Source organism: Polynucleobacter sp. AP-Titi-500A-B4 (assembly GCF_018688095.1).
GTDB lineage: Bacteria > Pseudomonadota > Gammaproteobacteria > Burkholderiales > Burkholderiaceae > Polynucleobacter.
In genome coordinates this window covers 548204-778889 of sequence record NZ_CP061311.1, presented here as the reverse complement: position 1 = coordinate 778889, position 230686 = coordinate 548204, and the positions used below count along the sequence as shown (strand labels likewise).

The 230686-nt window shown below is 46.3% G+C and carries 233 protein-coding genes, 1 tRNA gene, 1 other RNA gene and 1 pseudogene (2 of these 236 cut by a window edge); 76 read left to right on the top strand and 160 right to left on the bottom strand.

Annotated elements, in window-relative coordinates; genetic code table 11:
• Positions 1–1029, bottom strand: the 5' end (the start) of a protein-coding gene (gene aceE / locus FD968_RS04050) for a pyruvate dehydrogenase (acetyl-transferring), homodimeric type (RefSeq protein WP_215367492.1). The gene continues 1668 nt to the left of window position 1, outside the view; the window shows 1029 of its 2697 coding nt (coding positions 1–1029); the start codon lies at positions 1027–1029; the stop codon falls past the left edge of the window.
• A gap of 213 nt (positions 1030–1242) precedes the next feature.
• On the opposite strand from aceE, the gene FD968_RS04045 reads away from it, so the two are divergent.
• Genes FD968_RS04045 through FD968_RS04030 form a run of 4 tightly spaced genes read left to right on the top strand, consistent with a single transcriptional unit; the run spans position 1243 to position 7461 of the window.
• On the top strand, positions 1243–3759 hold the full coding sequence (locus FD968_RS04045) for a PAS domain-containing sensor histidine kinase (protein ID WP_215367491.1): 2517 nt from the start codon (positions 1243–1245) through the stop codon (positions 3757–3759).
• Between the two features lie 36 nt (positions 3760–3795).
• Entirely contained in the window at positions 3796–4443 is a 648-nt protein-coding gene (locus FD968_RS04040) for a response regulator transcription factor (RefSeq protein ID WP_215367490.1), read from the top strand.
• 21 nt (positions 4444–4464) lie between these two features.
• Positions 4465–5319 (top strand): bifunctional methylenetetrahydrofolate dehydrogenase/methenyltetrahydrofolate cyclohydrolase FolD, encoded by an 855-nt coding sequence (folD, locus tag FD968_RS04035; RefSeq protein WP_215367489.1) that lies wholly within the window; start codon positions 4465–4467, stop codon positions 5317–5319.
• An 18-nt stretch (positions 5320–5337) separates the two neighbouring features.
• Positions 5338–7461: a M3 family metallopeptidase gene (locus tag FD968_RS04030; RefSeq protein WP_215367488.1), complete on the top strand. Its 2124-nt coding sequence runs from the start codon at positions 5338–5340 to the stop codon at positions 7459–7461.
• Here the strand turns inward: FD968_RS04030 and xth are convergent.
• The 10 genes from xth to hrpA all read right to left on the bottom strand — a co-directional run bounded on the left by xth (position 7458) and on the right by hrpA (position 21204).
• Positions 7458–8306: an exodeoxyribonuclease III gene (gene xth / locus FD968_RS04025; RefSeq protein WP_215367487.1), complete on the bottom strand. Its 849-nt coding sequence runs from the start codon at positions 8304–8306 to the stop codon at positions 7458–7460. The two genes, FD968_RS04030 and xth, sit on opposite strands and share 4 nt — an antisense overlap.
• Positions 8299–9750 (bottom strand): nitrogen regulation protein NR(I), encoded by a 1452-nt coding sequence (gene ntrC, locus FD968_RS04020; RefSeq protein ID WP_215367486.1) that lies wholly within the window; start codon positions 9748–9750, stop codon positions 8299–8301. Before ntrC ends, xth begins: the two co-directional genes overlap by 8 nt.
• Positions 9747–10868 carry a nitrogen regulation protein NR(II) gene (glnL, locus tag FD968_RS04015; RefSeq protein WP_371817755.1) on the bottom strand — a complete coding sequence of 374 codons (1122 nt, stop codon included), beginning with the start codon at positions 10866–10868 and terminating at the stop codon, positions 9747–9749. Before glnL ends, ntrC begins: the two co-directional genes overlap by 4 nt.
• A gap of 26 nt (positions 10869–10894) precedes the next feature.
• The gene (glnA, locus tag FD968_RS04010) at positions 10895–12310 is read right to left on the bottom strand and encodes a type I glutamate--ammonia ligase (protein WP_215367484.1); all 1416 of its coding nucleotides are present in this window, start codon (positions 12308–12310) and stop codon (positions 10895–10897) included.
• 207 nt (positions 12311–12517) lie between these two features.
• The gene (locus tag FD968_RS04005; protein WP_251367670.1) at positions 12518–13258 is read right to left on the bottom strand and encodes a molybdopterin-binding protein; all 741 of its coding nucleotides are present in this window, start codon (positions 13256–13258) and stop codon (positions 12518–12520) included.
• Between the two features lie 121 nt (positions 13259–13379).
• Complete coding sequence (locus FD968_RS04000; protein ID WP_215367483.1) at positions 13380–14252, bottom strand: EI24 domain-containing protein; 873 nt, start codon at positions 14250–14252, stop codon at positions 13380–13382.
• Positions 14253–14281: 29 nt separating this feature from the next.
• A complete protein-coding gene (locus FD968_RS03995) occupies positions 14282–15253 on the bottom strand; it encodes a sterol desaturase family protein (protein WP_215367482.1) in 972 nt (323 codons plus the stop codon).
• A gap of 3 nt (positions 15254–15256) precedes the next feature.
• Positions 15257–16045 (bottom strand): polysaccharide deacetylase family protein, encoded by a 789-nt coding sequence (locus FD968_RS03990; protein WP_215367481.1) that lies wholly within the window; start codon positions 16043–16045, stop codon positions 15257–15259.
• Between the two features lie 22 nt (positions 16046–16067).
• Positions 16068–17099, bottom strand: a complete 1032-nt coding sequence (locus FD968_RS03985; protein ID WP_215367480.1) for a cytochrome D1 domain-containing protein — start codon at positions 17097–17099, stop codon at positions 16068–16070.
• 58 nt (positions 17100–17157) lie between these two features.
• On the bottom strand, positions 17158–21204 hold the full coding sequence (hrpA, locus tag FD968_RS03980; RefSeq protein ID WP_371817742.1) for an ATP-dependent RNA helicase HrpA: 4047 nt from the start codon (positions 21202–21204) through the stop codon (positions 17158–17160).
• 17 nt (positions 21205–21221) lie between these two features.
• Between hrpA and argA the strand changes: the two genes are divergently transcribed.
• Together argA and FD968_RS03970 are read left to right on the top strand one after the other, a co-directional pair.
• Positions 21222–22586, top strand: coding sequence for an amino-acid N-acetyltransferase (gene argA, locus FD968_RS03975; RefSeq protein ID WP_215367479.1), 1365 nt, complete (start codon positions 21222–21224; stop codon positions 22584–22586).
• A gap of 32 nt (positions 22587–22618) precedes the next feature.
• A complete protein-coding gene (locus FD968_RS03970) occupies positions 22619–22891 on the top strand; it encodes an oxidative damage protection protein (RefSeq protein WP_068321192.1) in 273 nt (90 codons plus the stop codon).
• A gap of 299 nt (positions 22892–23190) precedes the next feature.
• On the opposite strand, the gene rpiA is transcribed toward FD968_RS03970, so the two are convergent.
• Positions 23191–23901: a ribose-5-phosphate isomerase RpiA gene (rpiA, locus tag FD968_RS03965; RefSeq protein WP_215367478.1), complete on the bottom strand. Its 711-nt coding sequence runs from the start codon at positions 23899–23901 to the stop codon at positions 23191–23193.
• A 104-nt stretch (positions 23902–24005) separates the two neighbouring features.
• Here rpiA and tal point away from each other — a divergent pair, with 104 nt between their 5' ends.
• Positions 24006–24983, top strand: coding sequence for a transaldolase (gene tal, locus FD968_RS03960; protein ID WP_251367631.1), 978 nt, complete (start codon positions 24006–24008; stop codon positions 24981–24983).
• A 224-nt stretch (positions 24984–25207) separates the two neighbouring features.
• Here tal and FD968_RS03955 read toward each other — a convergent pair whose 3' ends face one another.
• The 5 genes from FD968_RS03955 to rnr all read right to left on the bottom strand — a co-directional run bounded on the left by FD968_RS03955 (position 25208) and on the right by rnr (position 31223).
• On the bottom strand, positions 25208–26689 hold the full coding sequence (locus FD968_RS03955) for a DUF1254 domain-containing protein (protein ID WP_215367476.1): 1482 nt from the start codon (positions 26687–26689) through the stop codon (positions 25208–25210).
• 129 nt (positions 26690–26818) lie between these two features.
• Complete coding sequence (locus tag FD968_RS03950; protein WP_215367475.1) at positions 26819–27604, bottom strand: hypothetical protein; 786 nt, start codon at positions 27602–27604, stop codon at positions 26819–26821.
• Positions 27605–27815: 211 nt separating this feature from the next.
• Positions 27816–28001: a DUF2892 domain-containing protein gene (locus FD968_RS03945; RefSeq protein ID WP_215367474.1), complete on the bottom strand. Its 186-nt coding sequence runs from the start codon at positions 27999–28001 to the stop codon at positions 27816–27818.
• A gap of 39 nt (positions 28002–28040) precedes the next feature.
• Positions 28041–28796, bottom strand: a complete 756-nt coding sequence (rlmB, locus tag FD968_RS03940; RefSeq protein WP_215367473.1) for a 23S rRNA (guanosine(2251)-2'-O)-methyltransferase RlmB — start codon at positions 28794–28796, stop codon at positions 28041–28043.
• A 36-nt stretch (positions 28797–28832) separates the two neighbouring features.
• Positions 28833–31223 (bottom strand): ribonuclease R, encoded by a 2391-nt coding sequence (gene rnr, locus FD968_RS03935; RefSeq protein WP_215367472.1) that lies wholly within the window; start codon positions 31221–31223, stop codon positions 28833–28835.
• 157 nt (positions 31224–31380) lie between these two features.
• Here rnr and FD968_RS03930 point away from each other — a divergent pair.
• Positions 31381–31467: transfer RNA gene (locus tag FD968_RS03930), tRNA-Leu, on the top strand.
• 59 nt (positions 31468–31526) lie between these two features.
• Here the strand turns inward: FD968_RS03930 and FD968_RS03925 are convergent.
• Genes FD968_RS03925 through FD968_RS03905 form a run of 5 tightly spaced genes read right to left on the bottom strand, consistent with a single transcriptional unit; the run spans position 31527 to position 35074 of the window.
• Entirely contained in the window at positions 31527–31865 is a 339-nt protein-coding gene (locus tag FD968_RS03925) for an AzlD domain-containing protein (protein WP_215367471.1), read from the bottom strand.
• Positions 31865–32590 carry an AzlC family ABC transporter permease gene (locus FD968_RS03920; protein WP_215367470.1) on the bottom strand — a complete coding sequence of 242 codons (726 nt, stop codon included), beginning with the start codon at positions 32588–32590 and terminating at the stop codon, positions 31865–31867. Before FD968_RS03920 ends, FD968_RS03925 begins: the two co-directional genes overlap by 1 nt.
• 9 nt (positions 32591–32599) lie before the next feature.
• On the bottom strand, positions 32600–33097 hold the full coding sequence (locus tag FD968_RS03915) for a hypothetical protein (RefSeq protein WP_215367469.1): 498 nt from the start codon (positions 33095–33097) through the stop codon (positions 32600–32602).
• 23 nt (positions 33098–33120) lie between these two features.
• Positions 33121–33804 (bottom strand): dienelactone hydrolase family protein, encoded by a 684-nt coding sequence (locus tag FD968_RS03910; protein WP_215367468.1) that lies wholly within the window; start codon positions 33802–33804, stop codon positions 33121–33123.
• Positions 33805–33844: 40 nt separating this feature from the next.
• Complete coding sequence (locus FD968_RS03905) at positions 33845–35074, bottom strand: MFS transporter (RefSeq protein ID WP_215367467.1); 1230 nt, start codon at positions 35072–35074, stop codon at positions 33845–33847.
• Positions 35075–35154: 80 nt separating this feature from the next.
• Here FD968_RS03905 and FD968_RS03900 point away from each other — a divergent pair, with 80 nt between their 5' ends.
• Entirely contained in the window at positions 35155–35670 is a 516-nt protein-coding gene (locus FD968_RS03900; RefSeq protein ID WP_215367466.1) for a hypothetical protein, read from the top strand.
• Here FD968_RS03900 and FD968_RS03895 read toward each other — a convergent pair.
• The 15 genes from FD968_RS03895 to ndk form a co-directional block, all read right to left on the bottom strand.
• Positions 35657–36160: a hypothetical protein gene (locus tag FD968_RS03895; protein ID WP_215367465.1), complete on the bottom strand. Its 504-nt coding sequence runs from the start codon at positions 36158–36160 to the stop codon at positions 35657–35659. The genes FD968_RS03900 and FD968_RS03895 overlap by 14 nt on opposite strands.
• 76 nt (positions 36161–36236) lie before the next feature.
• Positions 36237–38453: a malate synthase G gene (locus tag FD968_RS03890; protein ID WP_215367464.1), complete on the bottom strand. Its 2217-nt coding sequence runs from the start codon at positions 38451–38453 to the stop codon at positions 36237–36239.
• Between the two features lie 77 nt (positions 38454–38530).
• Complete coding sequence (locus FD968_RS03885; RefSeq protein WP_215367463.1) at positions 38531–39871, bottom strand: adenylosuccinate synthase; 1341 nt, start codon at positions 39869–39871, stop codon at positions 38531–38533.
• Between the two features lie 78 nt (positions 39872–39949).
• Positions 39950–41110 (bottom strand): ATP phosphoribosyltransferase regulatory subunit, encoded by a 1161-nt coding sequence (locus FD968_RS03880; protein ID WP_215367462.1) that lies wholly within the window; start codon positions 41108–41110, stop codon positions 39950–39952.
• A 20-nt stretch (positions 41111–41130) separates the two neighbouring features.
• The gene (hflC, locus tag FD968_RS03875; RefSeq protein ID WP_215367461.1) at positions 41131–42000 is read right to left on the bottom strand and encodes a protease modulator HflC; all 870 of its coding nucleotides are present in this window, start codon (positions 41998–42000) and stop codon (positions 41131–41133) included.
• The gene (gene hflK / locus FD968_RS03870) at positions 42000–43502 is read right to left on the bottom strand and encodes an FtsH protease activity modulator HflK (RefSeq protein WP_215367460.1); all 1503 of its coding nucleotides are present in this window, start codon (positions 43500–43502) and stop codon (positions 42000–42002) included. The genes hflC and hflK overlap by 1 nt, the downstream gene beginning before the upstream one ends.
• Positions 43492–44655, bottom strand: coding sequence for a GTPase HflX (hflX, locus tag FD968_RS03865; protein ID WP_251367630.1), 1164 nt, complete (start codon positions 44653–44655; stop codon positions 43492–43494). Before hflX ends, hflK begins: the two co-directional genes overlap by 11 nt.
• A 70-nt stretch (positions 44656–44725) precedes the next feature.
• Entirely contained in the window at positions 44726–44977 is a 252-nt protein-coding gene (gene hfq / locus FD968_RS03860; protein WP_215367459.1) for an RNA chaperone Hfq, read from the bottom strand.
• Positions 44978–45159: 182 nt separating this feature from the next.
• The gene (gene der / locus FD968_RS03855; RefSeq protein ID WP_215367458.1) at positions 45160–46524 is read right to left on the bottom strand and encodes a ribosome biogenesis GTPase Der; all 1365 of its coding nucleotides are present in this window, start codon (positions 46522–46524) and stop codon (positions 45160–45162) included.
• Entirely contained in the window at positions 46521–47666 is a 1146-nt protein-coding gene (gene bamB / locus FD968_RS03850; RefSeq protein WP_251367629.1) for an outer membrane protein assembly factor BamB, read from the bottom strand. Before bamB ends, der begins: the two co-directional genes overlap by 4 nt.
• Positions 47667–47686: 20 nt before the next feature.
• Positions 47687–48346: a tetratricopeptide repeat protein gene (locus tag FD968_RS03845; protein WP_215367456.1), complete on the bottom strand. Its 660-nt coding sequence runs from the start codon at positions 48344–48346 to the stop codon at positions 47687–47689.
• Between the two features lie 72 nt (positions 48347–48418).
• Complete coding sequence (gene hisS / locus FD968_RS03840; protein WP_215367455.1) at positions 48419–49753, bottom strand: histidine--tRNA ligase; 1335 nt, start codon at positions 49751–49753, stop codon at positions 48419–48421.
• 40 nt (positions 49754–49793) lie between these two features.
• The gene (ispG, locus tag FD968_RS03835; protein WP_215367989.1) at positions 49794–51065 is read right to left on the bottom strand and encodes a flavodoxin-dependent (E)-4-hydroxy-3-methylbut-2-enyl-diphosphate synthase; all 1272 of its coding nucleotides are present in this window, start codon (positions 51063–51065) and stop codon (positions 49794–49796) included.
• A 13-nt stretch (positions 51066–51078) separates the two neighbouring features.
• The gene (gene rlmN, locus FD968_RS03830; RefSeq protein WP_251367668.1) at positions 51079–52230 is read right to left on the bottom strand and encodes a 23S rRNA (adenine(2503)-C(2))-methyltransferase RlmN; all 1152 of its coding nucleotides are present in this window, start codon (positions 52228–52230) and stop codon (positions 51079–51081) included.
• Positions 52231–52306: 76 nt separating this feature from the next.
• The gene (ndk, locus tag FD968_RS03825) at positions 52307–52732 is read right to left on the bottom strand and encodes a nucleoside-diphosphate kinase (RefSeq protein ID WP_215367453.1); all 426 of its coding nucleotides are present in this window, start codon (positions 52730–52732) and stop codon (positions 52307–52309) included.
• Positions 52733–52992: 260 nt separating this feature from the next.
• Here ndk and FD968_RS03820 point away from each other — a divergent pair, with 260 nt between their 5' ends.
• Positions 52993–53694, top strand: a complete 702-nt coding sequence (locus FD968_RS03820; RefSeq protein WP_215367452.1) for a Bax inhibitor-1 family protein — start codon at positions 52993–52995, stop codon at positions 53692–53694.
• A gap of 354 nt (positions 53695–54048) precedes the next feature.
• Here the strand turns inward: FD968_RS03820 and rlmD are convergent, their stop codons facing one another.
• From rlmD to dnaX, 15 genes and pseudogenes are all read right to left on the bottom strand, one after another.
• Positions 54049–55473, bottom strand: coding sequence for a 23S rRNA (uracil(1939)-C(5))-methyltransferase RlmD (gene rlmD, locus FD968_RS03815; RefSeq protein ID WP_215367451.1), 1425 nt, complete (start codon positions 55471–55473; stop codon positions 54049–54051).
• Positions 55466–56287, bottom strand: coding sequence for a 3'-5' exonuclease (locus FD968_RS03810; protein WP_215367450.1), 822 nt, complete (start codon positions 56285–56287; stop codon positions 55466–55468). The genes rlmD and FD968_RS03810 overlap by 8 nt, the downstream gene beginning before the upstream one ends.
• Positions 56288–56300: 13 nt before the next feature.
• Positions 56301–57086: a peptidoglycan DD-metalloendopeptidase family protein gene (locus tag FD968_RS03805; RefSeq protein WP_215367449.1), complete on the bottom strand. Its 786-nt coding sequence runs from the start codon at positions 57084–57086 to the stop codon at positions 56301–56303.
• Positions 57083–57706 (bottom strand): annotated as a pseudogene (locus FD968_RS03800) (protein-L-isoaspartate(D-aspartate) O-methyltransferase); the annotation flags it as partial. The gene FD968_RS03805 and the pseudogene FD968_RS03800, both read right to left, overlap by 4 nt.
• Positions 57707–57735: 29 nt before the next feature.
• Positions 57736–58524 (bottom strand): 5'/3'-nucleotidase SurE, encoded by a 789-nt coding sequence (gene surE, locus FD968_RS03795; RefSeq protein ID WP_215367447.1) that lies wholly within the window; start codon positions 58522–58524, stop codon positions 57736–57738.
• A gap of 40 nt (positions 58525–58564) precedes the next feature.
• On the bottom strand, positions 58565–61651 hold the full coding sequence (locus FD968_RS03790; protein WP_215367446.1) for an efflux RND transporter permease subunit: 3087 nt from the start codon (positions 61649–61651) through the stop codon (positions 58565–58567).
• A complete protein-coding gene (locus FD968_RS03785) occupies positions 61652–62923 on the bottom strand; it encodes an efflux RND transporter periplasmic adaptor subunit (RefSeq protein WP_215367445.1) in 1272 nt (423 codons plus the stop codon).
• A 9-nt stretch (positions 62924–62932) separates the two neighbouring features.
• Positions 62933–64486 (bottom strand): TolC family protein, encoded by a 1554-nt coding sequence (locus tag FD968_RS03780; protein ID WP_215367444.1) that lies wholly within the window; start codon positions 64484–64486, stop codon positions 62933–62935.
• A 184-nt stretch (positions 64487–64670) separates the two neighbouring features.
• Positions 64671–66092, bottom strand: coding sequence for a carbohydrate porin (locus FD968_RS03775; RefSeq protein WP_215367443.1), 1422 nt, complete (start codon positions 66090–66092; stop codon positions 64671–64673).
• Positions 66093–66281: 189 nt separating this feature from the next.
• The gene (locus FD968_RS03770; RefSeq protein ID WP_215367442.1) at positions 66282–67265 is read right to left on the bottom strand and encodes a DUF6282 family protein; all 984 of its coding nucleotides are present in this window, start codon (positions 67263–67265) and stop codon (positions 66282–66284) included.
• A 124-nt stretch (positions 67266–67389) separates the two neighbouring features.
• Complete coding sequence (locus FD968_RS03765; RefSeq protein WP_215367441.1) at positions 67390–67674, bottom strand: type II toxin-antitoxin system YafQ family toxin; 285 nt, start codon at positions 67672–67674, stop codon at positions 67390–67392.
• Complete coding sequence (locus FD968_RS03760; protein WP_215367440.1) at positions 67661–67927, bottom strand: type II toxin-antitoxin system RelB/DinJ family antitoxin; 267 nt, start codon at positions 67925–67927, stop codon at positions 67661–67663. The genes FD968_RS03765 and FD968_RS03760 overlap by 14 nt, the downstream gene beginning before the upstream one ends.
• Before the next feature lie 135 nt (positions 67928–68062).
• Positions 68063–68677: a recombination mediator RecR gene (recR, locus tag FD968_RS03755; RefSeq protein WP_215367439.1), complete on the bottom strand. Its 615-nt coding sequence runs from the start codon at positions 68675–68677 to the stop codon at positions 68063–68065.
• A gap of 21 nt (positions 68678–68698) precedes the next feature.
• Positions 68699–69022, bottom strand: a complete 324-nt coding sequence (locus FD968_RS03750; protein ID WP_215367438.1) for a YbaB/EbfC family nucleoid-associated protein — start codon at positions 69020–69022, stop codon at positions 68699–68701.
• A 75-nt stretch (positions 69023–69097) separates the two neighbouring features.
• On the bottom strand, positions 69098–70798 hold the full coding sequence (gene dnaX, locus FD968_RS03745; protein ID WP_215367437.1) for a DNA polymerase III subunit gamma/tau: 1701 nt from the start codon (positions 70796–70798) through the stop codon (positions 69098–69100).
• Between the two features lie 32 nt (positions 70799–70830).
• On the opposite strand from dnaX, the gene ffs reads away from it, so the two are divergent.
• Positions 70831–70929: signal recognition particle sRNA small type (gene ffs, locus FD968_RS03740), an RNA gene on the top strand.
• Between the two features lie 36 nt (positions 70930–70965).
• Here the strand turns inward: ffs and FD968_RS03735 are convergent.
• The 4 genes from FD968_RS03735 to araD form a co-directional block, all read right to left on the bottom strand.
• On the bottom strand, positions 70966–72099 hold the full coding sequence (locus FD968_RS03735) for a linear amide C-N hydrolase (protein WP_215367436.1): 1134 nt from the start codon (positions 72097–72099) through the stop codon (positions 70966–70968).
• 330 nt (positions 72100–72429) lie between these two features.
• Positions 72430–73419, bottom strand: coding sequence for a sulfurtransferase (locus tag FD968_RS03730; RefSeq protein ID WP_215367435.1), 990 nt, complete (start codon positions 73417–73419; stop codon positions 72430–72432).
• A 44-nt stretch (positions 73420–73463) separates the two neighbouring features.
• On the bottom strand, positions 73464–74030 hold the full coding sequence (locus tag FD968_RS03725; RefSeq protein ID WP_215367434.1) for an SRPBCC family protein: 567 nt from the start codon (positions 74028–74030) through the stop codon (positions 73464–73466).
• A gap of 35 nt (positions 74031–74065) precedes the next feature.
• Entirely contained in the window at positions 74066–75805 is a 1740-nt protein-coding gene (gene araD / locus FD968_RS03720) for an L-arabinonate dehydratase (RefSeq protein ID WP_215367433.1), read from the bottom strand.
• Positions 75806–75945: 140 nt separating this feature from the next.
• Between araD and FD968_RS03715 the strand changes: the two genes are divergently transcribed.
• Positions 75946–76971, top strand: coding sequence for a tripartite tricarboxylate transporter substrate binding protein (locus tag FD968_RS03715; protein WP_251367628.1), 1026 nt, complete (start codon positions 75946–75948; stop codon positions 76969–76971).
• Here the strand turns inward: FD968_RS03715 and FD968_RS03710 are convergent, their stop codons facing one another.
• Genes FD968_RS03710 through FD968_RS03695 form a run of 4 tightly spaced genes read right to left on the bottom strand, consistent with a single transcriptional unit; the run spans position 76972 to position 80553 of the window.
• Positions 76972–77943: a tripartite tricarboxylate transporter substrate binding protein gene (locus tag FD968_RS03710; RefSeq protein ID WP_215367432.1), complete on the bottom strand. Its 972-nt coding sequence runs from the start codon at positions 77941–77943 to the stop codon at positions 76972–76974.
• A 1-nt stretch (position 77944) separates the two neighbouring features.
• Positions 77945–78673 (bottom strand): hypothetical protein, encoded by a 729-nt coding sequence (locus FD968_RS03705; protein WP_215367431.1) that lies wholly within the window; start codon positions 78671–78673, stop codon positions 77945–77947.
• Between the two features lie 6 nt (positions 78674–78679).
• Positions 78680–79645 carry a tripartite tricarboxylate transporter substrate binding protein gene (locus FD968_RS03700; RefSeq protein WP_215367430.1) on the bottom strand — a complete coding sequence of 322 codons (966 nt, stop codon included), beginning with the start codon at positions 79643–79645 and terminating at the stop codon, positions 78680–78682.
• Positions 79646–79686: 41 nt separating this feature from the next.
• On the bottom strand, positions 79687–80553 hold the full coding sequence (locus tag FD968_RS03695; RefSeq protein WP_371817741.1) for an oxaloacetate decarboxylase: 867 nt from the start codon (positions 80551–80553) through the stop codon (positions 79687–79689).
• 45 nt (positions 80554–80598) lie between these two features.
• Here FD968_RS03695 and FD968_RS03690 point away from each other — a divergent pair, with 45 nt between their 5' ends.
• Positions 80599–81426, top strand: a complete 828-nt coding sequence (locus FD968_RS03690; RefSeq protein WP_215367429.1) for an amidohydrolase — start codon at positions 80599–80601, stop codon at positions 81424–81426.
• Positions 81427–81440: 14 nt separating this feature from the next.
• Entirely contained in the window at positions 81441–82403 is a 963-nt protein-coding gene (locus FD968_RS03685; protein WP_215367428.1) for a tripartite tricarboxylate transporter substrate binding protein, read from the top strand.
• Here the strand turns inward: FD968_RS03685 and FD968_RS03680 are convergent.
• The 5 genes from FD968_RS03680 to FD968_RS03660 all read right to left on the bottom strand — a co-directional run bounded on the left by FD968_RS03680 (position 82400) and on the right by FD968_RS03660 (position 85562).
• A complete protein-coding gene (locus tag FD968_RS03680; protein ID WP_251367667.1) occupies positions 82400–82708 on the bottom strand; it encodes a YkgJ family cysteine cluster protein in 309 nt (102 codons plus the stop codon). The two genes, FD968_RS03685 and FD968_RS03680, sit on opposite strands and share 4 nt — an antisense overlap.
• Before the next feature lie 88 nt (positions 82709–82796).
• Positions 82797–83339, bottom strand: coding sequence for a TIGR00645 family protein (locus FD968_RS03675; protein ID WP_215367426.1), 543 nt, complete (start codon positions 83337–83339; stop codon positions 82797–82799).
• Between the two features lie 145 nt (positions 83340–83484).
• Positions 83485–83628 (bottom strand): hypothetical protein, encoded by a 144-nt coding sequence (locus tag FD968_RS03670; RefSeq protein ID WP_215367425.1) that lies wholly within the window; start codon positions 83626–83628, stop codon positions 83485–83487.
• Positions 83629–83769: 141 nt separating this feature from the next.
• Positions 83770–85062 carry a Y-family DNA polymerase gene (locus tag FD968_RS03665; protein ID WP_215367424.1) on the bottom strand — a complete coding sequence of 431 codons (1293 nt, stop codon included), beginning with the start codon at positions 85060–85062 and terminating at the stop codon, positions 83770–83772.
• Positions 85059–85562 carry a LexA family transcriptional regulator gene (locus FD968_RS03660; protein ID WP_215367423.1) on the bottom strand — a complete coding sequence of 168 codons (504 nt, stop codon included), beginning with the start codon at positions 85560–85562 and terminating at the stop codon, positions 85059–85061. The genes FD968_RS03665 and FD968_RS03660 overlap by 4 nt, the downstream gene beginning before the upstream one ends.
• Positions 85563–85691: 129 nt before the next feature.
• Here FD968_RS03660 and FD968_RS03655 point away from each other — a divergent pair, with 129 nt between their 5' ends.
• The 3 genes from FD968_RS03655 to FD968_RS03645 all read left to right on the top strand — a co-directional run bounded on the left by FD968_RS03655 (position 85692) and on the right by FD968_RS03645 (position 88786).
• Positions 85692–86672 carry a carbon-nitrogen hydrolase family protein gene (locus tag FD968_RS03655; protein WP_251367627.1) on the top strand — a complete coding sequence of 327 codons (981 nt, stop codon included), beginning with the start codon at positions 85692–85694 and terminating at the stop codon, positions 86670–86672.
• Between the two features lie 87 nt (positions 86673–86759).
• Entirely contained in the window at positions 86760–87827 is a 1068-nt protein-coding gene (locus FD968_RS03650; RefSeq protein ID WP_215367422.1) for a tartrate dehydrogenase, read from the top strand.
• On the top strand, positions 87824–88786 hold the full coding sequence (locus FD968_RS03645; RefSeq protein WP_215367421.1) for a tripartite tricarboxylate transporter substrate binding protein: 963 nt from the start codon (positions 87824–87826) through the stop codon (positions 88784–88786). The genes FD968_RS03650 and FD968_RS03645 overlap by 4 nt, the downstream gene beginning before the upstream one ends.
• A gap of 252 nt (positions 88787–89038) precedes the next feature.
• On the opposite strand, the gene FD968_RS03640 is transcribed toward FD968_RS03645, so the two are convergent.
• The 3 genes from FD968_RS03640 to FD968_RS03630 form a co-directional block, all read right to left on the bottom strand.
• Entirely contained in the window at positions 89039–89857 is an 819-nt protein-coding gene (locus tag FD968_RS03640) for a tetratricopeptide repeat protein (protein WP_215367420.1), read from the bottom strand.
• A 111-nt stretch (positions 89858–89968) separates the two neighbouring features.
• A complete protein-coding gene (locus FD968_RS03635; protein ID WP_251367626.1) occupies positions 89969–93526 on the bottom strand; it encodes an exodeoxyribonuclease V subunit beta in 3558 nt (1185 codons plus the stop codon).
• A complete protein-coding gene (locus tag FD968_RS03630) occupies positions 93523–96498 on the bottom strand; it encodes a PD-(D/E)XK nuclease family protein (RefSeq protein WP_215367419.1) in 2976 nt (991 codons plus the stop codon). Before FD968_RS03630 ends, FD968_RS03635 begins: the two co-directional genes overlap by 4 nt.
• Positions 96499–96608: 110 nt before the next feature.
• Here FD968_RS03630 and trxA point away from each other — a divergent pair, with 110 nt between their 5' ends.
• The 5 genes from trxA (at position 96609) to FD968_RS03605 (ending at position 102193) form a co-directional block, all read left to right on the top strand.
• Positions 96609–96935: a thioredoxin TrxA gene (gene trxA, locus FD968_RS03625; protein ID WP_068948270.1), complete on the top strand. Its 327-nt coding sequence runs from the start codon at positions 96609–96611 to the stop codon at positions 96933–96935.
• Between the two features lie 278 nt (positions 96936–97213).
• Positions 97214–98476, top strand: coding sequence for a transcription termination factor Rho (gene rho / locus FD968_RS03620; RefSeq protein ID WP_215367418.1), 1263 nt, complete (start codon positions 97214–97216; stop codon positions 98474–98476).
• Positions 98477–98630: 154 nt separating this feature from the next.
• The gene (locus FD968_RS03615; RefSeq protein WP_068321059.1) at positions 98631–98978 is read left to right on the top strand and encodes a type B 50S ribosomal protein L31; all 348 of its coding nucleotides are present in this window, start codon (positions 98631–98633) and stop codon (positions 98976–98978) included.
• Between the two features lie 101 nt (positions 98979–99079).
• Complete coding sequence (locus tag FD968_RS03610) at positions 99080–100798, top strand: glycosyltransferase family 39 protein (RefSeq protein WP_215367417.1); 1719 nt, start codon at positions 99080–99082, stop codon at positions 100796–100798.
• 3 nt (positions 100799–100801) lie between these two features.
• The gene (locus FD968_RS03605; protein WP_215367416.1) at positions 100802–102193 is read left to right on the top strand and encodes an MATE family efflux transporter; all 1392 of its coding nucleotides are present in this window, start codon (positions 100802–100804) and stop codon (positions 102191–102193) included.
• 14 nt (positions 102194–102207) lie between these two features.
• On the opposite strand, the gene FD968_RS03600 is transcribed toward FD968_RS03605, so the two are convergent.
• The 8 genes from FD968_RS03600 to FD968_RS03565 form a co-directional block, all read right to left on the bottom strand.
• The gene (locus FD968_RS03600; RefSeq protein WP_215367415.1) at positions 102208–102669 is read right to left on the bottom strand and encodes a glycine zipper family protein; all 462 of its coding nucleotides are present in this window, start codon (positions 102667–102669) and stop codon (positions 102208–102210) included.
• Between the two features lie 34 nt (positions 102670–102703).
• Positions 102704–103159 carry a hypothetical protein gene (locus FD968_RS03595; protein WP_215367414.1) on the bottom strand — a complete coding sequence of 152 codons (456 nt, stop codon included), beginning with the start codon at positions 103157–103159 and terminating at the stop codon, positions 102704–102706.
• Between the two features lie 159 nt (positions 103160–103318).
• Positions 103319–104323, bottom strand: a complete 1005-nt coding sequence (locus FD968_RS03590; protein WP_215367413.1) for a tripartite tricarboxylate transporter substrate binding protein — start codon at positions 104321–104323, stop codon at positions 103319–103321.
• A 30-nt stretch (positions 104324–104353) separates the two neighbouring features.
• Entirely contained in the window at positions 104354–104917 is a 564-nt protein-coding gene (locus tag FD968_RS03585) for a disulfide bond formation protein B (RefSeq protein ID WP_215367412.1), read from the bottom strand.
• A 5-nt stretch (positions 104918–104922) separates the two neighbouring features.
• Positions 104923–105081 (bottom strand): DUF5993 family protein, encoded by a 159-nt coding sequence (locus tag FD968_RS03580; RefSeq protein WP_215367411.1) that lies wholly within the window; start codon positions 105079–105081, stop codon positions 104923–104925.
• A 137-nt stretch (positions 105082–105218) separates the two neighbouring features.
• On the bottom strand, positions 105219–106268 hold the full coding sequence (locus FD968_RS03575) for an alpha/beta fold hydrolase (protein ID WP_215367410.1): 1050 nt from the start codon (positions 106266–106268) through the stop codon (positions 105219–105221).
• 24 nt (positions 106269–106292) lie between these two features.
• Entirely contained in the window at positions 106293–106985 is a 693-nt protein-coding gene (locus FD968_RS03570; RefSeq protein WP_215367409.1) for a fumarylacetoacetate hydrolase family protein, read from the bottom strand.
• Positions 106986–107005: 20 nt separating this feature from the next.
• Positions 107006–107296 carry a SemiSWEET transporter gene (locus FD968_RS03565; RefSeq protein WP_215367408.1) on the bottom strand — a complete coding sequence of 97 codons (291 nt, stop codon included), beginning with the start codon at positions 107294–107296 and terminating at the stop codon, positions 107006–107008.
• A gap of 107 nt (positions 107297–107403) precedes the next feature.
• Between FD968_RS03565 and FD968_RS03560 the strand changes: the two genes are divergently transcribed.
• Positions 107404–108414 carry a tripartite tricarboxylate transporter substrate binding protein gene (locus FD968_RS03560; RefSeq protein WP_215367407.1) on the top strand — a complete coding sequence of 337 codons (1011 nt, stop codon included), beginning with the start codon at positions 107404–107406 and terminating at the stop codon, positions 108412–108414.
• A gap of 77 nt (positions 108415–108491) precedes the next feature.
• Here FD968_RS03560 and FD968_RS03555 read toward each other — a convergent pair whose 3' ends face one another.
• From FD968_RS03555 to FD968_RS03540, 4 genes are all read right to left on the bottom strand, one after another.
• Positions 108492–109481 (bottom strand): tripartite tricarboxylate transporter substrate binding protein, encoded by a 990-nt coding sequence (locus FD968_RS03555; protein ID WP_215367406.1) that lies wholly within the window; start codon positions 109479–109481, stop codon positions 108492–108494.
• Positions 109482–109562: 81 nt separating this feature from the next.
• The gene (locus FD968_RS03550; RefSeq protein ID WP_215367405.1) at positions 109563–109961 is read right to left on the bottom strand and encodes a cytochrome c5 family protein; all 399 of its coding nucleotides are present in this window, start codon (positions 109959–109961) and stop codon (positions 109563–109565) included.
• 53 nt (positions 109962–110014) lie between these two features.
• Positions 110015–110812: a class II aldolase/adducin family protein gene (locus tag FD968_RS03545; protein WP_215367404.1), complete on the bottom strand. Its 798-nt coding sequence runs from the start codon at positions 110810–110812 to the stop codon at positions 110015–110017.
• Positions 110812–111798 carry a tripartite tricarboxylate transporter substrate binding protein gene (locus tag FD968_RS03540; RefSeq protein WP_215367403.1) on the bottom strand — a complete coding sequence of 329 codons (987 nt, stop codon included), beginning with the start codon at positions 111796–111798 and terminating at the stop codon, positions 110812–110814. The genes FD968_RS03545 and FD968_RS03540 overlap by 1 nt, the downstream gene beginning before the upstream one ends.
• Before the next feature lie 104 nt (positions 111799–111902).
• Here FD968_RS03540 and FD968_RS03535 point away from each other — a divergent pair, with 104 nt between their 5' ends.
• Positions 111903–112790 carry a fumarylacetoacetate hydrolase family protein gene (locus tag FD968_RS03535; RefSeq protein ID WP_215367402.1) on the top strand — a complete coding sequence of 296 codons (888 nt, stop codon included), beginning with the start codon at positions 111903–111905 and terminating at the stop codon, positions 112788–112790.
• Positions 112791–112882: 92 nt separating this feature from the next.
• Here the strand turns inward: FD968_RS03535 and FD968_RS03530 are convergent, their stop codons facing one another.
• The 5 genes from FD968_RS03530 to FD968_RS03510 all read right to left on the bottom strand — a co-directional run bounded on the left by FD968_RS03530 (position 112883) and on the right by FD968_RS03510 (position 118159).
• The gene (locus FD968_RS03530) at positions 112883–113926 is read right to left on the bottom strand and encodes a fumarylacetoacetate hydrolase family protein (protein WP_215367401.1); all 1044 of its coding nucleotides are present in this window, start codon (positions 113924–113926) and stop codon (positions 112883–112885) included.
• Between the two features lie 124 nt (positions 113927–114050).
• Positions 114051–115964 carry a ferrous iron transporter B gene (locus tag FD968_RS03525; RefSeq protein ID WP_215367400.1) on the bottom strand — a complete coding sequence of 638 codons (1914 nt, stop codon included), beginning with the start codon at positions 115962–115964 and terminating at the stop codon, positions 114051–114053.
• Positions 115957–116202, bottom strand: coding sequence for a FeoA family protein (locus tag FD968_RS03520; protein ID WP_215367399.1), 246 nt, complete (start codon positions 116200–116202; stop codon positions 115957–115959). The genes FD968_RS03525 and FD968_RS03520 overlap by 8 nt, the downstream gene beginning before the upstream one ends.
• A 150-nt stretch (positions 116203–116352) precedes the next feature.
• Positions 116353–117108: a molybdate ABC transporter substrate-binding protein gene (modA, locus tag FD968_RS03515; RefSeq protein WP_215367398.1), complete on the bottom strand. Its 756-nt coding sequence runs from the start codon at positions 117106–117108 to the stop codon at positions 116353–116355.
• Between the two features lie 34 nt (positions 117109–117142).
• Positions 117143–118159 carry a substrate-binding domain-containing protein gene (locus tag FD968_RS03510; RefSeq protein WP_215367397.1) on the bottom strand — a complete coding sequence of 339 codons (1017 nt, stop codon included), beginning with the start codon at positions 118157–118159 and terminating at the stop codon, positions 117143–117145.
• A gap of 75 nt (positions 118160–118234) precedes the next feature.
• On the opposite strand from FD968_RS03510, the gene FD968_RS03505 reads away from it, so the two are divergent.
• Positions 118235–119059: a substrate-binding domain-containing protein gene (locus tag FD968_RS03505; RefSeq protein ID WP_215367396.1), complete on the top strand. Its 825-nt coding sequence runs from the start codon at positions 118235–118237 to the stop codon at positions 119057–119059.
• Positions 119060–119079: 20 nt separating this feature from the next.
• Positions 119080–119304, top strand: a complete 225-nt coding sequence (locus tag FD968_RS03500) for a molybdopterin-binding protein (protein WP_215367395.1) — start codon at positions 119080–119082, stop codon at positions 119302–119304.
• Positions 119305–119380: 76 nt separating this feature from the next.
• Here the strand turns inward: FD968_RS03500 and FD968_RS03495 are convergent, their stop codons facing one another.
• Positions 119381–119962, bottom strand: a complete 582-nt coding sequence (locus tag FD968_RS03495) for a hypothetical protein (RefSeq protein WP_251367625.1) — start codon at positions 119960–119962, stop codon at positions 119381–119383.
• A gap of 140 nt (positions 119963–120102) precedes the next feature.
• Here FD968_RS03495 and FD968_RS03490 point away from each other — a divergent pair, with 140 nt between their 5' ends.
• The 5 genes from FD968_RS03490 to selD all read left to right on the top strand — a co-directional run bounded on the left by FD968_RS03490 (position 120103) and on the right by selD (position 124115).
• Positions 120103–120549 (top strand): GNAT family N-acetyltransferase, encoded by a 447-nt coding sequence (locus FD968_RS03490; RefSeq protein WP_215367394.1) that lies wholly within the window; start codon positions 120103–120105, stop codon positions 120547–120549.
• Between the two features lie 6 nt (positions 120550–120555).
• Positions 120556–120993: a YbgC/FadM family acyl-CoA thioesterase gene (locus FD968_RS03485; RefSeq protein WP_215367393.1), complete on the top strand. Its 438-nt coding sequence runs from the start codon at positions 120556–120558 to the stop codon at positions 120991–120993.
• A 19-nt stretch (positions 120994–121012) separates the two neighbouring features.
• Positions 121013–121591, top strand: coding sequence for a hypothetical protein (locus tag FD968_RS03480; protein WP_215367392.1), 579 nt, complete (start codon positions 121013–121015; stop codon positions 121589–121591).
• 142 nt (positions 121592–121733) lie between these two features.
• Positions 121734–123023 carry a DEAD/DEAH box helicase gene (locus tag FD968_RS03475; protein ID WP_215367977.1) on the top strand — a complete coding sequence of 430 codons (1290 nt, stop codon included), beginning with the start codon at positions 121734–121736 and terminating at the stop codon, positions 123021–123023.
• A 24-nt stretch (positions 123024–123047) separates the two neighbouring features.
• On the top strand, positions 123048–124115 hold the full coding sequence (gene selD / locus FD968_RS03470) for a selenide, water dikinase SelD (RefSeq protein WP_215367391.1): 1068 nt from the start codon (positions 123048–123050) through the stop codon (positions 124113–124115).
• Between the two features lie 5 nt (positions 124116–124120).
• Here the strand turns inward: selD and mmsB are convergent, their stop codons facing one another.
• Both mmsB and FD968_RS03460 read right to left on the bottom strand, forming a co-directional pair.
• Complete coding sequence (gene mmsB, locus FD968_RS03465; RefSeq protein ID WP_215367390.1) at positions 124121–124999, bottom strand: 3-hydroxyisobutyrate dehydrogenase; 879 nt, start codon at positions 124997–124999, stop codon at positions 124121–124123.
• A complete protein-coding gene (locus tag FD968_RS03460) occupies positions 124996–125283 on the bottom strand; it encodes a cupin (RefSeq protein WP_215367389.1) in 288 nt (95 codons plus the stop codon). Before FD968_RS03460 ends, mmsB begins: the two co-directional genes overlap by 4 nt.
• Before the next feature lie 57 nt (positions 125284–125340).
• Between FD968_RS03460 and FD968_RS03455 the strand changes: the two genes are divergently transcribed.
• Positions 125341–125634, top strand: a complete 294-nt coding sequence (locus tag FD968_RS03455) for a DUF1330 domain-containing protein (protein WP_215367388.1) — start codon at positions 125341–125343, stop codon at positions 125632–125634.
• 53 nt (positions 125635–125687) lie between these two features.
• On the opposite strand, the gene FD968_RS03450 is transcribed toward FD968_RS03455, so the two are convergent.
• On the bottom strand, positions 125688–125876 hold the full coding sequence (locus FD968_RS03450; protein WP_028819023.1) for a hypothetical protein: 189 nt from the start codon (positions 125874–125876) through the stop codon (positions 125688–125690).
• 160 nt (positions 125877–126036) lie between these two features.
• Here FD968_RS03450 and FD968_RS03445 point away from each other — a divergent pair, with 160 nt between their 5' ends.
• Together FD968_RS03445 and FD968_RS03440 are read left to right on the top strand one after the other, a co-directional pair.
• Entirely contained in the window at positions 126037–127020 is a 984-nt protein-coding gene (locus FD968_RS03445) for a tripartite tricarboxylate transporter substrate binding protein (RefSeq protein ID WP_215367387.1), read from the top strand.
• Positions 127021–127045: 25 nt separating this feature from the next.
• The gene (locus FD968_RS03440) at positions 127046–128635 is read left to right on the top strand and encodes a rhodanese homology domain-containing protein (RefSeq protein ID WP_215367386.1); all 1590 of its coding nucleotides are present in this window, start codon (positions 127046–127048) and stop codon (positions 128633–128635) included.
• A gap of 5 nt (positions 128636–128640) precedes the next feature.
• Here FD968_RS03440 and FD968_RS03435 read toward each other — a convergent pair whose 3' ends face one another.
• The gene (locus FD968_RS03435) at positions 128641–129423 is read right to left on the bottom strand and encodes a fumarylacetoacetate hydrolase family protein (RefSeq protein WP_215367385.1); all 783 of its coding nucleotides are present in this window, start codon (positions 129421–129423) and stop codon (positions 128641–128643) included.
• A 104-nt stretch (positions 129424–129527) separates the two neighbouring features.
• On the opposite strand from FD968_RS03435, the gene FD968_RS03430 reads away from it, so the two are divergent.
• Both FD968_RS03430 and FD968_RS03425 read left to right on the top strand, forming a co-directional pair.
• Positions 129528–129839: a hypothetical protein gene (locus FD968_RS03430; RefSeq protein WP_215367384.1), complete on the top strand. Its 312-nt coding sequence runs from the start codon at positions 129528–129530 to the stop codon at positions 129837–129839.
• Between the two features lie 12 nt (positions 129840–129851).
• Complete coding sequence (locus FD968_RS03425) at positions 129852–130073, top strand: TIGR02450 family Trp-rich protein (RefSeq protein WP_215367383.1); 222 nt, start codon at positions 129852–129854, stop codon at positions 130071–130073.
• 48 nt (positions 130074–130121) lie between these two features.
• Here FD968_RS03425 and FD968_RS03420 read toward each other — a convergent pair whose 3' ends face one another.
• Positions 130122–130649 (bottom strand): phasin family protein, encoded by a 528-nt coding sequence (locus FD968_RS03420; protein ID WP_215367382.1) that lies wholly within the window; start codon positions 130647–130649, stop codon positions 130122–130124.
• 117 nt (positions 130650–130766) lie between these two features.
• Here FD968_RS03420 and FD968_RS03415 point away from each other — a divergent pair, with 117 nt between their 5' ends.
• Complete coding sequence (locus tag FD968_RS03415) at positions 130767–131156, top strand: group II truncated hemoglobin (RefSeq protein ID WP_215367381.1); 390 nt, start codon at positions 130767–130769, stop codon at positions 131154–131156.
• 2 nt (positions 131157–131158) lie between these two features.
• On the opposite strand, the gene FD968_RS03410 is transcribed toward FD968_RS03415, so the two are convergent.
• Positions 131159–132148 (bottom strand): tripartite tricarboxylate transporter substrate binding protein, encoded by a 990-nt coding sequence (locus FD968_RS03410; protein WP_251367624.1) that lies wholly within the window; start codon positions 132146–132148, stop codon positions 131159–131161.
• Positions 132149–132199: 51 nt separating this feature from the next.
• Here FD968_RS03410 and FD968_RS03405 point away from each other — a divergent pair, with 51 nt between their 5' ends.
• On the top strand, positions 132200–132958 hold the full coding sequence (locus tag FD968_RS03405) for a TerC family protein (RefSeq protein ID WP_215367380.1): 759 nt from the start codon (positions 132200–132202) through the stop codon (positions 132956–132958).
• A 26-nt stretch (positions 132959–132984) separates the two neighbouring features.
• Here the strand turns inward: FD968_RS03405 and FD968_RS03400 are convergent, their stop codons facing one another.
• The 3 genes from FD968_RS03400 to FD968_RS03390 are packed head-to-tail and all read right to left on the bottom strand — an operon-like array spanning position 132985 to position 135629.
• Positions 132985–134202, bottom strand: a complete 1218-nt coding sequence (locus tag FD968_RS03400) for an NAD(P)/FAD-dependent oxidoreductase (protein ID WP_215367379.1) — start codon at positions 134200–134202, stop codon at positions 132985–132987.
• A 3-nt stretch (positions 134203–134205) separates the two neighbouring features.
• On the bottom strand, positions 134206–134718 hold the full coding sequence (locus tag FD968_RS03395; RefSeq protein WP_215367378.1) for a hypothetical protein: 513 nt from the start codon (positions 134716–134718) through the stop codon (positions 134206–134208).
• Positions 134719–134771: 53 nt separating this feature from the next.
• The gene (locus FD968_RS03390) at positions 134772–135629 is read right to left on the bottom strand and encodes an LOG family protein (protein WP_215367377.1); all 858 of its coding nucleotides are present in this window, start codon (positions 135627–135629) and stop codon (positions 134772–134774) included.
• Between the two features lie 170 nt (positions 135630–135799).
• Here FD968_RS03390 and FD968_RS03385 point away from each other — a divergent pair, with 170 nt between their 5' ends.
• Together FD968_RS03385 and FD968_RS03380 are read left to right on the top strand one after the other, a co-directional pair.
• A complete protein-coding gene (locus FD968_RS03385) occupies positions 135800–136003 on the top strand; it encodes a hypothetical protein (RefSeq protein ID WP_215367376.1) in 204 nt (67 codons plus the stop codon).
• A 126-nt stretch (positions 136004–136129) separates the two neighbouring features.
• Positions 136130–136867: an ABC transporter substrate-binding protein gene (locus FD968_RS03380; RefSeq protein ID WP_215367375.1), complete on the top strand. Its 738-nt coding sequence runs from the start codon at positions 136130–136132 to the stop codon at positions 136865–136867.
• A gap of 9 nt (positions 136868–136876) precedes the next feature.
• On the opposite strand, the gene FD968_RS03375 is transcribed toward FD968_RS03380, so the two are convergent.
• Positions 136877–138292, bottom strand: coding sequence for an MBL fold metallo-hydrolase RNA specificity domain-containing protein (locus FD968_RS03375; RefSeq protein WP_215367374.1), 1416 nt, complete (start codon positions 138290–138292; stop codon positions 136877–136879).
• Between the two features lie 64 nt (positions 138293–138356).
• On the opposite strand from FD968_RS03375, the gene FD968_RS03370 reads away from it, so the two are divergent.
• Together FD968_RS03370 and FD968_RS03365 are read left to right on the top strand one after the other, a co-directional pair.
• Positions 138357–139241, top strand: coding sequence for an NAD(P)H-hydrate dehydratase (locus tag FD968_RS03370; protein WP_215367373.1), 885 nt, complete (start codon positions 138357–138359; stop codon positions 139239–139241).
• Between the two features lie 6 nt (positions 139242–139247).
• Entirely contained in the window at positions 139248–140225 is a 978-nt protein-coding gene (locus FD968_RS03365; protein WP_215367372.1) for a DMT family transporter, read from the top strand.
• Positions 140226–140254: 29 nt separating this feature from the next.
• On the opposite strand, the gene FD968_RS03360 is transcribed toward FD968_RS03365, so the two are convergent.
• A complete protein-coding gene (locus tag FD968_RS03360; RefSeq protein WP_215367371.1) occupies positions 140255–140500 on the bottom strand; it encodes a protein tyrosine phosphatase in 246 nt (81 codons plus the stop codon).
• Between the two features lie 81 nt (positions 140501–140581).
• Between FD968_RS03360 and FD968_RS03355 the strand changes: the two genes are divergently transcribed.
• On the top strand, positions 140582–141211 hold the full coding sequence (locus FD968_RS03355) for an FABP family protein (RefSeq protein WP_215367370.1): 630 nt from the start codon (positions 140582–140584) through the stop codon (positions 141209–141211).
• 46 nt (positions 141212–141257) lie between these two features.
• Here FD968_RS03355 and FD968_RS03350 read toward each other — a convergent pair whose 3' ends face one another.
• The 4 genes from FD968_RS03350 to FD968_RS03335 all read right to left on the bottom strand — a co-directional run bounded on the left by FD968_RS03350 (position 141258) and on the right by FD968_RS03335 (position 146049).
• Positions 141258–142406 (bottom strand): aminotransferase class V-fold PLP-dependent enzyme, encoded by a 1149-nt coding sequence (locus tag FD968_RS03350; protein ID WP_215367369.1) that lies wholly within the window; start codon positions 142404–142406, stop codon positions 141258–141260.
• Between the two features lie 121 nt (positions 142407–142527).
• Entirely contained in the window at positions 142528–143673 is a 1146-nt protein-coding gene (gene tcuB / locus FD968_RS03345; protein WP_215367368.1) for a tricarballylate utilization 4Fe-4S protein TcuB, read from the bottom strand.
• On the bottom strand, positions 143660–145069 hold the full coding sequence (gene tcuA, locus FD968_RS03340) for an FAD-dependent tricarballylate dehydrogenase TcuA (protein ID WP_215367367.1): 1410 nt from the start codon (positions 145067–145069) through the stop codon (positions 143660–143662). Before tcuA ends, tcuB begins: the two co-directional genes overlap by 14 nt.
• Before the next feature lie 65 nt (positions 145070–145134).
• Positions 145135–146049 carry a DMT family transporter gene (locus tag FD968_RS03335; RefSeq protein ID WP_215367366.1) on the bottom strand — a complete coding sequence of 305 codons (915 nt, stop codon included), beginning with the start codon at positions 146047–146049 and terminating at the stop codon, positions 145135–145137.
• A gap of 115 nt (positions 146050–146164) precedes the next feature.
• On the opposite strand from FD968_RS03335, the gene FD968_RS03330 reads away from it, so the two are divergent.
• The 5 genes from FD968_RS03330 to FD968_RS03310 all read left to right on the top strand — a co-directional run bounded on the left by FD968_RS03330 (position 146165) and on the right by FD968_RS03310 (position 149156).
• Entirely contained in the window at positions 146165–147310 is a 1146-nt protein-coding gene (locus FD968_RS03330) for an alpha-hydroxy acid oxidase (protein WP_215367365.1), read from the top strand.
• A gap of 60 nt (positions 147311–147370) precedes the next feature.
• On the top strand, positions 147371–148111 hold the full coding sequence (locus FD968_RS03325; RefSeq protein WP_251367623.1) for a hypothetical protein: 741 nt from the start codon (positions 147371–147373) through the stop codon (positions 148109–148111).
• A 23-nt stretch (positions 148112–148134) separates the two neighbouring features.
• Positions 148135–148323 (top strand): hypothetical protein, encoded by a 189-nt coding sequence (locus FD968_RS03320; protein WP_215367364.1) that lies wholly within the window; start codon positions 148135–148137, stop codon positions 148321–148323.
• Positions 148324–148425: 102 nt separating this feature from the next.
• Entirely contained in the window at positions 148426–148968 is a 543-nt protein-coding gene (locus tag FD968_RS03315; RefSeq protein ID WP_215367363.1) for a cytochrome b, read from the top strand.
• A gap of 11 nt (positions 148969–148979) precedes the next feature.
• A complete protein-coding gene (locus tag FD968_RS03310; protein ID WP_215367362.1) occupies positions 148980–149156 on the top strand; it encodes a hypothetical protein in 177 nt (58 codons plus the stop codon).
• Between the two features lie 56 nt (positions 149157–149212).
• On the opposite strand, the gene FD968_RS03305 is transcribed toward FD968_RS03310, so the two are convergent.
• Positions 149213–150313, bottom strand: a complete 1101-nt coding sequence (locus tag FD968_RS03305; protein WP_215367361.1) for an alkene reductase — start codon at positions 150311–150313, stop codon at positions 149213–149215.
• 69 nt (positions 150314–150382) lie between these two features.
• Positions 150383–151303 carry a hydrogen peroxide-inducible genes activator gene (locus tag FD968_RS03300; RefSeq protein WP_215367360.1) on the bottom strand — a complete coding sequence of 307 codons (921 nt, stop codon included), beginning with the start codon at positions 151301–151303 and terminating at the stop codon, positions 150383–150385.
• Positions 151304–151473: 170 nt separating this feature from the next.
• On the opposite strand from FD968_RS03300, the gene FD968_RS03295 reads away from it, so the two are divergent.
• The 3 genes from FD968_RS03295 to FD968_RS03285 all read left to right on the top strand — a co-directional run bounded on the left by FD968_RS03295 (position 151474) and on the right by FD968_RS03285 (position 153419).
• Entirely contained in the window at positions 151474–151959 is a 486-nt protein-coding gene (locus tag FD968_RS03295; protein WP_215367359.1) for a rubrerythrin family protein, read from the top strand.
• A gap of 63 nt (positions 151960–152022) precedes the next feature.
• The gene (locus FD968_RS03290; RefSeq protein WP_251367622.1) at positions 152023–152187 is read left to right on the top strand and encodes a rubredoxin; all 165 of its coding nucleotides are present in this window, start codon (positions 152023–152025) and stop codon (positions 152185–152187) included.
• A 62-nt stretch (positions 152188–152249) separates the two neighbouring features.
• Positions 152250–153419, top strand: coding sequence for an NAD(P)/FAD-dependent oxidoreductase (locus FD968_RS03285; RefSeq protein ID WP_215367358.1), 1170 nt, complete (start codon positions 152250–152252; stop codon positions 153417–153419).
• A 71-nt stretch (positions 153420–153490) separates the two neighbouring features.
• On the opposite strand, the gene FD968_RS03280 is transcribed toward FD968_RS03285, so the two are convergent.
• Entirely contained in the window at positions 153491–154084 is a 594-nt protein-coding gene (locus FD968_RS03280) for a urate hydroxylase PuuD (protein ID WP_215367357.1), read from the bottom strand.
• Positions 154085–154235: 151 nt separating this feature from the next.
• On the opposite strand from FD968_RS03280, the gene FD968_RS03275 reads away from it, so the two are divergent.
• The gene (locus FD968_RS03275; protein WP_215367356.1) at positions 154236–155234 is read left to right on the top strand and encodes a tripartite tricarboxylate transporter substrate binding protein; all 999 of its coding nucleotides are present in this window, start codon (positions 154236–154238) and stop codon (positions 155232–155234) included.
• Between the two features lie 54 nt (positions 155235–155288).
• Here the strand turns inward: FD968_RS03275 and FD968_RS03270 are convergent, their stop codons facing one another.
• The 5 genes from FD968_RS03270 to FD968_RS03250 all read right to left on the bottom strand — a co-directional run bounded on the left by FD968_RS03270 (position 155289) and on the right by FD968_RS03250 (position 160577).
• Positions 155289–156065 carry a 3-hydroxybutyrate dehydrogenase gene (locus FD968_RS03270; protein ID WP_215367355.1) on the bottom strand — a complete coding sequence of 259 codons (777 nt, stop codon included), beginning with the start codon at positions 156063–156065 and terminating at the stop codon, positions 155289–155291.
• Between the two features lie 122 nt (positions 156066–156187).
• Positions 156188–158584, bottom strand: coding sequence for a xanthine dehydrogenase family protein molybdopterin-binding subunit (locus FD968_RS03265; protein ID WP_215367354.1), 2397 nt, complete (start codon positions 158582–158584; stop codon positions 156188–156190).
• Between the two features lie 19 nt (positions 158585–158603).
• Positions 158604–159113, bottom strand: a complete 510-nt coding sequence (locus FD968_RS03260; RefSeq protein ID WP_215367353.1) for a (2Fe-2S)-binding protein — start codon at positions 159111–159113, stop codon at positions 158604–158606.
• A gap of 27 nt (positions 159114–159140) precedes the next feature.
• Complete coding sequence (locus tag FD968_RS03255; protein WP_215367352.1) at positions 159141–159995, bottom strand: xanthine dehydrogenase family protein subunit M; 855 nt, start codon at positions 159993–159995, stop codon at positions 159141–159143.
• Between the two features lie 105 nt (positions 159996–160100).
• Positions 160101–160577: a CoxG family protein gene (locus FD968_RS03250; protein WP_215367351.1), complete on the bottom strand. Its 477-nt coding sequence runs from the start codon at positions 160575–160577 to the stop codon at positions 160101–160103.
• Positions 160578–160689: 112 nt separating this feature from the next.
• Here FD968_RS03250 and FD968_RS03245 point away from each other — a divergent pair, with 112 nt between their 5' ends.
• From FD968_RS03245 to FD968_RS03210, 8 genes are all read left to right on the top strand, one after another.
• A complete protein-coding gene (locus FD968_RS03245) occupies positions 160690–161382 on the top strand; it encodes a TetR/AcrR family transcriptional regulator (RefSeq protein ID WP_215367350.1) in 693 nt (230 codons plus the stop codon).
• A gap of 14 nt (positions 161383–161396) precedes the next feature.
• Complete coding sequence (locus tag FD968_RS03240) at positions 161397–161855, top strand: glyoxalase (RefSeq protein ID WP_215367349.1); 459 nt, start codon at positions 161397–161399, stop codon at positions 161853–161855.
• A gap of 10 nt (positions 161856–161865) precedes the next feature.
• A complete protein-coding gene (locus FD968_RS03235) occupies positions 161866–163107 on the top strand; it encodes an FAD binding domain-containing protein (protein ID WP_215367348.1) in 1242 nt (413 codons plus the stop codon).
• A gap of 74 nt (positions 163108–163181) precedes the next feature.
• Positions 163182–164417, top strand: coding sequence for an ABC transporter substrate-binding protein (locus FD968_RS03230; protein WP_251367621.1), 1236 nt, complete (start codon positions 163182–163184; stop codon positions 164415–164417).
• 115 nt (positions 164418–164532) lie between these two features.
• The gene (locus FD968_RS03225; RefSeq protein WP_251367620.1) at positions 164533–165387 is read left to right on the top strand and encodes a branched-chain amino acid ABC transporter permease; all 855 of its coding nucleotides are present in this window, start codon (positions 164533–164535) and stop codon (positions 165385–165387) included.
• A gap of 14 nt (positions 165388–165401) precedes the next feature.
• A complete protein-coding gene (locus FD968_RS03220) occupies positions 165402–166361 on the top strand; it encodes a branched-chain amino acid ABC transporter permease (RefSeq protein WP_215367346.1) in 960 nt (319 codons plus the stop codon).
• Complete coding sequence (locus FD968_RS03215; RefSeq protein WP_215367345.1) at positions 166361–167116, top strand: ABC transporter ATP-binding protein; 756 nt, start codon at positions 166361–166363, stop codon at positions 167114–167116. Before FD968_RS03220 ends, FD968_RS03215 begins: the two co-directional genes overlap by 1 nt.
• A gap of 13 nt (positions 167117–167129) precedes the next feature.
• On the top strand, positions 167130–167834 hold the full coding sequence (locus FD968_RS03210; RefSeq protein ID WP_215367344.1) for an ABC transporter ATP-binding protein: 705 nt from the start codon (positions 167130–167132) through the stop codon (positions 167832–167834).
• 11 nt (positions 167835–167845) lie between these two features.
• Here the strand turns inward: FD968_RS03210 and FD968_RS03205 are convergent, their stop codons facing one another.
• Positions 167846–168349 (bottom strand): YqaA family protein, encoded by a 504-nt coding sequence (locus tag FD968_RS03205; protein WP_215367343.1) that lies wholly within the window; start codon positions 168347–168349, stop codon positions 167846–167848.
• A gap of 155 nt (positions 168350–168504) precedes the next feature.
• On the opposite strand from FD968_RS03205, the gene FD968_RS03200 reads away from it, so the two are divergent.
• Together FD968_RS03200 and FD968_RS03195 are read left to right on the top strand one after the other, a co-directional pair.
• Positions 168505–169674: an acyl-CoA dehydrogenase family protein gene (locus tag FD968_RS03200; RefSeq protein WP_215367342.1), complete on the top strand. Its 1170-nt coding sequence runs from the start codon at positions 168505–168507 to the stop codon at positions 169672–169674.
• A 30-nt stretch (positions 169675–169704) separates the two neighbouring features.
• Positions 169705–170889 (top strand): CaiB/BaiF CoA-transferase family protein, encoded by a 1185-nt coding sequence (locus FD968_RS03195; protein WP_215367341.1) that lies wholly within the window; start codon positions 169705–169707, stop codon positions 170887–170889.
• On the opposite strand, the gene cls is transcribed toward FD968_RS03195, so the two are convergent.
• Genes cls through FD968_RS03180 form a run of 3 tightly spaced genes read right to left on the bottom strand, consistent with a single transcriptional unit; the run spans position 170886 to position 173313 of the window.
• Positions 170886–172364: a cardiolipin synthase gene (gene cls, locus FD968_RS03190; RefSeq protein WP_215367340.1), complete on the bottom strand. Its 1479-nt coding sequence runs from the start codon at positions 172362–172364 to the stop codon at positions 170886–170888. The genes FD968_RS03195 and cls overlap by 4 nt on opposite strands.
• The gene (locus FD968_RS03185) at positions 172361–173113 is read right to left on the bottom strand and encodes an endonuclease/exonuclease/phosphatase family protein (protein WP_215367339.1); all 753 of its coding nucleotides are present in this window, start codon (positions 173111–173113) and stop codon (positions 172361–172363) included. Before FD968_RS03185 ends, cls begins: the two co-directional genes overlap by 4 nt.
• Positions 173113–173313, bottom strand: a complete 201-nt coding sequence (locus tag FD968_RS03180; protein WP_215367338.1) for a hypothetical protein — start codon at positions 173311–173313, stop codon at positions 173113–173115. Before FD968_RS03180 ends, FD968_RS03185 begins: the two co-directional genes overlap by 1 nt.
• Before the next feature lie 67 nt (positions 173314–173380).
• On the opposite strand from FD968_RS03180, the gene FD968_RS03175 reads away from it, so the two are divergent.
• Together FD968_RS03175 and FD968_RS03170 are read left to right on the top strand one after the other, a co-directional pair.
• Positions 173381–174076 carry an ABC transporter permease gene (locus FD968_RS03175; protein WP_215367337.1) on the top strand — a complete coding sequence of 232 codons (696 nt, stop codon included), beginning with the start codon at positions 173381–173383 and terminating at the stop codon, positions 174074–174076.
• The gene (locus FD968_RS03170) at positions 174069–174776 is read left to right on the top strand and encodes an ATP-binding cassette domain-containing protein (RefSeq protein ID WP_215367336.1); all 708 of its coding nucleotides are present in this window, start codon (positions 174069–174071) and stop codon (positions 174774–174776) included. Before FD968_RS03175 ends, FD968_RS03170 begins: the two co-directional genes overlap by 8 nt.
• An 11-nt stretch (positions 174777–174787) precedes the next feature.
• Here the strand turns inward: FD968_RS03170 and FD968_RS03165 are convergent, their stop codons facing one another.
• From FD968_RS03165 to FD968_RS03100, 14 genes are all read right to left on the bottom strand, one after another.
• On the bottom strand, positions 174788–175069 hold the full coding sequence (locus FD968_RS03165) for a hypothetical protein (protein ID WP_215367335.1): 282 nt from the start codon (positions 175067–175069) through the stop codon (positions 174788–174790).
• Between the two features lie 10 nt (positions 175070–175079).
• The gene (locus FD968_RS03160; RefSeq protein WP_215367334.1) at positions 175080–176135 is read right to left on the bottom strand and encodes a formate dehydrogenase subunit gamma; all 1056 of its coding nucleotides are present in this window, start codon (positions 176133–176135) and stop codon (positions 175080–175082) included.
• A 47-nt stretch (positions 176136–176182) separates the two neighbouring features.
• Positions 176183–176419 (bottom strand): hypothetical protein, encoded by a 237-nt coding sequence (locus tag FD968_RS03155; protein ID WP_215367333.1) that lies wholly within the window; start codon positions 176417–176419, stop codon positions 176183–176185.
• Positions 176419–177075 carry a formate dehydrogenase FDH3 subunit beta gene (fdh3B, locus tag FD968_RS03150; protein ID WP_215367332.1) on the bottom strand — a complete coding sequence of 219 codons (657 nt, stop codon included), beginning with the start codon at positions 177073–177075 and terminating at the stop codon, positions 176419–176421. The genes FD968_RS03155 and fdh3B overlap by 1 nt, the downstream gene beginning before the upstream one ends.
• Positions 177076–177102: 27 nt before the next feature.
• Positions 177103–180081: a formate dehydrogenase subunit alpha gene (locus FD968_RS03145; RefSeq protein ID WP_215367331.1), complete on the bottom strand. Its 2979-nt coding sequence runs from the start codon at positions 180079–180081 to the stop codon at positions 177103–177105.
• Between the two features lie 64 nt (positions 180082–180145).
• A complete protein-coding gene (locus FD968_RS03140) occupies positions 180146–180367 on the bottom strand; it encodes a hypothetical protein (RefSeq protein WP_215367330.1) in 222 nt (73 codons plus the stop codon).
• Between the two features lie 114 nt (positions 180368–180481).
• Positions 180482–181114 carry a molecular chaperone gene (locus FD968_RS03135; protein ID WP_215367329.1) on the bottom strand — a complete coding sequence of 211 codons (633 nt, stop codon included), beginning with the start codon at positions 181112–181114 and terminating at the stop codon, positions 180482–180484.
• Positions 181111–183201 (bottom strand): 4Fe-4S binding protein, encoded by a 2091-nt coding sequence (locus tag FD968_RS03130; protein WP_215367328.1) that lies wholly within the window; start codon positions 183199–183201, stop codon positions 181111–181113. The genes FD968_RS03135 and FD968_RS03130 overlap by 4 nt, the downstream gene beginning before the upstream one ends.
• Before the next feature lie 11 nt (positions 183202–183212).
• Entirely contained in the window at positions 183213–183782 is a 570-nt protein-coding gene (locus tag FD968_RS03125; RefSeq protein ID WP_215367327.1) for a DUF3306 domain-containing protein, read from the bottom strand.
• Complete coding sequence (locus tag FD968_RS03120) at positions 183779–184294, bottom strand: DUF3305 domain-containing protein (protein WP_251367619.1); 516 nt, start codon at positions 184292–184294, stop codon at positions 183779–183781. Before FD968_RS03120 ends, FD968_RS03125 begins: the two co-directional genes overlap by 4 nt.
• Positions 184295–184326: 32 nt before the next feature.
• Entirely contained in the window at positions 184327–185415 is a 1089-nt protein-coding gene (apbC, locus tag FD968_RS03115; protein WP_215367325.1) for an iron-sulfur cluster carrier protein ApbC, read from the bottom strand.
• Positions 185416–185551: 136 nt separating this feature from the next.
• The gene (locus tag FD968_RS03110; RefSeq protein ID WP_371817754.1) at positions 185552–186493 is read right to left on the bottom strand and encodes an anion permease; all 942 of its coding nucleotides are present in this window, start codon (positions 186491–186493) and stop codon (positions 185552–185554) included.
• 80 nt (positions 186494–186573) lie between these two features.
• Positions 186574–187221 (bottom strand): DUF47 domain-containing protein, encoded by a 648-nt coding sequence (locus FD968_RS03105; RefSeq protein WP_215367323.1) that lies wholly within the window; start codon positions 187219–187221, stop codon positions 186574–186576.
• A gap of 65 nt (positions 187222–187286) precedes the next feature.
• On the bottom strand, positions 187287–187481 hold the full coding sequence (locus FD968_RS03100) for a heavy-metal-associated domain-containing protein (RefSeq protein ID WP_215367322.1): 195 nt from the start codon (positions 187479–187481) through the stop codon (positions 187287–187289).
• A 51-nt stretch (positions 187482–187532) separates the two neighbouring features.
• On the opposite strand from FD968_RS03100, the gene FD968_RS03095 reads away from it, so the two are divergent.
• Positions 187533–189809 (top strand): cation-translocating P-type ATPase, encoded by a 2277-nt coding sequence (locus FD968_RS03095; RefSeq protein ID WP_215367321.1) that lies wholly within the window; start codon positions 187533–187535, stop codon positions 189807–189809.
• A 23-nt stretch (positions 189810–189832) separates the two neighbouring features.
• On the opposite strand, the gene FD968_RS03090 is transcribed toward FD968_RS03095, so the two are convergent.
• Positions 189833–190630 (bottom strand): DUF3047 domain-containing protein, encoded by a 798-nt coding sequence (locus tag FD968_RS03090; protein ID WP_215367320.1) that lies wholly within the window; start codon positions 190628–190630, stop codon positions 189833–189835.
• Between the two features lie 47 nt (positions 190631–190677).
• On the opposite strand from FD968_RS03090, the gene FD968_RS03085 reads away from it, so the two are divergent.
• The 5 genes from FD968_RS03085 to FD968_RS03065 are packed head-to-tail and all read left to right on the top strand — an operon-like array spanning position 190678 to position 196224.
• Positions 190678–192174: a glycosyltransferase family 39 protein gene (locus FD968_RS03085; RefSeq protein ID WP_215367319.1), complete on the top strand. Its 1497-nt coding sequence runs from the start codon at positions 190678–190680 to the stop codon at positions 192172–192174.
• 49 nt (positions 192175–192223) lie between these two features.
• Positions 192224–193267 (top strand): lysylphosphatidylglycerol synthase transmembrane domain-containing protein, encoded by a 1044-nt coding sequence (locus FD968_RS03080; protein ID WP_215367318.1) that lies wholly within the window; start codon positions 192224–192226, stop codon positions 193265–193267.
• An 18-nt stretch (positions 193268–193285) separates the two neighbouring features.
• Positions 193286–194545, top strand: a complete 1260-nt coding sequence (locus tag FD968_RS03075; protein WP_215367317.1) for a glycosyltransferase family 9 protein — start codon at positions 193286–193288, stop codon at positions 194543–194545.
• A gap of 5 nt (positions 194546–194550) precedes the next feature.
• Positions 194551–195342, top strand: coding sequence for a phosphatase PAP2 family protein (locus tag FD968_RS03070; protein WP_215367316.1), 792 nt, complete (start codon positions 194551–194553; stop codon positions 195340–195342).
• A 6-nt stretch (positions 195343–195348) separates the two neighbouring features.
• Positions 195349–196224: a 23S rRNA (adenine(2030)-N(6))-methyltransferase RlmJ gene (locus FD968_RS03065; RefSeq protein ID WP_215367315.1), complete on the top strand. Its 876-nt coding sequence runs from the start codon at positions 195349–195351 to the stop codon at positions 196222–196224.
• A 12-nt stretch (positions 196225–196236) separates the two neighbouring features.
• Here FD968_RS03065 and FD968_RS03060 read toward each other — a convergent pair whose 3' ends face one another.
• The 12 genes from FD968_RS03060 to FD968_RS03005 are packed head-to-tail and all read right to left on the bottom strand — an operon-like array spanning position 196237 to position 205619.
• Positions 196237–196863: a heme-binding protein gene (locus FD968_RS03060; protein WP_251367618.1), complete on the bottom strand. Its 627-nt coding sequence runs from the start codon at positions 196861–196863 to the stop codon at positions 196237–196239.
• Positions 196864–196870: 7 nt separating this feature from the next.
• Positions 196871–197815, bottom strand: coding sequence for an LD-carboxypeptidase (locus FD968_RS03055; RefSeq protein WP_215367314.1), 945 nt, complete (start codon positions 197813–197815; stop codon positions 196871–196873).
• Complete coding sequence (gene tadA, locus FD968_RS03050) at positions 197812–198270, bottom strand: tRNA adenosine(34) deaminase TadA (protein WP_215367313.1); 459 nt, start codon at positions 198268–198270, stop codon at positions 197812–197814. The genes FD968_RS03055 and tadA overlap by 4 nt, the downstream gene beginning before the upstream one ends.
• Positions 198271–198735 carry a 6-carboxytetrahydropterin synthase QueD gene (queD, locus tag FD968_RS03045; RefSeq protein WP_215367312.1) on the bottom strand — a complete coding sequence of 155 codons (465 nt, stop codon included), beginning with the start codon at positions 198733–198735 and terminating at the stop codon, positions 198271–198273.
• Between the two features lie 31 nt (positions 198736–198766).
• Positions 198767–199420 carry a 7-carboxy-7-deazaguanine synthase gene (gene queE / locus FD968_RS03040; RefSeq protein ID WP_215367311.1) on the bottom strand — a complete coding sequence of 218 codons (654 nt, stop codon included), beginning with the start codon at positions 199418–199420 and terminating at the stop codon, positions 198767–198769.
• A 28-nt stretch (positions 199421–199448) separates the two neighbouring features.
• Positions 199449–200147 carry a hypothetical protein gene (locus FD968_RS03035; protein ID WP_251367617.1) on the bottom strand — a complete coding sequence of 233 codons (699 nt, stop codon included), beginning with the start codon at positions 200145–200147 and terminating at the stop codon, positions 199449–199451.
• 5 nt (positions 200148–200152) lie between these two features.
• Entirely contained in the window at positions 200153–200851 is a 699-nt protein-coding gene (locus tag FD968_RS03030; RefSeq protein ID WP_215367309.1) for a hypothetical protein, read from the bottom strand.
• A 27-nt stretch (positions 200852–200878) separates the two neighbouring features.
• A complete protein-coding gene (locus FD968_RS03025) occupies positions 200879–201676 on the bottom strand; it encodes a ferritin-like domain-containing protein (RefSeq protein ID WP_215367308.1) in 798 nt (265 codons plus the stop codon).
• A 21-nt stretch (positions 201677–201697) separates the two neighbouring features.
• Entirely contained in the window at positions 201698–203305 is a 1608-nt protein-coding gene (gene guaA / locus FD968_RS03020; RefSeq protein ID WP_215367307.1) for a glutamine-hydrolyzing GMP synthase, read from the bottom strand.
• Positions 203306–203354: 49 nt separating this feature from the next.
• Entirely contained in the window at positions 203355–204818 is a 1464-nt protein-coding gene (gene guaB, locus FD968_RS03015; protein WP_215367306.1) for an IMP dehydrogenase, read from the bottom strand.
• Positions 204819–204844: 26 nt separating this feature from the next.
• A complete protein-coding gene (locus tag FD968_RS03010) occupies positions 204845–205195 on the bottom strand; it encodes an RnfH family protein (RefSeq protein WP_215367305.1) in 351 nt (116 codons plus the stop codon).
• Positions 205188–205619, bottom strand: a complete 432-nt coding sequence (locus FD968_RS03005; protein WP_215296547.1) for a type II toxin-antitoxin system RatA family toxin — start codon at positions 205617–205619, stop codon at positions 205188–205190. Before FD968_RS03005 ends, FD968_RS03010 begins: the two co-directional genes overlap by 8 nt.
• Before the next feature lie 25 nt (positions 205620–205644).
• Here FD968_RS03005 and smpB point away from each other — a divergent pair, with 25 nt between their 5' ends.
• The 5 genes from smpB (at position 205645) to FD968_RS02980 (ending at position 210389) form a co-directional block, all read left to right on the top strand.
• Positions 205645–206097 carry an SsrA-binding protein SmpB gene (smpB, locus tag FD968_RS03000; RefSeq protein ID WP_114638281.1) on the top strand — a complete coding sequence of 151 codons (453 nt, stop codon included), beginning with the start codon at positions 205645–205647 and terminating at the stop codon, positions 206095–206097.
• 132 nt (positions 206098–206229) lie between these two features.
• Positions 206230–207642 (top strand): circularly permuted type 2 ATP-grasp protein, encoded by a 1413-nt coding sequence (locus tag FD968_RS02995; RefSeq protein ID WP_215367304.1) that lies wholly within the window; start codon positions 206230–206232, stop codon positions 207640–207642.
• A gap of 15 nt (positions 207643–207657) precedes the next feature.
• Positions 207658–208635: an alpha-E domain-containing protein gene (locus FD968_RS02990; protein WP_215367303.1), complete on the top strand. Its 978-nt coding sequence runs from the start codon at positions 207658–207660 to the stop codon at positions 208633–208635.
• A gap of 12 nt (positions 208636–208647) precedes the next feature.
• Positions 208648–209445 carry a transglutaminase family protein gene (locus tag FD968_RS02985; RefSeq protein ID WP_215367302.1) on the top strand — a complete coding sequence of 266 codons (798 nt, stop codon included), beginning with the start codon at positions 208648–208650 and terminating at the stop codon, positions 209443–209445.
• A gap of 56 nt (positions 209446–209501) precedes the next feature.
• A complete protein-coding gene (locus FD968_RS02980; RefSeq protein WP_215367301.1) occupies positions 209502–210389 on the top strand; it encodes a proteasome-type protease in 888 nt (295 codons plus the stop codon).
• Here FD968_RS02980 and FD968_RS02975 read toward each other — a convergent pair.
• The 4 genes from FD968_RS02975 to ppsA all read right to left on the bottom strand — a co-directional run bounded on the left by FD968_RS02975 (position 210386) and on the right by ppsA (position 215480).
• On the bottom strand, positions 210386–210784 hold the full coding sequence (locus FD968_RS02975) for a VOC family protein (protein ID WP_215367300.1): 399 nt from the start codon (positions 210782–210784) through the stop codon (positions 210386–210388). The two genes, FD968_RS02980 and FD968_RS02975, sit on opposite strands and share 4 nt — an antisense overlap.
• Positions 210785–210797: 13 nt before the next feature.
• Positions 210798–211730 carry a hydroxymethylglutaryl-CoA lyase gene (locus FD968_RS02970; RefSeq protein WP_215367299.1) on the bottom strand — a complete coding sequence of 311 codons (933 nt, stop codon included), beginning with the start codon at positions 211728–211730 and terminating at the stop codon, positions 210798–210800.
• Positions 211731–211757: 27 nt separating this feature from the next.
• Complete coding sequence (locus FD968_RS02965; protein WP_215367298.1) at positions 211758–212951, bottom strand: CaiB/BaiF CoA-transferase family protein; 1194 nt, start codon at positions 212949–212951, stop codon at positions 211758–211760.
• A 132-nt stretch (positions 212952–213083) separates the two neighbouring features.
• Positions 213084–215480 (bottom strand): phosphoenolpyruvate synthase, encoded by a 2397-nt coding sequence (gene ppsA, locus FD968_RS02960; RefSeq protein WP_251367616.1) that lies wholly within the window; start codon positions 215478–215480, stop codon positions 213084–213086.
• 106 nt (positions 215481–215586) lie between these two features.
• On the opposite strand from ppsA, the gene FD968_RS02955 reads away from it, so the two are divergent.
• Complete coding sequence (locus FD968_RS02955) at positions 215587–216414, top strand: pyruvate, water dikinase regulatory protein (protein WP_215367297.1); 828 nt, start codon at positions 215587–215589, stop codon at positions 216412–216414.
• Positions 216415–216420: 6 nt separating this feature from the next.
• On the opposite strand, the gene FD968_RS02950 is transcribed toward FD968_RS02955, so the two are convergent.
• The 16 genes from FD968_RS02950 to rpsB all read right to left on the bottom strand — a co-directional run.
• Positions 216421–217245, bottom strand: a complete 825-nt coding sequence (locus tag FD968_RS02950) for an RNA methyltransferase (RefSeq protein ID WP_215367296.1) — start codon at positions 217243–217245, stop codon at positions 216421–216423.
• A gap of 6 nt (positions 217246–217251) precedes the next feature.
• Entirely contained in the window at positions 217252–217845 is a 594-nt protein-coding gene (gene rnhB / locus FD968_RS02945) for a ribonuclease HII (RefSeq protein WP_215367295.1), read from the bottom strand.
• Positions 217842–219101 (bottom strand): lipid-A-disaccharide synthase, encoded by a 1260-nt coding sequence (gene lpxB / locus FD968_RS02940; RefSeq protein WP_215367294.1) that lies wholly within the window; start codon positions 219099–219101, stop codon positions 217842–217844. Before lpxB ends, rnhB begins: the two co-directional genes overlap by 4 nt.
• The gene (gene lpxA / locus FD968_RS02935) at positions 219061–219858 is read right to left on the bottom strand and encodes an acyl-ACP--UDP-N-acetylglucosamine O-acyltransferase (protein WP_215367293.1); all 798 of its coding nucleotides are present in this window, start codon (positions 219856–219858) and stop codon (positions 219061–219063) included. The genes lpxB and lpxA overlap by 41 nt, the downstream gene beginning before the upstream one ends.
• Positions 219858–220307 carry a 3-hydroxyacyl-ACP dehydratase FabZ gene (fabZ, locus tag FD968_RS02930; protein WP_215367292.1) on the bottom strand — a complete coding sequence of 150 codons (450 nt, stop codon included), beginning with the start codon at positions 220305–220307 and terminating at the stop codon, positions 219858–219860. The genes lpxA and fabZ overlap by 1 nt, the downstream gene beginning before the upstream one ends.
• Positions 220308–220351: 44 nt before the next feature.
• Positions 220352–221419 (bottom strand): UDP-3-O-(3-hydroxymyristoyl)glucosamine N-acyltransferase, encoded by a 1068-nt coding sequence (gene lpxD / locus FD968_RS02925; protein WP_215367291.1) that lies wholly within the window; start codon positions 221417–221419, stop codon positions 220352–220354.
• A gap of 5 nt (positions 221420–221424) precedes the next feature.
• Complete coding sequence (locus FD968_RS02920; protein ID WP_215367290.1) at positions 221425–221952, bottom strand: OmpH family outer membrane protein; 528 nt, start codon at positions 221950–221952, stop codon at positions 221425–221427.
• A 19-nt stretch (positions 221953–221971) separates the two neighbouring features.
• Positions 221972–224311 (bottom strand): outer membrane protein assembly factor BamA, encoded by a 2340-nt coding sequence (gene bamA, locus FD968_RS02915; RefSeq protein ID WP_371817740.1) that lies wholly within the window; start codon positions 224309–224311, stop codon positions 221972–221974.
• 5 nt (positions 224312–224316) lie between these two features.
• Complete coding sequence (locus tag FD968_RS02910) at positions 224317–225444, bottom strand: RIP metalloprotease (RefSeq protein WP_215367289.1); 1128 nt, start codon at positions 225442–225444, stop codon at positions 224317–224319.
• Between the two features lie 22 nt (positions 225445–225466).
• A complete protein-coding gene (gene ispC, locus FD968_RS02905) occupies positions 225467–226654 on the bottom strand; it encodes a 1-deoxy-D-xylulose-5-phosphate reductoisomerase (RefSeq protein WP_215367288.1) in 1188 nt (395 codons plus the stop codon).
• Entirely contained in the window at positions 226654–227481 is an 828-nt protein-coding gene (locus FD968_RS02900; protein WP_215367287.1) for a phosphatidate cytidylyltransferase, read from the bottom strand. The genes ispC and FD968_RS02900 overlap by 1 nt, the downstream gene beginning before the upstream one ends.
• Before the next feature lie 18 nt (positions 227482–227499).
• Positions 227500–228273, bottom strand: a complete 774-nt coding sequence (uppS, locus tag FD968_RS02895; protein ID WP_215367286.1) for a polyprenyl diphosphate synthase — start codon at positions 228271–228273, stop codon at positions 227500–227502.
• Between the two features lie 23 nt (positions 228274–228296).
• Entirely contained in the window at positions 228297–228857 is a 561-nt protein-coding gene (gene frr / locus FD968_RS02890) for a ribosome recycling factor (protein WP_215367285.1), read from the bottom strand.
• A gap of 11 nt (positions 228858–228868) precedes the next feature.
• Complete coding sequence (gene pyrH / locus FD968_RS02885; RefSeq protein ID WP_215367284.1) at positions 228869–229579, bottom strand: UMP kinase; 711 nt, start codon at positions 229577–229579, stop codon at positions 228869–228871.
• Between the two features lie 184 nt (positions 229580–229763).
• Complete coding sequence (gene tsf, locus FD968_RS02880) at positions 229764–230648, bottom strand: translation elongation factor Ts (RefSeq protein WP_215367283.1); 885 nt, start codon at positions 230646–230648, stop codon at positions 229764–229766.
• On the bottom strand, positions 230648–230686 hold the 3' portion of the coding sequence (rpsB, locus tag FD968_RS02875) for a 30S ribosomal protein S2 (RefSeq protein WP_215367282.1). Its footprint extends 711 nt past the window's final position; 39 of the gene's 750 nt are visible here — the last part of the coding sequence; the start codon falls outside the window, past its right edge; its stop codon occupies positions 230648–230650. The genes tsf and rpsB overlap by 1 nt, the downstream gene beginning before the upstream one ends.

Genomic DNA, 230686 nt, shown 5'->3' with positions numbered 1-230686 from the left:
CGTCTCACGAACATAAGCGCCGTTCTTGGCTTTCATGGTCTGATATTGGCCATCAACGATTTCGCCGAGACGTTGCATCAAGATACCCTTCTTATCGCGAGCAAACAAAGCATCCCACTGACCACCCCACACCACTTTGATTACATTCCAACCAGCGCCACGGAACTCACTCTCGAGTTCTTGAATAATTTTTCCATTACCACGTACTGGTCCATCTAGACGCTGCAAGTTGCAGTTAATGACGAAGATTAGGTTGTCTAACTTCTCACGACCAGCCATACCAATGGCACCCAAAGATTCTGGTTCATCCGTTTCACCATCACCCAAGAAAGCCCAGACCTTGCGACCTTGCTCCTGAATAAAACCACGGTCTCTTAAATACTTCATGAAGCGGGCTTGGTAAATCGCCATGATTGGACCAAGACCCATCGATACTGTTGGGAACTGCCAGAAGTCCGGCATCAACCAAGGATGTGGATAGCTCGAAATACCCTTGCCACCAACCTCCTGGCGGAAGTTATCGAGTTGACCATCCGTTAATCGACCCAACATATAAGCGCGTGCATAAACGCCTGGAGCTGAGTGACCTTGTACAAATATTAAGTCACCGCCATGCTCTGGAGAAGGAGCATGCCAGAAGTGGTTATAACCAACGTCATACAAAGTTGCCGCTGATTGAAAAGAAGAAATGTGACCGCCAACGTTGGTATCTTTGTTAGCACGAAGCACCATAGCCATCGCATTCCAACGGGTATATGAACGAATGCGGTGTTCCACATTTTGATCACCTGGCAAGCGCGCTTGGTTCTCTACTGGAATCGTATTGATATAAGGAGTCTCTGCATGAAAGGGTTGATCTACCCCGTTCACACGTGCATGAGAAATTTGCTGATCGATTAAGTAAGCAGCACGCTGCGGACCTTCGTTGTGGATGACGCCGTCTAGGGCCTGTAACCACTCTTGAGTTTCACCAGGGTCAGCATCTTGTAGATTTTGTTTACCTAAAATTTGGTCAGGAACCGCAGCCATAACTTGTCTCCAATAGTTATTTCATTACAACAACATTAGTCATTCACTCTATAGGCAACATTCTAGGAAGGTATATGGGTGTAAACAAGCAATTTTCCACATAATGATAATATTTCTCATAATGTGGGATTATATTGCGATGCAAATGAAATCGATGTAGACAGCCAAAAATCCCGTTTAAAGCTCCCGATCAGGCAAAATGGGCTTATTCCTATGAAATCCACGGCTTTTTTTAGCTCACTCCTCAAGCCCTTTAACTGGCTCCGCAAAATTCGCGGATTTAAGCTCGTTTACACCCCCCTACTTGCGATCGTGCTGTTTACCGCAGTGATGGGCATTATTTTGGGAACCTTGCATTTACAAGAAAAAGGCCAGCAAGAGTCAGCCCTATTTAGAGAGCTCTCTTTTGCTAAGCAGCGAATTCAACTACGTTTTGCAAATAACACCGATGCTTTAAATACGATTAATCGTGAAATTGCTTCAAACAGTGATGATCCAAAAATAAAACAACTCGTGCGCGAGCAAGCTGATGATTTGGTCATCAACAATCATGAGATTGTAAAAATCATTTGGCTCAATGCCGATAGCTCTCGTGGCTGGTCTGTTCCAGTAAATAACAATAAATCTGACTGGATTAGCAAAACCCAGAATGATCAAGCCGTAAATGCAGGGCTTGCAAATGCAATTGAACTGAGTCGAGTAACCAGCCGAGCTGCCTTCAGCCAATTTATCTCCCTAAACATACCCGATGAAGAGTCTCTAGCGAAGGATAGAAGAACCGTTATTTGGCAAGTAGCCCCCAATATTGTCGGCGGCCAAGTAATTGGTTTCTTAGCAGCTCTATATACAACTCAAGGCATCTTAGATGTGGTTCCCGGTGAACTGAAAGCGAACTACCGCTTCACTCTTCTGACAGATAACGAACGAGTTCTATCCATCTCATCTGATCGCGACACCCCCAAGAGAGCCTTTAGCAATCAAACGTCTTTAGACATTGGCGTACTAAGTCCGAATATGGTCTTACGTATTGATACCTATCCACCACCGACCAATCTTACTTTCCGAATGTTGATTGGTGTGGTCGTTGGTCTCTCTGCTTTCGTGATTTGGAGTCTATGGTCTGTTCTCAAACAAATGCAAGTGCGTCAAGAAGCCGAATCCAATCTTCGTACTGAAACCAGTTTCCGTAGCGCTATGGAAAACTCCACCCCCGTAGGTATTCGTGCGCACGATATGCAAAAGCGCATTACCTATGTGAATCGAGCATTTTGTGAAATGACGGGCTGGTCGGCAAAAGAACTGATTGGTCTCATGCCGCCGTTCCCTTTTTGGCCTGATTCTAGGCGCGATGAGCTGGTTGAGAAAATGAACCGCGCCCTGAAGTCAGATATGGCCTCTAAGGTCGGGATTGAAGGGGCAATCTTGCGGCGTGATGGCTCTTTGATTGAGACCCGCACTTTTATTGCCCCTTTAATTAATGAAAAAGGTAAGCAAACAGGTTGGGTTACTTCCTTAATTGATATCTCTGAACCAAAAAAGATTCGGGAAGAATTGGCAGCTTCCCAAGAGCGCTTCATTACGGTGCTAGAGGGTTTAGATGCTGCAGTGTCTGTGGTGGATCTTGAAAATGACAAACTCTTATTTGCCAATCGTTACTATCGCGAACATTTTGGTGATGACTCCAAGGGTCATTTCCTGCTAGCAGGTGATACCAATAATCTAGAGACCTTGCATGATGTGGCAGAAGATTTGCAGGACTCTCCTCCAGGTATTCCAACTTCCTTCCTCTATCAAGAGTCTGAGTCCGAAGAGATTCAAATGACTGATGGCACTAATAAATGGTATGAGGTAAGGCGGCGCTTTATTCCTTGGGTAGACGGTCACCTTGCACAACTCCTAATTGCTACCGACATCACGATGCGTAAAGAGGCCGATGATTTGGCGCGTCAACAGGAAGAGCGTATGCAATTTACGAGCCGTTTAACAACGATGGGCGAGATGGCTTCTTCCCTCGCCCACGAATTAAACCAACCACTCTCAGCCATCTCCAACTATTGCATGGGTGTCGCTAAGCGGATCGAGGGCACCATCGATCCAGCGCTCACGAAAGATATTCTCCCAGCTCTTGAGAAAGCATCTCAACAAGCCCATCGGGCAGGTACCATTATTCAACGTATCCGCGGCTTCGTAAAACGCAGCGAACCACAACGCAAATCCACCGCGATCAGTGACATCATTAATGATGCCGTTGGGCTAGTCGAGATTGAGGCACATCGCCATCGCCTCACCATTACCAGCAATATTGTTGAAAATCTTCCTGAGGTCGATATCGATCCAGTGTTGATCCTGCAAGTCTTGGTCAATCTTCTCAAAAATGGTTTGGATAGCACGCGGGAAGCCTACCCCCTATCCTCCCGCTGGTCTGCTCCCCCGGTCAATATCAGCACTGATCTGGACACCAGCATCTTCCCGGCCATGCTGCGCATTCAAGTAAGCGACGGCGGTGCCGGAATCCCAGAATCGGTCTCACAACGCATGTTTGAGCCGTTTTTCAGCACTAAATCGGATGGAATGGGCATGGGGCTCAATATTTGCCGTTCGATTGTTGAATCCCACCAGGGCAGGCTTTGGGCAGTGAATCGCATGGATTCCGAACATACCAAGCTAGTTGGCTGCACCTTTACAATACTCTTACCCCTAGTTTCTCCAGAAGCTGGGAGCAATGTTTAATAGCATTACCCACTGAATTACCATGCGAGACCCGATATGAACTTAAGCACGAGTACCAAACCAAACCAAGCCGAAGTTGTTTACGTCGTTGATGATGACGAGGCCGTTCGTGACTCACTGACTTGGCTTTTAGAAAGTAATGGTTATGTCGTGCGTTGTCATGCCAGCGCTGAAAGATTCTTGCAGTCTCTCCAAAGTACAGATAAATCGACTATCTCTTGCGCCATCCTGGATGTTCGTATGCCAGGTATGTCTGGTCTGGAATTACAAGAACGTTTGATCAGTGAAAATTTACCGATGCCAGTTGCCTTTATTACAGGTCATGGTGATGTCTCTATGGCAGTCTCGACGATGAAACGTGGTGCAGTAGATTTCATTGAAAAGCCTTTTAAAGAAAATGATCTCTGCGGTTTAGTGGATCGCATGCTTGCAAAAGCCCGTGTAGATTACTCACAAGCAAGCCAACGCAAGATTACCCAGAGCCTTCTCAGCAAGTTAACTGGTCGTGAGCGCCAAGTGCTCGAGCGTATTGTGGCTGGCCGTTTGAATAAACAAATTGCTGACGATCTTGGCATCTCTATCAAAACCGTTGAAGCGCACCGCGCCAACATTATGGAAAAGCTTAACGTCAATACTGTTGCAGATCTTCTGCGCCTTGCTTTATCTGACCCACAACCAAATTAATCCCCTCTTTCATTACCTGCAATGCCTGCTCAATTACTCGACGGAAACGCCCTCTCTAAAAAACTGCGCGCAGAAATCGCTGCCCGCGGTGCGATTGTTACTGCTAAAGGGATTCGCCCTGGTTTAGCCGTCATCGTAGTTGGTGAGAATCCAGCCAGCCAAGTGTATGTCCGCAATAAAGTAAAGGCCTGTGAAGATGTAGGCTTTCATTCGGTACTTGAGCGCTACTCCGCTGAATTGGGTGAAGAAGAATTACTGGCTCGCATTGCTACATTAAATGCCGATCCCTCGATTCATGGGATTTTGGTACAACTTCCATTACCTGAGCACATTGCCTCTGAGCGCGTACTCGAAGCCATTGCCCCGGAAAAGGATGTCGATGGTTTCCATGTGGCCAATGCTGGCGCCTTGATGGTGGGTCAACCTGAATTTAAGCCCTGCACTCCTTATGGCTGCATGAAGATTCTGGAAAGCATTGATTACCCAATTCGGGGCGCACGCGCTGTGATTGTTGGCGCCTCCAATATCGTCGGAAAGCCGATGGCAATGCTCTTGCTACAAGCCGGTGCAACCGTCACGATTTGTAATAGCAAGACTCGTGATCTAACGCACCACACTAAAGACGCTGACATTCTGGTAGTAGCTACCGGCAAGCCTAAAATGATTTCTGGCGACATGGTCAAAAATGGTGCCGTCGTCATTGATGTTGGCATCAATCGCCTCCCAGATGGAAAGCTCTGTGGTGACGTGGATTTTGATACCGCCAAATATATTGCGGGTTGGATCACCCCCGTTCCAGGTGGTGTCGGTCCCATGACAATAACCATGCTTCTCATGAATACTTTAGAAGCGGCAGAAAAAGCAGCCAAGCCTTAGATCCATTAAGCTAGAGGGATGACTACATCCCTTCAAAATACCTTACCCCCTGTTTTACAGAACAACCCCCTTCTGACCTTTGGTCGGGGGATCGCCGCTTACTCTGAAGTAAGGCCTGAGCACATTTCCCCCGCTATTGAATTCTTACTCAAACATGCGCAAGATGCCGTGGATGTTGCGACCGATTCCAAAACGCCTGCCACTTGGGATCAGCTGGCTGAACCACTGGAAGATGCTACAGAAGCATTGGGTAGATCTTGGAGTGTCATTTCGCATCTCAATAGTGTTGCAGATACTCCCGAGTTAAGAGCCGCTTATGGTGCAATGCTGCCAGAAGTGACTGCATTCTTTTCTGGTCTTGGGCAAAACTTAGCCCTATATCAAAAGTTCAAAGAGCTCAGCAAGAGCCCTGAGTTTGCCAAACTCAATCGCGCGCAAAAGAAAGTGATCGAAAACTCCTTAAGAGACTTCCGTCTTGGTGGTGCGGAACTGAGTGATGCCGATAAAACGCGCTTTGCACAAATTCAAGATGAGCAAGCCATCTTAGGTAAGGCATTTTCAGATCATGTTTTAGATGCAACCGATGGCTTTGTCCATGTTGTTGCCAATGAAGCAGAGCTCAATGGTTTACCTGAAGACGTCAAAGCAGCGGCCGCGGATACCGCCCAGCAAAAGGGCCTACAAGGATGGGTTTTTACCCTGCACTTTCCTTCCTATTACCCAGTGATGCAGTACTCCGAAAATCGAGCACTCCGTCGCTTAATGTATGAAGCTTATGTCACCCGCTCTTCCGAGCTTGGGCCTGAATTTGCTAAAGGCAAACTCGATTGGGATAACACCCTGAACATGCTCGATCAATTGCGTCTTCGCGATGAAGAAGCACGCATGCTCGGCTTTGCGAATTTCGCAGCACTGAGCCTTGCACCCAAGATGGCCAATACCGTTGATGAGGTAGATCTCTTCTTAACGAACTTTGCCCATAAATCTAAGCCATTTGCCCAGCGCGACTGGGATGAACTTTGTGCGTTTGCCAAAACCGAGTTGGGTCTTGATGATATTCAACCCTGGGATACTGCTTTTGCAGCAGAACATTTGAAACAAGAGCGATATTCCTTTTCTGAGAATGAACTCAAACAATACTTCCCGCTACCCAAAGTATTGGATGGCTTGTTTGGCGTGATTCAGGCTCTGTTTGGGGTCAAGATTGAGGCAGCTAATTTGCCGACTTGGCATGCGGATGTACAGTCTTTTTCCGTTAAGAATACCAAGGGCAATATCGTTGCTTATTTCTATTTAGACCCCTATGCTCGCCCTGGCAAACGGGGCGGAGCCTGGATGGATGACGCGCGTGGCCGCAGAGAACTCCCTAACGGTGAAATCCAGGCGCCAGTTGCGTATTTAGTTTGTAACTTTGCGCCACCTGTGAAGGTCGATGGCGTCTTACGTCAACCCACCATTACCCATGATGATGTGATCACCCTCTTTCATGAAAGCGGCCATGGCTTACATCACCTATTAACTCAAGTGGGAGCATTAGGCGTTTCAGGAATCAATGGCGTGGAATGGGATGCCGTCGAATTACCCAGTCAGTTTATGGAAAACTTCTGCTGGGAATGGGAAGTCTTAGAAAAAATGACTGCCCATGTGGAAACTGGCAAGCCATTACCCCGTCAATTATTTGACAAGATGTTGGCAGCTAAAAATTTCCAGAATGGCTTAATGACTTTGCGTCAAATTGTGATGTCACTCACGGATTGGCGTTTACATTCTCAATTTGATGCACAAAGTGCACAAGGCAAAGCAGTACTTGAGCTCTCCAGAAAAATTGCGGCTGACTTTAATGTGATTCCGCAGCCTGAGATCTCACGCTGGATCAATAGCTTCAGTCATATCTTTGCTGGCGGCTATGCGGCTGGCTATTACAGCTATAAATGGGCTGAGGTTCTTTCAGCTGATGCGTATTCAGCCTTTGAAGAAGCTGCCAAGCTGACTGGCTCAGTGCTGGATCCAAAAATAGGTTCCCGTTATCGCGAAGAAATCTTAGAAGTCGGTGGCAGTCGCCCTGCTGCAGAATCCTTCAAGGCATTTCGCGGACGTGAGCCCAGTATTGATGCGCTTCTAAGGCACGGCGGTTTAGCTTAAGCCTTTTTGATCATTGCAATCACGGGAGCGTGATCTGATGGTTGCTCCCAAGTTCTGGGTTCTTTGTCGACTGTGCTGGCGCTGCAATGATCTTTAAGTGCTTCACTCAAGAGGATGTGATCGATACGCATGCCGGCGTTTCTTCTAAATCCCATCATCCGATAATCCCACCAACTATATGTTTTGGGTGCTTGCTCAAACATTCTAAAAGAATCGCTCATTCCCAGCTTTAGTAATGCTTGAAATGCATCACGCTCTGGAGGGGAAACTAAATTCTGCCCTTCCCAAGCTTTTGGGTCATGCACATCGGCATCTGCTGGAGCGATATTAAAGTCACCAAGAAGCGCTAATCGCGGAGTATGTTGCAACTCTTCAGTTAACCAGGTTTGTAACTTGTTTAACCAATTCAACTTATAAACAAACTTATCACTATCAGGTGACTGTCCATTTGGAAAGTAGGCTGAGATTAGCCTGATGGGTTGCATTCCAGCAAAAGGAATGGTCGCTGCTAAGATGCGCTGCTGCTCATCTTCGTAATTCGGAATATTTCTAGTGGGTTTTAGAAAGGTAGTGACTGCATCAGAAGCAATCGATGCCAAGGCAGCCTTACGCACAATGATGGCTACACCGTTATACGTCTTTTGCCCCGCAGCAAGACTCAAGTAGCCTGCCGCCTCCAGCTCTTGATGAGGATACTTATCATCCGTAAGCTTGAGTTCTTGCAAACACAAAGCATCAATCGGCTGCTTTTTATTTTCCTGATCCTGTAACCACCGAAGTACGTGTGGAAGGCGTACCTTTAAGGAATTCACATTCCACGCCGCAATTCGGATTGAATCAGTCATCTATCCCCAGTTCCTGCAATTTTCTTGTAATGGTATTGCGACCAATACCCAGACGCTGTGCCGCTTCTACACGACGACCACGAGTAACCTCCAAGGCAGCCATCAATACGGCCTTCTCAAAGCGTGAGCATAGTGCATCGTAAACCTCTTTGTCGCCATCTTGCAGCATTTTGACTGCTAAGCGACCAAGACCACTCTCCCAATCACCCTGAATAGATTTAGCCGTTGCAGGATTACTTGGAGAGGATTCGCCATGCAATACGACAGGATTTTCGCTCGCTTCAGCAATAATATCGGCAGGCAGATCACCTACCCCAATAATGCTTGCTGGCGTCATCACCGTTAGCCAGTGACACAAGTTCTCAAGCTGACGTACGTTACCTGGGAAAGGCATAGCAGTCATCTCTTTGAGAACGTCATCCGATAGTTTCTTAGGCTCAACACCCAAAGACTTTGCGCAAGTGATCATGAAGTGCCTTGCCAGGATAGGAATATCCTCGCTACGCTCACGCAAGGAAGGCATGCGTAAGCGAATCACATTTAAGCGATGCATTAAATCTTCACGGAAGAGCCCTCCAGCAACACGCTGCTCTAGATTTTGATGGGTAGAAGCAATGATGCGCACATTGGCTTTAATTGGATCTTGTCCACCAACGCGATAGAAATGCCCATCGGTAAGAACACGCAACAAGCGAGTCTGCAAATCAAACGGTAAATCAGCAACCTCGTTTAGGAAGAGGGTGCCGCCATCTGCTTGCTCAAAGCGTCCACGGCGTAAAGTCTGTGCGCCCGGGAAAGCGCCACGCTCATGACCAAAGAGTTCTGATTCCAGTAAATCTTTTGGAACAGCAGAGGTGCTCAGCGATACAAATGGGCCTTTTGCTCTCGGGCTATGTTTATGTAAGGCGTGGGCCACCAATTCTTTACCAGCACCAGACTCGCCAGTGATGAGCACGGTTGAATGAGATTGGGCTAAGCGTCCGATGGCGCGGAAGATTTCTTGCATTGCTGGAGCTTGACCAATAATCTCAGCCGACTCCTGCCTCAATCCAGTCAATTCTTTATTGCCAGACTCGCTACGAATACCCTGCTCTACTGCACGATGAATTAGCTCTACTGCCTTTTCAACATCAAACGGTTTAGTGAGGTACTCAAATGCACCACCTTGGAAAGATGAAACCGCAGAGTCCAAATCAGAGTAAGCCGTCATGATGATGACTGGTAGATTGGGATGGCTGGCTTTAACATGCTGCAGTAAATCCAATCCATTGCCGCGTGGCATACGAATATCAGAGATCAATACTTGTGGAGTCTCTTTCTCCAAAGCATTAAGTACATCATTCGGATTAGAAAAACTCTTATGTGGGATTTTTTCTCGCGCTAAGGCCTTCTCTAAAACCCAACGAATAGATTGGTCATCGTCGACGATCCAGATTGGTTTCATGATGCTTTCTCCTGCCTACGGTATGGAATTTGAATATGGAAATCAGTACGTCCCGGGCGGCTATCGCATGCAATAAAGCCCTGGTGTTGTTGAACAAAAGTTTGCGCCAAGGTTAGGCCTAAGCCACTACCCCCCTCTCGCCCAGAAACCAAAGGAAAGAAGATTCTTTCGATAATTTCTTCGGGAATACCAGGGCCGTTATCTATCACATGAAGATCCATCGCCAACTTATAGCGATGCTTTGCAATGGTGACTGAACGAGCTACCCGTGTTTTTAATTCGATTTGTGCAATGCCCTGACTAATCTCATCCGACAAAGCTTGCGCTGCATTGTGCACAATATTTAAGACTGCTTGTATCAACTGCTCACGATCACCCATCACATCAGGCAAGCTGGTGTCATAGTTACGAATAATCCTCAAACCTTTAGGAAACTCTGCCAAGACTAGGCTGCGCACGCGCTCAAGGGCTTCGTGCACATTAAAGGCCTCAATGACATGCGCCTTACGATGTGGCGCCAACAGACGATCTACTAAGGTTTGTAAACGATCAGACTCTTTGATAATGACTTGCGTGTATTCACGCAACCCTTTTTCTGGCAACTCAAACTCTAATAATTGAGCTGCCCCACGAATACCGCCCAATGGGTTTTTAATCTCATGGGCCAAATTACGCATCAACTGCTTATTTGCCTCTACTTGCTGGGTGACGCGCTCATCGCGTTCACTTCTCAACTGCTGATCAATCGGAAACCATTCCATCATGATCAAAGCAGGATCTTCGAGTGCGGCGATGACAACATGCGCTGGAATCGAGTCTTGATGAATGCTTCCAGGCAAGGAATGCAACACCATCTCTTGGCGCTTCGCTACCGCATTGCCACGCTTCACTTCGGAAATCATGCCTTTTAAAGATGGGTTGTCACCAAATAAATCAGACACAGATTGACCCTCAAGAGATTTACGTGAGAGATCCAAAGCTGACTCTGCAGCAGGATTCACATAAATCAATTGATGGTTCTCCGCCTCAAAAACCACAATGGCATTGGGCATCTGATCGAGCAATGTCGGAAAAAAAGGAGCAGCCGAAGCTGCTCCCTTGAACGAATTGCGCAACAAACCTGCGCTCAAGTTCTTTCCTTCGCTTACAGGGAGTAATACATATCAAATTCGATAGGATGGGTAGTCATACGGAAACGTGTGACATCGTCCATCTTCAAATTGATATATGCATCAAGCATAGACTCAGTAAATACACCACCGCGAGTCAAGAACTCATGATCCTTCTCGAGTGCTGCCAAAGCTTCTTCTAAGCTTGCGCAAACGGTTGGGATCTTTGCATCTTCTTCTGGTGGCAAGTCATACAAGTTCTTGTCAGCAGCATCGCCAGGGTGAATCTTGTTCTGTACACCATCCAAACCAGCCATCAACAAGGCAGAGAATGCCAAGTATGGATTTGCCAATGGATCTGGGAAACGGGTTTCGATACGACGACCCTTAGGATTAGCAACGTGTGGAATACGGATAGAAGCAGAACGGTTACGTGCTGAGTAGGCTAACTTTACTGGAGCCTCAAAGCCTGGAACCAAACGCTTGTATGAGTTTGTACCTGGATTGGTAATCGCATTCAATGCTTTGGCGTGCTTAATGATGCCGCCGATGTAGTAAAGAGCAAACTCTGACAAGCCTGCGTAACCATTACCAGCAAACAAGTTCTCGCCATTCTTCCAAACAGATTGGTGAACGTGCATACCAGAACCGTTATCGCCCACTACTGGCTTAGGCATGAAAGTTGCTGTCTTGCCATAAGCATGAGCAACGTTGTGAACAACGTATTTCTGCCAGATAGTCCAGTCAGCGCGTTGTACCAATGTGCTGAACTTCGTACCCAATTCGTTTTGGCCTTGACCAGCAACTTCATGGTGATGAACTTCAACTGGAATGCCTAATGATTCGAGAATCAAGCACATTTCAGAACGCATATCTTGGAATGTATCTACTGGAGCAACTGGGAAATAGCCACCCTTCTTACCTGGACGGTGACCAGTGTTACCACCTTCGATTTCTTTTGCAGATGACCATGGAGCCTCTTCGGAATCAATCTTCACGAAGCAACCTTGCATGTCGGCACCCCAACGAACGCCATCAAAAATAAAGAACTCTGGCTCTGGACCAAAGTAAGCAGCATCGCCTAGACCAGTGCTCTTCAAGTACGCTTCAGCGCGCTTAGCGATAGAACGTGGATCACGGTCGTAACCTTTGCCATCTGCTGGCTCGATAACGTCACATGTGAGAACCAATGTTGGCTCTTCATAGAATGGATCAATGTAAGCAGCTGTTGGATCTGGTTTGAGCAACATGTCAGATGCTTCAATACCTTTCCAACCAGCAATAGATGAACCGTCAAATGCATGACCGCTCTCAAATTTGTCTTCGTCAAAAGCAGAAATAGGAACTGTCGTATGTTGCTCTTTACCCTTTGTATCAACAAAGCGGAAATCAACGAAAGTACATTCTTTCTCTTTAACTAACTTCATCACATCAGCGACGGTCTTCGTCATGCAAATCTCCTCTATTAACTAAAACTTGGAATTCAAACTCAAGGCATACACCCTTGTTCATTCCAGGCATTCAACATGCCTAATGGATGTATCTAATTTACTGAAGCAAACAACGGGGAATAGCCATTATTGCACTAATTAAGTGCCCAATTAGGTCTTTTATCCCCTAAAAAAAGGGTATTTGCACTGATTTAGTGCAATATTGACCTAAGCAATATCATGAATTTCATAGCCCAAGGCTTGAGTGCCCGTTCTTAGGGCAATCCAAGCGCTTTCTAGTAGATTGGCATTACCTTTGATGCCCAACTCGATATGGCGCTCGGCATAAACACCACCCTTGCTAGCATCACCCACAGAGGGAAGACTAAAGACCTTCACACCGGGAAAATTGGCTTCTATGCGCTCCATCAGAGGGGTTAAGGTCGATTCAATGCCTTTAGGGACGATGAAGCTTTGCTCCGCCCAGTTCTCTTGATGGAAAAGATCTTTGTAATGCGTATCTAAGCACCAGGCCATCATTGGCGCAGCCATTACTGGAAAACCGGGGACGAAGTGATGCTCTTTGATCCGAAAGCCGGGAATCTGGTTATAGGGGTTGGGGATGATGTCACTGCCCAGTGGAAACTCCCCCATCTTGAAACGATGTTGATTTTCTGGAGTACTCAAATCTGCTTTAATGGGATCGCCTTCGGCTGTTGACTGAATCCGCCCTGCAATAAGCTCTTGTGCAGTTGGATGCAATTCAGTTTTCGTTCCGAGTGCTAAGGCAGCACATTGGCGTGTGTGATCATCCGGTGTCGCACCAATACCACCCGTACTAAACACCACATCCCCACTCGCAAAACTTTCTTTTAACGTTGCCGTGATTTGCCCTGGATCATCCGCAACATATTTAGCCCATGAAAGACTTAAGCCCCGCTCATTGAGGAGCTCAATCAACTTGCTCATATGCTTATCTTGTCGGCGACCAGACAAAATCTCATCGCCAATCACGATTAATCCAAATCGTCTTGTAGACACCTGCTTTGAAAGTAAATCGATTTCTACTTTTTTCACTGCATCAACCATCTCATTGGCCATGATAGGGAAGCTCCGGATCTACTACGCGTGTTTCAACTGTTAATGACTTTTCTAATTCCTCTTGTCTGAGGGTTTGCAAGGCATCCAATAAGAAATGGCTGAACCACAAGGCTGCAAACACAAATATTAAAGAGTAAATCCAAAGTGCCACAAAACTGACTAGCGGGAACAATACCAAAGCCAAAGCAGAGGTAGCCCAGAAGAATGTTGGAACTGCCCCAAGCATGCCGGACACAATACCCATCGTGAGCAAGGCCCAACGATATTTTTCAATGAGTACATCGCGCTCCTCAGTGCTGGCGTGTTTAGCTAATACGTCATATGACATAAGCCGCATGGTTAACCAGCCCCACAGCAAAGGTGGCAGCACTGCTACGAGTGGTGGCACCCACCACACTGGTAAGGTCAGCATCACCAAAACCAAACAGATGAGCGCAGACCATAAGGTATAGACCAGACTACCTAAGAGCCCTCCACCTTGCTTACATTCCAATCCGTGATAGCTCGGCTGGCGAGCGACTATTCTTACGATTGCAGGCACAGTTGAGAAGGCAATAAATACTAAGAGGCTAATGGTGATCAAAGGAATGATGAGCATCACAAAAAAGAGAGGTGCGATCCAGGCCCTGGCATTTTCAAAGCCAGCCCAAATGAGACCCTCTTGTATCCAACTTGTGAACATAGAAGTCGTGAGAAAAATGCTTAAGGCCTCTAGCGCTGGTGTCCAGATGAGCCAAATGAGCAAGCCCCACAAAATCGACACAATCAGAAAAGGTCGTAAGCTAAGCCACAGCATGCGTGGATGCATCGTTCCGACGAGCGCAAGCCCGAACGATTTAAATACTTGCTGCAATCCGACCATAAAACTCCTATGACATACCTTGGGTATGTTTACTTGGGTAATAACTCTCTGAATGCGTGCACTAAACCCTGCCACTGTTGTGTAATGATATTTTGTGAAACAGTTAAGTTTCGCACGCCTGTGGGATAAACCGCCTTAGGAAAGATGACAGTCCTAAAGGCCATATCCCACCAGGGAAATAAGATACCGAAGTTGCAACCGCCTAGCACCCCAGGCTTACCGATGGCTTCATGACCATAGCCGACCGCATGATGCATGCGGTGATACATCGGTGAAATCAAGAGATACCGTGCAGGACCTAAATGCACCTTGATATTGGCATGCTGCCAACTTTGAATGAATTGACTCAAGGCAACTAGTGCAATGAATTGACCTGGTGATACACCAAACAAAAGCGCAAAGAAGGCCATCACCACTGCCCGCATGATGTCATCTAAGAAATGATTGCGATTATCAGACCATGCGGTCATCACGGTTTGACTGTGATGTAAAGCATGTAATTGCCACCACCAGTTAAACGCATGCGATGCGCGATGGTAAAGGTAGTCTACGAAGTCGAGCAGAACAAGGTAAAACAAAAAGCTCACTACTGGAATGGTAGTGATGCCTGGCCACCAATTTTCTACGTTGAAACGGTCAAAACGAAAATCGTGCAAGATGGAATCGATCTCAAAGAAAAAGCCCGATAGCGCAATGAAGATCAGGGCATGAAAAATGCCCAGGCGATGTAACAAGGTATAAAACACATCGGCCTTACTGTGGGCAGCAAATCGCTCTTGCACTTCTGCTGGATTGAAGCGCTCCCAAGTACGAAGTACCACGATGATCAAAAAGATTTGGATACAGCCAAATAAAAACCAATCGATTCCATCAAAGACGTCTTCAGCCCAAGACATCAAATTGAATTGGTAAAGCAATGGGCCGACAAGACTGGAGAAGATCCATTCTTGAACAGCGCCATAGGCATTTGAGATGGCAGAAATAACTGAGCTTAAATCCATGCTTTATTTTGACTGATCTGCGGAATTCTTGCGTGCTGTGGGTAATAAGCCGAAACAGAATCCACGCTGCTTGAGATTGACGATCAATTGCTCGAGCACTGCCGGAGCCCAAGGATCTTTTCTGGACCATATCCCCAAATGCGCCATAGTGATATCACCATCTTTAATCTCACGACTGGCTTTTTCTAAAAGCATGCTGTTGGGATATTTATCTGAATTGAGCTCATCACCCAAAAAACCGGCAGGCGCCCAGCCAATATGTTGATAACCGCACATATCCCCCATCCGAATCAATGTTGGCGAAGTTTTGCCTCCAGGGGCGCGCCAGATTTTCTGCAGGGGCTGAGTCGTCATTTCTTGGAAACGTAAATCGACACGACGAATTTCTTTGCACATGGCCGCTTCGTTATAAAGCACTGTCATGCCAGCCTTGGGGCCAAACTGCGGTTTCTCAAAGACCTCACCTTTTGGGCCATCTTTCACGAAATAGGTATGGTCGTATGTATGACTGCCAAAGTGATGACCTTCTTTAGCCAACTCCTGCCAAAAAGGTTTCCACGCTTCATCTAATGCAAAATCACCACGGTAAGTCTTTTCATTGGCGAGAAAGAAAGTAGCTTTAACATCTTGGCGCTTTAAGATCTCGGCTACCTTATTGGCCACTGACATATTGCCTGTATCAAATGTTAAATAAACGGTCTTATTGCAACTAGGTGTTTGAGCATGAGCACTCAATGAAAAACAGCCGAGCAAGAGCACGGCTGCTAAATAAATGATGGTATTGCGTTTCATGGCTTGATTGCTCTATGCCCCATCACTCCCATGGAGCTCTTGGGTAAAAGAACACGCCATGGGGAGACTTTCCAACAGGAATAACAGTAACTAACTTCATCGTTGGAATATCAATCACCCCTGCTTTTTTAGCAAAACGGAATGTGACCCACATGGTTTTGCTATCAGGAGTAATTTCCATATCATCTGGTCCCGCAGGCAAACCAGTAATATCGCCGACTTTTTCTAGGGTTTGCATATTGATCATGCTAATCGTAGAAGCAATTCGGTTACTCACAAAGACATGCTTCTTATCCCCCAAAGGACGGAAGTTGTGTGCACCCTTGCCGGTATATATGCGCTTGACTTCTTTGCGGGTTTTCCAATCGATGACTTGGACGTAGTCTTCGCCAGTAATACCAACCAATAAATATTGATCGCCTGGCGTCATCCACAAACCTGCAGGTACCTTACCCGTATGCATGACCCACAATACAGTTTGCGTCTCAAGATCAATGGCCGCAAGTTCGTTTGAGTCCTGCAAAGTAATGAAGGCAATCTTGCTATCAGCAGTAAATGCAATATGACTTGGCGTCTTTGCCAATTTCACAGTCTTTACTAATTTAAGATCAGCACCATTTGCGGCATAAATATCAACGCGATCCAAGCGATTGCCGTTTGCTACAAACCATTTGTGATTTGGAGAGTAGCCAATTTGGTATGGATCAATAATGTTGGGTACACGACCAGTAATCTCACCGCTGACAGGATTCATGAGAACAACGTCATTACCTGCCGCATTCGCAATCAATAAGGTTTTTTGATCTGGCGTCATCATGAGGTGATGCGGCTCTTTACCAACCGGAACCGTTTTGATGACTTGACGGGTTGGCATATCGATCAAGCTAACAGAAGCCTCACCTGAGTTCAGTACTACCGCCAATTTAGGTTGCGCTGGAGATGGAGAAGTTACTGCTGGAGACGTAGTTTGAGCAAACGCTGACAGACTGAGCGAAGCAAAGGCAAGGGATAAGGCAATAGTGCGAAAAGCTCTAATCTTGGTAAATGTGTGCATACCTACATTGTAAGCAATGCAAAGAATCAAAAGACCCCTTAAGAGCGGTGGATTTGACCTAGCGCAAACTAGCCAAAACTTTTTCCAAGCGCTTTAAGGACATGGGGGTTGGGGTTTTGAGTTCTTGGGCATACAAGGCCACCCTCAACTCCTCTAATTGCCAGCGAAAATCGGCCAAGGCTTGATCCTCATTGATGGCATAAGTAGAACCTTTATTGCCTTGTATGAGTTTTTGCCAGGGTCTTGCTACGGACTCCCAGTCTTTTTGACATTGCGCATCTCGAGCAGGATTAGATCGCAACTTATCGATCCGCATTGCAATCCCTTTTAGATATCGGGGCAAGTGCACTAACTGCATATACGGAATATCCGCAACAAACTTGGGGAAGATCAATCCCTGTACCTGCGATTGAATATCAGCATAAGCACTGGGTGATGCTGCCTTTGCTTGCGCCATTTTCTTTTGCAAATCTGCATAGGCTTGCAAAGCAGCTAAAGCGTGGCGAGAAATCTCTTGCGCGATTAGTGCCAATCTGGGTTTACCTGCTTGCATACGCTCAGCAAATTGTTCGGCATTATTTGGCAAAGGCTCAGTCATGAATGCACGATCAATTGCCAGATTGAGAATCTGCTCAATTAGCCCGTCGACTGAACCCACATTAATAAATAACAATCCCAACTCGCGAATACCAGGTAATTGCTTCTGTAAGGCTTTGAGTGTGTCTTTATTGCCCAATGCAAACAATCGACGCAAACCCAATGCATGTTGCTTGCGCGCTTCTAGCAAATCATCAAATACCTCTAGGTCGCAATACTCCCCGCGGTCGATCAGTGCTGGATAGCCAAAGAGTGTCCTATTGCCCTTTTGAATTTCTAGAGTCTCCGGTAATTCACCAAACTCCCAGGTTCGATAGCCACCCTGCTCAACTTGTCGCGCCTGCTCTGGCTTATTGGCAGCATTGGGCTTGGCGCCAGTCTGAGCGCTAGGCTCAATGCCGAGTTCAGTTTGAACCGCCTCTTGCGCAACCGCCTGAAAAGCATCACGCGCAGTTTGTCCATACTCCGAACGCAAGCGTGCTAAGTTGCGCTCGACTTCTAATTGACGACCATGTTCATCAATGAGCCGGAAATTCATTGATGAATGTAATGGCAATGCCTCAGGCCTAAAATCTGTGCGCTTAATTTCTAGGCCGCGCTCTTTGCGAATGTCATCCATCAAGCTATCGAGAAAATCTCCCATACCGAATTGCATAGAGTCGAGTTTTCGCTCTAAATAGGATTTAGCGTAATCAGGTAATGGCACACAATGACGACGTAATTTCTGCGGCAAAGTTTTGAGCAGCAACAGAATCTTCTCTTCACACATCCCCGGCACCAACCATTCACAGCGACGACCATCGACTTGATTGAGTTGTGCCAGAGGCACGACCAGGGTGACGCCGTCTTTAGGGCTACCGGGCTCAAAGTGATAAGTCAGGTTCAGTTCTGCTCCGCCAACCTTCATCACCTTGGGGTAACGGTCTACCGTAATGCCTGCGGCCTCGTGGCGCATGAGGTCAGCCTTCTCTAGGCGTAACTGTGAATCGAGGTCGGGAATCTTTTTAAGGTGAACCTTGAGGTCTTCTCGGTTGCAGACACCCTGCGGAATGCGAGACTCATAGAAAGCAAAGAGTAATTCGTCATCAACCAATACATCAGGACGACGTGAGCGATGCTCTAGCGCTTCGATTTCTTTAATCAGACGGCGGTTGTGCCAAAAGAATCCAAAACTGCCAGGATATTTTTTCTTGGCATCAGCTTCAGTCTCACGTTGAAGTGCTGGTGTATCCATACGACCAAACATTTCTTCTTGGACCAATGCTTGTCGAATGAATAGCTCACGAGCCTCTTCTGGATTGTGCGGCCCATAACGTACCCGGCGTCCGTGATAAATCGGCAGGCCGTATAAGGTGCCCCGCTCAAAAGCCAAGACCTCGCCCTGGCGGTTATCCCAGAACGGGTCGCTCAAGGACTTGATCAGACGATGAGCGGCAACCTTCTCCACCCATTGTGGCTCGATCTTAGCAATCGTCCGAGCATACATACGACTGGTCTCTTGCAATTCACCAGCCAAAATCCAGGCGCCCGCTTTCTTACCAATCGTTGATCCTGGCCAGATGAAGGGGCGAATACCCCTGGCGCCTACATACCCACCTGTCTTGCTATTGCGATCTTGAGATTTTTCGTCTTCCTCTTTTTTGGCAACGTAACCTAGTAAGCCAGTAAGCAATGAGAGATGAATTTGCTCATATGTAGCTGGGCTAGCATTTTCTTTCCAGCCCTTTTCACCGAGCATGGTGTGTAACTGGCCATGCACATCACGCCACTCGCGCAACCTTCTTGGTGATAAGAATTTGCTGCGACACAGATTTTCTAACTGACGATTGCTGTGTTTGTGTTGCAAGGCATCTTGATACCAATTCCATAGCTTTACAAAACTGAGGAACTCAGAACGTTCGTCTGCAAATTGCAAGTGTGCTTGGTCTGCAGCAGCCCCCTGATCCATGGGCCGCTCCCGCGGATCTTGTGTCGCTAATGCTGAGGCGATGATGGTGACCTCTTTTAATGCATTCTGCTCTTTTGCAGCGAGCAGCATTCTGCCGATACGAGGATCTAAGGGTAAGTCAGCCAGTTGCTTACCAATCTGCGTTAACTTAAAACTATTATTAATATCTTTACCATCGCCGGCTTGCGCTTCATCAAACTCAATCGCACCCAGCTCATCGAGTAGTTGTACGCCGTCAGCAATCGCCCTACCCAATGGCTTATCAATAAATGGGAAGTGCTGAATTTTGGATAAGCGCAGCGAACTCATGCGCAATAAAACTGCCGCTAGGGAACTGCGCAGGATTTCTGGGTCAGTAAATTTGGGGCGACTGAGATAGTCTTGTTCGCTATAGAGCCGCACGCAGATGCCATCAGAGACGCGCCCACAACGACCCGCCCTTTGATTAGCAGCTGCTTGTGAGATCGGCTCAATTTGAAGTTGCTCGACCTTATTGCGGTAGGAGTAGCGTTTTACCCTTGCTAAACCACTATCTATTACATAGCGAATATTGGGAACGGTAAGAGAGGTCTCTGCAACGTTGGTCGTCAAAATAATACGGCGACCATTACCAGGAGAAAAGACGCGCTCTTGTTCAGCAACCGATTGGCGCGCAAACAAGCTCAGTACTTCTGGATGAAAGCGTTGCTGCAACACGTGGTCTTTGCGTAATGCCTCTGCACAATCACGGATCTCACGCTCTCCAGGCAAAAAGACAAGGACATCACCTGCACCCGATGCACCTTCTCGCCAGACCTTAGTAATTTCCTCGACAACTGCATCGGGGATTTCTTTTGCGGTCTTGGATTCTTTTTTACCATCCGGCTTGGCATCGGGTTCAAGTGGCGAGTAGCGCTGCTCCACCGGAAATAATCTGCCGCTGACCTCGATGACGGGTGCTACCTTGCCATTGATGGCAAAGTGCTCAGCAAAACGCTGGGCATCAATCGTCGCTGAGGTGATGATCAGCTTGAGATCAGGTCTCTTAGGAAGCAGTTGTCGCAGGTAACCTAATAAGAAATCGATATTCAGGCTGCGTTCATGCGCCTCGTCGATGATCAGGGTGTCGTAGGCTTTGAGCTGTGGATCTCGCTGAGTTTCTGCCAACAAGATACCGTCGGTCATGAGTTTCACCGAGGCGGTATGACTGGTCTTATCAGCGAAGCGTACTTGATAGCCCACATCCTGACCAATTGGTGAACCAAGCTCTTGGGCGATTCGCTTCGCAGTGGCAGTAGCAGCTATTCGTCGAGGTTGGGTATGGCCAATTAACTTGCCCCCATTGATCGTGCCCCGCCCTAGGTCCAAACAGATCTTGGGTAACTGGGTAGTCTTACCCGAGCCCGTCTCGCCGCACACAATGACCACCTGGTGGCTTTGCAAGGCATCCTTGATGAGCTGACGCTGACCCGAGACCGGCAACTCTTCCGGAAAGCGGATCTCTAGCCTGCGTCCGGTGTTGGAAGCAGGCACAGGCTTGGAGATTGGCTTGGGTTTTTGTTGGTTTATGGGCTCTTGCACCCTATAATTTTCTCACTATGCCAACAAATGCACCGAACCAGGCCTCAAGCGCCGAAGAATCTACCTCCAACTTCCCCTTTGTAGGGTGGTTGCGCGATGTTGCGCCCTATATTCATAGCTTTCGTGAAAAGACCTTTGTTATCGCCTTTGCTGGTGAACTCGTGCAAGAAATCGGTCTTGAGAATCTCATCGAAGATATTGCGATGTTGCATGCCATGGGTATGCGGATTGTTTTGGTTCATGGCATTCGTCCACAGATTGAAGAGCAGCTCATGCTGCGTAAGATTAAAAGTAAGTTCGGCAAGAGTGCTTTGCATAGCTATCGAATTACTGATGCTGCCGCACTTGAGTGTGTGAAAGAAGCTGCCGGTGAATTACGTCTTGATATCGAAGCGGCATTTAGTCGTGGTCTTCCAAATACCCCCATGGCGGGTTCACGCATCTCTGTGATTTCAGGTAACTTCATTACCGCGATGCCAGTTGGCGTAGTGGAGGGAGTTGATTACATCCATACTGGTTTAGTACGTAAAGTAGATTCCACTTCTATTAAGTTATCGCTCGACAGCAACAAGATTGTGCTGCTCTCTCCTTTGGGCTTCTCACCAACAGGTCAAGCATTTAACTTAGCCTATGAAGATGTGGCTGCGTCTACTGCAGCTGCTCTTAAAGCAGACAAGCTGATTTTCTTGAGTCCTTACGCTGGTCTCAAAGATGCCGAGGGTGACTTCATCACCGAACTCTCGATGCCTCAGTTGCAAGAGTATGTGGCACAAAATGCAGATATTGATTTGGGCATGAAGGGCTTACTCAATATTGCGGGTAGAGCGATTCGGGCTGGCGTGAGCCGGGTTCACTTCTTACCATGCAACCAGGATGGAGCCCTACTAGAAGAACTTTTTACCCATGACGGTATTGGCATGATGCTTGCCTCTTCGGATATTGAGAACTTGCGTGAAGCCAATCAAGATGATGTGGGCGGTATTTTGCAGCTCACGATGCCACTTGAAGAAGAAGGTATCTTGGCAGCCCGTGGACAAGATGTGATTGAGCGCGATATTCATCGCTTCTCCGTGATTGAGCATGACCGTGTTCTCTTTGGTTGCGCTGCTCTATTCCCATTCCCCAATGGTGTTGGTGAATTAGCCTGCCTTGCAGTCGATCCTGATGTGCAAGGTTCTGGTGACGGCGAGCGTTTGCTAAAACGCGTTGAGATGCGCGCCAAACAAGAGGGCATTAAGAAATTATTTGTTCTGACTACTAGAACTGAGCATTGGTTCCTCAAGCGTGGCTTTAAACGTGCTACGGTAGATGACTTGCCAGAAGAAAGAAAGCAAATTTATAACTGGGACCGTAAGTCCATGGTTTTAACCAAAGATCTTTAAGTAAAAAGAAATACCTTAGAAAGGCATTACAGATGGCACGGATGGTTCAATGCATCAAACTCAATAAAGAAGCAGAAGGCATGGATTTCGCTCCGCTTCCTGGAGAATTGGGTAAAAAGATTTGGAATCAAGTTTCTAAAGAGGCTTGGGCTGGCTGGTTAAAGCAACAAACCATGCTGATTAATGAAAACCGACTCAATATGGCTGACCCCCGCGCTCGCCAATACCTTTTAAAGCAAGTTGAAAAATACTTCTTTGAAGGTGGCGCTGACATGGCACAAGGCTATGTGCCGCCTGCAGAGTAATTACCAATCACTCTCTCAGTACTGTTGCAACACAGCAAAAATATATTTTTATAAATGTAGTTTCTGCTGTTGACACGATAAAAACACAGGCATAGGATGTAATCGTAGTGAGGCAGATATGGTGCCCCACTACATTGGCGAAAGCCAATACAAATAAGTACATCTATGTGCTTATAGGCTAAGGAACTAAATACCTTCCGAGTGCCTGCGCCATGCAAACCATGGCAAACAACCCGATGGGGATACCCCGTCGGGTTTTTTATTTCTACTGTTGTTTCTGCTTTTTTTGTTTTTACTGATTAGAGCGCGATACGGCTTACGCCAGAGGCATTGCTCACTAGCAATACATTAGCTTTTTCTTTAGCAAACAATCCAACGGTGATCACACCTGCGATTTGATTGATCTGAGATTCCATTTTGATAGGGTCGGCAATTTGCAAGCCCGCTATATCTAATATCCAACCACCGTTATCCGTAACAAAGGGCTCGCTTGGAGTTTGGTTGAGGTCTGCGCGAGTGCTCTTCGCTAGGCGCAAAGTCACTTTGCCACCCAACTTCTCAAGTTCTCTGATCACCACACCTTTAGCTAGTGGAATGATTTCCACTGGAAGCGCGAAGTTGCCAAGCACAGGAACCTGCTTAGAAGAATCACAAATACAGATAAATTGCTTGGCCATTGAGGCGATGATTTTCTCGCGAGTCAGCGCACCACCCCCACCCTTAATCATATGACCAGCCGGATCAATTTCATCGGCACCATCAACATAAGCAGGCAGACTGAGAACATCATTCGGGTCGAGTACCTTAAAGCCATGTTTGAGTAATCGCTCAGTTGTAGCGTTGGAACTTGAAACTGTTCCGGCAAAATGATCTTTGTGAGGTGCTAAAGCGTCAATGAAGCAGTTGGCAGTAGAACCAGTACCTACACCTAAGATTTGTCCGGCAGGAAGCTTTAATACCTCGTCTCGAGCGGCTTCGCCCACCATTTGCTTGAGTTGATCCTGATTCATATATCCGCCAATTGCCTTTACTGGAACTGAGTATTCAATGCATCTATCATATGATATTCAAAAACAAGCCACTACAGAACCCACTAAAGCAGAGTCATCCAGCCATGAATAGCGTCTCCTCAGCCTCCAGCCAACTGGAGCAACTCAAGAAACTGACCACTGTCGTTGCCGACACCGGTGACTTTGAGCGCATGCAGGCGTTTCAGCCTCAAGATGCCACCACCAATCCTTCCCTCATTCTCAAGGCAGCCCAGCAAAGCAATTACCAGTCTTTGGTGAACTCTGTTAAAGCGGCTCACCCAGGCATCAGCCCTACCGATTTGGTCGATTACATCTTGGTTGCTTTTGGTCTTGAGATTCTGAAGATCGTTCCCGGCAGAGTCTCGACTGAAGTTGATGCACGACTCTCATTTGATACCAAAGCAACTGTTGCTAAAGCCAAGCACTTAATTGCACTCTACGAAGCTCATGGAATAGATCGCAAGCGCATCTTGATTAAGTTAGCGGGCACCTGGGAAGGTATTGCAGCAGCGAAAGAATTAGAAGCGCAAGGTATTCATTGCAATATGACATTACTCTTCTCGCTCGTTCAAGCGGCAGCCTGTGGTGCCGCCAATGCAAAGTTGATTTCACCATTTGTGGGTCGCATTACTGATTGGCACAAAGCCAAACTAGGCACCAATTGGAATGATGTCGATAACGGCGGCGCCAATGATCCCGGCGTGACTTCAGTCAAAAGAATCTTTCACTATTACAAACACTTTGGCATTGCTACAGAAATCATGGGTGCCAGCTTCCGAAACACCAGCCAAATCTTAGAGCTTGCAGGCTGCGATCTCTTAACGATTAGTCCAGAACTATTGGCCGAACTGAGTGCAGGTACTGCAGCAGTTAGCAAGAAGTTAGATGCAGCGAATGCGCAAAGTGCATTGAGCGCTGAGAACATTACGCCGCTGAAATTAGATGAGTCTAGCTTTAGATTGCAACTGAATAATGATGCAATGGCAACAGAAAAACTGGCTGAAGGTATTCGGAATTTCTGTATTGATACAGAAAAGCTGGAAGCGCTACTAGCAAAGTAATTGAGATTTAGGTTAGGACTTTTTTAGTGACTAATCCCCTTAAAACAGAAGCTTAATTTGAAAGCAAAGAGAACTTTAGAAAATACAGTCTTTGCAATGACTGCTATCGACCCAAAGCAGACTTTGGCGAACATAACCTCCGCTAGAGGACTTTTAAATCGCTTGTCGCGAGTTCAAATCTCGCCCGACCCACCAGTTATACAAAATCCCGGGAGCGAAGTAAGTTAGTTCGCTAAAATAATTCCAGGCGGCTTCCACTCCCCCTCACCTGGCGGCAATATGGATGGAGGACTCTCTTTTGGCCAGTAAAGACGCATAACCATAAAGATTGGACCATTTGGTGCTGGCAGCCAATTTGCTTCTTTCGATTTGCCTGGCGATTTATTTTGAATGTAGATCGTTACCGATCCATCAGCATTCTTCTTTAACCCCGGCAGCATTGGAGAGTTAATCAGATAGCGATTGATTGGATTTTCGATTAAGAGTTGCGTCTTACCATCGTATATCGTGATGGACCAAAAGGCATTCACCGGTGGAAGCTGACCCTTTGCAAAAGTGAGCGTGTAACTGTGCTTGCTGCCATCAAGTATTTCTCCTTGGCTATCCATCCGAGTCAATGGATACATAGCTTCAATTGAATCGTTTGCATAGATGCCGGCTTTTGCAACAGCGGCGCGTTTTAGCCAATCCCCGTTGAAGAAAGCGCGATCCCCACCAGCTAGGCCGCCTACCCTCCACCCATTAAAGTCTTTACCTCCATTTGCAGCCATTTTTTCAATCTTCTCTTCGCCCTCTTTCATAGCCAAAAGGATTACTGCTTTATGTTCGGCAGAGAGGTCTTTGAAATCAAACTTTCTGCCCGGTCCGATACCAATACTTGCCAATTTTTCGCGGATGGCATTTTCCTCGGGACCGGCTGGTGCGTACTGAAGCGCAAAGCTTAGATATTCGAAGAAATTAGTTTTCACCATCTCCTTATTGACCTTTGGAAAATCAATCGCTGGGGCAGCGGCTGGAGTAGGCTGTTTGAGATAAGCCGAAAGTGGTTGCGCTTTATACCCACTTTGCACCTTAACTACATTGGGCATATCGGCTGCATTGAACAGTTGAGTGCGATAAATTGCTGCAGAAAATTGGGTTGATGAACGAAAGACTTTTTTAATACCCACAGGTGTTTCACCCTGCCAATTAGGGCCAACCACCATGTAGTCGCCAGCCTCATTGCCCGTAGCACGGCTACCGATATAACCATAATTAAACGTATTGCCATCGCATAACATCACTGCGTAATAACGCTTTTTATCTACTGCAGGCACTGATAAAACCATCGGCTCTGATCTCAAATCCATAAACACAATCGAATAAGGAGTATCACTATTGGGTGAAACTACTGTCGTATCTTTATAGGTAAATACACGCGCCTCATTATTGATTTTATTAAAGGGGGCTTTGAACTGTCCTGAATCGCGATCAATCGCGTAGTCATACATGACTGCATAGTTCATAACGATCGGAAGTCCGTAGATGAATCCTTCTTCTGCAATCGCCTTTGTCTCTTCAATACTTGGCACAGGAATGCCCGCTACGGTATCTCTCTTTTCCGCTTGAGAAACGGCATCGTTCTTATTACCGCATCCAACACTCATTACCGTCACGATGGCCGCAATGATTAATCCAATAAAAGCTGATATTTGGCGATTTTTCATGATGCCATCCCTCTTTTTCTCAAGCAATCTGATATTGATACCCCTGCACATAAGCAGCGTCACCCACCCTCATAAAGCGGTGGGTAGACGCAGAACAAACCTAAATCGCTACCGCCGGTCAGTAACGCACTACTTTTTAACGCTGGCGCCAGCGTTGTACTGGTAGTTGCCCTCAAGTTGGTCGAGAACGATAGTGTTAGGTGGGTTGGAATCAGCGGTGGACGTCAGAGTCATATCCTTGTCCAACTTGCGCGATCTGAGCTTCCATCCCTCTGGCAAGGTCAGGCGCTTGCCAAGGGTGGGCAGGCTTTCGATGGTGTTCTTGGGATCAATCTTCAAGGACAAACTGAACATAGTGTACACAGCGCCCTCTGGGGTGATCAACTCATATACTGTTTCGCCTGCATTGAAGAAAAAGGTATTGGTTCGCTTAGACACCAGTACCTTATAGGAAGGCAGGGTTCCAGTGACGGCCTTGCTCAGGTCAGGGGTTTCGAAGAGGCCTAGCACGCGCAAGGGGATCGTGGAGATCACTCTCTCTTTGCAACCATCCCAGGCCGTCCCCGTAATGCTGTTCGCTACGAGACGGCGCGGACCATTGAAGAGGACTCCATCGCTCCCGTATTTCTTTTTCAATTCATCTGCATTCAGCGCACGGAAGCGAGCGTCCATTACGTCGTTAGGCGCCTCAAGGTCTTTGCCAAGAGAATTGTAGTAGTAGCCGATCCCACTGCCGTTGGCCTGGCGGTTCATGAATAGTATTTCGTAGAATGCCTTGCCACGCCAATTCTCAATCTTGATTGGACAGGGATCCGTCAGACCAACTTTTTGGTCGGCCAAGGCCGGTGTCATGCCAACTAGCAGCATAAGCGACAGAGCAGCTACTTTTATAGTCATGTCTGTAGTTATCTTCATTTCACTCTCCCGTAAGAAGGTTATGTCATATTCGAGATGATGGGTTTATATTACTCAAAATCAGAAATAAATCTACCCTTTTAATACCAATTGACTTGGCGGAAGGGGTAGTACAAAAAACTAATGATGGTCGCTTAATGGCCGAAAGAAGACTGTAGGCGATAAATAAAGCCACCCGGTAGTATGGCTTGGTAGCAAGGGTGTGGTATCTCTACTTCTTCGCAGTGTTGATACCTAGCAAGCTATAAGCCCCACAATACCCAACCATTCCTGTTAACAAAGGAATGACCCCAATCCAAGCCCAGGGGCCAGTAATTCCAAAGGCTGCTAGACCCATCAGGGTGACGCCAACAGTCATACGAAGAACGCGATCAGTGTGACCAATATTGCATTTCATATAAACCCCTTTGATTGTTTTACTTATCCCAGCTTAGGCTTATTTTTTAGTTTTAGCAAGGCGCTGTCTTAATGCCTCATACAGGCATACGCCACTGGCAACTGACACATTCAAGCTCGATACCACGCCCTGCATCGGGATGCGCACGAGCTCATCACAGGTTTCTTTCGTCAAGCGACGCATGCCCTCGCCCTCAGCACCCATTACGATAGCAATAGAGCCCGTGAGATCAATGTCATAAATTGATTTTGTAGCTTCATCGTCAGTACCAATCAGCCACACACCCGCTTCTTGCATCTCTTTCATACTCCGTACAAGATTGGTAACAGTAATGACTGGCATAACTTCAGAGGCGCCACTAGAAACTTTGCTGACGGTAGCATTGATTGAGGCTGAGCGATCCTTCGGAATCACGACAGCATCTACTCCTGCACCATCGGCTACACGAAGGCAGGCCCCAAAGTTATGGGGATCAGTGACTCCATCAAGTACTAAGAACAATGGCTTCTCTTTTGCGCCCTCGACATCTTCAATGACTTCAGTGATCGTGCGGGCGATGGTCATCTTTTCAGCCAAGGCAACAACACCTTGGTGACGATCATGGCCAGTCAGTTTTTGTAGGCGCTCTGCATCTGCAGCATGCAAGCGTTCGCCCAAAATTTCTTCTGCTTGCTTTAGAAAATCCCCCATGCGTCGATCACGACGACTTGGATCGAAGTAAACCGATTTCAGGCTATCAGGATCAACGCGTAAGCGCGCTTGAACTGCATGAAATCCAACTAATATTTGTTTCATCTTTTGTATTTACTTTTTTTGCTCTTTATTTACTTTTTATTTTCGTCTAGCTTTGGTATTGCGCACTGGCGGTTTTGTGCCAGCTGGCTTGCCAACGGATCTGCCGGGTTTGCCTGGCTTACCTGCTTTACCATTTTTACGACTGGCCTTGCTCTTGGATTGAGTAGCACCTAAAGTACCAGCAGACTTTGCTGCATTCACATTGATGCCGCTAGGTTTTTGGGGTGCTTTGTGAGCAGGTCTACTCTTATTGGGTGCAGCCTTTTTATTTGGTCTACCGGTATCAGCAGCTAGCAATAACTGACGGCGAGTAGATGATCCGCCACCCTCAGCAATAGAGCTCTTGAGGAGGCTAAATTCAATCTTGCGCGCATCTAAGTCGACACGACTAACCAAGACATGCATACGATCACCTAAGCGATAGCGAATCCCGGTACGCTCACCGCGCAACTCTTGACGGGCTTCATCGTATTGGAAGTAATCACCACCCAATTCAGTAACGTGAACCATACCCTCAACGAAGAGATTCTCTAGCTGAATAAATAATCCAAAGTTGGCAACACCAGTGACGGTGCCTGCATATTCCTGGCCGAGGTGATCACGCATGTAATAGCACTTGAGCCAGGCTTCTACATCACGAGATGCCTCATCAGCACGACGCTCATTGGAGGAGCAGTGAACCCCTAACTGACCCCAGATGGGTAATGCAGCATTAGCACCTTTTGGTAGCTTGGCGCCCTTAGCTGGAGCTTTGGCATCGTTTTGTGATTTCTTGGCATTGACGGCGTTCTCCCTGCCCTTACCTTTGCGTGGCAAAGTCAGATTGAGAGGAACTTTTGGTGGCAGAACAGGTGTGTAGGGCTTCTTCTGCAAGATCGACTTGATTACACGGTGTGTCAATAAATCTGGATAGCGACGAATCGGACTGGTGAAATGAGAATACGCTGGATATGCCAAGCCAAAGTGACCTTCGTTATCTGGCTGATACATCGCTTGCTGCATTGAACGCAGAACCACTGATTGCAACATATTGGCATCTGGTCGGTCTTTAATCTCGCGCATCAACTTTGCAAAATCACGGGGCTTTGGTTTCTCACCACCACCCAGGGATAAGCCAGAGGTTCTTAATACTTGGCGTAGCGTAACGAGCTTCTCTTCAGAAGGCTCACCGTGGACACGGTATAGGCTCAGATGCTTGTTCTTATCAATAAAGTCAGCTGCACAGACGTTGGCTGTCAACATGCACTCTTCGATTAAACGATGAGCATCATTACGCAGGCGTGGCTCGATCCGGAGAATCTTGCCAAGCTCATTACTAATAATTTGAGTTTCTGTTGTTTCAAATTCAATGGCGCCCCGCTTCTCACGAGCAGACAAGAGAATCTTGTATAAGGAATACAGGTTGGTTAGCAGTGGGCGGAACTGAGCAAAGCGTGCCGCTTCAGGACCCTTACTGTTCGAGAGAATTTCCCAAACCGTATCGTAGGTGAAGCGTTGTGCAGAATGCATGACCGCTGGGTAAAACTGGTATGCCAAGACAATGCCATTGTTATCGACTACAGAATCACACACCATACAGAGGCGATCAACATTGGGATTCAGCGAGCAAAGACCATTCGAAATCTTCTCCGGCAACATTGGGATTACCCGTCTTGGGAAATACACCGAGGTTGCACGCAACAAGCCCTCATCATCTAGGGGATGACCTGGTTTAACGTAGTGCGATACGTCCGCAATCGCCACAATCAGGCGCCATGCTTTTGTTTTGCCGTACATCACTGGCTCACAATAGACCGCATCATCGAAGTCTCTAGCATCGGCACCGTCAATCGTGACTAGCGGTACATCGCGTAGATCTACTCGACCCTCTAAATCTTCTTGCTGAACAGTATCAGGCAATGCTGCGGCTTCTTTCATTGCAGCAGCAGAGAATTCATGGGGCACACCGTACTTGCGTACCGCGATTTCGATTTCCATACCAGGATCATCGATCTCACCCAAGACCTCAACAACACGTCCAACTGCTTGACGATAGCTATCTGGGTAATCAATGATTTCAACACTAACCACTTGACCTAACTTTGCTTGTCCTTGGCCTTTAGGTGGAATGAGAATGTCATGACCAATACGCTTATCTTCAGGCGCAACAATCAAAACACCGTTTTCATTTAAGAGGCGACCGATGACGACCTTGTTGGCGTGTAGAACAACTTCAACAATCTGCCCTTCTGGGCGACCACGTCGATCAGTTCCTAATACCCTGACATTGACTCTATCGCCGTGCATGACGCGGGACATTTCTCGTTCAGAGAGAAAAATATCTTCACCACCATCATCAGGAATAACAAACCCAAATCCATCTCGGTGCCCTTGAATCGTACCTAAACGATCAGCCTCACGGGGCATCAAGTCTTTTGCTTTACGCATTTAATTCCTTCGGCAATACATGCCCTATTTATATATCTACTGATATCTATTTTTGTTATGAATAAGGCTACTGTATCAAACCACCAAGTCTGAAGGGAAAAAGCCAAAATGGGGTTGAAAAAGCCTAAAAACGCCTATCCCTCTATAATAGAGGCATGCCCAGGTGGCGAAATTGGTAGACGCACCAGCTTCAGGTGCTGGCGATCGTAAGGTTGTGGGGGTTCGAGTCCCTTCCTGGGCACCAAACACTCTCAATAGACCTTATATGGGGTCAAAAAGCCGATTTACAAGTCTGAATCAGGTCTATCCAAGCCAGAATCTGGCAATCGTAAAAACGGTCATCCCAACAAGCAAGGTAATGATCATTTTTCGACTAAGGTAGAAAGCAACGAAGGCAGCCAATCCACCCCAAATATTAGGAAGGCTCAAATCAAATTGGGTCACGCTAGTTGCACTTGCGGGTAGGAAAATTTCAGGAGCCAAAATAGCAACCATCGCCGCCATTGGCGCAAAACGAATTGCCTCAAGAATCCAGTCAGAAACTTTCACGCGCTCACCCAAAATTAGAAAGAAACTGCGAGACCAGGCGGTAACCAGAGTCATGCCAATGATGAGTAAATAAATATTCCAATCGATCTGCATTAAAGTCTGCTTTCTTTGGGAGATTTATCGGTCATCATGCCTACAACTAATGCAGCTGCGATGGCTATCACAATATTGAGTCGAAACGGCATTCCATAGGTTGCTACTGCAACTACAGCTGCAGTAACGGCAGCCCACCGCGCAGCCGCTCGATCTAGCATGGGCACAATAATGACCAATAAAGCAATCGCCCCCGCGAATTCAAGGCCCCAACTATTTGGAATTTGGCTTGCAAGCAGAATTCCGGTAATAGAGCCCAGTTGCCATAAGAGCCAGTTTGAAAATTGCATACCCATCAACCAATGTAAGCGGAGATGCTCTTGATCAGATTGACGCTCTTGGATTGTTTCAGGCTTGGGATAACGCCGAATATAAAAAAGATAACTAAAGTCTGCTGTGCAATAGCCTAAGAGGATTCTGCGCCAAGCTGGTAAATGAGAAAAATGGGCTTGCAATCCGAGACTAAAAATAACGAAGCGCAGGTTCACCATAAATGAAGTCACTAATATCATCCATATTGGTAAGCCAGCAGCAATCAGTGGAAGTGCTGTTAACTGTGATGATCCCGCATAAACCAAGAGGCTCATCGCCAAAGCTTGTTGAACGGTTAAAGTCGACTTGGCCATCGCAATGCCAGTCACAAACCCCCAAGTTAAGATTGTCACGCCTGAGCGCGACATCTCTTTAAAGCCATCTAAAAAATACTGTTGTTGCTGAGAAGTCATGCCCCTGAACTAGATCCCCATATTTCTATGCAAAATCTTGGGCTTCATTTCTTCCCAAAGACTCTCAAAGTCTTCCGTTTTTTCTTCAGAGAGTTTTACGGAGTCGTAAAGGTGGCCAAAGACAATCGATTCCCGTTTAACCAGGGTCTTTTCAAACTCGGTTAGACCAACAGGCTTATCTTCCATATCACGGGTGAGTTCTGCTGAACATACAATCGCCTGCTCATCATCTTTATCGACGACGGCAAATTCAATAAATTGTTGAGCCTTATCGACGACGACTAAAGTGCCGCGCGCATAGGTCACCGCATCATGCTGCTCAACGATATAGGCCAGAAATTGATCTTCCTCTGCCCGCTCCATCTGAAGGTCATCAATAAAAAAGAGGTATTGATCACCATCAGCATTCACCAAAGTAAAGACCTTAGGCGTCAGACCATGCCCTAAGACCAGGTTACGGTAATAAGAAGAGACTTCTACAGCGAGGTTTTCTGAAAAGAGATGCATTGCAAATTCACTTAAATTTTTAATTAAGCCAAGTTCTTTTTGAAGAACTGCATGGTTCTGTCCCAAGCCAGCGATGCAGCTGCCTCGTTATAGGCCAATGGTGGCAATCCACGTGCATCTGATTTAGGGTTTGCAAAGGCATGCTTCGCATCATAGCGATAGAACTCATGCTCCGCCCCTGCTTCAGTCAACTTCGCATCTAACTGATCTACCCCAGAGATTGCAAAGAAATCATCATGCGTCGCCCAGTGCGCCATCATCGGCTTAGCAATGGCTTTGGTATCAACATATTCCAAAGGAGGATAGCCATACCAAACCACAGTAGCGTCTAGCTCTGGAACATTGCAGGCTGAGAGCACTGTCAATGCGCCACCCATGCAGAAACCTGTGACAGCCACCTTTTTGCTACCGGTCGACTTAAGATACTGAACAGCACCACGAATATCTTGACCGGCTGCATCACCAAAGTTTAGATCGCCCATCAGATGCTCGGCCTCTTGAGCCTCTAAGGCCAATTTGCCACGATATAAATCTGGCACGAGTGCACGATAACCCGCCTTAGCCAAACGATCAGCTACTGCCTTGACTTCACTATCAAGACCCCACCACTCTTGTATGACTACCACGCCAGGGGCATTCACTTGATCAGCGGGCTCTGCTAAGTAACCTTTAATTGATTGTCCATCGGGTCTTTTGTATTCGATCATTTGTGTTCCTTTATATCTTGACTGGTGCTATTTTGTTATCTTACTTTTTGGCATCTGAGTGGATATATCCTACCAGCCAAAATGTGAGCAAGCCACATGCTGCTGCGCCATACCCAACCAGGTTGTAATGCTCCATCTTACCGTCAGCAGCAATAGTAACAACTGCCCCAGCCAATACCGAGGCAATTCCTGAAGCCAGCATCTGAATCGAGCCCACCAAGCTCATGAATGTGCCCCGAATTTTAGGCTCCACCAATTGACTCACAATTGCCATCGCCGGAATCATGCGGCCGGAGATCAAAATAAAGAAGGCTGTGGAATTGAGGAGTACAACCCACAATGGAACGGGTACTAAATTGGTAGTCACAATCAGCGGAACCAAACTCACAATCGCTAAAACTCGAAAGACTTTGACCTTCCCATATTTATCAGCCATGTGCCCGATTAATCGAGAGCTCATCAAAGTCGCCACTCCACCACACAAATAGATCAATGAAATATAGGCATCAGCTACACCAACGTTTGCAGTCAAGTACAAGGCAATGTATGGAATGACTGAGAATCCCGTCAACATAATCAAGGCCATGAACAAGAAGGCGCGCAGATGATGATGGGCAATCAAGATGTCATAGATCTGCCTAAAGCGACTACCCTCTTGCACATGATGCAAATGCCCCGAAATCTTAGGAATATTACGATAGCCAATATAGAGAATCAAAGTCGAGATTAAACCAATGAACATAAATGGCGCACGCCAGCCAAGAGACTCGATGTGATTTGCCAAAAACAAACTCAAGGGCACACCCGCAACCGTTGACACAGAGAATGCCGCCATCACCGTTCCCAAGGCTTTACCCCGGCGCTCAAACGGAATGGAGTCAGCCACAATGGTCTGCACCAGCGAACCCAGGATGCCACCGAACGCTCCAGCACATGCGCGGGCAATAAAAAGTGAATGGTAGTTTGGTGCAAAACCACAGGCGATCGTGGCAACAATAAAACAGATATATAAACGCAGTAGCAGCTGCCGTCTCTCAAAGCGGTCTACGTAGTAAGTTGCAAACACACCTGCAATCGCAGCGGCAAATGTATAGGAAGACAGCAATAAGCCAAACTGATGGGTGTTGATCGAGAGCGCTTTAATGAACTGAGGCCCTAAAGGCATCATGATCATGAAATCCAATATATGTGTGAACTGAATTCCTGCCAACGCAAAGAGAAAAAAACGTTCTCGCTTGGGGGATTCAAAAAGATTGGATGGCTGGCTCAAGGTCTACTTTACACGCACTGGTCAATGTGCCATTATCACCCTTGAATCCTATTCCTGCTGACCTTCTAACCACCTAGACTATGACGAATATCGCCGAACCCGTTCTACAAACAGCCGTACTAGGCATCCCTGTGATTCCGCTCATCACCGATGTTGTCTTTGGAATCATCGCTCTGATTGTGATTTTGGTTTTTCATGGCAGTTGTATCAATCACATCATCGTGCGTTTCGATAAGAAGACTGATCGCAACCATAGTCTTGGACAATACAATCGGGTTTTTATTCACTTCTACGTTGCATTTATCTTGATTGCCTGCGTACATATTTTTGAAATTGTGCTCTGGACTTTTTACCTGATTGGGCTCGGCCTGATTCCCAATGGCATTGAGGCTTTAATATTTGCGGGTAGTTGCTATACCACTGTTGGTTTTGCTTCTGACTCCTTGCCGCCAGGCTGGAAAAGCTTAGCTTTCTTTATCGCCTTTACGGGATTGTTCTCGATCGCTTGGACAACTTCAGTCATGATTGGCATGACCGATACCTACAAGAAGGCATGGAGATTAAAGTACAACCGGAGCCACGCTAAACCTTCTTAATGTAGTAACCATATACGCAGCGACTTCCACCCCTCGAGGGGTTATGCGTATCATGAATCACACCATCGATGACTGCAGTGAGATGTTTTGAGACTTTGACGATCAAAGTACCTGTTGGCAGCTCTTCAGGTCTAAGGTGTACCTGACAACCAGCACCCACTTTCATGGTCGGCACCCATTCAAAGCCATGACTCAAGATGTAATCATGAAAGACATTACGATGATTGCCATTGCGTGGAGAGGATCCTCTTTGCGCAAGATGCCTAGATAGTTTGTTATCACGCTCGCTGGCGTATCGTGCATTGGCATCGCGTAAATCGTCATAGACTTGCATATAGGGAAGATTGGCAGCAATCGCAATTGATCTCACTACACAATCACCTGCCCCACCCTTAAAGCCAGCTGCATCTCTACCACCATCATTCAGTTGAAATGGAAAGACTTGGTGTGAGCGCTGTAAGCGGGCAAAGGGATTTAGGAAGCTAAACATGTGTTTTTTGTGGGTTGCTAATAAAAAATGGACTTGCCTTTCGACAAATCCATTTCCTTTTACCAGTTGAACGCGATTACTTCGCTTGCGCTTTCTTCACTTCCAAGCGCCATGCGTGCAACAAAGGCTCTGTATAGCCGTTAGGCTGCTCGAGACCTTTGAAAATCAAGTCGCTAGCTGCTTTAAAGGCATAGGAATCTTTGTAGTTTGGCATCATCGGCTTGTACAAAGGATCACCAGCATTTTGTGTATCCACAATCGCAGCCATACGTTGCATGGCTTCCTCGACTTCAGCTTTGGTGACATATTTGTGTAGCAGCCAGTTAGCAATATGCTGACTAGAAATACGCAAGGTTGCGCGATCTTCCATTAAACCGACGTTATAAATATCAGGCACCTTAGAGCAACCAACACCTTGGTCGATCCAGCGGACTACATAACCCAAAATACCTTGGCAGTTATTGTTGAGAGATTCGCGAATCTCCTCTTTAGTCCAATCAGGGTAGAGCGCGATTGGCACAGTCAAGAGATCATCGGTTAAAGCATCATATTCAGCTGCAGTATCTAGAATCTCCATGTCCGCTTGGATCTTGGCAACATCAACCTGGTGATAGTGGATTGCATGCAATGTAGCGGCGGTTGGCGATGGTACCCAGGCGGTATTTGCTCCAGCTGAAGGGTGTGCGCCTTTTTGCTCTACCATTTCTTTCATGAGATCTGGTGCAGGCCACATGCCCTTACCAATCTGCGCGCGACCACGTAAGCCGCAATCCAAGCCTGCCAATACGTTGCGGCGCTCATACGCTCCGAACCATTTAGCAATCTTCATTCTGCCTTTACGAACCATGGCGCCGCCATACATGCCGGTATGCATTTCATCACCAGTACGATCCAAGAATCCAGTATTAATAAAGGCAACACGAGCACCCGCTGCAGCAATAGCAGCCTTGATGTTCACGCTCATACGGCGCTCTTCATCCATAATGCCTAACTTAACAGTGTTCTCAGGCAAGCCCAGTAATTTCTCAACCCGACCAAAGAGCTCGCTCGCAAATGCTACTTCTTCTGCGCTGTGCATTTTTGGCTTCACAATATAGACAGAACCTTTACGGGTATTGCCAATAGCCTGAGTTGCTGGTCGATTGATGTCATACAAAGCAATCAACACCGTTACGACTGCATCCAAGATGCCTTCGTAGATTTCCTTACCTTCACCTGTAATGATCGCTGGGTTCGTCATCAGGTGACCAACGTTGCGAAGGAACAAGAGTGAACGGCCATGCAAGGTCACAATGCCGTCTTTTGCATTGGTAGCGCCGATACCTGCGTTGTATTGACGATCTGGATTCAGTTTGCGAGTAAAGGTTTTACCACCCTTGCTCACCTCTTCAACTAAAGTGCCTTTAAGAATGCCTAACCAATTCTCATAGGCAAGCACTTTGTCATCACCATCAACTACAGCTACTGAATCTTCTAAATCCAGAATTGTTGAGAGCGCTGCTTCCAGTACCACATCATTTACACCGGCTGGATCAGAAGCGCCAATCGTTTTAGTCTTATCAATTTGGATGTCAATATGAATGCCATGATTACGCAATAAAACAGAGGATGGCGCAGACGCATCACCTTGATAGCCAACGAACTGTTTTTCATCAATCAAGCTGGTAGTTTTACCGTCTTTTAATTTCACGGACAGTTTTTTATCCACTACGCTATATCCCACTACATCGCTATATAAAGCCCCAGCTAACGGAGCGGCTTCATCTAAAAACTGACGCGCATAGGCAACTACCTTTGCACCACGGATAGGATTGTAAGCACTACCCTTAGTGGCACCATCTACTTCAGAGATAACATCTGTACCATACAAAGCATCATATAAAGAGCCCCAACGAGCATTAGCAGCATTTAAAGCATAGCGCGCATTGAGAACCGGAACAACCAGCTGAGGACCGGCTTGAAGAGCGAGTTCATCATCTACATTCTGAGTGGTGGCCATAATCTTGGCAGGCACATCTTCGATATAACCAATTTCCTGCAAATACTTACGATAGGCAGGCATATCTTTGATTGGACCTGGATTTGCTTTATGCCATTTATCTAAATCCATTTGTAAGCGATCACGCTTTGCGAGCAAAGCTTCATTTTTTGGAGTTAAGTCTTTAACAATTTCATCAAAGCCCTTCCAAAAGTCAGCACTCTTAATACCAGTTCCAGGAAGTACTTTGTCTTCAATAAAACGATAGAGAGGGGTTGCTACTTGAAGGCTATTGCAGGTGGTACGCGCAGTCATGTTGTTGATTTCTTATACAAAAGTTAAAAATGGGGTTACTGAGTTACTTACTTTATTACTGAGTCAAATATTTTCCATCAATCCTGAAAAGGATGCTGTAGCAAAATAGTTTCGTCACGCTCTGGACCTGTCGATACCATCGCGATCGGCTTACCAGCAACTTCCTCGATACGACGTAGGAAGTTTTGGGCTTCCACAGGCAGCTTTGCCCATTCACGAATACCAAAAGTTGTACCCTTCCAACCAGGGAAATCTTCATAGATAGGTTCGCATCGAGCTACTGATTCAGCGCCACGCGGCAATACATCTAATTGCTTACCATCAAGGTTGTAGCCAACACACAAGCGAATGGTTTCTAGGCCATCGAGTACATCCAGCTTAGTAATACAAAGGCCGGACAGGCCGTTAATCTGAATCGAACGCTTTAAGGCAGCCGCATCTAACCAACCGGTGCGACGAGGACGACCAGTCACAGATCCAAATTCCTTACCAACCTCAGCCAGACGAATACCAATAGGATCCTGTCTTGATGGATTGTCATGGTCATACAACTCGCTTGGGAATGGGCCTGCGCCAACACGTGTGCAATAGGCTTTCGTAATACCCAAGATGTATTGCAATGAGTCTGGGCCAACACCAGAACCCGCAGCAGCATTTCCTGCTACGCAGTTACTAGAAGTCACGTATGGATAAGTGCCATGATCAATATCAAGTAAAGTGCCTTGCGCACCTTCAAACAAGAGATTTTGACCAGCTTGCTCAGCAGCATACAAAGCGCTAGAGACGTCTACTACCATGGGTTTGAGGCGCTCTGCGTAAGACATAGCTTCAGCAAGCGTCTTCTCATAGTTCACAGGCTCTGCACCATAGTAGTTGGTAAGCATAAAGTTGTGATATTCCAAGTTCTCACGCAATTGCGCCGCAAACTTTTCTGGGTAAAACAAATCTTGCACACGCAATGCACGGCGTGCCACTTTATCTTCGTATGCCGGTCCGATACCACGGCCAGTCGTACCAATCTTTGCTTCGCCGCGCTTCTTCTCGCGAGCATGATCGATTGCTACGTGATACGGCAAAATCAAGGTGGTGGCTTCAGAGATCTTTAAACGGGACTGCACATCTAAACCAGCAGACTCGAGTTCACCAATTTCTTTAAACAGCGCTTCTGGTGAGAGTACGACACCGTTACCGATATAGCAGATCACATTCTTATGCATGATTCCGGATGGGATCAAACGTAAGATCGTCTTCTTATCGCCAATGATGAGGGTGTGACCAGCATTGTGTCCACCCTGGAAACGCACTACCGCTTGCGCGTGATCCGTTAACCAATCAACTACTTTTCCTTTGCCTTCATCACCCCATTGGGTGCCAATGACAACTACGTTACGACCTTGTGCTTGCTGCTTTGAAGACATATTGAAATCCAAAAAGATAATTACAAAATAGTTTAAGTATTGATTTAGTTAAATAATGACGAGTGGCCTTGCTTCTGCTTATTTCTTCTTTACTTCCCAAGAGCTGCCCTGCTTCACCAACTCACGATCACATTGATATTCAGCTGCTTCCACGGAATCGCCAGCGAGCACCTGAATCACCACTTCGCCACTGTTGCGTAACTCGGCAATCGCTTTGTCCAAAGCCGCATCTTGAAGCCAAGGCGCAAGAATCGCGAGCTTACGAACATTTAATGTGGAGAGGCTGGCCAATGTCAGCAAATCTAAAGAGAAACCGGTAGCCGGACGTGAACGACCAAATGCCTGGCCCACTTGATCATAGCGACCACCTCTAGCAATAGGTTGTGGCAAGCCATCAACATAGGCGGCAAACATCACGCCGCTGTGATATTGATAACCACGCAGATCAGCCAAATCAATGCTGAGTTCTAAGCCAGCCTTAGTATTTGCAGCAGAAACAATGCGTTCTAAATCAGCCAAGGCTTGATCGATTGCAGCGTGCTTAGGCAATAACTGCTTCGCTTTTACTAATACTTCAGAACAAGGCCCATTAAGTTCAGTTAAGGCTAGCAATGCTTCTGCAACTTTGGCAGGCAAGCAGGTAGCCCATTGTTTTAAACGGGGGCGATCCTTGCTTTGTAATAAACCATACAAAGATTCAATCGTTTCTTTATCGAGCTTTTGATCAGCCAAAATACCTGTCAAGATACCAGCGTGCGACAAATCCAAATAAACCTTCTTGAGTCCAGCAACATCTAAGGTCTTGAGCAATAAGGTAATTGCCTCAAAGTCTGCTTCCCAATTGGCACAGCCATAAATCTCCGCACCCAATTGCAATTGCTCACGGGATGAACTGCCGACTGGCGTGCGAGCATGCGCTACAGAGCCTGCATAGCAAAGTCGGGTTACCCCTGCGCGATTGAGCAAGTGGGCATCAATACGGGCAACTTGCGGCGTAATGTCGGCACGCAGTCCCAATGTACGACCAGACAATTGATCAACCAACTTAAAGGTTTGCAAGTTGAGGTCAGAGCCAGTACCCGTTAAGAGTGAGTCCAAGAACTCCAAAATAGGAGGCGCGACTAATTCATAACCATAAGATTGATACAAATCCAAAAGAGAACGACGCAAAGTCTCTACCTTGCGAGCCTCGGCTGGCAAAACATCTGCAATATCTTCGGGAAGTAACCAACGATTCATGATCTAGCTTATTTACTTTCTTATTTTTTGTGCAGAAACTTGAAGAACTCGCCATTGGGCTCAACTACCATCACGTCTTTCTTGTCTTTGAAAGAGTTACGATAAGCCTCTAAGCTCTGATAGAACTGAGCAAACTGTGGATCGCGTCCAAATGCCTCGGCATATAGCGAGGTAGCCTTCGCATCCCCTGCTCCCTTAATCTTTTGAGCGTCACGATAGGCTTCAGCCAAAATCGTATCGCGTTGACGTTCTGCATTTGCACGAATCTTGTCAGACTCTGCTGCACCCGTAGAACGGAGCTCATTAGCAACCCGCTTACGCTCTGCTTCCATACGGCGATAGACAGAATCACTAATCTCCGCAAGTAGGTCAACACGCTTTAAGCGAACGTCCACAATCTCGACGCCGATATCAGATGCATCGTCAGCGACCTTTTTACGAATACCCTGCATTACCTCTTCGCGCTGGTCAGAAATCAACTCACGCACAGTGCGTTTAGTGAACTCTTCATTTAATGCGGAGCGAACTAACTGGGTTAAGCGATCTTGCGCTAAGCGCTCATCACCTTTAAAACTGATGAAGAACTTGCGAGGATCCACAATGCGCCACTTCACATAGGAATCGACTAAAAGGTTCTTCTTCTCAGCGGTAATAAAGCGCTCTGCCTCTGGGTTGTCGATCGTCAGAATACGGCGGTCAAAGAAACGCACACTCTCAAATGGGCCTGGGTACTTGACTTGCAAGCCTGGTTTCTCAATCACGCGGACGATCTGACCAAAAGAGAAGACCACAGCAAACTTGCGTTGATCTACAACGAAGATGCTCGAAGACAGCACATAGATGAGTGCAATAAAGCCAACAGCGGCGGCAATCAGGCGATTAGCATTCATCAGCGAGACTCCCGATCACGACTGCGCAGGCCATCACGCTTGTCTCCTGCCCTGTCATTGCTAGAGCTTGGTGTTGCTGAAGGCGCTGAAGTTGATGGCGCTGGATTGTTTACTCCAGTGGCTCCACCTACGGTGACTGAACCAGTCGGTGTAGTAGCGGTTGAACCTTGATTAACTTGAGTGTTAGCTGCTTGTGCGCTTTCAGCGCTCACTTGTGCAACGATCTTATCGAGCGGCAAATACAAGAGGCTATTACTCTTAGTGGTGTCAACCAAAATTTTGGTCACGTTGTTATACATTTCACGCATCGTATCGATGTACATCCGATCACGTGTCACTTGTGGCGCCTTGGAATACTCCACCAAGATTTGCTTAAAGCGAGTGGCATCACCCTCTGCAGTGGCGACTACACGGGCTTTATAGCCCTCAGCCTCCTGAATTAAACGCGCTGCAGTACCTTTGGCGCGCGGGATGATGTCATTAGCGTATGCCTGACCTTCGCTCTTCAAGCGCTCCTGATCCTGTCCAGCTTTCACTGCATCATCAAACGCTGCTTGTACTTGCTCTGGTGGTTGCACGTTTTGTACAGTCACGCTGGTGACATAAATACCGGTCTTATAACTATCCAAAATCTTTTGAATGGAGTTGGCAAGATCAATACCAATCTTCTCGCGCCCTTCATACAAGACGGTATCCATCTTGCTACGAGCCACAATCTCACGCACCGCAGTTTCCGCAGCTTGTATGACCGCAGCATCTGGATCGCGATTATTAAACAAATAATCCGTTGGATCTTTCAAGCGATATTGCACGGCAAAGCGCACATCAATAATATTTTCATCTTCGGTCAGCATCGAAGAGTCTTTTTGATTGGTTGCTTTAATTAATACAGGACGACCCACTTCTACTGAACGCACACCAGAGAGGTTGACTGTCTCATCCGACTGAATCGGCCAAGGCATACGCCAGTTAATACCTGGCTTAGCGGTGTAGTCGTACTTACCAAAGGTCATCACAACCCCAGCTTGACCTTCTTGAATAATGAAGAAGCCACTACAAACCCACATAAAGACAACAATGCCTAGAGCTACTAATGGACCACTCTTAGGGCTAAATGGATTGGTGAAATTAAAGTTGGGGCCCATTGGACCTGCGCCATTACCGCCTCCACTGCCACGCTGAGATGGCGGAGGAATGTCACCGCTGTTAGGCTTGTTTACAGCGGGACCTGGATTAATGCTTGGTCTTTTCTTGCCGCCAAAAATGCCAGCGATTCTGTCATTGAAATCACGCCACAACTCATCCAAATCTGGTGGACCATCTGGTTTCTTAGGTTGGCTTGTTGGTGGATTGTTTGGTTGATCTGTAGGTTTATTCTCAGGATCAACTTTTGGAGCTTGTTCATTCCCCTGCCCATCTTTGGCATCTTTAGATCCGCTGTTGTGGCTATTGCCCCAACCTGGGTCATTGACCGAAAAAAGGCCTAGAAATTTACGCATCATTAGAAAAGTAGCTTCGGTTAGGAATCGGATTAAATTCGGATGATTCTGGTCGTTCTGGTAAAGGGGCTAAAAACTCGTCCGGAGCCATCTGAGTCTTGGCACGGTTGTGTTCACTCCTCATTTTATCAGTCATTTGGGAGCATTCCGCCAAGCTTAACCTTAGTAAATCAAGGCCTAAGCCCGTTTGGGCTGACAGGAAAATCTCACTTGGGAATCCTTGGTGATCCCGCTCTAAAACAGCCCCACGGGTAAAGGTTTGGGGCATGAGGTCGATCTTATTCATCACCTCGATCCGAGGGATGTCATCAGCCCCGATTTCTTGCAAAACTGCCTCTACCTCCGCTTTTTGCTCCTTGGCGACTGGGCTACAGGCATCAATCACATGCAAAATCAGGTCAGCGTGAATGGTTTCGTCCAAAGTGGCCCTAAAAGCCTCTACCAGCTGGTGCGGCAAATCTCGGATAAATCCTACGGTATCGGAGACCACAATCGAGCCTACCCCATCGAGATGAACCCTTCTTGAGGTGGTGTCTAGGGTGGCAAATAGCTGATCGGCAGCATAGGTACCCGCTTTGGTTAAAGCATTAAAAAGAGTCGATTTACCAGCATTGGTATACCCCACCAAAGAAACTGAGAACACGTCCTTGCGGTTGCGCGCCCTTCTTTGGGTTCTTTGCTGGCGTTGCAGCTTTTCTAATTCATTTTCAAGGCGCTTGGCTTTAGTCGCCAACATCCGGCGGTCCAACTCCATCTGCGTTTCACCAGGACCACCACGTACACCAATACCGCCGCGCTGACGCTCTAAGTGACTCCATGCGCGCACTAGACGAGACATGCGATAGCGTACTTGCGCCAACTCCACCTGGGTCTTACCAATATGACTTTGTGCGCGTTGACTAAAGATATCCAAAATCAAGCCGGTGCGATCCATCACATGGCGCCCGATGTGACGCTCTAGATTACGTTGCTGCGTTGGCGATAAGGGGTGATTGAAGATTGCTAATTCAGCATCATGCTCTTCCATCACGCGCTTGAGTTCGTTGGCTTTTCCAGATCCAATAAATAGGGCAGGATCGGTTCTGCCTTTGCGAGCAATAACACTAGCTGAGGGGATAGAGCCGGCACTATCAGCCAAGAGGCTGAGCTCGGCCATACTGTCTGCAAAATCTTCGCGTCCGGTATCAACCCCAACCAGAACGGCGCGTGCTGCATCTACTCCAGTTTTATACAGAGCTAGCTTCTTCTACACGGAAATCAATCGCACGAGCAGGAACGATCGTGGAGATTGCATGTTTGTAAACCATCTGCGTCACCGTATTGCGAAGGAGCACAACATATTGATCGAATGATTCAATATTGCCCTGCAACTTAATACCGTTGACGAGATAGATCGAAACAGGAATGTGCTCTTTGCGAAGCGCATTGAGAAATGGATCCTGTAGTAATTGGATTTTGTTGGAGTTGCTATTACTCATACTGCTCCTTCATTATTTTTGCTAAGTTGCTTTTTTGGGAGTCTTGCTTTTTCTTTTTACTAAATAAAACCTTTAAACCCTTGCTTCCGAGATAACCAAATCTTGTACGAACTCTCTATATTGGGCTTAATTTCATAAAAATCAAGTCCTGATGACATTCAGAATAGAAAGCTTAGCGCAAACTAGCGCTTTTTGCCCTTTTTACCCTTATCAGCATCCACATAGGGGTTTTTGGCGGTATTCATCTGAATCCGCAAAGGCGTTCCGCGTAGCTTGAAGACATCCCTAAAGCGACCTTCTAGATAGCGTTTATAGCTATCAGTCACACCACTCAGTGATGTTCCATGAATCACCACGATTGGAGGGTTCATGCCCCCTTGGTGTGCATAACGTAATTTTGGACGACCCATGCCAACCCGTTTGGGCTGTTGGTGTTCGATAGCTTCTTGCAAAATGCGGGTCAATCGTGGAGTGGGCAACTTTGCCATCGCTGCAGCATAAGCGGCATCGACGTCTTTAAAGAGTTCCTTTAGCCCCGTGCCTTTTTTCGCAGAAATCGGATGCACGTTAGCAAAGTCCAAGAAACGCAACTTTTGAGCAATCTCTAAACGCGCACGCTCTTTGACATAGGCATCAATACCATCCCACTTGTTCACTGCAACCACCAGTGCACGCCCTGCTTCCACAATAAACCCTGCAATGTGCGCATCTTGCTCAGAAATATCTTGCTGCGCATCCAGCATCAGTATCACAACATTGCAATCTGCAATCGCTTGCAAAGTTTTCACTACAGAGAACTTCTCAATCGCTTCAAAGACTTTACCGCGACGACGTAAGCCTGCTGTATCAACCAAGATGTATGGCTTGCCATTACGCTCAAACGGTACTTCGATCGCATCTCGCGTTGTGCCTGGCATATCAAACGCAATCACGCGCTCTTCGCCAATCAATTTATTAATTAAGGTGGACTTACCAACGTTAGGGCGCCCTACTACCGCAATCTTCATGGGGCGATTTGGGTCACTCGCTAATTCTTCTTCGTCTGGCTCAGCAATCCCTAATGAATCTAAGGCGTCATCAATCAGCCCACGGACACCGTCGCCGTGTGCAGAAGAAATCGGAAATGGCTCACCTAAACCAAGCTCATGAAAGTCAGCAGTGACAACGCCAGCTTGCATGCCTTCAGTTTTATTGACCGCCAGAATGACCGGTCTTCCGGTCTTGCGCAAGAAGTCTGCAATGACACGATCTTGTGGCGCCATACCCAGGCGACCATCCACCAAGAAAATCACAATATCGGATTCAGCGACAGCTTGTTTAGTTTGTTTAGCCATCTCGGCAACAATGCCGGTCTTGGCAACTGGCTCAAAACCGCCGGTATCGACGCAAATGAAAGCACGTTCACCAATCCGACCTTTGCCGTAGTGACGATCTCTAGTTAAGCCAGAGAAATCCGCAACCAATGCATCACGTGAACGCGTTAAGCGATTAAAGAGTGTCGACTTCCCGACATTCGGGCGGCCGACGATAGTGATGACTGGATTCATTTTGGACTGTACGCTGCGATTTTTCCACCTTGAGATTGAATCAAGATGAGGCCACCCACTGCAATTGGGGCGGCTGAGATTGGACTACTGTCGTGACGGATACGCGCAACCATCTCGCCATTCGCCTGTGAAAATGCATGAACATAACCTTGAGCATCACCCATGAGCAATACTCTGCCCACTGCTAAAGGTTCACCCACATCACGGAATGTGAGTTGGGTGTTCTCCCAAGCTTGGCTACCATCCTTAGTTGCAAAGGCGGTGACGTAAGACTTTTCGTTTGCCGAGAAAACCAAATCTCGACTTTGCGCCGTACCGGTATAGCTTGAGTAATCCTTAAACCACAATAGATTTCCGGTACGCGCTTGACCACAACCAATACGGCCTTGATAGGAGACAGCGCAAATAATGTCGCCTTCCATACTTGGCTTAGCTGTTACGTCATTCAAGCGCTCAATCTCAGAGAAGCCTTTTGGAAAAGACACGGGGGTCTCCCAAACCAAGCCACCATTTCCAATCGCGATCATGCCAAAGCGACCACCGGCAAAGCCCGTCACGATCACTTCATTATTAATAGGCAACATGCCATAACCAACACGCAATGACAAAGCAGATTGTTGACGCTGATAAATCCACTTACGAACGCCAGTTTGGGCATCCAGGCCAATGAAGCGATTATCAAGTGCGCGAATCACCACAATGCCACCAGCAACCACAGGCTCACTTAATACTTCACTGCCCACGCTCACATTCCAGATTGGCTTGCCGGTATCGTCATAAGCGTAGACATTGCCTTTAATGCTCACTGCAACGGTTACGCGACCATCAGAGCCAGGACCAATCGCTAAACGTTCAGGAACCGAGGCTTCCCACATTTTGTTGCCTGACATCAAATCAATTTTGGCTAAGTTGCCGCGATGTGATGCTGCATAGACGGCATCACCTGCAACTACAGGGTGAAAATTGAAGGTCTCAGATGAGCCAACACTCGTTGACCATACAGGCTGCAAATCAAATTGGTTCGATACTGAAACCAACTCTGCTGGCTTACGCACACGTGAACTGCCCGAGCAGGCCACTAAAGCTGAGGCAATGACACCAATGATCAGAGCATTACTGACGAGCTTGAAACTACGTTTCACCGATTTGTTGACTACGACCATCACTGAGCAATTCCTCCAACAGCATCTAACTTCACCTTCAAGAGGCGGCGCGCCTCTTCAGGAAACTCTTTTGCTTGATCTAATTGTTTCCATGCATCTTGATAGCTTGTTTTTGCTTCGGCATTTTTCTTCTGTGCCAAGTACCAATCTCCACGGCGCTCAAGCCACAAAGCTTCAAAGCCTGGTACTGGTTTGTCTTTCAGAATTTGATCAGCTTCTGCAAAATCTTTATCAGTACCCTGCTCTATTAATTGAGATACCAAACGCAACTTTGCCAAAGCAAGGTAACCATCATTGGAGGCATTCTTAGCAGCCCAACGCAAATAATCCAATGCTTTTGCGCTATCGCCTGCGTCAGCTGCAATTCGAGCAGCAATCAAACTCGACATCGGTGCGTAAGGGGTACGAGCAAAGTCTTTTTGCAAATCATCGGCTGCACGTAAAGTTTGATCTTTATCACCCTTGGCAATTGCGCTCACCATGGTTTCGTAAAGCTTAGAGGCTTCAAGTGCTTGGCTATTGCGCCACCACTGATATCCACTATAGGCAGCATAGGCAAACAAAGCGGCCGTCACGACACCTGTAATCAAGTTGCGATACTTTTGCCAAAACGCTTTGAGTTGGTCTAACTGTTCTTGTTCTTCTAGATCTAAAGGCATGTCAATCCAAGCTAATTAATCAATATTTATTGCATACCTATTCCCATTGATAGGAATCGGCACTTCTGTATTCTATTCGGAGGCGCCTACTAGGGCATCAATTGCCGCTTCCAGCACGCCGTCTAGGGGAATAGACTTTTGCTCACCTGTACCCCGTAAGTCTTTGAGTTGCGCCTCATTTTTGGCTAATTCATCAGGGCCAATAATGACCGCAAAGGCTGCGCCACTGGCATCCGCTTTCTTCATTTGCGACTTAAAGCTGGCTGATTGACCATCTGGAGGGCAGAAAAGGATGGTATCGATACCAGCGCTACGCAAGCGCTCGGCAATAATCATGGCCGTTGTTAATGTCTCGCCACCTTGATGCAACACAAAGATATCGCATTGCGCTTGTGCTTCTGGCAATGAACCAGAAACCTTCATCAACTCTAATACGCGCTCCATACCCATTGCCCAACCACAAGCTGGCGCCGCTTTACCACCCATACGCTCGATCAATGGGTCGTAGCGACCGCCGCCAGCAATAGTGCCCTGCGCGCCCAACTCTTCTGTAATCCATTCGAATACAGTGAGGTTGTAGTAATCCAAGCCACGCACTAATCGAGGATTGATTTTGCAAGGAATGTTATTCGCTTTGAGAATGGCTTGAACTGCATTGAAATGCTGCAGTGATTCTTCGCCCAAGAAATCCAATAATTTAGGTGCGCCTTCGATCAAAGCCTGCATCTCTGGATTTTTAGAATCCAATATACGCAAAGGATTTGTCAGTAAGCGGCGTTGTGAATCTTCATCCAATTGAGATTGGTTTTTCTCAAAGTACTTTACCAAAGCAGCGCGATGCTCTGCCCGCTCATTGGCTTGACCTAAAGAGTTCACCTCAAGTCGCACACCCTTTAAGCCGAGCTCATCCCAGAGGCGTTGACCCATGAGAATAATTTCAGCATCGATGTCGGGACCAGCAAAGCCTAGCGCCTCAACACCAAACTGGTGGAACTGGCGATAGCGGCCGCGTTGTGGACGCTCATGACGGAACATAGGGCCGGTATACCAAAGACGCTTAGGTCCTTCGTATAGCAAATTGTTTTCAATCACGGAGCGCACGAGTGCTGCAGTACCTTCAGGGCGCAAAGTGAGTTGCTCACCATTCAAGCGATCCTCAAAGGAATACATTTCTTTTTCAACGATGTCAGTAACCTCGCCAATGCCCCGCTGAAATACTGCTGTTGCTTCCACAATCGGCGTTCTCAAAAACTCATAGCCGTAAGCACGTGTCAAATCACGCAAGACATGCTCAAGATGTGCCCACTGCGCAGCATCGGCTGGCAGCAAATCGTTCATGCCACGTACGCCGTTAATTTTCTGCGTCTTTTGTGTTTTTTGAACTTTATCGTTACTCTGGTCGGTCATTTTTTATTGTTCTTCTATCGATTTCGCTTGATGAATCGCTTTAGGCATTCTTGGCTGCGTAGTTTTGTTTGACATAGTCATCAACAATCACCTGAAAGTCTTGGGCAATATTCTCGCCACGCAATGTCTTCACTTTAACGCCATCTACGAAGACTGGGGCTGCTGGTGTTTCGCCTGTCCCTGGCAAAGAGATGCCGATATTGGCATGCTTGCTTTCTCCAGGGCCATTGACGATACAACCCATCACCGCCACATTCATATTCTCTACGCCTGGGTGAGTTTTCTTCCAAATCGGCATCTGCTGACGTAAATAGGATTGAATGTCAGCTGCTAGCTCTTGGAAAGTAGTGCTGGTCGTTCTTCCGCAACCAGGACAAGCAATCACCATTGGCGTAAAGTTGCGCAAGCCCATGGTTTGCAAAATCTCTTGGGCAACGATCACTTCATTTTCACGGGGTGCGCCAGGGTCTGGCGTTAAGGAAACACGAATCGTGTCGCCAATACCCTCTTGCAACAAGATACCCATGGCTGCAGTAGAAGACACAATGCCTTTGCTTCCCATACCAGCCTCGGTTAAACCTAAGTGCAATGGATAGTCAGAGCGACGCGCTAGATCACGATAGACCGCAACCAAGTCTTGCACATTACTGACTTTGCAGGAGAGCAAAATTTGATTGGGGTTCATGCCCAACTCAACGGCTTTCTCAGCAGACTGTAAGGCCGACTGAATCAGCGCTTCTATCATCACCTCTTGCGCAGTCTTGGGATTAGGCAAGCTCGCATTCGCATCCATGATGGAGGCTAATAGATCTTGATCTAAGCTACCCCAGTTCACGCCAATACGAATAGGCTTGTCATATTTGCACGCTGCTTCAATCATTTGCGCAAATTGGGGATCGCGCTTCGCGCCCTTACCCACATTCCCTGGATTGATGCGGTACTTCGACAGTGCTTTGGCGCACTCTGGGTAATCATTTAATAAAGTGTGTCCGTTGTAATGAAAGTCACCAATCAATGGCACTAAGACATCCATCTTATCGAGCTGTTCGCGAATATAAGGAACCGCTGCCGCAGCTTCTGGGGTGTTTACAGTAATGCGCACCATCTCTGAACCAGCCCGCGCTAATTCTTTTACTTGAATCGCTGTGCCGACTGCATCTGCAGTATCAGTATTGGTCATGGACTGAACGCGCACTGGCGCATCACCACCCACAGTAATGATGTTAGTTTTCCAAGCGACCGTTGCTTGACGTGTTTCTCTCTTAGGAGAGGGTCCCAATGGAAGTGGAGGTAATGAATTATTAGAGCTCATCATGATCCCATCTTTAATTTAACTTTTTGAGCCACTCAATTGGCTGCTCACTTGCTTGGACTTCAGTAATCTCAATCTCAGCTTTGTGGACATCACGCTCACGCACTCGAGTGCGATCCACCACATCTCCTGCTAACTGGCCACAGGCTGCTGCAATGTCATCACCACGGGTCTTGCGCACTGTCGCAACCATGCCTGCATCTAGCAAGATACTAGCAAAGGTATTTACGCGTTGAGCTGACGAGCGCTTGAGGCCTGATTCTGGGAAGGGGTTAAAAGGGATCAAGTTAATTTTGCATTTGATGTTCTTGAGCAAACGCACGAGTTCTTTTGCCTGAATATCAGAGTCATTCACACCATCAAGCATGCAGTATTCAAAGGTCAAGAAGTCTCTTGGCGCAAATGGCAAGTAACGCTCACAGGCGGCAAGTAACTCACGGAGTGGGTACTTTTGATTCAGAGGCACTAGCTGATCACGTAAAGCATCGTTAGGTGCATGCAATGAAACTGCTAAAGCCACTGGGCAATCTTGTGCCAAGCGATCAATCATCGGCACCACACCAGAGGTCGAAACCGTTACACGGCGACGGGATAAACCATACGCCCTGTCATCGAGCATTAAACGCAATGCCGAGACCACGTTGTCATAGTTGAGCAAGGGCTCACCCATGCCCATCATCACCACGTTAGAAATTACACGACCTGTGTGCTCCCAGCCGGGTGTTGGATATTTTTCAATTCTGCGGACGGCTTCTGGATCATTGCGCAATAAATGTTCTGCAAACCAGAGTTGTCCGATGATTTCACCAGAGGTGAGATTGCGCGAGAAACCTTGATGTCCTGTTGAACAAAAACGGCAATTGACTGCGCAACCTGCCTGCGAAGAGATACATAAGGTACCTCGATCATCCTCAGGAATATAGACAGACTCGACCGCATTACCTGCGCCTACGTCCAATAACCACTTGCGGGTGCCGTCTGCGGCGTGTTCATCTTTAATAATCGGAAGGGACAGTACTTCCGCTTTATCTAGCAAGGTGGCTCGAAAGCTTTTTGCTAAATCACTCATGTCGTTGATGTCAGCTACACCGCGTTGGTGTATCCACTGCATGAGTTGCTTTGCCCGAAAGGGCTTTTCATTCAACCCCGCGACATACGCCGCCATTTGGTCAGCGTCAAAATCTAAGAGATTTACGCGCGGGGAGGTCAATGCGCCTACTTATCAATAAATAGGTGATTGATTAACGATTGAAAACATTCATGCCTGGGAAGAAGAATGCAACTTCCACAGCAGCTGTTTCAGGAGCGTCAGAGCCGTGTACAGCATTTGCATCAATGCTGTCAGCAAAATCAGCACGGATTGTGCCTTTGTCTGCTTTCTTCGGATCAGTAGCACCCATCAAATCACGGTTCTTCGCAATAGCGCCTTCGCCTTGCAACACTTGAATCATGACTGGACCAGAAATCATGAAGCTCACCAAATCTTTGAAGAAAGGACGATCTTTGTGAACGCCATAGAACTGCTCCGCTTCAGATTGTGAAAGATGCGCCATTTTGGACGCCACAATCTTCAAACCAGCAGATTCAAAACGGTCATAGATTTTGCCGATGACGTTTTTAGCGACAGCATCAGGTTTGATAATAGAGAGGGTGCGTTCAATTGCCATTCAAGACTCCAATAGTGATTTCAAAGGTATTTGTTGGGTAGGGTCAATAATCCGCCCTAGCCCAGCGACCCCCGAATTATACATTGCTTGACCGTATTTACCCCTATGCCTGTAGGGCTAAGCCATTGAATTTACAAGACATAAACCCTTAATTTGTAGGTCTTTTATGGGGGGACTTGAAATTAGGGTGTTTTGTCTATACTTAGTGTCAACAGCCCTTCGTGGGCTCTTGTAATAACTATGAAAAAGAAGGAGTCAATATGAGTGATCTGAACTCTTACGGCTTTGGCCAAACCGGCTCAATTAGTACCGTCCAGGTACGCAACCGCGTACTACGCAATACCTATGCCCTGTTGGCCCTATCCATGGTCCCAACCGTGATTGGTGCATGGCTTGGTGTAGCGACTGGTCTCAACCTATTTTCTGATAGCCCTTTCTTAGGCTTCATCGTATTCATGGCAGTGGCCTTTGGATTCTTCTGGGCAATTGAAAAGAATAAAGAGACTGGCGTAGGCGTTCTCCTACTGTTGGGCTTCACCTTCTTTATGGGCATCATGTTGTCCCGTTTGGTTGGCTTCACGCTCAACAGCTATAGCAACGGCGCTGCTCTGATCATGCTGTCCTTCGGCGGCACAGCTGCAATCTTTGCCACCATGGCCACGATTGCTACTGTGAGCAAGAGTGACTTTGCTGGTATGGGCAAGTGGTTGATGGTTGGCGTACTGCTCTTGATCGTTGCTTCCCTAGCAAACATCTGGTTGCAGTTGCCTGCCCTGATGTTGACTGTGATGGTTCTAGCGATCGCCATCTTCTCCGCCTTCATCTTGGTTGACGTGCAACGCGTCGTCAATGGTGGTGAGACCAACTACATCATGGCTACATTAGCAATCTACTTAGATGTGTATAACGTCTTCACCAACTTGCTCGCTCTCTTGGGCATCTTTGGTGGCAACAAAGATTAAGAACTGAAGTGTGATGTTCTCTCAAAGGCGCCTGCGGGCGCCTTTTTATTTGCTATAGCTTCTGTCTGCTTGTTTATCAGGAACAATTAAGTTGCGACAAACATGCTTACCGCATAAGACAGTGCAATCAAAATCAAGACGATTGCAAAACTATCTGAGGCTCTCATGACACACTCCCAGTGGTTGATGAATGATTGTCGACAGAATCCGTAACTAAACTGAGTTCTGCCTACAAGTTCAATCTACGCTTCTGTAAAAGCCTGCTAACCCCCAACTGCACCGCGAGCATGCTTCATGCACTCATTTGGCGCTCAAATGAGTGAAAAAGTTTCTAAATCAGGACTTTAGGAGCGTTTAGCGGACAAAAACCGCCATGGATTCGACGTGAGAGGTGTGCGGGAACATGTTCACAATACCCGCCCCTTTGAGGGTATAGCCAGCGTGGTGGCACAGAATATCTGCATCCCTGGCTAAAGTTTTAGGGTTGCAAGAGACATACACAATCCGCTCTGGCAACAAATCGCTCTTCTGCAAATGCAGATCTGCAAGTGATTTACAGATTTCCATCGCGCCTTCACGCGGTGGATCCATGAGCCAACGCTCTGCTTTATCCCAGGATGCAATCGTTTCAGTGGTCACTTCAAATAAGTCACTGCGCATGAAGCTCGCCTTGTCTTCTAGACCGTTGTGCTCTGCATTGGCTTTTGCACGTGTAGTGAGCGTCTCTAAACCCTCAATGCCAAAAACGGCTTTTGCTTTTCGTGCGAGTGGTAAGGTGAAATTACCGATGCCACAAAATAAGTCGAGTACACGATCGGTTTCATTTACTTCCAGTAAGCGAATCGCCTTACTCACTAAGGCACGATTCATCATGTGGTTGACCTGCGTAAAGTCTGCAGGCTTAAATGGCATCTCTATTTCAAATTCTGGGAGGCGGTAGCAAAGCTTGCCAGTCTCTGGGTAAAACGGCGCCACGGTCTCAATCCCTTTGGGCTGGAGCCAGATCCAGACATGATGCTGATCTGCAAATGCTCGTAGTAGCTGCTCGTCAGCCGGTGTTAAGGGCTGCAGATGACGAAATACCAAAGCGGTAACCGGTTTACTTTTTTGGGGATCCTCTGAGTTTGGATCTTCTGGCTCACCTACTGCAATTTCAATTTGCGGCATACGATCGACGATCGATAAACCCATGACCAATTTGCGCAACTCTGGCAGCAAATCAGAAACAGGTTTCGGCAAAATCTCGCAAGCGAGCATGTCAGCAACATAGCCACTCTTGCCTTCATGAAAACCGATCAGCACTGTGCCTTTTTTAATCGATCGATTCACTGCACTCAAGCGAGCACGATGACGATATTCCCAAGTGGGGCCGCCCATCGGGCGCAGAATTTCTTCAGGCTTTACTTTGGCGATGTGTTGCAAATCATCCTCAAGAACACGCTGCTTCATGGCTACTTGTGCCCGAATATCTAAGTGCTGCATGGTGCAACCACCGCACACCCCAAAAGCTGCGCACTTGGGCTCTGCCCTAAAGACAGCAGGCTTTAAGATCTCGCGGACCTTCGCCTTACTAAAGCGAGCTTTATCACTAGTGATCGTGTAGGTAACGAGCTCTGTTGGCAACGCACCTTTGATGAAAATGACTTTACCGCTCTGCCCTTGTGCGCTCTCTTCTTCATTAGGTGTTAAGCGGGCAATGCCTTGGGCATCTAAATCGAGTGCTTCAATCCGTACTGGCTCAGTCACTTCTATATTGACTGGCTTATCGCCTCTACGCATCCGCTGCAAAACCCTGGAGATATTCTTGCCACTGGCCACCGTTTGGTTCTTTGGCTTCTTTTTCTAGATAAGCTTTGACGAAATCAATTTCTTCTTGGTATTCCTCTAATGAGAATCCACCACGTAGCAATTGAAAGCGGCAGTACATCAAATAAGTGTTGACCACATCGGTCTCACAATAGCGACGGATGTCATTGATCTTGCCCTCTTGGTATGCAGGCCAGACTTGGCTGCCATCCATACCCATCTTGCCCGGGAAGCCACACAGTTTTGCCAAGCCATCTAATGGCGCATTAGCTCTGCCATTAAATTTAGCTAAGAGATCCATCATGTCTAAATGGCGCATGTGATAACGACTGATGTAGTTATTCCACTTAAAGTCGCGACTATCGGCTTCTTGGCTCTCACCCATTTCCCAATAACGAGGCGCCTGAATGTGATTAGCAAGTGCGCGATAGTGCAGCACAGGCAGGTCAAAGCCACTGCCGTTCCAAGAGACGAGTTGTGGTGTGTATTTCTCAATCAAATCAAAGAAGGCTTGAACCAATACCTTCTCATCATCTTGGGGTGTGCCTAAAGTGCCCACCTTAATTTGCGGAGTACCCTCCTTGGTTGTTCTACGAATAACACAAGAGATCGCAATAATCTTTTGCAAAAACAAAGGGAGAAACTCACTGCCCGTTTTAGCGGCACGCTCAGCCATCGCCTTGGCAGCCACCTCGGCATCGGTCATCGCATCTGGATAGTCTTCGAGGCGACGCAATCCCGCTATATCTGGAATGGTTTCAATATCAAAGACAAGAACGGTGGCCATAGGCTGAGCCGTCTTACTGTAAGTACGGCGTTGGGTTTACTGGCTTGCCGTTAACGCGTAGTTCAAAATGGAGTTTTGGTGAATTAGTGTCGGTATCGCCCATCTCAGCAATCCTCTGACCTTTACGCACGCTATCACCCTCTTTGACCAAAAGCTTGCTGTTGTGTGCGTAAGCAGTGAGATAGGTGTTGTCATGTTTCACAATCACTAAGTTACCGTAGCCACGCAAACTATTACCGGCATAAACCACTTTTCCATCAGCTGCAGCCAATACGGGTTCACCAACTTTGCCAGCGATATCGATACCTTTATTGGTTTCGTTAAATTCGCCGGTGACCTTGCCTTTGGCAGGCCAAGATAAACGAATACCGGGTTCTGCCACCACCTCAGGCTTGCTAGCCTCTGCTGGTGCTGGAGTGTCCACTTTGTCAGTGCTTGCAGGTTTTTTATCGACTGGCTTAGCTGCTTTAGTTACTGGCGGCTTAATCAAAATCAAATCACCCACTTCAATCACATTTGGATTGAAGTTCGGATTTTCTGCTTTATTCCACTGCGCTACATCACGCGGTCCTTGACCATGATCTAAAGCGATACGCGCCAAGGTGTCACCCTTCTTCACGCGATAGTAGCCAGGAGGCGCGGGCTCAGATGCAACAGATCCACTAGAGCGGTCTGTCACACCCGCAGGCTTTGCGCGTGGTGTTGTCGTGCATCCTGTGATCAGCACCATAGATGCAGACAAAATAGCGATCAGAAGGCTTTTAGATAAATGAGTCATGGAATTTGCAATGGATTTCATACTACCCCTGATTGTAAGGGGACAAAAAAGACCCCGTCCAGCACAGTTCTTTGATAGCGCTGGGAGCTCATTCTTTCCACCATGACCAACTGCTGTTCTTTTTCGTTTTTGGCAACAGGGGCAACCAAACGCCCACCGATCGCTAATTGATCTAGTAAGGCATCCGGAATACCTAAACCCGCTGCAGCCAGAATAATTCCATCAAATGGAGCTGCCTGAGGCAAACCCAAAATGCCATCGCCATAAATTAAGCGCAAATTATTTATCCGAAATGGGCGCAGCTTTGCTCTAGCCATATCGTGCAGCGGACGAATCCGCTCAATTGAATAGACCTCATCTGCCAATAAGCTCAGCACGGCTGCTTGATAGCCGCAACCCGTACCAATTTCTAGCACCTTACCTAGGGGTTGCTTTGGTCGATGAAGCAACTCAATCATGCGCGCTACGACAGATGGCTTAGAAATCGTTTGCTCATGACCAATCGGTAAAGCCGTATCTTCGTAAGCCTGCGCATGTAAACCTGCATCCATAAATGCGTGACGTGGCACCGTTGCAATCGCTTCTAATGTTTTACCGTGCTTTACGCCGCTAGCATGCACTTTTGCTGCTAGGGCCTGACGATAGGCGGCGAATCGCTCGGTGGGTGCTTTCAACCGCGATCCCAACCATTGGCACGCATCGCCGCTAGACGGGTGTGGTGAGTTAAATCTAATTGCATTGGCGTAATGGAGATACAACCTTCATCGATCGCATGAAAGTCGGTACCTTCAGAGCCTTCTTTGACATCGCCAGCCGCACCAATCCAATAGATCTTTTCACCGCGTGGGCTATCTTGTACCACCACTGGTTGTGAATGATGGCGATTACCCAAGCGCGTCACACGCCAGCGATATAAGTCTGCATAAGGACGATTGGGAATATTGACATTGAGCAAAGTTGCGCTGCCATCGTTATGACTGAGCTTAGACGCCAACATCTGCGCAACCACATCATGTGCTGCTTTAGCAGCATCTTCAATGCGATTCCAACCACGATCAATTTGCGAGAAAGCAATCCCAGGAACCCCAAACATCACACCCTCAACTGCCGCAGCAACCGTGCCTGAATACAGCACATCCTCGCCCATGTTCTCACCTTGATTGATACCAGAGATCACGAGGTCGGGTTTTTCATCTAAGAAACCGGTCATCGCAACGTGCACACAATCGGTCGGCGTGCCATTGATAAAGAAAAAGCCATCACGCTCACCACCTGCTACCCGATGAATCGACAATGGTCTTGAGAGTGTGAGCGAGTTAGAAGCGCCACTATGATTTTGCTCGGGAGCAATCACGGTAATGCGCCCCAAAGGACGTACAGCGTTCACTAAAGCCAATAAGCCAGGAGCCAAATAGCCATCGTCATTCGATACCAGAATATGCGGTTGACGATCACTCATGAATATAGGCTTTCCAGTTTTTCGAAGTTCATTTGGTTTCTTAAGGATTGCTTGGAGTGACAGCTGGAGCTAATGAGCGACCTCTAAACCAACCATAAATCACCGGCAATACTAAGAGTGTCAGTACCGTTGTAGTCACCATACCACCCACAATCACCAAGGCCAATGGACGCTGCGCTTCAGAACCAATCGAATGTGATAAAGCGGCCGGCAAGAGACCAAGGCCTGATAGTGCTGCAGTCATCAATACAGGACGCACACGCAAAGAGGCGCCCTCAACCATGATGTCTTTCATTTGACCATGCTCAGTAGCGGCCGTCTTATTAATAAAGGAGATCAAGATCACACCGTCCTGAATCGCAATACCAAAGAGCGATAAGAATCCAAAGAACGCTGAGATACTTAAGGTCTCTCCTGCGAGGTGTAAGGCTAGTACACCACCAATGGCAGCAAATGGCACATTAATCATAACGATAAAGGCATCACGGAAATTGCCAAATGCACTCACTAGTAGCAAGAAGATCCCCAATAAAGCTAAAGGCACAATCACCATCAATTTTTTCTGTGCCTGCTTCATCTGGTTGAACTGTCCATCCCAGCTAATCGAATAGTTTGGCGGCAAAGTAATATTTTTCTCGACCAAGAATTGCGCATCTTCTACAGCGCTTCCTAAGTCACGGTGACGTACGCTAAATTTAATCGCGATATAGCGCTTACCTGCTTCACGGTAAATGAAGAAAGGTCCGTCTGTTAGCTGAACCGTTGCCACCATCGAGAGGGGAACTTTTGTACCGTCTGGAGAGTCAACCAATAATCCCCTAATATCTGCAACGTCGTTGCGACTGCCTTCATTCAGACGAATCGCAATACCAAAGGTCTTTTCATCTTCAAGTAAGTTAGTAACTGCAGCGCCGCCAATCGCATTAGCCACCACTGTCTGAATATCGTTTACGTTGATGTTGTAACGGGATGCACGTTCACGATCAATCTGAATGTTCAAGGTTGGCTGACCCAATTCTTTGAGAATGCCCTCATCCGCTACGCCACGCACTTTTTTGAGTTGATCAATGACCTCATGGGCTTTTTGGTCGAGCACTTCTAAGTCGGTGCCGTAGATCTTGACCGAGTTCTCTCCCTTAACACCCGAAAGCGCCTCATTCACGTTATCTTGAATGTATTGTGAGAAGCTATATGTAACACCCGGAATCTTATTAAGTTCCGTCTCTAAATGCGCTATGAGATCCTTCTTAGAAGAGCCGCTTGGCATATTCTCGGGACTCTTCAGATACAAGCCATACTCTTGGTTAAACACGCCAGTCGAATCAGTACCATCGTCTGGGCGACCAATCTGTGCAGCCACCTTATCAATCTCAGGTTGCTTCATAAAGGTTTCACGTAACTGATTGGCAATCTTGACGGAGTAATCCAAGTCGACCGTATTTGGCAAAGTCACGCGCAGCCAAATATTGTTCTCTTCTAGCGTTGGCAAGAAGGCAGTACCCAAACGCGTCATACTCAAGAGCGTTAAGCCAAGCACAAACACTGCTACCGAGAATACCGTTAATGGACGATCCATCCATCTACGGAGCAAAGGCTTGTAGCCATCCAAGATCTTGGTAATGAATGATGGTGGTTTGTGATGCAGGTTCTCACCAAATACCAAAGAGACCATCGCCGGTAGGAAGGTCAGACTCAGAATCATTGCAGCGATCAAGGCAAAGCCCATGGTGAAGGCCATGGGTTTAAAGATAATGCCTTCAACACCACCCATGAAAAACAATGGGGAGTAAGCCACGATGATGATGCCGGTGGAGTAAATCATGGCACGCTGCACTTCACTGGTTGCCATGATGATGCTTTGGTTCAAGCGCTTACCACCCTCCTCCAAGTGACGCATGACGTTCTCCGTCAGAATCACCGCGGAGTCCACGATCACACCAAAGTCAATCGCACCTAGAGAAATCAAATTGGCTGGCACGCTCCATAAGTGCATCTGAATAAATGACACACACAAAGCTAAGGGGATGACAGCAGCTACTACTGCAGCAGCACGAATATTGCCCAAGAAGAAAAACAAGACTGCAAGAACCAAAGAGATACCAAAGAATAAGGTGTGCTTAACGGTTCCAATGGTGATATCGAGCAACACCTGGCGATCGTAGAAGGGTTTTACTTCAACGCCTGGTGGCAATACATGCTTATTAATGTTCTCCACGGTACTGCGCACGCGGGCCAAGACTTCAGTCGCATTCTCACCACGACGCAAATACACAATCCCTTCTACAGAATCTGGATTGTCATTGAACTGGAACATCCCCAAGCGTGGTGCATTACCAATCTGCACGGTAGCTACATCACCAATTCGAATTGGTACGCCTTTATTGTTGGTAACGACCACCTGCTTGATGTCATCAATGTTCTTCAGCAAGCCAACGCCGCGGACTACAAACTGTTGCTCACCACTGGGTAATAAGCCACCACCGGTATTGCTATTGGCATTCGAGAGTGCCAAGATCAAATCGTTAATCGATACGCCTTTAGCCTGCAGACTTTCTGGGCTAACGATGACTTGGTATTGTCGAACCTTGCCGCCAAATGAAGATACGTCTGCTACACCCGGAGTTTGTTTGAGCTCTTTATAGATCTCATAGTTTTGCAATGTCTTAAGCAAAGTGGAAGTGGCGTACTCAGAACGCACTTCATAACGCATAATCTCGCCCGTTGCATCTGAGTCGGGACTCACGCTTGAAGTTACGCCAGGCGGAAAGCTGACGTTAGCTAAATTGGAAATGAATACTTGCCGTGCCTTGAATGGATCTGCCGTGTCATTGAACTTCAGGGTGACAACCGATAAACCAAAGAGTGATACAGAACGAAATGCCTGTAGACCTGGAATACCGGCTAATGCGTTTTCTACTGGAATGGTGACTTGCTGCTCAACCTCAGTCGTGCTTCTACCCGGCCATTGTGAGATCGCCTGAATCGTCAATGGCGCCACACCTGGGTAAGGTTGAATCGGCAATTTGCTCAGACTGAGCATGCCAAGACCCAAGAGCACGATCGAAGCAAATATGACTAATACGCGCTTCTCGATAACCCCTCGAATAAAGGAGGTAAAAACGCTCACTTAGTCCTCCTGCTTAGCAAAGCGATCGTTTAACAAAACAGCGCCTTCTGACAGTACCTGCCAGCCCTGCTCGACACCTTCAGTAATCGCAAAGCTCTTGCTATTGAGGTCATAGCCTTTTACAGGTACGCGGCGGAAAGTTTCAGGGCCCACCTTAATGATCGCAAAGCGGTTCTCGCGCACACGGACAATAGCTGATTGCGGCACAACCACGGCATCGGCAACACCTGTAGTTAACAAACCAGCAGCGAACATATCTGGACGCAAGAGATCATCAGTGTTTTCAACATCCGCACGAATGAGTAATGCGCGGGTTTGTGGATCAATGGTTGGCGCGATGTAATTTGCGTAGGCGACGAACTCTTTTTCTGGATAGGCCTCAAGACGCAAAATCATTTTTTGACCTTGCTTAATCAAGCGGAAGTCTTGTTCAAACACATTACCCAAGAACCAGAGATGCCTTGGATCGGCTAAGGTCGTGATGACATCGCCAGAATTCACGGCAGAACCGGGTTCTACATTTCGCTTCACGACAACACCCTTTAAAGGTGAGCGCATGATCAAGTTGCTGGTAGTCTTACCAGTCGTTTCAATACTCTTGATATCGCCATCACCTGCACCAAGATTTCTCATGCGGTTGGCAGCAGCTTGTTGTGTAATGCGTGCATCGCCGAGCAAATCACTCATGGTTTTACTGCTCTCTAATACTTTGGCAGTTTTAGAAGAGAGTAAATATTCTTGCTGCGCGGAGAGGAACTCAGGACTATAGAGCTCAACAATCGGTGAACCCACATCAACTTGGGCACCATCAAAGGCATAGATGCGCTCTACCCTGCCAGGAGCACGAGCAGAGAGTACTTTCGATTTTTCAGCATTAAAGGCTAAGCGTCCTGGCACCTTAATATTGACTGGTACTTGTACCTTTTCAGCAGTCTGAAATACATAAATCTCAGGGTTGAGTTGAACGCCTGGTAATTTCAACTCCAATACGCCCGTCTTTTCAACCTTGAGCGCTTTATCAGAAGATTCAATTTTGACGGTACGGTTTACGTTCGTGACACGGCCGACCACGATACCAACCGAAAGAATGGCAAAAGCATAAGCAGCCAAACGTACACGATGGCGATTTTGTGGAGATAGATTCCAATACAAACCTGCCAAACCAGCAGCAGCGACTTTTGCATGGTGCGTGCCATGCTCGGCACCTTTATGCAAAATCGGCTTTGCCTTCTCAGACAAGCGTTTTAGAAACGACAGAATTTGATCTATCAAAGCTACTCCTTAAAAAGGCTCTTTGCCCGCTGAAACCATTAATACTGCTTGCGCCTGCAGCAAATTACTCTCTGCCTGCGCTAACGCAATCTCTAAGTTACGCAATTGGGTTTGCGCAGTCAATAAATCATTAAATCCTTGCCCATTATTGGAGTATTGGGTCAATCCAACCTTATAGGCGGCATCCGCCTGAGGTACTTGGCGCTCTTTTAAGAACTGGGTTTGATTCTTGGCTTGCTCATAAGCAGCATATGCGGTGTTTACCGCCAACACAATTTGCTGACGATTCGAAATATTGCCCGCCTCAGCTGCCGCTTGATTGCGCTGCGCCTGCTCTACTCCGTACTTTTCTTTGGTAAAGAAATACAGCGGAATGATGAGGTCTAATTCAAACTGATAGAACATCGCACCATTGTTCGCAGAGAATGGTCCACGTGGTGTGTATGAAGAGCCAATCACTTGGAAGTCAGGTAAGTATGCTTTCTTGGCCAGGTCTACACCTTTACGGGCTGATTCAAGTTGCAAGGCGGAACTCTTTAAAGAGGGGTGACTACTTTCTGCGAAGTCTTCCAACTCAATTAAGGTTGGCACACCCGTCAGTGCACGACGTACATCGCCACGCAAAATTAACTTCTCACGCGAGTGACGGCCCACCAGTGTATTGATGTTATTCAGACCTACCTGTAACTGACGTTCGACATTAAATTGGTCTGCTTGCGCTGCGCTTTGCGCTACTTGCGCATTGAGATATTCAACATACGCTGCAGCATTGTTGGCATAGCGGGCTTTAGCAACGTTCTTAATCATTTCTAAACGCACGACTGATTCTTTTAAGACCTGTAATTGCTTTTGAGACGCCAAGGCGTTGTAGTACAGGGTAGATAGCTGTGCGCCTAGCTGGAGATAGGTGGATTCCGAACTGGCTAAGAGTGCTTCTGCATTGGTATCAGCAATATCGGCAGCCAAACTCTTCTTGCCCGGAAACTGAAACGGTTGAGCAACAGAAATCGAGTTATTACTACTAATGCCATTGGGGTAGCCAGGACTAGGAGCGTTCGCACCACCCAAAGCAAATGGAGAATTGACTGGCATACCTGACCACACTAAGCCAACCTGTGGATTAGCTGGCGCAGCAATCTGCGGTACCGTTGCTTTGGCAGATAAATAAGATTCGCGCAAAGACGATAACTGCGGATTATTCATCTTGAGTTCATTCCAAAGCTGACGCAGATCCATTTCGGTTGGACCACTAGCAATGGGCTTGGTATAAATCTTGGGTGTATTGGCTTTGGTGACTGGCGCAAATAATTCAGCTGCCTTAGAACCGGGCGCTGCATTTTTATCTTGCGAACTCAGTTGTGCACCAATAGCAACATTCGGTGGCGCTGTTAATGAACCATCGCTTGATTGCACCGTCACACTTGCTGGCGTGTTATCAGCCGATTGCGCAAAACTCGTTACTGAAAAAGAAGATAGGGCAACAACAAAAGTAGTCATTGCATATGGTGCAATGCTTTTGAGTAAATCTACTACGCTCGTTTTACGTGTGCCGTGAATCAACAAATGCGGCCGCCCCAAATCAAAAAATGCTGTTTTTATAGCCCCTAAAGCGGATTTTGATCACATCAATACCCATTTAAAGGGGGTTTTAAGGATTATAGGGGACAAAAGCCAAAAGTCGAATTATTCCCAATCGCTAAACTATTGATTCTAAAGATAATAATGAACGATAGCCTCAGTAAACCCCTTAAAACTCGGCATGAATCCTAAAAGACAGGATATTTACAGGGCCGCGGGCCGAGTTGTAGGCTGGGTTTTGAATATGCTGAAAGTTCAATCCCGCTAGGATATTTTTGACCACCATGGCGTTGTAATACACCTCACCGATACGCTCAGGGCGATAGCTAATCGTTTGCGTAGGCCCGGCATAGTCACCAATGAAATAAGACACGCCACCCGTTTGTAAATAATTTTTGCGATAGCTCGATAGTCCGTTTTGCATCATCGAGATACCGATCGTGTCATGTGGGCGAGTCCAGCTAGTACCGTTCATACCCATACCTACCGAGACAGAGTTATCCGCTTCAGTAAATGACATCGTCTCGGTATGACCATCAGAAGTAAACGCGCGACCATAGATACCCAAGTCTTTCGTCAAGGCTTGTTCTCCATGGATACCAATACCCGTTTTGTATTGGTAGTTGTTGCGCACATTATTAATGGCTTGAGTACCTTGACGCTGAGCAGGATCCTGGAGAATGTAATTGGTTGCATCAGAAAAACGTGCCAAGATCATTTTGTTGCGATATGCGAGCACGCTCACCTTACCCGGTAAGTCGCCAACATGATGCTGGCGCTCGATTTCAAATTGATCACCGTAGGCGTTAAAGACTTGCCAATTAAGATCGCGCGCATTAGGCGTCTTGGGTGCGAGCATGCGAGACGCACGCAATACCCAGTGATCTAAGTACCACTCACCCGCTAAGCCAGTACTGTAGCCACGGGCATCGGCTGCATAGTCATAGGCCAGATAGGTCATATTGCCCCAGTTCATAAACTGAATGCGAGGATCTTTAGCGTAACGGCTATCGTCAAAAATATCTAAAGTAGAAAATTGACCAGCAGTGACAACCACGCGATTACTGCTCACGGTTTGTGTGATTTGATTGGCCTCATTCTCGAGCAGCACTTTGCTACCCTCTTGATTAAAGGTCTGACGCAAAAATGCGCGCGCAGAATAAAACTTTGCTTGTGCACCATTAGCTTTAGTTGCCTCTCCATTTGAGAAGCCACCTAAACCAGTTAAGCCAGAAAATGGCACGCCAGAAATCACTTCGGGATTGAAATAAATATCGGTATCAGGTGCTAAGCGCGCACCAAAGAACAAAGTACCCGACCAGGTGTAGCTCATCGACTTCAAAGCAGACAAGCTGTTTTGCCCTGAATAGCTTGAGGTGAAATTGTTATAACGCTGGTTGATGTAAGTAGTTTGACCGTGAACGTTTACCGGTAAACCAAATAACTCGCCTTCAGTCGGTAGATCCTGAATCGGTGATGCAAAGCTTGCAACTTGGTCAGCACCCGACCCCGCCCTCTGCGCAAACGCAGTAGCTCCGAGAAAAGTGCAAATAATGCTCAACAGGAGGAGTAGATAAAACTTGCGGGTCATTCACAATTTCTTTGGATGCCAGAGCATCAAAGCTGTGGCTATATTCCGATTGAGAAAACTAGGCTGTCACCGCTAGGGATTGAAGCCCAAGGGTGGCGCAGCCCAAATTATCCCCAAAAAGAGGCAATTTACCTAGTGTTTATGTCGCAGGCGTGACATAAACACTCAGGAATCGCGAGGAAATGCCTCTTAGTCTTTTAGACCCAACAGTTTTGCTGGGTTCTTCTTCATCATCTTGTCGATGTCAGATTGCGATACGCCCGCTGCTTTGACTGCCGCAATTTCATTCTCAACGCCATCTGGTGGAGTCATCATGCCTTGTTGACCCAAGTCGGTTGAGAGCACTAAATGATCCGCGCCAATTTCTTTAACCGCTTTAGCAACTACGGTTGCATCGACTTTTTCCCAATGGGTCATCCATTTGTACTGGGCTGTAGGGCCAGTCATAAATTGCAGATAACAAATTTCAATATAAGCACCCATCGCTGTTACTTGTTTAGCCTGATCCCATGAAAGGCCTGGAATATTGGTCAGGCCATGGGTAATCAAAATATTTTTCACGCCCAACTCTTTGGCGCGCTTGACTACTGTCACTACCTCATCGGCAGAGATATGACCCGTAGCCAGAATTAAATCTTCACGAGCAATGATTTTTAATACTTCTTCAAGCTCTGGTGTGACTTGACCATTCGGTGCTACGACGATGCCAGATTGGTTCTTGTCGACCAGGGTCTTGACATGCTTATCAGAGTCAAAGGTCGGTAACCACACCACTTTGCCACGACCACCAGACATGCGATGCATCCACTCCACTGCGGAAGGATTAACACCACCTACGGATTTATTGAGCACAATACCGCCCCACACTTCAATGCCTGGCACTTGTTGCATCACGAGAGCCGCTCGGTCATTGGTTGTCACCACATGGTTTTTAATCACAATGCCGCGCATTCCCTTGCGACGAGCAATGGTGGCTAATTCGTAATCGGTTAATGCTCTACCAAAAACATCTGGATCAGGATGCACGTGCATATCAATCACACCTGCGGCAGGACTCACTTTTGGTGGTGGTGGCGGAAAGCCAACTTGTGCCTGAGTAATATTGGAAGTCAATATGAGGCCAGCAGTCATTAAGCTTGCCACCAAGACTTTGCTTGATTGAAATTTACGCATGATCCATCTCCCTGTAGAACTACTTTTTTGTAATAGATTGACTCTATAGCATCTATTCCAAGCGGTATTTAAGTAGTTCCCCTATGGCCACAGGAAATCAAGTGCAATTACACCCAGTAACAACTTATCCAAACAAGTCGCTGTGGCTTCCTAGGCGAGCAAGTCTCAATATTTGTTCATCAGGCTTTTTGTAAATGAGCAATACATCAGGCTTGATATGGCATTCACGATGTCCATACCAATTGCCAATCAAATCATGGTCTCGTAAATGAACTGGCAAGCTTTTGTCCAATACCAAAAGCTCTATTACCCTCAATAGAAGACGCTCAATATTATTTTTGTGTTTTGGGTTTGCGTAGATACGTTTGAAGTCTTTTTTGAATACAGAAGATCTTTCAATCATCCGCATGCAAATCCGCCATCAGTGCTTTGCTGGTTTTAAATCGCTTACCTTTCCCTGATTTGAGCTCAGTCATTGCCTTTCTGGTCTTTGCGTTGGGAACCTTCACAGCAAAAGGCAACTGCTTTTCATCAGCTATCCGCAACATCAACATCCGAATTGCATCAGAAATAGATAAGCCCATCGCCTCTAGTGCATGCGAAGCGCTATTTTTAGTTGCCCTATCTATCCTGGCACGGACATAGGTATCAGCAATGGTCATTGACTTCTCCCGCTCAAGAAAACATTAAAAGTATCATTTGTAGTCTCATTGTGACTACATTTTAGCAGAAAATAGGCAATAAAAAAGGGGCTAATATGCCCCCTTTTCCTCAATCAAGTGTAGTTAAGGTCTGATTTATCGACGATCCATTAAGGCTCTGGCGAGCGTGCCCGCATCTACATACTCGAGTTCACCGCCCACCGGAATACCCCTAGCAATACGTGTGACCTTAATGCCTTTGGCTTTGAGCACTTCGCCAATGTAATGAGCAGTTGCCTCACCTTCACTAGTGAAGTTGGTGGCTAGCACCACTTCACGAATGGGCACGCCGGTATCAGGCGCTTCAATGCGAGTAAGTAAACGATCAAAGTGAATCTCATTAGGACCCATGCCATCGAGTGGCGAGATGCGTCCCATCAGTACAAAGTAATTGCCTTTGAAGCTTAAGGTCTGCTCTACCATCACTTGGTCAGCGGGTGTTTCCACAATACATAGCAAAGATGGATCACGACGACCATCAGAGCAGGTGCTGCAGATTTGGGTTTCTGAGAAAGTATTGCAACGGGCGCAGTGACCAACGGTCTCTACTGCTTCACCCAATGATTGGGCAAGCACTGCTGCGCCATTGCGATCATGCTGCAATAAATAGAAGGCCATGCGCTGAGCAGACTTGGGGCCTACTCCAGGCAATACTCGCAATGCCTCGATCAATCGACCGAGGGCATCTTGAGGCGCTTCTATGCGTGCCATAAATAAATTAAATCAATTGCGTTAGAAAGGTAACTTAAAACCAGGAGGCATTGGCATACCAGCCGTTGCGCCCGACATCAATTGCGCGCTAGCAGCTTCGACTTGTTTGAACGCTTCTGTGTAGGCTGTCACAATCAAGTCTTCCAACATCTCGCGATCATCCATGGCACCTGGATCAATCTGTACGCGCTTAAGCTCGTATTTACCAGAGATGGTGACTTTCACTAAGCCACCAGCGGCTTGGCCAGTCACTTCTAGCGCAGTCAATTGCTCTTGCGCTACTTTCATCTTCTCTTGCATCTGCTGAGCCTGTTTCATGAGACCAGCCAGTCCACCTTTCATCATCGCTTCTTTTCCTTAATGATTATGTATATGCAGTAAAAAATATATTTCTGTTTGATGTTGAATCACCAAAACGCTTTACAGCGGCTTCACGGAGCCACCAACTACCTTAGCTCCAAACTCTTTTTCTAGCTGCTGAATAAAAGGATCAGCGGCAATCATTTGCTCAGCATTCATGCGCTTTTCTTGATGAATCTGCGCATCAACTTTAGCAACTGTCTTACCCTCTACTTCACCCTTCTCAACCACGATCTTGACTGGCTTACCAAAGTGCGCTGTGAGTGCTTCAGCTAGGCGACCAATAGAAGCTTCGGAAGCTAACTGCGGCATGGGGGTCACGATCGTTGCTTTAACGCCTGCTGCTGAGTCAGTCCAATTTTGTAACTCTGTCTGAAATGCCAACTGTTGCACGAGACCGCGCACAGGCAACTGACGCATCAAGGCATGCCAATCAGGGCGCTCTGCTGAATTACCGATAGCGGCAACTGGAGCAGCGGCTGGCGCAGGGGCGAAAGCAACTGGCTTGGTAGGCGCAGATGCTGGCGCTGACTTAGCCGCAGGAGCTGAAGCTCTAGCTGGAGCAGGTGCTGCTGATCCAGCAGAAGGTCTGGCAGTATTGACAGGTGGCGCTGATGGCGTTGTTGGTGAGGAGGCAGAACCACCGCCTCCACCAGGATTGTTTCCAGGGCGAAATGCCAACATGCGTAGCAACGTCATCGCAAAGCCAGTCTGTTCATCTGGTGCGAGCGATAAGTCAGGACGGCTAGTAATGGTGATTTGGTAGAAGAGCTGCGCTTCTTCTTTCGTCAGTTGACCCGCTAAGCGACGAATCTCGCCTGCTTCTGGCCAATCTTCCAATACAGATTCTGGAACAACTTGTGCTGCTGCAATTTTTTGCAACAAGCTTGATAGATCTTGTAATGCTAACGAGAAAGACATACTGCGCTCTCCCATTTCATTAGCAACTGCTAAAAGGCTTGCGCCATCTTTGGCAATCAAACAATCCAGAATGCGAATGAGATAGGCATCATCTAATGTGCCGAGCATGCCGCGTACTGATTCTTCGGTAACTTTGCCAGCAGCATACGCAATGGCTTGATCCGTCAGAGATAAAGCATCGCGCATGGAGCCTTGAGCCGCTTTGGCTAGAACACGCAGAGCATTGACTTCGTATTCCACTTTTTCTGCGGCGAGTACTTTTTCTAAATGCTCAACGATGAGTGGTACTGGCATTTGCTTGAGATTGAACTGCAAGCAACGGGACAAAATGGTGACAGGGATCTTTTGTGGATCGGTCGTTGCCAGAATAAATTTGACGTGTTCTGGTGGCTCTTCTAATGTTTTGAGCATGGCATTAAAGGCATGATTGGTGAGCATGTGCACCTCGTCAATCATGTAAACCTTATAGCGACCATTGCTTGGTGCGTAGGCTGCTTTTTCTAGGAGGGCAGCAATATCGTCAACACCCCGATTGCTCGCTGCATCCATCTCAATATAGTCAACAAAACGACCTGCATCGATTTCCATACAGGCTGGGCATTTTCCGCAAGGCTCCGAAGTCATCTTGCCCGAACCATCCGATCCGGTGCAATTGAGTGCTTTGGCCATAATGCGGGCAATCGTGGTCTTACCTACCCCACGGGTGCCCGTAAAGAGCCAGGCATGATGCAGGCGTCCCTGATCCAAAGCATGGGTTAAGGCCTTAACCACATGGTCTTGTCCAACGAGCTCAGAGAATGTTTTGGGGCGCCACGAGCGGGCTAATGCCAATGCTGTCATGTCTTACATTCTAACAAGCTAAAATGGAATTGGATGGGCCTCCCCGCATGGTGGGTTGGATAACCTGGTCAGGTCGGGAACGAAGCAGCCAAACCCAATTTCTGCCAGTGCCGGGGGTTTGGCTCATCCACCCCCAGCCTGCATTTACGAAGCCAGATCAAATATCCCTAATTGATAGGAATATAGGTCTGTGGTTTATTAAGATCGTAAAACTGCACCCCTTTGGCATTGGGATCAATCTTCTTAAAGTCAAACGCCAACACATTGGTATTTTCAAACATCTTGACGTAATACATCCGATTTTTATTATCAGCAACTACAGACCATTCGGTAATCTCAATCCCGCCTGCACCACCGCCGTAGGCATTACTTGCTGGCAAGCTAATCGCACCAGGAGGAATATCAAAGCTACCCAAAATATGCCAAGCAGTATTGGTTTGCTGAGCAGTTGTGTAAGTAGTCGGTACGGACTTAGTTAAAAATAGCGCACGAATAAAGCGACTTGGACTGAGGTAGTCTCCTGGCAGGCCATGCAAACCACTACCGGAGCTTGGTGGTACAAAACTCGCGCCATTAATCACCAAAGCATTGCGCTCAACATTGGCTAGATTTGCGTAGTTACCAATATTGTTGAGCTGCTCTCGAAAGGCAGGATCATTGGTCATCACCCCAGTTGGGTTATCGGTCATCACCAACTCGCCTTTCAGATACTCAATGACGAGGCTCTTACCCGTCGCATCATGCAAGGTCATGCGTACAGGTGCCGATTGATTCCGAAATGCCGGAATGATGGAGCGATTCACCATAATCTTCGGAAATCCAGCTTTAACTTCATCAATCGTTGCATAGTTGGTCAAGGCATAAGTGAGCATCTGCACTGACGCAATACTCTTGGCAGAATCAGCAGGTGCTACCGCCTGATATACCGCAGTATTAGGAGCGTTCAGTAAACCACCGACCAAACCTTTTTCATTCATACCATCAACGAGTACTGGCAAACCCAAACCATTCATGCCAGCAGCAGTATATTTAGCTGTCCAATTAAGACCAGTTCCGGGTTTACTATCCACACCCACACCTTGCATAGCCGTATTTTTGGGAATGAGGGTGAGTTGCGACTTGAGTGCTAAACCAAACTCCATCGTTCTGCCATATACGTAACCGCTGTCATTACCTTTGATCAAAAAGCTCGTACAAGCATTGCCGATTAAAGGTGTGAAGGCCAATGTGACAGATACAGATGCTGCAACCGATTGCTTAATGAATTTATTTGTCCATGAGTGTTTCACTTGTTTTTGCACGGCGACCCCTTTAGTTAGTGTGGTGTTAAAGGAAATTCTAACTGAAGAAGCTGGGAGGAAATTGAAAGATTTAGAAGATCTTCAAAATCCTAAATATTCCCCAAATCATCCAAATAATGGCCAAAACTAGGACGGTTCGGACGTCTAGCTGGATCTTAAAGAGACGTAATGTCTTATGGGTGCGCTCAACCGATACTTGCAAACCGAACCCTCCTCTATATAGAAAGGTTCAGCGTAGAGGTTTGTAGTGGCGATAGATAGGGACTGGGGATGAATTGGATGTAGGAAAGGATATAACTTTCCTACACTCCACTCATGCATTACTGTGAATCAATTGTTTTTGTTTTTTAAGGCTTCTTCTAGCTGATTGATTTTATTTTGCATAGCAGCCATCTTCGCATTGAGTGCGCCGACATTTAAGAAGGTTTCATCTTCTACTGGCGCGCTCAGGTTATTACCCCACCCTAACCAAGAGGAGTCATACACTTTGACTTTCTTAAAGCCCAAGGTCTTGAGTACGGTAGCAGTCTCGGCTGCCCTGACACCGCTTTGGCAATAGACTACAGTCTCTTTATCGGGGTCGAGCTTGGCATATAGTTGCTTGAGATCCGTTTGGTTTTTCAGCGTCATGCCTGAGTTATCGGCAACCTGCTTCTTGCCTAACTTAATGGCAGTAGCTGGATCTTGCCAATTGTCTTCAAAGGGAATATTGATGGCATTGGGAATGTGACCACCCCGAATCGTGCGCACATCTTTACCTGAATATTCGTCAGGAGTTCTGGCATCGATGATCTGTACTGATTTGGATTGAGCAATCTTGCGCATCTCTTCATTCGTCACCACTAATTGAGGTTGTGCAATGAGTGCTACTGATACCGGAGGCAAAGTTTGACGTTCTTTTTGAATGGGTAAGCCTGCTTGCTTCCAGCCATCAATGCCGTCATGGTAGACCTGCGCATTCTTGCCGCCAAAATAGTTCACGGTATACAGGCCAAAATAAGTATAGGGATTGCCACGTGCGCCATAGACCACAATATCTTTATTAACATCTAAGCCAGCATTGTTAAAAAGCTTCTGTATTTGCTCTGTAGGAATGTAGTCCTCTTTATTGGGGTCTCGCAGAGTACTACCGATCTCGCCAATATTGATGGCTCCTGGTATGTGGCCTTCTAAGTAACTCTTCTCATCACGTACATCCCAAATAATCGCGCCACGAGCCACTGCCTGCTGTACTTGATCCGTTTGGATGATGGTTCCTTTTTGCTGGGCAAATGCCAGCGAAACAATGGATGTCAGAACAAGGGCTAATAATGATTTCACGATAATTCCTTTGGGTTAATGGAATAAACGATACACCAAACCGTCTATTTACAGGCTAGCACTATTGGGGGTTTGTATTGGGCTGCTTTTTGAGCCATAGACTCGAGTCGCTCATGTAAATTATTTTTCATGAAGTACTCAATCACTACCATCGGTACCATAGAGTCGAGCTCTACCACAGCATCGTATTTCACAACCGTCTTATTCTTATCGGGTAGGATCTTCCAGGTGCCCTTATAAAGTTTGGCATCGCCACTTACCTGCTCAAAACTGAGCTGGTGATACGGCACTTCCGTATATTCAACGACCGTTTTGAGCTCTACATGAAAAAAGAGGATGTCTTCTTCTAAGACTCTACTCACGCGAACCTTGTTAGTAGACCGAGAAAGAATTTTTAAGTCGACTACACCTGCAATGTTTTTAGAGGCTTCATAGTCCGTCAAAAAGGCATAAGCATTACAAGGTGCAATGGGAACGGAGTAATTCGCATTAATGTGAAAGCGCCCATTGGCTGGCTTGATGTTGATCTGAACATTAAAAGGGTTATCGCTATCTTGGGCAAAGGCTTGTAAGCTCATCACACTCAGTATTGAGATCAATATCCATTTCATTGGATGATTCTAGAGTAGATTGGAATTCATTTGACTCAAAAAATATCTGGCTCTGGCACTGGCTTACCAAAGCTGGTTTCTAGGAAGTCAAAGTCACAACCGTCTTCTGCTTGCAAAATATGTTTGCTGAACATCCAACCATAACCACGTTCGTATTTAGGCTCTGGTGCTTTCCACTTTGCTTTTCTTTGATTGAGCTCTTCATCGCTAATCTCAAGCTGTATTTTTCTGTTCGGTACATCAACAGTGATGAGGTCACCCGTTTTCACTAATGCAAGTGGTCCACCAATATAGGATTCTGGTGAGGCATGCAAAATACAGGCGCCGTAACTGGTGCCACTCATGCGCGCATCCGATAGGCGCAACATATCTCGTACACCTTGTTTCACTAGCTTGACCGGAATCGGCAACATACCCCACTCTGGCATGCCAGGGCCGCCTTTTGGTCCTGCGTTCCTTAGCACCAGAATGTGATCTTCAGTGACGTCAAGATTTTCATCTTCAACGGCTTTTTTCATCTCGGGATAGCTATCAAACACGAGAGCTGGGCCAGTATGTTTTAAGAATTTCTCAGCACAGGCACTTGGCTTGATCACTGCGCCACCAGGGGCGATATTGCCTCTGAGAACTGCGAGTGCGCCCTCTTGATAAATAGCATTGCTGAGCGGCCTAATGACATCGTCGTTATGCACTTGGGCATCTTGAATGTTCTCGCCAATCGTTTTACCAGTAACGGTCATCGCGCTGGGGTTCAGATGAGAGCCCATTTGCTTGAGCAAGGCAGGCATACCACCAGCGTAATAAAAGTCTTCCATCAAGTATTGATCGCCGCTTGGTCTGATATTGGCAATCACGGGAACTTTACGGCTCGCCAGATCAAAATCTTCCAAACTCACGGTGCATTCTTTGCCGGCGCGGCGTGACATCGCTATTAAATGAATGATCGCGTTGGTGCTGCATCCCATTGCCATTGCGGCATTGATCGCATTGATGAAACTCGTCTTATTGAGAATCTTGGCAGGGGTTAAATCCTCCCAAACCATCTCTACAATTCTTCGGCCACAAGAAGCAGCCATCCTTGGATGACTTGCATCTGCAGCCGGAATGCTCGACGCGCCAGGCAATGTAAGGCCCAATGCTTCTGAGATACCCATCATGGTTGCGGCTGTGCCCATGGTCATACAAGTACCGTGACTGCGGGCAATCCCGCCTTCCACTTCTAGCCACTGCGTTTCTGAGATATTGCCGGCACGGCGTTCATCCCAATACTTCCAAGCATCAGAACCAGAGCCGAGCACCTTACCTTTCCAATTACCACGTAGCATTGGGCCAGCTGGTAGATAGATAAATGGCAGACCTGCTGACAGCGCACCCATGACTAAACCTGGCGTCGTTTTATCGCAGCCACCCATCAGTACTGCACCATCTACTGGATGAGAGCGAATAAGCTCTTCGGTTTCCATGGCAAGCATATTGCGATAGAGCATCGTAGTTGGTTTGACATAAGACTCTGATAAAGAAATGGCTGGCAGCTCAATCGGAAATCCACCAGCTTGTAATACCCCACGCTTTACATCTTCAACGCGTTGCTTAAAGTGTGTATGGCAAGGATTAATATCTGACCAAGTATTGACTATGGCAATGACAGGTTTGCCTGACCAATCCTCAGGACCATAGCCCATTTGCATTGCGCGAGAACGATGTCCAAATGACCTGAGATCATCAGGCTCGAACCAACGAGCACTACGCAGGGATTCTTTGGTTTTTTTGGTCATTTTATTTGGCCGTAGATTTGAATATCCTTATATTAATGCCTGATTTATAGGAAAGGGTATGTCTGTACTTGTTTTCTGAAGGCTATTTAATTACTCTTAGTAAAAATAAGTGATTAAAAATAACTAAAGATGGAGACACTATGAGGCATTCCGTTTTAATGAAGGTAGTTAGAGCGCTTTGCATCTGCTCTCTGGCATGCTTTGGCTCGCTTTCTGCGTTCGCACAATCTGAGTATCCAAATAAGCCCGTCAAAATTATTGTGCCCTTTCCGCCTGGAGGCACCACTGATCTGATGGCGCGCATTTCTGCAGAACAGTTAACCAAGATTTTGAAGCAAGCCTTTGTGATCGAAAATATCGGTGGCGGTGGCGGTGTGATTGGCGCTGAGCGAGCTGCTGGCGCACAACCCGATGGTTATACCTTGGTGATGACGGGTGTTGGTCAAAATGCGGTTGCCCATGGACTAGATCCCAATCTCAAATATGACTCTATGAGAGACTTTGCCCATATCTCCTTAATTGATTTGGGTCCTAATGTATTGGTGGTCAATCCAGATCGCCCTTTTAAAACCTTAAAAGATATTGTTGATTACGCGAGAAAGAATCCAGGCAAGCTTGATTACGGCTATACCTATGCCTCTTCAGGTCATATGGCCATGGAGTTATTGCGTCAAGCAACCTCCACTTGCGCCGATATGAAAACGAAAACCAATTGCAATCCGCTACCGATTGTTGGTATTCCATATCGTGGTGGTGGCCCACTAATGAACGCCATTCTCGCTAATGAAATCCCCATGATCTTCATTAACCAAGATGCAGCACTGCCTTATGTTGCGGCTGGTAAATTGCGTCCGATCGCAGTGAGCAGCTTGCAGCGCAATCCACTCTACCCCACCATTCCGACGGTGGCAGAAAGTGGTTACCCAGGATTTCAGGCGCTGTCTTGGGCGGGTATTAGTGCTCCTAAAGGAACACCCAAACCTGTGATGGATAAGTTAGAAGCCGCCATGATTCAAGCCTTACAAACACCTGAAGTACGGCAACGCATTGAGTCGGTTGGCTTTGTGATTCCGCCTTTGGGTGCTAACGCTTATAACAATTTCTTGAAATCTGAAATTGAGCTTTGGACAAATTTGATTAAGAAGTCGGGGATTAAGCCAGAGTAACTACTCGGCCTTCTCAATCGCAATTCCTGCATCCTTAGCAGTCTTACCCCAGCGCTCGTATTCAGTCTGCATCAGCTTACTAGCTTGTGCGATTGAACCTGGGCTTGGTTCAATGCCAATCCGAATTAAGGCGTCTTTAGTCGTTTGCGTTTCAAGTGCCTTATTCAGATGTTGATTCAAAGTTTGTAAAACTGCTGGGCTGGTTTTCTTCGGCGCGACGATTAAATGCCAGCCACTCATGACTAGGGGATAGCCCTGCTCTTGAAAAGTTTGAATATCAGGAGCACTGGCAAATCGTTGACTAGTGGTGATACCTAATATTTTCACTTTGCCACCTGCTGCCTGAGGCAAAGCCACTGAAAGCGGCACCATCATCGCTTGTACTTGATCGGCTGCAATTGCGGTGATCGCTGGGGCAGCTCCCTGAAATGGAATATGGATTAAATCAATTCCCGCCACCTGATTGAACTTCTCAAAAGTAATTTGTGACGTACTACCGACACCCCATGATGAATAGTTCATTTTTCCAGGAGTGCCTTTGGCCAAGGCTACAAATTCTTTAATATTGTTTGCTGGTAATTTTGGATTGACTACCAGAGCAAATGGAAAGTTACCCACTAAACCTACCGCTACCAAATCTTTGAGTGGATCGTAGTTAATCTTTTTATAAACATGTGGGTTAATCGCTAGACTCTCTGGGGTACCCAGCAATAAGGTATACCCATCTGGATTAGCGCGCGCCACAAACTCTGCACCAATAAGAGTATTGGCACCAGGTTTGTTTTCTACGATCACACTTTGACCTAATTGCTCAGATAATCCTTGTCCAACAGTACGTGCGGAGTTATCCACGTTGCCACCGGCAGTAAATGGAACAATTAAGCGAATCGGTTTTTCTGGAAACGGAGCACCATGGGCAATAGAGGAAATCACTAACGCTACTGTGACAAAACACTGTTGAAATAACTTCACCTTAATATCTCCCAGAAAGTAATCCACCAAAATGCTGAATACTGCTGTTCATCTTTGCAAGCTGAAGTGCATTCCACATGGTTGCTGCAATACTTGAAATCACTGGCTTGCCCGTCTCTTCCTCGCCCTGAGCCAATATATCAATCGTAGGCATTCCGACTCCGCTCACAAAAATAGCATCTGCAGCCGAACTATTCACCTGATGCACAAGTTGTAATGCACGCTCAGTAGTTTCATCATAAATATTTTTGACACCAGGCAAATTGCCGAAGCTCACCACCTCAAAGCCATAAGCTTCCAATAGACTCTTGCAGCGCAAAGTATTCTGCTCGCTATAAGGGGTGCCAAAAGCAATCTTTTTAGCCTTGAGATGATGGAGCGCTTTTACAACGCTACCAAAGGCGGTGATAAACGGCACCTCAAATTGAGTCTCTAACTTTTGGATTAAGTCCGCCTCACCAGCCTTGCCAAGGGTATAGCTGCTAGCAGTATGAGCCATTGCCACTACAGCAGGCTTTACGAGCTTAAGAAGCTCAATGTTTTCAGGTAAGTGATCAATCTGGGTTTGATTGCGCTCATCTTGCCCATCAAGACTGCCGGTTTCGCCATGAGCCACCATCCGCGTAAAGTGAATGGTGTACTCAGGACCTGCCATCTTGATGACTTCACCTTCAGTATTCGGATTGCCTGGCGGAATCAAGAAGCCTAGACGGGGCAACACTGTATTCATAGTTGCTTACTCATCTTTCATATTGGCATTCTTCACAATCGGCTGCAGACGCTTACGCTCTTCTGTTAAGAATTTAATAAAGTCGGCTTGTGAACCAGGCGCTGGTTCTATACCTTGCGGAATGAGTCTGGCTTTCAGTGCGTTGGTATCTAAAGCCGCCTGAATTGCTGCATTCATCTTCGCAATCACTTCCGGAGGCGTACCTTTTGGCGCAAAGATACCCGACCAGTGACCAATAAAGATATTTGGGTAACCTAACTCTTTAGTAGTGGGTACATTTGGCAAACGGGTAATGCGCTTATTCCATGTGGAAGCAAGCGGTCTGAGTTTGCCTCCCTCAATTTGTGGCAATACCACTACGCTAGCCTCTGATGTGGCCTCAACCTGTTTAGAAACTACAGAAAATACTGCTTCCGATCCACTCTTGTAAGGCACGATTTCATAAACGCCGCCACCAGCAAATAACTTCAGCATCTCAGCCACAAAGTGGGGCGTACTCCCAGTGCCTGCAGTTGCAAAAGTGACGCCAGGTTTATTTTTGGCTTTGGTCAATAGGTCTTTAAAGTTCTGAATTGGTGATTCGCTATTGACCACAATGATTGATGGACTCACTGCCATCATGCCAACAGGCACCAAGTCCTCTTGCTTGTAGGGCATATTGTTACGAAGCATCGGAATGGTGACCACCCCTCCCGCAGCACCCGCATAAAAGGTGTAACCATCTGGCGCGCTCTTCGCAACATAATCACCGCCTACTACCGATCCTGCACCAGGCTTGTTTTCCACAACCACTGGTTGACCTAATTGCTTGCTTACCCCTTCTGCCACTGCACGCGCTACTAAATCGTTAGCGCCACCTGGTCCAAATCCTACGATGAAACGAATTGGGCGATTGGGCCATGGGTCTGCAGCCATTACCGACGTGCCAATGACAGCAAGCATAAGAGAAAGTAAGAATTTGGATGTTTTCATAAATGCACTATTGATTTTGATGAATGGTTTGTTGTTTTGTTTTATGAGAACTTCTTCTCTAATGCATCAAAGTCATCTTTTTTAACAGCATTCTGGCGCTCTGCAAAAGTAGCTACTAAAGCAGGATCTTCTTTAAGCTCGCCTGTTCTCTTAAGATGCTCTAAGGCATTAGTCATGCCGCGTACTGCACCTTGCAAGGCTGCGTTGGCATACAGCACAATTCCAAAACCCATTTCGGAGAGATCTTTTAATGGCAAGGATGGTGTTTTACCGCCAATAACGATGTTGATTAGCTGCGGGCAGTAAGTTTGGGCCGCGATGAGCTTCATTTCTTCTACGCTCTCAGGCGCCTCAATAAAGGTCATATCCGCACCTGCTTGCGCATAGCTTTGCGCTCTATCAAGCGCATCTTCTAAACCATAGATTGATCTGGCATCAGTTCTAGCAATGACTAAAAAATCATCGTGGGTGCGTGCATCGACAGCCGCTTTAATCTTTCCACACATCTCTTCTTTGCTGATAATGATCTTACCTGCAAAGTGACCGCATCGTTTAGGCATGGCCTGATCTTCGATCTGCGCAGCATTGGCACCTGCACGCTCAAGAACTTTAATGGTGTGGTGGACATTGACTGCATTACCAAAGCCAACATCAATATCCACAATTAAAGGGAGTTGAATCACCTCTCTGATGGCAGCGGTGTGCGCCGCAACATCATTCAAGCCAATAAACCCAAGATCAGGTATTCCATAGAATTGATTCGTTAGACCTGCCCCGCTGAGATAGACCGCCTCAAAGCCTGCATCCTCAATCACTCTGGCAGCGAGAGCATTGCCCGCCCCTGGTACCAGTAAGCCTCTTCTCTCATTAATGAGCTTGCGCAATCTCGTGCCTAAGTGCATGGGCATGGTAGTCTCCTTTTTACAGAATTATAAAGATGAACCAAGAGACAAATGCAAGAAAAACAGGTCGTCACCGGAATCGATTGTCATGCCCACATCATGGCCGTAGATCTCCCATTAGCCCCTGAAATCCACTCTCGCCCTATTCGAGATGTCAGCGCTACTGAATATATTTCTGTTTTGGGTGCCCATGGGATTTCACATGGAGTCTTAACGGCGCCCAGTTTTTATGGCCCTAACAACACTCTCTTACTAGAAGCCCTCAAGCACTACCCTAATCATCTTCGTGGCACAGTGATTGCCGATCCCAATATGGCAAAGGCTGATCTGGAGCGCCAATTACTCAGTATGCGTGAGCATGGTGTTGAAGGCATACGTCTGAATTGGATTAAAAAGAAATCTATTCCAGATATCACCAGTGTGGAATATCGAACCTTGCTAGGAATAGCGCAAGATCTTGGTCTGCATATCGAGTTATTTTTAGAAGATCACTTACAAGAGCATGTGGTTCCTCAGATTTTGGCAAGTGGTGCCACTTTAGTCCTAGATCATTTTGGCAATCCTGATTCCAAGCTTGGCATTCATAGCACTTCCTTTCAAAATACCTTGCGAGGTCTTAGCGATGGTCAGATTTGGGTGAAGCTTTCTGCGCCCTACCGCCTAGGCTCTCTAGATGGCGTCAGTATTCAGCCTTATATTGATGCCTTGATAGCCGCCAATCCCAAGCAACTGGTTTGGGCCAGCGATTGGCCCTGGTTGAGTCATGAAAATGTATTTACTTATGCTGACTGCATCGATTGGATTCAATCAGCAGTTGACGATTCGACCATTTGGGAAGATATTTTCATTAACAATCCCAAAACACTTTTTCACTTTTAGATTAGGGTACTCCTATGCGCCACTCACTTATTCAACAAATCACTAAGGGTCTAGTTGGGCTTAGCGTGACCTGTTTATTGCAAGGCCCATTGTCTGCACAAACAGTGACCAAATTAATTGTTCCAACAGCTCCTGGTGGTGGAACGGATGCCCTCTTTAGAGTCGTTTCAAAAGATGCGCAGCGTTTTATTGGTGGGCCCATCAGCATTCAGAACGTTCCTGGTGCGGGCGGCACAATTGGTCTTAGCCAAGTGGTGAACTCTGCTCCTGACGGTTACACGCTAGCCGGTGTATGGCCATCGCCTGTGACCGTGGTTCCACAAACTAGCAAGGTACCTTACACGCCTAGCGACTATATTCCGGTGATTCAACTCTCTACTGCGCCGTATATCTTTTGTGTGCGACCTGACTTTCCGGCAAATGATGGCAAATCTTTCATGGAAGAGTTGCGCAAAAATCCTAAAAAATATACCTATGGCACTGATGGCCTTGGTGGCCCTGCACAGCTTGCTACCGAGCGTATCTTTAGACCGCAGAATATTGAAGCGGTTGATGTTCCTTATAAGGGTGCGGGCGAAACCATCATTGGTTTCTTATCGAACCAAATTGATATTTATGTGGGCTCTATTCCGCCAGTATTGCAGCATGCCAATATTGGTAAAGCCAAATGCCTATTGGTTTCTTCAGCTAATAGAAATGCACAGTTTCCGAATGCAAGTTCTTTAAAAGATATTGGTCTTGCCAAAGAAGAGACTTTGCTTTGGCGCATTATCTTGGCCCCCAAAGGCACAAAACCTGAACGCATCAATCAAATTGTTCAGGCTTACAGCAAAGCTATGAAAGAGCCAGATACATTACGCTACTTAGATGAGGTTGGTGAGTCTTCTGCGGTATTAAGTGGCAAAGATTTACAAGACAAACTCAATCAAGAGTACGCTGCATTTAGTCAAATTGCGAAGAGCTTAAATCTGCGTTAATTTTTAGCTTGGCGCTGTTGCCTAGCAAACTCCTGTAGCTTCACGCAATCAGGGTTGGGCGTACCATTCTCGTTGAGGATATTGAATTCTCGGCAAGGGCTGGGGCGCTTCTCATAAATGGAGCAGCGCCAGCCCTCCTCTTGCGTATGCCTGAGTGCAACACAAGGGGCACCCCCTTTCTCAGTACCTTTCATGCACGCTAGGTGGGCATTTATTTTTGTCGTGAGCTCTGCTGGAACTGTCCCTACTCCGTCACCTTCAATTTCGCCGTGGTAAAAACTGACTCGGAAGTGTTGGCAACACATGCCACATGCAAAACACGGGTTCTCGATCATCATTCACCCACTTCGTAAGCATTGCTTGCTCATTGCCGGAGCAAGCCTTTGATGGTAATTAGTGAGGCTTGTGCGCTGCTGTCACAATCTTTTCGGTATAAGCAATTGCGAGAGCAGACAATACAAACGTAACGTGGATGAGAGTCTGCCACATGAGGGTTTTCTCATCATACGATGCTGCATTAATGAAGGTCTTGAGCAAGTGGATCGATGAAATACCAATGATGGCGGTTGCCAACTTCACCTTCAGGACTCCTGCGTTCACATGAGAGAGCCACTCAGGCTGATCAGGATGATTCTCTAGTTCCAAACGCGAAACAAATGTTTCCCATCCGCCCACAATGACCATGACTAATAAATTAGAGATCATGACCACATCGATCAGACCTAAGACCACTAACATCAAAGCAGTCTCTGTCATACTCTTATTGGCCATCATCTGAATCAGATGAACCAACTCAATCCAAAACTGCCATACATAGACGCCCTGAGCGACGATCAAGCCAATATAGAGAGGCGCCTGCAACCAGCGGGACATAAAGATCCAGCGCGGCAATGGCCGTAATTTCTTATCCAAGAAGGTCTGTTTGTCTTGATTCATGTGCGAATATTAACGAGTTTTCTATTCACGCAATAGGCACAGCAAAGTTAGGGGAATTATTGATGCGCCTTTACTAGGGAATAAGGAATCCGTGATTTCCTTATTCCCCCTCTAGGCTTGCTGCATATTCTTTAGCGCTTTGCTTTTAACGATATCTACGATTAAAGACTTGTTTTGTTTCGCTTTCATGACGCTTGGTGTTTTTCAGCACTGCGCAGTAAGACAGGATCATGATCACTGCCAATGAAATGCCGTTGAAGTTGTTCATCAAGTTGCTTAATGTGTTCATTTGTTTCTCCTTATTTACTACCGCTGTTTACTTTTTAATTGCTGCTATGTATTCAGATTAGTGGGTCAAAAGCTCACGAAATGAGCTAGTTAAAAATGGTGGGTGTAGTGTTGTTTTTCATATGTTTCCTCGCGTCTTTACTTAACGAGCTACCGGCAACTCATCCCACTTCGTGGTGTAGTTCGGTGACTTGTTGTTTGATCGCATTTGCCATACTTGTTTCGTGCCATTTGTACCTGCAGCTGCAGATCTAATGACAGCATTGCCAAAGCGTGTGTTGATCTCGTCTACTGCTTTCATAAGACTGGCTGACTTACCCTTACTCTCTACATCCTCAAAGAGTGATGGCTGAATCGTTGGCTTATCGCTAATCAGATTCAGAATGACCCCTGCCTTTTTATAACGAAAGTTGGGTTGATAGATTTGCTTGAGCCCTGCCAAGGCGGCATTCGTTAAGGTCAGCGTGTTATCAGTTGCATCTGCTAGTGGAATCGTGATGCTTTGATGATGCTGTGGCTCATGCTGCTTAAACGGGTTTGTCTGAATAAATACTGTGAGCGCGCCCGTCACGCTGTCTTGGCCTCTCAGCTTTTCCGCTGCCCGTGATGCATGGGTTGCAACGGACTGGGCTAGCTCTACCTGGCTAGTCACTAACTTACCAAAACTACGTGAGGCAATGATTTGTTGTTTGGCTGGCGCGACTTCTTCTAGTTGCAAGCATGAAGTACCACGCAGTTCATAACAGAGGCGTTCCATCACCACGCCAAACTGCTGACGCATGGCCTGTGGTGAGGCTTGCAAGAGATCAAACACACTATGAATATGTTGGGCTTTGAGCTTCTTAGCAATCTGCCTACCAACACCCCAGACCTCACCTACCTCAGTCTCGCTCATCCACTGGTAGAGCTCTTCTTTGTTCATGGCGTTGACATCGCATACACCGGAGAACTGTTTGTGTTTTTTGGCTAAGTGATTTGCTAGCTTAGCAAGTGTCTTGCTGGCACCAATACCAACACAGACTGGTAAGCCAGTGGTTTGTTTGACTTGTTGCTTGATCTTTTGACCTAGCTCGATAGTGTCTTGATATTGCTTTAAGACTGTCTCGATTTGCAGAAAACTCTCATCAATGCTGTAAACCTCAAGATTAGGTGTAAAGCCCCGCAATACCTGTACTACGCGGTTACTCATATCACCATATAAGGTGTAGTTCGATGAGTAAGCCTGAATACCGTGTTTCCTCGCAAGCGCCTCCATCTGAAACCAAGGTGTACCCATCTTCACGCCGAGTGCTTTGACTTCAGCACTGCGCGCTACTGCACAACCATCATTGTTCGATAACACTACCATCGGCACTTCTTCTAGCTTAGGCTGAAATACCCGCTCACAAGAAACGTAAAAGTTGTTCACATCAACGAGCGCAAAAAGTGGGTTCATGATTTATTGCCCTTGCCATATCTCGTACTGGCATTGCTGTACTTGCGCACTACCCCAACTACTACTCCCCAGATTTGCAATTCACTACCTTCACTAAAAGTGATGGGTTGATAGTGAGGGTTTTCTGGTTGCAGTTCAATGCGACCACGTAATTGATAGAGGCGCTTGATGGTGTACTCACCATCGACCACTGCCACGACGATATCTTTATGTTTTGGTTTGAGAGCCTTATCTACAACCACCTTGTCGCCATCGCAAATGCCCGCCCCCAACATCGAATCCCCCTTCACGGTAAACATGAAGGTCGCTGGCTTGTTCTGAACGAGGTAATGGTTCAGATCTAGCCCATCCTCGGCGTAATCTGCCGCTGGACTGGGAAATCCTGCTGAAATTCGGTGACTCAGGAGTTTGAGCTCAAAGGCCGCAAAATGACCTGCCAAGGCTTGTGGGGCCTGGCTCAGGGTTGCTTTTGGGGAGGTCATTGCTTGCGTCATAGTCATTAATATACTGTATGTTTATACAGTATATGTAAAAACCGTAAAAATGAGCCTGTTTTTGTTGTTTTGAGCGCATCAAGCAGCCCGCCCTTCCAGTAAAGTACAAGATCAATACCCAATGGAGTCAGCATCTTGCCTAACAAAACAACGGTTGCCTCAGCCCACCTCTCCCCGGTCTTTTTAGATAAAACCGCTACAACCGCCAAGGCCATCACTGCGATTGGACAGGCAGCATCCAAAGGGGCGCAACTCTTAGCATTTCCAGAATCTTTTATTCCAGGCTTTCCGGTTTGGGCTGCTTTATGGGCGCCCATGAAAAACCATGATCTTTTTGAAAGCTTCGTCAACAACAGTATTGCTATTGATGGCCCTGAAATTGCAGCACTTTGCAAAGCCGCCAAAGAACATCAGATGATTGTCTCAATGGGCTTTAGTGAAACGAGTCCCTATAGCGTCGGCTGTGTGTGGAACTCCAATGTACTGATTTCCGCGCAGGGCGAAATTCTGAATCACCATCGCAAACTTGTTCCCACTTTTTATGAAAAACTGATTTGGGCGCCGGGTGATGGGGCTGGCCTGCGTGTGAGCCATACGCCAGTTGGCAATATTGGCGGCTTGATTTGTGGAGAGAACACAAATCCTTTGGCACGCTTTGCACTCATGGCGCAAAAAGAGCAGATTCATATTTCTAGCTGGCCTCCGGTATGGCCGACCAAAGACCCGAAACAAGGTAACTTTAATAATCTCAACGCTAATCGTATTCGCGCCTCTGCCCACTCCTTCGAAGCCAAATGCTTTGGCATTGTCTGTGCAGCACATATGGATGAAGCAATGTTCGACTTCTTAGTGAAGCGTGATCCAGCGGTAGGCGATATTCTAAAAAATACTCCTGCTGCAGAATCTTTTTTCATTAGCCCAACAGGCACACAAATTGGTGAATCGATTCAAGGTAAAGAGGGCATCATCTATGCCGAGTTTGATTTACAAGAATGCATTGAACCTAAGCAATTTCATGATGTTGTTGGCTACTACAACCGTTTTGATATCTTTGATCTGAAGATTGACCGTAGACGCACAGCGCCAGTCACCTGGATAGATGATCCCATTGAATAAGTAGTCATAAACCCTAGTCTCTCAGACTGAGATCTAGGGGCATAATTTACTAAGTAGTTTAAAAAATATAAAAATAGTAGGAGACCCATGAAGACGTACAAGATTGCTTCCATTCCAGGTGATGGAATTGGCAAAGAAGTTATTCCCGAATGTGAGAAGGTCTTAAACGCCTTAAGCAAAAAACATCCTGAGATTGCTTTTGAGTTTGAGCACTTCGATTGGGGTGGCGACTACTACCGCAAGCACGGCATCATGATGCCCGAAGATGGACTTGATCCTTTACGACCTAAAGATGCCATCTTGTTTGGTTCTGCTGGTGATCCCGATATTCCAGATCACATTACCTTGTGGGGATTGCGTTTAAAGATTTGCCAAGGCTTTGATCAGTACGCCAACGTGCGCCCCACTCGCATTCTTCCCGGTATTGAAACACCTCTACGTAATTGCAAACCCAATCAACTGGATTGGGTGATCGTGCGCGAGAACTCTGAAGGTGAATACTCCGGCTTAGGCGGCAGAGCACACCAAGGCCATCCGATTGAAGTCGCTTCGGATATGAGTATCCTGACGCGCGTTGGGGTTGAGCGCGTACAACGTTACGCTTTTAAGTTAGCTCAGTCACGTCCTCGTAAGCACCTTACCGTCATTACTAAATCCAATGCGCAGCGCCATGGCATGGTGATGTGGGATGAGATTGCCAAGCTCGTTGCTAAAGATTTTCCGGATGTAACTTGGGATAAAGAATTAGTCGATGCCGCTACCGCACGGATGGTCAATCGCCCTGAATCTTTAGACACCATTGTGGCAACCAATTTGCATGCGGATGTGCTCAGCGACTTAGCTGCTGCATTAGCTGGTAGTTTGGGTATTGCACCGACTGGCAATATCGATCCAGAGCGCCGCTATCCTTCCATGTTTGAACCGATTCATGGTTCTGCTTTTGACATCATGGGTAAAGGTCTTGCCAATCCAATTGGCACCTTCTGGTCTGCCGTGATGATGCTCGACTTCTTAGGCGAAAAAGCCTTGGCCGCCAAATTAATGGCTGCCATTGAAAAAGTGACTGCGAATCCAAAACTACATACCCGTGATTTAGGCGGTACTGCCATGATGAGTGATGTGACGAATGCTGTGATCGAGGAGGTCTCCAAATGAAGCTCTTGAAATTACTGACTGCTTTACTGAGTACTTGTTTTATTTCTTTCGGCTTGCTATCGGTAGTGCACGCGCAGCCGTTCCCAGATAAGACGATTCAGTACATCATCCCCTTCCCGCCTGCTGGAGAGTCTGATTTAGTAGCGCGCTATCAAGCCGAAATCTCTGCTAAGAAATTTAAGCAGCCGATGGTGGTGATTAACCGTGCTGGCGCAGGTGGCGCTCTAGTGTGGAGTGCTCTCAATACATATCCTGCTGATGGCACAACAGTGGTTGGCGTCAATATTCCGCATACGATCTTGCAACCTTTACAAGAAGGTATTCAGTACAAGACTGAAGATATCAATGCCATCTACTACTATCACTTCACACCAGATGCTTTAATGGTTTCTGCAGACAGCCCTTACAAGACCTATCAAGAATTTATTGCAGCCGCCAAAAAAGAACCGGGCAAGATGTCTTTAGCAGGTTCCGCTCAGTTCTCAGCCAACCATATGGCTGTTGAGCGTTTGAACAAATTGGCTGGCGTCAAAATCAATTACGTACCTTTTAAAGGCACGGGTGATTTGATTACTGCGTTGATTGGCATGCACGTAGATGGCGCAATGGGTTACTTGCCCTTAGCGATTCAGCAAAAAGGTAAGGTGCGCACGCTGGCAATCGCTACTGAGAAACGCAACCCTGCTCTACCAGACGTACCCACTTTTAAAGAGTTGGGTTTGAACTGGGTAGACGGCGCTTATCGTGGTGTTGCCGTACCAAAATCAACTCCACTGATCTTGCAACAGAAGCTGTCTGACTACTTTGCACAGCTCAATGCTGATCCTGAGACCAAGAAGAAGTTGGAGGAGTCTGGATTTGTATTGGTGGATGTGCCATTAGCCAAGATGCCGGCTTTCATGAAAGAGAAAACTGCTCAAGCGATGGATGATGCTAAGAATGCGGGCATGATTAAATAAGTCAAATAAAATTACTGCTCTACTGCTCTTGCTTCCAATAAAAAACCACCGGGATTCGGTGGTTTTTTATTGGGCGCTTACTTTTTAATACTTCAGCAAAAAGCAAATGCCAGTATTGCAGGGTCATCTAGAAATGCGTTAGAGAGATAAACACTGGCTCGAAAAAGCCAGGGATTAAGGGTCTCAATGATTTCTGCAAAATATTCCATGGGGCTAGTTTAACTGCTGCTCCCTAGCCCCTGCCTTATCCGATCAGACATCATCCATAAAGTTACCGCCACCACCGTCATCCCAAGAGCTAGCGCCATCATCCCAAGAGCTACCATCACGTACGCCAAAGTTAGGATCTAAGGATGTTGGACCACCAACTTGAGTCAGGTTTGGATTCGGGTTCGCATTAGCGTGTCCATTATCGTGACCACCCATGAGATTGCTGGCTAATGCTTGACCGGCATACATACCAGCGCCTAAGGCGGCACCAGTTGCTAAGCTACCCATCAAGCCACTTCCCATACCGCCTGCAGCGGGAGCCCCAGGATAACCAGGGCCACCAGGGTAGCCCGCAGGACCGCCTGGAGTACCGGGGTAACCAGCGCTTGGTGCGTTATAGACTTGAACGGCATCAGCCTTACGACGTCTCATCACCATAATGATGCCCACAACTAAAATAGCAATCAAACCCCAAAAGATGGGGTTGCTAAAAATAGAACTTTGAGCGGCAGCCGGAGCTGCTGCACCACCAGCAAGTTGCATCTGCAATTTCTGTACAGACTCTGCTTGAGCAAATGGCAAGCCTGGCGCAAGACTTTCTGCTTTAACGAAATGATTGCGCGCAGCATCTACCTTACCTTCTTTGAGGTAAACCTCAGCAGCAACATAGTGTGCCTTGGCACTATTCGGATGATTTTGTAAAACCTCTTTGATCATGGTATCGGCTTTGGCCAATTGTCCAGATTGCACAGCTTGATATACCTCTGGCAAAGTCGCCTCAGCAAACACTGCATTGCTAGTCAGCAATATTGCGCTTGCGAATACGCCAGCAAGTACCTTCATTAGATTACGCATTTTCATAACGACTCCTTATAGGATGTTTACTGCGAATTTCATTATCCCTAGTTTGGGGATTTCTGCTATCCCCCACTTATATGGGGGCTTTTAGGGGGAATTCAAGGGGATTTTGGCCTAGCCAATTTGATGAATCTTGCCTGCTGAAGAGATTAAATAAGCTTTATTGGGCTTGTCATTGCGAATACGGGTAAGTTCTGCTTGATAGTTTTGGAGCTGCTTGCGATACATTTCATATTTCTCGCTTCCTACTTCTGGAATAGTGAGCTTGTAATCAATGATGGCAATATGGTCATCTAGTTCGACCAATCGATCCATTCGATAGCTCTTGCCTTCCTTGCTTGCAATATCGAGTTCGTTCCATGCGGCAATCCACCGTCCTGATGTGAGGTACGGTTTCAGTTCTGCTGCTTCTAATACTTTCTGGGTGCGCTCAATCACTTTCTGAGCATGTGCTTGATCTACACCCAACCAATTCATGACCTCTTGCTCATTGGGTATTGAAGGTTTAGTTGTTTGATTGGAGTCTGGGGTGAGGAACTCGAGTAACTTATGAAAATGCGTTCCCTCTTCCAAAATCTCTGGATCAGGTTCTGCTGCTTTTCCACTCTCACCAGTAAACACCTCTACTGTGAAGCCATCTTCGATATCACTGAGTAATTGGGTATAACTTTCTTGTGCAGGATTCCACTCCAAGACAAAATCTTCAACTGCGCTTTCTACTTTGGCTTTGATGGCTTGCGGCACTGTTAACGTTGCCACATCTCCATTGACTTGATATACGGCTACTTCAGCCTGGCTTGCCTTGCCATACCAAGAGCTTTTATCAAACCCATCTGGATTATTCGCTGTTGGCTTCTGCGCATTACCGCTGATCCATAAGCCCTGGCGAGCACGAGTCATGGCCACATAAAGCAAGTTCCAATTTTCCTTTTCACCGATATGCTTTTCGGCTTCATTGATCTCAACACGTGGGCTCGTCAATGTTTTAGAAGTGAATAATGAAAGATGCGAGGGGCATTGCTCATGTGGTGCCCAATCAATTAATACGCCACTATAGTCAACGTTAGTATCAGTATTATTGGCATCCAAAATAATTACAAAAGGTGATTCCAATCCTTTGGCGCCATGAATCGTCATCAAGCGAACACGCTTATGACGATCCTCCTCTGACATCTCGCTCTCTTCATCTACCTCAGCTAAATTCTCATCGCTTGCTGCGTCTACATCACCCTCATCGGGCGTTTCATCATCATCTCCCCTACGCTTGGCATTCATCTCCTGGATAAAACGACTCAAGCTTGGATATTGACCGCCGTCTTGATTTAACGCCACCTCTAAGAAGGCATCTAAGTTAGCTAAGACCTGTGGGCGATCAAGATCTTGGCAAACCGCTGCGTATTTAAGACGGACATCACCCTCTTGGTAAATACGATCTAGTAGGTCATGCACCGGCAAACGCTCACCCAGAAGATGCCAGTGCTTGAGATAACGTGCCGCTCCTTGTAAGGTTGCATCTTGACTGTCTTGTAATGCATCCCACCAACAGCGATATTGGCCAGAAGTCATCGCAACAGCCAGCTGCTGCATTTGTTTTTCTGGAAAGCCAAAGATCGGACTTCTGAGAACTTGTGCTAACGGCAAATCATGACGTGGTGTAACGAGTACTGTTAGCAAGGCAATCAAATCATCTATCTCAAGTGTATTGAGGAGGCCGCCTAAGCGTGGACTCTCGTAAGCAAGCTTTGCATCTCTCAGCGCCCTTTCGTACTGGGGCAAGAATTTACGGCGCTTGACTAGCAATAGGAAGTCGCTCGCACGAGCGTCCCGCCATATTTCTACGCCACCTTCTTTATCAGCTACCTTGTGGGTGGTAATCACTTCTTTGATCAAGCGAGCGACCGTTTCTCCTTCGTGCTGACGCTGCACCACAGCAACTGTTTCGCTGGAATCTGCGATTGCCTTATCAAAAGCACTTCCCTCTCGGAGCTCTTGAGACTGCTCCTCATAGGGGATCAGCGGTAGTAAATAAATTTCGCCTTGCTGCGCATAAGCATCTGCTGGCTTACCTTGATCAGGTGTAGTCCAAAGGGTATGTTGCTCTGAATATGGATAATCTGGCGGCACTTGCTCGCCTTGAAAGATCTTGTTGACTGCGGCATTAATTTCATAAGCATTACGGCGAGTTTTATCTTGCTCGATATAGGCAGCTTGATGGTGTTGATGCAAAAACTGTGCGGCACTCACAAATAATCTTGGGTCAGCACGACGGAATCGATAGATTGATTGCTTAGGGTCGCCCACAATAAATACTTTTGGCTTCTCATCACCCTCGCTATACCCGGCTAGCCATGCTCGTAGGATTTGCCACTGCAAAGGATTGGTATCTTGAAACTCATCTACCAGAATTTGTTTGTATTTAGCATCTAAGCGAGATTGCAGATAGGCAGCATTGGCAGCATCACTCATGAGCAAGCTAACCCCAACCTCGAGATCATCAAAGTCACGCACACGCATATTCTCTTTTTGAGCATTAGCATGCGCCATCATCGATTGATTGAGTGCAAACCAGGCTTGATTGATAGCCAAGACATCGTGCTCAGCCTGCCAGAGGAGGTAATCCTCAAAAGCATGGCCCCAAGCCTGCTTTATGGCGATATGCTCATCGATACGATGCTCTTGGCCATTTTTCTGAAGATATTTTTTAGCATCACCCAAAATTTTATCGTTGCCAGACCGGTAATTCGATTCTTTTGTTAAAAAAGTTGTCTGAAAAGTGCTCGCTACTTCCATCACATTGCCACCACGCTCTTTACAAGCGACTGCAGGCGACAAGTATTTCAAAAGGTCACTGTCCTTAACACTGCTATTCGCAAAGGTACGAGCTAGGAACTGTAAATCCTCTAATGTATTAGGCGCATTCCACTGGGCTAGCAATGGATTAGGTACATCGAGCTTATGCAATGTTTGCATTAAACGCTTAACTGGACTTACTCCAGTCTCATTGCACTCTTTTTCAAAGAAAGTCCATGCGCCTCGTTGTTTAAAGAGACTGCTTCTGCCCATCAAGAGTTTTTGCGCTTCATGAGAGCCCAAGTACTTCAGCAATACGTCGTAATGGGCTTTAAGCTCTGGCGTGAGATCGCCCCACCAATCATCTAGACACTCTTCCTGAAGGCGCTTAGCATCCTCGCGTAGCTTGAATCCCGGCTGGATGCCTATTGATACTGGAGCAGCACTGAGCAACCTACCAAACCAACCATGGAACGTGTCGATCACAATCGGTTGCGGGTTCGCGAGCACTTCTTCATAGAGCGCTTTTGCTCTGGGCAAATACTCTGGGGTCTGACTCTCTTCAATCCCTCTAGCAATGAGCTCTTTGATTAATGCAGCATCATCACATTTTGAGAATTGCTCCAATAATCCATATAAGCGATCACGCATCTCTTGTGCGGCCTTTCGCGTAAAGGTCAGCGCGAGAATTTCTTGTGGCTTCACACCATCAAGCAATAGTCGCACCATGCGTGCAACGAGCAACCACGTTTTTCCGCTACCAGCACAGGCAGAAACAATAACCGAACGTTGCGGATCGCATGCGAGCTTTTCTGAATAATTTTGCTTTTCTGGAAGCATATTCAGCTGCGCATTCATTGGCGAATTTATCTGATCACTCACCAGATACCCTTTCTGCAAATACCTCGAGCTTCACAGTATTGACATACACCTTCTGGTGCAAAGGCTTGCATAGGCTTTTTAGCCCAAAGCTGCTTAATATCATCTGTAATTTGCTCAGAAAACTGCTGCATCATTGCTGGCATATCCACCACGTCTTGACCGCGAACGGCCTTCTGCTCACCCTTGGAGATATCAGCCTTCAGGGCTACCCACTCAGCCTGCTGTACTCTATGTCCAGTGAGTTTATGGTTTTCTAGCTCTTCATTGGCAGCGCGTGCATAGATCAATAATTGCGGATCATCCAAGATATGTTCAGCACGTAACTTAATCTTCTCAAAGCGTTGGTTTTTGTAATCGATTACTGAAGCTAGTGTGTTGTCATGAATATTGACGTCATAACGGTCAGCAAAGCCTTCAATACGAATCATTTTGGGATTTCCATCTGCGTCTGCAAACGGTAAATCAAAACCGACCTTTACTTCACCATCAAAGTATTGCCAACCAGCCTGCTCACGCTGTAACTGCCAATCGATAAAGCTCGGAATTTGTTTTTGCCAATCTCTTAATGTACCCATCACCCTGGCATCACCTTCGATCAAAGATGCGAACTCTTGCTCAGAATGCATAGTCAGACTCTTTTCCATCCAAGCGCGTCTTTGTTCTTGATCTGTTTTGATCTCAGGGTTAGTATGCTCCCGTGTTTTCAGTGCTTGATAAAAACGCTTTAAGAGCTTATGTAAAGTCTGTCCCGCTAATGAAGCATCAAAGCCCTCATCAAATCCTTTGTTCTTACGCAAACCCAATAAGCTGCGCACATAATAGCGATATGGGCAATCCCGCAAAGCCTTATAGGCGCTAGGACTCATTGATAGCGGTAGAGGTAGCGCTTCTTCAAAATGGGCTACTGCCATCTCCATTGGCTTAGGCTCAAAACTACGTTTTTGTAATTGTGCTGGTACTGCTTTCCACCCAATTTGATTTTGCAAACGCTGTATCCATGCGGATGGCCGCAAGGGCTCTCCGTTATTGCTCTTACTTTGCCAAAGCAAATCCACATTGGCGCAAGACACCAGCAATTGAGAGAGATCTCTTGCCTGTTGTACAAACTGCATCGCAATGGTGGAGGTCTTTAAGAGTTGATTGAGCGCATCTGAGAAAAATAATAGTGGTTCTGAATAGGCTGGCAACTGTTGCTCATCACAGCCAACAACTACCACCGCTTCAAAGTCACGTAAGCGGGTCGAGCTGAGCGGGAGAATGCTTAATGTAGCCTTGGCTTCTTTGCCGGCCTCTTGATAACTTGCACCCTCAATCACCGTTTTCAGCAAACTGAGCCACTCACTTAAGCGAATCGGCACCTCCTGATACTGTGTTTTGCTCAAATCAAATGTCTTCAGCACCTCTAACAACTGCTTACCAGCTGAATCTTTCTGCAGGCTTTGTGCCATCCCTGTTGCCTCGAGATTAGCCTGCAACTGTACATAAGCCTTCTCGCAATCGACCTTCAGCGTTAACCATTCATGGTGACGCTCTCTGACAAACTGTAATAACTCTAATAAGGCAGCGCTGGGTAAGTTTGTTCCGGTTTTGCTTGCATTATCTTTAGCGCCTTCAATCGCGAGGTGGAAGGTTTTCCAACCGGACTCTGCTTTGCTGGTTAACAAAATATCTTCGAGCTCTGCAATCAGTCCGATACAAGCATCAGGATTACGGTTAAGAATTTTTCCTAGATCCAAAAATGGGTTTTGCAAAAACTCAAGCAATGCTTTTGCACTTGGGCCATCTTTGGGCGCCCTGATTAATTCCAGCCAACCATTAAGCGCTGCCGCTGCACGAGTAGTTGATAACTTCCAACCAGTCTCATCTCGAATATTGAGTTCAGGGCCTAACCTTGCGAGTAGTGCGCGCGCCCTTCTCGCTACCAAGCGATCTTGAGCTACAAGCGCTAGCTTCGTTTTATTGTTAATGAGATGTTGCTCAATGGTTTTAGCTGCAGCCCAAGCTAACTCTTCAAAACGTTTTGCGGAAATGAGGCGCCACCCTTTACTTTTTGCGCGTATGGCATTAGTGAGTGCTTGTGTTTGCGCATCTTCAGTGCCAATAGCCTCTGCCCACAAGCCCACATCCTGCCAATCCATCTTGACCTCTATCACTTGTGCGTGCTGTGCATATTCATTTAAAAAGTGGCCAATAATCTCTTGATCTATTGGCGCTGAATCTGCGGTCTCAACCCAAATGAGTGGTCTTACTTGATTGGCCTGCGTAGCAAGCTCAAGGGCATCTAGATGTGCAGCCATTGCAAACTGATTATGAAAAGCGGGGTCACTTACGCTCGCGGTGTAACGCCAGAACTCGAGTAAGACCTTAGCCTCCTGGTCTACGACCTTACGCGCCATTCCAGAATAGACCTTGGTAACGTTGCCATCCAACAATATTTGTGCTTGTTGAAGCCATGCTTCACCAATATTGGCTTGTTTGGTATGACCCTCTTTAATCAGTGCATGAATCTGTTTTTGTAGTTGTGGGCTCACCGCTTTCGATAATGTGTCGCATGCCTCCACAATCGCCTGTGCCAATCCCCATGCACCCGTTTCACTTTCTGCTTTAAACCACGCTTGCAATTCTTTGTGATTACGTAAAGTGGAATAGACGCCCAACCATTTTTCTAAATCCGTTTGTTTCTTTGGAAATTTCCATGCGCCAGGTGCGGCATCTAACCAATCAGCAAAACTGATCACTTGTGGCAAGAACGCAATCTTGGGATCAAGATCACTGGGGCGATGTTTTTCGAGGGCCGCCCTTACCCCAATGAGGGGGCCTGCTGTACTAAGCACCACCAAAGGGCGCTGCTGGGTTTGCGCCGCACAAGTCCAAATACCCTTCGCCAACTGCTCCAGCGCGCTGGCATCAGGCGTAATTGCCCATGACTGCACTTGCTTTTGATCAGAAGTTGACGGGAATGGGTGAGGCATGAATGGAGTAATTTATCTATTTTGAGCAGAATGTTTCGCTTATTGCTAATATAAGCGTTGTAACGCCACAATTAAACAAGTCGCTAAATAAGCCTAAATAAGGAATTTTCATGAGTGCCGGCATTAAATATGTAACTGACGCCTCTTTCGAACAAGACGTCCTCAAGTCCGATAAACCTGTTCTGCTCGACTTCTGGGCTGAGTGGTGCGGTCCTTGCAAAATGATTGGTCCAATCCTGGAAGAGCTCTCCGGTGAGTATGGTGACAAATTGCAAATCGCAAAAATGAACGTAGATGAGAACCAAGGCGTACCTGCCCAGTTCAATATTCGCGGAATTCCGACCCTGATCCTATTCAAAAACGGTACCGTAGCTGCTCAAAAAGTAGGCGCTTTGGCCAAATCCCAGTTGACTGCATTTATTGATAGTCATCTGTAAATCGTCTCAGACCACAGGTTCACCAGTTGAGCCTGTGGCTTTTACCTGTTTCTAGCACTTGTCAGACCCGTTTTTTAGTGTAGTATTGCGTTTAACAGTAGTTCAGCGCTTTCAGGATTTTTAAGAAACGCGCCCTTTTCAGCAATTTACCTCCCCCTTCTTTCTAGCAAATTCCAAAATTCTGTTTTTCCACATCTGCGTGATCTCTTTCAGCGCAGCGATATCCCAAAACACAATCCCCTTATTCATTTTTATCTTTATCCACACCCGAGAACCACATGCAATTAACTGAACTCAAAGTCCTCCACGTATCCGCTCTGCTTGAAATGGCAGCCAGCCTGGAGATTGAAAATACGCAACGGATGCGCAAACAAGAATTAATGTTTGCGATTCTGAAGAAACGCGCTAAAGCAGGTGAAACTGTTTTTGGTGATGGCACTTTGGAAGTCTTGCCAGATGGCTTTGGTTTCTTGCGCTCTCCTGAAGCCTCTTACATGGCTTCACCAGACGATATTTATATCTCTCCTGCACAGATCCGTCGCTTTAACTTGCACACTGGCGATAGCGTAGAAGGCGAAGTTCGTACTCCTAAAGATGGTGAACGTTACTTTGCCTTGGTCAAGGTGGACAAAATCAACGGTTTGGCTCCAGAAGCCCTCAAGAACCGCATCATGTTTGAGAACTTAACGCCTTTGCACCCGAACCGTGTCATCGGTTTAGAGCGTGATATCAAGGCCGAAGAGAATTTAACTGGCCGCATCATCGATATGATCTCCCCAATTGGTTACGGCCAACGTGGTCTGATTGTCGCCTCACCAAAATCCGGTAAGACCGTGATGATGCAGCACATTGCGCACGCGATTGCAGCAAATAATCCCGAAGCCATTCTGATCGTCTTGCTCGTTGATGAGCGCCCTGAAGAAGTAACTGAGATGCAACGCTCCGTTCGCGGTGAAGTGGTTGCCTCCACGTTTGATGAGCCAGCAGTTCGTCACGTTCAAGTCGCAGAGATGGTAATTGAAAAAGCAAAACGTTTAGTAGAGATGGGTAAAGATGTGATCATCTTGCTTGACTCGATTACCCGTTTGGCACGCGCATACAACACCGTAGTTCCTTCATCAGGCAAAGTTCTCTCTGGTGGTGTGGATGCGAACGCATTACAACGTCCAAAACGTTTCTTCGGTGCGGCACGTAATATTGAAGAAGGTGGTTCATTGACCATCATCGCAACTGCCCTGATTGAAACTGGTAGCCGTATGGATGATCTCATCTATGAAGAGTTCAAAGGCACCGGCAATATGGAAGTGCACCTTGAGCGTCGTTTGGCTGAGCGTCGTGTTTACCCATCGATCAACCTCAATAAGTCCGGTACCCGCCGTGAGGAACTCTTGGTAAAACCTGAGAACCTCCAAAAGATCTGGGTATTACGTAAATTGCTGGCTGATATGGACGATATCGAGGCGATGAACTTCATCGTGGATAAGCTCAAATCAACCAAAAACAACGGCGAATTCTTCGACCTCATGCGTCGCGGAGGCTAATTTAGGGGTCTAGAGGGCTGTTTTAGTCCTTTTTGGACCCCGAAAGTGCGCTTTGTTATTGATTTCATGGCATAATTTCGCCTTTACTGCTTTTAACTTGGGAAAGTATTTAGGTTAATTAACTTAAACGGCTACCCGCTAATAGGACTCAAAAATGAAACCTGGCATTCACCCCGAATATCGTGAAATCGTCTTTGTAGACGTTTCCAATAACTTCAGCTTCAAGACTCGCTCCACAATGGCTACTAAAGAGACCATCAAGTGGGAAGACGGCAATGAATATCCATTGGCCAAGATCGAGACTTCTTCTGAATCACACCCTTTCTACACCGGCACCCAAAAAATCATGGATACCGCTGGTCGTGTTGAGAAATTCCGTCAGAAATTCGGTACTAAAGCTGTTGCTAAGGCTTCCGGTGATGGCGCTGCTAAAACAGCTGAGAAAAAAGCGGCTGCTGCAGAAGCTAAAGCTGCTGAAAAGCCAGCTAAGAAGAAGGCTTAATACACCTCATATTCGCGGGGTATGGCAATGCCCTTCTCTGCGAGATAATCAAGGCAGCGTTTGCTGCCTTTTTTATTTGTCGTTTTGCTTAAATAGAGTTCATGGTCAAACTAACCGCCGCCGCTACTAAATCGATTCCGCGCATCATTATTTTTGCGTTGACTTTGGTTTATGGTTTCGCAGGCCTCTTCTTCCGCGATCCTTGGAAGAATGAAGATGCTATCGGTTTTGGCGGGATGTGGACTTTGTTTCGCGGCGATTCTATCGATTGGCTCGTTCCCCACTTAGCAGGTCGCGACGTCTCTCTTGGCACACCTCTACCGTATTGGATGGGCGCCACTCTCATTAAATTATTTAGTGGATTTATTGGTGCTGCTAATGCCGCACGTTTGTATTCTGCGATCTGCTTCTTTGCTGCAGCGTTAGCCATTTGGTATGCCACTTATTTATTGGGTCGTCGTCGTGAAGTACAGCCAATGGCTTTAGCTGTTGGCGGTCAACCCGATATGAAGAGTTATGGCATGACGCTGGCTGATGGTGCACTCCTGATCTTCTTGGCGTGCGTAGGCCTAGCTCAACGCGCTCATGAAACCACTCCGATGATGGCGCAACTCATGGGTATCAGCATCGTGCTCTACGGTACTGTGCGCGGATTAGATAAGCCATGGCAAGGCGGTTTATGGACTGGTCTTGGCATTGCGATTGTGGCCCTCTCTAGCAATCTCACCCTGAGCTTGATCATCGTTACCTCCACCATCATTGCGGTAATTGCAAGTAATGCGAAGTTACGTTTTCGTTGGACGCTGACCAGCACTGTTTTAGGTTTAATCGGTTTTGCACTTTGGCCCATACTTTGGTACGTAGCTGGCTTACCTAATGAATGGCGTCATATCGCCGAAGAGGGTTGGCGCAATATGCCAGAGATGCGCTCTACACCTTCTATTGAATCATTGGGTTTCTTGAGCGTGAACTTCTGGGCGTACGCATGGCCAGTATGGCCATTGGCTGCAATCTCTTTAGCGCACTGGGGTCGCGTTAACGAAGCAGGTGCTTGGCGCGCTCCTCACCTTTGCATTCCACTGAGTTTATTTATTGGTAGCTTGATTTATGTGCTGTTCCGCCTTGAGGCGAATGAACACGACCTCATGATCATGATCCCAAGCCTATCCATCATTGCAGCCTTTAGCTTACCCATTCTCAAGCGCAGCATGATTAGTTTCATTGACTGGTTTGCGATGTTCAGCTTTACGCTAATTGCTTTGGCGATTTGGATTATTTGGCTAGCCAAAGTTACTGGTTATCCAGAAACCACTGCCGCCAACATCTCTCGCTTACTACCGGGCTTTGAAGGTCAATTTAATTGGCTTGCCTTTATTGTTGCGCTAGCGATTACGGGTGTCTGGCTCTTCGTAGTACGCTGGAGAACTTCACGCGCCCCTAAAGAAATCTGGCGCTGCTTGATTATCTCTGCATCAGGCACTACCTTGATGTGGGTATTGCTCATGACTTTATGGTTGCCAACCATCAACTTTGCTAAAACCTACCGCCCTGTATCGGCTCGTCTTGCACAAGTAGTCCCTTCTGGTGGCGGCTGTATCAATACCAGCAATATTGGTCCCGCTCAGCTCGCTTCATTTAGCTATTTCACAAAATTCAATTTGCGCGATGATCCAAATTGCCCTTGGATGCTGACACACAATCAATCTGAAGCAAAAGCTTATGCGCAGTTGAACAATAAAAAGCTTCACCTTCTCTGGGAAGATCGTCGTGCTGCTGACCGCGATGAACGTTTACGTCTATACGAAGTTATTCCGGAATAAGGCGTGCTGCACTTTAAGCTATCGCGCCTTCGCGAGGACGTCCCCGCTCTACTCAAACTTGCTGGCCCCTTACTCATTGGTCAACTAGCAGTTATTGCTTTTGGTGTACTCGACACAGCGATGACCGCACGCTACTCAGCTGATGACTTAGCCGCTCTGGCAATGGCCTCAGCGATCTTTATCAGCATCTATGTTGGCCTGACTGGTGTTGTATCTGCCCTTGCTCCTATTGCGGGACAGCTCTTTGGCGCTAAACGCTATAGCGAGATTGGTGAAGAAGTGCGACAAGCTACTTGGCTTGCCTTAGGACTTACCATACTGGGTTGTTTTATCTTGCTAAACGCAGATCATCTATTGGCGATCTCACGCATTAGTCCCGATATTGAAGATAAGGCTAAGTTATATCTCAGCATTCTGGCCTTGGGTTTGCCTGCAAGCATGGGGATGCGTGTGCTGATGGCTTTGCATAATGCTGTCTCACGCCCTGCAGTGATTACCGTCGTACAACTCATTGGTCTAGCGCTGAAGCTACCCTTAAATCTACTCTTTATTTATGGCGGCTTAGGCATTGAAGGTATGGGCGGGCCTGGTTGTGCGGTTGCCACCGTCATCATTAACTGGTCCTGGTTATTAATGACTCTAGGTTTTGTCTTGTTTGATCGCTTCTATCGCCCCTTCAAGATTTTCGAGCGCTTTAGCTTGCCTGATTGGCATCGCATTTGGACTTTATTGAAACTGGGTACCCCCATAGGCTTTAGTTACTTAATTGAAGTGACTTCCTTTACCTTCATGTCGCTATTTATCGCGCGCCTTGGTACAACAGCTTTAGCGGGACATCAAATTGTGGCCAATATGGGTACTGTGATTTATATGGTGCCCTTATCACTCTCCATTGCGACGATGACCTTAGTCTCTCAATCCATTGGTGCAAATAAGCCAGAGCGAGCTGAAGAGATAGGTTGGTCTTCAGTTTTCTTTACAACGGCTTTGTGCATCACGATTGGTATCGCAGTCTGGGTATTCCGCATGCAGTTGCTAGATTTATATGATCCACCTGAAGCGGTAAAAGTTTTCTCTGTACCACTATTCTTATTTATTGCCTTCTATCAAATCTTTGATGCATTGCAAGTGACTGCTGCCTTTATATTGCGGGCGTATCGCATTGCTTTTTGGCCTATGCTCATTTATGCAGGCTCACTTTGGGGCGTCGGTCTTGGTGGCGGGTACTTGCTTGGCTTTAACGTATTAGGCAATACGCCGACATTCCTGCAGGGCGCCAATGGCTTTTGGGCAGGCAATAGTATCAGCTTAGGTTTAGCTGCTTGCTTACTACTTTACCTCTTCAGAAGAACGGCGGAGCGCTATGAACAGACGCATCCACCTCTTAAGCTGTAGAGCTAGCGAGGGATTTAGCGGTAGCCTGATCCTGAAACCGGTGCTGCGTAGCTAGGAACTTGATTGCCTTTGGAATACATGCACTGTTGATATGCAATGTTGTATTGGGTTTGTGCTTGGTTTTGTTTACCAGCAGAGTTCATGGCACCCATCGCGGCACCGCCTAACAAACCAACACCTGCACCTGTACCAATATTCTGACTGCTACCACCCTGAATCACTGCACCTGCTGCAGCACCTAACGCGGCACCAATAGCCGCGCTCGTAGCGCCTTCTTTTAATGCAGCATTACTCGTGTCCTTCACTGCGTTGGCTGCAAATTCACGGCACTGTTGATCTTCTTGTTGAAATACTTCGAATGGCTTACCTTCGCGCGGCATGATCGCAATCGTTGGGCCAGTAGGCGCAGACACACATCCAATCAACGATGTAATAACAGAAGCAGTCAATACTGCGATACGAGCAAATCGTTTCATAAAAAACCTTTAATCGTTCTTAAAATAAATTGAATTAGTATTGCGGACGTCTTTGTAGGGTGTTGCTAGTTGGTGGCGTTGCCGGCTGTGTTTGCCAACCTGTCGGACACTCTTGCGCGTATGGAAAATACTTACCGCTTGCCTCGCAGTAATACCAAACTGCGGGTTGCGGCTGTGCTGCCAACACCATCGGTTGAGGTGGTGGCATATAGGCTACTGGTGGTGGAGCGTAAACCACTGGTGGTGCATAGTAACCAGCGTAAGGGCCGCCATAATATCCAGCCCAATTACCCCGCCAACCTGGGCCCCAGCCATGTCCCCATCCTGGACCATAAGCTGCTGGTCGCCAACCTCCGCCATAGCCGCCTCCATAACCACCGCCCACTGAAACATTCCAACCCACATTACCGGCTTGAGCACTCAAGGGTGCAAATGCAAGTAAAGCGGCAGTGGTAATTCCTAAGATGCTGAATTGATTGATGAGTTTCATGGTTGACCCCCTATTTGGTCCTGCGCGGTCTGATGTTTCTGAATAGTTCTATTCTCGTTTTTTCACGTCTTACTATCAATAACGCCTCAAATACAGCCAAGCTGACAAGAAAGTAACTTATTTATTAGAACCCTTATTAGAGCCCTTATCGGCGCTATCTTACTGATCTAATTTTGCTCCAGATTGCTGTACCACCCTACTCCATTTGGCAGATTCTTGGGCAATCAATTTAGAGAGATCCTGAGGGCTACCTGGTGCAGGATCTAAACCACCTATCAAGAGACGACTTTTAACTTCAGGCATATTTAAGGCGTTTCTGGTTAATTGATTGAGGCGCTTTTGAATGGTTGGTGGAAGGTTTGCCGGCGCCATCAATGAGAACCAAGAAACCGCCTCAAAGCCAGGAAGCCCCTGCTCGGCTAATGTGGGGATTTCTGGGGCGGCCTGCGAGCGCCTAAGTGTTGTCACACCCAAAGCCTGCACTTCCCCCGCTTTAATTAATGGCAATGAAGAAGATAAGTTATCAAAGAGCATTGAGATGCGACCACTCACTAAATCTGGAAGAGACTGTGCGCGCCCCTTATATGGAATATGTCGAATTTGTATTCCCGCCATCTCTTTAAATAATTCACCAGACATATGCAATGAGGTACCTACACCAGAAGAGCCAAAGGTGAGTTGATTGGGTTTTGCTTTTGCAAGCTCAATGAGCTCATGCAGATTATTCACACCCAATTGTTTATTCACGATGAGGACGTTAGGAGTGCTAGCCAAGAAACTAATTGGTGTGAAATCTTTCACTGGATCAAAAGACATCTTTTCATAAAGAGCGCCATTGATCGCATGTATACCGACGGTACCAATGAGCAGCGTATAGCCATCAGGCTCACTCTTAGCAACGAGATCGGCGCCAATATTGCCGCCATATCCAGGGCGATTCTCAACCAGGACTGGCACACCCAAACTTTTTTGCCAGCTTTCTGCTAATACACGCGCCAAAATGTCTGGGGCGCCGCCAGGGGTAAAGGTCACAATGATGCGAATCGCTTGTTTAGGCCAATTTGTATTCTTGTTGGGTGTAGTTTGAGCTTGGGCTAACAGCGTAACTGTACCGAAGAATAAAAAGAGAAGTAGGCTTTTGGCCGCCTGAGAGAATCGCATCATCTTAAAGCCCAATACAGTGGGCAAACTCACTTAAATACCAAATCGGGATCTTAACCACAGCAAGCCGTCATACTTAACTGGATCATCAGCACAGGGACCAATGCCACACTCGAGCAAGGTTGAAACGAGGTTAGCCAAAACGATCAAAATAAAAAGAATGATTAAGGAATTGGCAAACCAGGAGCGTGAACGCACCTCACGATTGGGTAGCATCAATAAAATAGCAAGGCCTGCCATTAATCCGAGATAGCCCACAAAAGCCCAAGTATAAAAATGGAGCTCTAAGAAGGTTGAACCAAATCCTTTATCGCCCGGCAAGATATGCAAAAACACTTGGCGCAACGACACCATCATACCCACTAAGCCGCCCATAATGCCCCAACCATAATGCGCGGAGTGGGCGCCACAACGAATATTGAGCACCAAGGCAAAACCAATGATCACAAAACCTATGCGCTGCATTAAGCACAGAGGGCAAGGCAGCTCACCAAAATAGAGTTGGTCAATAAAGGCATAAGCTAAAGTGCCAATTACTGCCAACAAGGCAAGCTGATTGCCCAATGCTGCTAGCGAAGGAAATGAATGCTTGCTCACAATGATTAAAAGCTCAGGTTCAGGTGAGAAGTTGCATGAAAGCGGAACCAAGCCATCAAGATGAGGACAGTGATCGCTAGCATGACTAAGCCTGCCATACGCTTCTCAAACCAGACTAAGACGAGTCCGATGAATGCTGTCAGAAAAGGCAGGAACATATACATAAGAGAATTCTAGCGCAGGAGACCGTAGGGTCGGGTAAATCAGTAAATTCAGCGCTTGAAGAATGGTCTCTTGGAATGCTTGCTTTAGTAAAGCTGAATACAACAAAATGACCCCCACCAAAGTGGGTATCAGCTCGCTAGTTCTTTGTTTGATTTAAGAACTGCACTACCGTAGAGATAAATAGATCTGGCACCTCTACATGGGGGACATGACCAACATTCTCAATCGGCACCAACTTCGCATTCGGAATAGTCGCTTGTGCCTTTTTACCCAACTCTGGAAAGTTACCCAGAGTTTTTACGGCTTCAGGTGGAGCAAAACGTCTACCAAAGACTGTGCGATCTTTCTGGCCAATGACCAGCAATACCGGCATCTTGAGCTGAGGCAAGTCGCCAACCACAGGCTTTTCAGCAATCATTTGATAGGTCAGCACTGAGGTTGTTGCATATGCAGGATAGTCCGGTCCTTTTTGAACACGCACATAGACCTCTACAAACTTTTCATAAGAAGGTTGCCAGCTTGGGAAATAGGTTTGCAAGAAACGGCGATAACTTGTCTCTGTTTGCGCCATCTCTAATTTCAGTAAGTTGTCATTTTGCTGTGGCGGAATATCTTTACTGTAATCCTCTAGGCCCAGAGGATTTTCCAACACCAGCTTTTGCACTGTCTGTGGATAAAGGCGCGCAAAGCGCACACCCACCATGCCACCCATCGAATTTGCGATCACAGAGACTTGCTTGACACCCAAAGATTGAAGCAAGGCCTTAGTATTGGCAGCTAAATCATCAAAGTGATAGGCCACATTAGGCTTAGAAGACTTACCAAAACCAATTTGATCGGGTGCGATGACGCGATACCCTGCCTGCGTTAAGCCTGCAATGGTGGGTGCCCAATAATCACTTGAAAAATTCTTGCCATGAAAGAGCAACACTGCGCCCTTTTGCTTGCCTACTGCCGGTACATCCATATAGACCATGCTAGCGGGAACACCTTGCAAGCTTGTCTTAAATTCTTTGGTTGGATAAGGATATGGCCACGCACTAAGGCGTAAATCCAGAGGTGTTGCATTGGTATAGAGGCTTGCTGGGGCTGGTGCTGCTGCAGGAGTCACTGGTTCATTACTGGCGCAAGAGGCAAGTAATGAACCAGCAGTCATGATGACTGCAAGCGTTCTAAAAAATCTCATGGTCTTGATTTTTCCAGTGGAGTATTAAACGATTTTAGTTTTAAGATTCTTCAAACCCGCAACACTACCTTCTAGTACATCACCTTTTTTCACTGGGCCTACTCCTGCAGGTGTGCCTGAATAAATCAGATCGCCTGGCTCTAAAGTAAATAATGTCGAGAGGTATGCAATAGTGTCAGGTACGTTCCAGATCAGTTGATTGAGATCGCCTGACTGACGCTCTTCACCATTGACCAAGAGTTTGACGGCGCCTTGGCTAGGGTGACCACACTGACTCACTGGCGTGATCTCACCGCAGGGAGCAGATTGATCAAAGGCTTTACCAGTATCCCAAGGACGTCCCATCTTCTTTGCCTCGCCTTGCAAATCACGTCTGGTCATATCTAAGCCAACGCCATAGCCATACACATGATCCAAGGCTTTATCAGCGGCAATATTTGCGCCACCCTTACCAATTGCTACGACCATCTCAATTTCATGATGAACATCCTTGGAAAGATTTGGGTAAGCCATGTCTTTACCATCAGTCACAATCGAGTTTGCCGGCTTCATAAAAAAGAATGGTGGCTCACGATCAGGATCGTGACCCATCTCACGCGCATGATCCGCATAGTTACGACCCACACAATAAATACGATTGACTGCAAAGCGACGGGTATCACCCGTTACCGGCAAAGAAATTTGCACTGGTGGATCGATAACAAAAGCTGAACTCATGACTTACCTTTCTGAAGGGGTTATTTTTCTGATTTCGTTTGTTTAGAAGTATGACGCAATTTCAATAACAAGATACTGAGAGCCAGGGTAAAAGTCAGCGCATTAGCCAATATCAGGGGCCACTTTTCAATAATGAGGCCATAGACTAGCCACAAACCCACTCCCGCAGTAAATAAAGAATACATACCCAAGGAGATTCCAGAGAGATCTTTGGTGCGCCAGGACCAAATTGCTTGGGGCAAAAAGGCTACCGTGGTTAAGAATGCAGCGCAATAACCAATGATCTCAATTTGGTGGGGTTCTAGGGTCATGCATTCATTGTAATTAGGGAATGTAATAATTCATTGATCTAGCGCAGAAAGCCCATTTCTGTAGATAATGGAAACCTGTAATTCAACCCAATATAAAAAAATACAACATGAGACTAAAACTGACCCACTGGATTGGCGCCGCCGTATGTGCCACCTTATTCGCCACCTTCATTACCTCGCCTGCAATCGCTCAAAGCGATGCAGCAGTCAAAAATTATCCGGATAAGCCAATCCGACTCGTGATCCCTTTCCCTCCGGGCGGAGCAACGGACGTAATTGGTCGCATCATGGCGCAAGAACTATCCAAGAGCCTCAATCAACAAGTAGTACCGGACAATCGCGCTGGTGACAGTGGCAATATTGGAGCCGATTTAGTTGCTAAGTCTCCTGCTGATGGCTATACATTGCTGATGGGCGCCCTAACCTCCCATGCCATTAACACCAATTTAGATAAAGACAAGATTAAGTACAACCTGGAGAAAGATTTCACTCCAGTAGCGATTGTCGGCGTTGTGCCTCTCGTCTTTGTCGTGAATCCATCTGTTCCTGTAAAGAACATGAAAGAGTTCATTGCATATGCGAAAGCCAATCCAGGCAAGCTGACCTTTGCATCCTCTGGTGCTGGTGCTCCCCAACGTCTCGCCATGGAAATGTTCCGCTTCCAACTTGGATTGGATATGTTGCACATCCCTTACAAAGGTAGCGGCCCTGCCATGACTGACCTGGTTGGTGGACAAGTACTTAGTATGTCTGAAACGGTTCCAGCCGCTTTGCAATTTATTCAAGCGGGTCAGTTAAGAGCTCTGGCTGTGACAACTGCTAAACGCATTAGCCAGTTGCCAGATGTGCCTACTGTTACAGAAGCCACTGGATTACCGAACTTTGATGTCGTGAGTATGTTTGGTATTGAGGCTCCAGCAGGAACCCCTTCTGCTATCGTGAATAAATTGAGTGCAGACATCAAAACTATTTTGCAGCGTCCAGATGTTCAAGAGCGCATGCTCGCTGCCGGCGTTTATGTGAACTACCTTTCGCCAGCAGACTCTAGCAAACGTATTACCCGTGAATTAAATATGTGGGCTAAGGTTGTTAAGGATGCCAACGTCAAGGCAGACTAAATTACCCGCCACCCAACAACAAAGGGGATCTCATTGAGATCCCCTTTTGTTTTTGAATGCTCTTTACTCAGACTAGATCATTCAGCCTCGATTTTGGCTTGCTGAGCAACCAACTCCCACTTCTTCTTTTCAGCAGCAATAAAGAGTTTGGTATTTGCTGGTGTATCACCTACCGCCCAACCACCCAAATCTTTCCAACGTTGTTTAATCTCTGGAGAATCAAGTGCTTTCTTGACTGCTACATAGAGCTTGTCGATTACAGGCTTTGGTGTACCAGCAGGAACAAACAAACCAAACCAAGCAGTCACTTCAAAGTTTGGATAGCCCGACTGAATCATGGTTGGCACATCTGGCAACTCGGGAACCCTGTTCTTACTGGTGACCGCTAGAGGACGTAATTTTCCAGCTTTGATGTACTGCATCGAGCTAGGTAAGTTATCCACCATCATGCTGGTCTGTCCAGCCAATAGGTCAGCCAATGCTGGACCAGCGCCCTTGTATGGCACGTGAATAATGTCGATACCAGCCTGGGTTTTAAACAACTCGCCAGACATATGAATAGATTGACCACGACCTGAAGATGCAAAAGAATATTTACCAGGATTGGCTTTTGCTAAAGCAACTAACTCAGCAACTGTTTTTGCAGGAACCTCTGGGTTCACTACCAATACATTGGGGTTGGCAATCACAATCGTGATCGGCTCCATGTCTTCCATCTTGTATGGAAGACTCTTGTAAAGACTATAGTTAATCGCGTTTGGGCCAATATTGCCCATCGCCATGGTGTAACCATCAGCAGGTGCTGCGAGTAAAGCCTGAATACCAATGATGCCTGCCCCACCTGCTTTGTTTTCAACGATCACGCTTTGTCCCAGCTCTTTGCCCAAGATATCAGACAGTGCGCGTGATGAAATATCGGTAGTGCCGCCTGGCGCAGCAGTCACAATAATCTTGACCGGCTTATTGGGGAATGGTTGAGCAAATACCAAAGAGGTGCTGAGCACTGAAGCCGCTATAGCACCCCAAAGAAAAGCAAATTGCTTATGTAATGATTGAAAACGAATCATGTTGTCTCCGAGTAATCTCTGTTTATATTTTTGTTAAATCAATTCAGACTTCTACTGCTTTAGGGCTACATCTTGACTTCTTTATTGCTTCTTATTTAATCCTGCCTTACGTGCTTCTACTTCTTTATTGATTGCAGCAATGGTTTTTACATCTGGGGACTTCCAATTGCCACCCGAGTTATTCACCATATAGACCAGCGCATCAGCAAATCCCTCAATGCTTAAGTTAGGATTACCGCCTTTTGCAGGCATTCCTCTCACGCCAACATAACCATGTGCTGTCAATGTTACCTGTCCCTCCGCAATCAATGGAGCCCACTTGGCTTTATCTCCAAATTTAGGAGCATTCAAAACTCCCGCGCCATGACAGGCAGCGCATACCTGCTTATAAGTACTCTCACCTGATTGGGCAAGCGCTAATCCAGGAGCACCCAGTAGTGCCACGGCCAAAATATAGGTCTGTTTTTTAAAGTTCATCATTAGCTTTCTTAGTATTTTTATTACATTATTGGCAATGCTAATGGATTAAGGCCTTATTGTGTTTTCTTGACTCTTTCAGACCAAAGCTGCCATGGTCGGCCAATCGTTTTTTCGATCGTTTCCTGTGCAATCGAGGCTTCACCAGGGGTGAGGTATTGAACTTGTCCCATCTTCATCGCATCCGCCTGAATGCTGGCATTCTGGATCGCATAAACCGCCCTGAACACTGCCTTTTTAATCGAATCTGCACCAGCTGCGTAACCATGTCCACGCATCAAGACAAAATATTGCAATCCCATGGATTGAGATAAGGCATTACCTAAATCCACATTGCTCACAAACATATCCGTATCAGGATTGGGTTTTGCATAATTGCGTATTTCAAAAATGGGCGCGCCCTCACCCAAGAAGGAGCTCATGTGATACACCGGCTTGAGCGTCGTGCCCGTTAAACCATAAGGCAAGATTGGTGGCGCATGCCCATGAATCACTGAATTGATATCAGGGCGATTTTTTAAAATACCACTATGTATAAAACGCTCGCCATAGGCAACCCGAGTATCGCCATTCAGCGCCTTACCACTCATGTCAAACTCCATAATGTCTTCGACTTTCACTGTCGAAGGGGCGACGCTTCTTGCTAAAAAGAAAGTATTGGGATTGACGGGGTTGCGAACACTAATGTGGCCATAACCATCAACAGCGTTTTGGTCATACAAAATATGATTCGCAATGACCAACTCTTCAATCGCTGCTTTAATCTTAGGATCTTGCTCCATCTGCTCCTGCACAGACGCGGCATGAGCATAAGTCACGCCAATCAACAGTATGGGAATGAGAAGTTTTTTCATCACTCCACCTTACCAATCTTTCTGACAATCTCTCCCATCTGCGCAGATTCTTTATCCCAATAGACTTTAAATTCTGGGGCATCTAGATATTGAATTGGACTACCAGCACCATTAATCACAGAGCGCACTCGCTCATCCGTTGATGCTTGCTTGGCAGCTTCACGGAGTTTGTTGGTAATGTAATCAGGAGTGGCGCTTGGTACAAATAATCCTGCCCACTGCGAGAACTCAATCTTCACGCCCATTTCTTTGAAGCTAGGTACTTCTGGCATGCTGGCCAATCTGCCATCACCCCAATGAGCTAAAGCACGCACCTTACCCGCCTTAATCTGCTGCACGATAGAAGATGGGCCAGTAGCAATCGCATCGACTTGGCCGCCTAGGAGGCCCACAATTGCTGGGCCTGCCCCCGTATAAGGGATATGCACCATGTAGAACTTTTCAGAAGACTTCAGCATCTCCATCGGTACATGCATCGTTCCGTAGTTTCCTGAAGAACCAAAGTTGTACTTACCAGGATTGGCGCGCATTGCCGCCACAAACGATTTGTAATCTTTCCACGGACTATCAGCACGCACCACCAAGACGGTTGGATCGGCGGTAAAACGGGCAATCGGTTTGAGTTGATTTAACTGAAAAGATTGTTCGCGCCCGACAACTTTGTCTGCCTCGGGAATAATGGAAATCGACGATAAGGCCATCAAGATGGTGTAACCATCGGGTTTTGATTTAGCCACTGCTGCCATACCAATGCCGCCACCAGCACCTGCCTTGTTCTCTACAACAACAGATTGCCCCAAAATACGAGTAAGTGCCTCAGCAACTGGTCTACCGACAGCATCAGCTACTCCACCCGGAGGAAACGGCACAACCATGGTGATCGGTTTTGTGGGCCAAGCCTCAGGCGTCTGAGCAAACGCAGAAATTGCCAAAAAAGATGCTGCAATACAGCCCAGCAAACGGCTAAGTTGGTATTTTTGTCTCATTTTGTCTCTAATTTAGTTATGATTTATGCTCTTTATCCTACTACAAGAATCATCACAATAAACAAGGGTTAGCGTAGACATAACCCCGACTGGAGATAGCAAATATGAAATACGCAGCATTTTCTTTAGCAAAAGAACCTTCAAAGACTCGCGTCGGCATTGTCTCCGGTGATGGCCAGTCTGTTCAAGAGCTCGATTTAGGGGTTGATGTGAGTGAAGATGGGATTGTTGCCATTCTCAAATCAGACCTGGCGGGAAAATTACCCAAGCCTGTAGCTACTCATGCATTTAGCGATATTCGATTGCTAGCCCCCGTTCCAAGACCTCGAAGAAATATTTTCTGTGTTGGTAAAAACTATCATGAGCACGCTAAAGAGTTTTCCAATAGCGGTTTTGATGGCAGCGCAAAACCTGGTGAAGATATTCCAAGCCATGCCATTTTCTTTACCAAGCCACCAGAGTCTGTGACAGGACCAAACACCAACGTCATCATTCCAACCGCAGTGTCTACTTGTATCGACTACGAAGCAGAACTAACCATTGTGATTGGCAAAGGCGGCAAAGGCATTAGCGAAGCAGATGCCATGAAGCACGTCTGGGGCTATACCGCCATCAATGATGTGACAGCACGTGATTGGCAACAGCGCCATAAACAGTGGTTTCTTGGCAAAAGTTTTGACACCTTCTGCCCCATGGGCCCTTGGGTTGTGACAGCAGATGAGGTTAATGCCGAAGATATTTCTGTGAAATGTTGGGTTAATGGCGAGCTACGTCAAAACTCCAATACTAAAGATCTCATCTTTGATATTCCCAATATGATTGCAACCGTCTCTGCTGGTATCACCCTCTATCCTGGTGACCTCATTGCCACCGGCACACCGGTTGGCGTCGGCATTGGATTTAAGCCACCGAAGTATTTAGTCAATGGTGATGTGGTGGTGGTTGAGATGGGCGGTATTGGCAAACTGGAAAATACCTTTGTAGCCGTATAAGAAGTTCCTCAACCAAGAAGATGTCATCTTCTGTAAAAAGAAAGCCACCCTAGGGTGGCTTTTCTAATGGGTGCTTGACTATGAATCGCAACTTACGCCAAAGTAAATTTCAATTCTCCAAGCTTCTCGATATAACTCACTACCTTGTCTCCCTTCTTTAGCCAAACTTGCTTATCTTTTGGCATACCCGCAATCACACCCTCTGGAGTACCTGTAAAGATAATGTCGCCCGGCTCTAGAGTCCAGTAGGCACTGATATAGGAGATCATCTTTTGGGTGTTATGAATAAAGTCAGAAGTATTGGAGTTTTGACGTAGCTCGCCATTGACCCAAGTTTTTACTGCTAAGTTGTTAGGATCACCCACCAAATCAGCAGTCACAAAATAAGGCCCGATAGGTGCGTATTGATCTAAGGTCTTACCCACCATCCACTGTCCATTTGGTAAATCTTGTTGCAAGTCGCGTGATGTGAAATCATTGGAGGTGCAATACCCAGCAATATAGTCAAGGGCTGCAGATTCAGGGATGTTACGCCCTTGCTTACCCACCACAATTAACAACTCTGTCTCGTAGTCAAGCTTGTAAGATACTGATGGCGAAGGTATTTGCAGTAAGCAGTTATGCGCAGCCAGAGTGTTATTGTATTTATTAAACAATGGTGGAACGCGTGGATAACCTCTGCCAACCTCATCAGCATGCGCACGGAAGTTTAAGCCTACACACATAATCTTTCCAGGGTTCTTAAACAAGCGACCAAACGTAATATCAGATTCTTTTAAGTAAGGAACGCCAGATTTATCTGCACTAGCCACAACTTTATTAAATCCTGCGACATTACCTTCTTGCAATAACTGATCTAAGGTAGTCGGCGCTGCAATTTTCATTTTCTTAGCTACGGCACGAACATCAACTACACCCTTTGGAGTGACGGCCCCTAAAGTCTCTGTGCCATCAGAATTCATGATGGAGAGGATCTTGCTGTTCTTCACCATCTCACGTGGGCCTGTATACGGCTCACCACCCCATACCGACATTGGATGTGCTGAAGCTTCTTGCATGACACCCATAGTAGAGGCCGCTACCAAACCAGCGCCAGCAACTGATGCGGTTTTCATAAATTGACGGCGTGAACTCATCCCAATCTCCTTTTTTTGTGCATTCGCTTAAATGCTGATTTTTAAAACTACAAAAGGAATATTACTGCAGCCAAATATGCGGTGGTGCAGCAAATAAAAAGTGTGTGGGTGTGTGTAGGAGTATTTAACCTAAGCCCAAGAAAATGGCTAAGCGATAGGTGATAAAGGAAGCAAGATAAGCTAATCCGAACAAGTAGCTCAGCATAATCACTGGGATTTTCCAACCGCCCGTTTCACGCTTCACCGCTGCAATGGTTGAAAGGCACTGAGGTGCAAAAACAAACCAAGCCAACAGAGAGAGTGCCGTGGCCAAAGACCAACCACTGGAAATTAATGGAATCAAGGCATCTGCCGCATCAGCACTCGAGCTAGATAAGGCATAAACCGTTGCCAGTGAACTAACCACTACTTCACGCGCAGCCATACCAGGCACTAAGGCAATACTGATCTGCCAGTTAAATCCTATGGGTGAGAACACATAAGCTAAAGACTGCCCTATCACTCCAGCAAAACTATATTGAATCGGTGAACCAGTTGCGCCTTCTGGTGGCAGTGGAAAGCTGGATAGAACCCACAGCGCAATCGTCATGATCAAAATAATGCCACCCACACGACGCAAGAAAATTTCTGCGCGCTGCCAGAGGCTGATTGCAAGATTGCCTAAACGTGGCAAGTGATAGCTTGGCAACTCCATCATGAGTGCATTCATTCTGAACTGCTCACTTGTAAAGCGCTTCAGCACCCAGGCAACAGCCATGGCACCAATGATGCCTGCCAGGTACAACAAGAACAGCACTAGACCTTGCAAATCGATGCCAGCCCACAACTTCTGCTCTGGAATAAACGCAGAGATCAATAAAGCATAAACCGGTAGACGTGCCGAACAAGTCATCATCGGGGCAATCAAAATCGTGACGAGGCGATCGCGTGCATTAGAAATGCTCCTCGTTGCCATAATTCCGGGGATGGCGCAGGCAAAGCTTGAGAGCAAGGGGATGAATGAGCGTCCTGATAAGCCGACCGAACCCATGACACGATCTAAGAGATAAGCAGCTCTCGGCAAATAACCAGATTCTTCCAGCAATAAAATGAAGAAGAACAGAATCAAGATCTGGGGCAAGAAGATGACAACTCCGCCCAGTCCTGCCAAGATGCCATTAATCAACAGACTTCGCAACCAAGTATCGGGTAAGACATCGCCAATTTGCGCGCCAAGATATTCAATCGAAGTTTTGATGAGCTCCATTGGGAAGGTCGCCCAACTAAAGACGGCTTGGAAAATACAAAAGAGCAAGGCGACTAAAATCAATGGGCCAAATACGGGGTGCAGTAATACGGCATCCAATCGATCGCTCAATTGATCTGGAATGATTTGATCAAGGCCCAGATTCTGCAAAATGCGCTGCACTTGCACGTTATCGGATTCTGCATGGGCAATATGCGAGGCTACATTCTCTAAGGTAGCGTCACTGGTGCCTGTGCGCATACCATTGAGGTTGCGCCAATCTAAATCGGATAAGAATTGCTTAATACCATCGGCACCATCAGAATGAATACCCACACTCGTAAGCACTGGTAAGCCCAATTCGTTTGAGAGCGCAGCGGTATCAATCTGCAAGCCTTGACGTTTAGCGATGTCGAGCATATTGAGCACTACAACACACGGTAATCCCAGACGCTTCGCTGCTAGTACAAGGCGTAGATTACGGCGCAGATTCATAGCGCTCAAAATGCACAAGACTAGATCGGGGCGCTTCTCCCCCTCTGCTCTACCCAATAGGACATTACAAGTAACGCGCTCATCCAAAGATCTTGGATAAAGACTATAAGCACCTGGCAAATCTAAGATGCGAATATTTTTTCCAGACTCTAGCGAGAGTCGCCCTTCTTTGCGCTCAACCGTCACACCAGAATAATTAGCAACCTTTTGACGACTACCAGTGAGTAAATTAAATAAAGCTGTTTTTCCGCAATTGGGATTACCCAATAAAGCAACTATTGGCTCACTAGGGAAAAAATGAACGGTGGATTCAGGCATGCGTGACTAACTCAACCTCAATCATGCGAGCTTCAGATTGACGTAATGCAAATGTGGATGCGCCGACCCTGACTAGGTATGGGCCTTTTTTCAACAGGCCCTTGCGAAGCAAGGTCACCTGCTCACCAGGCAGAAAGCCAATATCTTCTAACTGCCCCTTAATTTGAGGGGCACCTTTGGGAGCATTGACTTCACTCACCCGATAGAGGTTGCCAAGGTCGACCTGATCTAAATTCATTCAATATGCTTTTTAGCTAGCTGATAACCCATTATATCTTCAAATGAGAATGAATATCATTCATGAAATAGCGCATGCATTCAATGAATCATGCAGCCTTTTGGGGTCTTGGGGCTTGATCTAAAACAAAGTGAGGCGCATAAAAACGAACTAAGGTGTGGTGTAACCGTATTTTTGCAAAATGGACTTAGCCTGTTGACCCTGCATAAATAGATATAAATCTTGCGCCTCTTGCGGAGCACCTTTGATTAAGACCATTCTTTGCTGAATGGGCTCATATAACTTACTGCTCAGCAATACAAAACGGGTTGTTTTTGTGACCTCTGGTGACTTAGCCAAAGATAAGGCAGTAAATCCAATATCAGCGGCACCAGTGACAACATAAGTGGTGGCAAGCCCTATGTTATCTCCATAGACCAGCTTATCTTTTGCTAGATCCCATAAACCTTCCGCCTTGAGATACTCCATAGCAGCTTTTCCGTAAGGAGCCAACTCCGGTTTTGCGATGGCAATCTTGTTTGCCTTCATGATGGCATTGCTAATTTCTGTTTTGCTATCGTGCAGCTCAATGCCAGAAGAAGTTTTCGCAATCAGAGCAAGTTTGCCGATAGCATATACAGAACCTTCATTCATTGTCTTGCCGTTTTTATAAAGCTCGAGCGGGAAACGTTCATCAGCAGCAATAAAGAGATTAAATGGTGCGCCGTTCATAATTTGCGCAGTGAAGTTACCCGATGAACCATAAACTACTCTCATCTCAGCTTTACCGGTTGCCTTAAAAGCACTGGCAATCTCACCAAAAGCATCTTTCATATTTGCAGCAACGGCAACCGTTGCGCCCTGTGCAAATGTCAAATTTGCAAATAGCAGTAGTGATGAAAATAAAGTAGTTAGGCGTAAAGACATATTCCAATGGATTGTAGCCTTCGATCTCCTGCGCTCAAAGCCAGTCTTTTATCTGCCTATTCAGGCTGACCGCCTTATAACCTGGCGTATTACTGGAATAACTCCGAATTTTACGAATCAGTTTAGAAGACTCGGGTTGAGACACCATTTCCCGATTCATGGCAATAAAGAAAATTTCATCCTTTAAGGGCACAAAGCCAAGACCATTCTCTAGCGCAATATTTTTAACTCCAATACCAACGTCTGCCTTACCCGCAAGAATGGCATTGGCCACAGCAGAGTGTGTGAACTCCTCTTGAAGGTAGCCATTAACCTCATGGGGATCAATCCCCTCCTCAATTAACAAACTATCAAGCAACAATCTAGTGCCAGAACCGATTTGACGATTAATAAAGCGAATTTTTTGATTCAGTAAATCATCTATTGATCGAATGTGAAGTGGATTACCCTTTTTGACAATCAAGCCCTGGGTTCGCTTCATTACTGGATATATTTGAATATCGCTTTTGGATAAACGCTGATGAATGGCCTTTGAGCTCTGCTCATTCGATACATGGTAGCCAGCAATATCAGCCTCATTATTGAGTAGTCTCTCTAGAGACTCTCCAGAGCCAGCAATTTTCAGATTAAAACCTTTTACTTCTCTGACAGCCTGCTGAATAATCGAATCGCTACTCGACAAAAACTTCCAGCGAGCGCTTTCTGATTTTTGTACGCGATTCATTTCTTTCATCAAGGCTTCTTGATAGGCATTGCCGTACTTCAAGTGCCCAGCCTGCATGTCATCAATAAATTTAAAGAGAAAAGATCCAAACTCCGTTAACTTAGATCCATGTCCTTTAGTACGAACAATCAGAGGCATTCCTAAAGCAGCTTCAACCTCATTCAATTTTCCCCAAGCACCCCGATAGGAGGTGCCCGCCCTTTTGCTAGCTACCACTAAGGAGCTGCCACTCTCAATGTCCTTAAGGAGTTGAGATAGCCAAATGAGATCCACAGAGTTTTTGCCCTGGGTTTGTACGACAAGAGATGGACGAACTTCAATTTGCATATGTAATTTTTTGCATATTCATTAAGTATTAATGTATGAGATGATATCCGCCTAGTCAACTCTTTGGTATGTTTTATGAAAAAACTGATTCCTAATCTCTTCTTTAGCTTACTAATCGCTTTTTCTTTCAATGCCCCACAAGCACTCGCACAAGAAAAGAGTATTGTGGTTTCCTCAACTACCTCAACCGAACAATCTGGTCTATTTGGTTTCATCTTGCCAATCTTCAAGATGAAGACTGGGATAGGTGTCAAAGTGGTTGCCGTTGGTACTGGCCAAGCATTGGATATCGGTCGTCGCGGCGATGCAGATGTTGTCTTCGTTCATGACAAACCAGCAGAAGAGCTATTTGTCCAAGAAGGCTATTCCACCAAACGCAATGAAGTGATGTACAACGACTTTGTATTGATTGGGCCGAAATCTGATCCTGCAAAAGTTGGCGGTGGCAAAGATATCCAAGCGGTATTCCAAAAAATTGCATCTGCCCAAGCACCCTTTGTTTCTCGTGGTGATAAGAGTGGCACACATGCTGCAGAGCTGCGCTACTGGAAAGGTGCTGGCATTCCCGTTTCACCAAGTCAAAGTTGGTACAAAGAAACTGGCTCAGGCATGGGCCCTGCCCTCAATACCGCCTCAGCAATGAATGGCTATATCTTGGCAGACCGTGCAACCTGGTTGAGCTTTAAGAATCGTGGCGACCTGACCATCCTAGTTCAAGGCGACCCCAAGCTCTTCAATCAGTATGGCGTGATGTTAGTGAACCCCGCCAAATATCCCTCTGTGAAAAAAGCTGAAGGACAAGCATTTATTGACTGGCTCATTTCCAAGAATGGTCAGGACGTGATTGCGAGCTATCAAATTGGTGGCGAACAACTCTTTTTCCCTAATGCAAATAAATAACCTACTCAAAAGGCATCATCATGGAACTTAAAGTCAAACTTAGCGCTCGCAATACCCTGAACGGCAAAGTCGTCGAACTCAAAATGGGTCAAACTACTTCTCACGTTAAGATTGATATCGGCGGCGGGCACATCGTAACCGCATCAATCACCAATGAAGCAGTTGATGAGCTCAATCTCAAGGTAGGCGATCAAGCATGGGCTGTTATCAAAGCCTCTGATGTCATGGTAGCTAAGAGCGCATAAGCTCTTGCTCCCAAACAAAAAGCCCGCTTCTGCGGGCTTTTTTATTTCCTACTAGCCTAAGCCAGTATTCAATAGCTTACTTCTTAGGTGTTACGAAGCCAATGGCTGTGTCGTCAACAAACTCAACGATCACGTCATCACCAGCTTTGAATTTCTCAAGACCAAGCACCGCTGGATCCACTTTAACTTTTTGCTTCTCGCCATTAGGCATTGTGAAAGTGACGATACGGGTTTTTTGATCAATTGTAGAAATCTTAACCGTTGCATAGATCGTGTCGGTTGTTTCTTCAAATGGTTTAGCAGAACCTTTGCCAGCGATCGCTACAGAACGTACACCAGATACACCTGGTTTAGCATCTTTACCAGCAGCAGTTAAGCCAACTGCAATCGCTTGCGCATGCTCTACTAAGAACACATCACCCTTTTTAACTTTATCCAAATCATTGACTGCTTTAGATACATTCATTTGCGCCAAGTTACCATTTGCATCCTTTAACACCACAATGCGCTTCTTGACATCTACAGAATCTACCGTCGCGCTAAGCACAACAACATCAGCCGCCAAAGGCAACATCTTTGCGGGGAGTTGCGCGAACACAGAGCTTGCGCAAGTAATACCAACAGCAGCGAATAAACCAGCAAGTAAAGATTTCTTCAAGATAACTCCTAATTGAGTGGGTTGAGATTGGGCTAGAAGTGCCACCAGATCATTGTAACCACGACCTATTTAATTGAAAGCCCTTATTTGGTAAATTAAGATGATCCATATCCAATAGTCCACTACTCATAGCCAAGTCATTGAAAACCCTAGAAATCCTGCTTTTACCCTGGCAACAGGCCTCGCAATCCGCGTACCCCATACGAAAGCAGGTATTTATCAACGAACAGGGGGTTCCAGAAGAGCTTGAATTGGATGAATTTGATTCATCTGCCTTACATGCCCTCGCCTACCAAGGTGGTCAATGTGTAGGGACTGCAAGATTAGTAAATTTAGGGAATGGCAACGCCCAAATTGGACGCATGGCTGTCTTAGTAAACTTCCGAGGCCAAGGCATCGGCAAGCAGATCCTCGAAAAACTATTGCTGACTGCTCAAGCAGACGGCCTATCCTCCGTCATTCTTCATGCCCAATTAACGGCAATACCATTCTATGAAAAACTGGGGTTTGTAGCTCAAGGGCCGACCTATGATGAGGCGGGTATCCCGCATCGTAATATGATGCTCTTATTACACAAATCGAATTAATTTTTTATGACTGCTACTGCATCTAATAAAAGCCCCGCTGATTTTACTTATGTTCATCGAGTTTGCTACTCCGATACGGATGCAGCAGGGTTCGTATATCACGGACGTTATCTCGAGATATTTGAACGCAGTCGTGCAGAGTGGCTTTCTCAGCGTGGCTTAAGTCCAACTAAGCTCATTCATGAATTTGGCATCGTGATGCCTGTACGTGAACTCACGATGAACTTCTATAAACCAGGACGACTGGATGACATTCTGTATATCGATCAAGTGATTGAACATCGTGGTCGCACCCAAGTCTCTGTAAAACAAACTGCCCAAAGAAAGCTACCTGATAGCGATGAGTTGCAAGTCATTGCAAGCGCTACTCTGCATATCGTTTGCGTTGATACCACTACCCTCAAACCCAAAGGCTGGCCTGAGTGGTTATTCCCCGCGGAATAAATTTGCTATGGTGACCACTATGTCGGATGGAAAACTCCTTACCTTCGTTAAAGAACTCAGTCTGTTGCTAGAGCAAAAGCCTAGTGAAGAAATCATTTTCACCAAAGGTAAAAAGCTCCTTGAAAATCTCATTGCTGTCGACGATTGGTTGCCAGCAGAATTTACGAAACCGCACCCACAGTACTACCAGCAATATCTTTTATATGCTGATCCGCTAGATCGATTCTCTATTGTCAGCTTTGTTTGGGGGCCAGGTCAAAAGACGCCACTACACAATCACACCGTTTGGGGCATGATTGGCCAACTACGTGGCAAGGAAAAAGGGACACCCTACTACCCTCAAGCGGATGGTAGTTACCAGGCTGGCGAGCCCTGTGTTTGCCCTCCAGGTCATGTTGATACTGTCTCACCAAGTACACATGACATCCATGTTGTTGAAAACAACCATCTCGATCAAACATCGATCAGTATTCATGTGTATGGTGGCAATATCGGCAGAATTCATCGCTCGGTATTTGATCCAATGACCGGTGCAGAAAAGTCTTTCGTCTCTGGTTATGCCAATACTATTGTTCCCAACCTCTGGAACCCAGCATAGTCCAATAAATCCCGTCCTTTTAGGTTAATGACTTAAAATAGAAGCTCTTACTGCAAACGCACCTGCGTGGCAGCTCACCCCATTGACCGGGATAGTCGTTTATTAGTTACGTTGAATACGGGTCAATACTTTATTGGCCCCTATGTTATTCACAGATCTTGGTTTATCAGAGCCCATTCTTCGCGCTATTGCAGAAGAAGGCTACACCAGCCCCACCCCCATTCAAGCAAAATCAATTCCTGCAGTTCTAAAAGGCGGAGATCTTTTAGCTGCAGCACAAACTGGTACAGGTAAAACCGCAGGCTTTACGCTTCCTATTTTGCAGCGGCTGAGCAGCACGCCTAAAGCCGGCGGCAAAAGAATATTAAGAGTATTGATTCTGACTCCTACTCGTGAGCTAGCCGCTCAAGTTCAAGAGTCTGTTGTGACTTATGGAAAGTACACAGGCTTAAAGTCCACCGTCATCTTTGGTGGCGTTGGCGCTAATCCTCAGATCAAAGCAATTGCTGGTGGTCTAGATATTTTGGTTGCGACACCAGGTCGCTTACTGGATTTGATGTCGCAAAAATGTGTCTCACTCAACGATATTGAAATTCTGGTTTTAGATGAGGCCGATCGCATGCTCGATATGGGCTTCTTACGCGATATTAAAAAGATCTTGGCTGCCCTTCCCAAGAAACGTCAGAACCTCCTCTTCTCTGCAACCTTTTCGACCGAAATTAAACAATTAGCCGATGGCTTACTTAACTCACCTGAGTTAATCGAAGTTGCTCGTAGTAATAGTGCTAACGAAGCGATTGCGCAGTTGATTCATCCAGTTGATAGGGCTAAGAAGCATCCGCTTTTGGCGCACCTCATTAAGAGCAATGACTGGAAACAAGTGCTGGTGTTTACACGGACCAAACATGGCGCCAATAAGCTTGTCACTCAATTAGAAAAAGATGGCATTACCTGCATGGCCATTCATGGCAATAAGAGTCAAACCGCCCGTACCAAGGCCTTGGCAGATTTCAAGGCAGGCAAGTTAACAGCATTGGTTGCAACGGATATCGCAGCCCGAGGCATCGATATTGATCAACTACCCCATGTAGTGAACTATGACCTACCCAATGTCTCTGAAGACTATGTGCATCGTATTGGACGTACAGGTCGCGCAGGTTCGAATGGGGTTGCAGTCTCATTGGTTTGTGTAGACGAGCATCAGATGCTGCGAGACATCGAGAAGCTAATTAAGCAAAAACTTCCGCAAGAAGTCATTGCTGGTTTTGAGCCTGATCCTAACGCAGTTGCTCAACCTATTCAGTTGCGTAGCCAACAACACCAGCAATCCAGAAAGCCTCGTCCGGCTGGAGGCAATAGCTCTGGTGGTGCGCCAGCAAAAAAGGCGCCTACCAAGCGTGGTAGCCCACCGAAAAGAAGCTTTAATCGTTAAATTCTTTCAGATTAGAATATTTGTATGACACAAACAAAAAATCCTGAAGCTACCGAACCACGCCTGACCTCACTCTCACATGGGGGTGGTTGTGGCTGCAAGATTGCACCAGGGGTCCTCTCTGAGATCCTCAAGAATGTTCCTCAGCTACCCTTCCCCAAGGAATTGCTCATCGGCATTGAAACTTCGGATGATGCGGCTGTTTATCAAATCAATGAATCACAAGCGATCGTGGCGACCACCGATTTCTTCATGCCAATCGTAGATGATCCATTTGATTTCGGGAAGATAGCAGCAACCAATGCCATCAGCGATATCTATGCCATGGGTGGCACACCATTATTTGCACTGGCTTTGGTTGGCATGCCTATTAAGGTGTTATCCAACAAAACCATTGCACGTATCTTAGAGGGTGGAGCTGAAGCCTGTCGTAGTGCTGGCATTCCCATTGCGGGCGGGCACACGATTGATTCTGTTGAACCGATTTATGGCTTGGTCGCGATTGGCATTGTTGATCCCAAGCGTGTCAAGAGCAATGCGAGCGCTAAACCAGGTGATGTATTGATTTTAGGAAAGCCTCTTGGCGTAGGCATCTTGTCAGCAGCCCTGAAAAAAGATTTGCTGGGCCCAGATGGTTATCGAGAGATGATCTCTAATACAACTAAGCTCAATGCAGCAGGCCCAGACTTAGCTAAGCTTTCTGGTGTTCATGCCTTAACAGATGTTACGGGCTTTGGTTTAGCGGGGCACATGCTGGAGCTGGCACGCGGCTCAAATTGCACGGCACATATTGATTGGAGCCAAGTGCCGCTCCTGTCTAATGTACAAAACCTCGCTGATGAGGGAATCATCACTGGTGCTTCTGATCGTAATTGGCAAAGCTATGGTGATGAAGTCGGCATTCCGGCTGACTTCACACCAGCACAGCGCGCCCTATTAACTGATCCCCAGACAAGTGGTGGCCTTCTGGTCTCCTGCAGTCCGGAAAGCGTCAAAGAAGTCTTGGAAATCTTCAACCAACACCACTTCTTAGGCGCACGAGTCATCGGTCAAATGAGCAAACGCCAAGGTAAGCCACTCGTCATTTCTTAAGCTACTTATTTCTTGAGATTAAATACGCTCGAGAAATCCAGTTGGCCATTTCCAGCTTTGCTATGAGCCTCATACAGTTGTTGCGCTAACTTCCCTAGCGGAACACTAGCTTCAAGGTCTTGGGCATTTTCTGTCGCTAAGCCCATATCTTTAAGCATCAGATCTACTCCGAAGCCACCAGCGTAGCCTTTTGATGAAGGCACACTCTCCATCACACCCGGACAGGGGTTATACAACTCGAGCGCCCAGTTACGCCCTGAACTCTTGGACATAATGTCAGAAAGCACTTTTGGATCTAAGCCATTCGCAATGCCTAAACGTAATGCTTCGCAAGTGCCGAGCATCTGAATACCCAAGAGCATGTTGTTACAAACCTTGACGGTTTGCCCTGCCCCGCTGCCACCCGCATGAAAAATATTCTTGCCCATCTTTTCTAGAATTGGTCGAATGCATTCCACTATAGAATTTTCACCGCCCACCATAAAGGTTAAGGTACCCGCCTGAGCGCCGGCAGTTCCACCAGACACTGGTGCATCGACCATTGCAAAGCCTTTCGCCTTCGCTGCACTAGCAACTGCTTGCGCCACCTTTGGTGAAATCGTTGAACAATCTACGAGTAAGGTTTTGGGGTTGGCATTTGCCAATACACCTGAGTCACCCAGATACAAGCTCTCTACATGTTTTGAGGCTGGCAACATGGTGATTAAGACATCAGCATCTTTTGTGGCTGCATTAGCGCTTTCTGCCACCTCTCCGCCAGCAGCTACAAAAGCATCTAATTGGCTTTGCACTAGATCAAAACCCGTTACGTGATGCCCTGCTTTCAATAAATTGATCGCCATCGGCAAACCCATATTTCCTAAGCCAATAAATCCGATATTCATATTGCCCCTTTGATTTCATTTTTTCGTGATGCTAAATACTTCACGCCTTGTGGCCCATAGCTTTCTGCATGTAATTCTTCATAGGCTAGACTAAAGACATCACCCGCAGCGTATGTTTTAAGTTCACCAGCAATCTCAATCTCAATATAACCATCCAAGACTAAAGCCTGTACAGCAAATGGGTGGGTGTGATTACCCAGATGGCCATTGGGGGGCTGTTGCACCTCCACGGGCTCTGGATATTCCATATCCTTGAGGCTCTGCAGAAATTGCGCTGTGTTCATGCTTTAACTATAGCGCGGATATACACTGCTGACATCAGCCATATAAAGCGAGGATATATGACCGTCAAAGTCATTGGATTAATTGAGTTAACGGATCAAGCGTCTTTTGAGCAATACCGTAGCCAGGTAGGCAGAACCATGGAGCAATACAAAGGCCAGATTGCGCATCGTGGTGTAGTCACTGAAGTATTTTGGAATGAGTTGGCATGCCAACCCTTTAGCGCATTTGTGGAATTACATTTCCCGAACAGGGAAGATGCACATGCTTGGGCATCTAGTCCTGAATACCAATCTCTAGTAGCAGTTCGCAATCAAGCCATGAAACTCACCCTCTTTGGTGTAGCGATCTAAAAAGAAAAAAGCCTAGCGGATTAGGCTAGGCTTTTAGATCAATTGGGCAAGAATTACTTCTTAGCTTCCATTGCCTCTTTTGCAGCAGTGATTTCTTTACGGCGCTCTTTGCATGCACCAGCAATTTCTTGCAAGGCCTTACGAGCACGAGCGGCAGATGCCTTAATCCCTTTTTCAATGAATTTTTCGTTTTCAGCTTTGTATGTTTCAAAAGCAGCTAACAATGTATCGTGTTGTGACATCTTGTCTCCCATTATTCAAATAAATATTCATACCAACAACGGAGTCAGTATATCCCCATAAAAACTACTAGAAATAGCGTTTTTTATCAGGGATAACTCTTAGAAGCGCCCATTGCCCCAAAATGCTTTAATAAGAGAAAAATCCCTGGAGACATTCAAAATGCTTAGAAAAATCCTGCTTTTGGCGGCTGTAGGCCTGCTTTCCCTAGTTTCGATGGTGGCGGGGGCTCAAAACACCTCCTGGCCAGCCCCAAACAAGCCGATCACCTTTATTAACCCCTTCCCCCCAGGCGGCGCTGTAGATGCCTTTGGTCGACCATTGGCAAAGCAACTCTCCACCCAACTCAACGACTCCATCGTGGTTGATAACCGGGGTGGTGCTGGTGGCACTCTGGGTGCTGCGGTTGCAGCAAAAATGGCGCCTGATGGATACACCTGGCTTCTGGGTGCAGTGCATCACTCGATTGCACCAAGTATGTACCCCAACCTGCCTTATGACATCACTAAAGATTTTGAGCCTATCGCCATCATCGGCAGCGTACCTCATGTGATTGTTGTCAACCCAACTAAATTTCCAAAAAATGATTTGAAATCAATCCTAGAAGAAATCCGTAAGTACCCAGGTAAATATAACTACGCATCGACAGGTAATGGGACATCCCAACACCTAGCAGGCGAGCTGTTTAAGATGCAAAACAAATTATTCATTACTCACATTCCGTATCGTGGTACTGGCCCTGCATTACAAGATCTCGTTGCTGGCCAAGTAGACATGATGTTTGACACCCTAGCTGGTGCAGCACCTTTTATCAAAAGTGGCCAACTCATTGCTGTAGCAGTGGCCAGCAAGGAACGTAGTCCCGCCTTTCCGAATGTGCCTACCGCACAAGAGTTAGGCATCAATAACTTTGTTGTCTCTAGTTGGTATGCAATGTGGGCAATCAAGGGTACACCTAAAGACATCATCGACAAGATGAGTGCTGAAGTACAAATCGCCCTAGCCTCCCCTGAGATTAAAGAACGTTGGGCTGGTATGGGCGCTACCGTACCGAAGATGAGTCGCCCTGAATTGGCAAACTACATCAATCAAGAAATTGTGCGCTGGAGTGAGGTCGTTAAAAAATCCGGTGCCAAGTTAGATTAATTACCCATTACTAGATAGAGACAGCATGAGCATTTCTACAAAAAATTATTCCTTTGTACGCAATAAACTTTTAAATAAAGAAGAAATTGCTCTTTTAGATGTTCGCGAAGAAGATCCTCATGCACGTGAGCATCCTCTGTTTGCTGCCAACCTTCCCCTCTCTCGTATTGAGATAGACGCTTACGCAAAACTTCCAAAGAAAAATACTCCGATTGTGACGTTGGATGATGGCGAAGGTTATGCTGGATTAGCAGCCGAGCGCTTAATCTCTTTAGGCTTTAGCGATGTATCTGTTTTTGAGGGTGGCGTCCAAGGATGGAAGGCTGCAGGCGGCGAAGTATTTAAGGATGTCAACGTACCTAGCAAGTCTTTTGGAGAGCTAGTGGAATCGAAGCGTCATACTCCATCCCTATCGGCGCAGGAAGTAAAACAGCTGATTGATAACAAAGAAGATGTTGTCGTAGTGGATGTCCGTCGCTTTGATGAATACAACACGATGAGTATTCCGACTGGAATTAGTGTTCCTGGCGCTGAGTTAGTTCTGCGTTTACCAGAACTGGCTCCCAACCCCAAAACCAAAGTGATTGTAAATTGTGCTGGTAGAACTCGCAGCATCATTGGCACACAATCTCTGATTAATGCTGGCATCCCTAATGAGGTTAACGCCTTACGTAATGGCACGATTGGCTGGACCCTGGCAGGACAGGAGTTGGATAAAGGTCAAACCCGTAAATTTAAAGACGTGAGTGAAGACACAACCAGCGAAGCGGCACAAAGAGCACGTAGTGTTGCCGATCGCGCAGGCGTGAAACGGGCAACGCTAGCCGATGTCAGCAAATGGAAGTCACAGAGCGAGCGCACGACTTACTTTTTTGATACGCGCACCCCAGAAGAGTATGAAGCTGGTCATCTATCAGGATTTCGCTCAGTACCTGGTGGCCAACTCGTTCAAGAAACAGAAATGGTTGCACCAGTTCGTGGTGCAAGGATTGTCTTAGTTGACCCGAGCGGTGGCAGCGTCCGAGCCAATATGCCAGCATCCTGGTTGGCACAAATGGCTTGGGACGTTTATGTTCTTGATGGCATCAAATCTGCAGACCTCGCGGAGCAAGGTGCATGGAAAGCACCCTTACCAAGTCTTCCCTCAGTAGATAGTGTTGATGCCATCACCCTATCGAACTGGCTGAAGTCAGATAGCAATACGATTGCAGTGGATTTCAGTACACATGCCAATTATGTGAAAGGTCATATTCCAGGCAGTTGGTATGCCCTACGCTCTCAATTAAAAGATGCTATTCAAAACATTCCTCAGGTGGATCGCTATGTACTCACTAGCTCCCCTGCAGAGTTAAGCGTATTTATTGCGCAAGAATTCCAAGCGCTGATTAAGGCAGAAGTATTCGTTCTTGAAGGCGGTAATGCTGCCTGGAGTAATGCTGGCTTAGCACTAGAGAAAGGCCCTAGCCATCTAGCATCCCCTCCATTGGATCGCTATAAACGCCCCTATGAAGGCACGAGTGTAGATCCTGCAGCAATGCAGGCCTACCTCGATTGGGAGTTTGGCTTAGTGGAACAACTGGGCAAAGACGGAACCCATCACTTCTGGGTTCTTTAATCTTTCTAAACTACCTTGATCACAAGATCAGGGAGTCGGTCAATCGTGCAGCGGATAACATCACCCTTCACGACTGGACCGACATTTTCAGGAGTACCTGAATAAATAATGTCCCCAGGGAAGAGTTCATTAGCCTCAGATAACTTTGCTATCTGCTCCGCTACGGACCAAATCATTTGACTCAGGTCAGCACTTTGCTTAGTCACACCATTGACAGAGAGTGCAATTTTTCCATTTGGAAAATGCCCAATTTGGGCTACAGGAAAAATCGGCCCGATAGGCGCGGAGTGATCAAAAGACTTACCAATCTCCCAAGGCTTTTTCTGGTCGCCCATAAAACGCTGCAGATCTCGTCTGGTCATATCCAAGCCTAGTGCATAACCATAGACGTGCTCTAGCGCTTTTTCGACAGGAATATTTTTTCCACCTTTACCAATCGCAGCTACCAGCTCAACTTCATAGTGATAGTTTTTGGTCAGTGTCGGGTACGGATGATCCACAATTTTGTTAGGCGCTACAAATTGAATTGCGTCCGTCGGCTTTTGAAAAAAGAATGGTGGCTCACGAGTCGGGTCAGAACCCATCTCTCTAGCATGAGCTGCATAATTTCTACCGATGCAATAAATTCGTCTTACCGGAAATTCTTCTGCGCTTCCAGCAATGGGGATATAAGTTTGTCCAACTACAAAAGGCGTCTTCATAGTGGCCGCCTGGCTCTGGCCTGAAACGGTGGCTGATGTTAAAGCAGCTGCGCCAAGACTAAGTTTGAGGGCCTTACGACGGCTCATATTTTTACTGGAATTCATTTTGTCTCCGCTATCCAATCGATTTGCTAATCTTAATACTAATTTAAAGCGTGAATGAAGTCATAAATCAGGGTAAGCTAAGCCTCATGAACCCATGCAATAAAGTCCTGCCTATCGCCCTTTTGTTAAGCGCATTGTCAATCCTGGGTGGATGCGAAAGGGATACTTACACCACTTGGAACTGCCGTTCAGCAAGCGAAACTAAAATCTCCATGGTTCTGCGCAAGGCGCAAATGGAATTTCAGGGAGCTAAGTTCGATTTCTGCGGCAGTCTTGGCAATCAAAGTTATTTTGATCAAAAATGCCCCGCTCAAACCAGTCAATCCGGAATAGTATTCACACCCTCTTCTGGAGCGCTAGTTATGAATGGGCAAGAGTATCAGTGCACTGCTTTATAAGTCATAGAGTCCATGAATAAGCTCAGCCCTAAGAAATTACTACTCACTAAATGGACTGCTGTAAAACCCATTGCAAAGCAGAAACATTTTCTAGTTAGCAAGGTTATTCTTCCCGAGTCACCAAATGAAGTGATCGAGTTCGTAGAGATCGAGGCCGTTTATAGCAAGAAAACTACTCTGATTGCTTGGCGTGATCTCACCAATAGCGAGCTTTGGCTACAAGGCTGGAAATAAAAAACCGCCTCAGTACTGCAAGGCGGTTTTCGTAGAGGACGATTTCACTCATTCGCCCTTCTTTTTGCTTCCCGAAGTTTTCTTCACCATATCATCAATATTTTTTTCTGCCGTCTCAGCAACCTGATTCACAATGCGGCGACCTTCTTTAAACATGTTCTGACCAGTTGTGGACATCTCATGCACTACCTTAGATAACTTATCAGCATGTGCTGGCAATTTATTTTCGGCGTCCTCAAGCCAACTGACTAAAGAACTGCGAACTTTTTCCAGATGCTTTTCAGTTTCATCAGCAGCACCTTCGCCCAAATCCTTTAGAACTGACTTAACCTTCTTTTGATAAGCGGCAGCACGTTTAGCTGCTTCTTTCGCTGCTTCTTCTTGCAAATCCTTCAACTTCGCTAAATCATTTTTAGCGGCAGATTTAGCGCTATCCAAGGCATTCTTCATGCCCCACTCAATTTCAGCCATATGGTGATCACTCAACTTCTTCGCAGCCTCTAACAAGGTGTGCGAGTAGTCGAAAAGCTCTTTTGCTTTTTCACGTTGCCACTTTTGCAAATCTTTTGCATCCATTTTTAAGCTCCTATCCATTAGGGGTTAGACAAATCTCTTACTTCCACTCTATACCGAAATTAGCCTACTGCCAATTACCGCCAATATCCCACTAATTTAAGGCATTAAAATGACAATATGACGTCAAGACAAAGCATTTACGAGGCTATTGGGGGCATCGACAAAGTCGATGAATTGGTAGACCGTTTCTACGACCTTATGGCGCTAGAACCTCAGTTTGCTGAGCTACGAGCGATGCATCCTCAAGATCTGGCGACCTCCCGCGAGAAACTCAAATTCTTCCTCACTGGCTGGATGGGTGGACCCGATGTTTACTCGCCTAAATATGGACACCCTATGCTGCGTGCTCGCCACTTACCTTTTAAGATTGGTCTACAAGAGCGCAACCAATGGCTTGCTTGCATGTACCGCGCACTTGAAGAGTGCGGTATTGAGGGCAGCATCGCCAAGCAGCTTGAAGAATCTCTCTTTAATACTGCAGACTGGATGAGAAATCAGCCTAACTAATTTCAGTCAAGCTTGGCACCCGCTTGTTTTACGGCTTTAGCCCAACGTGGCATTTCTGCAGTCAGGTACTTAGTGAATTGATCGGCATTGAGATAAGCAGGGTCAGCGCCCTGTTCAATCATTTTTTTCTGAATCTCGGGTGACTCTAAAGTTTCTTTAAATGCTTGACTCAATTTATTGGTGACATCTGGTGGCGTACCTTTAGGCGCAAGAATCCCATAAAAGCCCACCACCTCGAGGTTAGCAACTCCCGTTTCCAGCACGGTCGGCGTATTCGGTAAAGCAGGGTTTCGCTTTGCACTGGTGACAGCCAGCGCTTTCACTTTGCCTTGCTTGGCATAGTTAGCTGCTTGAGGTACGGACTCTGCCATAAATTGCACATGCCCAGCTATTAAGTCAGTAAATGCTGGGGCGCTCCCTTTGAAAGGTATGTGCACCATAAATATTCCCGTCTCACTTTTAAGCATCTCTGGGACTAAATGAGAAATCCCACCATTACCTGCTGAACCATAATTCAGCTTTCCAGGATTAGCTTTGGCATATGCCACAAATTCTTTTAAGGTATTTGCACTGACATCTTTATTTACAATCAACGCAAGTGGTTGCTGTGCAGTTCTGGCAATTGGCTGAAAATCTTTTAAAGTGTCGTATGGGGACTTTGTGTAAATCGCTGGATTAATCACCATTGTTCCGGTGTTTGCTAATAGAACGGTATAGCCATCTGCTGGTGATTGCATGACAAATTGCGCACCAACGGCACCACCCGCACCCGCTTTGTAATCCACAATGACTGGCTGCCCTAGTACAGATTGCAACTTATCGCTCAGTAGTCGTATATGCGCGTCTAAAGGACCTCCCGCCGGAAATCCAATAATGATCTTGATGGGCTTATCAGGATAGGCTGCCCACACCACTCCAGAAGAGAGTCCTAGGGCAATACTCAATAACAATATCCTGATAGTTTGTGCGGGCTTAAACATATATGGGTTCATTTGTCTAACTTAGATACACTTTACCTTAATGTCATCTCGTCGAAATATCCCATGATCGAAAGTAGCTTGCAATTATTAAGCGACCCAAATGCTTGGATCGCTTTTTTAACACTGTCTGCCCTAGAAATAGTTCTCGGCATAGACAACATCATTTTTATTAGCGTCATTGCTAACCGACTACCAATAGAAATTCGGGAGAAAGTACGCCGCTTTGGTTTATTTTTCGCCTTAGCTACCCGTATCTTGTTATTGCTCAGTTTGTCATGGGTCATGGGTTTAACTACCCCACTCTTCACTTTTTTAGAGCATGCGATTAGCGGCCGAGATCTCATCTTGCTACTCGGTGGATTCTTTTTAATCTGGAAAGCCTCAAAAGAAATTTATGTTGAGGTAGAGGTAGGTGAGCACGAGGCGCAGATGGAGAGCACAAATAATGAAGCCATCAAGAAATCCATTCCTTCTTTATTTATTGGCTCTGTGATTCAGATCGGCTTACTCGATATTATCTTCTCGCTTGATAGCGTGATTACTGCCGTAGGTATGGTGGATCAGATTAGCGTCATGATCGCTGCTGTAATCGCTTCCATTTTGATCATGCTCATTGCAGCAAAGCCGATTGGTGACTTTGTTCAGCGCCATCCTTCCATTAAGGTATTGGCCCTCTCCTTCTTAACGGTAGTAGGCGTGGTCCTGATTGCAGAAGGCATGGGTGTCCACATCCCTAAAGGATACGTTTATGTCGCGATGGCTTTTTCTCTCACGGTAGAGCTATTAAATATTCGCTCACGTGAAAAGAAGAAACATCAATAAAACACTTGAAGTTATATCAGCCTGATTTATAAGGCTTGAGCGCAGGCATAACCGCTGGCCCAGGCCCATTGAAAATTATGGCCGCCCAAATGCCCAGTAACATCTACGCACTCTCCAATGAAATATAGGCTGGGATGTTTGCGTGACATCATGGTTTGACCATCCAACTCTTTTGTATTTACACCGCCTAGCATTACCTCGGCTTTTTTCCACCCCAAGGTTCCAGCAGGTTTTACAGTCCAATTTGTAATGAGCTCTTTGAGGGCTTGACGATCTTTCTTAGATACTTCCGCCCATTTGCGCCCCATGAGATTTTTTTGTTCCGCAAAAGCTTTGGCTAAACGTTGAGGGAGAACAGAGGCTAGTATCGTTTCAGTTAACTTGAGGCGATTGTCTTCATTGTTAAATAATTCATCACAGTTAAAGCCGCCAGGAAGTTCAATCGCACCTAACCAATCAATATGAATGGGCTCACCTTCAACCCAATAACTACTGGCTTGGAGGACTGCAGGGCCAGATAAGCCTTTATGGGTCAGCAAGAGATCTTCGTTAAAGCGGCAAGCGCCATAGCGATGCCCTTTAGAGCCAGACGCGATGCGCACGGGAACACTCAAGCCTGCTAGTTCATTCAGATTGCCAAAGGTCTCAGCAGTAAATGACAGCGGTACAAGCGCGGGACGAGGATCAACCACCTCCAAGCCAAACTGTTTTGCAATATCAAGAGAATAGGCAGTTGCACCGATAGCAGGCACTGGTAATCCACCAGTCGCCATCACCACGGATTGGGTTTTCTCAATCCCTTCGCTAGTATGAATTGTCCAATGTGTACCCTCTTGTGTAATCGTCTGCACTGAGACTGGATTGCGTATCGTGACTTTACCTTTAGCGCACTCAGCAAAGAGCATGTCAATAATTTGCTTAGCAGAGTCATCACAAAATAATTGCCCTTGATGCTTCTCGTGATAGTTAATGCCATGGGCACTCACGAGTTTAATAAATTCTTTTGAGGGGTATCTTGCTAATGCACTCTTTACAAAATGCGGATTAAGGGATAGAAAATTTGCTGGACTGCTATGCATATTGGTAAAGTTGCACCGCCCTCCACCACTAATCCGAATCTTCTCTCCGAGAATCGGAGCATGATCCAATACTAGAACCTTTTTACCGAGCTGGCCAGCTACACCAGCACAAAAGAGGCCAGCCGCTCCGCCACCAATGACGATGGCATCCCAAGCTTTACTCATGACTTACTCAAAACGATCAATAATCTCAGAAGAGATATTGAGTTTTTTCATATGAAGCTTAGTGTAGGCCTGCCGGAAATTTTTGGTCATCGAAATCATCACTGAGGCAGTCCATGCAAAAGAGAACATGCCTGAAAAAGCAATAATGATTGCTAGCATTTTCCAGCCCTGCGGAAGAATATCTTCCATAAAGCCCATTGCAGTATAGGTGCTGCCACTAAATAAAATGCTCTGACCCAAACCAGGAATTAACTTGAATGCAAATAGTGCAACGCCCCAAATGAGGATTTCTGCAATGTGCGTGAGAAATAAACAAAAGACGCTGATGTAAAAACAGGCCGCTACTGAAGAATATTTTTTCTCAGCCAAATAGAGAAAGGTTTTGACTTCATAACGCTTAGCTATCTGCAGCAATAAAACCCCATGAAATACCATTACTACCAATAGCATGACCCCACCCAAAAGATATCCAGGCAGGTCTAAGGCTGTAGCAATACTGGTTTGTGCAGGGTTCATAACTCGCTTTAATAGTCTTTAGGCTATTTTACTTTGACATACGAGGCTTAGACTTAGGCTAATTGATACCAGTCCAAAATGATCTTCCAGGCTTCCTGGGCGGTCTCTACAAAATGGATCGCTTTCATATCTGCATCATCGATCACCCCAAACTGCACCATCTCTTTGAAGTTCACCATCTCATTCCAAAAGTCTTTACCTACCAAGATGACCGGAATACCAACCACCTTCTTGGTTTGGATTAAAGTCAGAACTTCAAATAGCTCATCAAAAGATCCAAAGCCCCCTGGGTAGGCAACGATTGCTCTTGCTCGCAACATGAAATGCATCTTACGCAATGCAAAGTAATGGAAGCGAAAACTTAAACCTGGGCTAATGTAAGGATTGGGGTGCTGCTCTCTTGGCAAGCTGATATTGAAACCAATCGTTTGATCGCCCCCCTCAAATGCACCGCGATTGGCTGCCTCCATAATTCCCGGTCCACCACCAGTGCAAATATGCAATTTATTGGAAGCCAGTTTTTGGGTGGCGTTGTAGTTAGCTACCAAAGTACCGAACTCTCTGGCTGACTCGTAATACTGACTATGGTGCAATGCCTTCTTGGCAGCCTCTTTCTCTACTTGTGTCTTGGCATCTTTTACCAATATTTCTGCGCGCTCGCGACTCACAAAGCGAGTAGAACCAAACACGGTAATTGTGTGATCGATACCGTGTTCTTTTAAAAGAATCTCGGGTTTGAGCAATTCCAATTCAAAACGAATACCAATCGTTTCTCGACGAGATAAAAACGCCTCGTCATCAAAAGCAAACTTATAGGAATCGACTGAATCTTCTTCAGCCATTTGGCTTTTATGAAGACTCAGAAACTCAGTGATTGTCTGAGCGTTATTAATGGGGAGCTTGGGGCTCATCTTGCGACCTTAAAACATCTATTTGTTTTCATCTTACCCTTAATACCAAAGCACTCAGTATTAATACCTAGTTTTAGTAGAAGAATTGGGCACTAGGGCTTGCGAGGATTTACTGGGGACATAAGTAGGGTTAATATTGGTCTAATTTCAACAAAACTGAAGGAAAACCCATGAGCAACCGTTCAATCATCATTATGGTACTAGTATTAGTTGGTGCCACAGCCTACTTACTCCTCAAGGGCGACGGCAACATTGATATGGGCGGTGAAAAGCATGGCGCTGAAGCAACTCATGTTGAAGAAGCCAAGAAAGATGCCCCTGCAGCAGCTCCAGCTGCACCAGCAGCAGCCCCTGCGGCTGACGCGAAGAAGTAATTCTTCATTAGCACATGAAACCGCGGCTCGCCGCGGTTTTTTTATCCTCAATCAATGAAGAAAATTCTACTCTGTCTCGTAATACTGTGTATTTCACTACCCAGTTATAGCCAACCTTCTCGCTCCATGAAAACGATTGATCCTGCCGTACTCTCTTCTTTTGCGCCAACAGGCACACTACGCGTTGGCATTAATTTAGGTAACCCCGTTTTGGCAAATGAAGATCCCATCACCCATCAACCGCAGGGTGTCACGATTGATATTGCTAACGAGATTGGCAAGCGCATTGGTCTACCCGTGAAACTCATTCCATTTAAAAGTGCGGGCAACACAGTTGATGCCGTTAAGACGGGTGAAATTGATTTGGTGTTTGTGGCGATCGATCCCGTCAGAGGTGCTGATATCAGCTATACGCCAGCGTATATCCAGATTGAAGGCGCTTACATGGTGAAAGCGAGCTCCCCTATTCAAAATAATGAGCAGGTTGATGTGACTGGTAACGAAATCGTCGTTGGCAAAGGTAGCGCCTATGATCTCTACCTCACCCGAGAAATCAAACATGCCACCCTATTGAGAGCAGCAAGTTCTCAAGCAGTAATAGATGATTTCATGTCTGGCAAAGGCAATGTTGCTGCTGGTGTGAAGCAACAGTTAGAGGGTGATGCCAAACGATATGATGGATTGCGGATGTTGCCAGGGCGCTTTATGGTAATCAATCAAGCGATTGGCATTCCAAAAGCAAGACCTCAGTACGAACAAACGACTGCATATTTAAGTGACGTAATTACCCAATTAAAGCAATCTGGCTTTGTGGCGCAGGCAATGCTGCGTCACAAAATCGAGGGTGCAAAGGTCGCCGAGTAAGCTAGCTCACTAGCAGTCGTAGGTATGCAGGCGCTCAGGAATAATCACATTATTCCAGCCAAGATCTTCGCGGATACATTCTGCAAACACGGCGGCAGATTCTGGTTCTCCATGAACCACAAAGACGGTCTTAGGGGGTGTTTTAAATCCCCTCAACCAATCTAGGAGGCCGGCCTGATCTGCATGAGCTGATAGACCACCAATTGTGTGAACTGAAGCCTTGACTGGCACATCTTCACCAAACAACCTTACTTTTTGAACCTTATCTACAAGACGCCTACCTAGACTTCCGTAGGCCTGAAAGCCAGTAATGATGATGGCATTTTGTGCGCGAGGTAAATTATTGGCTAAGTGATGAACAATTCTGCCAGCATCACACATTCCACTGGCAGAAATAATAATCGCGCCACCCTTAATTTTATTGAGCGCCTTAGACTCCTCAACATCTGCGATAAAGCGCAAATCAACAGCGCCAGGATTATTTTTATACCAGTCAAAAGTGGATTGAGTTTGAGAATCTAATTGTGCAAAGTAGCGCTCCGTTAAATGCGTCGCTGCAGTTGCCATAGGCGAGTCAACCCAGATGGCTAAATGCGGTAAACGCCCCCTTCTCACTAAGTCAATGAGCAAGAAAATAATTTCTTGTGTGCGGCCTACGGCAAATGCAGGAATAACGACATTGCCCTGTCCACTCATCGTCGTACCAATCACTTCGACAAGCTCATCCTCTGTATCACTAAGGCTACGGTGTAAGCGATCTCCGTAAGTAGACTCGACCACAATGACGTCCGCTTGCGCAATGAGATCGGGATCAGGCATCAGCACTTTTCCCTTCATGCCAATATCCCCAGAAAATACACAGCGCTTTTTCTGGGCACCATCTTCTTGAATATCTATGACCGCAATAGCAGATCCCAGAATGTGGCCAGCATTACGAAATTCCAATGTCAGTCCAGGGGCAAGCTCAAGAATCTGGTCATAGTTTAAGGGCTCAAATTGAGCCAAGGTCATCTCTACTTCTTCTTTGGAATAGAGCGCGACTGGCATCTCGCCATGCCACTTACCTTGTTTTACTTTGCGTTCTGCGCGCTCAAGATCGGCGAACTGTAAATGTGCACTATCAGGCAACAGAATCTTGAGCAGTTCATAGCTTGCTTTAGTGCAATAAATCGGACCCGTAAATCCTTGAGCGCATAGACGTGGCAAGAGCCCACTATGATCTATATGGGCATGCGTGAGCACGACAAACTCCAAGTCCTTAGGATTGATAGGGAGTGGCTCAAGGTTCTTATTAGTAGCCTCGCGACCACCTTGAAACATTCCATAATCCACCATGAAATGTCGGACTCTTCCAGCCAAACTCACCTCTACCGCATGTCGTGATCCGGTCACCTCACCTGCAGCACCTAGAAATTGAATCTTCATACTCTCAGCATACTCTCTCTTAAAATGACTTCAAGCTCCATCAATTCAGAGCGATACTATTGTGATGACTTCGTTACCTATCAAGCTAGATACTTTTAACTTAGTGAGCCGCCTAAAGCGTGAGCCTGCCGAGCACAAGGGCAATGCTGGCAAAGCATTGTTGATTGGTGGTGCACCAGGAATGGCTGGCGCTCTTCTGCTTGCCGGTAATGCCTGCCTCCATCTCGGTGCTGGCTGGACTATTTTAGAAATTCTTGATCTAGCCTCTGCTCATGCAGATAAGGAGCATCCTGAGCTAATGATTCGCTTGGCAAATCATCAAGCTAGGGAGGCATTACATCAAACTCAGCCAGATGTGATTGCCATTGGACCCGGTCTTGGTAATTCTGCCTTGGCGATTGAATGGCTTAAAGCCTGTCTTGCTTACCCCAAGATTCCATTAGTACTAGATGCGGATGCGCTAAATCTCATTGCAGATTCAGAGGAGTTATTGAAGGCATTACAGAAACGCAATCAAGAATTTCCTAATCAAAGCGTACTCACACCACATCCAGGTGAAGCAGCCAAGCTGTTGAAGTCCTCAACTGAGCTGATTCAAGCAGACCGTTTGCATTCGTTACATCAATTAATTGAACTCACTGGGTCAATTATTGTGCTCAAAGGCCAACATACATTAATAGCAGGACTCCAACACTCTGCGGTGCAATGCGAAGCAGGCAATCCCGGCATGGGAACAGGTGGCATGGGTGATGTGTTGACTGGCAGCATTACAGCCATTGCCGCACAAGGCGTACGTCACAGCTTGGATCTTTGGGACTCTAGTTGCATTGCCGTTCAACTCCATGCTTGCGCTGCAGATAGCCTAGTCCAAAAAGGTGTTGGCCCAATTGGACTAACCCCTTCTGAGACCATTCTCGAGATGAGAAGCCTCCTCAATAAGCTGTTATAAAACGGTATGCAATCCTCTAGCGCAGCACATCAACACCGGCGTTACCTCTACGGCATTCTGATGGCAGGCATCGGCGCAATGCTCTTTTCTGGCAAAGCGGTTTTAGTCAAACTAGCCTTTGGCTATGGCGCTAATGCTGAAACTCTATTGGCCTTGCGCATGTTGATGGCACTGCCCCTTTTCTGGAGTGTCTACTGGTGGGAGTCCCGCAGAAAACCGATGAACCCTATCACCTGGCTTGATCGTGGCAAATTATTCTTCCTTGGTTTCTTGGGATATTTTTTGTCGAGCTATATTGATTTCTTGGGATTGCAATATATCTCAGTTGGATTAGAGCGCATTGTTCTCTATCTCACCCCAACTATTGTTCTACTCATTTCATACTTTGCCCTCAATAAAAGTATTTCACGATTACAGTGGTATGCCCTTGTCGTGGGATACCTCGGCGTCTTCGCAGTATTTATTCAAGATGCTAGCTCGACTGGTATTCATGCTTGGCTTGGCATGCTGTTAGTCTTTGGTAGTGCGTGTAGCTATGCCGTCTACATGATTGGCTCTGGAGAGATGGTTAAACGTATTGGTAGCGTGCGCCTAGTGGTCTATGCCAGTTCAGCCTCAGCGGTACTCAGCATCATTCAATCTACGCTGTATAACCCCAGCGCTGTTTTTGAGCAGACCACGCAAGTCTATTGGCTCAGCCTGCTCAATGCGAGTTTATGCACAGTCATTCCGATGCTATTAATCATGATTGCCATCAATCGCATTGGCTCGCCGCTGGTTGCACAAGCTGGCATCTTAGGGCCAGTCTCCACTATTTTCTTAGGTTATTTTGTTTTATCAGAACCCATTACCTGGATGCAAATTGGCGGCATGACCCTCGTAATTGCTGCGATGTGGTTATTGGTGCGCAACGATGCCCCAAGAAAAAAGTCACCGGATTCTAAAAAATCGGGTGACTTTGATGAGGTCGAACCCCTTAACTAAGGGGTAAGGGGTCTTCAACCTATTTAAAATTATTGAGCTGCTGGCGCTGCTGCTGGTGAAGCGGCTTTTGCTTTTTTCTTAGACTTCTTCTTGGATTTTTTCTCAGCTTTCTTTTCTTTTTTCGCTTGTTTCTTTGCAGTTTTAGCGGCAGCCTGATCGGCTGGTGCTGGAGCAGCGGCTGGTGCAGGATCTGCTGCCATCACACTAATTGGCGATAAACCAATTGCTGCTGATACAAGGGCTATCAAACTGATGCGGGTGAAATGAGAAATCATGCAACTCTCCAAGAAGGTTTGTGGATAATTTAATAATACTCAAAAATCTGAGATAAATGATTCATTTTTAGAAGGTGCTCCATGAATGCTTTCCCTAGCGATATCTTTACCGAACCTCAAGGGTACTCCGTGGATACCCTCAATAATCTTGGCCCACTCACAGGGATGGCAGGAATTTGGGAAGGCATTCGCGGTCTAGATGTCAAACCCAAAGCAGATGGACCGCGTAAGCAAGCTTTTGTAGAGCGTATCGAACTCCAACCTATTGACCCCCAAACCAATGGGCCCCAACTCTTCTATGGCCTGAGATATCACACTCATATCACCAAGCCAGACCAAGTCAAAACCTATCATGATCAAGTTGGTTATTGGTTGTGGGAGTCTGCAACCGGTAATATCATCCACACCCTCTCCATTCCGCGTGGCATGATTACGATGGCTACGGGCAGGTCTACTTCGGATGCGCGGCAATTTGAATTACTCGCCAAAGAAGATGATCGTTGTGCCGGCATCTCCTCTAATCCATTTTTGGACTACGCTTTTAGAACAGTTGAGTTTCGAATCGAAGTAAGCATGCATGACGATGGGACTTGGTCATACGAACAAGACACTGTCTTGAAAATCAAAGATCAGGCAGAGCTATTCCATCATATTGATAACAATACGCTTCATAAAATTGGTGAAGCAACACCCAATCCCCTTGCTCGCTAATAAAAAAGGCCATCATCGGATGGCCTTTTACTTTGCTAAAACTAAATTACGCAGGCTGGGCTTCTGCCTCGGTAATTTTTTCAAGTGCAGCGGCTAAATGACCCACTGTACGATCTACGTTGTTCCATTTTTCCAAACCAAATAAGCCTAGACGGAAGGTGCGGAAGTCTGGTCTTTCGTCACACTGCAGTGGTACGCCAGCAGCAGTTTGTAGTCCAAGAGCAATAAATTTCTTGCCAGATTGAATATCTGGATCCTTGGTATAGCTCACTACAACACCTGGAGCCTCATAGCCCTTTGCTGCAACTGAAGGGTAACCTTTTGAAGCCAGCAATGCACGCACCTTAGTGCCGAGCTCGACTTGTTTTGCTTTAAGGGTAGCAAAGCCAAGTGATTGAGTTTCTTTCATGACATTACGCAAGATCTTAAGCGCATCGGTAGGCATGGTGGTGTGATACACATGTCCACCTTTTTCATATGCCTCCATGATTTGCAGCCACTTTTTTAGGTCCATCGAAAAGCTACTGCTCTGAGTTGAATCAATATGTTTGCGAGCTCTCTCACCTAGGGCAATCAAAGCACAGCATGGTGAACTACTCCAACCTTTTTGTGGCGCAGAAATCAGCACATCTACTTCACATGCTTTCATGTCGACCCACATTGCACCAGAGGCGATGCAGTCCAAAACAAAAATACCATTTACAGAGCGCACTGCCTCACCAATTGCCTTGATGTAATCATCCGGCAAAATAATTCCAGCGGAGGTTTCAACGTGAGGAGCAAATACCACTCCAGGCTTTTCTTTTTTAATGAAAGCTACAACCTCTTCAATCGGTGCTGGTGCAAATACACCTTGCGCAGAATTTTCTAATTGACGACCTTTAATCACAGTGACATCGTCAGAGATATGGTCTAGGTCAAAAATTTGAGTCCAGCGATAGCTAAACCAGCCATTACGCAAAACTAAACACTTTTGCTTATTGGCAAATTGGCGAGCAACCGCTTCCATGCCAAAAGTACCACTACCGGGAACGATCACTGCAGAGCTAGCGTTATATGCATCCTTCAGAACGCTGGAGATATCAACCATCACGCGTTTGAATTCTTCAGACATATGATTCAAAGAGCGGTCGGTGTAAACAACTGAGAACTCTAATAATCCATCTGGATCAACATTGGGAAGTAAGCCTGGCATAGTAATTTCCTAAGGATTTCTGTGATTAGCCCTAAATGATACTGATTTAGGGGGACTTAGGTATGCCCCAGATGAATCTCTTGGACATATACCCCATTCCAGGGGCTATAAAGCTCATTAGTTAGTCGGAGCCCAACTGGAGGGTATTTTTTTGACGCTTCTCAACAGCATTTTTCAGTAATGCTGCAGCGCGGTATATTCCATGAGCAAACTTACCATAAGGCATCGTCAAGAATAGCCCCATCACAAAGCCTAGGTGAACGACTAACCAGATCGACATCGCAACCGTATCTCGATAGATTAATAGACCAAGACCAGAAATACTAATCAGTAAGAGCAGCACAATAAATGCTCTATCCATCGGTTTCTGACTTTCATCACCATGCATTGGGTCTCTTTGAATATTTAAATAGAGCAAACCTATCGGACCGATCACTAACCCTACTCCGCCAAGCGTACCTAAAATCACTGGCAAGCTATCAACAGCATATGGCGCATGCAGCCCCAAGAAATAGTGATACACCGTTGCCACACTCGTTGCAGCAAAGCAAAGCATGAAGCCATAAAAAGTGAAATGGTGAAAACGTTTGCGCCATAAAGAGAAAGCGTCATCAGCGTTATTACAACCCTCGCCATGTCCACCGCCCAAGTACTTCATTGTCAGAACGTCATGCGTTGCTTCAGCGACTGCTGCACCAGAAGCTTTGCCTGATGAAATTTGTCGCCAAAAACGGGTCACTCCAATTGCTAAGGACAGTACCGCAAAGGTAAATACGCTTCCAAATATCCACACTAGGGTGTTATGTGGGAACACAGCATAGAAGTTACCTTCTAAAACACCACCAAAAAATCTGCCATTGAGGGCAAGCGCCAGCAACAAAAATGCCATTATTGAAACTGAGGCACCTAAAGCAACTGCTAAGCCGTTTGTCTTATATAGCTCACCCATCATCTGTGGCCAAGCAAAATGCATATAGGTTTCTTGGCGAACACGAGCCATAGCCATTGGTACATTGACCCCGAAATCATGAGGCGGAGCATATTGGCAAGCATGCAAGCAGGCGCCGCAGTTATGACATAGGTTCGCAAGGTAATGGACATCGGCTGAAGCAAAGTCAATACGCCGAGTCATTGCCGGAAACACTGCACAAAAACCTTCGCAATAACGACAGGCGTTACAGATCTGCATAATGCGGGCAACCTCTTGCTCGGCAGCGGCATTGCTCAATGCGGATGCCTCTTGTATGAGGGACTCAAGCTTTTGCATCAACTAGCTCCCGATGTTGAATGGCAGCTCTAGCAGCACTGACTCCAGCAATACGGCCAAAGACCGTGCCAATAGTCATGCCGATGCCAGCGGTATATCCCTTACCAAGAACATTGCCCGCCATCATCTCTCCAGCAACAAATAAGTTGTCACTAGGCTTGTCATTGAAATACACCGCTGCATCCTGATCTGTCTTTAATCCTAAATAGGTAAAGGTAATGCCTGGTTTAACTGCATAAGCGTAAAACGGGCCAATATCAATTCTTCTAGCCCAATGGGTTTTCGGTGGCACAAGATTGACGGTATGACAATCATCCAAGGCTGTGTGGTCAAAGGTGCCTTCAACACAGGCCGCATTGAAATCATGAATAGTTTTCAGAAAAGTAGCTCGATCTAGATGTAACTTGTCGGCCAACTCTTCTAAGGTATCAGCCTGCTCACCATCAAAAACAGGAGGCATAAAACGGCCTAAGGCTTTTGAGTCAATAATCGAATAGGCAGTCTGACCTGGCTGTTGAGCTACTAGCCTACCCCAGATGGCATAACGCTTAGGCCAAAAATCTTCACCTTCATCATAGAAACGTTTAGCGTTTTTATTGACCATCACGCCAAGGGATACACAATCGATCCTGGTGCAAATGCCACCGTCATATAAGGGGGCGCGGGCATCAATCGCAACCATATGTGCCTGAGTGGGATCCCCGATCGAGTCAGCGCCTGAATCAATCATGTGCCTGAGTAAAGTTCCCATATTGAATCGGGTGCCTCGAATCAAAAAGTTATCTGCTGGGTATTCACCTAACTCATTTTTACCCCAAGCTTCTTTGAGCCAATCTAAATTAGACTCAAAACCTCCAGCAGCAAGTACACAAGCTTTTGCTTCAATGCGTTCGTCACCTATATAAGCAGCTATAAATTTTCCATCTTTCATTTCAATGGAATTTACGGGAGCTTCATAGCGAACCTGTACACCCAATTTTTCAGCGCTGCGGTAATAGGCATTCACTAGAGCTTTACCACCACCCATGAAGAATGCATTCGTGCGAGAAAGATGTAAAGTGCCAGATAGTGGCGCTTGAAAATGGACTCCGTGTCGCATCATCCAGGAGCGACAAGTTGATGATGATCGAATAACTAGACGAGCAAGGCTTTCATTAGTGAGTCCACCAGTGACCTTGAGTAAATCATCCCAATACTCATCTTCGGAATAGGTGCCCAAGAGAACATCCTGAGGTCCATCATGCATTGCTCGTAAATTACGAGTGTGAGAGGAGTTACCACCACGCCACACCTTAGGGGCGGCTTCTAGAAGTAACACGCTAGCGCCCGCTTCCCTGGCCATGAGGGCAGCGCATAGAGCGGCATTGCCGCCACCAATCACCAATACGTCAACCATGGCTCAGCGTTCGATAGAAAAGAAAATACTTTACTGTTTTTTCAGCTTTTTTACCCAGATGCAGATCAAACATTAGCGGATCGCCCTTGGCTGGAGGATACCCAAATCCCAGCCACAATTAAGGTAAAAGCTATCCCATGAAATAACTGTGGAGGCTCCCCCAACATTGCTGCAGACAAGATGGCCGTAAAGAGTGGAATAAAGTTTGCAAAGAAGGCAGCCACTGTAGGCCCAGCACCATTCACACCCATACCCCAACAACGGTAGGCGATCAGCGAAGGTCCAATAGCAACAAATAGGATTAAGGAGCCAGTCCACAGATTGAGATCCAGGTAAGCATGGCCCATTGCAATTTCAAAGCCATCAAAAAATCCAGTCCATAAGAGGCCCACCATTACTTGAGCCATCAAGAAATCTGCCCAAGGCCATTGACGCTCATTGCTAGAACCTGGGCGACTGAGCATCCAACTATAGAAAGCCCACAATATGGTTGCCAACATAATCAATAAATCACCAATTACCAACTCCATCGAGAGTAATGTGTCAATCTCCCCTCGGGTCATCACAATTACAACCCCTAGCAGAGAAATGATGGCGCCGATCAACTGCAGAACATTTGGCTTGGTTTGGTAAAACACTGCACCGATCAACAGCATCCAAATCGGCATGCTGGCACCAATTAAGGTGACATTGATGGCCGTTGATGTTTGCAGAGCTAAATATAGGAGAACGTTATAGCTGCCAACGCCAAACAAGCCTAGAAGCAAAAAGCGTTTCTTGTTTTGCCACAAGGCACTACCCGGCATAAAGACTCTCCAGCCGAGCGGAAATAATAGTAAAGCCGCCAAACCCCAGCGAACCGCACTTAATGTAATGGGTGAAACGCTACCCACCAACAAACGCCCAGCGATTGCATTGCCAGCCCAAAGGGAGGTTGCGATCAATAAGTAAGCAACAGTGGCAAGATTCAGTTTAGGCATTTAATCTTTGGGAAGCGGGCGTCCATTCAAGACCCCCTAGATAGGGTTACCCTAGCATTGTAGAAACAAATCCTCGGTATTGCTAAGATATAGCTTAATTAGATAAGGATTCACCGTGCCAATCATCACCAATATCGAAGACTTGCGGGTTCTTCACCAAAAACGCACCCCCAAGATGTTTTATGACTATGCAGACTCAGGTTCTTGGACTGAATCTACCTACCGCGCTAATGAATCCGATTTTCAGAAGATTAAGTTACGTCAACGTGTAGCGGTCAATATGACCAACCGCACCACCAAGACAACCATGATAGGTCAAGAAGTAGCCATGCCAGTTGCACTGGCACCAACTGGTTTAACTGGTATGCAACATGCTGATGGTGAAATTCTGGCGGCTAAGGCTGCTGAAAAGTTTGGTGTTCCTTTCTGTTTATCCACCATGAGTATCTGCTCAATTGAGGATGTTGCAGAGCGCACCACTAAACCATTTTGGTTTCAACTGTATGTGATGAAAGATCGTGGCTTTATTGAGCGCCTGATTGAACGTGCCAAAGCAGCTAAATGCTCTGCATTGGTATTAACTCTCGATTTACAGATTTTGGGTCAGCGCCATAAAGACTTGAAGAATGGTCTCTCCGCTCCACCTAAGCTCACGATCGCCAATATGATCAATATGGCAACTAAGCCACGCTGGTGCTTGGGTATGGCGATGACGCCTCGTAGAACGTTCCGCAACATCGTCGGTCATGCTACTGGTGTTGGCAATATGTCCTCTCTCTCCTCCTGGACTGCGGAGCAATTTGATCCAGGTCTGAACTGGGGTGATGTGGAGTGGATTAAAAAACTCTGGGGCGGCAAACTCATCATCAAAGGTATCTTGGATGAAGAAGATGCACGTTTAGCAGCGAACTCTGGCGCTGATGCATTAATTGTTTCCAACCATGGCGGCCGTCAACTCGATGGTGCAATTTCCAGCATCAAGGCATTACCCGGGATCGTGGATGCTGTTGGTAACGATATTGAAGTATGGATGGATGGCGGCATACGCTCTGGTCAAGATGTTTTAAAAGCTTGGGCGTTAGGCGCACGCGGCACCATGATTGGTCGACCATTTCTGTATGGCTTAGGTGCCATGGGTGAGGCTGGCGTTACCAAATGTCTTGAATTGATCCACAATGAGCTAGATATCACCATGGCTTTTACTGGTCATCGTGACATTCAAAACGTAACTAAAGATATCTTGTATCCGGGAACTTTTTAAATTTCTTACCTCCTTAATCACCCCGTTTTAGTTTTTGGAATTTCATTCCTGTGTTTTTGCTTGTCTGTATGGTTTGGCAATGCGGTATTAAGTCGCTATCGCACCAAAGACACAGAAACCTCTGAAGACCTTGGCGTTATTCAAACAGCCACACTGACCTTACTAGCACTGATTATTGGCTTTACTTTCTCGATGGCAATTGATCGTCATGACAATCGAGAGACTCTTGAGGAAGGCGAAGCTAACGCGATCGGCACTGAATACCTTAGAGCAGATCTTTTACCTAGCAATGTGTCAGCGAGAACCAAAGACCTTCTCAATCAATATCTAGATCAGCGCATTTTGTTCTACTCAAGACAAAGTAAGGAAAAGATTCAAGAGATTCATCAGAAGACTGACGAACTTCAAAATGCTCTCTGGAATGAAGTACTCCCAGTAGCACGCACCCAACCTACACCCACCATGGCGCTGGTCGTATCAGGCATGAATGATGTATTAAATGCCCAAGGCTATGTTCAAGCTGCTTGGTGGAATCGCATTCCCTATCCCGCCTGGGCACTCATGGCAGCAATTGCTTTGTGCGCAAATATCTTGGTAGGCTTTGGCGCGCGCAATTTTAATAAGAATGTAGGACTCTTCATGATCTTCCCCTTCGTGACTTCTGTGTCCTTCTTTCTAATTGCAGATATTGATAGTCCAAGAGGTGGTGTGATTCGTATTGAGCCACGTAACCTCATTACCCTCAAACAAAATATCAACCCTAAGATGGTCTTATCAAATCCATCTTCCACCAACAACTAAGTTTTTCCAAATAGGCGGCAATTATGAAACGTGTTGTTGATGTGTTTAAGAACCGTGGACGGGAATTGGTTTGGACTTACGTCATACACCTTCAAAATGATGATGAATTTCATCCAGGTCAACTAGATTTTGAAGTTGAGGCCCTCCGTCTATCCCAGCTGGATAAAAGAGGCTCAGCGAGCGAATTGAGCGCCAAAGTTCGACTCAATTAACCCCCTTGCCCCCTGAAATGAGGGGAAATTACCCCTAGGCTTGTTATTGTTAATGAGATTCATTATCATTTATGATGAATCTATACCTATTAGAGCCCTAGAATGTCGAAAACTCGCTATCACCCCATTTCTATCTTCCTACATTGGTTTGTATTTTTACTGGTCATTGCAGCCTTTATTACTATTGAACTCAAGGGGCAATTTCCCAAGGGTAGTGAGGCACGCGACCTCTGTAAATCAATTCATGGTGTCTTTGGGCAGCTCATTTTTTTAGCAATGGCTTTTCGCCTAATGTTCCGTTTTGTTTATGGTGTACCTACGCCAACAAACCCAAAACAGATATTTACCTCTTTAGCCAAAGCCATGCATTGGCTCATGTATGCCCTGCTCTTAATATCCCCGGTCTTTGGTATCCTGTATTTTCAGTATGGCGGTAAAGAAATCCATTTCTTTGGATTGGTATGGCCTCAGCTAGTGACACCCAATCCTGAGATGAAAAAATTCGTAGAAGGCATTCATGAATTTTTAGGGAACTCACTTTACTTCCTCATTGGTATTCATGCTTTAGCAGGCTTATGGCAACATTACATCATTAAGGACGATACACTTCGTCGTATGTTGAATAAAGTTAAAGCGCACGCTTAAGGATTTTAAAGATGAAACCACTCTCTAAAAAAGCCAAGATGGCGGTAGGTTGGACAGTATTAATGACCGTAGTAGGTACGGCCATGCTGCATCAATGGCAATTCTTTGCCATGGGTTGCGCCTCGCTAGCCTTATTACTAGTCGCTAATCATTACGATCTTCTTAAAGATCCTGAAGACAAAAAATAAACCCCGCTTGTTTAGGCGGGGTTTATTATCCTGCTCAGCCTCTTGCCATCATTGGGCTAGAGTGTTGGGTAATCGATATAACCCACTTCTTGACCGCCGTAGAAAGTAGCGCGGTTATAAGGATTGAGTGGAGCGTTTTGTTGGAAGCGTTCAGCTAAATCTGGATTAGAAATATAGATTCGGCCATAAGCGACTGCATCAGCCAAGCCCTCTTCTAATACCTTCTCACCCATTGCTTGATCATATCCACCGGCGGTAATAAATTTACCTTGATATGCTTTACGGAAAAGCTCTGAAGTTACTGGCGCATCCTCATTCACTTGATCACCACCGCCAGCACTTGTTGCACGAGGCTCAATCATATGCACATAGGCCAAGTTATAGCCATTTAACTTCTGAATTGCAGCAGTAAACAATGCAACTGGATCACTATCAGCCATATCGTTAAAAGTACCGTAAGGAGATAGACGAACGCCAACTTTATCGCTTGGGAATACTTTGCTTACCGCATCAATCACTTCGCCCAACAAACGCAAACGATTTTCGATTGAGCCACCATATTGATCGCTACGCTGGTTGGTTTTATCTTGCAAGAATTGATCCAATAAATAGCCATTTGCCGAATGAATCTCAATCCCATCAAAACCCGCTGCTTTAGCATTCTTGGCGGCAGCCTCATATTCTTTTAAAAGGCGCGCGATATCGTCTAGCGTCATCGCTTTAGGGGTTTCGTAATCATGCAACTGCCAATCAGCGCCGTAGGTCTGACCAGATGCAGCAATCGCAGAGGGAGCCTCTGGCACACCCTGCTCTGGGTGTAATGACGAATGAGAAATGCGACCTACGTGCCATAACTGCGCCACGATAGAGCCACCTTTAGCATGCACAGCATCCACAATCTCTTTCCAAGCTGCCGTTTGCTCTGGCGAATAGATCCCAGGCGTTGCTGGGTAGCCCATTCCCAAAGGAGAAATTTGGGTTGCTTCTGTAATGATGAGGCCTGCACTAGCACGCTGCGCGTAGTAGATCTTAGCCAAAGGATTGGGAACATCTCCTGCTATTGCGCGCATCCTTGTGAGCGGCGCCATCACCAAACGATTTTTTAATTGGATAGAACCCAGCTTTACTGGGGTGAACATAATTTCTTTACCGGACATTCATGACTTTCTGTATTAATAATGAAACAACAAGGGTGACTCTAACGACTTTTACTATTTGTTGCAGGGCTACTTTGACTTTTGCAGATTGGCACCAAAGCGCTCACGGATGCAACCAGATAGCGCCGCAAACTCGGCAGTATGCGCAGTAGATGCGCGCGCCACTAAAGCAATGACTCGTTTGGGAGCTGGTGCTGCCATCGCCTTAGCAACTAGATCGCTGTTATTCAGCAGACTGCTTTTTACCGCCATTTCCGGAAGTAATGCAATGCCAAAGCCCGATTCGACCATTTGCAACAAGGTCAGTAGGCTGGTAGCTTCCATACCTTCATCTTTACGAATATCTGCTTTTTTGCAGGCTTGCAAACTATGGTCACGCAGGCAATGCCCTTCTTCCAAGAGTAATAGACGCTCTGCCATTTTGGCAGGCAAAGTAACCTCTTTACCTTTAAGCGCTGGATCACCCTCTCGAGCAACCAACCAAAAATGATCGTCGAATAATTCTTCAACCAATAGACCGCTTACGTCATAAGGCAGGGCAATTAAAGCAAAGTCTAATTTATGCTCAGCTAATCTGGATAACAAGTTCGCCGTCAAATCTTCTCGCAAGGTAATTTTAAGATCTGGAAAACGTTTGCGAACTTCTGGCAAAACGGTTGGCAACAAGAATGGGGCAATCGTAGGAATGACTCCTAAACGAATGGTTGCCGTCATGGGCTTACCTGAGGCTCCTGCGTATTCCACTAAATCTTCAGATGCAGTCAAAATCGATTTAGCGCGCTCAAGAACTTCTATACCCGCAGGCGTAATAGAAACATTTTGGCGATCACGCTCCACCAGTTGTATACCCAAACCATCTTCTAATTCTTTTAAACCAGCACTTAAGGTAGATTGCCCCACGAAACAAGTCTCTGCTGCGCGAGTGAAATTAAGCTCCTTGGCTAACACCACTAGGTAAGTAAGCTGCTTTAATGACGGTAAATAGGCCATTATGCCCCCTTATCGAATAATTTGATTAATAGTAGCATAATTATTCATTGGACTGATTATGAAATCAAGCCCACAATCCATTCCATGGTTGAGCGAGTAACAAGAAGTGAAGTCAACTCAACAAACTTTTTTCAGTATTGAATTTTTAACATTTAAGTGAAGGAATCGAAATGGCACGTCCAGAAATTAAAACCATGCAAAATTTAGAATCGGCATTTGCCGGTGAATCCATGGCGCATATTAAATACCGTTATTTTGCGAAGTTAGCACGTGCCGCCGGCGACGAAGCGACTGCAAAGATCTTTGAAGCCACTGCTGATCAAGAAGTGATGCATGCATTTGGTCATTTAGATCTACTCTACCCCGCAAGCACCATGACTCCGGCTCGTGCTTTAGAAATTGCAATTGAAGGTGAAACTTATGAGTACACCGAAATGTACCCATCCTTTCGCAAGACCGCAGTAGCAGAAGGTAATGCAGCAGCCATTCAAGAAATTGATGAGCAGATTGCGGAGTCTAAAGAACATGCTGAGCAATTCCAGGCAGTATTGGCAAAAGCTGCAAAGCGCTTTTCTGCCTTAGCTAATGTGGAAGAGCGTCATGCCAATCACTACAAGCAGGCTTTAGAGAAAGCTAGGGCGTTTGCCGCCCAATAACAGCTTCACAAGAAATAAAACCCAACTGAATTTAAACTTACACTTATTACTAAAGGACTGAATATGAAATCTTGGCAATGTATCGTATGTGGCTTCATCTATGACGAAGCAAAAGGCTTACCGGAGGACGGTATTGCGCCGGGCACCGCTTGGGCAGATGTTCCAGCAAACTGGGAATGTCCTGACTGTGGCGTATCAAAAGCTGACTTTGAAATGGTGCAGATTTAAACCCCTGACCTCACTCAAGCCATTGCATCATCACATTTAACGCATTACTAGGGAGCTCAGTCTTGGATCAAAACACACCACAATCCTCATCCGCTATCGTCATCATTGGCAGTGGATTGGCTGGGTATACCGTTATCCGTGAAATTCGCAAGCTCAATAAAGAGATCCCCATTACGCTCGTCACCAAAGAGCCTGGATATTTTTATTCCAAACCGATGCTCTCGACTGCTCTAGCAAATAAAAAAGATGCTGCACAATTGGTTTCCACCCCTGCAGAAGGCATGGCCACTCAATTGAACCTTAACATCTTATCTGAGACGGATGTCACTGCGATCGACAGCACCAAGCAAGTGCTTACAAGCAATAAAGGTGAAATTGCTTACTGCAAACTTGTCTTAGCACTGGGCGCAGACCAGATTCGTTTACCACTGCAAGGCAATGCTGCTAAGGAAGCATTAACCGTAAATGATCTTGAGGACTATGCCAAATTTCGAAATGCCATCAGCGGCAAGAAGAAAGTGGCTATCCTAGGTGCAGGCCTCATTGGTTGTGAGTTTGCTAATGACCTAGTTCTTGGTGGCTATGAAGTAGATGTGATTGATTTGGCACCGCAAGCCCTAGGCCGCTTGATTCCAGAGGTAGCCGCAAACGATTTGCAAAGCAAACTCAGTGCAGCGGGTGTGCGTTGGCACTTCAACACTACTGTGCAGTCCATTGACCGCACAAATGATCAACTCAATATCACCTTAGCCAATGGTGCCTTGATTGCCAGTGATGTAGTTCTGTCAGCGGTAGGACTAAAGCCTAGACTGGATCTTGCTAAAACCTCAGGCATTGCTACTGGCGTAGGCATTCAAGTGAATCGTGAATTAGAAACCAATGTGCCCCATGTATATGCACTTGGAGATTGTGCCGAAGTGGAAGGTCTTGTGCTGCCATACGTCATGCCGATCATGCAAGCCGCTAGAGCATTAGCAGTGACGCTCACTGGCCAACGTACCGCCCTCACCTATCCTGCAATGCCAGTGATGGTCAAAACCCCTACATTGCCTACGATTGTTTCACCCCCAGCCAAGGGTGCCACAGGGCAATGGAAAAATAATATCGTTGAAGGCGGATTAGAAGCGCGCTTTGAATCTGCTGATGGCAAACTTTTGGGATTTGTCTTAATGGGTACCGCTACGACACAGCGTGGCGCTCTAACCAAGGAATTACCTGCGATTCTGGCTTAAGACTGTTCTGAGTTTTATCAATAAAAAAGGCCCGCATCGCGGGCCTTTTCTTTAATGCACACTCGAGGTGATTAAGAAACGATCACGAACCAAGTAGTGTTGTGAGACTGAGCAACCATCAAGAACAACATTGGCACTGAGAGCAATGTATTTAAACGGGATGTCAGCATCGCAACGCGTGCAGATTTAGCTTTGACATCAGCTTCAACAGGAACGATGCCAAGAGCACGTTTCTGATTAGGCCAGATGATGAACCATACGTTAAACGCCATGACTACCGCAATCCACATACCCAAGCCAATCGCGCGGAACGGAGCCTGCAATGTAAATGCTTGATGGAGGTAGCCGTTCAAAGCAGCAACGATCAATCCAGTGAGTACTGTGAAGAGCGCTGCATAACGGAACCAAAACAATGCAGTAGGAGCAATTACTTTACCAATCGCTGGCTTTTGCTCATCTGGAATCTTTGGCATGGAAGGAATTTGCACAAAGTTAAAGTACCAGAGCAAACCAATCCACATCACACCAAACATTACGTGCAACCAACGGAAGATAAATGGCAATTCAGCAGAGCTAAAGTTACCGCCCAAAGCGAGAATAATTAAAACGAGAAGCACAAAACCAGCTAATACTGTGCGTCCCAATGAGGTCAAAATTGAAGCCATGAAAGGATCTCCTATATATAAGAATGCGCTGTAACTATAAACGATTCTGCTGAATCTGTTCACATACCCCAAAATCCAAGGCCCTTAGTTAAAAAAGCCACTTCAGTAGTGACTTCGTACATTTTGGGGTGCAAAATAAGCAAAAACAAACATGCAAATGAGACAAAACATGCCTGCCCTATCTTTTTCAAAAGTCTTAGCCTGTCTTACTATATTGGCATTAGGCTGCATCTCCAGTACTCAAGCTCAAGAATTCCCGCCCAAGAAAACCATCACGATTGTGGTTGGCTTTGCAGCTGGCGGATCTGCCGATAGTGCAGCTCGTGTCATCGCCAAAAAATTGAGTGAAGATCTTGGCCAAAATGTGATCGTGGACAACAAGCCCGGCGCTGGTGGCAACATCGCTCACGCTTACACTGCCACTGCACCTGCCGATGGATCAGTCATTCTATTTGGATCGATCGGGCCTTTGTCGATCGCACCGCATTTGATGAAGTTGCCATATGATCCACAAAAAGATCTGGCGCCCCTCACTATGGGCGTTACTTTTCCAAACGTTTTGGTTGTTATTCCAGAGCTCGGCGTAAAGAACTTCAAAGAATATATTGCTCTAGCTAAAAAGAATCCCGGCAAAATTACCTTTGCCTCTACCGGTAGCGGCTCAGCATCTCACTTACAGGGCGAACTCTTGAACGTGCGTGCCGATATTGATACTGTGCACGTCCCCTATAAAGGTGGAAGCCCAGCCATGGTGGATCTCCTAGGCGGTCGTGTCTCTTCTTATTACTCTGCCCTCGCTACCGCTGATCCCTACATCAAAAATGGCAAACTCATTCCGATTGCGACCACGGGATTGAAGCGCGCTCCCACACTTCCTAATGTGCCAACTATTGCTGAATCCGGCTATCCTGGATTTGATGCAAGTAATTGGTATGCATTTGTAGCGCCAGGTAAGACACCGGATGTCATTTTAGATAAATGGAATAAAGCATTAGTTGCAGCACTTACTGATAAAGCAACCAATAAACAATTGGCTGAACATGGCTTAACGCCAAATCCAGGCAGCAGAGAGGATTTGCAAAAATATATTGCGAGTCAATCTGCAATGTGGGGCAAGATCATTGCAGATAGAAAAATAACTGCTGAGTAACAATATGTTACGCAGCAGTTATTGAGAACGCTGGCTACTAATAAGAACTAGCTTTTACTGAGCAGTCCAACCGCCGTCCATATTCCAGGCTACACCACGTACCTCAGAGGCATCAGGACCACAAAGAAATACTGCAAGTGCAGCTAACTGCTCTGGCGATACAAACTCTCCAGATGGTTGTTTCTCTGAAACCAAGGCAGTTTTAGCAGCATCATTCGATATGCCTTCGCGCTCAGCCCGAGCGTCTACCTGCTTTTGCACCAATGGTGTCAATACCCAACCTGGGCAAATCGCATTACAAGTAATACCAGTGCGAGCGTTTTCAAGAGCAGTTACTTTTGTCAAACCAATAATTCCGTGCTTAGCTGCCACATAGGCAGCTTTCTGAGTCGAGGCAACCAAACCATGAACAGAGGCAATATTAATAATGCGACCCCAATTACGCTTCTTCATTCCAGGAAGTGCGTGATGTGTTGTGTGAAATGCAGAACTTAAGTTAATAGCAATAATGGCATCCCATTTATCTGTTGGGAAGTCTTCAATATTGGCGGTGTACTGAATGCCGGCGTTATTCACTAAAATATCCAATGAGCCAAAACGCTTTTCAGTTTGCTTAATGAGGTCTTCGATCTCAGCAGGCTTACTCATATCTGCGCCGTGGTAATCCACTTCAACACCACAGGCTTTGATTTTTGCAATCGCTTCATCTTTTTCGCCAAAGCCATTCACCATCATGTTGGCACCCTGCTTAGCTAGAGCAATTGCCATACCCAGACCAATACCGCTAGTAGATCCTGTTACTAGCGCTGTTTTACCTTTTAATGAAGACATATCGATGTGTACCGTATCAAGTTAACCAAGAGGCCCAAAGGGCTACCCAAAACTTGATGTTACAGGATGTGCAAAGCCCTCTATCGAGCTTTGCACTAGGACGGGCGCAACACTTTGAAAAATTAGATTTTCTTGAGTGCCCGCAGGATCTTCTCGCAGGTGATAGGCTGATCAAACACTGCGGCATTCAATGGCGCCAAAGCATCATTGATAGCATTTTGAACTGCACCAGGAGCGCCAGCCGTGCCAGCCTCACCAGCTCCTTTTGCGCCCAACTTAGAAGATTGGGTCGGGGTTTCTACGTGGGCTACCTCAATATCCGGCATCTCGTTAGCCATTGGCACAAGATAATCAGCCATGCTGCCATTTCGCAGTAAACCACTGTCATCGTAGAGGCACTCTTCAAAGAGAACGCCGCCAATACCTTGAACAATCGCGCCACGAACTTGCTCATCAACCAACATCGGATTAAGCACTCGACCGCAATCCTCAACCGCCCAATGTTTCAAGAGTTTGACAAAGCCAGTGTCTGGATCGACTTCTACATAAGAAGCCTGAACGCCATTTGTGAAGATGAATGGGTAATCTTTTTGAGTGTAATGACGTGTCACCATTAAGTCTGCAGAAAAACCAACTGGCAAAGTATCTGTTCTGAAATAACCAATGCGGCCGATTTCACTAAAAGGTAATAGCTGTTCACCAGTCGCTTTATCAAGCACATGGCTACGGTGTACGCGTAACTCACCAACAGGTCGATTCAGAATCGCGCCCGCCAGTTTTAAGATATTTTCCTGTAGGGCTTGGCACGCCAGCAATACCGCTTCACCACCTACACCCGCACCACGAGAGGCCCAAGTACCGCCGCCGTAAGGAGTAACGTCAGTATCGCCAGTAACAATACGTACCTGATTAATCGATACGCCTACTGCATCTGCAGCGATCTGTGCATAGATGCCCTCTGTACCTTGACCTTGCTCACCAACACCCACCAATACTGACACCACCCCACTAGGATCTAGGCGAACTGAAGCGCCATCTTGAGAAGCAATACGCGCACCACCAACGCCGTAGAAAGCAGGACTTGGATTAGTGAGCTCAATGAGAGTAGCGAAACCAATACCGCGATAGATACCCTTCTTGCGCAACTCTGCTTGCTCTTTTCGCAAAGCTGGGTAATCCATCATCTTCTCAATCGTACGCAAGCATTGCTCGTGCGAGAGCACTTCTAATTTAATACCTGAGATTCCAGAACAAGGATAAGCATCATCTGGAATCACATTGCGCTTACGAAACTCTAATGGATCCATCTGCAATTTTTGAGCAGCTAAATCCACTAGACCTTCAGTTACCGCACAGGCTATCGGATGACCAACGCCACGGTATTGGCACGTTGGGGTTTTATTCTGGAACACTACATCTAAGTGCGCACGATAATTCTGATGCTTATAAGGGCCACCGACCAAGTTCACTACTTGGTTACCCTCAATTGCGCTCGTTCTCGGGAACATAGAGTAAGGCCCAATGCCTGTTAAGTCCTTAATCTCAAAGGCTAAGATATCGCCTGCTTTATTGGCAGCGATACGACCGACAATGCGATGCTCACGTGCGTGGATATCGCTAGTAAAAGATTCCAAACGATCAGCAACAAACTTCACTGGACGTTCTAGCATCATGGCTAAGCCTACGGTTGCAAAATCATCTGGATAAGCATGCACCTTAATGCCAAATGATCCACCAACATCTTTACAAATTACATGCACATCGGATTCAGATAAACCAAATTGACGGCAATACAAGTCCTGCATCATATGCGGCGCTTGTTGGGAGTGATACACCGTCAAGCGACGTTCGCCTGGGTTGTAATCTGCAATTTGGCAACGAGGCTCTAAGGTAACCCCCGTGTGACGCCCAAAGCCAAAGGTAGCTTCAGCTACAACATCAGCATTTGCAAACGCTTCATCAACATTACCTACATCTAAAGTGCGGGTAAAGCAGAGGTTATCACCCAGCTCTGGATGAATTAATGGTGTCTTAGGATCTAACGCAGACTCCATAGAGATCACAGCAGGCAACTCTTCCCACTCAACATCAACAAGCTGCAAAGCGTCTTCAGCTTGCGCTCTGGTCTCAGCGACTACGGCAACAACTGGCTCACCCTGCCAGCAGGCTCTATCAATCGCCAGAGCATGCTGAGGCGCGGATTTCATACCGGCTAAGTGACCCAGAGTAGCAACCCATGGTTTACAAATTTTGGCCATCTGCACGCCATCAACCACTGCCAATACTCCAGGCATCTTACTAGCCTGCTCTGTATGAATCTTGCCAATCTTCATATGCGCTACTGGTGAGCGCCAGAAGACCACATGACCCATGCGTGGCAATTGAATATCGTCAATGTAAGTGCCCTGACCTTCAAGCAGGCGGCGAGCGCTATGTCTTGGTTCGCTGTTACCGATATAACGCTGATCGTTAGTAACGGGATCGAGAACGAGTCCTTTTAAATCGCTTGGCTTATTCATAATGCGTTTCCTAAATCCCTTAAGCGTGAGCAACAACAGGTTTAATTTTTTGACCCTTTGCACGAGCCTCTAAAACATCCATGATTGCATCAACAATGGAGTGATAGCCAGTGCAACGGCAATAATTTCCAGAAATCCATTCACGAACTTCTTCACGACTCGCTTTAGGTTGCTTTTCAATTAATTCAGCAGCCGCTAACAACATCCCAGAAGAACAAAAGCCGCACTGCATAGCGTTGTGGCGCATGAATGATTCTTGAAGATCAGCTAAAGCACCGCTCTTGGTAAGACCTTCAATGGTTTCCACTACACAACCATTAGCTTGCACCGCTAAAAATAAGCAACCTCGGATGATTTGACCATCTACCTTGACAGTACAAGCACCACAGGCGCCCTGCTCACAGCCTAGGTGTGGACCCTTAAGATGCAAATCCTCGCGTAAGAAATCCACTAAATGACGACGCGGCTCAATCTCTGCATTGACGGCAACACCGTTGACCGTCATCGATATCTTTTTCTTCAAACTCATTTTCAAATCTCCGAACAATCTGAATAATTAGGCAGCTAAATGCTTAAGACCACGCTCAAGCAATACACCAATTAAATGGGTCTTCGCTTCTGCGCTGTTGGTAATGTCAGCAATCGCATCAATTTCTTGACGAGCTGCTTCTACTGCTGCTGCAATCAATTGATCATTTACCGGTTTTCCATTGACCAAATCTTGAGCCCTTACTGCCATCACTGGTGTAGAACTCACTGAAAAGAAAGTGAAGACGCAATTGCTAAGAATGTCTCCTTGCTTTTCAGCTACTGCTGCCAATCCTGCAACCGCATAATCTCCATGACGTCTCGCGAGCTCATGAAAATAGAACACTTGATTGGGTTTAGCGACTGGAATTTCAGTGGCAACTAGAATTTCATCTGGCTCTAATGAGGTGGTGTACAGATCAATGAAAAAATCTTTTGCAGAAATCTTGCGCTCACCAGCAGGCCCATGGATCACCATAGTAGCTTGCAAAGTGAGGCTGCATGCCGGCCATTCAGCCGCAGGATCGCCATAAGCAAGAGATCCGCCCCAGGTACCTAGGTTACGAATCGCACGATGCGCGATATGGGGTGCTGCAGCTTTAAGAAGTGGTGCATGTTTTGCAACTAAATCTGAATCTTCGATTTCGGTATGTGTCACGAGCGCACCGATTCTCAGTTTTTCGCCCACCACAGAAATACCTTTGAGCTCATCAACATCTGTAATGTCTATCAAGATCGTTGGCTCAGATAGGCGCATATTGAGTGTTGCCAAGAGGGTCTGTCCGCCAGCAATCAATCTCGCGTCATCACCTCCCTGCTCCAGCAAAGACAAGGCATCACTTAAAGCCTTTGGCTTTACATAGTCAAATGCTGCTGCTTTCATTACGTCTCCTCCACCGCTAATTGAAGTAAGCCTTTGCGGCTCTTTTTATATTTGCTTCTTATTTACTTGTACCAGCCACCACTATTTTATTTTTGAACTACTTTTTTATTCACTGCCAGTGCCAGACTCCAGCACCACTGTCTCCCCGCCTAATTCTTTTGCAAACTTTTGAAAAAAGTCATCTGCAATCTTTTTTGCGGAAGCGCTAATTAAGCGCCCGCCAATTTGACCTAACTTTCCACCAATAGAAGCTTCAGTCGTATACGAAATTAATGTGCCGCCTTCGGCTTGCTTGAGTTCCACACGAGACTTGCCTTTTGCAAATCCTGCAGCACCTCCTGATCCTTCAAATGCCATAGAGCAAGATTGATCGGGAACGACGTCGCTTAGAAGTAACTTCCCCGAGAAGCGGGCTCTCACTGGGCCAATCTTGAACATGACCTTGGCATGGACTTCTTCTGGCGAAATGCGACTAATTTCTTCGCAGCCAGGAATGGACTTGGCGAGAACATCAATATCGTTCAATCCCTTCCAAACGACTGGGATAGGAGCGGCTATGAGTTGTTCGCCATTTAGTTCCATTCGTTCTCCTTGGGGTTTGTACGGATAGAGTGTTATCTACCAATTGTTCAACAATGTACCATTATTTAACTTTTGGTCAATAAGTCCAAATTCGGATAAACCCTGAGAATCCATGCGTTTTACTGAAGACAGCGTTTCCAGCCCAGATCAGGCCGAAAACTCGGCTGAATCGCTGACGCCGGCCCGTCGGCGCATGAATACCGCCGACCGAAAGCGCCAAATCCTGGACCGCGCTATCCAGTTTTTTGCCAAGTACGGCATTGATGGTCAACTTCGCAATCTCACTAAAGAATTGGGTGTTACTCACACCCTGCTCTATCACTATTTCCCCACTAAAGATGCATTGATTCAAGAAGTTTATAAAGAGGTTTTTGAATCCCGTTGGAAGCCTGAGTGGGAAGCGTTGTTAGATGATCCCAAGCTCACACCAGAAGAAAAGTTCAACGCGTTTTATTTGGACTACACCAATACCGTACTCACATATGACTTTGTTCGCATCCTGATCTTTTCAGGCTTGAGTGATCACTCTATTAGCGATCGCTTCTTCGAATTACTACGTTTACGTTTATTGCCAAGACTCATTCGCGAGACGCGCAAATACTGTAATCGCCCTGTAGAGCCAAAGCCAACTGAGCGTGAGCTTGAATTCTTGATGGGCTTACATGGTGGCATTTTCTATATCGGCATGCGCCGCTGGATCTATGGTCAAGCCATCTACGCGCCTAGTATTCCAAACTCCGAACAAGCGATCATCCATGATCGTGTTCAGTCCTATCTTCATTCCGCCAAAAGCTTATTTGCTTAATTGAAAAGGTAATCATGTCTAACCTCAGCCTAAATCACTTCTCCATTCGCAGCCTCGAGATTGAAAAAACCACAGAATTTTTTAGCAAGCTACTGGGCTTAACAGTAGGCCCAAGACCAGAGTTTCCTTTCCCGGGCGTTTGGCTCTATAACGGCGATGACAGTAGCTGGGCTAATGCTGTGCTGCATTTGATTGCCATTGATAAGAATGATCCGAATGGTCTAAAAAAATATTTAGGTGAGCGTGATCCAAGTTCATTGCATGGCTCTGGCGCCGTAGATCACATTGCATTTTTTGCAACAGGTTTAGAGGAAAAAATTGCACTATTAAAAGAACTCAAGGTTCCTTACCGTGAGCGCACAGTACCAGTATTAAAGTTGCACCAAATTTTCTTGGATGATCCTAACGGCGTTGTGATTGAACTCAACTACCCTGCTGAAGAAAAAGCAGCCCTAGACGCAAAGGCTGCATAAGCAAAGACCCATGGCAAAAATACTCGTCGTTGGCGGATCCTTGGGTGGTTTATTCGTAGCAAATATCTTGCTACGCCAAGGTCATGACGTCACCCTTCTAGAAAAAGCCACAGGCTCTCTTGATGGGCGAGGTGCAGGCATCGTGACTCACGACGCACTTGCCCAAGCTTTGTGTGCAGCTGGCGTGACAGTCGATCACACGCTTGGCGTATCCGTTACTCAACGCGTTACCTTGGGATCTGATGGTCAAAGTTTAGGTGAGATGGAGTTGCCACAAATCCTGACATCCTGGAGCCGCCTGTATCACATGCTCAAAGAAGCCTTTCCTTCGGAGCGCTACTTACAAGGGAAAACTGTGAAGGCCTTAGCGCAAGATGCAAATTCAGTAAAAGTGAGTTGCGAAGATGGTAGCCACTACCAGGCAGAGTTGCTAATTGCGTCTGACGGCATTCGATCAGGCGTAAGAGCGCAAGTTGCACCTGAGATTCAACCTGAATATGCTGGCTACATTGCTTGGCGCGGAGTCTGCGATGAAGCTTGTCTCTCTCAATACACGCTAGATACTTTATTTAACCGCTTTGGCTTTTGCCTTCCGAATGGAGAGCAAATGCTTGGCTACCCCGTAGCAGGATCTGGCAACGATACCCGTCCAGGTAAGCGTCGTTACAACTTTGTTTGGTATCGACCCGCTTCTGAAGATCAAGAGTTGGTTAGCTTGCTGACGGATGATGATGGCCATTACTACCCCACCGGCATTCCTCCGTTAAAAGTTTCCTGGAAGCATATTGCGCATATGCGCAAAATTGCTAGTGAAATTTTGGCCCCGCAATATGCGGAAATTTTAGAAAAAACTGCCGCTCCTTTTTTACAAGCAATTTACGATGTTCGCTCCGAGCAAATTGTGTTCGGCAGAATTGCTTTGATGGGCGATGCTGCATTTGTAGGTAGACCCCATGTTGGAATGGGCGTTACCAAGGCTGGTGATGAAGCCATAGTGATTGCTAAACATATTGCCACTTTAGGCGCTACCCCAGAAGCCTTGCAGGCTTATAGTGATGAGCGACTTAAATTAGGGCAACAAGTGGTTGCAAGAGCCCAATATTTAGGGCGTTATATGCAGGCACAGGGTAGCAAAGGAACAAGGGATGCCGATAATCTCAAACGGAATGCCGGAACTGTAATGGCAGAAACGGCTATCGACATTAGCGATTTATTGGCCCAAGGGAAAGCAGTGCCTGAATCTGCCCATTAAAAGGCGCATTCAGTTAAGATTTGACAAACAAAAAGTATTCTTATTTAAACAAGTTTTATATGGAGGAGACAACCATGAAACAAAAAGTAACGAATCAAACTAGAAGAAAGATGTTGATTGGTGGCGCTGCTGCAGCAAGCACCCCACTTTGGTTAAATGTTGCAAATGCGCAAGCCGATACGATTAAGATCGGCTTTCCAGTGCCGCTCACTGGACCGTTTTCCGCAGAAGCTCAAGACCAAGTAAAAGCTGCTGAGTTGGCCATTAAAGAATTTAATGATGCCGGCGGATTTAATGGTCGTAAAGCAGAGTTATTGGTTCGCGATGACAAGCTCAATCCCGGTGAGGCTGCAACTCGTACTTTAGAGTTGATTGAAAAAGATAAGGTGAACTATGTAGTTGGCTCACTATCTGCAGCAACACAACTCTCCATCAATGCAGTTTGCAAAGAACGCAAAGTACTCTTCAACTCAATCAGTCAATCGGATGCAATTAATGAAGTAAAGGACTGGAGCGTATATACCTTCCATGAGGCCTTAAACCCAACAATGACAGCCGGCGCATTAGCGCGCTACTCTATTCCACGCTTTGGCAAAAAGATTGTCTTCCTCACTGCAGACTACGCCTATGGCCATGAAATGGTGCGTGCATTTGAGCGTGCTGGCAAAGAAATGGGTGCCACTACATTGGCTGATATCCGTCATCCACTAGGCACATCTGATTACTCCGCTTTCTTGCCACGTATCAAAGCATTAAACCCAGATATTTTGGTGCTGTGCAACTTCGGTCGTGACCTCGTCAATTCTGCAAAACAATGTACTGACTTTGGTCTTAAATCTAGCATGAAGATTGTTACACCTGTACTCCTCTACACAGCACGTCTTGCTGGTGGTCCTGAGGCGTTCGAGGGCATCATTGGCGGCACTTCCTACTACTGGGGTCTTGAAGATCGTATTCCAACTGCAAAAACATTTAATGATGCTTTCCGAAAAATGTATAACGGCTCAGTACCTTCAGACTACGGCGCACTAGGATATGCTGGCGTTAAAAGCGTGCTAGCTTCCGTCAAAATTGCTAAGTCCACGGATACTACAAAGGTGATTACTGCAATGGAAAACCTGAAGTACGATTGGTACAAAGGTCCTGAGTACTATCGCAAATGCGACCACCAAGCTGTTCAAACAGTCATCATCGTAGAGTCCAAATCTAAGAATATGAAAGATAAATACGACGTCTTCAATATTCTGACCATTGAACCTACTACTGAGAAGAACATGCGCTCTTGCGCAGAGCTAGGCCACAAAGCCTAATACCAAAATCAGGGGGATCATTTGATCTTCCCTGAATTACTCCCCTTGCACCTGATGGTCTAGGGGAGTTTTTCTGAGTACATATATGACCGGCCTTACATTTGAACTTTTATGCATGCAACTACTGACAGGTATTGCCCTCGGTAGTATTTATGCCCTTTTAGCACTGGGTTTATGCCTCATTTTTGGCATGCTTAATGTAGTGAACTTTGCTCATGGCGCCTTTTTTATGGTGGGCGCTTTCTTAGGCGTGTACTTCTTAGGCGTGACTGGTAACTTCTGGTTTAGCTTGATCTTGACACCCCTACTGACTGGATGCCTTGGCTTAATTACCGAGCGTTTCTTAGTAAGACCGCTATATGGTCGTGGACTAGATTACCCCCTTCTACTCACCTTTGGCTTGTCATATGTATTGATTGAAGTAATGCGCGTGACATTTGGCATTGAGGGTTTGCCATCGATTACTCCAGACGGCCTAACTGGCACCGTCAATGTTGGCATTGGTTTCTTTCCTAAATACAGACTCTTCTTAATTGCAGCAACGGCACTCATTATTCTTGGCGTTTGGTTCTTTATTCAAAAGACCCGTTATGGTCTCATTATTAAAGCGGGCGCTGCTGATCAAGAAATTGTGAAAGTGCTTGGTGTTGATATTGCCAAAGTTTGGCTCTTAGTCTTTGGTTTGGGATGCGCTATCGCGGGCTTATCCGGCATCCTGGCATCACCAACTCGCTCAGTAAACCCAGAAATGGGCATTCCAATTTTGGCTGAATCATTTGTAGTGACCGTGGTTGGCGGTATGGGCTCGCCGGTTGGCGCAGTCGTTGCTGGATTATTGGTTGGCGTGGTTTACAGCATGACCTCTCTATTTTTTCCAGACCTCGCTGAGCTATCAATTTTTATATTGATGGCGGTGGTCTTATTGATTCGCCCACAAGGTCTATTTGGTAAAGCGGGGGCGATGGGCTAAAGCCTCGTAAATATATGAATTCATTGTTCCAACTCATTGCTCGTCATCGCGTTTTAGCGAGCACCCTATTCTTAGCAATCTTCCCCTTCATCATGCCGTACGAGGCATTGGCAATTAATATCCTGATCTTCGGATTATTTGCCATGGGCTTCAACCTGCTGTTTGGATATATGGGGCTCCTCTCTTTCGGTCATGCTGCCTTCTTAGGCATCGGTAGTTACCTTACAGGGATTGGCATCGTTCACTACGGCTTAGGATGGGGGACTGCGATTTTGATTGGCGTGATTGGCGCCGCCATCGGCGGATTAATCATGGGCTTCTTAGCGATCCGCACCCGAGGAATTTATTTCTCGATGGTGACCTTAGCGCTTGGTCAAATTATCTATTACATCTTTTACAAAGCCGAAAGTCTGACTGGCGGTGAAAATGGTTTACGCGGCGTGCGTGTCGACACATTCAATATCTTTGGTGTCCCCGTCGACTTCCTTAATCCGATGGTGAAGTACTACATCATCTTGTTCTTTGTAGTCATTGCCATTTGGTTGATCTCTCGCATTCTCAATTCGCCACTGGGAGCAGTGATGGAAGCGATTCGGGAAAACGAGAAGCGCGCAGCAGCTTGTGGCTTTGATGTTGCCAAGACTAAGTTGCTGGTATTTGTCTTGTCGGCTGCAATTTGTGGTTTAGCTGGTTCATTACGCGCCCTTCACCTTTCTATTGTTCCCATCGATTCCTTGCACTATCTACAATCCGGCCAAGCGGTGATGATGAGTATTTTGGGTGGCATGGGCACCTTCTTTGGTCCGTTTGTAGGTGCCGCGGTCATGCTCTACCTCGAAGACGTAGTTACTACCTTCACAAAACACTGGATGGCAGTGATTGGTTTGATATTTATGTTCTTTGTGTTGTTCTTCCCTAAAGGCATCTGGGGAACTATTCTGAGCAAGCTACAAATTCATCAGGATTCGAAATAATGAATAGCACAACGACTACCCCCATCCTTGAAGCTCGCAACGTCAGTAAGAGTTTTGGCAAGTTCAAAGCGCTGCAAAATGTTTCCACTAGCTTTATGCCTGGAACCTTAACGGCCATTATTGGACCTAATGGCGCAGGCAAGAGCACCTTCTTTAATGTCTTAAGTGGCGCATTTCCTCCGACTAGCGGACAAATCCTCTTTAACGGCAAAGATATTACCGGCATGCAGCAGCATGAGTTTGCTCGCGTTGGTATTTCCAAGAGCTTTCAGATCACCAACGTCTTTAAGCAACTATCTGTTCATGAAAATGTCCGCGTGGCTGCACAGATGGAAACTGCCCGCTATAACTTTCTGCGCAATGCTCAAAGCTATCCAGGTCCAATTGAGATTGCCGATCAAGTTCTCCGCCGCGTGAACTTAGAACATCTGCGCAATAAGAAAACCGGCGATCTGGCTCACGGGCAACAGCGCGCCCTAGAGATTGCGATGGCACTGGCTTGTAATCCCAGTCTTCTCCTCTTGGATGAACCTACCGCAGGGATGTCTCCCGAAGAGACCTTGGTCATGATGGATCTCATCCGCACGCTGGCTAGTGAGCGTACTGTGATTTTGGTTGAGCACAAGATGAAACTGATTATGGGCTTATGCAAGCGCATCATCGTCTTGCATCATGGCGAGTTCTTGGCCGAGGGCACACCAGAAGAAATCCAAAATAATGCTGAGGTACGTCGTGTGTACCTTGGTCAAGGTTAATTGAAAGCTCTTTATGTTGCGTATTGAAAACTTAAACGCCTGGTATGACCGTAGCCACGTTTTGCAAGGCATCTCTCTTGAAGTGAATAAAGGAGAGATTGTGACTTTGATGGGGCGCAATGGCGCTGGTAAGACCACTACCTTACGCTCTCTAATGGGTCTACTCTCTAAGCGTCAAGGCAAGGCGTCCATTGATGGTACCTCCTTTTTAGATCTACCTGCGCATGAGCGCTTTCATTTGGGCCTTGCCTATGTTCCAGAAGACCGCCGCATTGTTCCAGGTCTGACCGTTAAAGAAAATCTAGAGTTAGGCGTCATTGCTCAAAAAAATCGTGGTGAGATGAGTGCCTTAGTAGACGAAATCGCTGAGACCTTCCCAAGACTCAAAGAGCGTCTTGAGCAAGATGGCACATCCATGTCTGGCGGAGAGCAGCAGATGCTTGCGATTGCTCGCGCCATGATTGCCAAACCAAAGGTGATTTTGCTAGATGAACCTTCTGAAGGGATCATGCCGGTGTTGGTAGAAGAGATGTTTGAACTCTTTGCAAAGCTGAAGCAACAAGGTTTAACGATTCTGTTAGTTGAACAAAATGTTCAGCAAGCTTTAAAGATTTCTGATCGAGCCTACATCCTAGATCAAGGCGAGATTGTGTTTCATGACACTGCTCAGAATCTCCTGAACAACGACGAGATTCAACAAAAGTATTGCGCTGTCTAGTGTTGTAGAGGTTAAATGAGATGCAACCAATGGCCTAACTGGTGCCAATAACTATCTGGTACCAAGGTCAGTAACCAGGTTAAGGTCAGATAGCGCAGTAACTTGCCAATGAACATATAAATCAGGCAAGACTTCCAAGGTAATTTGAGCCATCCTGCAGCCAGACACAAGGGATCGCCAAAACCAGGTAGCCAAGAGAGTAATAACATCTTTGGTCCATGATCTCCCAGCCATTTCTTCACACGGCTATCTGTCGGTTCAGCAATCGATTTAATCCCTCTGCGCGCAAGTGAGCCGAGCCACCAATCAAACATACCCCCTAAAGTATTTCCAACGGTAGCTACTAATATCGCCATCCAATACAAATGAGGATTGAGTGTGATGTAACCAAACAGGATCGGCTCAGAACCAACCGGTAGTAGGGTTGCTGAAACAAAGGCGCTAATGAACACTGCGGGTAAGCCCACTGAGGGCATACCAAACCATCCAAAAAAATGCGCAAGTGCGTGCTCCATAAAACGCATACCCCTTATTGATCACTTCTGCGGGATTGAATTAACCCCCTATAGCCTATTTTGCCCTGTTTTATGGATTCTCCAAGATTTTCAAATCTTGCTTAAACTAATGCCTTGTAGCAAAAGCATCATCACTTATATAAAACGAGACATTCATGAATCACCCTATTCCCAAACCTGATCAATATCAAGACATGCGTGAAGCCTTGCGCGACCTCTGCAAAAGCTTTGACTCAGCCTATTGGCAAAAGATTGACCACGAACGTGGCTATCCAGAAGCTTTTGTAAAAGCAATGACTGAAGCTGGTTGGTTGGCAGCCCTGATTCCAGAAGAATATGGTGGCTCAGGATTAGGGCTAGCAGAAGCATCCGTCATCATGGAAGAGATTAATTTTTCTGGCGGCAATTCTGGTTCATGCCATGGTCAGATGTACAACATGGGCACCCTTCTTCGCCACGGCTCTGAAGCACAGAAGAAAATGTACTTACCTAAGATTGCCACTGGCGAATTACGCTTACAAAGTATGGCTGTCACAGAACCGACTACGGGTACCGATACCACTAAACTCAAAACCACCGCAGTGAAAAAAGGTGACAAGTATGTTGTCAATGGTCAGAAGGTTTGGATCTCTCGTATTCAGCACTCTGATTTGATGATTCTCTTGGCGCGCACTACCCCCATCAGTGAAGTTCAGCGCAAATCTGAAGGAATGTCGATTTTTATCGTCAACCTTAAAGATGCTATTGGTAATGGGATGGAAGTGCGCCCTATCGCCAATATGGTCAACCATGAAACCAATGAAGTTTTCTTCGATAACCTAGAAATTCCTGCTGAGAATCTTATAGGCGTCGAAAGCCAAGGCTTTAAGTACATTCTTGATGGCCTCAATGCTGAACGCGTTCTCATTGCTGCCGAGTGTATCGGTGATGCCTATTGGTTCATCGATCGTGCTCGTCGCTATGCCAATGACCGCGTAGTATTTGATCGCCCTATCGGTAAAAATCAAGGGATTCAATTTCCGATTGCTGACAGCTATATCGAAACAGAGGCGGCGAATTTGATGCGCTTTAAGGCTTGCGAGTTATTTGATAACCACCAGCCCTGTGGTCCCGAAGCCAACATGGCAAAGTATTTAGCAGCCAAGGCATCTTGGGAAGCAGCAAACGTATGCCTACAGACACACGGTGGATTTGGTTTTGCAAATGAATATGACGTAGAACGTAAGTTCAGAGAGACTCGCTTGTATCAAGTCGCACCAATCTCCACAAACTTGATCTACTCCTATATTGCTGAGCATGTTCTTGGCCTACCAAGATCTTTCTGATTACTCTGATTTTTTGATTAGGCATTGAATATGAGCGTTCGTCCCTTAGATGGAATTACTGTTATCGCCCTAGAGCATGTGATTGCAGCGCCATTCTGCACGCGTCAGCTGGCTGACTTAGGTGCACGCATTATTAAGATTGAACGCCCTGGAGACGGTGACTTTGCTAGGGGATATGACACACAAGTAGATGGCCTCTCTTCCCACTTTGTTTGGGTCAATCGCTCTAAAGAAAGTTTGACACTTGATCTCAAGCAAGAATCAGCAATCGCAGTCTTAAAAAATCTATTAAAGACTGCCGATGTCTTTATTCAAAATTTGGCTCCCGGTGCAGCAGCACGCATGGGATTAACCGCTGAGGCTTTACAAAAAGATAACCCTGGTTTGATTCTCTGCGCGATCTCCGGTTACGGTAATGATGGTCCCTATCGCGATAAAAAAGCGTATGACCTATTAATTCAGAGTGAGGCAGGCTTTCTGTCGATCACCGGTACGCCTGAGACCCCGAGCAAAGCGGGTAACTCCATTGCAGATATTGCAGCAGGCATGTATGCCTATACCAATATCCTGGCAGCTCTATTACAAAGAGGCAAAACCGGCAAAGGCACCGTCATTGATATCTCGATGCTGGAAGCCTTGAGTGAATGGATGAGTTTTCCAATGTATTACGCCTACAAGGGTGCTAACCCACCTTCCAGAAATGGTGCTTCGCATGCCACCATTTACCCTTACGGGCCTTTTAAGGCAGGGGATGGCAAAACTGTCATGCTCGGCCTGCAAAACGAACGTGAGTGGGTTCAGTTCTGTGAAATCGTTCTCGAAAATCCCGTGCTCGCCAAAGACGAGCGCTTTGACAAAAATTTTAAACGCAATGAAAAGCGCGCTGAACTACTAGAGATTATCAATACTTGTTTTAGCAAGCTCACCTCGGAGCAACTCATTGCGCGCTTAGAGAAGGCGCAGATAGCAAACGCCCATCTGAATGATATGGAAGGCTTGTGGAAGCACGAGCAATTAAAAGCCCGTAAGCGCTGGACGGAAGTTGGCACCCCGAATGGTCAGATTGCTGCCCTACTTCCTCCAGGCCTTAATGACAGCTATGAATATCGGATGGACCCGATTCCATCTGTAGGTCAGCATACCGACGCCATCTTAAAAGAGCTCGGCTTAGCTGAAACCGAAATCGCCAATATGCGCGCAAGCGGAGCGATTTAAAGTAACGGTGATGTAAGGTGGGCAGCGTTTTCTAGGTAGTGCTGCCAACGTGGGCGCTTTGACCATACCGTTGGATCAATGTAATCAGACTGCGCTAAATATGACTCGATCAAAGCTTGAAGCTTCAGAGCAAAATCGATGTTGTACACAATCAGACTAATTTCAAAATTCAGTCGTAGGCTACGTTGGTCAAAATTGACTGAACCGAAAATGGCTGCTTTTTTATCCACTAGCAAACTCTTAGTGTGCAAAAGACCACCGTGAAACTCGGCAATATGCACCCCTGAATTCAGGAGATCCTCGTAATAACTCTTACTGCTCCAGGCGACCAACTTTGAATCATTCAATTTGGGCACAATCAGGGTTACCTTCACCCCACGTCTAGCAGTCGACATCAGTGCTTGCATTAATCCATCATCTGGACCAAAGTATGGCGTAGTGATTGTCAACTCTTCTTGGGCATCAATAATCGCTGACAACATCACTTGGTACAAAATATCATCCCGATATACTGGGCCAGATGCAAGTTCCTGTGCAATCACTCCACCCTCGCAAGGTGCTATTGGAGACTTCTGATCTCTGAAATGGGTAATCTTAGGGTTATCAACACTCCAATCAAAAGCGAATGTCAGCTCAAATTGTGCTGCCACAGGGCCCTCAACTCGAACCATCGCATCTACCCACTCACCCACTCCCGAATCTTGCTTGAATGTGCGTGGATCAACTAAATTCATGCTACCAGTCCATACGATGGAGTTATCGATGACAAATATTTTTCGATGCAAACGCAAATCGGCACGGCGAAATTGAAATCTACCAATCTGAATAGGCAATGCTTCCGTCACCTCGATTCCTGCATTCCGAAAGCGAGCTGGCCATTTAGACTTAAACCAATCTTTACTTCCCAAAGAGTCCAATAAAACACGGCAAGCAACCGCGCGCTTAGAGGCGGCGATTAATGCCTCTCCGACTCGGTCAGCATCACCACCTAAGGCCCAAATATAGAATTCAAGATGGAGACTTTCTTTTGCCTGGTTAATCTCATCAATAAAGAGCTGCAGAATTTGTAATGAATTCGTATGCAACTCGATCTGATTTCCAGCGACTACAGGCGTGCCATTATTCGATTCTGCCAAAAGACTAAATGAGCGGGCCTCAATTGGTAGCTTCAGCTTATCCCCTGCATACATCATTCGCATACCCTCAGTGATCTTTTCGTATTCGCGATTCATGCGGGTAATTTTTCGCGTTAACTTACGACCAACTGGACGCTCACCAATGAGTACATATAAGCTGATTCCCAATACCGGGAAAGTCATCACAATAAAAATCCAGGCAAAGGCAACGCCTACTGGCCGCCTGACTGAAATAATGACACCGATAAAGTAAGTGACTAAGAGAAAATGAACCAGCAGAAGCCAATTTAGATTGAGCTCGAAGGTATGTCTTAAAAATAGGCTTAGTAGGTCATTCATATTAGTTCCAGTTCTGCTGCAATTCCCAGATGATCCGACAATTTCATCCATTCATGCAAAATTTCTGCCGAATGAATCTTTAGTCCACGAACATAAATGCGATCCATGGGCAGCAAAGGCTTCACGCTAGGAAAAGTTTTTGCGGGTGAACCAGTCAAGGCTTCAAATACTTCTTGAAAACCAGCAATTCGCATAGGAGCACTCACGCGGTTACGCCAATCATTAAAATCTCCAGCCACAATCGTTGGCGCATCATTTGTCAGCTCTTCAATATAACGAATGATCTCTTCTAGCTGCCGCTCTCTACCCCGCTCAAATAAAGCTAGGTGAACACAAAAACAATGGACAGCGGGTCTCGCATCATCAAACTGAATCACACTATGCAATAGACCGCGTCTCTCAAAACGATATGCTGAGATATCGTAATTCTGCCCCTTATGCAAAGGGTGTTTTGACAAAATCGCATTGCCGTGATGACCATCTGGATACTCGACGTTTTTACCGTAGTGCCAGTCATGCCAAAAATCTTCCGAAAGAAAGTGGGTTAATTCTGTCAAAGGCCACTGAGCAAATCGCCGAATCCTACCGCGATGCTCTTGCTGAAGTTCCTGCAGAAACAATAAATCAGGATGATGACTGCGCATCCTTTGGCGCAATTGATAAATGGTGGAATGTCGATGCAAGGGTGACAAGCCCTTATGCACATTCATGCTCATCACGGTAAAACGACCGGTCTTTGCTTGCGTCATTAAAACTGTCCTGCGGCGCGCTGGCGTCGTACCCGTGCCAAATAAATCTCACCCTCAACCAGATCTTGGCACTGCATGCATTTATTACAAATAGAAGCCTGCTCCCTTAATTCATCTATAGAGCCAATGGGGTGGGTGTCTAGGTACTCGCGAAGGTCAACATCTAGGACCTCGTTACAGAGGCAAACTATTTCAGCCATAAGTCAAAATTTAGGGATAACCGTCTCATTCAATGCATTTTGCCATTGCCTTGATAGAATCAAGCGCATGTTCACCGCTTTTTCTGATGCCTTTGCACTTCTTGCTCACCTAGACGGTGGGGTGCTGGGTATTGTCCTAGTTTCCCTTCAGGTCAGCCTTACCGCCCTCCTCTTTGGCACCTTGATAGGGCTTCCCATTGGCGCCCTTCTGGCTACAGAGGAATTTGCCGGTAAAAAGTCGATTATTGTGACCCTCAATACTCTGATGGGTGTACCTACCGTCATTATTGGGGTGATTGTCTACCTGCTGCTGTCTCGATCGGGGCCTCTAGGCGCTTGGGGATGGCTGTTTACACCCAAGGGCATGATTGTGGCTCAAACACTGCTCACAACCCCCTTAATTGCCGCCTTAAGCCGCCAAATTCTGGAGGATTCTTGGAAGATTCATCGGGATTCATTTTTGAGTCTGCGCCTACCTCAGCTATCCCGATATAAGTGGCTAATTTGGGATTGCAGATTCTCTCTCACCATTGCCATCCTAGCCGGGCTTGCCAGAGCCATTTCGGAAGTTGGGGCGGTCATGATTGTGGGCGGCAATATTCAGAACTCTACTCGAACAATGACGACTGCCATTGCTCTAGAAACAAGTAAAGGCGATTTACCTCTAGCTCTTGCATTGGGTATCGTCCTACTAGGAATCGTATTGATTGCCAATCTGTTTACATTTATTGTTCGTCAAATTGTGGAGCGTCGCTATGGTTAATGTGAGCGAACAATTTGAGAAGTTCATTGAACTCAAAGACATTACTGTTGTTAGCAATGGCCGAACTATTCTGAACATACCCCATACCATCATTCCAGCAGATCGCATCACTGCTTGCATTGGCCCAAATGGTGCAGGTAAAACTACCTTGTTAAAACTCCTTGATGGCCTCATCAAACCCGATACTGGAACAGTGAGCTATTCATTTGCAAATAAGACAGCTTTGGTGCTGCATCACACACCGATGATTAAGGCGTCTACTAGAGCCAATCTCAGTCTCGTCAAAGATGCCGACTCCGCAATAACTTCGATTGAGATTGATCGGGTGATGGAGCAAGTTGGACTAAAGAGCCTTGCTTCCAGCCCTGCACATAAGCTATCAGCTGGAGAGCGACAAAAGCTTTGTCTTGGTAGAGCCATTTTGCAAAAGCCCAATTTAGTACTGCTGGACGAACCTACTGCAAACCTAGACCCAACTGCTACGGAGCAAGTTGAAAACCTGATTCGAGAATTCAATCAGCATGGATCTGATGTGATTTTTTCCTCCCATCAACTAGCTCAAGTACAACGACTTGCTCAGCACATCATTTTTATTGATCAAGGCGAGATAAAAGAAAAGGGACCCGTAGGCCCCTTCTTTTTAAATCCTCAAACTTCAGCAGCGAAACGCTACCTCCATCAAGAATTAAGTACTGAATAATTCGTAATCAATTACTTTGCTGCTGGTGCTGCAGCGGGTGCCGCAGCAACTGGCGCAACAAATGGCGGTGGCGCTACACAAGCTGCAGGCGCTGCAGCTCCAGAAACCCTGAAGCGGTCAGCCACTCTATTTTGCGCTTGGCATAGTTGATAAGCACCAACACGATCACCATAAGCAGCTTTTGCTTTAGTGAGGGCGGCAGCTTCAGCCTGCTCAGGAGTCAATGGCGGCAATGCTGCCATCACTGATGCGCCAGCAAGCGCACAGAATGTAAAAGCAATGATCTTTTTCATGGGCTTGTCCTTATTTATTCAGTTTGTCATACCAGAGCTCATGGTGCTCTTTAGCCCAAGTAGCATCTACATAGCCGGTCTTCATGCCGTCAATCGAACCTTGCATGCCGATAGTACCGATATAGATGTGACCCATTGCCATTGCCGACATCAAGATAGCTGCACTGCTATGGATGATGTTAGCAATCTGCATTGTGCCGCGGGTGTATTCAATCGTCATGAATGGCACGATCATATCGAGCACAAAGCCTGAAGCGGAGACTACCAATCCTAAGAAGGTCATACCGAACCAGAACCAAACCTTTTCACCACCGTTAAAGAAACCAGCTGGCACATGTTTGCCACTGAAAATTCCACCAAAGGAAAGGAACCAAGCCATATCACCCTTACCAGGCAAATTCTTATGAGCAAAGAGCAAGAAGAAGATGACGATACATATGGTGAAAAGTGGTCCCGTGAAGTTATGGATGTTCTTGCAAAGATTTAAGAATGAGCCATAAGCAACTCCACCCATCAAAGGCATTGCAAAGTACTTGCCGTACAAAATGAGTAACCCAGTAAAGGCTAAAGCCAAGAAGCTGGCAGCCATAGTCCAGTGAACCAAGCGGTCGAATGCACTAAAGCGCTTGATTTTGACGCCCGACATTGGCTCGTGCAACTTGATGGAACCCTTAATGGTGTACATCGCAGCAATACCAAAGAATGCAATTGCTAACAACCAACCGCCGTAAACAGTAATTACGCCATTACGAATCACACGCCATTGCTCGCCAGAACGCTGAATCAGAACACTAGACTCTTTGTCTGGAATGCTGACGTAGTTGTATGGATCACTATTGGCTGTCGTAAATATCGAAGGGTTAGCGGGCTGAGATTGCGCTTGTGTACCGTTGGCCAAGCTGTTGGGATTCGCAGGCACTGATAAAGGCGGAACATCCACTCCACTAGGAGATGGCAACGGTGCCATTGGCGCACGTTCTGCAAAGCTCATACCGCTGCCTAGCGTCAGTGACAAACCTGCTGCCACCACCAAAGTGCGTAGAACTTTAGAAAATGATCGTTTCATACAAATGTCCTTAAACGTTTTCGTTTTATTTATTGTTATTTAGATGATCACTTAACGCGACTGTATTCGTTTTGACCTTGGGTCCGCTTGTCAACCGACTCAGTCCAACTAGCCTGATTACCTGGCGTCCAGTTTTTGGTCATGAAGCCGTTATTAGCCCCCATATAAGGTGCAACATCAGGTCTCTTCGCAGCTTTGGCCGCAATTTCTGGTGGCTCAGAGCATGCAGCTAACAAAGCTCCTGCTGCAATACACAAACCGAGAGTTTTGAAATTAACTTTCATTATTTAGCTCCTGGAATTTTTGCAGCAGGCGTTGGTGTTGGTGCTGGTGTATCTGGACCACCATAAGCCGTTGTCCAACCGAAGGCTTTAGAACCGGTGTACTTGCCATTCTTCTCACGCAAGCTCACACGTTGATTAAAGATGCCAGAAATAATGTCGCTATCGCCACCGATCAATGCTTTTGTTGAGCACATTTCTGCGCAAAGTGGCAACTTACCTTCTGCCAAACGGTTGCGACCGTATTTCTCAAACTCGGCAACGCTACCGTTCTCTTCTGGGCCACCGCTACAGAATGTGCACTTATCCATTTTGCTGCGTGAACCAAAGGCGCCTTTGCTCAAGAACTGAGGTGCGCCAAATGGGCAGGCAAATGAGCAGTATCCACAGCCAATACAGATATCTTTGTCGTGAAGAACAACACCTTCATCAGTACGGTAGAAGCAATCTACTGGACAAACTGCCATGCAAGGCGCATCAGTACAGTGCATACATGCCACTGAGATTGATTTCTCTTGTCCAATGATGCCGTCGTTTACCGTAACAACACGGCGACGATTCACACCCCAAGGTACCTCGTTATCGTTCTTACAAGCAGTCACACAGCCGTTGCATTCGATGCATCGCTCTGTGTCGCAGATAAATTTCATTCTTGCCATTGTGTTCTCCTGACTTTATTTTTTGACTTAGGCAAATTTCTCGATTTGACACATAGTGGTTTTAGTCTCCTGCATCATCGTTACTTGATCGTAACCATAAGTAGTTGCAGTGTTAACCGCTTCACCTAAAACCACTGGAGCCGCACCTTCTGGATAGAACTTACGCAAGTCATTACCCTGCCACCAACCAGCGAAGTGGAAAGGTACGAATGCAGTTCCTTGGTCAACACGCTCTGTAACTAGTGCACGCACCTTGATCTTGGCACCTGTTGGTGACTTAACCCATACGTAGTCCCAGTTCTTAATGCCGCGATCTGCTGCAGCCTTAGGATTGATCTCCACAAAGTTTTCTTGCTGGAGCTCAGCCAACCATGGGTTAGAACGAGTCTCATCACCGCCACCCTCGTACTCCACCAAACGACCTGAAGTCAGAATGATTGGGAACTTCTCATATAGCTTCTGATTCAAGTTTTGATCTTGAACAGTCTTATAGAGAGTTGGCAAGCGCCAGAAATTCTTCTTGTCCGCGGAAGTTGGGTACTTGCGCATCATTGGAGCGTTAGTACTGTAAAGCGCTTCACGGTGAATTGGAACTGGATCCGGGAAGTTCCAGACAACCGCACGCGCTTTTGCATTACCAAATGGATGGCAACCGTTCTTCATCACCACGCGCTGGATACCACCAGACAAGTCGGTCTTCCAGTTTTTACCTTCAGCGAGCTTTTTCTCATCTTCAGTCAACTGATCCCACCAACCGAGTTTCTTCACAAATACGTGGTCAAACTCTGGGTAACCGGTAGTAATCGCAGAACCTTTGGAACAAGAACCATCTTCAGCCAACAAGCTCTTGCCTTCACGTTCAACACCGAAGTTTGCACGGAAGTTACCGCCACCCTCCATCACACTCTTACTAGTGTCATAGAGGTTTGGTGAACCTGGATGCTTAATTGCTGCTGTTCCATAACAAGGCCAAGGCAAACCATAGTAGTCGCCAGTGGTGTCATAGCCAGTGACTGGATCAACACCGCCACGAGACTTCAAAGTCTTCGGATCGAATGTCGCAACCATTCTCATGTGCGCTTTGAGGCGCTCTGGTGTTTGACCGGTGTAACCAATAGTCCAAACGGAACGGTTAATTTCACGCAGGATATCTTCGATCTGAGGCTCTTTCCACTGTTTTCCAGCAAATTTAGAATTGAGCATCTTGTAGTTCTTAGACAACTCTTCACCGAAGCCAAGGCGGTCAGCAAATGCTTGCATGATTACGTGATCAGGGACTGACTCAAATAATGGGTCAATCACCTTCTCACGCCACTGCAATGAGCGGTTAGAGGCCGTGGCTGTTCCACAAGTTTCAAACTGCGTTGCGGCTGGCAATAAATAAACATTGCGATTCTTGTTAATCGAATCACCTTCTGCTGGCGGCATTGCAGCCATTGCAGCGGTAGCACTTGGATATGGATCCACAACAACCAAGAGATCCAACTTATCCATCGCACGCTTCATGTCGAGGCCGCGAGTTTGTGAGTTAGGCGCATGACCCCAGAAGAACAAACCTTTTACGTTGGTCTGCTGGTCGATCATGTCATTCTTTTCCAGCACAGCATCAACCCAACGAGATACAGTGGTACCAGACTTCTCCATCATGTCTGGTGCATAGCGACCTTTAATCCATTCGTAGTCAACACCCCAAACCGTAGCGAAGTGTTTCCATGAACCCGCTGCTAAACCGTAGTAGCCAGGCAATGAGTCTGGGTTAGGGCCAACGTCAGTTGCACCTTGAACGTTATCGTGGCCGCGGAAAATATTAGTACCGCCGCCAGACTTACCAACGTTACCTAAAGCCAACTGCAAGATGCACGATGCACGCACCATGGAGTTGCCGATAGTGTGCTGAGTTTGCCCCATACACCAAACAACCGTACTCGGACGATTCTTAGCCATGGTTTCGGCAACCTTATACATTTGCGCCTCTGGAACACCGCAAGCCTCTTCTACTGCAGCTGGGTTCCACTTTTCCATCACTTCTTTGCGGATCTCATCCATGCCATAGACACGGTCATTGATGTACTTCTTATCTTCCCAGCCGTTTTTGAAGATGTGATAAAGAACACCGAACAAGAAAGGAATGTCAGTGCCTGAACGAATACGGACGTACTGATCTGACTTGGCAGCTGTACGGGTATAACGTGGATCAACCACAATCACTTTGCAACCATTTTCTTTGGCATGCAAAAGGCTCAACATAGAAACTGGATGAGCTTCAGCAGCATTTGAACCAATGTACAAAGCCGCCTTGGCATTCATCATGTCGTTATAGCTATTGGTCATCGCGCCATAGCCCCAAGTGTTAGCTACACCTGCAACAGTGGTTGAGTGACAAATACGAGCCTGATGGTCTGTATTGTTTGTTCCAAAGAAAGAGACCCACTTACGGAGTAAGTAGGCCTGTTCGTTGTTGTGCTTTGATGATCCAATAAAGAACATCGCATCCGGAGAATATTTCTCACGAATGCTCTTCATCTGCGCAGTAATTTCTGTAAGCGCTTGATCCCAAGAAATGCGTTGATACTTGCCATCAACCAATTTCATTGGATAACGCAAACGGTAGTCGCCGTGACCATGCTCACGCAATGCAGCGCCTTTAGCACAGTGGGCACCCATATTAATTGGGGAATCAAATACTGGGTCTTGACGAACCCATACACCGTTCTCAACCGTAGCATCAACTGCACAGCCTACTGAGCAGTGTGTACAAATCGATCTCTTGACCTCAATCTTGCCCTTGCCATCCAGCATTGCTTTGCTAGGCTCAGCAACCGCTTTTTGAACTAAGCTCAATTGACTAGCAGCGATACCAGCACCTACGCCAACTCCTGAACGCTTCAAGAATGTTCGGCGATCCATCGTAGGCACCGCTGCTTTTAAGCCGCGCGATAAGCTGCCGATAAGACGCGATGAAGCACGACTGCTTTGTGGGGTATTGGATTTACGAGTCAGACTCATATGTTGTCCCTGATAAAGTTTTTTTTATTAACGATTGAATCGATATCTAACTGCAATGCACTTCTTAAATCATGGTGCTTTCGTAATACTTACGCATGTGCGCAGTAATCGTATGCCCGTCATTCTTGTCTTTTACAGTGCTACCAATTTCTTGAATAACCGCTTTGCCGACAGAAGTTTGTGAAGCTACGGCAACAGCGCCAACTGCAGCGCTTGCACCAATAAAAAACTTACGGCGCGATGGCTTGTTTTCTTCGCTTAAAGCAACTTTGGATTTAGTGCTCATGGCATGCTCCTATTTAGTTATTCTTGATATGGGTCAAGTGTAGTTCGTATTTGCATTTTTGACATATTCTCGTCATAAAGGTCAGTTAGTACATTCCCTAATACGCATCAAAAATCAGATCATGTCAAAGCCTTGACCCTCAATAGCTAGGAATTCTCGGGTCAGCCCTGCGATTGGGTGATAGAGATGCATCTCTGGAATACCCTCGATGGCATCGCACAACTCGTCATACCAAGGGCGAATATGCTCATTGAAAAAAACCCTTTGATTTGTAAGGTTTGATATCTCAACATCATCCCCAGCAATTAGGTAGCGCATCACCTCACAAAGGGCAGAAATATGGTCTTCGGTTTCAGTGACCTCCTCAGCAGACTCCAGCCCAAATTCTGCCAAAGCCCTGCGGATATTGACCAAAGGTCTCTCATTTAAGTGGCCTGCCATATAAAAGGAACCATTGAGAACTACATTAGGCTTACCCACACTAATGAAGTTGAGATCAAACTCATCATGCCAAGCCTTAGCAGGGTTGTTCTTGGCTACCTCAACTACATTCATCCAAGCTTTAGCCAGAGGAGCTTCATCACTGGCGTCTTGCTGATCTGCAGTTGCGGCAATTTGATTGAGCAACTCTTGATCTGGTGGCATATGAAAAAATCTGGCGATCAAACCATAAAGGTCTGCTCTTGCTAAATCCTCTGGCAAACCGATATCACCCACCTCGGTTGAAGCATTCTCTTTTTCGCTCATGTTTCTTTCTTCACCATATCTACCACTCGACAATCGCCACACATCTTTAATCTATCCATCGCTGCCCCAGCAAAAGCACCATGGGCACCAAGCTTAGTGAGCATCAGATCTACCATCTTTGCTGTACCAAAGGGTTTGCCGCAACTAATGCAATGAAATGCCTGGGTTTGATTGAGTGCAACCTTTTGCTTGCGCTGCTCAACGGTTAGTAAACGGGGCTCTAGGGTCAGGGCATGCTCTGGGCAAGTTTGTGCGCAGATACCGCATTGCACGCACTGCTTCTCAATGAAGGACAGTATGGGCTCATCAGGATTATCGAGTAAGGCGCCCTCTGGGCAGCTGCCGACACAAGACATGCATAAAGTGCAGGCATCTTTATTAATTGCCAAGCCACCTAATAAAGAATTCTTTGGAAGAGCCACACCCACTTCAGGCAATGGTGTCTTTGCTTGTTTTTGTAGGTGCTCTAAAGCCGCTTCTAAAGTTTCTCGTTTTTGATTAGACAAGCCATAACTAGCAGGAGTACAAATGGCATTTAAGGCGCCACGTTGACGCAGAGCACCCATTGCCTGAGATACCACTTGCAATTCATCTGCAGAATTTGCCATGACCAATTGAATACGATCATCAAAACCAAATGCTTTCAGAATGGCATTGGCCAACTGCGCCTGCTCTTCAAGAGCAGCACGATAAGCAGGATCTTCATCGCCACTCAATAACAGGATCACTTCGGCAAAACCATATGTCAAGGCTCCGAGCCAAAGCTCTAAGCCAGTGGAGGCAATATGTTCTATGCCGTAAGGAACTACAAAAGATGGCAAGCCTTCATATTGCTTTGGCATCACATGCGCAGAGCGGCCAAGGCCATCAATCATGTGTGTACCCGCCTTCAAGGTGTGCAGAAGCAAACTTGGGGCTAGGGACTGATTAAGCTTCTTCGCTTCCGCATTGAACACGGTAGCTAGGGTTTTTAATTCCTTGCCTTGATGAGGTATGCTGGGATAGTTATAGCGCATCGCTCCAGATGGGCAAACGGTGGAACAAGCACCGCAACCCATACAAAGGTTGGGATTAACCTCAACTGTACCCTGTCCATTCTTAAACAGAGAACCAATTGCACCCGTTGAGCAGACATCAATGCAAGCGCTACAACCTACTTTGCCGTTGCGACCATGCGCGCAAACTTTTTCGTTATAGACAAAATACTTGGGCTTCTCAAACTCACCCACCATCTCCAGCAACTGATTTACTACTAAGGCCTGCTCCAGAGGATCTTTGCCTGGCGCAAAGTAACCTTGTGGTGTTTGGCTCATCCGCATTTTTGGTTCAACGCGTAAATCTAAAACTAAATCAAATTCAGCATTGCGCTTACGCTCTGTTCGCTCAAAAGCAATGGCGCCGATACTCGCACAGGCCGTCACACAAGCACGGTGGGATTTGCACTTATCTAAATCAATTTGAAATGAGAGATCAATCGCATTTTCAGGACAAACTTCTACGCAAGCGCCGCAGCGGGTACACATCTCGGGATCAATCGGATTTTGCAAATCCCAATCTACCGAGAAGTTGCCCAAATAACCATCGAGCTTTGTTACTGAACCACTATAAATTGGGTAATTCCGAGTTAATGGTAATGCGCTAGGCTCAGTACAGAGAACCGAAACATCCAATGAGCTAGAAATCTTTTCCGCCCAAGGTATTGCTTGTGATCCAGGGCCCACTATTAATGCTCGCCCCTGACTTTCGTAATTAACAACTGGAACAGGCTCAGCTTCAGGCATATCTGCCAACGCCAACAACGCTGCAATCTTTGGTCCTGATAGTTTTGCTTCTTGCGTCCAACCCGCTACTTCACGAATATTGACAAAGCGCAGTGGCGCTACAAGCGGCTTTTCAGATTGTTCGGCCAATTCAGAAAATAGAGCGCCCTCTTGCGTGCAAGCAATCACGAGCGAGTCAGAGCTATCTAACGCTTTTAGAAAAGTTCCAACTTCTTGACGGCATAAGGAATGGTGAACTGGAACACCCAATGCCTTTGAATCCAAAGGCATCGTGCCATTACAGTTACAGACTAATTTTTGACTCATTCACAACCTTCTTAGGTTTTTTTCTTTTCGGACTCTATCGGCATTTCATCCAAGTTGGCCAACTTTTGCTGGGCTTGGGATTGAGTGGATGTTAAATCACTTTGCGTTGGAGCCTCTAAAGCCTGTGTATCCGGCTCGGGAATAACTGCAGAGCTTGTGGTTTGCTCTTTCGCCTTGTCGACCTCCTCGCCAGTCTTTTTGAAAAGACCCAACATATCACTCTGCACCATTCTTTCCAGCATGCCAGGCGGCAATGGGTCTGGCTTGGAATAGTCGTCAATATAAATATCAAGACCATCCATCACATTAAAGTGCGGGTCGGTAAACATTTTCTTGAGCGCGGCCTGCTGAACTGTAGGATCCACGTCAGGCTTCATGAACGCAGAAAAATCCGGGGCAAAGCGATCAATCTTTTCCACATCCTCTAATGTCGCTGGCGGTGGTGCCTCAGTATCGGGTGCTTTGATTTCGCTATTAGTCTGAGCTGGTGGCTGAGCAACTTCTTTTAACTGCTCTTCTGTCTCATCTTGTTTGCCAGCCTTACGGCGAGACCAACGACTTAAAAATCCATCTGCCATCATTCCTCCGCAGAACGCTCAGCGCCTTTAAAGGATGCTGGCTTATGACGCTTCTTTGGCTCGGGCCGATAGTTTTCATTGACATATTCTTGCAACCAAGAGGCATGTTCCTCGCTCATAGGAATCGTATCAACAGACTCTCCGCCATCCAGTAAACGAGCGGCCTCGTTATAACTCACGCAGATACGATGGGGAACGGCAATATTCGGTTCAGCTTTAGCCATCTCAAGTGACTGCGCATCTATATAGCGATCAATATCATCTTCTAAACGCCACATCACAAACCAGCACGGTGTAGTTGCTGAGACATTGAGGTAATAGCCTTCCGCCTCATCAGGAAAAAGATTTAAGTCAAAGCCAGTAAATAACCAAGATTCTCCCTCGGGATCGCGCCCCAAGAACTGGCCTGAGATTGCATTACTCGAATGGTTATTGAGCTGCCCAAAATCAGGCAGCACCTCCTGAGGAACCCAGCGGTAGGAGACCCATGGGTTATCCATATTTTGTTTACGCATGAGTACTGCAAAGCGCATAAGTTCTCAGAGCCTTAAGTGTTCTGAATCACAATATTCGGAAATTTACTGCTCATATCTTTTGCAAGCGTGGCTACCCGAATTGCAACCTGCCGAGCAATAGTTTTATAGATTGCGCTAATAGCGCCATCAGGATCAGCTACGACTGTTGGACGGCCAGCATCAGCCTGCTCACGAATCGAAAGATTTAAAGGTAAGGCGCCCAAAAATTCGACGCCATACTCTTTGCACATCTTCTCACCACCGCCAGAGCCAAACACATGCTCTTCATGTCCACAGCTTGGACAAACATAAGTGCTCATGTTTTCAATAATGCCGATGATCGGAACGCCCACCTTTTCAAACATCTTGAGGCCTTTACGAGCATCGAGCAAGGCAATATCTTGCGGGGTCGTCACAATCACAGAACCTGTGACAGGAACCTTTTGCGATAAGGTCAACTGAATGTCTCCAGTACCTGGAGGCATATCTACTATTAAGTAATCCAAGTCGCGCCAGCGGGTTTGGCGTAACAACTGCTCTAATGCAGAAGTGACCATCGGACCACGCCACACCATAGGCGCATCCTCTTCAATCAGAAAACCAATAGAGCTCGCTTGCAGGCCGTGACCCTCCATTGGTTCAATCGTGTTTTCTTCAATCGAGTCTGGTCGACCTGTAATACCCAACATCATCGGTTGACTTGGACCGTAAATATCTGCATCTAATATGCCAACTTGTGCACCCTCAGCCGCAAGCGCCAATGCCAAGTTCACCGCGGTAGTTGATTTACCAACACCGCCCTTGCCACTAGCAACGGCAATAATATTTTTAACACCAGGCAGCAACTTGACACCACGCTGAACAGCATGGGCAACAATTTGACTACTGACATTGACGCTGACATTTTTAACGCCAGGTAACTCACGCAAAGCGTTGATCACTGCTTTACGAATCGAGTCAAATTGACTTTTGGCGGGATAGCCCAAAACAATATCTAATACTATGTCGCCATCTTCTACTTTGAGATTTTTTACGTTTTTAGCTGTTACAAAATCGACCTTCGTATTAGGGTCAATTAAGCTTTTTAGTGCGCCTTGAACAGCCTCTACAGTTACTGACACTACCTTCTCCTATAATGCGCAATTCTCAAAGAAACGCTCCAGAATTGCTAAATGTATTTTTTATTGAATAGCAGGTAGATTAACCGTACCAGCGAAAAATTGCTTGAATCAGATCAATTGATCTTCAAAAGCGAAATTAGAAGATCATTAGGCTTAAGTAATAAACAATCATTGACATCAAGGCAGTCGCTGGAATCGTGAAAATCCATGCCCATATAATATTTCCGGCAACACCCCAGCGTACTGCGCTAGCTCTTTGCGTAGAGCCTACGCCAACAATAGCCCCAGTAATTGTGTGGGTAGTAGATACCGGAATGCCGATGGCGGTTGCAGCAAATAAAGTAATCGCTCCGCCCGTTTCTGCACAGAAGCCACCTACAGGCTTAAGCTTAGTGAGCTTTTGTCCCATGGTTTTGACAATACGCCAACCACCAAACATCGTGCCAATTGCAATGGCGATATAGCAGCTAATAATGGTCCAAGTTGGTGGCATTTTTGCGCCAGCTTCAGCGTAACCCGTAATGATCAAGAGCAACCAAATAATGCCAATGGTTTTTTGGGCATCGTTACCACCATGACCTAGGCTGTATGCGCTAGCGGATACCAACTGCAAGCGACGGAACCAACGATCAGTTTTGGCAAGATTGGCATTCTTACAAACCCAGGCCACTAAGAGCATCATGAGTGAACCAAGCAGGAAGCCAACTAACGGAGAAATCAAAATAAAGGAGACCGTCTTAATAATGCCGGACCAAACTAGGCCATCAAATCCTGCTTTAGGAAGGGCGGCCCCCACGAGGCCGCCAATCAAAGCATGTGAAGAGCTAGATGGAATACCGTAATACCAAGTAATGACATTCCATACGATTGCCCCAGTTAAGGCGCCAAAAATCACATGTAAATCTACTGCGGCAGGATGAACAATACCTTTGCCCACCGTTGCCGCAACACTTAGATGAAAGATGAAGATAGCTAGGAAGTTAAAGAATGCGGCGAAGACCACTGCTTGATGTGGCTTTAGAACACCTGTTGATACCACCGTGGCGATAGAGTTCGCAGCATCATGAAATCCATTCATGAAATCGAAGCCCAGCGCTAATATAACCAATAGCGCTACTACCCAAAAAGCCACTTCTGTCGCTGGCAACTTAGTTCGCCTTAAGAGTTTTCAAGAACGATGCCTTCAACCAAATTGGCAACGTCTTCACATTTGTCGGTAACTTCCTCGAGCAACTCATAAATACGCTGACACTTAATCAGTTCACGTACTTCGATGTCTTCACGGAATAATCTAGTAATCGCAGTCGATAACAGGCGGTCAGCACCAGATTCAAGATAATCAATCTCATCACAAGTCTTGAGCGCTGCCTTAGCCACCTCTGGATCAGAGATGTCTTTCAGGGTTGCTACTGCATTTCTCATACCGATGCAGCACTGATTGCATAACTCTGCCATCTGCAGCATTTCAGGGGTCATCTGTTTTACATCGTACAAATGCATCGCTTCAGTACCGTTTTGCAACAGATCTGCAACGTCATCCATTGTATTGATGAGTGAGAAAATTTGATCGCGATCGATTGGGGTGATAAATGTTTTATGGAGACGGCGATGAACTTCTTTCACCACGTCATCACAGGCATGCTCTGCCTTGTCTACTTCTTGCGTATATTTTGCGCGCAAGGCTTCATCGCTATAGTGCTCAACGAACTTCAAAAAAGATTCTGAAGCGGCAACGATATGTCCGGCATGCTCATTGAACAATTCAAAGAAATTACCATCGTGAGGCATTAACTTACTGAAGAACATAAATCACGATCCTTTAGGAACAAAATACTGTTTTTGTTAGGTTTGCCGACATTCTAAACAAACGCCTATTGAACAACTGGAAAACCAGCATCTGTTATAAGCTGGCTTGCCTGGACTTGGGATAAGGTGGTTTCGAGAGTGACGGTCTGGGTTGCCAAATCTGCCTGAACTTTTGCCGCTGGATCTTCGCCCTGAATAGCTCGGGTCACAGCATTAATGCAGCCTCCACAGGTCATTCCGGATACTTTGAGACTCAACATATCAACCCTTTTGAAGTGAATTTGCTTGGTATACAGTAGATTATCTTCTATATGAGTAGCCAAAACGACTCAAATTCATTCATTTTTACCCTTGATATTGGTGGGATGACCTGCGCATCTTGCGTGGGAAGGGTTGAGAAGGCGCTTAACCGGATACCTGGGGTAGAAGCTGCCACCGTTAATTTAGCAACCGAGCAAGCCAAGGTCCGCCTCAAAGCAAATTCTGAGACTTCGATTGACAGTGTCATCGCCCTGGTCCAGAAAACGGGTTACGAGGCAAAACTGAGCGCCCCCCATGGAAATACCCAAGTAAATCAGTCGCACTCTTTTTGGGGATCCGATGGGCTTGGTCGAGTCTTACTCAGTTTTGCGCTATCTGCCCCACTCTTCTTGCCAATGTTGCTAATGCCATTTGGAATTCATTGGGCTCTGTCGCCAAAGTGGCAAGTCATTCTTGCAACTCCCGTTCAATTCATTTTGGGGTGGCGTTTCTACAAGGCTGGATTCAAATCATTAATGGCTGGCACAGGCAATATGGATTTATTGGTCGCGCTTGGCACTAGTGCTGCATACGGTTTAAGTATTTACCAAATGATGGCATCACCGCATGCAAGTCACGAACTATATTTCGAAGGATCTGCCGTCATCATTTGCATGGTACTACTGGGTAAATGGTTAGAAGCGCGAGCAAAACAACAGACCAGTGAAGCGATTCGCGCCTTGCAAAAACTCTGGCCAGAAAAAGCCAAGGTTTTAGATCCCAGTGTTGTGATTGGCGAAGGTGCCTTCTTCAAGCAATTTCGCGAACTACCCTTAGAACAAGTATTCCCCAAGGATCGGATCCTGGTTTTGCCTGGTGAGCGCATTCCAGTAGATGGCGTAATTGTCTTTGGCAATAGTCACATCGATGAATCACTACTCACCGGCGAGAGTGAGCCTGTTAAGAAACTATTGGGTGCGAAAGTAATTGGGGGATCCTTGAATGGCGAAGGTGCGCTAGTGATTGATACTCAAGCCGTAGGGGTGGAAAGCGTTTTATCCCAAATCATTACCCTAGTTGAAGATGCGCAAACCCAGAAAGCACCGATTCAAAAATTGGTAGATCGGGTAAGTGCGATTTTCGTTCCGAGTGTCATCGTGATTGCAGCACTTACCGGAGTAGCGAACTGGATTTATTTAGATTCCGCTTCGATAGCTATCTTACGCGCGGTATCTGTATTAGTAATTGCCTGTCCCTGCGCATTAGGTTTAGCAACGCCCGCAGCAATCATGGCAGGCACAGGGGTAGCAGCACGCTTTGGTATCTTAATTAAAGACCCCCAAGTATTAGAGCTTGCCCATCGACTTAATATTGTGGCCTTTGATAAAACTGGCACCCTCACTATTGGAAAACCCAGAGTACTTGCGTTTATTCCACTCACCAATACATCTACAGAAAGCGCGCTTCTTGCTACCGCCGCAGGATTACAAATGGGCAGTGAGCATCCATTGGCAAAAGCACTGTTAGATGCCGCCAAAAATGCGGGTGTTAATCCAATACCACCATCTGAGAGTCAAGCCTTGGCTGGCATTGGCATCACTGGCAAGCCGAGCTCAGGGCCTTGGGCAGGTCAAAGCCTTGCCCTACAAAGCATTGCATCATTCACCAGCAATGCGCACTCGGCAGAAATACTCAGTAACGCACAAGCACTGTTAGATGCAGGTAATACTGTTTCGGTATTGATGGATCAAGCACCCCAGTCAGGACCACTTGCCATCATCGCATTTGGCGATGAACTCAAACCCAATGCAAAAGAAGCGATTTATTCTTTGCATCAATTGCACATCCGCACAGTGATGCTCTCGGGTGATAACTCTGCCGCCGCTAATCGTGTCGGGCAATCGATCGGCATTGATGAGGTGTTTGGACAAATCATGCCAAGCAACAAGGCAGATATTATTCGCACACTTCAAGCCTCCGATAAAGATGGTGGTCGTCAATATGTTGCAATGGTAGGTGATGGCATTAATGATGCACCAGCACTAGCAACGGCAGATGTTGGCATGGCGATGTCTACCGGCACCGATGTCGCAATGCAAGCGGCTGGTATCACTCTCATGCGCGGGGATCCAGGCTTAGTAGCAGATGCCATTGATATTTCCAAAAGAACCTGGAAGAAAATTCAGCAGAACTTATTCTGGGCTTTTGCATTTAATTCCACCGGCATTCCGCTCGCCGCGCTAGGCTACCTCTCGCCTATGCTTGCTGGCAGCGCTATGGCTTTATCCAGCTTTTGCGTTCTCAGCAACGCCCTCTTATTAAAACGTTGGCGTCCTGCTCGCCGCTAATGTGATTGAAAACTGTTTGCTGGTTACTTTGGATTCTTGCGAACGAGCTCAATATCACCATAAAAAGCGCGCGTCTCAGACTTGGTGTTATCGGTATCCGTCAGCAAAGCAATGCCAATCACCTCACCCGGAGCTTCGCCATAAGCCCGCTTATAGTCAGCAGATAGATCGCGTTGATGTTGATGCCATTGACCCAAATTATCCCAACCAGAATCTACCACAATCATTTTGATGCGTGAGGTGTGTGCATTGGTGATGATGGTATCGACAGGAGACTTGCCTGACCAGATATACATCAAGGTAGCGTAGGGCATTTCTTGCCCACTAATAAGACTAGCCATCTCAAATGTCATTTTTTCTTTTAAAGGAAGTTTAGATTTATTCCCATCAAATGCGACCAAAATTCTCAAGGGCGCATCATCTTGATAGCTTTGTGCATTGTCAGCCTCTGGGATTGCAGCCAATGCTTTCCACTCCCACTGTAACCATAAATTATTTGCCTGGCGTGGGCGTAATTTCACTGCCAATCCTGAAGCAGAGGTTTTAGAGTTCGCACTCAACACCGTTTTACCTTGGTAATTTTCTAAGCGGTAAACCGTATTCTTTTTATAAGGTGCAATGCGATAGAAATTCCAGCCATTAGGCATACCCTCGCGTGCAGTCTCCGCTGAAAACTTCGGCAGCTCGTCCTGCGCTGGCAGTGCATCCACATTGAACGCCTGTCCTGACTCATTTTGAACAGAGCCTCCACCAAGCCCTGCGCAACCAGACAGAGCAAGAGCAATACAGGCGACAAGAAAAAGATGGAAAGGTTTAAACATGGATCAATTGTCCCAAATAATGGCCTAAGTGAGTCTAAAATCAAAGCATGCGCCAACATTCTCCTTCAAGCTGGGCCGCAATCTGCATCGGCATTGCAGCGCTCGTGCACTTTGCCCTGGGCTTTGCAATTGAATTCTCGGTCGATGAAGCGCACTACGCCTTATATGCACAGCATCTGGCATGGAGCTATTTTGATCACCCCCCACTCGTTGGCTGGATTCAGTGGCCTTTAGTTACGCTCACCTCTAGTGAAGGCATCATTCGACTCGTTCCAGAGTTGCTCTGGGTGATTTCTTGTTACTTGGTTTATCAAGTCACTTTAGAACTGCACCACCTCATACAAGGGCGCAATGCTGGCTATCTCACCAGCGCACTTCCTTCGGCAAATATCTGTGGACTGATGGCAGTACTTGCCATCATTGCCGCACCAATGCCCCATATACTCGCGATTGGTTTGCTGCCTGATACATTACTTGCACCGTTGAGTCTTGGTCTGATGTTGATGGCTGTACGATGGCTTTCCCATGATTACTTCAGCCTTACTAATTGGCTCATTACTGGAGTATTACTAGGATTAGCAGGCCTGAGTAAATACACTGCAGTATTTACTGCAGTCGCATTGCTGCTAATTTTTTTAAGCAGCCCCCGAAAACCTTGGATTAACAAAATTGGGTTTTGGTTTGCTGCAGTGATTGCTCTGATATTTATTAGCCCTGTACTCTATTGGAATTGGGCAAATGATTGGATCTCTTTTAAATATCAGATAGCCCACGGAGCTGGCAGCGCTTGGCTTTGGCGCAGATTGGGCGCTTATCTAGGAATCCAAATCTTGGTCTATGGGCCACTAGTCATCTTAGGCGCTTATCTTTTCATTAAAAACTGTATCCATGGCACCAAACTATCTTTATTGGCATTGCTTGGGTTCTTCGTAATACCTTTTGCTATTTTTACTAGTCTCTCTGGTGGCGGTGGCTTGCCGCATTGGACCTCTCCAGCATGGTTCTGTCTTGCACCCTTTGCTGGTATCGGTTTAGCCAAAGCTTGGTCTACTCAGCGCCATCATCTCATTCGAATTTTATTCATCGCGCAAGTAGCGCTGTGCTGCATCGGATTTGCTTATGTGTTGTCTGGTGGTATTAGCACGGTAGCAGTGAAATCCAATCCGATTGCTGATCTCTATGGCTGGAAAATTGCAGGTGAAAAAGCCGCTCAGTTAACTGAAGCAACTAAGGCTAATGGCATCGCTGTCCAGAATTGGACTTTAGGTAGTCGCGCCGCTTGGTATGCCAAACCTATTCCAGTGTTTGTATTAGACCAACGACAAGATCAATTTGATCTCTGGTTTGGACAGTTGCCCCACGGAGCAAATATTCTGCTGATGAACTGGTCCGGAATGTCTTTTGCGCCTCCGGTTGGAAATAAGACCGCATTTGAGCGTTGCGAGCCTTTGGACAGCCTAGAAATTGAGCGCTTTGGTCAAATCTTGTCCAAATTTGACTTTAGCCTTTGCAGTAACTGGCAAGGTACTGGCTTGGCGGAGTAATTCACCCAAATTCAAGACCTTAGGCGCCCAAAGCATTATCCTTACGCCTATGAGTTCATTACCCCAATCCACCCCAAAAACCCCCTCTGGGTGGAAATCAATTCTGAAGCGCGCATGGCCAACGATCCGCATTTTGTTGTCTATTGCCCTACTTTGGAAAGCAACCAGTGGAATTGACTGGCACACACTACTGGATTCTGAAATCAAGATGCAACCTGCTTGGTTAATTGCCGCCGCAGCAGCGATTTGCTGCGCGTTTATTTGCGGTGGTTTACGTTGGGGATTTTTGATGCGCAGCGTGGGATTTCAGGGAAGCCTCAAAACATATATTGCACTGTATTTCGCTGGTGGGCTAATCAACCAAGGTCTACCCAGCACACTCGGTGGTGATAGCTATCGCGCTATCACCGCAACCCATCTCACTAGCACGGACAATCTAAGCGAAACAAAAGAGCTTGATGAAGAACTGCATCAGTCTGTAGATCTAGGACATGCCACTCCTAAACTTCGCCTAAGCTTTGCCATGGTTTTAGTGGATCGTCTTTTAGGACTAGCTGGCAACAATCTCCTCGGCGGCTTAGGTTTAATTTTGGGCGGATCAACACTTGCCATTTGGGGCCAAGATTTGGGCTATGCAGTTGTAGCTATCATGGTTTTTGCAGGGCTACTCATTGCCTTGATATTGGCCTGGACTCCAACCCGACAACTTCTACAAAGCTTACTCGATCGCCTGCGTATGAACAATGCTATGCCTGGTATTCGCTTAGCCTTTTCTTGGCCCATGAATATTGCGCAAGCGCTCTTTGCGATCGCTATCCACTGCTTGGTCATCTTGGCTTTTGGTTTTTGCCTGAAGGCCTACGGTGCTGAGGCACCAATCTCCAGCCTAATGATTGGTCTGCCAGCCTTAAGTCTTTTGTTAATGTTGCCAATTAGCATTTCTGGATGGGGCTTGCGCGAAGCCACCCTATCTTCCGTGTTAGCCCTGTGGGGCGTAAATCCATCGCTGACTGTATTAGCCTCTATAAGCTATGGTGCAATTACGGTGATTTCTGTTTTGCCAGGCGCATACTTTTTACTAAAACGAAAATAATTCTTTCAGAGAAAAACTATGACTATTAGTGTCAATACTATGCGTGCTATTGATCATTGGGTTGGAGTCCCCCTTTGTGCAATTGCGAGCCCATTGGTGGCATTAATGGACAGCGTCAAAAATATTTTTAGTCGTGGCCCTCAGACCCCCAAGAAACTACTCTTCATTGAGCTCTCAGAAATGGGTAGCGCAATCTTGGTTGACCCTGCGATGCGCAATGCCCAAGCACGTGGCGCTGAATTATTTTTCTTAATCTTTAAAAGCAATCGTGCCAGCCTCACGCTCTTAAATACCGTTAAACCAGAAAATATTTTCACCATTGACTCTTCAAGTCTAGGTGGATTAATTAAAGATACTTTGCGCTTTTTGATCGTGGCACGAGTCCATCGTATTGATACTGTTATTGATCTGGAACTCTTCTCTCGATTTACCGCACTACTTACTGGTCTTTGCGGAGCTCGTCGTCGAGTCGGCTATCACATCTTTCACGGTGAAGGCTTGTGGCGTGGTTTCATGCTCACCCGTAAGGTGCACTACAACCCGCATATTCACATTACTAAAAACTTTCTCTCCCTGATCCATGCAGCTTTTGCCCAAAAGATTGAAGTACCCTTTAGCAAAATTCATATTCCCGATTCCGAAGTCAAGCTCGAGCAAGCTATCATCAACCCTGATGTCATGAAAAAAGTGCTTTCTCGAATTGAACAGAAGGCCTCTGAAGCGGGCATTCCTTATACCTATGGAAAAGATCGTCTGATCCTGATTAATCCCAATGCTAGCGATCTCTTGCCGCAGCGACGTTGGGCGCAACAACGCTTCTCAGAGCTCATTCAAGCAGTTCATCAGCGGTATCCAAATGATTTAATCCTAATTACTGGCTCACCAGCAGAATTTGTCTATGTAGATAAGGTGAGATCTGTTGCTAATGTGAAAAATGCATTGAACTTTGCAGGTCAGGTTACTTTTGCTGAATTACCGCCGCTTTATACGCTTTCGGATGTGATGGTGACAAACGATTCTGGCCCAGGCCACTTCTCTGCAGTAACACCCTTACGAACAGTCGTTCTATTTGGACCAGAGACACCTGCTCTCTATGGATCAATCGGCAACTCCATCGCAATTACTGCGAATCTTGCTTGCTCTCCTTGTGTGAGTGCAGCAAATCATCGCAAAACACCTTGTCACGATAATGTCTGCATGCAAGCCATCACGGTTGCACAAGTAATGGATAAAGTTGCCATCCAATTACAAGAAGCTGATAAAGCAAAAGGTCGCTAAGCTGGATGAGCAAGAAAGCGATCCCTACATTAGCCTGGTTAATACCGCTTGCTCCATTAGCTTTTGCCGCAGCAATTTGTCTTGGTGAATTCCAAAATAGTAGCTTTTTATTCATTAATGGTTTTACCCAGCAATTACCCGATACAGTTTGGGCATGGCTAACTTTTCTGGGCAATGGCTGGGGCATATTTGCACTCGCTTTTCCACTACTCCTTTTGGCGCCTCGCTTACTCACTGCGGGAATCATTGCTGGAGCCATCTCTGCAATTACCAGCACAGCCCTGAAAAATCTTTTTAACCTTCCAAGACCAGCAGGTCTGCTGGAAGAAGGCAGCTTTTATCGGATTGGCGAGCCTTTACTCCACAAAGCATTCCCTTCAGGCCATACCTTAACGGCTTTTGCGATTGCCAGCGCCCTTTATTTTGTCTCCAGTCAAAATAAGCGCAACTTTCTATTGCCTCTGTTTCTAGTCGCTGCATTGGTAGGTATATCTCGTAGTGCTGTTGGTGCACATTGGCTTACAGATGTCTTGGGTGGCGCTGGTTTCGGTATTTGGTGTGGCATGTTGGGCGCAGTTCTCGCGCAATACGTTCCAGAAACTCAACTAAAACCGAAAAGTATTTGGAGTCACTTCGTTGCCTTGGGTGGTGTTGCCGCCTTATATGCGCACTACACTCAAATCATGGACCTCGAATTAAATCTGCCCTTGCAATACGTTTCTATTGCGATCGTAGCCATTACCTTAATATTTTTTGTTAAAGCGCAATTTAACAATTCACCTAGTCAATCTCACTAAGCCTTTATGTTTAGCTATCGACATGCGTTTCATGCTGGCAGTCATGCTGACATCCTAAAGCACCTTACGCTGATTCATCTTGTGGACTATCTACAAGAAAAGCCTGTTGCACTGACGATGATCGACACCCATGCTGGCGCTGGTATTTATAGCCTAAAAGATGGTTTTGCAGCCGTTAGCAAAGAAGCAGAAGGGGGAATTTTTCGTTTGCTGAAGTTTAAAGAAGCAGGCAACCCCATTCCAGAGAGTGTTCAGAAGTATTTAGACTGCATTGAGGCAGAAAATATTGATGGCGAGCTCAATACCTATCCTGGATCCCCATTCATTCTGGCTCGGCTTTTAAGACCTCAGGATCGCTTGAAGTTATTTGAGCTTCATCCCAAAGAGATTGATATTCTTCGACACAATATTGATGAACTTGAATGTGCAAAGCAAATCGATGTTTATGCAGCCGATAGCTTTAGCAGGCTCAAGGGCTTGCTACCTCCTCCAAGCAGGCGTGGCTTAGTATTAATTGATCCGTCCTATGAAGACAAGCAGGACTATCGCTATTTAGAGGCTGCTATTGAAGAAGCTATGCAACGCTTTGCTACAGGTTGCTATGCGATTTGGTATCCGACCCTTTCTAGAAGAGAGTCAGCTGCCCTACCGGATCGTATGAAGAAAATCTGTGCCGCTCATAAACGCTCTTGGCTTCACACAGAGCTACGTGTTGAAAACGCCCCTGGCGAGCGTCGCCTTCAGGCTAGTGGTATGTTCATTATTAATCCGCCATGGACACTTGAAAAGCATTTAGCAGAAGCGCTACCCACCCTTACTAAAGTACTTGGTATTGATAGTGGTGCACAATTCTTACTAAAGAGTTTTGAGGCGAAAAACTAAGCTAATTTCTGGCTAATCACGCACATCGATCATGATCTCATTGCGGCGCATGAAAGGCAGTGACCAAGGCGGGTTGTAACGAGCAAATTTCGGCACTCCTATTGCTTGCAGATTTTTTGTCTTCATCCACTCTTCTAGCTCTACCGTTTTTTCAGCGACTTTTTGGCTGTTATAAAAACCAGAAAAAGTTACTACCGCTCTTTTCACCGCTGGAATTTGCCTTATTTTCACCTTTGAATTAAGGGGCTTAGGTAAGGTTTCCATAGTGTATTCAGAGGGCATCACAAAAGAAACCGCCCATTGGCCAGCATTGCTCTCAATATTGACGGGAGCAGTCATTGCAATCTTAGTGCTTTTGCTAGACTGCTCTTCCACCGCTACTGGCACAGTCATGGCAATTTTTTCACTCACTTGATTTTGCCCAAAGATATAAGCCGCAATTAGTCGAAAACCTTGGCTTGAGGCCTCATCCAAGTCTCCATCAACCTGCACTTCAGCCAAAATCATCGGCGCATAAGATCTCAATTCAAATGGCGGCGTCTTTTCAATAACAGAATATTTCGGCTCTTCGATTGCCACTGCAGCCCCCATAAAAGTCAGCGCTACAAAAATAAAAATAGGAATGACAAATCTTTTCAAGAGATTTTCACCAAGTCGATTTCAAACTAAAACCTGTGGCGCCGAACTCTAAAGTTGCATTTGCCCCAACAGGCAAAGTCAGTTTATTAGCCTGATGACCAAATGGTAAGTCAGTCAATATTGGAATCGCTTTTGGTAGACGATCACGAATCACCTCAATGGCACGCTCAAGGGTATAGCCTTTATCGTTGTCATACAAACGATAGGCCGAGAAACCACCCAACAATATTGCAGCCTGATTACTTAGCACCCCAGCATCCAATAATTGCATCAAGGTTCTCTCAAGGCGGTAAGGATGCTCGTTGACATCTTCTAAGAACAAGATACCACCCTTGGTTTGATCTACTGACGGTAAGTAAGGCGTTCCGATCAGACTGGCCAATACAGTGAGGTTGCCACCCCACAGCATGCCAGTGACTGTCCCTGAAGTTGCCTGACCCAAGAAGGCTTGGGGTGAATGAATAGCGCAGTCTAGTTTTCGATCTTGCACTGCAGACAGAAAATGTTTCCACATAAACTCATCTGGAGCAATTGGAGAGCCGCTCTCATCCATTCTGCCAAAGTCATAATTAAGCATAGGGCCAGATAAAGTAATCGCGCCTGTCTTGGCCAAGAGGCCAAGCTCAAAGGTCGTAAAGTCGCTATGCCCACAAATCTGCAAACCACTCTTAACAGTCGCTGCAATTGCAGCCCATTCAATCTTCGGCAGGAGGCGATGAACGCCGTAGCCTCCGCGCATTGCCATCACAATCTGTTTTGGATCTAATGCTACCAATTGATTTAGCTCGCTTAGTCGCTCAGCATCACTGCCTGCAAAACGCTCGTGAACACGCTGCACACACTCGGGGTTCTGAACCGAGATACCTTGACTCTTAAGCCAAGCAATTCCGGCCAACGGACTTTTCTCATCAAGGCTAGCGCCTGATGGGGCAATCAGATGAATGGAGTTCAACGTCGCTCCTTAAAGAAGCTGCGTAGTAATTGACCGCATTCTTCACTCATAACGCCACCCTCAACACTGGTTTGATGATTGATTTGTTTTGAAGAGAATACATCTAAAACGCTTCCGGCGGCACCAGTTTTAGGATCTGTTGCGCCAAAGACAACCCGATCTACTCTTGCATGAAGAATGGCCCCAGAACACATCGCACAAGGCTCTAGAGTGACATATAAGGTGCTACCTGGAAGGCGATAATTTTCTTCTGCGTTTGCCGCTTCTCTTAGCGCCAACATTTCTGCATGTGCACTTGGATCATGATTGGTGATGGGCTTATTAAACGCTTTAGATATCACCTTGCCGTCACGCACTAATACCGCACCAACAGGCACTTCATTTGCGGCAGCAGCTAACTGAGCTTGCTCTATTGCTTGCTCCATAAACTGACGATCAAGTTCAGCTTGATTCATTTAGGAAGGATGTACGTCAGCCCAGCAATTCGGAGTTTCATAAAGACGGATCGCCGAAAGTTGCAGGCGACCACCAAATGCTTTAGCAAACACTGGCTGCAAAATTACAAAGGCAGCATTGGCGAGATTCTCTACCGTGGGAACATGCTCCATGATGACAGTTTTATGATTCGGTAAGGTTGCTAAGAAAGCCACTAAACCTTCGTCTTCTTTGGCGACTAAAAAAGCATGGTCCCATTGCTCGACCACATATTGATTAGTCAGTTTTTTAATGTCACCGAAATCCAGAACCATGCCATCATCCGCTTTACCAGGATGATCTGCTACCTCACCAGTCAAAGTCACTTCAATAGCATAGCGATGGCCATGCAAGTGCCTACACTGCCCATCATGGTTAGGGATGCGATGTCCTGAGTCAAACTCAAGGCGTCGGGTAATGGAGATAGCGGGTTGTTTACTAGTCATTTGGTACTTAAAAGAATTGGGCTTGACCCATTTATCGAATTCCAATCAGTTTATGCGATTGAATGCTCAATCTCCATAATGGACGCTTTTGGCATAGACCTACCGCCAACTCTGTATTACTTTTGAGATTTGGTCCATCCATAGGTTGCAAGAAGCGATTGCGATAATCCATCTTCTCAAAGCGGGCCATTAACTTTTCTACAGAATCATGGCCAGCCTGAGGCACGACCAATTTCAATTCATTTGCTTGCAGCACAATCAAATCAGAACCTGCTTTTGGACTCACGCAAACCCAATCAACGCCTTTTGGAACCTGAATCGTGCCATTAGTCTCAATTGCAACCTCAAAACCTTTTTGGTGAAGCGCAGCAATTAACGTTTCATCTAACTGCAGCAGCGGCTCACCGCCGGTGAAAACAACATAGCGTTGTTGAGGTCCTGCGGCAGTACTTCTCCATGCAGCTTCAATAGCATCAGCTAATTCTTTCGCGGCCTCAAATTTCCCGCCACCAATGCCATCACTACCTACAAAGTCTGTATCGCAAAATTGGCAAACTGCTGTGGCACGATCTTCTTCGCGACCACTCCACAGGTTGCAGCCAGCAAAACGACAAAAGACAGCAGCACGTCCAGCATGAGTGCCTTCACCTTGCAGGGTTGGGAATAGTTCTTTAACGGTATACATAGCAATTCGCCTATTTTAAGCGCTTTGCTTACTTCCAGGAGACCAACTCCCACTGCAGAAAATCTTCCCAATAGGCGTTAGACCAGAAAACTCCAGGAGTAATGTAACGTCCACTACCCCTGCGGATAACCCAGCGACCGATTTCCGGTGAAAACCAAACATCTTCGTCCCGAATGTTTTGAACCCTAAAGAGGTCATTACTCTCGAAATACGGGGCTTCATTGTGATAACGAAGGACCAGAAACTTACCAGCTGGCGCTTGAATTTGCTCCCAACTCACTGCCGTCACACTCAGACCCCAGTAATAACTAGCGTTAGGATAGGCTGGAACTTGATAGCGGGTTTTATAGAATCGATTCCAGCCAGGTTGAAGCTGCTCTGGCCAAAGTGGAATTGCCTGCTGAAATTTTTGTGGCGGGCTCCAATGTGGATCTTGCAATACATAACCCCACGGTGATTGGATTTCATCTGGAAGGGGGCCTGCTTTCGCACCAGATCTTGCGATGCGAATTTCCGTACCGATCGAGATAACTCTCTCGGTTACGGTATCAATAATTTCTTGATTGAATACATTGCGAATCTGATAGACCCACTCTTGCCCAACTTTCGGCGCGCGCACTGTCGGCTGAGGAATAGGTTGGCCAATATTAACGCCTTCGGGAAAAGGTTGCGAAGAAATACATCCCGCCAATAAAATTGGCAGGACTGCTAAAAATAATCTACGCAAGTTTTTTATTTGTATGAAGTGAGTTGCCATTGAAGACTATCTTCTAGGTTGGGCATACCCAACTGACCCTGGATCATGTATGAGCCAGAAGTTTCGCGTGCAACCCAACGACCAATGCTTGGGGCAAACCAAACCGTTTCTTTACGAATGCAATTTACTTTATTGTCGTCTTCACTCTCATAGTTAATTAAACTCTGATAACGCAAGGTTAAGAAGGTACCGGCAGGAACTGAGATCTGCTCCCATCCATGGGCACTCATGTACTCCTGCCAACCAAGTTTGCCATCTGGATAGCCACCAATGCTGTATTTGGTATTGAATTGCTTATTCCAAGTAGCCGTCAACTCTTGTGGCCATAAAGGAATGGCTGGGTTAAAGCTGACCAGCTTAGGCCATTGCGGATCAGTCTGCACCGTACCCCAAGGCCCCTGAATTTCATTGGGCAGTTGATTACCATCAATCGACCTTTGGATCACAATGGTTGAGCTAACGCTTGCAACACGTTCAGTAACTAGTCCAATAGTTTTTCCATCAAATACATTGCGCTTGATATAGGTCCACTCCTGACCCACCTGTGGGGCCCGAACTGTCGGCATTGGATTAGGCTGTGCAACTGGTGTGCCACGCTCATACCCAAGAGGTACGCCACAAGCAACTGGAGCCAGCGCGGCCGATACGATGAATGTGCGACGAGATGGATTCATATGCCCTCCTAATAATGATTAAACAAACTATACCCCAAGCAGATTAAGCTCTTCCTCACTAAATCCAGCACGCCTGCGTGCCTCCATATTGAATGGACCTCTTAATTTTGGCGCGCAGTATTTTTTTGCTAAATCCCTATAGGCAGAGATTGGCAAAAGTTGGTCTTTTGTGCATAAAAAATTAAACCAATGATTGCCAATAGCCACATGACCAACTTCATCGCGAAGAATAATTTCCAGAATTTCTACTGCGCCGACTTCTTTAATTTGCTTAAAGCGATCACGAATCATTGGCACAGCATCCAAGCCCCTAGCCTCCATAGTTCTCGGTACTAGCGCCATTCTGGCAATGACAGCATCTTTGGTTCTCTCAACCATCTCCCACAAGCTGTTATGCGCAGGAAAATCGCCATAAGTAAACCCAAATGATTGAATATATTCATTCACTATGGTGAAGTGGTACGACTCTTCTTTGGCGACCTTAAGCCAATCTTCATAGTATTGGATAGGCATCCCTGAAAAACGCCAGATAGCATCCAAAGCAAGATTGATCGCATTGAATTCAATATGCGCGAGCGAATGCAATAGAGATATCCGACCCTCAACGCTATCCATTCTTCTTTTAGGAACTTGTAAAGGAGGAATTAACTCTGGTTTACTTGGTCGGCCAGGTAGCTCGAGATTCTGCTCACTCAATATCACAGTGGGATTAAGGGTGATCCGCCGCTCTTGATATTCGTCGAATAATTGAGAGACCCGACCTACTTTGATTTGCGCATCTGTAATTGCCAGAATCTCTAGAGCGGCTTGGCGTAACTCAATCATATAAAAAGTGAGTGGGGAGAGTTATTCCCACTCAATGGTTGCAGGCGGCTTTCCACTGATATCGTAGACAACGCGATTGATGCCCCGCACTTCATTAATGATGCGGTTAGAAACCTTACCAAGCAAGTCGTGAGGCAAATGCGCCCAATGGGCTGTCATAAAGTCTTGTGTTTGCACTGCTCTGAGTGCAACCACATATTCATAAGTTCTACCATCACCCATTACGCCAACCGATTTCACTGGCAAGAAAACAGCAAAAGCTTGGCTAGTGAGGTCATACCAAGATTTTTGACTGACTTCATCAATCGTATTACGTAACTCTTCGATGAAGATCGCGTCAGCACGTTGCAAGAGGCTAGCAAATTCAGCTTTGACTTCACCCAAGATGCGCACACCCAAGCCAGGACCTGGGAATGGGTGGCGATAGACCATCTCACGAGGCAGACCTAGAGCAACACCTAGTTCACGCACTTCATCCTTAAACAGCTCACGTAATGGCTCAAGCAACTTAAGATGCATATCTTCAGGAAGACCGCCAACGTTGTGGTGACTCTTAATGGTATGTGCACCCTTCTTACCTTTACCGGCGGACTCAATCACATCAGGATAAATGGTGCCTTGTGCTAACCACTTAGCATTCTTAATCTTGCCAGACTCACTCTGGAAAATTTCAACAAACTCTTTACCGATAATTTTGCGCTTAGCTTCAGGATCAGAAACGCCAGCCAATTCACCCATGAAAGTATCTTTTGCATCAACGCGAATCACCTTGACACCAAGATTGCGCGCGAACATCTCCATCACCATATCGCCTTCATTCAGGCGAAGTAGGCCATGATCAACAAACACACAAGTCAATTGATCGCCAATGGCACGATGAATCAAAGCAGCAGCAACACTAGAGTCCACACCACCAGACAGACCAAGAATGACTTCTTCGTTGCCAACTTGCTTGCGAATGTTTTCAACTGCTTCAGCAATGTAATCGCCCATCACCCAATCGGGCTTGCACCTACAAATCTCATGCACAAAACGCTCCAGGATTGCGGTGCCTTGAATAGTGTGAGTTACCTCAGGATGAAATTGGAATGCATAAAAGCGGCGCTCTTCATCAGCCATTCCAGCAATTGGACAAGACTCTGTAGAAGCCATCAATTTGAATGATGGCGGCATAGTGGTTACTGAATCCCCATGACTCATCCAGACTTTCAGAATGCCGTGGCCTTCGCTGGTCGAAAAATCCTGAATGCCTTTGAGTAAATTCGTGTGGCCATGTGCTCGTACTTCAGAGTAGCCAAACTCTCGCGCTTTGCCCAATGACTCTGCTGAAGCGACCGCGCCACCCAGTTGGGTTGCCATGGTTTGCATACCATAGCAAATACCCAGAACGGGAACGCCTAATTCAAATACGATTTGCGGAGCACGTGGACTGCCGTCTTCTGTGACTGAGCTGGGACCGCCAGAGAGAATGATTCCCTTTCCGCCCTGCTCTTGAATAAATTGGCGAATAAATTCTGGATCGCAATCATAAGGGTGGATTTCTGAATACACCCTTGCATCACGCACACGTCTTGCAATTAATTGAGTTACTTGTGAACCAAAGTCGAGAATCAGTATTTTGTCGTGCACGAAAAGGTCAGTCTTGAATTCAGCCTTAATTTCAGCTTTTGTTTAATGATTAATCAATGTGGTAATTCGGGGCTTCCTTAGTGATCTTCACATCATGAACATGTGACTCACGCACACCCGCTGATGTAATTTCCACAAAATTGGCTTTTTCATGAAGTTCGGCAATGGTCTTGCAACCGAGATAACCCATGGAGGAACGAATACCGCCGGTCAGTTGATGCAAGATCGCAAGCACGCTACCTTTGTAGGGAACCTGTCCTTCAATACCTTCTGGTACAAGCTTCTCAGCATTAGCAACGATGTCACTCTGGAAATAACGATCAGCTGAGCCATCCGCCATCGCACCCAAAGAGCCCATACCACGATAACTCTTGTATGAGCGCCCTTGATACAAGAAGACTTCTCCAGGCGCTTCTTCTGTGCCAGCAAACATACCGCCCATCATCACAGAGCTTGCACCTGCTGCTAAGGCTTTAGCAACGTCACCTGAATAACGAACACCGCCGTCAGCAATCAAAGGAATGCCTGTGCCTTTTAGTGCATTAGCCACATTCACAATTGCTGTGATTTGTGGAACGCCGACACCAGCAACAATACGAGTGGTACAAATCGAGCCTGGGCCAATACCAACCTTGACGCCATCGGCACCATGGTCGGCCAATGCTTTTGCGGCATCACCCGTTGCAATATTGCCGCCAATGACTTGTACGTGAGGATAATTTTTCTTAACCCATTTGACGCGATCTAATACGCCCTGGCTATGGCCGTGTGCCGTATCCACCACAATCACATCAACACCAGCTCGCACCAGAAGCTCAATGCGCTCATCATTATCTGGACCAACACCAACTGCCGCGCCCACACGTAACTTGCCTTCGCTATCTTTACAAGCATTTGGATGCTCAGTGGCCTTCAGAATATCTTTAACAGTGATTAAGCCGCGCAATTCAAATTTGTCATTCACAACCAAAACACGCTCGAGACGATGTTGACTCATCAGGCGTTTTGCTTCGTCTAATGAGCAACCTTCTTTTACAGTGACCAAACGCTCGCGTGGGGTCATCTTGGTTTTTACTGGAGCATCTAGATCTTCTTCAAAACGCAAATCGCGGTTCGTAATAATGCCGACAACTTCTTTGCCAACCAAAACTGGAAATCCTGAAAATCCATGTTCACGAGAAAGTTGAATAACTTGACGCAAAGTAACATCCGGACCAATCGTAATTGGGTCACGCAGTACGCCTGATTCATAACGCTTTACTTTGGCCACTTCACGCGCTTGCTCTGCAGGCTTTAAGTTTTTATGGATGATGCCGATACCACCTTCACTGGCCATAGCAATTGCCAATCGACCTTCAGTGACGGTATCCATCGCAGCGGACACCAATGGTGTATTTAGTGAAATATCCCGAGTTAATTTACTTGCCAAACTGGCATCTCGAGGGAGTACCGAAGAATAAGCCGGTACGAGGAGCACATCGTCAAAAGTGAGTGCTTTTTGAATGAGTCGCATGCAAAACCCCTAGTCGCAAAAACAGATTATAGCCTCCTAGCCTTCCTTTTGGCTGCAGCAGCCTGGAATTTGGCATCCTGGTTCTGGTTTGCCTTTTTACGCCGAACCGCCTTAGGGTCAATTAATAAGGGGGAATAGAGCTCTAATCTATCTCCGGCATAGATTGGACTATCCCACTCCTTACGCTTTCCAAAAACGCCAAAACATCCCTTTCTGGCTAAAGATGGATCTGCTTGACTGGTAACTAAACCAGCCTGTATGAGTGCCAAGCCCACTGTAGGAGATTCATCTGCAGCGAGGTCGAGTTGAAATGGGATCAAAGTTGGATCACCCTGTCTGGCATCACAAATCCAAATTTCCATAGTGCGATTAGCCATAAAGCTCTTCCGCACGTTTGACAAAACAATCCACAAATGTGCCTGCAATGTGCCCAAAAACAGGACCAATGATCTTGTCGAGAATCACGCTCTTAAATTCCCAGTGGAGCTTAAATTCCACTTTGCATGCATCTTCGCGTAAAGGGATGAAGTTCCACTGCCCTGAAAAATGTTTGAATGGTCCATCTACAAAAACCATATCAATAGTCTCGGGGCGATGATTCACATTCCGAGTATGAAAGTACTGATTAATACCCTTGAAGTTGATGTTAATTTTGGCGTCCAAAACGGTTTCGGTTTGCTCAAAGATTTCAACCCCGCCACACCAAGGCAAAAACTCGGGGTAACGAGCCACATCAGTCACTAAGCCGTACATTCGGTCGGCTGATTGGCCAATTAAAACGGTCTTGTAGACGTCTGCCATAATCGATCTTGGAAGCTAAATAAATATGAGTATCGTCGATAACAAAAAAGCCTTCTTCGATTATTTTATCGAGGAGCGCTTTGAGGCAGGATTGGTTCTGGAGGGCTGGGAAGTCAAAGCCATCAGAGCTGGTCGCGTGCACATCAAAGAAGCGTATGTTGTCATTCGCAAGGCGGAGCTTTTTCTAATTGGTTGCCATATCACCCCCTTGCTATCAGCCTCTACCCACATTGTTCCTGACAGCACCCGCACTCGCAAGCTCCTCCTGAATGCCATTGAGATCCGCAAGCTGATTGGCAAGGTCGAGCAAAAAGGCTATACCCTCGTCCCACTCAACCTGCACTTTTCCAAAGGCAATGTGAAGTGCGAAATCGGCCTGGCTAGAGGCAAAAAGCAGCATGACAAGCGTGCCGCCACTAAAGAGCGGGAATGGGAAGTCCAAAAAGGGCGCATCGCCAGGGGCGATTTAAACGCTTAGTACCCCTAAAACTCGGTTAGACTGGCCTGAGAGCTAATATCCGAGCATTTATGCACATATATGGTGCAATACAGCACCAAGCTGCTTCAAACCCCCGAATTTAGACCTTTTAAAGGCATTAGTTTTAGAACTATGAAATTGCCTTTTGATGAAATGCTCGACGCCGCAGGAAAAGCGCGGCCCCACTACCAAATTTTCCATAATTGGTTGAAACAACAGAGCGATACCCTCATGGGTCTCAAACGCGCTGAAGCTGACCTCATCTTTAGACGTGTTGGCATCACCTTTGCCGTCTACGGGGATGATCTAGGGTCTGAGAGAACCATTCCCTTCGATCAAGTACCCAGAATCTTTACTGCAAAAGAATGGGAACAACTTGAGGCAGGCTTACGTCAACGGGTTAAAGCGCTCAATCGCTTTATTTATGACGTCTATCACGATGAAGAAATTATTAAAGCTGGCATCATCCCCGCTGAACAAATTTACAACAACGCTCAATATCGTCCAGAGATGCGTAACGTCAGCGTGCCACGCGATATCTATGCACAAATTGCCGGCATCGATATTGTGCGCGCAGGTGAAGGTGAGTTCTACGTTTTAGAAGATAACTTGCGCGTGCCTTCTGGCGTTTCTTATATGGTCGAAGATCGCAAAATGATGATGCGACTCTTCCCAGATCTATTTCAAAAATATCGCATTGCTCCTGTAGAGCACTATCCAGACCTCCTATTGGAGTGCTTGAAATCCGTTAAACCAGATGACGTGAAGAAACCGAACGTCGTAGTTTTGACGCCGGGCATGTATAACTCTGCTTATTTTGAGCACAGCTACCTCGCCCAACAAATGGGGGTAGAACTGGTTGAAGGTAAAGACTTATTCGTGAAGAATGAGCAAGTCTTTATGCGTACGACTCAAGGGCCTGAGAGAGTTGATGTCATCTATCGCCGTGTTGATGATGACTTCTTGGATCCATTAGCATTCCGCTCCGACTCAACACTGGGCGTTGCTGGCCTATTATCAGCGTATCGCGCTGGCAATGTGACTCTTGCAAACGCGATTGGTACTGGTATCGCAGATGACAAATCGATTTACCCATATGTTCCAGAAATGATTGAGTTCTATCTTGGCGAAAAACCAATCCTCAATAACGTCCCGACATTCCAGTGTCGCAAGACAGATGATTTGGCATATACCTTAGCGAATCTAGAAAAATTAGTAGTGAAATTGACGCACGGTGCTGGTGGCTATGGCATGCTGGTTGGACCAGCTTCTACGAAAGCAGAGATCGAAGAATTTAGAACCCATCTCATCGCTAACCCAGATAAATATATTGCCCAGCCTACCTTGGCACTCTCGACTTGCCCAACGTTTGTAGAGTCAGGCGTTGCTCCTAGACATATTGATTTACGACCTTTTGTACTTTCTGGAAAAACCATCAAGATGGTCCCCGGTGGACTAACCAGGGTAGCCCTCAAAGAAGGATCTTTAGTGGTGAACTCCTCTCAAGGTGGTGGGACTAAAGATACCTGGGTGCTGGAAGAATAAGAGGGATCAGAGAAAATGCTCAGCCGCACCGCAGACTGCCTATATTGGATGGCTCGTTATACAGAGCGCGCAGAAAACACTGCTCGCATGTTGGACGTGAATCACCAAACCTCATTACTCCCACAACCAGCAGAGTTTCTGGAGCAAAGCTGGAAAAAGTTGCTCACCATCTCTAAGTTAGAAGATGCCTTTTTAAGCAAGTATGACGTCGTCAATCGCGAGAATGTATTGGATTTCATGATTTATGAAACCAGTAATCCTTCGAGCATTGTTTCTTGTTTATATGCAGCTCGTGAAAATGCTAGGGTGATTCGCGGCAAGATTACCTCCGAAGTTTGGGAAACGCAAAATACGACCTGGCTCGAACTCCAGCGCATCTTAGAGGCAAGAAACCTAGCAGACCCCAGCAGATTACTGGAGTGGGTCAAACACCGTTGCCATCTCTTCAGAGGCGTTCTCTATGGCACGATGCTTAAGAATGAAGCCTTCTACTTTATTAATGTGGGCACCTTGCTAGAGCGCGCTGACAATACTGGTCGTATTTTAGAAACCAAGTATGAGGACCAAGCTACTCTTAAGATCTTTAGTGCCAAAAAGAATGCTGAAGGCGGCTCTGATGGAGAATTCTTCGACTTTTATCATTGGGCTGCCTTGCTTCGCTCCGTCTCCGCATTTGAGATCTATCGTCAGATCTACTCGGATCAAGTCACCCCCAAGCAAGTAGCCCAGCTATTGATTTTTAATAAGCAAATGCCCCGTTCATTGGTTTGCTGCGTCAACGAGTTAATTCCTTTGATTGCTGAAGTCAAGAATCAACAATCTAAAGAAATTGAACGCTTACTTGGAAAACTAAAAGCAAGTCTAGATTACTCAGATATTGACGAAGTCTTTGAACAAGGGCTTGAAGAATTTATTGAAGCCTTCCTTGAGCGCATCAATCATATTGCCGATGAGTTTAGTAACGCTTATCTCATCCCACTGGCTGTTGCCTAAGAACTCCTCTATATGCACCTGAAAATTCGTCATCGCACCGAGTATCGCTATGAAACACCCGTGCGCTATTCTATTCAAGAATTACGCTTAACGCCCCCAAGTATTACTGGTCAGCAAATCGACAAGTGGAGAATTAGCACCCCCATAAAAGCGTCTAGCTCAATTGATACCTTTGGTAATGTATGCAGTGTCTTTGTACAGGAGAGCCCTTACACCTCGATGATGCTTGAGGCTGAAGGTGAAGTGCATACTCAGGATGCTTTTGAATTCAAAGATGATGCCAAGGCAGTGTCCCCTTTTTATCTTCTCCAACAAACTAATCTCACCGAACCTAATGAAGAGATGCTGTCTTATTTTTCTTCAAGCCTGCCCAAGAAAAATTCTGTTGATGAAGTTTTAAAATTAGCTACTGCCGTTCAAAAGGCAATTGTGTATGTGCCAGGCCAAACTACCTTTGCCACTACTGCCGCCCAATCCTTTGCCCTCAAATCTGGTGTATGCCAAGATCATGCACACGTTATGCTCGGCCTTTGTAGGGCCTCAAATATTCCGGCGCGCTATGTGAGTGGCTATTTCTTTGCTGAGGAATCTCCTAATCTTGCTAGCCATGCTTGGATTGATTTCTGTAGCGATATTGAAAAAGGGATCTGGACTAGTGTCGATATTACTCATGCATGCCTGATTGATGCGCGCCATATTCGCCTTGCTATCGGTCGTGATTATTACTCAGCAGCACCAGTTAAAGGTGTTCGAACTGGGGGTGGCGGCGAAGAGCTCAGCGCAACCATTTCTATTCAACAGGCCCCTTAAGCCCCTCCACTTATTTAAGAGATAATCCTAAGGAATTATTAAAAGGACATGGGTATATGACGTATTGCGTAGGGCTTTGCCTAAAAGATGGTTTGGTCTTTTTATCCGACACCCGGACTAACGCTGGTGTGGATCAAATTGGAACCTTTAGAAAAATGACCTTGTTCCAAAAGGACAATGATCGCTTCTTTACCCTAATGAGCGCAGGCAATCTTGCTATCACACAAGCTGTCAAAGAGATTTTGCTTCAAGGCCAGTTACTGAGTGGCAAAAACCTATGGAATGTTGATAATGCCCACGATGCAGCCGTTGTTGTGGGAGACGCTATCAAGCAAGTATATGAACGCGATCATCTAGCCTTAGAGAAGGCTGGCATTGACTTCAACTGCAACCTGATTTTTGGCGGCCAAGTCAAAGGGGAAAGACCTCGCCTCTTCAATATTTACTCTGCTGGCAACTTTATCGAAGCAACTCCAGAGACTTGTTATTTCCAAATTGGTGAGTCAAAGTATGGCAAGCCTATTCTTGATCGTGTCGTCAATTTTGCAACGCCACTCAATCTGGCTACTAAGTGCGCTCTGATCTCTATGGATTCAACCTTGAACAGTAATATTTCTGTCGGCCTGCCGCTAGACTTGTTGGTATATGAAAAGAACTCACTGAAGGCCAGCAAACTCGTTACCTTAGATGAGTCCAACCCTTACTTCCAAATGATTCATCGCCTCTGGGGAGAAAAACTAAGAGCCGCATTTAATTCGATTGCGGAACCTAGTTGGAGTGGCGTCAACAAATCTAGCGCCATCTCAGAGCCAGCCAAGAAAATGGGAGCCGTTCCTATTAATCGCCAGCCCCCAAAAGTAAAGGCAGCAAAACCTCTAGCAAAGCCAACGAGCACGCCTAAGAAAACTTCTAGCGCAAAAAGAAAGTCTGTAAAGAAGTCTTAAACTTTATAAAGCTCGCTAATCTCAATCAAATTGAGATCAGGGTCCCGTACATACACTGAGTTAATTTTTGAAGTCGCACCGGTTCGGATCACAGGCCCCTCGATAATCGGCCAAGCCTCCTTCTTCAGCTTTGCAATCACTTCATTGAGTGGGCGATCAGCAATAAAACAGAGATCGAGAGATCCGGGAGTTGGAAGATTGGCCTTAGGCTCAAATTCTTTGCCTTTGATGTGCAAATTGATTTTTTGGTTGCCAAATTTAAATGCCTTACGCTCCACTGGCGGCGTGCCCCCAATAAAAGATTCCAGCGTCATCCCCATCACCCGCGTATAAAAATCTACGCAAGCTGCTTCATTTGCTGTAGTCAATACCAAATGATCTAAGTGGTCAATCATCTTCTCTCCCAATCTATTGCTGACGCAAATCTTTCACATAGTCAGGGGCTTGATGCAAATCGCAGGTACGCCCTGCTTTAGCAACTTGACCAGGAACGGCGTGACCAACGATGGTTGGCAGCTCTCGGGCAATTGCTAACAATCTTGGCATATTCATACCAGTGTCATAACCCATCGCATCAAGCATATGAATCGCATCTTCACTCGATATATTGCCACTAGCTCCTGGCGCGTATGGGCAACCACCTAAACCTCCAAGAGAACCATCAAATCGCGTGATACCCGATTGGACTGCCGCAAGAACATTCGCTAATCCCATTCCTCTTGTATTGTGAAAATGCATCGTGAGTTGAAGATTTGGGAATTGCTTCTGCAATGCTTCGGAAATTTGCGTCACTTGTGCAGGATTAGCCATACCAGTTGTATCGCAAATCGTTAAACCACGGACCCCAAGATCAGCAAAGCGTTTAGCAAACTCTTCAACAACTTTTTGAGGCACATCGCCCTCCATAGGGCAACCAAAGCAGGTGGAAAGTGAAACATTAATCGGTGTTCTACCAGCAACATATTTAATTACCTCCGCTAAGCCAGCAAAACTCTTTTCTCTCGTCATGCGCAAATTGGCTAAGTTATGGGTCTCTGAAGTCGACATCACCAGATTAAATTCATCGGCCTTTGATTCAAAAGCACGCTCAGCGCCGCGAAGATTGGGTACAAGTACTGTGTACTCAACACCAGGAATCCGCTGAATTCTGCCCATCACCTCTTCGGCATCTCTGAGCATTGGAATGGCTTTAGGAGAGGTAAATGAGGTCACCTCGATCTTTGCGAAACCACATTGACTGAGTTCATCGATTAAGCGAACTTTGTCATCGGTTGGAATGAAATTAGGCTCTATCTGAAAGCCATCTCGTGTCACCACATCATTGAAATAAACTCTAGTCATTGTTATCTGTATTTAGTAATTTATTATTTACTTGGTAAATGCTACGCCACGCTCTTTTAGTGAGGCTATTTGTGCATCACTTAAGCCAATATCACGCAATACCTCATCGGTATTTTGCCCAATCTCTGGCGCAAGTGTTTTGATTGATCCAGGAGTGCGGGAAAGTTTTGGAATAACCCCAGGAACGTCTACTCTGGATCCATCACGCATCTTAATCGTCTCGATATTGCCTCGAGCTTTGTAGTGGGGATCTTTGGCAATGTCAGCTACGGTATAGATTCTGCCAGCAGGAACTGCTACAGAATCTAAAGCTTCTAGTGCTGCATCGGTACTCAATGCTTTGGCCCAAGCGCCAATTGCTTGGTCAAGCTCTACGACCCGCTTAACGCGACCATCATTATTTTCTAACTGCGGATCATTACCTAAATCGTCGCGCCCAATGAGTTTCATCAAACGCTTAAAGATACTATCGCCATTGCCGGCAACTAATACATAGCCGCCATCGGCACACCGATAGGCATTCGTAGGCGCAATCCCTGGCAATGCACTCCCTGCAGCTTGTCTTACTTCACCAAAGGCGCTGTACTCAGGCAATAAACTTTCCATACAGTTAAAAACCGCTTCATACAAAGCGATATCAATTACCTGGCCCTTGCCGCTTTGATGACGCTCCTGCAGCGCTAGGAGAATTCCAATAACACCATGCAGAGATGCCAGGGTGTCTCCAATACTGACACCCACTCGAACGGGAACTCTCCCAGGTTCAGCAGTTAAATGACGTAAACCACCCATTGCCTCAGCAACCACTCCAAAGCCAGGTTTATCTCGATAAGGACCGGTCTGACCATAGCCACTGATACGAAGAACAATTAGGCGCGGATTAATTTTGAGTAAGTCATTGGGATCAAGCCCCCAATCTTCTAAGGTACCAGGTCGGAAATTTTCAATCAGAATATCGGCCTCTTTCGCGAGGGTTCTGACAATCTCTTGTGCCTCAGCTTGTTTTAAATCTAATGAGAGTGAACGTTTATTGCGAGATTGAACTTGCCACCAAATAGAGGTGCCATCCTTCAAAAGGCGCCACTTACGTAGCGCATCCCCAACCTTAGGGGGTTCAATCTTGATGACATCCGCCCCAAAATCAGCCAATGTTTTCGCAGCAAATGGTCCAGCAATGAGCTGACCCATTTCAATGACTTTCAAACCCGATAACGGTTCCATAACACCATCCTCTATAACTCTCAACAAATAACCTTAATGCACCCCTATTATGCAATCAACTTATATACGATGCCCCAAAGCAATAAGGCGCAATCGAATTGCGCCTTATTCAGGTTCTCAGGTAATTTAAAGTTATTTCTTACCCAACATCTCCCAGGTCTCTACAACGCTATCTGGGTTTAAGGAGATGGAGGTAATACCCTTCTCGACTAACCAACGGGCAAAGTCTGGATGGTCTGAAGGTCCTTGGCCACAAATACCTACGTATTTGTTTTGCTTACGACAAGCATCGATTGAACGGGCGATCATAAATTCTACTGCTGGATCGCGCTCATCAAAGTCAATCGCCAACAACTCCATACCAGAGTCACGATCAAGACCAAGTGTTAACTGAGTCATGTCGTTTGAACCGATAGAGAAGCCATCAAAGTATTCAAGGAACTGATCCGCAAGAATTGCATTGGATGGAATCTCGCACATCATGATGAGACGAAGGCCATTCACACCACGCTTGAGACCAAATTTCTCCATCATATCAATAACGCGTTTAGCTTGATTGATCGTACGTACAAACGGAACCATAATCTCAACGTTATCAAGACCCATCTCTTCACGCACGCGTTTCATGGCTGCACACTCAAGGGCAAACGCCTCACCAAAATCCTCAGATACATAACGTGATGCACCGCGGAAGCCGAGCATAGGATTTTCTTCATCCGGCTCGTAACGTGATCCACCAATTAACTTCTTGTACTCATTAGATTTGAAGTCAGATAAACGGACGATGACAGGCTTTGGATAGAAAGCGGCAGCAATAGTTGCCACACCCTCAACCAATTTATCTTCATAAAACTGACGTGGACTAGCGTAACCACGAGCCACACTCTCAACCGCACGCTTGAGGTCAGGGTCGATGTTTGGATACTCCAATACAGCTCGTGGATGCACACCAATGTAATTATTGATGATGAACTCAAGACGAGCCAAACCAACACCTGCGTTTGGAATTTGACAGAAATCAAATGCCAGCTGAGGATTACCAATATTCATAGTGATCTTCACTGGAATCTCTGGCAATACACCGCGAGATATCTCACTCACTTCAGTTTCGATCAAGCCATCGTAGATATGACCTTCGTCACCTTCAGCACAAGAAACTGTCACCATCATGCCGTCTTGCAAATGCTCAGTAGCATCACCGCAACCAACGACCGCTGGCACGCCTAACTCACGGGCAATAATTGCCGCGTGACATGTACGACCACCACGATTGGTCACAATCGCAGAAGCACGCTTCATGACTGGCTCCCAGTTCGGGTCCGTCATATCCGCAACCAAGACATCACCAGGCTGCACACGATCCATCTCGCTTGGGTCGCGAATAATACGAACCGGCCCCGCACCAATCTTTTGACCAATCGCGCGGCCCTTAGCCAGGACCTTTGAGCTACCTTTGAGCTTATAGCGCATCTCTACTTGGCCAGCAGCCTGACTCTTCACTGTCTCAGGGCGAGCTTGCAGTATATAAATACGGCCATCTTGGCCATCCTTGCCCCACTCGATATCCATAGGACGACCGTAGTGTTTTTCAATAATGACGGCGTATTTCGCCAACTCAGTAATGTCGGCATCTTCCAAAGAAAAACGATTACGTTTCTCTGGAGTGACATCCACGGTTTGCACTTTCTCAGCAGAACCTTTAGGTGCAAATTGCATCTGAATCAACTTAGAACCCAAAGAGCGACGAATGATCGCTTTTTTATCTTGGGCTAAGGTAGTTTTGAATACATAGAACTCATCAGGGTTTACTGCCCCCTGCACTACTGTCTCACCCAAACCATAGCTTGAGGTAATAAAGACAACATCCTCAAAACCAGATTCAGTGTCCAAGGTAAACATCACGCCAGCAGCACCCAGATCTGAGCGCACCATACGCTGAATACCAGCAGACAAGGCTACTTCAGCATGCGCAAAGCCCTTGTGTACGCGATAAGAAATAGCACGGTCGTTATAAAGGGATGCAAATACTTCGCGGATCTTCTTGAGGACATCCTCAATGCCTTCAACGTTCAAGAATGTTTCTTGTTGTCCAGCAAAAGAGGCATCTGGCAAATCTTCTGCTGTTGCAGAAGAGCGCACTGCAAAAGAACCTTTGCCAGAATCATCCAAAACTGCAAACGCTTTGCGAATCTCTTCATCTAACTTAGGCTGAAATGGCGCAGTCTCAATCCAATGACGGATTTCAGCACCAGCTTCTGCTAATGCACGCACATCATCAATATTAAGATTCTCCAAACGCTTCTGAATGCGCTCGGTGAGATTGTTATGTTTCAGGAAATCACGAAATGCCAATGCGGTAGTGGCAAACCCCGTTGGCACCCGAACTCCAGTAGATGCCAACTGAGAAATCATTTCGCCGAGGGAGGCATTCTTACCGCCGACTGACTCAACATCGGTCATGCGAAGTTGCTCAAAAGGCAATACATAGGCATCTGCCATACTGCTATTTTGCTGCTGTTGGTTGGACATAAAATACTCTCTAAAGATAAGGAAACTAGTCAAGCGGCCACTCAAAATGGGGCATACTTCAATAAATTCTATTGTAGTGCTGACCCTGACTTTTTAGGCTAAATCCATGTCTAGCGAGACCCATATTGTTTTTATAGTTTCTGATGGAACCGGCATCACCGCCGAGAACTTCAGCCAATCGATTTTGGCCCAATTTGAGGCTACTTTTAAGCACATTCGCGTGCCTTTTGTGGATAGCGTAGATAAAGCCCATGACGCAGTCAGCAGCATCAATCAGGCAGCAAGTAAATATGGGGCCCAACCAATTGTTTTCACTACTTTGGTGAATTCTGAACTCAATAGCATTGTCAGCAAGGCAAATGGGCTGATTTTGGATATGTTCCAGACCTTCGTAGCCCCACTAGAGGCAGCCTTGGGCATGAAGTCCACTCACGCTATGAACCGCCTACACCACAATGCCGATACCGAGGCCTACAAGAATCGTATTGAGGCCATTAACTATTCACTCGCTCACGACGACGGACAGTCAAACCAAAATTTAGTAGAGGCAGATGTTATTTTGATTGGGATATCCCGTGTTGGCAAGACACCAACCAGTCTTTATCTTGCCATGCAATACGGATTGAAGGCCGCTAACTACCCACTGATCCCAGAGGATTTTGAGCGAGGCCAATTACCGAAAGATTTAGTGCCTTATCGCCAGAAGATTTTTGGTCTCATGATTGACGCTGAACGCCTTTCAGAGATTCGTAATGAGCGCCGCCCTGGTAGTAACTACGCGAAACTAGAAAATTGTCGCTATGAGATTAACGAGGCAACTGCGATGATGAAAAAACAATCCATTCCCTGGGTGATGACAACGAGCAAGTCAATTGAAGAGATAGCTACGACTGTCTTGCAAGCGATTAAGTCTGATAAGACGATTTTGGGCTAACTTGAGTTAACCTCGCCTAACTCGCATCGTCTCAAACAAGCAAACAGCGGCAGCTGTGGACACATTTAAGGACTCTACTCGCGGGTCAATAGGTATAGCAACTCCTTTTGCTTGAGCCAAGAGATCCTCAGATACCCCTTGACCTTCACTACCCATTACCCAAGCCACTGGATGCTGTAGCTCTTGTTGCAATGCGTATAGCTCACGCTCAGCATCAGCTGAAGCAGCGAGCATAGGTGCGGTAACAGCACTCAATACTTGTTGGTTTGACCAACCTTCATAAAGATTTAGCAAGCGATGGGCACCCATACCAGCTCGCAATACTTTGCTAGACCATAAATGAGCACATCCTGATAAAGCAATGACTTGAGTAAATCCTGATGCCGCAGCTGTTCGCAAAATTGAGCCGACATTACCGGCATCTTGAATGCGATCCAATATCACGACATCTCCAGCTAAGGTGGCGATCGATTGAGGAGGCGATAAGCAAGATTGAGGAAGATCTAATAAGCCGGCAATGTGGGGAGCATTGACTAGGTCACTTAGCAAATCCCAAAGTGCGCTATCCAATTGGAAAACCTTAGTATCTGGGCAGATTTCAATATGCGAGTAGACCGCTTCAGAAATTTCAGTATTTTGTAGGCCCACTTCCGAAGTGAGCAATATCTTTAAAGCTGGGTCGCCTACCCAAGTCTGCACTAGATGAATGCCCTCTAAGAGAGCTTGACCTCTTGCAATCCTTGCCTTCTGGCCTTTGGAGCCAGTAGCTTGTAGGTTGCGAATCTCCTTGAATAAAGGATTTTCTTTAGAAGTAATGAGATCAAAGTTCATATAGGCCTAATTTGCATTCATCTCAAGCACTTTTCTGACCGGAGAAAAGCTTTTGCGATGCTGATCACACGCACCATATTGTATTAAGGCAGCAAAGTGAGCCTCCGTGGGATACCCCATGTGTTGCGCAAAACCATATTCTGGATGACGTTCATGTAAGAGTTGCATTTGGCGATCTCGAGTCACTTTAGCCAGAATGGATGCAGCCGATATCGCTGGTTCTTTAGTATCCCCTTTAACGATGGCTTCAGCAGCAATCGGTAACTCCGGACAACGGTTACCGTCGATTAGAGCTTTATCAGGCCATCTACCCAAACGCGTGGTCAGATCTTCAACGGCACGTCTCATTGCGAGCATGGTGGCCTGCAGGATATTGATTTCATCAATCTCAGCAGGACTGGCTTCACCTACACCCCAAGCCTTAGCCTTCTCCATAATTTGCTCATATAAAAACTCGCGGCGTGCTGCCGTCAGTTTTTTGGAATCCTTCAAACCCTCAATTGGATGATTTGGATCCAGGACGACAGCGCCTGCAACGACGGCACCGACCAGAGGTCCGCGACCAGCCTCATCGACACCACAGATCCAAACAATACTCATTGAGTGGCCTGATGCTTGCGGCCATTAGCAATTGTTTGTGCAACTGCTTGCGCAACCAGCAATCCTGTTGGACGGCGTAGTGTTTCATGCATCTGTGCAAAGCGCACTTTCAATTCAGCAACTTTATAGGGATGCTCTAGCCATTCTTGCAATGCGCTAGCTAACTTTTGGGGAGTGGCATCGTCTTGCAATAACTCCGGGACCACAAATTCACCACACAAAATATTAGGCAAACCAACATAAGGCAAATAACCCTGACGCTTCATAATCTGAGCAGTCAACCAAGGCACCTTATAAGAAATTACCATGGGCTTTTTCCACAAGGCAGCTTGCAAGGTTGCAGTTCCACTGGCAATCAGCACAACATCAGAAGCCTCTAACACTTCATCCGCCATGCCATTGAGTAAATGAATTTCAATGTCAGGATTGATGCTCTTGGATTTCAGTAAAAGTTGTTCTAGCGGCTCACGTAAGTGTGGGGTTGCAACTGGGATTAAAAAATGGAGTGACTGGCCCTTTAAACGCTCAGCTAATAATTGCATCGTTTCAAAAAAGACTGGGGCAATCAATTCAATCTCAGATCCACGGCTTCCAGGCAAGACTGCCACGACAGTTCCATCAAGAGAGGTGCTTGAAAGCTTGAGAGTCTCAATAATTTTTTTACGAGCCCGAGGTGCATCTGGCGCCAAGGGAATTTCACTAGCTAGTGGGTGCCCAACATAAGTAGATGCCACACCTGCACGATCGTAGATTTCTGTTTCAAAAGGGAAAATGCAAAGCATACGATCGACTGCTTGCGCAATTTTCTTGATGCGCCCTGCTCTCCACGCCCAAATAGAGGGCGACACAAAATGCAAGGTCGGAATACCGGCTTTGCGCAACTGAAGCTCAACTCCTAAATTGAAATCCGGGGCATCAATTCCCAAATACACATCAGGGCGAGCATCTCCCAAAAGATTAGCAATGAGTTCTTTGCGAAGCTTCAGAATAGACGGCAGCTGTTTAATAGCCTCCACATAGCCACGAACACTCAAAGTTTCCATGGGCCAATCTGAGCGCATGCCTTCAGCCTGCATGCGTGGGCCACCAATACCATACACCTCAAGACCAGCCATGTCTGGAATTTGATTCAGGGCGCTCAGAACTGGCGCAGCAAGTAAGTCACCAGAAGGTTCGCCAGCTACACAAGCTAACTTTGGCAAAGTATTCCTATCGTTACCGAATGATGCCGCGGGTAGAGGCGGCAATGAAGTCATGAAACTGAGTCAGCTTTTCTACAGTAGCTGAATCAGCAGCATTAGCAGAAATCATCTTCTGAATCTCTACTTTGGCATCTTCAAAGCTCAGGCCATCTTTGTAAAGCACCTTATAAGCCTGACGCAATGCAGAAATCGTTTCACTAGAAAAGCCACGACGCTTCAAGCCTTCAACGTTAATGCCATGAGGAGAAGCCTTATCTCCAGCTGCAATTACAAATGGTGGAATATCCTGTACCAGCGCTGAAGCACCGCCTAACATCGCATGTTGTCCAATGCGAACAAACTGATGCACACCAGACATGCCGCCCATGATGGCCCAATCATTCACCTGAACATGACCCGCAATTTGGGCGTTACTTGAGAAAATGGTGTGATTACCCACTTGGCAATCATGTGCAATGTGAACGTATGCCATGATCCAGTTGTCATTACCAATGCGGGTAATGCCTTCATCTTGTGCTGTACCGGTATGAATCGTAGTGAATTCACGAATGGTATTGCGATCACCAATGATGAGTTGCGTTGGCTCACCACGATATTTCATATCCTGTGGGGGGCCACCAATCGCAGCAAAGTGAGCGAATATATTGTCTTTGCCTACCGTGGTGCAACCCTCGATCACAGTATGTGATCCAACCTTTGTGCCAGAATCGATCTTGACGTTAGGGCCAACAACAGAATAAGGGCCAATCTCAACATCACTAGCAAGTTCAGCCTTGCTATCGACTACAGCAGATGCATGAATCCGAGTCATCACGCGCCTTTCGTACGAACCGCACAGGTGATATTCGCCTCTGCAGCGATCTCACCATCTACGGTTGCCTGTACTGCAAACTTATAAATACCAGCACGACCGCGCTCTAACTTTGCCGTCATGATTAATTGATCGCCAGGCAATACAGGTTTCTTAAAGCGAGCACCATCTATGCCAGCAAAGTAATAGATTGCGTCTTCAGCGCGCTCTTCAGAAAAGGTCAGCAAGGCAGCGGTTTGAGCTAAAGCTTCAATAATGAGTACTCCGGGCATTACCGGAAAATCAGGAAAGTGCCCTTGAAAGAATGGCTCATTCATCGTCACATTTTTCAAGGCAGTAATAGTCTCGCGCGGAGTAATCTCTAAAACACGATCTACCAATAAGAATGGGTAGCGATGTGGCAACAACTGGAGAATCTTATTGATATCGATCGCAATTGGTGTGCTCATAAATTACCTACTCTAAAGTTAATATAAATTACTGAATCCAAGTCTTAAGACTCAGATTTATTGTTTTTATCCAATAATCGCAAGCGTTGACGTATTTTATCTAGGCCACGCAAGATAGCAGCGTTTTTCTCCCAAGCACTATGGAGCATGGATGGATAAACCCCCGTGAAATGCTGTCCTGACTCAGTAATAGAGCGAATAATCGAGGTATTACCAGAAACTGTAGTTCTATCAGCGATCGTCAGATGGCCTGCAAAATTTGCAGCTCCACCAATAATGCAGAAATTACCTATTTTTGTACTTCCCGAGACAGCCGCACATCCAGCAATAACACAGCAACTACCCACAACGACGTTGTGAGCAATCTGAACCTGATTATCAATCTTGGTTCCAGCGCCAATCACGGTATCGCTCATTGCGCCACGATCAATCGTAGTTGAAGCGCCAATCTCCACATCATTGCCGATGACTACATTGCCTGTTTGCGGAATTTTGACCCACTCACCACCAGTAGGTGAGAAATCTGGTGCAAATCCAAATCCATCTGCACCAATGACAGCGCCACTATGAATGATGCAGCGATCGCCTATTTGCGTCCCACAATAAATAGAAACCGAAGGGTAAATCAATGTATCGCTACCAATCACGCTATTTCTGGCAATGGTTGTATTGCCTAAAATAGACACACGCTCCCCAAGTTTTACACCGGCCTCAACCTGTACAAAAGGTCCAATATGACATGAACTCGGAATATACGCCGTTGGATCTATTGCTGCGCTTGCATGAACTCCTGGCGCATAAGCTGGAGAACTGTTTTTTGCAAAGTGTTGCGCCATTCTCGCAAAGGTTGCATAGGGATTTTTAGAAACAAAAAACACACGTTGGGAAGAATTAGCCCCAGGATTTGCTTGAAGAAAATCCAAGTCCGCCTTGCTGACTATAAGCGCCCCAGCCCCACTATCGGAAGCCTGTTGCCGATATAGCGGGTTAGATAGAAACGATATTTGGTTTTTTTGTGCACGCTCGAGTGGTGCAAGACCAGCAAAGTCGCTGGAAGCCTCCCCCACCAAGCTTGCTTGAAACTGTTCGGCCAGCTCAATGGCGGTAGGCATAAAACTTACTTCTGGCTATTTAAAGCCTTGATGACATCATCAGTAATATCTGCTTTTGGGGTCACAAAAGCTGCTTCTTGAATGATGACATCTAACTTTCTTTGTTCGGCGATTTGACGTAGAACTAAATTTGCTTTTTCAGCAATCTTTGCACGCTCCTCGAAGGTACGCTGATTAAGATCTTCGGTAAATTCACGTTGCTTACGTTGCAACTCGCGATCCTGATCAGCCAATTCACGTTGGCGACGCACACGCTCTGCCTCACTCATAACGGCACCATCTTTATCTAGCTTTTCAGCAGCCGCCTGAATTTTTTGCGCACTGTCACGCAATTCATTCTGACGCTTAGTAAATTCATTTTGCAAACGGGTTTGCATCGCTTTTGCTAAATTGGACTCGTTAAAAACTTTTTCAGAGTTCACAACCGCAATACGAGTCCCTGCATCCTGTGCATAGACAGAGGTGGATCCAAATGCAATCGTTGCGACTGCCAAAATAAATTGAATCCATTTTGAAGATCTATAAAACTTCATAAAACTTTTCCTTAAACTGTTAAAACGCCGTACCCACCTGGAACTGCAAACGCTGGACATTAGCCGTTGGGTATGGCTTGTAAGGGATGCCATAACTAAACTTTAATGGTCCTAATGGTGATATCCATGATATTCCTAGACCATAAGAATAACTCAAAACGAGATTAATATTTTCCCCAAAAGCATTACCGCCGTCTACGAAAGCAAAGGTGCGTAAAGTTTTATCGACCCCGGAACCCGGAACAGGAACCGTATATTCGACATTGGTCACAATCTTAGATTGCCCACCAGTAGGCTGGTTAACTGCATATGTTGGGTTGTAGTACTGTGGGCCTAGAGAGCCAGGCGCATATCCACGGACCGAACCGATACCACCAACATAGTAGTTTTTGGTAATCGGGTACGGATTTGAGCCATAAGCCTGACCATAACCAACCTCCCCATTAAAAGACAAAATATTTCCTTTAGAGAACGAATGGTATTTTTGATACTGGCCATACAGGCGATAAAAAGTCATATTCCCCACTGGGGTCCCGACCTCACCAGATAATTGCTGCAAAGAACCATCTGAAGGGATCAATGCGCTATCACGTCCATCACGCGCCCAACCCACAGTCAAAGGAACGTTGTAAGTGGTTAAAGTCCCAGGGTAACCAGGGGCAGCAATGCCATAGCTTTGCGCATAATTTAAATATGGTATCGGGGTATTAGAGGTGGTTTGTATTTGAAACGCCTCAAGGCCGGTTCCAAAGAATACTCGATCCACTTCAGTATAAGGAACGCCGAACTTCAAACTAGAGCCTACAGACTTAATTTGATAATCTGGATCGCCAGCATAGTAAAGTGGCTTCGATGATCGGTAGTACAAGTCAGTGTACCGACTAATGCCATCCTCAGTAAAATATGGGTCGTAATTCGATAAAGTAAAATTTTGATTAATTTTTCCTACCGAAGCATTCAATCCAACGGAAGTTCCGGTACCAAACGCATTATCTTGATTGATGCCGGCAGACAAAATCAGCTTTTCAGTTGACGAGAAGCCAGCACCAATTGTTAGGGCACCTGTAGGCTTCTCTGTAACTTTCACATTCACATCAACCTGGTCAGGTGAGCCAGGAACATCTTCTGTAGTGATATCTGTTTCAGTAAAATAACCAAGCCTACCCAAGCGTCTCTTAGACAACTCAATCTTATCGCTATCAAACCAAGAGCTCTCAAACTGACGCATTTCTCTACGAATGACCATATCGCGGGTTTTAGCATTTCCAGAAATCTCTACTTTACGAACATAAATACGACGACCTGGATCAATCACCAGCGTGAGATCAACTTCAGATAATTCCCTACGAATATCTGGCTGCGGATTAATAGTCGCAAATGCATAACCATAAGAACCTAAAATCTCCGCGATTGCCTTAGTACTTTCAGTTAATTTAGCTGAGGAAAAAGTATCTCCAGGCTTCAATACAATCAACTGCTTAAGCTCTGCCTCTTTACCCAACAACTCACCAGCAAGACGCACATCTTTTACAGTAAATTTCTTACCTTCACGAATGCTGATGGTTAAGTAAATTCCTTTTTTATCAGGAGTAATCGAAACCTGAGTAGACTCAACCACAAACTCAAGATAGCCACGATTTAAATAATAAGATCGAATTGTTTCCAAGTCGGCAGTTAGTTTTTGCTTAGAGTAGAGATTATCTTTACTGTACCAAGACAGCCACCCACCCGTCTTGAGCTGCATTTCACTCTTTAGAGTGCCCTCGCTAAATGCTTCCGTGCCAATAAAATTAATCTCTTGGATTTTGGCAACGGGGCCCTCGTCAATATTAAAGTAAACAGCAACCTGATTGCGCTCTACCGGAGTCACGGTTGCAACAACCTCAGCAGCAAACATACCCTTACCAACATATTGACGCTTCAGTTCTTGCTCTGCTTTATCAATTAACGCTTTATCGTAAAAACGCGCTTCAGCAACGCCGACTGTCTTCAGTGATTTGCGAACAATTTCCTCACTAAACTCTTTCATTCCCGTAAACTCAATCCGAGACATTGTTGGACGCTCTTCAACAATCACAATCAGCACATCGCCCTGAGCCTGAATTTGCACGTCTCTAAAAAAGCCAGTGCTGTATAAGGCTTTAATTGCCTCAGTACCTTTTTCTTGGGTAAATGTTTCACCTACCTGAACAGATAAATAACTAAAAACTGTTCCAGGCTCTACGCGTTGCAAACCTTCAACTCGAATATCTTTTACTACGAAAGAATCGGCCGCATTGACATTAACGCTAAAGCCAATAGCAACAGCCAATAGCAGGCGAGCTAGAAAACGAGCAAAAAGAGAAAGGAATGGGGTCAAAAAATTCAAGGCGACAAATAGCGTTGTAAATCGTTAAACAAGGCCAGTAGGGATAGTGAAATCAGCAACAGAAAGCCCACTTTTTGGAACTGTTCCTGCAACGAAATCGAAATCCTCTTTCCAGCAACCAACTCCCATGCATCATACAGGAGCTGACCCCCATCTAGCATGGGAAAAGGGAGTAAATTCAGCAGCCCAATACTGATACTAATTAGTGCCAAAAATGCCAAAAAAGGTTGCCATCCAACCTGGGCAGACTTGCCAGCCATATCGGCAATACTCAAGGGACCTCCCAGCTGCTTTATCGAGCTCTGGCCAGTAAACATCCCTACCATCAACCTAAGAGATACCTTGCTGATAAGCCAAACCCGGTGGCTTGCGAACCCCAAAGCCTTGAGGGGGCTTAATTTAAGCTCATTCCATTGGCCCATTGGAGTGGTCTGAGGCAATAATCCGAGATCTTTCATGGGATCACCATCAGGGGTGATTTTTGGCAATTCCCCTGCTTTAAACGTTTTAATCAGGCGGCTGCCCGCCGGATCTTGTAACTCCAAGGCAAAGCCGGATTCACCCGTCAGCGCGTCCATCAAATTCCAACGCAAAGCATTCCAACTGGGAACGGGATCAAATTCCCCAGAGATAGGCACAAACTCTGAACCCAAGGATTGCCAACCTATCACTTGATCCCCTTGAGCAAGGCCTAATTTTGCAGCTACTGAATTTTCTGGAGGACTTTGTAAGATAGCGGGAAGTTGCGGAACGCCAGAAATATAGATGATGGAAAACAGCACAATTGCTAAGAAGAAATTTGCAAATGGGCCTGCAGCCACAATCAAGGAGCGTTGCCAAAGAGGTTTTTGATCAAAGGCATGGGTTTGATCTTCAAGGGTAATATTTTGAGAATGATCTCGACCATCCATTAACTTGACGTAACCACCCAAAGGAATCGAAGCCAACACCCATTCCGTTTTATTTTTTGCGTGATATGTGAACAGTGGCTTCCCAAAGCCAACAGCAAAGCGAAGAACTCGGACACCACATGCGCGGGCCGCTAAAAAATGACCAAACTCATGAAAGCTCACTAAAACACCGAGGGTGAGCAAAAATGCACCAATAGTAATTAACGCTTGCAAAGGAAATCCTTAGTTACCAAAGTTACTTTTTCAAGCCCTGAATAAACTCATGCGCTAACTTTCTCGCCTGAGCATCGGTGCTCAAAATCCCCTCTAAAGAATCTGCATCTGCCTGAGTAATCGCACTCAAAGTCTTCTCTACTACGGTGGAGATTTGGAGATAAGGCAATCTGGCATCTAAAAACGCCGCTACCGCTACTTCATTTGCAGCGTTGAGCGCTACTGGCGCTGTGCCGCCAGCCTTAGCTGCCGCAAAGGCAAGTGATAAACATGGAAACCGAGCCAATTCTGGCTCTGAAAAATTGAGGCTTGCAAGCTGAGTCAAATTTAAAGGTGCAACACCTGCTTCAATACGCTCAGGCCACGCTAAACCGTAAGCAATTGGGGTGCGCATATCCGGTTGACCCATTTGCGCCAATACCGATCCATCACGATAACGAACCATCGAATGCACGACGCTTTGTGGATGAATCAATACTTTAATTTTTTCTAGTGGCAGGCCAAATAACCAAAAGGCTTCAATGACTTCAAGCCCCTTATTCATCATCGTTGCTGAATCCACAGAGATCTTCCTGCCCATTACCCAGTTTGGATGAGCGCAAGCTTGCTCGGGAGTAATAGCTGCTAGCTGATCTAAGGGGGTATTTCTAAAAGGGCCGCCTGATGCAGTCAGCCACAGCTCCTCAACGCCCAATCTAGACTGAGACGACGTTGTAAATTCATTGGGCAGGCACTGAAAAATCGCATTGTGCTCGCTATCAATCGGAAGCAATTCTCCGCCACCAGCTTTCATGGCTTGCATAAACAAATTACCAGACATCACAAGCGCCTCTTTATTGGCAAGCAACACTCGTTTACCCGCTTTCGCTGCGGCAAGCGTTGGCACTAAGCCCGCTGCGCCCACAATGGCAGCCATGACTGTGTCACATCCAGAATCTGTAACCGCGGTTACTAGGGCTTGAGGGCCATACAAAACCTGGGTCTTGATATTTTTTGCAAGCAATAATTTTTCTAGATGTAATGCATCACCCGCTTCAGAAACAACAGCAATTGTGGGCTTAAATTCAATACACTGCTCAGCCAGTCGATCCACTTGCTTGCCCGCAGTCAGCGCAGCCACCTTAAAGCGATCAGGATGTGCCCGAATAACATCTAAAGTGTTAACACCAATAGAGCCAGTAGACCCAAGAATGGTAACTTTTCTAGTCATTACACTAGTCCTGCAAGCAATGCCGCAATCGGCATGGTAGGAATTAATGCATCGACACGATCCAATACTCCGCCATGACCCGGCAATAAATGACTACTATCTTTGACGCCAGCCAAACGCTTTAATTGAGATTCGAATAGGTCTCCGAAAATACTGAAGGCGGTTAACACTGTGACCATTAAGAACATCGGTACCCAGCCAAAACGAATAGCCCAAGCGCCAAATAAAGTCGATTCGAATGGTAGATAAAACACGCAAAGAAATGCGTATCCATAACAGAGAATAAGACCGCCAATTGCCCCCTCTACTGACTTACCTGGACTTATGTGCACAGCTAGCTTTCGTTTTCCAAATGCTTTTCCCACAAAGTAAGCACCAATATCGGCAACCCAGACCAAGGCAATGGTTGTTAGTAGGAATACCAGGCCTAGCTCTCGCAAGAAAACCAAAGCAAACCATGTTGCAGGCAACAAAATCAATCCAAGCACAACATAAAAAGGACGTAGTTTTTGCAAGGAGAGATTCATACCCTTAGCAAGAATAAATGGCGCCATAAAAAACCAAAAGATTACTGACAGAAGTAATAGACCAAATTGCCAGCTAGCATTTTGCATTCCCAGCAAAAATACAATAATCATTAAGCAAAAAAATGCATAGAGATATGCGGCGCGATCTGCCCCTGGCGCAATTAAACGACTCCACTCCCAAGCGGCAACTGATAATGCCACCAAAAAGAAAGCGCCAATATAAACAGCAGGTAATAAAAATAAGATAGGTAGCAATACTGCCAATAAGACAAGGGCAGTAATGACTCGGGTTTTTAGCATGTGAGGTGGCGAAGGTAATTAAACTGCATCACTCATTAGTTGAGATGCAAGTTGTGCGCTGGTGCGGCCAAAGCGACGCTCGCGCTGGCTAAACCAATCAAAAGCTTTGTGGAGCTCAGCTTCGTCAAAATCTGGCCACAAAACATCTGTGAAGTACAGCTCTGTATAGGCCAGTTGCCACAATAAGAAATTGCTAATGCGCTGCTCGCCACCCGTCCGAATAAACAAATCTGGCTCTGGCGCATATGCCATAGAAAGATGAGGTTGCAATAATTCCTCTCTTACATCTTCTGCCTTTAAATTCGGGTTAGCCGCTAAGCAACGACGCATAGCCTGCAAGATGTCCCAACGTCCGCCATAGTTGGCGGCAACCGTGAGCGTAAGCGCTTTGCATCCAGCTGTTTTTTCTTCTGAGAACTGAACCATATCTTGTATCGCAGAATCAAAACGACTAAGGTCGCCAATTAAACGCAAGCAAATGTCGTTTTCAGCAAGGCGTGCAACCTCACCTTTTAAAGACTTGAGAAATAACTTCATTAAGAAGCCCACTTCTTCCGGTGGGCGGCGCCAGTTCTCAGAACTAAAAGCAAAGACCGTCAAATACTCAACGCCAGTTCTACGGCACTCTTGAACGATTTTACGAACCGCGCTCAGACCCTCAGAGTGGCCAGCCACACGAGGCATCATCCGCTTACTTGCCCAGCGGCCATTACCATCCATAATGATCGCCACATGGCGAGGAATGGCACTTATCTCCGGAATTGCTTGAGTGGAACTAAGGTGTTGGGTCATAAAAAATTGAATATACCCAGACCTTAAACGGTCATGATCTCTTTTTCTTTTTCAGAGATGATCTTATCAATATCCACCACTGCTTTATCCGTCATCTTCTGAATCTCGTCAGCAGCACGACGCTCTTCATCCTCAGAGATTTCCTTGTCCTTGGTGAGGCGTTTGAGATGCTCGTTTGCATCGCGACGTAAATTACGAACAGCGATCTTGGTATCCTCTCCTTCACTCTTCACAACTTTAGTGAGCTCACGACGACGCTCTTCAGTCAACGCAGGCATTGGCACACGAATAACCGTACCTTGTGAAGCAGGATTTAAACCCAAATCAGAATCACGAATAGCTTTCTCTACTGCAGCAACCATCGTCTTTTCAAAGGGCTGAACGTTGATTGTGCGCGCATCCGCCAAACCTAGACTTGCCACTTGACTCAATGGCGTTGGATTACCGTAGTACTCCACTTGAATATGCTCCAAGATTCCTGGGTTAGCGCGACCGGAACGAATTTTTGCTAAATTAGATCGCAAAGCCTCGAGAGACTTTTCCATCTTTTGATTGGTGTTAGTTTTAATTTCTGTTGCAGACATCAGGCCTCCTATTAAACGTGTACCAAAGTACCTTCTGACTCACCCTGCACTACACGCATTAATGCGCCCGGCTTGAGGATCGAAAATACTTTGATTGGTAATTTGCGGTCACGGCATAACGCAAACGCAGTAGCGTCCATGACTTGTAAGTTCTTAATCAATGCTTCATCGAATGTGATGGTCTTATAAAGAGTCGCAGTCGGATCTTTGACTGGATCCGCACTATAGATACCATCTACCTTAGTGGCTTTTAGCATAACCTCTACACCCATCTCTGCACCACGCAAGGCAGCAGCAGTATCCGTAGTAAAGAATGGATTACCTGTACCTGCGGCAAAGATTACGACCTTGCCTTCGCTCATTGCACGAATTGCGCGTGGACGAATATACGGCTCAACCACTTGATCCATACGCAGAGCAGATTGAACCCGCGCTTCTACGCCTTTTTGACGTAAAGCATCTTGCAATGCAAGTGAATTCATCATGGTCGCCAACATACCCATGTAGTCAGCAGTTGCTCGATCCATACCAGCAGCTCCACCAGCCACACCACGGAAAATATTTCCGCCGCCAATGACGATCGCAAGCTCTACACCGCTGCTTACTACTTGAGCAATTTCAGAAACCATGGAGTCGATGGTGACTGGATTGATGCCAAAAGCATCATCACCCATCAGGGCTTCACCGGATAATTTAAGGAGGACGCGTTTGTAGCCTGGCATATTTTTATTTTCCGTAATTTGCTAAGTACTTTGCATACTTAGCTTATTGATCTTTAAGCACTTTTTAATATCTCCGCCAAATTATAAAGGGCTTGGGAGGGATCAAACAAAAGGGCACAGAAACCTTAGTTTCTGTGCCCTTTTGGGTATTACAGCCTAGCTGGGGCAAGCCCCAAATGACTAATTAAGCAGTTGCTTTAGAAGCAGCAGCCACCTGAGCGGCAACTTCAGCAGCAAAGTCGTCTTGACGCTTCTCAATACCCTCGCCTACAACAAACATTGTGAAAGCTTTCACGTTTGTATTGGCAGCTTTGAGCATTTGCTCAACGGTTTGCTTATCGTTCTTAACGAAAGTCTGGTTCAACAAAGAAACCTCTTTGAGGTACTTCTGAATAGAACCTTCAACCATCTTCTCAACGATTTCTGGTGGTTTGCCAGATTCAGCAGCCTTTTGAACCGCAACGCTACGCTCAATCGCAATCGATTCAGCAGGAACGTCAGCCGTAGATAAAGCTACCGGCTTCATTGCAGCAACGTGCATGGCAACGTCCTTAGCAGCAGTGTCGTCACCTTCGAACTCAACCACTACACCGATACGGGTGCCATGGAGGTAAGAAACTAACTTATTGCTACCAGCAAAACGCTTGAAACGACGTGGCATGATGTTCTCGCCGATCTTACCGATCAATGCACTACGAACTTCATCAACAGTTTGACCATTCAAAGGCAATGCAAGCAGTGCAGCAACGTCAGGTGGATTCTTTTCAGCAACCAACTTCACGCAATCATTAGCAAACGCCAAGAAATCATCATTCTTAGAAACGAAATCAGTTTCACAGTTCACTTCTAACAAAGCACCATTAGTGCCATTGATAGAAACGGCAACGATACCTTCAGCAGTCACACGTGAAGCCGCTTTACCAGCTTTACTGCCAAGCTTTACACGCAGAATTTCTTCTGCACGGGCCATATCACCATCAGCCTCAGTCAAAGCCTTTTTGCACTCCATCATTGGAGCATCTGTTTTGGCGCGTAAATCGCCAACCATTGCAGCGGTAATAGCGGCCATTATTCAGCCTTCCCTTCTTCAACAAACTCTTCTTCACC

What these genes read in the sequence shown, in the direction of transcription:
- FD968_RS04045 (WP_215367491.1), top strand. Translation starts at nt 1,243, where the DNA reads ATGAAATCCACGGCTTTTTTTAGCTCACTCCTCAAGCCCTTTAACTGG.
- FD968_RS04040 (WP_215367490.1), top strand. Translation starts at nt 3,796, where the DNA reads ATGAACTTAAGCACGAGTACCAAACCAAACCAAGCCGAAGTTGTTTAC.
- folD (WP_215367489.1), top strand. Translation starts at nt 4,465, where the DNA reads ATGCCTGCTCAATTACTCGACGGAAACGCCCTCTCTAAAAAACTGCGC.
- FD968_RS04030 (WP_215367488.1), top strand. Translation starts at nt 5,338, where the DNA reads ATGACTACATCCCTTCAAAATACCTTACCCCCTGTTTTACAGAACAAC.
- xth (WP_215367487.1), bottom strand. Translation starts at nt 8,306, where the DNA reads ATGACTGATTCAATCCGAATTGCGGCGTGGAATGTGAATTCCTTAAAG.
- ntrC (WP_215367486.1), bottom strand. Translation starts at nt 9,750, where the DNA reads ATGAAACCAATCTGGATCGTCGACGATGACCAATCTATTCGTTGGGTT.
- glnA (WP_215367484.1), bottom strand. Translation starts at nt 12,310, where the DNA reads ATGACGAAGACCGTCGCTGATGTGATGAAGTTAGTTAAAGAGAAAGAA.
- FD968_RS04005 (WP_251367670.1), bottom strand. Translation starts at nt 13,258, where the DNA reads ATGAGCAAGTTGATTGAGCTCCTCAATGAGCGGGGCTTAAGTCTTTCA.
- FD968_RS04000 (WP_215367483.1), bottom strand. Translation starts at nt 14,252, where the DNA reads ATGGTCGGATTGCAGCAAGTATTTAAATCGTTCGGGCTTGCGCTCGTC.
- FD968_RS03995 (WP_215367482.1), bottom strand. Translation starts at nt 15,253, where the DNA reads ATGGATTTAAGCTCAGTTATTTCTGCCATCTCAAATGCCTATGGCGCT.
- FD968_RS03990 (WP_215367481.1), bottom strand. Translation starts at nt 16,045, where the DNA reads ATGAAACGCAATACCATCATTTATTTAGCAGCCGTGCTCTTGCTCGGC.
- FD968_RS03985 (WP_215367480.1), bottom strand. Translation starts at nt 17,099, where the DNA reads ATGCACACATTTACCAAGATTAGAGCTTTTCGCACTATTGCCTTATCC.
- argA (WP_215367479.1), top strand. Translation starts at nt 21,222, where the DNA reads ATGCCAACAAATGCACCGAACCAGGCCTCAAGCGCCGAAGAATCTACC.
- FD968_RS03970 (WP_068321192.1), top strand. Translation starts at nt 22,619, where the DNA reads ATGGCACGGATGGTTCAATGCATCAAACTCAATAAAGAAGCAGAAGGC.
- rpiA (WP_215367478.1), bottom strand. Translation starts at nt 23,901, where the DNA reads ATGAATCAGGATCAACTCAAGCAAATGGTGGGCGAAGCCGCTCGAGAC.
- tal (WP_251367631.1), top strand. Translation starts at nt 24,006, where the DNA reads ATGAATAGCGTCTCCTCAGCCTCCAGCCAACTGGAGCAACTCAAGAAA.
- FD968_RS03955 (WP_215367476.1), bottom strand. Translation starts at nt 26,689, where the DNA reads ATGAAAAATCGCCAAATATCAGCTTTTATTGGATTAATCATTGCGGCC.
- FD968_RS03950 (WP_215367475.1), bottom strand. Translation starts at nt 27,604, where the DNA reads ATGAAGATAACTACAGACATGACTATAAAAGTAGCTGCTCTGTCGCTT.
- FD968_RS03945 (WP_215367474.1), bottom strand. Translation starts at nt 28,001, where the DNA reads ATGAAATGCAATATTGGTCACACTGATCGCGTTCTTCGTATGACTGTT.
- rlmB (WP_215367473.1), bottom strand. Translation starts at nt 28,796, where the DNA reads ATGAAACAAATATTAGTTGGATTTCATGCAGTTCAAGCGCGCTTACGC.
- rnr (WP_215367472.1), bottom strand. Translation starts at nt 31,223, where the DNA reads ATGCGTAAAGCAAAAGACTTGATGCCCCGTGAGGCTGATCGTTTAGGT.
- FD968_RS03925 (WP_215367471.1), bottom strand. Translation starts at nt 31,865, where the DNA reads ATGCAGATCGATTGGAATATTTATTTACTCATCATTGGCATGACTCTG.
- FD968_RS03920 (WP_215367470.1), bottom strand. Translation starts at nt 32,590, where the DNA reads ATGACTTCTCAGCAACAACAGTATTTTTTAGATGGCTTTAAAGAGATG.
- FD968_RS03915 (WP_215367469.1), bottom strand. Translation starts at nt 33,097, where the DNA reads ATGCATCTCTTTTCAGAAAACCTCGCTGTAGAAGTCTCTTCTTATTAC.
- FD968_RS03910 (WP_215367468.1), bottom strand. Translation starts at nt 33,804, where the DNA reads ATGATCGAATACAAAAGACCCGATGGACAATCAATTAAAGGTTACTTA.
- FD968_RS03900 (WP_215367466.1), top strand. Translation starts at nt 35,155, where the DNA reads ATGACGAATATCGCCGAACCCGTTCTACAAACAGCCGTACTAGGCATC.
- FD968_RS03895 (WP_215367465.1), bottom strand. Translation starts at nt 36,160, where the DNA reads ATGTTTAGCTTCCTAAATCCCTTTGCCCGCTTACAGCGCTCACACCAA.
- FD968_RS03890 (WP_215367464.1), bottom strand. Translation starts at nt 38,453, where the DNA reads ATGACTGCGCGTACCACCTGCAATAGCCTTCAAGTAGCAACCCCTCTC.
- FD968_RS03885 (WP_215367463.1), bottom strand. Translation starts at nt 39,871, where the DNA reads ATGTCTTCAAAGCAGCAAGCACAAGGTCGTAACGTAGTTGTCATTGGC.
- FD968_RS03880 (WP_215367462.1), bottom strand. Translation starts at nt 41,110, where the DNA reads ATGAATCGTTGGTTACTTCCCGAAGATATTGCAGATGTTTTGCCAGCC.
- hflC (WP_215367461.1), bottom strand. Translation starts at nt 42,000, where the DNA reads ATGAATGCTAATCGCCTGATTGCCGCCGCTGTTGGCTTTATTGCACTC.
- hflK (WP_215367460.1), bottom strand. Translation starts at nt 43,502, where the DNA reads ATGATGCGTAAATTTCTAGGCCTTTTTTCGGTCAATGACCCAGGTTGG.
- hflX (WP_251367630.1), bottom strand. Translation starts at nt 44,655, where the DNA reads ATGGCCGAGCTCAGCCTCTTGGCTGATAGTGCCGGCTCTATCCCCTCA.
- hfq (WP_215367459.1), bottom strand. Translation starts at nt 44,977, where the DNA reads ATGAGTAATAGCAACTCCAACAAAATCCAATTACTACAGGATCCATTT.
- der (WP_215367458.1), bottom strand. Translation starts at nt 46,524, where the DNA reads ATGAATCCAGTCATCACTATCGTCGGCCGCCCGAATGTCGGGAAGTCG.
- FD968_RS03845 (WP_215367456.1), bottom strand. Translation starts at nt 48,346, where the DNA reads ATGCCTTTAGATCTAGAAGAACAAGAACAGTTAGACCAACTCAAAGCG.
- hisS (WP_215367455.1), bottom strand. Translation starts at nt 49,753, where the DNA reads ATGACCGACCAGAGTAACGATAAAGTTCAAAAAACACAAAAGACGCAG.
- ispG (WP_215367989.1), bottom strand. Translation starts at nt 51,065, where the DNA reads ATGAGCTCTAATAATTCATTACCTCCACTTCCATTGGGACCCTCTCCT.
- rlmN (WP_251367668.1), bottom strand. Translation starts at nt 52,230, where the DNA reads ATGGCGGCGTATGTCGCGGGGTTGAATGAAAAGCCCTTTCGGGCAAAG.
- ndk (WP_215367453.1), bottom strand. Translation starts at nt 52,732, where the DNA reads ATGGCAATTGAACGCACCCTCTCTATTATCAAACCTGATGCTGTCGCT.
- FD968_RS03820 (WP_215367452.1), top strand. Translation starts at nt 52,993, where the DNA reads ATGAGTGATCTGAACTCTTACGGCTTTGGCCAAACCGGCTCAATTAGT.
- rlmD (WP_215367451.1), bottom strand. Translation starts at nt 55,473, where the DNA reads ATGCGTAGAGGCGATAAGCCAGTCAATATAGAAGTGACTGAGCCAGTA.
- FD968_RS03810 (WP_215367450.1), bottom strand. Translation starts at nt 56,287, where the DNA reads ATGGCCACCGTTCTTGTCTTTGATATTGAAACCATTCCAGATATAGCG.
- FD968_RS03805 (WP_215367449.1), bottom strand. Translation starts at nt 57,086, where the DNA reads ATGAAATCCATTGCAAATTCCATGACTCATTTATCTAAAAGCCTTCTG.
- surE (WP_215367447.1), bottom strand. Translation starts at nt 58,524, where the DNA reads ATGAGTGATCGTCAACCGCATATTCTGGTATCGAATGACGATGGCTAT.
- FD968_RS03775 (WP_215367443.1), bottom strand. Translation starts at nt 66,092, where the DNA reads ATGACCCGCAAGTTTTATCTACTCCTCCTGTTGAGCATTATTTGCACT.
- FD968_RS03770 (WP_215367442.1), bottom strand. Translation starts at nt 67,265, where the DNA reads ATGCGTAAATTTCAATCAAGCAAAGTCTTGGTGGCAAGCTTAATGACT.
- FD968_RS03765 (WP_215367441.1), bottom strand. Translation starts at nt 67,674, where the DNA reads ATGCGGATGATTGAAAGATCTTCTGTATTCAAAAAAGACTTCAAACGT.
- FD968_RS03760 (WP_215367440.1), bottom strand. Translation starts at nt 67,927, where the DNA reads ATGACCATTGCTGATACCTATGTCCGTGCCAGGATAGATAGGGCAACT.
- recR (WP_215367439.1), bottom strand. Translation starts at nt 68,677, where the DNA reads ATGGCACGCATAGAAGCGCCTCAAGATGCCCTCGGTCGATTGATCGAG.
- FD968_RS03750 (WP_215367438.1), bottom strand. Translation starts at nt 69,022, where the DNA reads ATGATGAAAGGTGGACTGGCTGGTCTCATGAAACAGGCTCAGCAGATG.
- dnaX (WP_215367437.1), bottom strand. Translation starts at nt 70,798, where the DNA reads ATGACAGCATTGGCATTAGCCCGCTCGTGGCGCCCCAAAACATTCTCT.
- FD968_RS03725 (WP_215367434.1), bottom strand. Translation starts at nt 74,030, where the DNA reads ATGAAATGGATATTGATCTCAATACTGAGTGTGATGAGCTTACAAGCC.
- araD (WP_215367433.1), bottom strand. Translation starts at nt 75,805, where the DNA reads ATGACCAAAAAAACCAAAGAATCCCTGCGTAGTGCTCGTTGGTTCGAG.
- FD968_RS03715 (WP_251367628.1), top strand. Translation starts at nt 75,946, where the DNA reads ATGAGGCATTCCGTTTTAATGAAGGTAGTTAGAGCGCTTTGCATCTGC.
- FD968_RS03705 (WP_215367431.1), bottom strand. Translation starts at nt 78,673, where the DNA reads ATGAATACAGTGTTGCCCCGTCTAGGCTTCTTGATTCCGCCAGGCAAT.
- FD968_RS03700 (WP_215367430.1), bottom strand. Translation starts at nt 79,645, where the DNA reads ATGAAAACATCCAAATTCTTACTTTCTCTTATGCTTGCTGTCATTGGC.
- FD968_RS03695 (WP_371817741.1), bottom strand. Translation starts at nt 80,553, where the DNA reads ATGCCCATGCACTTAGGCACGAGATTGCGCAAGCTCATTAATGAGAGA.
- FD968_RS03690 (WP_215367429.1), top strand. Translation starts at nt 80,599, where the DNA reads ATGCAAGAAAAACAGGTCGTCACCGGAATCGATTGTCATGCCCACATC.
- FD968_RS03685 (WP_215367428.1), top strand. Translation starts at nt 81,441, where the DNA reads ATGCGCCACTCACTTATTCAACAAATCACTAAGGGTCTAGTTGGGCTT.
- FD968_RS03680 (WP_251367667.1), bottom strand. Translation starts at nt 82,708, where the DNA reads ATGTGTTGCCAACACTTCCGAGTCAGTTTTTACCACGGCGAAATTGAA.
- FD968_RS03675 (WP_215367426.1), bottom strand. Translation starts at nt 83,339, where the DNA reads ATGAATCAAGACAAACAGACCTTCTTGGATAAGAAATTACGGCCATTG.
- FD968_RS03670 (WP_215367425.1), bottom strand. Translation starts at nt 83,628, where the DNA reads ATGAACACATTAAGCAACTTGATGAACAACTTCAACGGCATTTCATTG.
- FD968_RS03665 (WP_215367424.1), bottom strand. Translation starts at nt 85,062, where the DNA reads ATGAACCCACTTTTTGCGCTCGTTGATGTGAACAACTTTTACGTTTCT.
- FD968_RS03660 (WP_215367423.1), bottom strand. Translation starts at nt 85,562, where the DNA reads ATGACTATGACGCAAGCAATGACCTCCCCAAAAGCAACCCTGAGCCAG.
- FD968_RS03650 (WP_215367422.1), top strand. Translation starts at nt 86,760, where the DNA reads ATGAAGACGTACAAGATTGCTTCCATTCCAGGTGATGGAATTGGCAAA.
- FD968_RS03645 (WP_215367421.1), top strand. Translation starts at nt 87,824, where the DNA reads ATGAAGCTCTTGAAATTACTGACTGCTTTACTGAGTACTTGTTTTATT.
- FD968_RS03640 (WP_215367420.1), bottom strand. Translation starts at nt 89,857, where the DNA reads ATGAAAATGCGTAATCTAATGAAGGTACTTGCTGGCGTATTCGCAAGC.
- FD968_RS03630 (WP_215367419.1), bottom strand. Translation starts at nt 96,498, where the DNA reads ATGCCTCACCCATTCCCGTCAACTTCTGATCAAAAGCAAGTGCAGTCA.
- trxA (WP_068948270.1), top strand. Translation starts at nt 96,609, where the DNA reads ATGAGTGCCGGCATTAAATATGTAACTGACGCCTCTTTCGAACAAGAC.
- rho (WP_215367418.1), top strand. Translation starts at nt 97,214, where the DNA reads ATGCAATTAACTGAACTCAAAGTCCTCCACGTATCCGCTCTGCTTGAA.
- FD968_RS03615 (WP_068321059.1), top strand. Translation starts at nt 98,631, where the DNA reads ATGAAACCTGGCATTCACCCCGAATATCGTGAAATCGTCTTTGTAGAC.
- FD968_RS03610 (WP_215367417.1), top strand. Translation starts at nt 99,080, where the DNA reads ATGGTCAAACTAACCGCCGCCGCTACTAAATCGATTCCGCGCATCATT.
- FD968_RS03600 (WP_215367415.1), bottom strand. Translation starts at nt 102,669, where the DNA reads ATGAAACGATTTGCTCGTATCGCAGTATTGACTGCTTCTGTTATTACA.
- FD968_RS03595 (WP_215367414.1), bottom strand. Translation starts at nt 103,159, where the DNA reads ATGAAACTCATCAATCAATTCAGCATCTTAGGAATTACCACTGCCGCT.
- FD968_RS03590 (WP_215367413.1), bottom strand. Translation starts at nt 104,323, where the DNA reads ATGATGCGATTCTCTCAGGCGGCCAAAAGCCTACTTCTCTTTTTATTC.
- FD968_RS03580 (WP_215367411.1), bottom strand. Translation starts at nt 105,081, where the DNA reads ATGTATATGTTCCTGCCTTTTCTGACAGCATTCATCGGACTCGTCTTA.
- FD968_RS03575 (WP_215367410.1), bottom strand. Translation starts at nt 106,268, where the DNA reads ATGAGATTTTTTAGAACGCTTGCAGTCATCATGACTGCTGGTTCATTA.
- FD968_RS03570 (WP_215367409.1), bottom strand. Translation starts at nt 106,985, where the DNA reads ATGAGTTCAGCTTTTGTTATCGATCCACCAGTGCAAATTTCTTTGCCG.
- FD968_RS03565 (WP_215367408.1), bottom strand. Translation starts at nt 107,296, where the DNA reads ATGACCCTAGAACCCCACCAAATTGAGATCATTGGTTATTGCGCTGCA.
- FD968_RS03560 (WP_215367407.1), top strand. Translation starts at nt 107,404, where the DNA reads ATGAGACTAAAACTGACCCACTGGATTGGCGCCGCCGTATGTGCCACC.
- FD968_RS03555 (WP_215367406.1), bottom strand. Translation starts at nt 109,481, where the DNA reads ATGATTCGTTTTCAATCATTACATAAGCAATTTGCTTTTCTTTGGGGT.
- FD968_RS03550 (WP_215367405.1), bottom strand. Translation starts at nt 109,961, where the DNA reads ATGATGAACTTTAAAAAACAGACCTATATTTTGGCCGTGGCACTACTG.
- FD968_RS03545 (WP_215367404.1), bottom strand. Translation starts at nt 110,812, where the DNA reads ATGAAAAAACTTCTCATTCCCATACTGTTGATTGGCGTGACTTATGCT.
- FD968_RS03540 (WP_215367403.1), bottom strand. Translation starts at nt 111,798, where the DNA reads ATGAGACAAAAATACCAACTTAGCCGTTTGCTGGGCTGTATTGCAGCA.
- FD968_RS03535 (WP_215367402.1), top strand. Translation starts at nt 111,903, where the DNA reads ATGAAATACGCAGCATTTTCTTTAGCAAAAGAACCTTCAAAGACTCGC.
- FD968_RS03530 (WP_215367401.1), bottom strand. Translation starts at nt 113,926, where the DNA reads ATGAGTTCACGCCGTCAATTTATGAAAACCGCATCAGTTGCTGGCGCT.
- FD968_RS03525 (WP_215367400.1), bottom strand. Translation starts at nt 115,964, where the DNA reads ATGCCTGAATCCACCGTTCATTTTTTCCCTAGTGAGCCAATAGTTGCT.
- FD968_RS03520 (WP_215367399.1), bottom strand. Translation starts at nt 116,202, where the DNA reads ATGAATTTAGATCAGGTCGACCTTGGCAACCTCTATCGGGTGAGTGAA.
- modA (WP_215367398.1), bottom strand. Translation starts at nt 117,108, where the DNA reads ATGTCTTTACGCCTAACTACTTTATTTTCATCACTACTGCTATTTGCA.
- FD968_RS03510 (WP_215367397.1), bottom strand. Translation starts at nt 118,159, where the DNA reads ATGCAAATTGAAGTTCGTCCATCTCTTGTCGTACAAACCCAGGGCAAA.
- FD968_RS03505 (WP_215367396.1), top strand. Translation starts at nt 118,235, where the DNA reads ATGAAAAAACTGATTCCTAATCTCTTCTTTAGCTTACTAATCGCTTTT.
- FD968_RS03500 (WP_215367395.1), top strand. Translation starts at nt 119,080, where the DNA reads ATGGAACTTAAAGTCAAACTTAGCGCTCGCAATACCCTGAACGGCAAA.
- FD968_RS03485 (WP_215367393.1), top strand. Translation starts at nt 120,556, where the DNA reads ATGACTGCTACTGCATCTAATAAAAGCCCCGCTGATTTTACTTATGTT.
- FD968_RS03480 (WP_215367392.1), top strand. Translation starts at nt 121,013, where the DNA reads ATGTCGGATGGAAAACTCCTTACCTTCGTTAAAGAACTCAGTCTGTTG.
- FD968_RS03475 (WP_215367977.1), top strand. Translation starts at nt 121,734, where the DNA reads ATGTTATTCACAGATCTTGGTTTATCAGAGCCCATTCTTCGCGCTATT.
- selD (WP_215367391.1), top strand. Translation starts at nt 123,048, where the DNA reads ATGACACAAACAAAAAATCCTGAAGCTACCGAACCACGCCTGACCTCA.
- mmsB (WP_215367390.1), bottom strand. Translation starts at nt 124,999, where the DNA reads ATGAATATCGGATTTATTGGCTTAGGAAATATGGGTTTGCCGATGGCG.
- FD968_RS03460 (WP_215367389.1), bottom strand. Translation starts at nt 125,283, where the DNA reads ATGAACACAGCGCAATTTCTGCAGAGCCTCAAGGATATGGAATATCCA.
- FD968_RS03455 (WP_215367388.1), top strand. Translation starts at nt 125,341, where the DNA reads ATGACCGTCAAAGTCATTGGATTAATTGAGTTAACGGATCAAGCGTCT.
- FD968_RS03450 (WP_028819023.1), bottom strand. Translation starts at nt 125,876, where the DNA reads ATGTCACAACACGATACATTGTTAGCTGCTTTTGAAACATACAAAGCT.
- FD968_RS03445 (WP_215367387.1), top strand. Translation starts at nt 126,037, where the DNA reads ATGCTTAGAAAAATCCTGCTTTTGGCGGCTGTAGGCCTGCTTTCCCTA.
- FD968_RS03440 (WP_215367386.1), top strand. Translation starts at nt 127,046, where the DNA reads ATGAGCATTTCTACAAAAAATTATTCCTTTGTACGCAATAAACTTTTA.
- FD968_RS03435 (WP_215367385.1), bottom strand. Translation starts at nt 129,423, where the DNA reads ATGAGCCGTCGTAAGGCCCTCAAACTTAGTCTTGGCGCAGCTGCTTTA.
- FD968_RS03430 (WP_215367384.1), top strand. Translation starts at nt 129,528, where the DNA reads ATGAACCCATGCAATAAAGTCCTGCCTATCGCCCTTTTGTTAAGCGCA.
- FD968_RS03425 (WP_215367383.1), top strand. Translation starts at nt 129,852, where the DNA reads ATGAATAAGCTCAGCCCTAAGAAATTACTACTCACTAAATGGACTGCT.
- FD968_RS03420 (WP_215367382.1), bottom strand. Translation starts at nt 130,649, where the DNA reads ATGGATGCAAAAGATTTGCAAAAGTGGCAACGTGAAAAAGCAAAAGAG.
- FD968_RS03415 (WP_215367381.1), top strand. Translation starts at nt 130,767, where the DNA reads ATGACGTCAAGACAAAGCATTTACGAGGCTATTGGGGGCATCGACAAA.
- FD968_RS03410 (WP_251367624.1), bottom strand. Translation starts at nt 132,148, where the DNA reads ATGAACCCATATATGTTTAAGCCCGCACAAACTATCAGGATATTGTTA.
- FD968_RS03405 (WP_215367380.1), top strand. Translation starts at nt 132,200, where the DNA reads ATGATCGAAAGTAGCTTGCAATTATTAAGCGACCCAAATGCTTGGATC.
- FD968_RS03400 (WP_215367379.1), bottom strand. Translation starts at nt 134,202, where the DNA reads ATGAGTAAAGCTTGGGATGCCATCGTCATTGGTGGCGGAGCGGCTGGC.
- FD968_RS03395 (WP_215367378.1), bottom strand. Translation starts at nt 134,718, where the DNA reads ATGAACCCTGCACAAACCAGTATTGCTACAGCCTTAGACCTGCCTGGA.
- FD968_RS03390 (WP_215367377.1), bottom strand. Translation starts at nt 135,629, where the DNA reads ATGAGCCCCAAGCTCCCCATTAATAACGCTCAGACAATCACTGAGTTT.
- FD968_RS03385 (WP_215367376.1), top strand. Translation starts at nt 135,800, where the DNA reads ATGAGCAACCGTTCAATCATCATTATGGTACTAGTATTAGTTGGTGCC.
- FD968_RS03380 (WP_215367375.1), top strand. Translation starts at nt 136,130, where the DNA reads ATGAAAACGATTGATCCTGCCGTACTCTCTTCTTTTGCGCCAACAGGC.
- FD968_RS03375 (WP_215367374.1), bottom strand. Translation starts at nt 138,292, where the DNA reads ATGAAGATTCAATTTCTAGGTGCTGCAGGTGAGGTGACCGGATCACGA.
- FD968_RS03370 (WP_215367373.1), top strand. Translation starts at nt 138,357, where the DNA reads ATGACTTCGTTACCTATCAAGCTAGATACTTTTAACTTAGTGAGCCGC.
- FD968_RS03365 (WP_215367372.1), top strand. Translation starts at nt 139,248, where the DNA reads ATGCAATCCTCTAGCGCAGCACATCAACACCGGCGTTACCTCTACGGC.
- FD968_RS03360 (WP_215367371.1), bottom strand. Translation starts at nt 140,500, where the DNA reads ATGATTTCTCATTTCACCCGCATCAGTTTGATAGCCCTTGTATCAGCA.
- FD968_RS03355 (WP_215367370.1), top strand. Translation starts at nt 140,582, where the DNA reads ATGAATGCTTTCCCTAGCGATATCTTTACCGAACCTCAAGGGTACTCC.
- FD968_RS03350 (WP_215367369.1), bottom strand. Translation starts at nt 142,406, where the DNA reads ATGCCAGGCTTACTTCCCAATGTTGATCCAGATGGATTATTAGAGTTC.
- tcuB (WP_215367368.1), bottom strand. Translation starts at nt 143,673, where the DNA reads ATGCAAAAGCTTGAGTCCCTCATACAAGAGGCATCCGCATTGAGCAAT.
- tcuA (WP_215367367.1), bottom strand. Translation starts at nt 145,069, where the DNA reads ATGGTTGACGTATTGGTGATTGGTGGCGGCAATGCCGCTCTATGCGCT.
- FD968_RS03335 (WP_215367366.1), bottom strand. Translation starts at nt 146,049, where the DNA reads ATGCCTAAACTGAATCTTGCCACTGTTGCTTACTTATTGATCGCAACC.
- FD968_RS03320 (WP_215367364.1), top strand. Translation starts at nt 148,135, where the DNA reads ATGAAACGTGTTGTTGATGTGTTTAAGAACCGTGGACGGGAATTGGTT.
- FD968_RS03315 (WP_215367363.1), top strand. Translation starts at nt 148,426, where the DNA reads ATGTCGAAAACTCGCTATCACCCCATTTCTATCTTCCTACATTGGTTT.
- FD968_RS03310 (WP_215367362.1), top strand. Translation starts at nt 148,980, where the DNA reads ATGAAACCACTCTCTAAAAAAGCCAAGATGGCGGTAGGTTGGACAGTA.
- FD968_RS03305 (WP_215367361.1), bottom strand. Translation starts at nt 150,313, where the DNA reads ATGTCCGGTAAAGAAATTATGTTCACCCCAGTAAAGCTGGGTTCTATC.
- FD968_RS03300 (WP_215367360.1), bottom strand. Translation starts at nt 151,303, where the DNA reads ATGGCCTATTTACCGTCATTAAAGCAGCTTACTTACCTAGTGGTGTTA.
- FD968_RS03295 (WP_215367359.1), top strand. Translation starts at nt 151,474, where the DNA reads ATGGCACGTCCAGAAATTAAAACCATGCAAAATTTAGAATCGGCATTT.
- FD968_RS03290 (WP_251367622.1), top strand. Translation starts at nt 152,023, where the DNA reads ATGAAATCTTGGCAATGTATCGTATGTGGCTTCATCTATGACGAAGCA.
- FD968_RS03280 (WP_215367357.1), bottom strand. Translation starts at nt 154,084, where the DNA reads ATGGCTTCAATTTTGACCTCATTGGGACGCACAGTATTAGCTGGTTTT.
- FD968_RS03275 (WP_215367356.1), top strand. Translation starts at nt 154,236, where the DNA reads ATGCAAATGAGACAAAACATGCCTGCCCTATCTTTTTCAAAAGTCTTA.
- FD968_RS03270 (WP_215367355.1), bottom strand. Translation starts at nt 156,065, where the DNA reads ATGTCTTCATTAAAAGGTAAAACAGCGCTAGTAACAGGATCTACTAGC.
- FD968_RS03265 (WP_215367354.1), bottom strand. Translation starts at nt 158,584, where the DNA reads ATGAATAAGCCAAGCGATTTAAAAGGACTCGTTCTCGATCCCGTTACT.
- FD968_RS03260 (WP_215367353.1), bottom strand. Translation starts at nt 159,113, where the DNA reads ATGAGTTTGAAGAAAAAGATATCGATGACGGTCAACGGTGTTGCCGTC.
- FD968_RS03255 (WP_215367352.1), bottom strand. Translation starts at nt 159,995, where the DNA reads ATGAAAGCAGCAGCATTTGACTATGTAAAGCCAAAGGCTTTAAGTGAT.
- FD968_RS03250 (WP_215367351.1), bottom strand. Translation starts at nt 160,577, where the DNA reads ATGGAACTAAATGGCGAACAACTCATAGCCGCTCCTATCCCAGTCGTT.
- FD968_RS03245 (WP_215367350.1), top strand. Translation starts at nt 160,690, where the DNA reads ATGCGTTTTACTGAAGACAGCGTTTCCAGCCCAGATCAGGCCGAAAAC.
- FD968_RS03240 (WP_215367349.1), top strand. Translation starts at nt 161,397, where the DNA reads ATGTCTAACCTCAGCCTAAATCACTTCTCCATTCGCAGCCTCGAGATT.
- FD968_RS03235 (WP_215367348.1), top strand. Translation starts at nt 161,866, where the DNA reads ATGGCAAAAATACTCGTCGTTGGCGGATCCTTGGGTGGTTTATTCGTA.
- FD968_RS03230 (WP_251367621.1), top strand. Translation starts at nt 163,182, where the DNA reads ATGAAACAAAAAGTAACGAATCAAACTAGAAGAAAGATGTTGATTGGT.
- FD968_RS03225 (WP_251367620.1), top strand. Translation starts at nt 164,533, where the DNA reads ATGCAACTACTGACAGGTATTGCCCTCGGTAGTATTTATGCCCTTTTA.
- FD968_RS03220 (WP_215367346.1), top strand. Translation starts at nt 165,402, where the DNA reads ATGAATTCATTGTTCCAACTCATTGCTCGTCATCGCGTTTTAGCGAGC.
- FD968_RS03215 (WP_215367345.1), top strand. Translation starts at nt 166,361, where the DNA reads ATGAATAGCACAACGACTACCCCCATCCTTGAAGCTCGCAACGTCAGT.
- FD968_RS03210 (WP_215367344.1), top strand. Translation starts at nt 167,130, where the DNA reads ATGTTGCGTATTGAAAACTTAAACGCCTGGTATGACCGTAGCCACGTT.
- FD968_RS03205 (WP_215367343.1), bottom strand. Translation starts at nt 168,349, where the DNA reads ATGGAGCACGCACTTGCGCATTTTTTTGGATGGTTTGGTATGCCCTCA.
- FD968_RS03200 (WP_215367342.1), top strand. Translation starts at nt 168,505, where the DNA reads ATGAATCACCCTATTCCCAAACCTGATCAATATCAAGACATGCGTGAA.
- FD968_RS03195 (WP_215367341.1), top strand. Translation starts at nt 169,705, where the DNA reads ATGAGCGTTCGTCCCTTAGATGGAATTACTGTTATCGCCCTAGAGCAT.
- cls (WP_215367340.1), bottom strand. Translation starts at nt 172,364, where the DNA reads ATGAATGACCTACTAAGCCTATTTTTAAGACATACCTTCGAGCTCAAT.
- FD968_RS03185 (WP_215367339.1), bottom strand. Translation starts at nt 173,113, where the DNA reads ATGACGCAAGCAAAGACCGGTCGTTTTACCGTGATGAGCATGAATGTG.
- FD968_RS03180 (WP_215367338.1), bottom strand. Translation starts at nt 173,313, where the DNA reads ATGGCTGAAATAGTTTGCCTCTGTAACGAGGTCCTAGATGTTGACCTT.
- FD968_RS03175 (WP_215367337.1), top strand. Translation starts at nt 173,381, where the DNA reads ATGTTCACCGCTTTTTCTGATGCCTTTGCACTTCTTGCTCACCTAGAC.
- FD968_RS03170 (WP_215367336.1), top strand. Translation starts at nt 174,069, where the DNA reads ATGGTTAATGTGAGCGAACAATTTGAGAAGTTCATTGAACTCAAAGAC.
- FD968_RS03165 (WP_215367335.1), bottom strand. Translation starts at nt 175,069, where the DNA reads ATGAAAAAGATCATTGCTTTTACATTCTGTGCGCTTGCTGGCGCATCA.
- FD968_RS03160 (WP_215367334.1), bottom strand. Translation starts at nt 176,135, where the DNA reads ATGAAACGATCATTTTCTAAAGTTCTACGCACTTTGGTGGTGGCAGCA.
- FD968_RS03155 (WP_215367333.1), bottom strand. Translation starts at nt 176,419, where the DNA reads ATGAAAGTTAATTTCAAAACTCTCGGTTTGTGTATTGCAGCAGGAGCT.
- fdh3B (WP_215367332.1), bottom strand. Translation starts at nt 177,075, where the DNA reads ATGGCAAGAATGAAATTTATCTGCGACACAGAGCGATGCATCGAATGC.
- FD968_RS03145 (WP_215367331.1), bottom strand. Translation starts at nt 180,081, where the DNA reads ATGAGTCTGACTCGTAAATCCAATACCCCACAAAGCAGTCGTGCTTCA.
- FD968_RS03140 (WP_215367330.1), bottom strand. Translation starts at nt 180,367, where the DNA reads ATGAGCACTAAATCCAAAGTTGCTTTAAGCGAAGAAAACAAGCCATCG.
- FD968_RS03135 (WP_215367329.1), bottom strand. Translation starts at nt 181,114, where the DNA reads ATGAGCGAAAAAGAGAATGCTTCAACCGAGGTGGGTGATATCGGTTTG.
- FD968_RS03130 (WP_215367328.1), bottom strand. Translation starts at nt 183,201, where the DNA reads ATGAGTCAAAAATTAGTCTGTAACTGTAATGGCACGATGCCTTTGGAT.
- FD968_RS03125 (WP_215367327.1), bottom strand. Translation starts at nt 183,782, where the DNA reads ATGATGGCAGATGGATTTTTAAGTCGTTGGTCTCGCCGTAAGGCTGGC.
- FD968_RS03120 (WP_251367619.1), bottom strand. Translation starts at nt 184,294, where the DNA reads ATGCGTAAACAAAATATGGATAACCCATGGGTCTCCTACCGCTGGGTT.
- FD968_RS03110 (WP_371817754.1), bottom strand. Translation starts at nt 186,493, where the DNA reads ATGAATGGATTTCATGATGCTGCGAACTCTATCGCCACGGTGGTATCA.
- FD968_RS03105 (WP_215367323.1), bottom strand. Translation starts at nt 187,221, where the DNA reads ATGTTCTTCAGTAAGTTAATGCCTCACGATGGTAATTTCTTTGAATTG.
- FD968_RS03100 (WP_215367322.1), bottom strand. Translation starts at nt 187,481, where the DNA reads ATGTTGAGTCTCAAAGTATCCGGAATGACCTGTGGAGGCTGCATTAAT.
- FD968_RS03095 (WP_215367321.1), top strand. Translation starts at nt 187,533, where the DNA reads ATGAGTAGCCAAAACGACTCAAATTCATTCATTTTTACCCTTGATATT.
- FD968_RS03090 (WP_215367320.1), bottom strand. Translation starts at nt 190,630, where the DNA reads ATGTTTAAACCTTTCCATCTTTTTCTTGTCGCCTGTATTGCTCTTGCT.
- FD968_RS03085 (WP_215367319.1), top strand. Translation starts at nt 190,678, where the DNA reads ATGCGCCAACATTCTCCTTCAAGCTGGGCCGCAATCTGCATCGGCATT.
- FD968_RS03080 (WP_215367318.1), top strand. Translation starts at nt 192,224, where the DNA reads ATGAGTTCATTACCCCAATCCACCCCAAAAACCCCCTCTGGGTGGAAA.
- FD968_RS03075 (WP_215367317.1), top strand. Translation starts at nt 193,286, where the DNA reads ATGACTATTAGTGTCAATACTATGCGTGCTATTGATCATTGGGTTGGA.
- FD968_RS03070 (WP_215367316.1), top strand. Translation starts at nt 194,551, where the DNA reads ATGAGCAAGAAAGCGATCCCTACATTAGCCTGGTTAATACCGCTTGCT.
- FD968_RS03065 (WP_215367315.1), top strand. Translation starts at nt 195,349, where the DNA reads ATGTTTAGCTATCGACATGCGTTTCATGCTGGCAGTCATGCTGACATC.
- tadA (WP_215367313.1), bottom strand. Translation starts at nt 198,270, where the DNA reads ATGAATCAAGCTGAACTTGATCGTCAGTTTATGGAGCAAGCAATAGAG.
- queD (WP_215367312.1), bottom strand. Translation starts at nt 198,735, where the DNA reads ATGACTAGTAAACAACCCGCTATCTCCATTACCCGACGCCTTGAGTTT.
- queE (WP_215367311.1), bottom strand. Translation starts at nt 199,420, where the DNA reads ATGTATACCGTTAAAGAACTATTCCCAACCCTGCAAGGTGAAGGCACT.
- FD968_RS03030 (WP_215367309.1), bottom strand. Translation starts at nt 200,851, where the DNA reads ATGAATCCATCTCGTCGCACATTCATCGTATCGGCCGCGCTGGCTCCA.
- FD968_RS03025 (WP_215367308.1), bottom strand. Translation starts at nt 201,676, where the DNA reads ATGATTGAGTTACGCCAAGCCGCTCTAGAGATTCTGGCAATTACAGAT.
- guaB (WP_215367306.1), bottom strand. Translation starts at nt 204,818, where the DNA reads ATGCGACTCATTCAAAAAGCACTCACTTTTGACGATGTGCTCCTCGTA.
- FD968_RS03010 (WP_215367305.1), bottom strand. Translation starts at nt 205,195, where the DNA reads ATGGCTAATCGCACTATGGAAATTTGGATTTGTGATGCCAGACAGGGT.
- FD968_RS03005 (WP_215296547.1), bottom strand. Translation starts at nt 205,619, where the DNA reads ATGGCAGACGTCTACAAGACCGTTTTAATTGGCCAATCAGCCGACCGA.
- smpB (WP_114638281.1), top strand. Translation starts at nt 205,645, where the DNA reads ATGAGTATCGTCGATAACAAAAAAGCCTTCTTCGATTATTTTATCGAG.
- FD968_RS02995 (WP_215367304.1), top strand. Translation starts at nt 206,230, where the DNA reads ATGAAATTGCCTTTTGATGAAATGCTCGACGCCGCAGGAAAAGCGCGG.
- FD968_RS02990 (WP_215367303.1), top strand. Translation starts at nt 207,658, where the DNA reads ATGCTCAGCCGCACCGCAGACTGCCTATATTGGATGGCTCGTTATACA.
- FD968_RS02985 (WP_215367302.1), top strand. Translation starts at nt 208,648, where the DNA reads ATGCACCTGAAAATTCGTCATCGCACCGAGTATCGCTATGAAACACCC.
- FD968_RS02980 (WP_215367301.1), top strand. Translation starts at nt 209,502, where the DNA reads ATGACGTATTGCGTAGGGCTTTGCCTAAAAGATGGTTTGGTCTTTTTA.
- FD968_RS02975 (WP_215367300.1), bottom strand. Translation starts at nt 210,784, where the DNA reads ATGATTGACCACTTAGATCATTTGGTATTGACTACAGCAAATGAAGCA.
- FD968_RS02970 (WP_215367299.1), bottom strand. Translation starts at nt 211,730, where the DNA reads ATGACTAGAGTTTATTTCAATGATGTGGTGACACGAGATGGCTTTCAG.
- FD968_RS02965 (WP_215367298.1), bottom strand. Translation starts at nt 212,951, where the DNA reads ATGGAACCGTTATCGGGTTTGAAAGTCATTGAAATGGGTCAGCTCATT.
- ppsA (WP_251367616.1), bottom strand. Translation starts at nt 215,480, where the DNA reads ATGTCCAACCAACAGCAGCAAAATAGCAGTATGGCAGATGCCTATGTA.
- FD968_RS02955 (WP_215367297.1), top strand. Translation starts at nt 215,587, where the DNA reads ATGTCTAGCGAGACCCATATTGTTTTTATAGTTTCTGATGGAACCGGC.
- FD968_RS02950 (WP_215367296.1), bottom strand. Translation starts at nt 217,245, where the DNA reads ATGAACTTTGATCTCATTACTTCTAAAGAAAATCCTTTATTCAAGGAG.
- rnhB (WP_215367295.1), bottom strand. Translation starts at nt 217,845, where the DNA reads ATGAGTATTGTTTGGATCTGTGGTGTCGATGAGGCTGGTCGCGGACCT.
- lpxB (WP_215367294.1), bottom strand. Translation starts at nt 219,101, where the DNA reads ATGACTTCATTGCCGCCTCTACCCGCGGCATCATTCGGTAACGATAGG.
- lpxA (WP_215367293.1), bottom strand. Translation starts at nt 219,858, where the DNA reads ATGACTCGGATTCATGCATCTGCTGTAGTCGATAGCAAGGCTGAACTT.
- fabZ (WP_215367292.1), bottom strand. Translation starts at nt 220,307, where the DNA reads ATGAGCACACCAATTGCGATCGATATCAATAAGATTCTCCAGTTGTTG.
- lpxD (WP_215367291.1), bottom strand. Translation starts at nt 221,419, where the DNA reads ATGCCTACCGCCATTGAGCTGGCCGAACAGTTTCAAGCAAGCTTGGTG.
- FD968_RS02920 (WP_215367290.1), bottom strand. Translation starts at nt 221,952, where the DNA reads ATGAAGTTTTATAGATCTTCAAAATGGATTCAATTTATTTTGGCAGTC.
- ispC (WP_215367288.1), bottom strand. Translation starts at nt 226,654, where the DNA reads ATGACTAGAAAAGTTACCATTCTTGGGTCTACTGGCTCTATTGGTGTT.
- FD968_RS02900 (WP_215367287.1), bottom strand. Translation starts at nt 227,481, where the DNA reads ATGCTAAAAACCCGAGTCATTACTGCCCTTGTCTTATTGGCAGTATTG.
- uppS (WP_215367286.1), bottom strand. Translation starts at nt 228,273, where the DNA reads ATGACCCAACACCTTAGTTCCACTCAAGCAATTCCGGAGATAAGTGCC.
- frr (WP_215367285.1), bottom strand. Translation starts at nt 228,857, where the DNA reads ATGTCTGCAACAGAAATTAAAACTAACACCAATCAAAAGATGGAAAAG.
- pyrH (WP_215367284.1), bottom strand. Translation starts at nt 229,579, where the DNA reads ATGCCAGGCTACAAACGCGTCCTCCTTAAATTATCCGGTGAAGCCCTG.
- tsf (WP_215367283.1), bottom strand. Translation starts at nt 230,648, where the DNA reads ATGGCCGCTATTACCGCTGCAATGGTTGGCGATTTACGCGCCAAAACA.